This window comes from Bacterioplanes sp. CLAM21, from assembly GCF_059641015.1.
Genome location: NZ_CM184929.1, coordinates 607,802 through 838,487, shown reverse-complemented (window position 1 = coordinate 838,487; position 230,686 = coordinate 607,802). Strand labels below are relative to the sequence as shown.

Below are 230,686 nucleotides of genomic sequence, written 5' to 3'. Positions count from 1 at the left end.
GCCGCTACTGGTGTTTGGTATTGCCTTGCAATTTCAACATCGGCGGCGCTGGCAAAGCCTGGGGCATATTCTCACCGGCATCGGTTTTATCTTTTTTGGCATTCATTTAACCAAACAGGGCTTTAGCGCCTATGAAAGCCTACTGCTACTCGACGGTATCAACAGTCAGCTGTGGCTATCGCGAGTTTTGTTTGTCGCCATTGGTATCTTGGCTACTGTCATTATGCAATCCAGCCATGCAACCTTGGTGCTTATTCTCACGGCACTGACCAATGGCCAAATCGACTATACAGCGGCCTTGGCCGTTGCTATTGGAGCCAACATTGGCACGACAGTAACGGCTATGGTGGGTGCTATGGGAGCCAATATGGCTGGCCGCCAACTAGCCGCCGGCCACGTTATTTTTAACCTGATTACCGGCATTTTAGCGTTACTGTTATTGCCTTGGCTGGTGGCGCTCACCGCATGGCTAGCCCATCAGCTGCAGCTCCCCCCCGACAGCGACACGTTAAAACTGGCCCTGTTTCATACCCTGTTTAATGTCATTGGCATAGCACTGATGACACCCTGGCTCGCAACGTTAGCCAAACTGCTGCAGCGCTGGCTGGTGGCCGGCGAAACCGACATTAAAAAACCCCGCTATTTAAACGATGCCGCTCTCGCTTCTCCTGCGTCGGCTTTGCACGTTAGCCAACGAGAGACCTTGCGTTTGTATCGCTTTTGCCGCGATACCATGATTCATGCCCTGGGCTGGCGCAGCAGTGATTTTCGTTTGCAGCACAGCCTGATCAATCTCGATACCGCCGATGACATTGAGCAACAGCATCAGCACCTGCTGCAGGCTTACCAACATAGGCTTAAGCCCGTCTACAGCTCGATTGTCGAGTTTCTGATTCGCGCTCGCAGCCAAGCAGGTTTTAAGCAAGAAGAACAACTGCGCCGCACCCGAGTCGCGGGCTTTCACTTATTAGAAGCCATTAAAGGGGTGAAGCATCTACTCGATAATCTGGTGCTGTATCTACACCAAGGCCCTGTTGCCATGACCGCCAGTTACCACAGCTTGCGCACCCAAATAGCCGCTACACTGGCGCTGCTCGACCAAACACTAGAGCTCGGCGATAGCGACGATATTGAGCTGGCTTTGCAACGTCATCATTTACAACTACAGCGTTTTAGCGACGACTACGATCAGCAATTGGAACAGTTGATTCAGCAACGACAGATCACAGCCGTTATGGCCACGTCACTAATGACCGACAAAAGCTATTGCTTGCATGTCTGCAAACGCCTGTTAACCGCCGCTGAATACTTATTGGTGCCTGCCAGTCATGACGACCCGGATTGGTCGTTAAGCGACGAAGACTATCGTCAGTTAGCCAGCGATGTACGTGAAGAGGGCAGCGGATGAAATTTAGTAAGCTGATGAAGCAAGTGCAGACGCTGTTTGACCACCCAGAACGCCAACGCCAGCAACAGCGTAAGGCACTGAAACATTGCTTGAAAAAACTGCGGCAAAAGCAAAAAAATCTGGAAGAGAAGTTGGCCCAGGAGCCAGACAGCAACGACCAGCAAGAACTGCGCGACAAAATAGCGCTGCTCAAGCAGCAGCGCCGCAAACTTATCCAGGCTTTAGCCGCCGATTAAGCTCGGTCAGCACGGAACCCAAATTGTGCCTTGTAAATAATCCTGCGCCTGCCCTAGCAACACAACTCGCTCGCCAGCCACCTGACACTGCACCGTACCGCCGCGTTCAGATAGCTGCTGTGCCAGCAAATGGGGTTTATTTAAATGCTCGGCCCAAAATGGCGCGGTCTGACAGTGAGCAGAGCCCGTTACCGGATCTTCATTCACTTTTAACTTGGGAAAAAAGCAGCGGCTAACGAAATCGCACTCATCCCCCACAGCGGTCACCACCACTCCGCGCTTATCGAGCCCCATCCACAGATTGAAGTCTGGAGTTAATGCACGCAGTTGGGCTTCATTGTCTAACACCACCACATAATCAAATCCGGCCAACACAGCTTTTGGCTCCGCCCCGAGCCCTTGCAATAAAGCGTTTGGTGCCTCACAAGCCACTGGCATTGTCGCCGGGAAATCCATGGCGTAACCTTCGGTTGTCGCTGTCACGTTGAGCTCACCGCTGCGGGTAAAAAATCGCAACGTTGACTGATTGGCAGCCAAGTGCCGGTGCAACACATGGGCGGCTGCCAAGGTGGCATGACCACATAGACCAACTTCCGCCTCTGGGGTCATCCAGCGCAGCTCATAGCCTTGCTCTACGGCGACGACAAAGGCGGTTTCCGACAAATTATTTTCGCTGGCAATCGCCTGCAACAAATCATCCGCCAGCCACTGCTGTAAAACACATACGGCGGCAGGATTGCCAGAAAATACCTGCTCAGCAAAGGCATCCACTTGATACAGGGTAATTGCTTGTTTCATGTTTATCTCCTATTTGGGCCCGTTAACACTATTCAGCTCTTTACTGCTGGACGTCAGTTTTTCTTGAGTGAGGCATGAAGCGTGTGGTTTAACGGGTTAAATGAGCAACGAATAACGCGACTCAGGGAAAAACGGACTCCAGCCTTTCGGGATATGGCTGACAACCCCTCAATCTGTGTTGTTCATCCTTCATTTAACTTGTTAAACATCACTGTTCGCGCCTTACTTCTCATAACAGCGTGATCGAAATAGTGTTAACAGGCCCTAACAAATCCATCATCCATGTTTTGCGCTCTAATACCAGCATTGGCAGGCTGTACAGCCCCTTTGCTGCAGTACTGTATTGTTGCAGCAAAGCCAGACTGCTATGATCAGCGCCGTCTTGGGGGAGTAGCCCGCTGTACCGGTGCATACCGGTCGGTTCACTGGTCAACATAGTCAGGCAACAGCCTGTGGTCAGTGAGTATGAACACCTTCATATCGGCGAGACCTAAGGCAAATCCCCACTCCAATTGGCGGGAGGTGGGCATTTGCCTTTGGTTATGATTCCCGCCTGGATTGTCTTTTATGGAAGCATTACTGACCTCCATCCTCACCGTCACCCTGGCGGAAATGGGCGATAAAACCCAATTATTGTCTTTGCTGCTGGCTGCTCGCTTTGCCAACAAGCCTGCGATTATTGCTGGTATTTTATTAGCCACCTTACTCAACCATGCAGCCTCAGCCTGGCTCGGTAGCTGGCTGGCACATTGGCTTAATTCCCATTGGTTTGACTGGTTGTTAGCCGCCAGCTTTATTGGCCTGGGGTTATGGCTATTGATACCGGATAAGGACGAAGAGGTCAGCCGCCGCTTTGATCATTTGGGTGCCTTTGTGGTTGCGACTGTGCTATTTTTTTTGGCAGAAATTGGCGATAAAACCCAGGTCGCCACCGTATTGTTGGCGGCGCAATTTCAATCCTTGTTGTGGGTGACCTTAGGCACGACGCTGGGCATGCTGATCGCAAATGTGCCCGTCGTTTATCTGGGCGATCATTTACTAAAGCGTTTGCCCATGAGCCATCTGCACCGGGTGGCCAGTGTGCTGTTTATTGCCGTGGGGATTTGGGTGTTGCTGTCGGCCGTTTAACTGGGCCAACGCGCTAAGGTTGCCGATGGGCTTTCGCCAAACAGCTGTTTGTAATCGCGGGCAAACTGGCCGCCGTGCCAGAAGCCCCACTCCCCAGCCACCCGGCTGATGCTGACATCCTCGCAGGGTGTGGTTCGAGTTAGCACTCGGCGCACACCATTTAAGCGACTGGTGCGTAAAAAGCGCAGCGGACTGATGCCTAAAATGCTGTCAAAGCTGTATTGTAAGGTACGACGGCTAACATGGGTCAGCTGGCACAATTCGGTGATTGTCACGGGTGCGTGTTGATTAGCCTCCAGATACGCCTGTACACGCTCGACTACCGCTTTGCGACGACCATAACTCGTATGCCTGCGCTCCGTTACCGGCTGTTGCTGCAGCACTTCCAGCGCTGTGTTCAGCAGCAACTCTTGCTGCAAACGTCCACCCACCCCGGTATGCATCGGCGTCAGCCAGCGCTGTAGCATGTAACGCAGCGCATTGAGCCGTTGTGGATGCCACTGTTTACGCGGCTTAAGCCAAGCGCTTGGGTCCAAGGCTATGCCTTGCGCATCGGCCACCTGCTGCAATGCCGCTTGACTGATCACCAGTCCATAGATATCAAACTCGGCTGGCGTAATCAGCTCAAAGTCACACTGCCCCGGGCGTACCATCAGCTGATCAGGCTGGACTTCTAAGCCGTTAATCCGGCACTGCTGCTCCCCCACGGTGAACCCTAGCCACACAGAATCCGGCCAGACATTACAGTGTTGATGCAGCGCCTGGCTGGTGTGCTCAGTGAAAATCTGCAGTTGCCCTAGGGCCACTTCATCAATGCGGCCAAAAAACTGGCCATCGCTAAGCTGATCGTACTGCTGCCGCCAGTTGCGTAAATTGTCTGCGTGCAAATCAGCATCCGTTGCTTCGCTTCTGCACAGTGCTGGTGCGTTACTGCTCATTAAGGGTGCTACCTCTGGTATCAGCCTCAGCCCATTGCCCTATCCCGTACTCCTCCAACACACAGAAACCATACATAACTATTTGTTTTATATGGTTTTTTTGATGTTTGCCGATTTTTGATATGGCTTCGGTACGACCTTCGCTGGTGCTGAGTAATCGCTCATTGCTACAGAAGCATGCTGCTACGCAAGTTCTGTTCCTGAGCCCAGCAGGCAGGAAACACCATGCACAAGACCTATCGCTACCGTCTTGGTAGCAAAACCTATGAATTCAGACATTTGGCTGAGTTGATGGCCCGCGCCACCCCGGCTCGATCAGGTGATCGTTTGGCTGGGGTCATGGCCCAGTCAGCCGAAGAGCGCGTGGTTGCGCAAATGACCTTGGCTGAGGTGCCACTGAAAAATTTTCTCAATGAAGCTCTGATTCCCTATGAGCAAGATGAAGTCACCCGCCTGATTATCGACGAGCACAATGCTGAAGCCTTTGCACCCATTGCTCATTTAACCGTGGGTGATTTTCGCAACTGGCTGTTATCAGACCATGCCAGTCCTGAACGCCTTGAACACATACGCGCCGGCGTCACACCGGAAATGGCGGCCGCCGTCAGCAAAATCATGCGCAATCAGGATTTAATTCTGGTGGCACAGAAATGCCACGTCACCACCGCCTTTCGTAACCGCATTGGCTTGCCTGGTCGATTATCTACACGACTACAGCCCAATCACCCGACCGATGATATTAACGGCATTGCCGCCAGCATTCTCGATGGCCTGCTATACGGCAATGGTGATGCGGTGATTGGGATTAACCCGGCCACTGACAATGTGCCCCAGGCGACACGCTTGTTAACGCTGATGGACGAAGTCATTCAGCGCTACGACATCCCGACTCAGTCGTGCGTGCTCACTCATGTCACCAACACCTTGGAGTGCATTGAACAAGGCGCCCCGGTTGATCTGGTATTTCAGTCGATTGGTGGCACCGAAGCCACCAACAGCAGCTTTGGTTTTAACCTGGCCACCCTGGCCGAGGCCGAAGCCGCGGCCCAATCTCTGGGGCGCGGTACGGTGGGCAATAACGTGATGTATTTTGAAACCGGCCAAGGCAGCTCGTTGTCAGCCAATGCCCACCACGGTCTTGATCAGCAAACCTGTGAAGTGCGCGCCTACGCCGTGGCACGCAAATTTAACCCGTTACTGGTGAATACCGTGGTCGGTTTTATTGGCCCGGAGTATTTATTCGACGGCAAAGAAATTATCCGTGCCGGCCTAGAAGATCATTTTTGCGCCAAATTATTGGGGCTGCCCATGGGTTGTGACGTCTGTTACACCAACCATGCCGAAGCCGATCAAAACGATATGGATAACCTGCTGACTCTGCTCGGCACCGCCGGTTGCTCTTTCGTGATGGGCATCCCGGGCTCCGACGACATTATGCTCAATTATCAAACCACTTCCTTTCATGATGCCCTGTACGCCCGTCGTGTACTTGGTTTGGGCGCAGCACCTGAATTTGAGCACTGGCTGGAGCGCATGCAGATCATGAAAAACGCCCCTGGTGCCAGCTTGAGCGATGCCTTACCACCAGCCTTTGCCGATTCTCTGCAAGCGCTGCCAGCGAACTCTGATGGCAGCGCCAATAACGACCAGGAGGCTCAGCATGGTTGATCAACCTGAACAGCAAGCTTGGCAGGGAGTGGTAGATAACCCCTGGCGCCGTCTACGACAGTTTACCGCCGCCCGCATCGGCTTGGGTCGCAGCGGCGTCAGCCTGCCCACCTCAGAAATGTTGGCTTTTCAGTTGGCCCACGCTCAAGCCCGCGATGCGGTGCATACCGCTTTGGATACCTCAAATTTGAGCCAACAGTTGGAGCAGTTGAGCGCGCAACAGCCGCTGTTGAACGACGAGCCACCCTTGCACATGCACAGCCAAGCAGTAGACCGTATGACCTACTTGCAGCGGCCGGATTTGGGCCGCCGCTTAGATGACGCGTCACGGACGTTACTGCAACAACAGCAACCCATTGCCGAGCAGCCCTATGACCTGGCGCTGGTGATTGCCGATGGCTTATCAGCCACCGCCATTGCTCATAATGCCGTGCCGTTTATCGACGCACTGGCACAGCAATTAGCCGACGATGCCCAATCCTGGTCGCTGGCGCCCATCACCCTAGTGCAGCAAGGTCGTGTCGCCATTAGCGATGATGTCGGTGAGTTACTCAATGCACGTATGGTGCTGATGCTGATTGGCGAGAGGCCAGGCTTAAGTTCGCCCGACAGCCTTGGCTTGTATTTAACCTATGCGCCGAAACCTGGGCTAACCGATGCGCGCCGCAACTGCATTTCCAATGTCAGACCGGAAGGGTTGAGCTATGCCTTAGCCGCAGAAAAAGCGGCTTATTTATTGCGTGAAGCACGCAGGCTGCAAATCTCCGGCGTCGATTTAAAAGACCGCAGCGGTGCGATCGAAGCACACAGCGCCGATTCGATTGACCATAACAACAATAACTCCACGCCCAACCTGGGCACAGCTAATAACTTTTTATTGTGAGAGGACGGATCTATGTCGCACACGCATCATGAATACCTGGCACAACGCCAGCTCAAACGTGGCAGCGCAGGCTGGATATTGTTAGCCGGCTTGGGCGTTTCTTATGTGATTTCTGGTGACTTTGCTGGTTGGAATTTTGGCATTGCCCAAGCTGGCTGGGGCGGTTTTGCCATCGCCGCAGTGTTAATGGCGACTATGTATTTCACCCTGGTGTTATCGCTGGCTGAAATGTCGGCCGCCATTCCCGCCGCCGGTGGCGGTTACAGCTTTGCTCGCCAAGCCATGGGCCCTGCCGGAGGTTTTTTAACCGGCTTGGCGGTATTGATTGAATATGCGTTAGCACCAGCCGCCATTGTCATTTTTATTGGCTCTGCCGTTGAAGCCCTTATTGGCGTTAATGGCCCCTGGGTTTACGCCGCTTTTTATTTGGTATTTGTCGGTATTCACTTAGCCGGTGTCGGTGAAGCCCTTAAAGTCATGATGGTGATTTCTGGCTTAGCGGTATTGGCCATTGTCGCCACCGGTGCTGCGCTGCTACCACACTTTGACAGTGCCAATTTAATGGATATTAACGCCACCAACGGCAGTGAGTTTTTGCCATTAGGCTGGTACGGCGTGTGGGCCGCGTTACCCTTTGCCATGTGGTTATTTTTAGCCGTCGAAGGTGTGCCACTGGCGGCTGAAGAATCAAAAGATCCAGCCAAAGATGTGCCCAAAGGCATTATCGGCGCCATGATATTTTTGCTGTTTACCGCAGCTCTGGTGGTGGTATTGATTCCAGGAGCCGCCGGCGCTAGCGCCATGAGCGATAGTGCGGTGCCATTGGTCGACGCGCTGAATGCCATCGGTGCCAGTCAGTTAGCGACCTTTGTTAACCTACTGGGCCTCGCCGGTTTAATCGCTTCATTTTTCTCCATTATTTATGGTTACAGCCGCTTGGTTTTTGCCTTATCTCGGGCCGGCTATTTACCCAAAGCGCTATCGGTCACAACGGCTCGCAAAGTCCCTGCCCGTGCGTTAATAGTGCCAGCTGTATTGGGTTTTATTGCCTCTTTGAGTGGTGAGGGAGATTTAATGCTGGCGATGGCTGTGGTCGGAGCAACGGTATCTTATGCGCTGATGGCGCTAAGCCATATTTTATTACGCCGTCATCAGCCAGAATTAGCACGCCCCTATAAAACTCCAGGTGGAGTCGTGACCTCAGGCATCGCGCTGTTATTGTCGCTGGTGGCATTAACCGGTGTATATGCCTTTGATCCACGTGCTTTTTGGTACACGGCGATATTATTTGCCATCGGTGCGGCATACTATTTTGCTTACAGTAAGAACCATTTAGTAGCAAAAACTGCTGATGAAGAGTTTGCCATGCTGGCAGCGGCAGAAGCCGATCTCAATCAGGACGACGATCAGCAACAAGAGACGGCAGCAGCAACACAGACAGCCTAAAGGTCAGTCGGTATTCAGCCACTGAGGCTGAATACCGCTGCTATATCCAGCCACACCACCCCTTTCCTAGCAGTATTCGCGGCAACAACCATTGCTCCCTTTACTGATACCATGGTGGCTTAGTTTCAGACGGTTGGAGAGCGGCTCTCCCTCAGAGCTGCGAGATGGATAACATGCATCAGCACAGACAATGGTTTTCTGACCCTGTTTTTTGGCTGGCCGTGGTGGCAGCCGTGCCAATCTGGATCCTGATATGGATGTATGGGCAAGTGCAACCTGATGCGATATGGATCATTCAAAACCCAGAAACGGCAGTATCAGTATTGATGCTATGGCCTTGGGCGGAAGAACTGGTTTTTCGCGGATTTATTCAGACGAATTTGCGGCGCAGCTGCCCCACACGATCCAGGCTAAGCCACGCCAATGTTATTTCCAGTGTGTTATTCACGCTGGCACATTGGCTGTTAAACCCGACTTGGCTAGCAGCTTTGGTATTTTTTCCATCACTGCTATTTGGCGCTCTGCGCGAGCGCCATGGCACAACAACCAGCCCAATATTGCTGCACATCTTTTACAACTTGGGCTGGTTTTTGCTGTTTCCGCCTATTGGCGTTTAGGGCGCATGCGGGAAGCTTCTATTTGCTGCACAAACGGCAACGCCGCGACAGCTTTCAGCTGCTCTGGTGTGATAGAAGCACTGACCACAGGTCCTGTGACAGCGCCCAATACCACCCCGAGGTCACGCAACTGCTGCAATTGCTCAGCCGTAGCCATGTTGGATAAACGCAACAATACTGGCTGGCGCTCAGCATTACTGTCTTTGGCCATGCGCTGCACCTCGGGCTGAATTTTATCTTGTCCTAACGGCTGCCCAGCACAACCATGTAGCGAGCCCAATAACAGCGCTGTGAGAATAGCGACATAAGGCCGTTGTTTCATGCCGCCTCTCCTATAATACGGCGGCGATACCCAACAGCGAGTGCCGACAAAATGACAATCAATGGCAAGGTTGGATCGACGCTGCCATTGGCGACCGCCAAACTGCAGCCGCCACCGCCGCCACTAGACTTACGACCTCCGGTATCCGTATCAGGGTTGCCTGTATCTGGTTTTGGTTCTTCGACATCAGGCTCGCTGGCATTCACCGCCTGATCGACGGCCAACACGCCATAGCCCCAGGTGTAATCAGGCTGTGCTGGTGTTAGTACACTGGCACTGAACTCGGGCAACTGCGCCGGAGTAAAATCAGTCCGTTTAGTATTACCTAACAAACGAGCACGCAATTGGGTTGCTGTTTCAGTCGGGAAAGATTGCCATAACAGGGCTGCTGCTCCAGCAACATGCGGCGATGCCATACTGGTACCAGAGAAAGCCACGTATTGCCCGCTGGGTGTTATCTCTTCTGGATAGTCGCTATGATCGTAATCATGGGCTTTGGCGGCCATAATGTATGAGCCAGGAGCCGTAATTTCTGGTTTCATAACGGCCGGGCACTTGCTCAAATCGCTACAATTACGTCGCGGGCCACGGCTACTGAATGTCGAAATATCATTTACGGCACCGGTACCATAGCCGTCTGCGTCAATATCATATGGGCCAACACCGCTTTCCCAAGCGTAGTTGGTGTTATAACTGGCTACACCAATAACGTGAGTGGCACTGGCAGTATCTGTCAGGATCTGGCTGGTGACCCCGGTCAAGCCCGCTATTTCAACTCCCCCTGCCTGTTCTCCAGTGACCACATCAAACTGACTACCAGTACTCGCCTCCAATGCTGTTAGAGTCAATTGCCAAGTGCCAGTTACCAGCGGCTGAGAGTCGCCTTTGGCGATATAAATACCTATATCGCGGTCACCGTTACTACTGTTTATATTACCAGCGTACATTTCGACGTAACCACAGCCCATTTCCTCAAACCACTCTGCCACGGAGCCGCCTGCGACAGATGCATCTAACGGAGGAATATTGCCACAGTCTTCAGGTCCAACGAGTGTCACGCGATAACGACTATTGCCCGAGTACCATACTTCGATAACACCCTCTTCCAGTCCATCTGGTACTTCAAGCTCGATGGTCTTTGACTGTCCAACCGCTAGCTCACCGCCAAGTCGAATTGCTGCATCACCTTCATTACCGGCAGAACCCACCACTAACAAGCCGTCGTTAACGACAAAAGAATCTAGCGCCTGTTCAAACACTGAGGTTCCATCGCGAGCGCCGTAATAAGAGCCCAAGCTCAAGTTAACGACAGCTTTCTTATTATGTGCTTTGGCCTGATCACGGATAAAAGCAATACCGTCGATGACAGTGTCGGTGCCTGCAGCAACATCAATACCATCGCCTAAGGCATTCACCAATACCAGATCGGCTTCCGGTGCCATACCTACATGCTGATAAGCATATCCTTCGCTGTCTGCGCCATTGCCGGCAGCAATGCTGACGACATGGGTACCATGGCCACCATCACTTGGTTGATTACAAGCCGTCACCGCTTCGCCAGCTTCTGCTTGAGCAATAGCGCTATTAATCATCGCTGCGGTACAGACGCCACCGTAGCTAAACCCTGACGGAGCGCTGCCCACAGCATCGTCGCGTTGATTCCATAACGCCAGAATACGAGTGGTACCGTCAGTATGACGCAAGGACGGATGGCGAAAGTCGAAACCGTCATCCACTACACCAACAATCACGCCTTTACCAGTCAAGCCTTGCCATTGTGGTGCCGTACCAGTACGCAGTGTATTTGTCCCTGTTGCCGCCACGCTGTGGTTCAAACGGCTAGGCAGGGGCCGCGATGCTTCCAATCGTTCCACAACGGGTAAAGAAGCGGCTGCTTTTATCTTCGAGCGCAATATACGTGCGGATAAAAACCGTCCCGTCTGAGAGCGAACCTGCACCCCCGCAGACGACAATTGTTGGATAGCCGCAGTAACATCAGCTCCTGCAGTGAGCTGAATCAATACTGATATCGCTCGCTCTTTGCTGATCTGCCGTGGAGTGCGATCTGCACCACGAATAGTTTTTTCTGCCTGATAGTGGGCAGACTCGCGTGCCAGCTTAGAGTCAAGTTTATTGTCATTAGCCTGAGCAGCCACTGGGAATGCGCCAACCAGCAGGCCACTCAAAAGAAAGGTTGTGATTTTGGATGTCATCCGTTTGCATCTCCACGGAGGCTTGTGCTGCTCACACATTTGGCATCAACCAAGATCCGCCAAATACAACACAAGTAAGGTAAGAACAGAGTCTTTATGACGTTAGCAGCGTCAGAAAAATTTACATCTCTCTGATGATGAAGACCATAAGACTATTGTTATGTTATCGGATCGGCCTTAACCGCAGGTGAACCAAGCGTTAATCCGATCCTACCAGTGCAACGCGTTACACTGTCGTGCGGTCATAGACACAGGTCTGAATCGACCCTGGGACCACTTTTATGGTACATAGCGTGCTGAAGTCACCCATTAAGGACCCTAGGTGTCTAGAGCGAACGCTTTTCCGGTGTATTTCCTGATCAATCAGCAAACCCACCTGCTGGATATGGCTGGCCCGTGCCAAGCCTTTCATGAAGCCAGTGAACGAACCGGTCAGTTTGACCTGCATTACATCAGTTTTGATACCGATGCCAGCTGTCATCAGGGCTTAACCTTGAGCAACCTGCAACGGCCACCGGCTCAGCTACCCGCCGACGCCATTGTAGTGGTATGCGCGTCAAAATATCAGCCTAGTGTTTATACCGACGAGAGCTCAGAGAAAAGTGCACAATGGCTGCGTACTGCACCACGTCAGGACACTCTGATTCTTGGCATCTGTACCGGGACTTTTTTGTTGGGTAAGGCAGGTTTGCTCGATCACAGACAGTGCACCACCCACCACAGCTTAACTGCAGAGCTGTCGTGCCAATATCCTAAAGCACAGGTCATCGCCGATCGCATTTATCTGCAAGATCGCAACCTGTTTACCAGCGCAGGCGTCACCGCAGGCATTGATTTATGTTTGTCACTGATTGAGCAATTGAGCAGCGGTCATTGCGCCACCGAAGTGGCTCGTGAATTAGTCGTACACCGCCGTCGAATGGCCAACGATCCACAATTGTCGCTGCATGTCCGCTATCGCAATCACGTCAGTCCGCTGATTCATGCGGTGCAAGATCACATTGCTCAACACTACCGTCAGCGTCTCAGCACCGCCGAGGTCAGCGATCATTTTCGTGTATCGCAACGCCATTTACAGCGCTTGTTTAAGGATTACACCGGCGTCACCATGAAGGAGTACATCACTCGTATCCGTCTGGAAGAAGCCAAAAATTTGCTCGACGATTGCCAAACCGTCGAGCAAGCAGCGTATCTGAGTGGGTTTTCCCAAGCTTCGACCTTTCGCGCAGCCTGGAAAAAATACCTGGGAGGTTTGCCTGGCGAATGTCGCCAGGGCTCGGGGCCTAGGGCCTGTTAACACTATTTCGATCACGCTGTTATGAGCTGAAAACTCCTCAATCAAGGCGCACAGAGGGATGTTTAACGAGTTAAATGAAGGATGAGCAACACAGATTGAGGGGTTTTCAGCCATACCCCGAAGGGCTGCAGTCCGTTTTTCCCTGAGTCGCGTTATTCGTTGCTTATTGAACCCGTTAAACCACGCTCCTCATGCCTCAAAAAACGGACTTACAGCAGCAAACAGCTAAATAGTGTTAACAGACCCTAGTTCAACCGTTGAATAAAGAAGTCGGTTGCTTTAATTGCAGCATGCCAGGCAGATAAAGGGCTGTAGCGGATCGGCACATAACCACCGGCACCACGAAACGCGTAGGGGTCGAAGAATTCGCTGGACACCCTAGGTAGCTCAAACCCGTGGGTTGCAAAGGGTAACGACAGCAGTTCAACTTGCTGCTGATCAGATGCTGGCAGGCTGTTAATTAAGTCCTGACAATCGTTAGGTGCATCATATAGGTCTTGTTCGCCAGCAATAATTAACAGTGCTTTATCGTCGCTAATCTCGGTGAAATCGTAGCCAGGTACCTTATTGTAAGCCCAGCAAACCGGGTAATTGGCCACCATGGCCTTGAGCGGCTGAGCCTGTGATGTTTGTTCCGTGGCCATTAACATAGCCACCACCCCACCCCAGGAAAAGCCGATTAGACCAATATTGTCGCCATCGATACGTTCATCCCGTTGCAAAAATGCCAGCGCCGCATAGATATCGGGCAAAGTTTCACGCACATGATTAGGGCGAGACAATCCACCTTGCAGGCCTCGCGCGGCCCACATATCCAGCTCTAGCGTGGCAAACCCAGCGTTAGTTAATGCCTGGCTATAAAAGCTGCCACGCTCATCCACACCACCAGAACCGTGCACCACAATGACGGCTGGCACTGGCTGTTCAGATTTAGGCACAGACAATTGAGCAGCAACCGTTATAGATTCCTGCTCGCCGAGTTCACTCGTGAAAGCAACAAAATTCACCTTGGTATCGGCATGACGATCTTGGGCCAGGGCATCTGATGTCACCATCGCCAGGAGTAACAGGGCACAGCTCTTGAACAACCGCATGGTCTTTTCCTTATCGTTATTAACACACCAATGTGGTGCTTTCTAATGGCTCATTGGCGACCATCATCGCCTGCTGCAGATCCTCAATGATATCGGTTGGACTTTCCAGCCCTACGCATAAACGAACTAAATTATCAGTAATGCCATGGCGTTGCTTTTCTTCCACGGTATAGCGCCCATGAGTCGTGGTCGCTGGGTGGGTAATCATGGTTTTGGCATCGCCGATATTGGTACAGCGAGATACCAGTTTAAGGGCATCTATAAAGCGCCAAGCATGGGCCTTATCGCCATGTAACTTAATGGTGATTATCGGTGAATGGCCGGTCTGCTGGCGTTGAATAACATCGCGATTGGGATGATCAGCCGCCAAGGTTGAATACACTTGTTCTACATCCGCTTGCTGACGCAGCCAAGCATATACATGGCGGGCATTGTGCTCGTGCAGGTTCATTCGCGCCTGTAAGGTTTCAATACCTTTGCTAAATACCCAGGCATTGAAGGGGCTCATGCAGATACCAGATGCCCGTAAATAGGCGCGCAAGGGTTTGATCAAGTCCATTCGACCGACAATAGCGCCACCCACACAACGGCCCTGACCGTCGAGAAACTTGCCCGCACTGTGCAGCACCAAATCGGCACCCCATAGCAACGGCTGCTGAAATACCGGTGTCAGTAAGGTGTTATCTACCAGCAATACGACATTATTCTGCTTCGCCAAGGTCGATAAGTGCACCAAATCGGCAACACCCATCATAGGATTGGTCGGTGACTCCACCACCATCAACTTAGTGTTAGGGCGCATTTCTTGTTGCCAGCCATGGTAATCATCAACCTGCACCGACGTCGCGCTGATACCAAACTGACCAAAGTACTGGCGAAACAAGTGCGTGGTGGTGCCAAAAATACCGCTGGCCAGCAGCACATGATCGCCTTGTTTTAAAAAGGTCATAGCGACGGCCATATAAGCAGCCATACCCGACGCAACGCCAATGGCTGCTTCGCCACCTTCCAGCGCCGCCAGTTTGTTTTCAAACATCTCCACCGAAGGATTAGTAAAACGGCTATAGACATTGCCGGGCTTTTCACCACTAAACCTTGCCTGGGCGTCGGCAGCGGAATGAAAATCGTAAGCAGAGGTTAAGGCAATGCTTTCGGCATGGCTGTCATCTAAATAGACGGGCGCGGAGTGTATTGCCCTAGTCGTATTATCCATAAGAAATTCTCCTGAGTTCAAAAATTATAAGCACACTAACCCATCATCCATGGCATATGGATTAATAATAAGTACATAGGATTATTCAATGATCAGGCCAAGATCAGCTGCTACAGATGAGCCTGTCATTGGTTTTTCGTGCTAGGGGCAGCCTCACGCCAGATTGCGTAAGGCATCAGGAAGTTCCTCAGATAGGTTGCTGCTGCGCTGCTAGATGAGAGCGTTTTTGCCAGCCATGCAGCAATAACCCAGTGACCGCAGAAAAGCCGCAAAACAGTGCGACAGCTACTGTCACGCCCTGATAATCACCACTCAAGTCGAAGGCAACACCACCTGACCATACCGTAATAAACACCGCAATTTGATGAATAGTGAACAACAGACCAAACAGCTTGCCTTTAATCTTATCGCCATACAGATCCAGACAAAGCATTGAGGTAATAATCACAGTGCCCATGTAGGTCAGACCAAATAGCACAGCAAAGCCCCAAAACATCCAAGCCGATTCGGTTTGTACAATCATGAACATAGCTAACGCTCGAATGCCATATAGAGCTGCCAAAAACAGTCCAGGTTTGAAGTAGCGCAGCAGCCAGCCCACCACAAAGGCACCAATTAATTCCGCTGCTCCCAATACGCTCAAAGTCGACGCCATGATCTCAGTTTTCAGCGTATTCGTTTCTAGCACCTGCTGCATCATAGGCACCAAATGTACATCGATGTACGCCATGGATGCTCCGCAGCCGGCAAACGATATTGCCAACAATAAAAATGCCGGCTTTAACAGCTCATCACGCATCCTGTCATTAACTGCAAATTCCGCCGCAGGCGCTGCTTTTATTGCTGGCAGCATACGCTGCAAGGTCAACACGGCCGGTACCACCAATACAGCAAATACAGCGGCAATTAATAAGCACACTTGAGCCCAAGACATAAATTCGTTGAGCCACACCCAAAGAGGTGACAGCAACATAAAGCCTATCGCTGTTCCATTGGTGATGGCGGCAAAAGCCATGCCTTTATTTTCGTGGGTGAAGACCCGATCGACCAATAACCCAAGAGGCACAAAAGTCATCGCTGCCAGAGCATAAGCCGCTAATAAGCCATATAGCAGTAAAAACAACGGGAACCACTGCACATAGGCTAAACCGGCAAATACCAAGGCGGTGCAAACGGCACCAGATAAAATGGTATGGATAGCACCAAAGCGATCACATACCCAACCCACCAGAGGTGACACCAATCCAATGGACAAACCAAACACTGCGCCGGTTAGGGCGAAATGGCCACGGCCAATATCAAATTGCTCCACCAAATCGACAAAATAGACCTGATAGCTGCCTTTAATGGCCGATGCCAAAAAAGTGACCAGAATGCCGACGGCAATCACCAGACCGAGTTGAGTACGCGTCAATTGCATTTAGGCAGGCTCCGCTGTTGCATCCAGTGCATGCAGACCAAAGTGGTGGTATATCCCTTGGTACATGTTGTAGAACAGCTGACACGTATGATCGATGGCATCGATCGCCTGCTGCTGCATTTCCGCCGTAGTGCACAAATCAGCCAGATACGCCAGGCCTTGCTTAACATGACCAACGTCTTCTTTTTGATGCACCGAAAAGAACAACAGATCCTTATCCTTAAGGTCGTAGACTTTGCTAAGAATATTGTGACGCGCCTCTTCGCCCACTGTCTCAAGGTTCTGGCCTTCACTGGCAACCAGCACCGCTGCCGCTCCGACATGACGCCGTTCAGGGTCTTTCACCGCCTGCAAGCGATAGTCAATCAGTTCTTGCGTTGCCGGCAATGGCTCAGCGGCTTCACGTTCCTGTTCAGAAATACCCAGTGCCTTAATAAAGTCCTGCATCAATACCACATGGTTCTTAGTGCCTGACAAAGCGCCGGTTTCTTCTTCATACAGGTTGTGCAGCAAAATGGTTTTATGCTTTTGCAAAGGGCAATAAAAAAAGATGTGTTCGATATAGGTCAGAAAGTGCTTGGTTAACTGATATCCCTGCAAGGTGGTGAACTTCAGCAACTCGGTATTGGGCGCATCTTCATTAAGCAGATGTTTAAACAACGGATTCGCCAGAGTTAGATGCTTATCTAAGGTGGCCCGCATTGCCTGTTTAAATTCATTTTTTTCTAACATTGTAATCTCCATGAGCTAGCCAACCGATTCGGCAAACTGTTCGACCATGCCAAACTGTTGCATCAGTGCTTCGGTGGTAATGCTCATGTAATAGCCAGCGTAACTTTTGCCAGCATAACGAGAGTAGTCATTGAGGATGCCGTAGGTTTTGAAACCAATTGCTTTCCACAGGTGATGGGCAGGCGAGCCGCCGCGAACATCCAAAGTCAAAACATCGACCTTGTTCGCTTCGGCAACCTTGGCAATCTGCAACATGGCCTGTGGCAACAACCCACTACCGCGTAAATCAGGGCGAATAAAACCCTTCTGCAGATCGTAAATATGACGCGTAGTATCCTGCCGACTGCCTTTCAGCATGCAACACAAGCACACGTCACCCAGGGCATCCACTGCCACTAGGATTTTCAACACCCCTTCGTCCAATTGGGCACACAAATCGCGACGCCAGCCATCTGCCTGGGCATCACTAAGCGGCTCGGCCAAACCGAGGATCGCTTCATCCGACGAGCTTAACTCCAGCAGATACACCAGTGATGAAAACACTCGTTCTAGCTGCTCTGGTCGCTCGATCAATTGAAAAGTGGGGTATGACTCCATCTGTTATTCGCTCATTCTACGTTACCGCACCATCCTCGACGAAAGTATGAGTTTTCAAAAGTCCGTTTAGCGACACAATCAGCAAAAAAAAGCGCCATGGCGTTCATCGGCCAGCTATCACGGGGCCTGATCATGGCCAGTCAGGAGCCTAGAAAGTCCTCAGAGGTGGCATAGAATTCAAATAAACTGCGTGCCAGTGGCCGTTCTATCCATCACAGCGGCGCCACCACGCAGACACCCAAGCCAACGGCAAAGCAGGCGTTGGCTATTAAATAAACAAACGACAAAGCGGACACTGTGTGACCGTCAGTAAAAAAAGCGACAGTTCTCATTGCTTGCAGCACAACAATGGAACGGACAGGCAAGACACAAAGCAGGGGCCGAGTCATAGCGAGAAGGCGAGCCCCAAACCGCTCACACGGAGATCAATCGGCGGCACTAAAAAATGCCAGCATATGCTGATTAAATGCTTCTGGCGCATCGACATTGCTTAAATGGGCAGAATCAGCAATGACTACACACTGCCCCTGAGGTGTTGATTTCGCCATGGTCTGGCTGACAATGGGAGCTGACATCTGATCGTTTTCCCCAGCCATGAACAATACCGGGCAAGCAATATTGGCCAGATCGGCCGTCGCGTTAAATCCGACTAAACCCTCGGCCACATAAGCAAGAGAGTCACCACAATGTTGCGCGGCTTGAGCCATCCACGCCTGGTGGGTTATCAGCCCTTGAGACGATTGACGAAAGCGCGCAGACAGCAACTGTGGCCACATAAACTGAAGCCGTTTAACAGGCCCACCGGGCTGTTGTAGTTCAGCGATCCAGTTACGGGCCATGGAACGAGCCACCGGACCATCAAACTCGGAAAAACTATTGGCAATGACGGCCTGCTTAACTTGCTCTGGCGCCATCTTGAGCATCCCTTGCAACACCATGCCACCTAACGACACCCCCACCACTCGCACCTGAGATAACTGCAGATGATCCAACAAGGCCAATGCATCCTGAGCCAACTGCTCCACCGTGATCGACTGCTGTAATGTTGACGAAGCGCCATGGCCAGCATGGTCCGGGATAATCACTCGGTAACCGGCGCCGACCAACGCTTGCAACTGGGCAGCAAAAGCACGCCCTGAGTTGGTGATGCCATGCAGGAGCAGCACTGGCTGCCCTGCTCCGATGTCGTAAAAAAAGATCTGCCGCTCACCGCGCTGTAGGTAAGGCATTTTTGCTCTCCCTGAATCATGAATTAACGATGCCTATGAATGCACCATTATCTTCATATAAAGATAACTGCAAAATATCTTCGCGTGAAGATATTTTTTTGTGAAAGCAGCCTTTCTAGCGACACAAGCGACGGCTCGCAATGTCAAAAACGACATAAAACACAGTAAATAGCCGCACCAGCTACGCTAACAGGAGCGCGTTATAGTGATCGAAATCTGAAGGAGCGCGTACAACTCTAGTGTTTGGTCATAAAAGGCGAATGCATGCGAGCCACAGCCTGGATCCTGCTTTTCACCATCAGCACTGCCATGGCTGGGCAGCCCTGGTCGCTGACTATTTACACCGAACATTACCCACCGATGAATTACCTGAATGAGCAGGGTCAGCCTGCCGGTGTCGTCTACGAGGTGGTGGTACATGCGCTGCGCCAGCTGCAACGCCCAGATTTGATTGAACAGATTCGTTTTGTGCCTTGGGCGCGTGGTTATCACGAAACCCGCTATACGCCGAATACCATGCTGTTTTCCATCATCCGAACCCCGCAGCGTGAGCCTCATTTTATTTGGCTGGGGCCAGTCTATAAGCAGGACAACTATTATTTAATTGGCCGCCGCAGTCTATTTGGCAAACTGACTAATCCCATTACAGCCGAGGATCTAGCCGCCTTTACCATAGGCGTTATACGCCAGGATTATGGTCAGCAGGCGATAGAGCAACATCCGGTACTGAGCCAGGCACAGCGAGAGATCGTTAATACTCCGGCCCAGGCGGCACAGATGTTAATTGCCGAACGTATCGATTTGATGGCCTACAGCAACCACGCAACCGAACATGCGTTAGTGCAGGCCGGAGCCAATCTGGATGAGTTTTTTGCGGGCTATCGCTTGGCCGTCGATGTGCCGTTATACCTGGCTTTTCAGCCACAAACCGACCCACAGATCATTGTTCAGTTCGAGCAAGCACTGGAGCAGGTTTTACAGGTCAACCCTGAGACTGGCAACACCCTAGTGGACGAACTAGATAGCCATTACCGCAGCAGATTGCATTCAACGCCCTGATTCCAAAAGCCCCCAAATGCCCTACCGCAGTCCATTTGCAGACGTTTAACAAAGCTCATCTTGCACCAAATTGTTAATTGAAATGCGAATCACTCTCACTAAAATCCCTGCCACTATCTTCTGACCACTGAGTGAGAAACCCGCCATGCTGAGCTCTGCCCTGCCTATTTCTGCACTACCCAACGCAGACACAGACCCTCGCCAATACTTGTTTTCCGATACCACGCTTGAGGCTTACCAAAGCAGTGTCAGCGAAGCCGTGCAGCGTGTTTGCCAGCAACTGACCCAGCAAAAAGCACCCTGTTCGGGTGTCTCGCCAACGACGCTGCAACAGCAGTTGCAACAACTGGATCTCAATCAACCACTGGCCGGTTTGCCACAAGCCTTAGATGAGCTGCACAGCCTTTATTTAAAGGATGCGGTGTATTTTCATCATCCAGCCTATATGGCCCATTTAAATTGCCCTATTGTTTACCCGGCTTTAGTCGCCGAAGTGATCAGCAGTGCTATTAATACGTCGGTTGATACCTGGGATCAAAGTGCAGGAGCCACACTGATTGAGCAATCCTTAGTCGACTGGTTTTGCCAGCGTATTGGTTGGCGTGAGCAAGCCGACGGAATTTTCACCAGTGGCGGTACCCAATCGAACTTAATGGCCTTGTTGTTGGCACGCGATCATTTTTGCGAGCAAACGCTCGATCATTGTGTCAAAACCCAAGGTTTGCCAGCCGGCTTTGATCGACTGCGTATCTTTGCCTCCGAAGTCAGTCACTTCAGCGTGAAAAAATCCGCGGCGTTGCTTGGCCTAGGCCATAACGCCGTGATTCCCGTAGCCTGCGACGATCAATTCCGCATGAGTGCACAAGCTCTATCAGATGCCATGCAGCAATGCCATCAGCAAGGGCTTATTCCAATGGCGGTGGTGGCGACTCAGGGAACCACAGACTTTGGCAGTTTTGATCCGTTACCCGAGCTGGCGCCCATTTGCCGCGACTGGGGCGTGTGGTTGCATGCCGATGCTGCCTACGGTGGTGGTTTGTTGTTATCTCAGCAATATCGTCAACGTCTGGCTGGCTTACACTTGGCCGACTCAGTAACGGTTGATTTTCACAAATCATTTTTTCAACCAGTGAGCTGCAGCGCCTTTTTATTGCGCGATCGCCACTGGTTAAAATATGCAGGCTATCACGCCGATTACCTCAACCCACGTATCGATGCCGCTGCCGGTATTCCTAATTTGGTCGATAAAAGCTTGCAAACCACCCGCCGCTTTGATGCTTTAAAGCTGTGGTTAAGTTTACGTTTAATGGGTCCGGCCGCTATTGGCGAATTATTTGACCAAGCCATTAGCTTAACAACCAATGCCCATCAGTGGATTCAACAACACTGCGCTGATATTGAGCTGTTACACCAACCCGAGCTCAGTACCCTAGTGTTTCGTTTTATTGATCAAAAGGCTAATGCCAAGCAACTAGACGACTGCAATCGTTATATCCGTCGCCAGTTATTTGACCAAGGGCTATTTGCACTTGCGGCCACCAAGGTTAAAGGCCATGGCTATTTAAAGTTCACTTTACTCAATGCCAATACCGAACTGGAACAAATAAAGGCTGCGGTTCAAGCGGTGCAACGTACTGGCCAACACTATTTGCAAAACTTGCTGGCAGAGGAGGCCTGCGCATGAACACGGTTTACGATTATATTGGTATCGGCTTAGGCCCATTCAACCTGAGCCTAGCTTGCTTGCTGCAGCCACTCGACAAGGTTAATGGCATTTTTCTCGATCAACGCAGCGAATTTAACTGGCACCCAGGATTAATGCTAGATGGTGTTCACCTACAAACACCCTTTATGTCAGATCTAGTGACCCTAGCCGATCCAACGCATCCGCTGAGTTTTTTAAATTACGCCAAACAGCAAGGAAAACTCTACTCCTTTTATATTCGTGAGGACTTTTTCCTACTACGACGTGAATATAATCAGTACTGCCGCTGGGCAATATCACACTTAGATAACGTTGCCTTTAATAGGCGCGTCACGCGGGTTGAGTATCTCGAAGGCGAACAATGCTATCTGGTCAGCGTAGATCAGTTACAGAACGACAAGGTGGTAGATACGCAACAACTGAAGACTAAAAAACTCATTATCGGAACCGGCCCTGCGCCTTATTGGCCAGCCAATAGCCAACCCTCACAGCGCTGCAGTCACGCCAGTGACTACTTAACCCGCAAGGAGTCGATCCAAAAGGCCAAGCGTATCACCTTGGTTGGTGGTGGCCAAAGTGCTGCTGAAATCTATTACGATCTATTGCAAGACATTCATCAATACGGCTACGAGCTGCACTGGCTGACCCGGTCGGCACGCTTTTTCCCGCTGGAGTACAGCAAGCTAACGCTGGAAATGACCTCGCCAGAGTACGTCGACTATTTTCATGCGCTGCCGCCGACACAGCGCGATGAACTGATTCAAAAGCAAAAAAATCTGTATAAAGGCATTAACCAGGACTTAATTAACGATATTTTTGATCTTTTATACCAGCTTAAACTGGAACAGCCCGTCGCCACCAAGCTGCTGACCCATGCACGATTAGATCAAGTATTTGAAAGCGAACAGAAGCTGCGTATCCGCTGCCAACACACGGAGCTAAACCAGGCCTTTGAAGTCGATACCGAGCAGCTGATTTTAGCCACCGGTTATGAGCGACAATGGCCGCAGTTTTTACAACCCGTTCACCACCGCATTCGCTGGGATCAGCAAGGGCGGCCCGACGTCCAGCGTAACTACAGCATAGATAGCAATGGTGGCGAGCTGTTTGTACAAAATCTGGAGCTGGCTAGCCACGGTTTTGTTACTCCTGATTTGGGCATGGCCTGTTACCGCAACAGCTGGCTGGTACGAGCCATTACCGGGGTCGAGCATTACCCAATTGAGAAAAAAATCGCTTTCCAAGACTTTACCATTCCCACGGAGTGGCAGATAACCTCCCAAGCAACGGAGTGCACGGTGTGAGCCTACGCTCGGCATTAATTTTATTAACACTGGTATCGGTGACTGCCGATACCATGATTTTGCCGTTTTATCCGCAGTTTTTTTCCCAGGCATTTGATGTCCATGAGCAAGCCCATGTTGGCTACTACCTGGCCGCCTGCTGCCTAACAGTGATGTTGTCATTCCCGTTGTGGGCGCGTTTGGCTCGCCACATACATGAGCTGCCACTGTGGGTGGTGACTCAAACCTTAGCCGGTGCGCTAGGGGTGGCCTGTTATTTTTCCACTTCATTGTGGCAGTTTTGGCTACTGTCGCAGCTAATGCTGTGCCTTAAAGCCTCCTATTTATTAATTTACCCCTACGTTCTACGTCTAGAGCAAGGCAATCAACAGCTCAGCTTAATTGGCTTGTTTGCCGTATTAATGCAGCTAGGCGGCATTCTTGGTGCCGTAGTTGGCGGCGCACTGTTAGAGTATTTTTCACCACGCAGTCTGTATTTATGGATGGCAGCCAGTGATGCTCTGCAAGTGTTGGTCTGTGGCTATTTAATGTGGCAAACCCGTCAGGGCTGGCGTACCGATATTAAGCCCAGTAGCGAGAGAAAACGAGGCTGGACTCCACATATCGTCCGCCTAGGTTTATTGGCCATGCTGTTTTATTGCGCCGCCTTTTTTATCCGGCCGTTTTTCACCCCCTATTGGCAAGCGTTACACGGCGATAGCTGGCTAGCGTCTGTCAGTGTTAGTGGTTGGATTTTCGCATTGCCCGGCTGGGTCGCGCTATTAGGGCTATGGGTTAACCATAGACGTCCACCCAATGATGATCACTCACGCGTATTACTGTTGGCCATGCTTTATGGCGCCGCAGGCTTATGGTTACAAGCCAGCGCCAATACCGAGCTGATGGTGATCGGTCGACTGATCTACGCCTGGGCTTTATTTCAAATCACAGTGCGACTGGAATTGTGGTTATTTGCCCACAGTGAGCCGGAGTTTTATGGCCAAGACTTCAGCAAATTGCACTTGCTGCAAAATGTCGGCGTCATCGCCGCGTCCATGAGCGTCGGTCATTGGGTCGACGCCTACGGCGCCGCCACCACCTTCCTGTTTTCTGCCTGCGGGTTGTTGCTGTGTGCTGTCTATTTATATGGCTGGCGCAAACGCAGTGCTCTCTCGCCGCAGCCATCCCATTCTATCTAACGAGGTTTGTCATGCAGTTTGAACGTCACTCATGCATTGGTCCGCTAAGCATAAAACCTTTTGTTATGGATACCGATTTACCGGTCTTTCATCACTGGGTAACCCAGCCCTATGCGCATTATTGGGGCTATCAGGGTATGGCTATTGACGATTTGCGCGCCGAATACCAAGGATTATTACAACAAGGCCATCAGTTACTGTTAGGTCTGCATTATGGCCAACCGGCATTTATTATTGAGTTGTATGATCCTCGCGCCGAACTGGCCGATCATTACTCCAGTGCTGACGGTGATATTGGCATGCACCTGTTGTTAGCACCCTGTGAACAACCACTGCATGGTTTTAGTCGCGAAGTTTTTCATACCCTGATGGCGGCGTTATTTGCCGCTGGCTATCAGCGTGTTGTGGTTGAACCCGATGCGAATAATCACGCCATTCACAGGTTAAATTGTGCGTTTGGTTTTCGCCATCATGGTCCGGTCGATTTGGGTCACAAACACGCCTTTATTGGCCTGTGTAATCAGACCGATTTTTTGCAGGCCGTACAGCTACAACAGCAAGATGGCGATCAAACAGAGCGTGCTCAGCTATTGCGCCAACAGCCAGAGAAGGCTTGTGATCCTTTAGAGAAACATTGGCGTCAGGCCAATGCTGAGCAAGTCGCAAAATGCATTAGTGAAGCCTGTCATGAACGCCTGATCACACCACAATGGGTCGACGGTGCCTATCAAATCACCAGTGGCAACAGCCATTACCGCTTTGCCGCACAAGTCATGGCCCTAGAACATTGGTGCATCGACCCGAGTTCTATTCAGCGCTGGGTTAATAATGAACCGCAGGCATTGGATGCCGTGCAATGGATAGTCGAATTTCAGCCAGCACTGGGGTTATCAAAAGCGCAACTCAATGGCTATTTAGAAGAGCTGGCCAATACCGTATACGGCCGTGCGTTTAAATTATCACGCCCCGACCTCAGTGCCAAACAATTGGCCACTGCCGATTTTCAAACCTTAGAAGCGGCCATGAGCGAAGGTCACCCCGCGTTTATTGCCAATAATGGCCGCCTCGGTTTTGATCAAACCGACTTGCGCACTCGCGCACCAGAAAGTGGCTGTGTACAACGCTTGGTATGGCTGGCCGCCCATCGCGATGCCGTCAGCTTGGCGTATATGCCCGACATGGATTACCCCAGCTTTTTACAGCAAGAGTTTGATGCCACTACACTGGCACGCTTCCAACAGAAGCTCGAAAATGAAGGGCTGTCGTTTGACGATTATGTATTGATTCCGGCACACCCCTGGCAGTGGCAGCACAAGTTAGCGTCAATTTATGCTGCTGAGCTGGCCGCTAAGCGCTTAGTAATGCTGGGCTATGGCGATGACTATTATCAGCCACAGCAATCTATTCGCACTTTTTTTAATCGTTCCCAACCCCAGCGCAGTTACGTTAAAACCGCCCTGTCGGTAATTAATATGGGCTTTGTGCGCGGCTTGTCTGCCCAGTATATGAAGGTCACACCGGCCATTAATCATTGGCTTTACCAAACTCTAAGCGCAGATCCACAACTCACAGAATGCGGTTTTACTCTGCTGCGTGAAACCTGTGCCGTGGGCTATCAACAACCATTTTTTAATACCAGTGAGTTGGTCGACCATCCGTTTCGTAAAACGCTAGCCGGATTATGGCGCGAAAGTCCGCTAGCACTGCTGCAACCTGGACAGCAATTAACCACCATGGCGGCGTTGCTGCATCAGGATGGTAACGGCCAGTCGTTGGCAGCCGAGTGGATTTTACGTTCAGGAAAAACACCCAGCAGCTGGTTAACAGCCTATTTACGCGCCTATTTTATCCCTCTATTGCACTGTTTTTACGCCCATAAGCTGGTGTTTATGCCCCACGGTGAAAACCTCATTTTAATTATGGAAAATGGCGTACCGGTACGAGCATTAATGAAGGACATTGGTGAGGAGGTATGCCTGCTCAATAGTGATCAACCACTACCCACTGAGGTGGAGCGTATACGTGTTGCCATGCCTGAAGACAAAGAACTATTGTCTATTTTCACCGACGTTTTTGACGGCGTTTTCCGCTATCTCAGTCAACAACTGTGGCAAGCCGGGCTGATGGATGAGCAGCAGTTTTGGTCCACCGTCGCTAGCGTGGCTAAGGATTATCAGGCATCGCAGCCACAATTAGCCGAGCGCTTTGCCCAATACGATTTATTTTGTCCACGCTTTGCCCATTCTTGCCTCAATCGTTTGCAGCTGCGTAATCATCAGCAAATGGTAGATTTGACTGATCCGGCCGGTAGCCTGGTATTTGCTGGCGAACTGGACAACCCACTGGCGGCCTATGCCGAGCAACCTGTGCATGGCTGAGAGCTGGTTGCAGCACTGGCACGCTGCGCTAACACGGGTATCCAGCGCCCCGTTATGGGTCTCGCTGCAGCAACCTGACAGCGTGGCGGCCATGATCGAGCAAGTGCATAGCTGCCATGAGGATAGTGCGCCGTTGTACCTGCGCTATCGCTGCTGGACACTGTTGCTGTGGCAGCCAGTGTATTTATCCGTGGCGGCGGTAAACGACGGACACGCTGTATTGCCACTCGATAATATTCGCCAACGCTGCCAGCACGGCAGCGTTTATGGCTTTCAACAGCTGCCACTAGAGCCTAGTCAGCAACCCTTGAGTGAGCGTTTGCAGCAACAAGCCCGCAGGCTACACAGCTACGCACAACAGGCTATGGCACTGCTACCGCCGGAGCTTCACTGCAAGCCCAAACATTTATGGGGATTATTGGCCGATTTATTGTGGCTGGCTCTGCAGGCCGGCTGGCAGTCGCAACGCCAACGCGACCCTTGGTATCAACAAGGCCTGCTCTGGCAACAAGCTGTATTGGCTCAGCAGCCTGTGGCAGGACAGCGCGATCTTATCTATCAAGCCCAGCTACAGCACTGGCAGATACAGCGTGGCAGTTGCTGCTTTGCTTATTTAAACCCAGCGACAACGCCCTGTGAGGGCTGTCCTAAACAACAAGCGGCAGCCCGCCGTGCAATAACAACAAACACCAAGGAGAGAGTATGAACGATCGCATTCAAGCGGTGGATATAGGCCGAGGTCTGGCCGTTATGGTGATGGTCTGCGTCCACGTGATGTGGATGTACGCCAGCATCGACACCCAAGCCCATACCTGGTTGGGGCAGCTGCTGCATTTATTGGGTAAGGGTACCGCTGCATTTTTGCTGTTTATGGGCATGTCCCTGCAGCTGGCCAAAGCCAAAACCACCACGGCTCACCTTATACGTGCAGTGCAGCTATTGGCTTTAGGTTATGTGATGAATGCGCTTAAGTTTTTACTACCACTACAGCTGGGCTGGCTGCCATCAGAATTTATTGCCGCTTATGGCTGGCAGGCGCCATTAAGCCTGGAACAGCAACTGTATTTATTATCAACCGGCGATATCTTACAGCTGGCCGGCCTGACTCTGGCGTTATATGCATTGATAAGCCGAGTGATTAACCACGCCTTAGGGTGGCTGGCATTGGCGCTCGTGGTCGCGCTGATAACGCCTTGGCTACGCCAGCTCATCGGTGCCGACATCTATGTTTTAAAGCTGATCGCAGGCCAGGACTACCAAGTCTATTTCCCGATGCTGCCGTGGGCCTGCTTTATTTTCTTTGGCGCTGCCTTAGGCAGTTGGTGGCGTGATAAACCACAGCAATGTGTGCGCTGGTTACCTTGGCTTGCCGTGAGCGGTATGGGCATTGGCTATGGTCTGTACGCCGATAACGCCGATTTTCATATGGGCAATTTCTTCCACCATGGTCCTGGCGGTAGCCTGTATTTGCTGGGCATCACCTTGCTGGCGCTGTGGCTGATTCAATGCAGCCTGCGCTGGAGCTATCCACCCCGCTTAATGGCCGCTTGGCGTTACTGCAGCCAGCGCGTTACTTCGTTATACGTAATTCAGTGGGTACTGGTGTGCTGGGGCATGTCACTGGTCGGCTTTCAAACCCAAGGCGTCACCGGTACCTTGCTGCTAATTATTCCTGCCTGGGTGGCCACCTTAGCGGTGCAGCGCTTATACGATATGCAAAAGGAGCGCATATGGCGTTGGCGCACCGCTTAACGGCCAAGCAGCAGCAGCGCGTCTCTCGGGTGTTAGCACATATCGATGCGCACCTGAGCGGCAACCTCACGCTGACTGGCCTAGCCGAAGTTGCTGGCTGCAGCCGCTGGCAACTGCAGCGAGCCTTCGCTGAACTGGATCTAACCCTGGCAGCCTATGTGCGTCAGCGCCGTCTGAACCGGGCGGCGTGGTTATTGCGCCATACGCCGGATCGCCAGCGCGACATCGCCAGTGCCTGCGGCTTTGAATCTGATATTCAGTTTCACCGCGCCTTTAAAGCTCATTTTTGTATGACGCCGGGTCAGTATCGTCGTATTGGCCAACCGCTTAAGGTGCCAGCGAATGAGCCAGTGTCCAAGGCATCATTGTGGCAGCCACTGCCTGCAGGCTGGGCGCCATTTTCATCTTCAATTGCCTTACAAAATAGCCAATAAAGAATCGCCGCTTGAAACAGAGCATGACGTGCATCATGTTGCTCAACGGGCGGCGCATTTGGCCCTAATTAGACCGCCTTAGCGCTGATCTGGATCAACGCAGCAACTAGCCCATATCTTCTACTGTGGGTGCCCTGAGCCGGCACTCACTTTGGAGGATCTATGCCACGTATTCGCTTTCCCAGTGCCTTTACCATTTTATTTGCCCTGATCGCCCTGATGGCCGCGCTGACCTGGGTGGTGCCCGTCGGGCAATACGAACGTGTGCACAATGAAGAGCTGGGTAAAGACGTGCCCGTGCCGGGCAGTTTCCAAAGCGTCGAGTCCAACCCTCAGGGTTTGGAAGACATTGCCCTGGCACCGATCAACGGTTTTTACAACAGCGACAGCTATGAAGCCGGTGCCATCGATGTGGCTCTGTTTGTATTAATGTTGGGCGGTTTTCTCGGCGTAATTAACGCCACCGGCACCATAGATCATGCCATTCAACGCATCATGGAACTCTTTTCAGGGCGCGAGCAATGGCTTATTCCAATCTTGATGGCGTTATTTGCTGCTGGTGGCACCATCTACGGAATGGCAGAAGAGTCGCTGGCCTTTTATGCCATTTTAATTCCCATCATGTTGCGCGCCGGTTATGACACAGTGACCGCAGTCGCGGTCATTATGCTCGGTTGCGCTATTGGCACACTCGGCTCCACCATCAACCCCTTCGCCACTGTGATTGCCTCCGATGCTGCAGGCATTGCCTTTACCCAAGGGCTGGGATTGCGTTTGGTCATTTTATTGGGCGGCTGGCTGATCTGCGTGGCTTATGTGATGCGCTACGCCTCACATGTGCATGCCGATATGTCGCACTCCTTGGTGAAAGAAAAACACCAAGACAATTTGCAGCACTTTTTACGCGCCAGCAGTGATCGTCACGCCCAGGAAATGAGCGTAAAAGAAGACATCACCCTAATCTTATTCGCACTGGTATTTGCCATCATGATTTGGGGCGTCGCCATTGCTGGCTGGTGGATGGCACGCATGGCGGCATTATTTATTGTCGCTGCCATTGTCGTCGGTTTGGTAAATCGCATGAAGGAGCAGGATTTAGTCGATCACTTTATTGCTGGCGCCAAAGATTTATTAGGAGTCGCACTGATCATTGGCTTAGCACGAGGCATCGTTGTAATCATGGACGCTGGCCATTTAAGTGATACAGCGCTGGCTTGGTCAGAAGAGTTAGTCAGTGGTTTACCCGCCGTGGTGTTTATCAACGTGGTCTACTGGATTGAAGTGGCAATGTCATTTTTGGTGCCATCGTCGTCTGGCTTGGCGGTACTCAGTATGCCCATCATGGCACCACTAGGCGATTTTGCCGGTGTCAGCCGTGATTTAGTGGTCACTGCATTTCAGTCCGCCAGCGGCTTGGTCAATATGGTTAATCCCACCTTTGCCGTGGTGATGGGCGGCCTGGCCATTGGCCGTGTGCCCTATGAAACCTGGCTCAAGTTTATGTGGCCATTATTGCTGATTCTTACCCTGTTTATTATGGCCGTGCTGAGCATTGGCACTGTAATTTAGCAGAAAATTAGGTCGATATTATGAATGCACTGCTGGGCGCCAACTCCGAAGTTGGTAAATTAAAAACGGTTATGGTCTGCAGCCCGGGGTTAGCCCACGAGCGCTTAACTCCCACCAACTGCGAAGACCTGCTATACGACGATGTTATTTGGGTCAAACGTGCCCGCGAAGACCATGCCGACTTCGTCGAAAAAATGCGCTCTCGCGATATTAATGTACTGGAGATGCACGAGCTACTCACCGATGTCGTCTCCACCGATGAGGGGCGGCGGTATATTCTCGATCATAAAATGACCGCCAACATGGTGGGTGAAATTCTGAAAGACGAATTTCGAGGTTGGCTGAACGAACTGCCAGCGGCGCAACTGGCACAGCATTTAATTGGTGGAGTACTGGCAGCCGAAACCCCATTTCTGCACGACAATATTTTTGCCCGCTACACCAACGAAGAAGCGTATCTGTTAGCACCACTTCCCAACAGCACCTTTACCCGTGATACCAGTTGCTGGATTTATGGCGGCGTGACCCTAAACCCCATGTTCTGGCCAGCACGGCGGCAGGAAACCTTACTGACCTCGGCTATTTACCAATACCATCCGTTTTTTGCCAATAAAGACTTTAATATCTGGTGGGGAAATCCCGATGAAGATCATGGCCTGGCGACCTTGGAAGGCGGCGATGTCATGCCTATTGGCAATGGCTGCGTGTTAATTGGTATGGGGGAGCGTTCTACTCGCCAAGCCGTTGGTCAGGTCGCCAAGGCACTGTTTTCCGCCGGCGCGGCCAATCGTGTGGTGGCCTGCCAAATGCCACGGTCCCGTGCGGCCATGCATTTAGATACCGTGTTTTCATTATGCGATATCGACAAAGCCACCGCCTACACCGAAGTTTGTGACCATATCCGCTGCTTCTCTTTACGCCCAGGCGAAGGAGATCAACTAGAGCTAAGCGAAGAATCCGCTCATTTGTTTGACGTGGTGGCAGATTGTCTGGGTCTTGAAAAACTGCACGTCGTTACCACCGGTGGCGATCGTTATGAACGTGAACGCGAACAGTGGGATGACGGCAATAATGTGGTGGCGTTAGAGCCAGGCGTCGTGATCGCCTACGACCGTAACGTCTATACCAATGATTTATTGCGCAACGCCGGCATCGAAGTCATCACCATTAATTCTGCTGAACTGGGCCGTGGCCGTGGTGGTGGCCACTGTATGACTTGTCCAATCGAACGCGAAGCAGTGTCGTTTTAATACACAAATTTTTGCAGGTGCTATCGCTTAGCGTCTGCGCAGACCGGGGCACGGCCCCGTGGAGACCAAATCATGGCATTTAACTTACGTAATCGCAGCTTTTTAAAATTAATCGATTTCAGCCAGCGCGACATGATGTTTTTACTCGATCTGGCACGCGATCTTAAACGTGCCAAATACACTGGCTCAGAAGTACAACACTTGCGCGGTAAAAACATCGCCTTAATTTTTGAAAAAGCCTCCACTCGCACACGCTGTTCGTTTGAAGTGGCGGCGTATGATCAAGGTGCCAACGTCACTTACCTAGATCCGACCGGCTCACATATGGGCAAAAAAGAGTCGGTACGTGATACCGCGCGAGTATTAGGGCGTTTATACGACGCCATTGAATACCGCGGCTTTGGCCAGGCGATTGCGGAGCAACTGGCCGAGCATGCCGGCGTGCCGGTATTTAATGGTCTGACCGATGAATTCCACCCGACACAAATGGTGGCAGATTTAATGACCATGCGCGAATACAGCAACAGCAAACCATGGCATGAAATCAGTTACTGCTATAGCGGCGATGCCCGCTCAAATATGGGCCACTCACTGATGATTGCCGGTTGTTTAATGGGTATGGATGTTCGCATCGCAGCGCCGAAAGCACTGTGGCCAGAAGACGAGTATATTGAAGCGGCACGAGAATTAGAGCAGCGCTACAACGCCAAACTCACCATTACCGAAGACCCAATAGAGGGTGTTAAAGGCGTCGATTTTATTCACACCGATGTGTGGGTGTCGATGGGCGAATCCGATGACGTTTGGCAGCAACGCATCGATTTACTCAAGCCCTATCAGGTGAATGCCGAGCTGATGCAGGCCAGCGGCAATGCGATGGTCAAATTTATGCACTGTTTGCCAGCCTTCCATAATCTGGACACCGAGGTTGGCCGCAAAATTGAACAGCGCTTTGGCCTCAGCGCCATGGAGGTGACGGAAGAGGTATTTGAATCGCCCGCTGCCATTCAATTTGAACAGGCCGAAAATCGCATGCACGCCATTAAAGCCTTACTCGTTGCCACCCTAGGCCAATAAATTAGCCCAATAACTAGGAGGCCATATGAGAGTCGTTGTCGCCCTTGGGGGCAATGCATTATTGCAACGCGGTCAGGCCCTCAATGCCAGCAATCAACGCCATAACGTACGCCAAGCCGTGCAAGCATTAGCGGCCGTTCACGCTCAGCACCAGCTGGTCATTGCCCATGGCAACGGCCCACAAGTGGGACTGTTGGCCTTAATGGACGCAGCTTATGAGCAAGGTTCGGCTTTTCCCTTAGATGTTCTAGGCGCCGAAAGTGTCGGCATGATCGGTTATATGATTGAACAGGAACTCGGCAATGCGGTGCCCAAAGACGACCATATCGTCACCCTGTTAACGCAAATTGTGGTGGATCAAACTGACCCGGCATTTCAGCACCCAACCAAACCTATTGGACCTGTCTACACAGCCGCCGAAGCCGAGGCACTGGCCGCCGATAAAGGCTGGAGCTTGGCTGCCGACGGCGACAAGATGCGTCGTGTAGTGCCATCGCCCAGACCGCAGCGCATTATTGAAATCGACACCATACGATTATTGGTCGATACAGGTGTCATTGTTATTTGCGCTGGTGGGGGCGGCATTCCCGTCAGCTTTGATGAGCAGGGTCATTTGCATGGTGTTGAAGCCGTGATTGATAAAGACCTGGCCAGTGGTTTGCTAGCGCATCAGCTCGATGCCGATGCCTTTATTATGCTTACCGATGTGGCCGAGGTATTTGCTGATTACGGCACGCCTGAGCAACGCGCGATTCGCCGTGCTCACCCAGACGCGCTGGCAGCGATGGACTTTGCCGCCGGTTCCATGGGACCCAAAGTGCAAGGCGCTTGTGAGTTTGTAAAAGCTACCGGAAAAATGGCCGCCATTGGTTGTTTAACGGACTTAACCGATATTGTGGCCGGCAAAGCCGGCACCTGTATTAGCCTGGATGTTGATGGCATTGAATACGCTTAAACACAAACATATCAAACAATAAAAAACGGCGCCAATGCGCCGTTTTTTATTCATTTAGACTGATTAACGCAGGTGTTGCCACACCGACTGCAAGGCCTCACTGCCCAGCATAGCCAGCCAAGGCTCGTCACTGCTCAGTACACCTTGCCAGCGCTGGTTGCTGCCACCATGACACGAGTAGGAAATCAGAGTGCCGGAGGTACGGGCATAATCGAGACACTTGCCTGACTGCTCATTTTTCAACTGCTCATTGCTGTCGTACTGCCAGCGCTGGGCCGAATTTGTAACCTGGCAGGCATTTAATGCCACACCACTATCACTCGGCTCGGCGCACAGCCATGGGCTAGCAACAGGGTGCAAGCGTCCATAGGCATCCATTAACCAAGTCGGTGAACTGTCATTGGCACTGCCAGTGGTCAGGATCAGCTGCGAGCCCTGCACATCAAAAATTACACCGTCACCAGCAATGGCTTGTCCCTGCAAAGTGGCGACCTGGTTTTTGGCCAGCCCGGATTCACTCAGATGCAGCTGCAAACGCGCGGCTGTTTCAGCTCCAGAAAATTGCTTTGCGCTGGCATGTTGCAGCAACACGTCCACTGCATTGGCCGCCTGCTGCAGGTTCATCCAGTTCTGCAAACGTACGGCCGATTGCAGCGACAAACTGGCTAATAACTCACTGCTGTCATAGCTGTTAATCAGCTGCTGCAGCTCGTCTGACAATAAGCTTAAGTCTTGGCTTTGCGCCGCTAGGCCCTGCTCAATGGCAGCCAGATCACGGGCTTTTAAACTGGCATAGCCATGATCCTGACCTGCCAAGCCTACTTCCGGCAAGGTAGGAATCTGGCCGTCAAAATCCGTGCTAGTCAGCTCAACTTCACTGCCGCCTTTACGACAGTACAGCTGCGCACGAGTTGGGCGAAAGGCAGCGTCGATATTCACATGCAGCTGATTCACCGTACCGGCATCGTGGCGTGAGGCTGACACCTCAATCAATCGCGATTCATTATTACCGTTACTGACCTTTAACCAGCAAGCATCGCCACTGCTGGCTGGCGCCGCCAAGTCAAACACATTGCCATAGTTACCATGAAACACTGGATAGATAACCGCGCTGTTGTTGTCTGGATCATAAGCCCCCAATAAGGTCGCCACGGCAACCCCCACCTGAGTGGGTACTGGGCGGTTATCATCGTAATTTTGATAACTGCCTGTGGTGGTATCCCAACGCTTATAGCCGCTGCTAAAGCTGCTATCCGCCAGCGGGAACTGCTCCAAGTCGTTTTGAATGATGCGAGCACTGTAGCCCGTGTAATGGGTGTAACGTGACAATGGCGAGGCGTCCCAACCGCCTGACATGGCATCTTTGTTAAAGCTCATCTGACCATTGCCATCAACGCTCACCACGCCGGTGCGCAAATGATTACGATGAGCGATATAACCCCAGCCACTATCGGCATGGTGCACAGCCCAACGCCCATCTGTAGTAAGGTCCTGGCCAGGATAATGTCCGATGCCATAGGCATGGCCCCATTCATGACTGGCTTCATTACCCGATGTGGCATACAGGGTACCTATGCCGTTACCGCCACTCAGGCCATGTTTAATAACACCATTTTGATATTGGCCCTGAGCGTGGTGATTGGTAATTTGCTTAAACACATGGGGGTAGCCCTGGTCCATTTTATGGCTGCTGTAACCAAAGTTGGCCATATTAATGCCAACACTGATTTGCGACTTAGCGACGTTCTCGCGCATATCACCACTGTACACATCGCCATCATCGGCACTGCTGCTGTCATAAATGGTGCCGTCGGCAATCATCACCTTATTGAGCTGAATATCGGCGTAGTTCGCGACGACCAAACGTGATACTGGCAGTGTTTGAAAATAATCCGCTGCGGCCAAAACAGGATCGTTGGAAGCAAAATGATCATCCGAGGAAGCCGGTGGAGCGGTGAGCATACCAACTCGCACGTTTTGCAGAATCAGCTGCGTAGCCAAACCAACATCGATATCGCTGGCACTCAAGTCACCTTGTTGGCCGTTATAGCGAAAACGCAATTCCATACCATTGCGAACATGCTGCCAGGGAATATTTCCCCACCACGCTTGCTTGGAGTAGGTCACCTGGCTGGCCGCTACGTCGGCATCGGGCAAGGTATTTGGATGCTTTAGCGTCAGTGTTTCAATCAGCTGACCATTGACCAGCAAATCCGCTTCAGCCGAGGTCACAGAAGCCTGGCTGTGATGTGGGAAAAACAACACCAAGGCCTCACGCTGGGCCACTAAACGTGGCATATAGCGGCTTTGAGTCTCATCGCCGGTATTGCGCTGATAGTTGCCAGCCGGTGCTACCGAGTGCGACTGTACAAATTGAACTTCGCCAGCCAATTCGCCGCGTAAATCATTGCGCAGGGTACGTGTTTGGCCGTCGTAGTTGCGGGCGTAAAAGTCGATTTTATCGTTGCTTTGATAAGCCTCTGCGGCTTCAACCATCAGAGTGCCACGATAATGGCTGCGCACTTCACCTAGCACGGCTTCAATCTCGATCACCTGATCACCAGCGCTGCCAGCAATACCAGAGATAGCGCCAGTGGTGGCATTGAGTTTCGCCCAGGATGGTAACTGCAGCGCTTGGAATTGAGCACCGGCAGCCACATCAGCATACTGAGGCTGATACAGATACCCAGCCTGGCTCACCGCTGAGGACAAGGTCAGGCTTTTTACCTCAGCTTCGCTATCACCGTTGTCGTCTGAGTCGCTGCCATCACCGCTTTGATCGCTGTCATCACTGTCATCGCCATCTTGATCACTGCCAGAACCGCTATCAGAACCACTGTCAGCACCTCCATCAGTGTTATCGCTGTCCCCAGAACCATTGTCTGATGTATCAGAGTCGTCTGTTGAAGTATCTGGTGTGGTGGAGCCATCACCAGAGGTATCGGTATTACCGCCCTGATCGCCATCTGTCCCTGTGCTTGGAGTTTCCTGGTCACTGCTACCATCGCGGCCTGAGCCACTACCGCCGCCACAAGCAGCGAGCAACGCAGATAATACAACAACAAATAAGGGAGAAACTGGCTTCATAGCGGTCTCTTGAAAATGCAGGGCTGATCATTATTTATACAATCTTGATCAGCACAAGAGCTTTGCTAAGCCTGACAGGTAAAACTGCGAACTAGGTCGTTATTTGCACGGCAACAACGACCTGTCACAACGCCCTAACGACACAACACCTCATCACGAATGGATTCAGCAATGCCCGCCACCTGCTGAATCAGCTCCGCCGGCACCGATAGCTCTTCTAAGGTCGCGGCCAAATTTTCCACCACCGCATCAAAGTGCTGATCCGCTAAACCCAACTCATCGACCAAACGCTGATGGGCCTGGCGCATAGACTTGCCGGGATAATGCTCGCTACCGCCAAAGGCATAGGTTAAAAAGCGTTTCTGATGGGCTGCCTGGCGGCCCATATCCACGCCCTCAAAGAAATGGCGCAAGCGATCATCCGCCAACACCTTGTTGTAAAAGCCGTCCACCGCCGCCTCTACGGCCGCCGCTCCACCTAACTGCTGATACAGTGATTCCATGCACTTATCCTCGTAAATGCCTTTTGGGTGGTTTGAGAATAGACGGGAAATGGCTGCCGGATCATTTGCAACGCAGGTTCAGACTTCAGAGAAGCAAGACAAGATAGCCCGCCCGAGAGGATGACTGTCGGCCTTCGGCCCATCGTCGCAGGCTGCGATGTTCTCTGCGCTCGCAAGCTCGCTACGAGTCGAACCTATCAGAGCTTCTCGTCCTGCACGGGCTAAGGCAGAGGTTTTTATCGAAACGTGGTAAGAAGCTGAAATGTGAGACTTCGAGGAAAGCATGCGAAATGGCCCGCCCGAGGATCGTCTTTCGGGCATCCTACCCTTCACCCTACGGGCGCCTGCGGCGGAGCTAATGGCTCCGGGCTATGGTCGAACCTATCAGAGCTTCTCGTCCTACACGGGCTAAGTCAGAGGTTTTTATCGAAGCGTGGTAATAAGCTGAAATGTGAGACTTCGAGGAAAGCATGCAAAATGGCCCGCCCGAGAGGATGACTGTCGGCCTTCGGCCCATCGTCGCAGACTCCGATGTTCTCTGCGCTCGCAAGCTCGCTACGAGTCGAACCTATCAGAGCTTCTCGTCCTGCACGGGCTAAGTCGGAGGTTTTTATCGGAGCGTGGGAATTGAAATGTGAGACTTCGAGGAAAGCATGCGAAATGGCCCGCCCGAGAGGATTCGAACCTCTGACCTCTGCCTCCGGAGGGCAGCGCTCTATCCAGCTGAGCTACGGGCGGAATACAAAATCAGAACCAGCCTGATCTCGTAAGGCCGTGGATTATATACAGTTTTTAGGCCTGACACTACCATTCGTCAGACTGCGGCTATTACTATAGGTAGCGCTAAGTGGTTAACGCTGTTATTCCAAAACAGAAAAACATCACTTTACCGACAAACCACCGCCGATTTGCCCAGCTTTTCTGTATTTCAGCTAAAAAAATCGGACATATGACCGGCTATTACGCCGATTTGATCACAAATGTCAGCATTATGCGGGTTTTATCTAGTTCAAGGCCTGATTTGCAGCTAACGCACGGACAGTAGTTTTGCTAATATTCGCGCCATCAACCTATAGGGATTCACCGGACTACCCATGCCTGACCCTACCACCCTGTTTACTGCCGAGCGTAATCCGCTGGCAGATGCTGGAACCTGGATGAAAGCACGCCAAAAGCGCACACCGTCGTCGGATCTGTTGCAACACTACGAGATCAAGCAGGCCGAACTGCAAGCCTACAAAGCCCAGGTCCTTAACCAGGAGAATCAAGCACGTCTCGAGGCTGGCCTGCCGCCGATAGAACTGGAAATGGACGCAACTGAACAACGCAGCGTCAAACGCATCAGCGGCGCCTGCTATTTGGCAATGACCGCCTTAGCACTGATCGCTCTAGGCTTGATCGTACTGTTTGTCTAACACTTCACACCCTGCAACCAGAGCAAGACCTGCACACTCACCTACCTAACGCTCAGAGCCATTGCCGCGCAGCGCCTACGCCACTATGATGCGCCCTTTTCAAACCTCGGTACTCGCTGAGCGCTGCTATTTCATTGCGCAGCCCCCCTATGTCTGCAATCAATGCTTTGCCGTTGCCTACCTCGTTGCCCGTCATATTTGGCTATCTTCCCCTAGGGCCTGTTAACGCTATTTAGCTCTTTGCTGCTGGAATCCATTTTTTATTGAGTAAGGCATGAGGTGCACCGTTTAACCCGTTAAATAAGCAACGAATAACATAGCTCAAGGCAAAATAGACTCAAGCCCGTTGGGTTATGGCTGAAAATCCCTCAATCTGTGTTGCTTATCCTTCATTTAGCTCGTTAAACATTCATCTTCGCACCTTAACTGAGAGGTTTTCAGTTAATAACAGCACGATCGAACCAGCGTTAACAGGCCATAGCGGCATTAAATCATGCCTACTGGATTCTAGGCTGCACTATGGGTGCAGTTATTGGCTCGCAGATTAGTTTCTCAACAGCTGGAATTTAATTTGTTCTACCAGCGCTGTTTATGGTGCTGACGATAGAACCGTACAAACACATTCGTGAACCCTGGCCATTTTTGCTGCTGCATAAAGTGGCCGACCATCCACTGTTGGCTTACGTAGTGCGCTATTTGCCGCCCATGATTATGGTGCTGCTGGTGGTGTATTCCTTTAAAGCAGAACTATCATTGAGTTACGACTTTATGCCCCAGCTGATTTGTTTATTGCTGGTTGCGCTGCTACATGCCCTATTCCGCCAGGCATTAATCAGCATTATTGGCGGCACCACGGCCTATATGAGCCTGGTGCACTTTGGGCTGGCCTTAGCTGCCTTCTACCTCCCCCTACATCATGCTTACCTCGACGCTGTGGCAAACAGCGCCAATAAAGTAGAGCTTTTATTTCTAGTCTGATTAACCCATATCAGCAACAGTGCATTCGACACTACTCCAGCGCTAGCCATCGAATGCTACAGGTACAATAGCAAGAAGAAATTGCCGGCGATCTGGCCTCATCAAGCTCGCCGCATCAACAATAACAACAATGATGGGGGCGATTTTTCGTTCAAATAACCGTTAGACTCTGGCGCAGAAGCCATACCCGATAGCCCGTTGCAAGCAACCGAGTGTTAGGGGTTAGCAGTACAATCGGAAGCTCTGTCATCAATCTAAAGTCCGTCAACTACCACAGGAACGTTGGTATTTATTTTTTAGTAGGAACTAGCCATGATCCGTTTCACCTTGCCCTTTGTGATGAGTCTGTTATTTGTCACTGCTTGTGGCTCTGATAGCAACTCTTCTAGCAACACAGCTGAACCCACTCCGGAGGTTCCCACTAGCCCACCATTACTGACAGCACGCCAGTTTGAGCAGAACTATCGCAACCGTATCAGTCAGTTTGAGGTGAATAAGGATGGTCATTGGTGTTTCATCAGCGAACAAGCCAAACAACAAGCTGAAGTATTCCTAAATCGTAACTGGGAGTTAGGCTGGCAACAGCAATTACACTGTGAGCAGCAGGGACAAGAGTTGTTCAGCTACACACCCAAAGCCGGAGAAATATTGCTCGATATCGCCTTAGACGATAGCCAACAAATTTATGTGCTTGAGGCCATTGAAAACCCTCGCTTCAGGGGCGTTCGCTTCGCTAACTTTAATTTGCGACTGAGTGTATATGACCTAATGGGAGAGTTGCTCAAGCAAGAGACCATTCAGCACCCAGTCAGCGATAAAGATCTGCTTTATTACGACGACGATATAGCCAATGAGGTGATCCCACAGGACCCAGACTATCTAAATAGTCTTCCTCTCATACTCGAAAACAATCGAGTACAACTCGAGTGGAAACATAACCAGCTTTATCTACTGGCACATGTTTTAGGCATACAGGTGTATCAGTTTAACACCGATTTGAGCCTGGCTTGGAGAAAGCAAGTGCTGCACGACCATGCATGGGTAACAGCGGACTTCAACAGTATGGGTAGCCATATGGCTATAGACGATCAAGGCCGTGTCGCTATTGCCATGGAGATAAGTAAAACGGATATATCAGCCTTTAACCAGCATTTCGACCAGACTCTCAACGCACCGGATGAATCGCTCAATATACTAGTCACTTTACTTCAGGCCGATGGCAGTCTGATATGCCACTTTATTGCAGGGCAAGCCGATATCGGGGAGAAAGTGAATAGCTTGCTGTGGCAGAATCAGCAGTTGATTATCAGCGGTCATATCGCCATTGAAAAAAATAATGAGGTTGGCCAAGAAGACCTAGATGTCTATTTGTACCGTTATGACGAACAAGGAAAATTAATAAAACATCAAATCATTCACTGGAATAAAGAGGAGTGGCTGACTGATGCGGTTGTCGACAGTCAGGGGAATGTTTGGCTGAGCGGTATCACAGGTTTAGTGCTGGTTGATACTGGCAGCCAAACGCAAGACGGGCAGGGAGTGATTTTTAAAGTCAGCCCAGCAGGGGATGTGTCTGCACCACTGGTCTTGGATGTACCACGCGACTCTAGTGTCACAGGATTACAGTTGCACGATCAGCATCTTTATTACCGCTATCAATACGATGGCCCTATCAGCCATACCTGTGACCAGGATGATTCCTTATGTGGCTTAAAAGCTGGAATAGGATTCCTTTCGATGCCATCACTTCAATCTGGAGAGTGACGCTATGAAAAAGACCATTTTTCTATTCATGGGTCTTCTGTTATCCGCTTGCGGCGCTAGCAACAGCAGCTCCAGCGGTAAGGTTGTTGAGCCAACAGATAACAACACCAGTCCTACCAGTAGCCTGATCCAGCCACAGCAAATAGACCAATCCTATGTATCTCAGTATGTAGATTTAGCCGTACATCCCGATGGTGATTGGTGCTACATCGCCCGCCATGCTGACCTGGGGGATAACTATCTTGCGGAAAGCCAATGGCAGTACGGATGGAAAAACGACCTGACTTGTTACAACGGTCAACAGGTCATCTGGAGCTATCAACCGGATAACGATATTGCACTTGTCGATATCGAGTTCAGCAATAGTAATCAGCTAATCGTTATTGAAGCCGTTAGAAATAGCCAAGCAAGCCATACTGTCTTCAATGGTGAATTAAGGCTTAGCATATACTCGCCAAGTGGTGATTTACTTCGACAAGATTGGCTAAAGCATACCCCCTCGGCAGACGATCTGGCGTTTTATGAGGTTGATGGTGGCAATGTTATTCGTAGAGAATTCACGGTACTGAGTGCAAACGATCGCCCTCAGATTGCAGAAAACAGCGTGGTTCAATTAATTGCAGAAGGTGACAACCTGTATTTACTGCTGCATAGCTATGGCCTTCAAGTTTATCAGCTCAATAACGACCTCAGCATCAATTGGTCTCGACAAGTTATGCCGGCCTACAACTGGCTTTGGGGGGATATGCTGGTAAACAACAGTGAAATGGCAATACAGGCAGATGGAACGATTGCTGTTGCTTTTGAACTTTATGGCGAAGACTCCGTCATTTACAATGAGCATTTCTCTACTGATTTTCCAGTAGGCAATCAAGATGCCAATGTTGGACTGGTCACTCTAGACCAAACTGGTCAGTTACTGAGTCAACACCTTATAGGCAATGCTGAACTCAGTGAACAAATCGTTAGAGTGTTTTGGCAAGAAGATACTGTTACCTTGATCGGAAATGTACGCCGAGAAAAAGCTAATGCAGCTGGAGGAACGACTGAATGGGATTCCTTTATATACCGAGTTGATCCCATTAGCGGTCAGACTATCGATGAAGATGTTCTACATTACGATAAAGAAGATATCATCATTGACGCTACTGTCAGCCCAAATGGGCAAATTTGGTTGGCCGGAAAAAGCGGTTATATTCAAGTCGATTCAAATAGCCAGACGAGCTTTGGCCGTGCCGTATTACTGCAAATGAACGATCAAAAACGGTTAACGGAGCGAGCTAATCTTGATTTACCCAGGCACTCTGAAATAAAACAAGTTTTCTGGCTACAAGACCATCTATATTTTCGCTACGACTTCGATGCGCCAATAACCCACACCTGTGATCACGATGATAGCTTGTGCTGGCGTAAATCGGGAATCGGAAGCATCCCTGGGGGAAATTAACCACAGAGATTCTACAACCTGTGCCAGCTAACGCTGGCCAACCTGCTCACCGAGCAAATTTAGTACTTACCGACTTGCCAAAAGAGTGGCCATGACTTCTTGATGGGTTCAAGAATCTTCAAGTAGCGCCATCGTCTTTGCGACCAGGCGCTGCTGCTCACTGCCTTGCGACAGTCCGGCAACCACGCCAGAAAAATCTTCACTCGTTTTATTCTGCGAGTATTTCATCTGCCCTTCGATCGATTCAACCATAACTTCAACGCCAACGATCGCCTTGCATAGCTTTTCGATATAACCATCGGGTGCGTCACTCATGTGCCAAGGCTTTTGCTGTTGAGCCTGCTTTTGCTGCTGCTCATGATGGTCTGACAACTCACTCAGAAATCCTATTAACCAACTTGGTTCATGGATAAATTGTATCTTGCCACGAACATGCACCGCGGAATAATTCCAGGTTGGTACCGCCTTACCATCTCGTTGTTTTGACGGATAAAAGTTAGGACTAATATAAGCATCAGGGCCGGTAAAAATCAGTAACACCTCGTCATTTGGCTGACACTGCTGCCAAATTTTATTCGCACGGTTGATATGGCTGGCGAGAACCAGAGAGTCAGCATCTGGGCGTGTTAAAAAGGGAAGATGACTGGCGTTTAGTTGGCCATTAGCTTGAGTTACCAGCGCCGCTAATGGGTAGCTGACGATCAAGTCCAATAGCTCAGACTCTTCACGCAAACGAAAACTAGAAGGAATATGCATATCAATTACTCCAAGCAAATCAGGGGAATGACTTTACTCTGGAGCTATGGCACTGACCAGACACAGATGTATTGAAAGCGGTAGGCACAGCTGCCTAAAGATCTTGCGACGGACTGCGTTATTGGCAGCGATCAGGAAAGGTGCCAAATTCCTGATTCAATCGTTGTACCAGTGCTTCGGTTCGAGGGGTCTTCGCGATCTGAAAGCCCATCATGGCGCAGCCAAATACCCGCTGTCCTAGCACCAAAGGCTGCCCCTGAAGACTGGGCTCATGATCAATGAGCCACTCGGCAACCCCTCGCTCCATAACCACCGCCCGTTGCCGGCGCTCGGGCGACATGTCCAGTAACGTTTGCAACATTTTCACTTCTGAGGTTTTGTCGATGCGTAGCGCATGACCATCATCAAACCAGGTCTGTAACTGCGGATAGGCATAACCAAGATGGGTCACTATTTCGAAACCGGCCAAGGCTGCATCCGTTTCGACCGTTGGCACATAGTCCCGATGGTAAACGAGCACATCCTGCATCGGCAGCATCAGACTGGTCCATAAAAAACGCTCAGGACTGTCGGTCCATGACGGCGATTCAATACGTCCATCGACCTTTCCTTGCTCTAACATACGCATACTTCTTAGCTCAGGTAACAGAGTAAACTCCAGCTGTATTCCAACCCGATCGGCAGCCTCCATCATGGGCACAACCAACAACCCATGTATGCCCTGATCATCATTGACGACATAGGGTGGATAGCCCATATCCGGTACCGACAGCAACAAATGCTCAGCCACTACCGTATGGCCCTGTGACCACAGCCAACACACACTTAGCAATAATAATCGCCGCATAGCCATACCTGCTGATATTGCATTGTCATTCAGTGTAGCAGCGTCAATGGCGGGCTTTCTGGGCCAAGCTGTTGCCTTCGATCACGGAGCAACACATGACAATGCCAACCAAGGCAACGTATAGTCCACATGTCGTAAATGACGGCTAACAGGAGGTTATATGGCAAGCGTTATATCTGTGAGCAAAAGCGATCAGCATGCTTTTTCTAAAACCGTTACCGAATCCATCGAACTGATCAGTGGTCGTGGCGTCGATGGCGATGCCCACAGCGGCACCACCGTCAAACACCGGTCCAGGGTGGCAGCCAACCCAGATCAACCCAACTTACGCCAAGTACACCTATTACACGCCGAACTCATCGATGAGCTGCAACAACAAGGTTTTGATGTATCACCGGCAACGCTGGGCGAAAACATCACTACTCGAGGGTTAGATCTGCTCGCTCTGCCGACCAACACACAGCTGGACTTTCCGAGTGGCGCCCAGCTCATTGTGACAGGCCTACGCAATCCTTGTGCGCAGTTAGATAATTATCAACCAGGCCTTACAGCCGCCACCCTAGACCGTGATGAGCAAGGCCAGTTAGTCCGTAAAGCCGGAATCATGGCCATCGTTACTTCAGGTGGACGCGTAGCGGCTGGCGATAGCATTCATGTCACTTTACCTGCTGAGCCCCACTTGCCGTTAAAGCCAGTGTAATCACAGAGAGTTATGACAATAACAACACGCCTTGCTGATAATAGCGATATCGATCCTCTAGCTTGCTTATGTATTGCGGTTTGGGCCGATACTTATTGCTTAGACGGCATAGAAGTACGCCATGCCAGCTACATGCTGTCAGAATTTTCCGCTGCCAGCTTGCAAACAAGATTGCATAACAACACTGTGCTGTTAGCCCTGGATGAAGACCGTCTGGTTGGTGTCATTATTTACAATGATCACAACGGAGAAATTGAGACCTTATATATCCTGCCTAGTTATCAAGGCCAAGGGGTTGGTGGCCATTTGTTGTCTGATATTCGGCAATACGCTACCAAGACGTTGTTTCTCACTTGCTGGGAAGGCAACCACTCGGCGCTGAGTTTTTACTACAAAAAAGGTTTTGTCGCCGACGGAGAGTTTTATTTCGATCTAAATGGCGAGAAAATTCGCAACATAAAACTGGTTTTAAGCGAGAATTGACATGGCTTATCTGGGCAGCTGCCTGTGCGGCGAAATAGAAGTATGCATCAGTGGAAGTATTACCGATATCATTCACTGCCATTGCTCGCTATGCCGAAAATCCAGCGGCACGGCCTATGCGACCAACGGCTTTATTAACGCAGCCGACTTCGCTATAAACAAAGGGCGTCATCAACTGGCAGAGTTTGAAGTTCGACCCGGAAGAAAACGCCATTTCTGTCGCCGCTGTGCTTCACCTATTTTCAGTTCCAACGCGCACGATCCACAACGTTTACGCATTCGTTTAGGTTTACTTGATTCGAATATTTTGGAGCGACCCAGTGCACACATTTTTGTTAACTCTAAGGCCTGCTGGGATGATATTAATGCCGAGCTACCTCAGTATGACGAGTACGAACCAAACCGGTGCTAAAAAGAGGCTCTGGCCTCTCATCTTCAAATACCTGCAGCGGCACTTGAGTCACTGAAACCCGAGTTGAGCCCTGACCAGTATTAGTGTTATCAAAAAGATATTAATGGCATTATCGCCGGGTAAAATCCAGTATCAGCATTAATAAAATAACAGCCAACGGCGCATACCAAATAGCGCGTCATGTGCCATCAAAAACGGATATAGCAATGAGCATTGAACAAGCCTTAGATTTCCACCTCAATAGCGTTAAAAACCGAGACTTAGAGGCGTATGCCAGTACTCTGGTTCAGGACGACCGACTCACCCTGATCATGCCAAATGGCAATGCACTGTTTGGCTACGACGCCATTATCGATTTTCATAAAAACTGGTTTGCCGACCCGGATTGGACACTGCAAACTACTCTGCTGAAGCTATTACAGGCTGATACCAGTGCCACAGCGCTATTGGAAGTGACCTATCACGATCTAGATGCCAGCGGTCAAGCGTATCAACTCAGCTACTTGCTCAGTCTGACCTTTATTCAGCAGGACGGAGAATGGCGTTTGCTGTTTGATCAGAATACCCTGACGTCAAAGTAAACCTTCTCGCCAGTAGGGTTCACATCTGCAACGACTTATCATTGATGAGCAAACCCTGTGAACCCTCACTCATCCACGCAATACCCTAGTGCCATCTAATATTCCGGCAGCAAACACTGTTCCAGACGAAGATATGGCTTTGCTCTATGATGGCGGGCCTGCTTCAATTGATAGGCACCGCGCTGCTTGCTGTACTGCCTTCCTGTTGTTAACAATCAGTCTTAGGGTTTGCTATGAGCCATTCTATTACACGTTTCTGGCCTTTGTGGCTGATATTATTGACCGGCTGCGCCAGTGTGGCACTGCAAAGCTACGACGCTGATTTGCTCTTTGGACAGTCCGTCACCGTTGAACGCCGTGCGCCGTTTCATTCTGAACAAGCACGTTATTTTAGAGAGCAGGTTAAGCCGATTCTCGATCAACGCTGCGTAGTCTGCCATGCCTGTAATGATGCTCCTTGCCAGCTCAAGCTCACCTCAGCGGAAGGCATCATGCGCGGCGCCAATGCCAATAAAGTCTACAACGGCACCCGCCTGATCGCCGCCGATCTTACCCGCCTAGGCATTGATGCCCAAACGACCGAACAATGGCGGCAAAAAGGCTTTCATCCAATACTCAATGAGCGCACCCAAACACCTGCCATTAACTTACAGAATTCGCTTATGTACCAGGTATTGGCACTCAAGCGCACTACGCCAGAACATCGCTCAATATTATTGGACGACGATGACTACGATCTAGATTTAAACCGTGAGCAAAGCTGCCCCAGCAGAGAGCAGTTTGAGCAATACGCCGAGCAGCATTCTCACTGGGGCATGCCGTATGGTCTGCCTGCCATTAGCAATGAGCACTACAACACCCTAGTCAACTGGATACGTGCAGGTGCTGCCATGTCACAAGGGCCAGAACTGCCCGATAACATTCAAAACCAGATTCAGTTGTGGGAAGACTACCTCAATGGTGACAGCTTAAAGCAGCAACTCGCTAGTCGTTATATGTATGAACATTTGTTTTTGGCTAACCTGTATTTTTCTAATGAGCCGCTGTTTCGTGGCATAGAGCCCACATCACGCCCTCAACACTTTTTTAAGCTGGTACGCTCTTACACACCACCGGGTTTTCCGATTGATGTGGTCGCCACACGCCGCCCCTACGATGATCCAGGGGTGAAACGTATTTATTATCGTTTACAGGAGGTTCAGGAAACCATTGTTGCCAAAACTCATATGCCCTATCGCCTTAATAGCGAGCGTATGCAGTGGATGAAGTCCTTATTTAATAAGCCCGATTATCAGGTGACCTCCTTGCCTGGCTACGATACCGACACCTCAGCTAACCCCTTTATCGCCTTTCATGATCTGCCCGTGACATCACGTTATCGGTTTATGTTAGAAGAAGCTGAGTTTATTATTCGTGGCTTTATTAAAGGCCCGGTCTGTCGCGGCCAAGTAGCACTGAATGTGATAGACGATCATTTCTGGGTCGCTTTTATCGATCCTGATGCATTGGAAACAGCACAATTAGCCGACTTCTTAAGTCAGCAAAGTGGCAACTTACGCCTTCCAGGGGAGGCTGAGAGCAATACTGGCGCACTGACTAACTGGCTCACCTACTCCAAACTGCACAGCAACTATTTAGAAGCCAAAAATAAACGCATGCTGGAGTATTTCCCCAATGGTCAGAAGCTTGATTTAAGTCTCATCTGGGATGGCGATGGCCATAACCCTAATGCCGCGCTCACCATTATGCGACACTTCGATAGTTCATCAGTCGAAAAAGGATTTATTGGCCAACCAACCAAAACCGCTTGGGTTATCGGCTACACCTTATTGGAACGTATCCACTATTTGCTAGTGGCCGAGTTTGATGTGTACGGCAACATTGGCCACCAGCTAATGACTCGCTTATACATGGACTTTTTACGCATGGAAGGTGAGCAGAATTTCCTCGCCTTTTTACCGCAAAAGACTCGAGTCGAACTGGCTGAATACTGGTACCGTGATGCTGGTGATGAGGTCGATGACTATCTTCTAAACTATGAACATCAGACCTTAACGGATCCGGCAATTACCTACCAGAGCAATCAACCTAAAACCGAGTTGTATGCATTGTTGAAACAGCATCTTGCTAGTGCTCTATCAGATAATTTCGAGCTATCCAGTCATATCTCGCCACACCAATTGGCCACTGTCTTGCCAATTAATCGTATTCAAGGGCAGGCCGCCACCCTTATGCCAGAAATATCCTATTTATTGGTTGAGCGTGTCATGCGTGATCCACAGGTATTTACTTTATTGCGAGCCAGTGGTCACAGCAACCTGACCGGGCTATTGTACGAACAGGGCAATCGTTTACCAGAGGAAGATTATCTCACTATAGTCCCTGGTATTTTAGGAACCTATCCCGCCGCTATTTACCGGGTACCCGAGTATCATTTGAGTGAGTTCGTCAATGATATTAGGTCGTTGTCGTCGGAGTCTGACTATTACGATTTTGCCAGTCAATATGCTCTGCGCAGAACCGATCACAGATTTTGGCATTACAGCGACACCCTGCATCAGTGGTTTCGAAAAAATAGTCCTCTGAATTATGGTATATTGGACTACGCACGATTGGAAAATCGTTAGCTCATAGCACACCAAAGACAACGGTGGTCGTTATTCACCGTTGTCATTTGATACTTTTCTGATTGGTCCCTCTCCATTGACAGACACACTGTTATTAGATTTTTGAGATGTTTGCACCCTATAATCCCAGTGCTCAGCGACAGCAATACCGCTATCGCATCACCCCAGTAGAACCCCAACATCTGCCAGCCATCGCCGAATTATTTGAACAGCGTGAAGGCCATGCGATTGCCATTGAAGCAGTAGAGCGTAGTCTGTTAGCAGATAACGTTATTGTCTTTGTCGCTATGCAACAACAACAGCTACTCGGTTATGGCAAGGCCACCCATTTTAATGGCCAGGCGTATTCTCCTCAGGGCTGGTACTTATCAGGGCTGATCGTCAATCCTGATTATCGCCGTGCCGGCATTGCTCACGAGCTAACACGACAAAGATTGAACGCGTTGAGCCAGCATACGGATACTGTGTATTATTTTGCCAATGTTAATAACCAGGCATCGATTGACTTGCATGCCAAGTTTGGCTTTGAGCTACTGAAGGATGATTTCTGCTTTCCTGGCGTTACCTTTAACCAAGGTCGCGGGCAATTGTTTGGCATAAAACTGAATACAACCTCTGCCAGTCAATAACCGACGGTTTAACACACCCTATAAAATCAAACGAATGAAAATCCCATGAATGTATTAAACAAGGTCTATCACAACGTTTGTATCCGACCGCTTCAAGCATCGGACGGAGATAGCCTTTATCATCACTATTTAGGCCAGCAAGAATTGGCTTTTTATCTGGCACGTCAACCACACAAGAGCCTTGAACAAAGCCAAGATTTTATACATCGTTGTATCGAAAGCTATCAGCAATCGAACCCAAGCATGCAAGTTTTTGCAATAACAGAACCAGACAGCAACACTGCTTTTGGCATGTTAACGCTGATTTTTAATCATGATCATGCCGAGATTCACTTTGGCATCTCAGCGCAATATTCAGGCCTTGGTATTTGCACCCAGGTATGCCGCGCAGGCGTAGAGTATCTAATGGCGTTGGGCATCCAGGATATACGTACTCAGCTACACGTTGATCATATTGCCAGCCGCAGAGTGCTGGAAAAAAATGGTTTTATCTGTACTGGAGTGTTGCGCGAATTTCTGTGCTTTCCCGCAACGGGCGAGCAGCTTCAGGATTGTCTCGATATGCGGCGGGTTCATGATGAATCTAGCCACGATCTGTAGGCGCTATCAGCACGGCATCACAAAACAATATGGCCTCCTAAGAGGCCACAAGCATATTTTCAATAGCGGTAACGGATAAAGCTTGTTATGAACTTCTGAGCCTATACAAGCAACAACAAGACTGATTGTGAAGGTTGGTTTAATTACCGCTAATCGACAACCATTTACTCCGATACGCTCTGCAGAGGAGGTACCTGCCCCATGGTTAGCCAACGACGTCCTTCCGCCAAGGCCTGCTGCAGCAGTGACCATTCAATCAATGATTTTTGATAATTGGCCGCTACGCCATTCAGGGTAATTCCGTAGGATTCCAACCGATACGCCATAATGGCAAACATCACATCAACAGCACCCGGCTCAGAGAACATAAAGCGTCCCTTGGCGCGGCCAAATATACGCTCAATACGATGCAGTTCATCATCCAGTTCAGGTGAACGTTTGGTCAGCGGTGCTATGGGTTTCACTGAAAAGCCGCATTGACTGCGCAGGTTGATAAATCCGGCATGCACTTCGGCACACAAGCTTCGTGCCAGCGCCCTTTCCATGGTTGATTTGGGATACAAGGCACCGTCATACAACTCGTTCAGGTATTCAATAATGGCCATTGAGTCATGAATCGCACCATGCTGTGTCTTTAACACAGGAACTAAGCCGCTCTGTGACAGGCGCATAAGTTTTGAGTGATGGCCAGGAGCGCTCAAATCGACCACTTCGACAGTGGCTGGCTGTTTCAATAATTGCAGGCACATCCAGGCTCTAAGGGACCAGGTGGATTCCGTGCCTGCAATCAGTGTCATTTCAGTTTGGGTCATGGTTGAATACTCCGTGCGTCATAACCAGCATAGCTAATTGAGTAAGGAAACCACCATGAGCACCTCACTTTCTTGCCTTTGTGGCCAAGCCACACTTGAAGTCACTAACGATATTAAAGAAGTCGGCGTCTGTCATTGTAGTATGTGTCGCCGCTGGGGCGGTGGCCCGTTACTGGCAGTGCATATCGGCACAGATGTTACGGTCAAAGGAACGATTAGCCGTTACCAGTCCTCCGACTGGGCCAATCGTGGCTTTTGCAGCCACTGCGGCAGCCATTTGTTTTATCAACTCAATGAAAGCCAGGAATATGTGGTTCCAGCCGGCCTGTTTGCTAAGGACCCTGGCTTTACCATGACATCACAAATCTATATTGATCAAAAACCGCCCTACTACGACTTTGCCAATGAAACACCGCGCCTGACCGAAGCAGAGTTTCTTGCCAGCTTGGGCGTAGAACTGCCGCAATAAGCGTAGCTGTCGAGAAGATCTAACAAGGCGTGCCATTCGGCACGCCCCTCACAGCATCAATCCCAGAGAGATGCCCACCAGTCTTTTAACCAGTTCCACCAACGCTGCCAGGGTGACTGTCTGCCATCCTGCAAGGTGACACTGGCGTCCACGCTGGCCTGGCCATCTGTCACGCTAAAACTCAAGGTCGCCGGCAGCGAATCTAACTGATCGGCGCTCAGTTGCAGATTTAACTGGCCGTTATCCTGCAATAGCGCACCGCTAAACTCGCTATCTAAAGAAAAGTTCAGCACATCGCCATCGGCGTCGCTGAAGTACTGGGCCAAATCGACCTGGTACAAGTTATCCGCCAGCTCAATTTCAACATCGGCAATCACGGCCGTTTGCTCAGGTGCCTGGTTGTTATTATCGAACGCCAGCCCGACAACGATTGGGTCGTGATCAGATGAACGGTAGGCATCCGGATCCGCGTAGTTATCCACAGAGTCGAATTTCTGGCCATTGGCTTCGGTCAGATAGTCCACCATAGGCGCTTCTACCGAGTTGATATGCCAAGCGTCGACACTGACCACATAAGGCCGCAGCGCGTCAGTAGCCAAGGCATGGTCCAAGCTGCCTAAGAAGCCGCTAAAGCTGTATGAATAGGGCTTAGCCTCGCTGTTGGCTTCGGTGTACTTCAAGTTGCTAAAGCCGCCTTGATAAAACACCTGCATCGGATCTTCCTGGCTATAGGCGTTTAAATCCCCTAACAGTATCAGCGCATCCGATTGCGTTCCGGTGGGCTTATCGGCGAGGAATTGCACCAATGCCTGGGCAGCTTTGGTGCGCGTTAGGTTACAGTTGCCCACGCCATTTTCACCTTCACCCGGCTCGTTACAGGCTGACCCTTTGGATTTCAGGTGATTCACCGATACGGTAAATTCGTTGTCCTGGTAGCGGAATGTCTGGATTAATGACGGCCGGTTCTTAGCATCGATAAACAACGGCTGACCTTGCTCATCCAGCGGTGAGTTGCTGCTGTCCAGTACCACGGTTGAGCCTACCGGAGCAACTTTAGCCGCTCGATACAACAAGCCGACGGCAATGGCATCACCACCTAGCTGATCACGGCCCGGATTGATATAGCTATATTCATCGCCCGCCGCTTGCTGGGCATTGAGCGATTCGACCAAGCTGGCAATGGCACTGTTGGATCCATAACCATCGTTTTCAATTTCCATCAGGCCGATAATATCGGCATTCATCGCATCCAAGGCAGCCACGATTTTGGCGCTTTGCATTTCAAACGCCGCCAAAGTAGGAGCGCCACGAGATGTCGGGAAACCACCGCCCTGCCCATCGCCATTAAAGAAGTTGAGCACGTTCATGCCGGCGATCACTAGCTCAGCATCAATGGCCACTTGTGGCATAGCGCTGCGCTCAGCCACCGGGTCGATAACGATATGCTCAGGAATCACGCTGTATTGATTGCGGTATTCATGCAGCACACCGGTAAAGCTCGGTACCTGGTAACCAATCCGCATTGGATTGCTGGCCGAAAAACCACTGTCATCCGGGAAAGGAATAAACTCAGGGTAAGACTTAGACACGCCATCATCGACCAACAGCACATCCATCGGACGCGCAGCTGCTAAGGCTTTGGCTTTATCACTGCCCGGCAACGCCACTTCCGTTGGCTGATAGTGTAGACGTGACGACAGTACAAACTGGCCGTAGTTACCAAAGCCATAGCCACTGCCAAACAAATCACTCACCACCAAGTTTTGCTGGCTGCGAATGCGCATACCTTCCAGCGCTTCCCACTGCGCCAAATCGCTAACGGGCAAGGTCACAACTTGTGCTGCAGGCAATGACTGATTGCTGCCACAGACCACCAGTTCAGAGACATTTTTTAGCTGGGTAATCTGGTTAAATTCATCCACCTGAGCCTTTAACCGAACGCGATCACCTACCGCTACCTTTGAGCGGAAATCGTACACAAACACGCCTTCTGAGGTCATGTCATCGGCGTCGTATTCTTGCTCCGCTTGTTGCAGCCAATAACCACTGTATTGCTGGGATGCATCACCATTGGCCAATGTGCCGCCTTGCAGGTCAGTGGTAACGATGGCTTCAACCACCACAGTGTTACCGGCCAGCGGGCTGGCGTCATTATTCGCATCTTCAATGCGGCCCTGAATACGGCTGATCAATTGATATTGAGCATGAGTTGTATCGCCACAAGCACCTAGACCCGGCTGCGGATCTGGGTCTACCGCACCACAGTCGTTGGCAGCACCCGCTGTCGGTGCACTTTGCTGATAGCCGTCGGTATTACGTGCAACCCCGGCGCCACAGCGCTGATTAGAGTGAGCATCTTTATTACCGCTGCCGGCCTCGTCCACCTGAGGCTGATTGGCATTTAATAACGTTAATAAGCCCGTGGCCGTGCTGTCGCTGGTGCCGTATACCAAGGCATCGACAATACCGGCATTATCGACTGGCGTATTGACTGGAAAATCCGCTGCTGGGCGTTGATATAAGGCCACTGCATCGGCGCCATTTTGAATCAGATTGGTATCAGCACCGATGTCCAGATCGCAGCCTGTCACCTTAGAAGGATCACCGCAAAGCACAAAAAAACCCTGCTCGTTGGTGCGATAGCCGCTGAGATCAACGCTCAGATAACTTTGATTGCCACTGCCGTTATAGAGCACCAGGCTGTGCCCATCGAGTGATTGAGAACCTAAGCCGCCGTCATAGAGTTCGATAAATTCGGCGCTATCCGTGCCAGCCTGATCGGCATCGACTTCATTTATTATGATTTGTGCGTGTGCAGCGCTGGTCATTAACAGTGCCAGGCTGAGTGTTGTCCGTTTCATCCCTTTCCCCTAAAAAAATCGTGCGCGGGGAGGGTGCCGGGTAATTATGTCAGTTTTAAGTCGAATTGCCGACAATGCCCACAATAGAGTGAGATGGTCTCGACAATCTGAGCCACGGCTAAAAAAAAGGCATAAAAAAAGCGCCTCGGTTGAGGCGCTTGCTTGAAGCGGGTTATTGCTGGTCGATCAATCGCTGCACATTAGCTGGGATTTCGCCCACCCCCCATTTTGCATACAGCGCCTGCAATTTACCCGACTTCACCAGTTCTGGAATACGACGGTTATACACTTCTAACAAGTGGTTGGATAAATCAGTATCGGCAAAGCCAACATAAACATCTGTGCCTTCAGGCATATCGTGCATTTCAAACTTTTCAATGCCCTGGCCCGCTTCCTGTAACGCCATGGCCACCTCATCCCACTCATCAATCAGCATGTCGAGCTGACCTTGCAGCAGCAAATCCACACCGTCAGCCGTGTCACGGAATTCACGCAACGTGAAATCACGCTGATCTTCCGGAATCAACTCGTAGTCTTTGATCCAACCCACGGTGCGATTGCTGAAGGTCGCCTGCCCTTGCCATTCGATGCCCTTGCCAACGGGGTATAAGACCGCCAAACGCTCGACATCGATGGCGTAATCCGGAAAGCGCAGTGGCTCTTCGGTATCTAGGTATTCACCGACAATGGCGTTGTAGACTGGGTATTTAGTGACCATCTTCATCGCCCGGTTCCAGGGCACAATGGCATATTTAAGGCGAATGCCTTCCGGCTCGTACACTTCGCGCAGTAAATCCCAATACAATCCGGTACCGTCCTTGTTGGTGAAATCTGGCCACTCCGGGGCCACGATATTAATCACTTTAATGTGCTGGGCAGTAAAATCAGCCGACGGGGCTTCACTGTGAGCCTGCACAGTCATGAAAAACGCCGCCAGCAGCAGAACGATACGCATGATGGTCTCCGGGTTACGGCGCTAGGCGCCTTAGTTTCGAGTTTAGAGTGGATATTGCTGAGCTGCACGCTGACCCGAGCGGATAGCACCTTCCAGGTAACCGACGTAACGATCAGCAGTGTGCTCACCAGCCCAGATTAAACGGCCCAGCGGCTTGCGAAATGCCTGCCAAAAGCGCGTCACGTCACCTGGTCCATAGGCGCTATAACCGCCTTGTTGCCAAGGCTGGCGCAACCAAGCTTGGGTTTCACCGTGCAAGAATAAGGCGTCGGCACCTGGATACACCTGTGCCACCTGATCACGCGCTGCGTTAATCAATTCAGCTTCGGTTTTAAAACGATCGCCATCGGCAAAACGGCCCGAGGTATACACGGTCAGGATGCCGGCTTCGCCTGCTTGCTGATCGGTAGCTTCCCAGGTCCAACCTAGGGGTAAATCAGCCACGGTATCGCCGTTTAATTTAGCGTCGAGCCAAAAACGTTTTTTGTATTGCAGCATCACTTTGGTGTGACTGCCGTACGACAACGCCTGAGCGTTATCCAACGGCGCAGGCAGCGCTGGATTAAAGCGAATCTGATGTAAAACCTTGGCTGGTACCGTGACAATGGCGTAATCGGCGCTGAAAACTTTACCGGCGGCGATAACATCCACGCCATGTTCATTCAGACGGACTTCCGTCACCGCATGATCCAGCAAGATAGGTTTTTTAAGCTGCACCGCCAATGCGTGAGCCAGGCGCACATTGCCGCCAGCGATGCGATACACCTCAACCTGCTCGTCTTCGACGTCTTCGTAGACCTTGGCTTGATGCGCCAGGAATAATAGTGACATCTCAGATGGCTCGGCGTATTCACCGCGAATATGATGCTCAGCCAGCACTCGGGCTTTGGGTGCCAAATTCAAGCCATCTAACCACTGGGCAACAGATTGCTGATCCAGCTCTTTGGCTTTGGGTGACTGATCCAGTTTGGCAGGGTCAGGTACATATTCAGCTAATGCAGCCAACTCTTCCCAGAAGCGATCGTAATCGGCCATAGCTTTGGCACCGATAAGGTTTTCCAGCTCCGACTCAGGTACTCGCTTGCCATCAATAAAGTAAGCCGTGTCATAGTCGTAGCCAACCTCTTCCAACGACAGGCCAAACTTCTTCATATAGCCATGCACTTCGGTATGCACTTCAGCATCATCGAGCAGTTCGCCGCCCGCTTCAGCGTATTGCCATTGATCAAAAGCGTTATAGAGGGTATGAACACGGCCGCCAATGCGTTGTTGGGCTTCCAGCACGGTGACATCAACACCACGCTGCTCCAGTTCATACGCAGCAGATAAGCCTGACAGCCCCGCCCCAATGACGATGGCTGACGGAGATTCATCAGCTTGGCTGATGCCGCTCAGGCACAGAGAGAGCAATAAACCCAGTTTCTTCATGTCCATTTCCCAGTACAGTAAAGTAACAACGCTAGCGGACAGAGACCCAGACTAAAATGCCCTGCCAAGAAAAACTGTCCCAACCAGCCGTTGGCAAGCGCGTCACCATAGCTCAAATGCGACCATTTATCATCAATGGCAAACCGTGCGCACTATTGATAAATAAATAAGTATGACTACTGACTGATGATTGCGCAATTTTGCGTCATTATAGGCAATGATCGCCAACCCCCTCTACCCAAACCACAAGGAGGCCCCATTGGAGCTTGCTGTTGAAGCTTTATTGTTATTGTCTGTGGTCGCTCTGGCGGCCGGTTTTATTGATGCTGTTGCCGGCGGTGGTGGCTTGCTCACTATTCCTGCTCTGATGGCGGTCGGAGTACCGCCGGTCGGCGCTATTGCAACCAATAAGCTGCAAGCCTGCTTTGGTAGTTTTTCCGCGACTCGTTTTTTTCTGCGCCAAGGCCTGATTTCTTTGCGTCAACAATGGCCCGCGATGACCTGCGCGGCCATTGGCGCTGTAGTCGGTGCCTGGCTGATTCAGCAAATCAATAGCGACTGGCTGACCACGGCCATGCCCTTTGCCATGATGCTGATCGCTGTGTACCTCATTATTGCTCCCCAAGCCAAAACTGAAGATCAGCCACCACGTATGAGCCGCAAGGCGTTTAATGCCAGCGTCGTGACCAGCATTGGTGTATACGATGGTGGCTTTGGCCCAGGCACAGGCACATTTTTTACCCTAAGCCATGCCACCGCCCGTGGACTTAGCCTGGTTAATGCCACGGCAAACGCTAAGTTGCTCAATTTCACCACCAATATCGTTTCATTGGCGGTCTTTATTGTAGGCGGCCAAATATTGTGGACGGCGGGCTTATGCATGGCTGTCGGTCAGGCCATAGGCGCACGACTGGGTGCCGCAGCAGCGATGAAACAAGGCGCCAATTTTATTCGCTGGATGACGGTAGGCGTGTGTATTGCTACCAGCATCTACCTGCTATTAAAAAACAGTTAAGTGCTGCTGGGCTCCACTGGCTTTGCCATATTGAGCCCAGTAATGTGAAATCCTAACTGCTGATACAGCGCTAATGCACGGCGATTATGATACGCGACCCGTAACTTAATTTGCCTAACGCCGAGCTTGGCCATGCCTTGCTCCAGCGCCTCAAGGGCGCTGCGGCCATAGCCCAAACTGCGATAGTCAGGCGCTATATAAAAATCACATATAAATGTGCTTTGCTGCTCAGCACAGGTGTTGTGCCACAAATAGCCAACTCGTTGCTGGTTACCGTCAAGCAATGCGTCTATGCACAATAAATTCTGATCGCTGGGCAATGGCCCTTGCGGAAAGCTTTTATCAAGATCCGCTTGCGCCACAGCACGGCCATGCTGCAGCGAATGGCCATAGTTGTCGGCAATTTCACGGCCATAATCTTCAACAAAATAGTCGCAAAAAGCAGCAAATTCATCTGCCCGCATCGGCCTTATACTAATCCCGGAATTGTTCTCCATGTTCACCTACGGCAATGGGTAAATCGGCATTGGCGCCCCATTCTGCCCAGGAGCCATCGTATAAACATACAGACTGATAACCAGCCAAGATTGCCGCCAACAATACGATGCAGGCAGTAATGCCTGAGCCGCAGGAAAACACCAGTTGATTAGCTGACCTAGGCAACAGCTGGGTGAACAGTTCGCGTAACTGCGACTCAGATAAATAGCCCTGATCGGTCAAAACATCGGCAAAGGGCAAATTATAAGAACCAGGAATATGACCACTTCGAACGCCAGCTCTAGGCTCGGCGGCCTGGCCCAAAAATCGAGCGCGCGAACGTACATCGATAATAGCGCTGCTGTTGTCTTGCATAAATGCCAACACCTGCTCACAGCCACACAGCTGGTCCGTTTGAAGATCAGCCACGACATTTCCTGGCTGGCTAAGTGTCACAGGCTCGTTAACCACCTGTCGGCCTTGGGCTAACCATTGCGGTAGACCGCCATCCAAAACAAACACCTGATCAAAGCCCATAGTGTTAAAAATCCACCAAGCACGAGGGGCTGAATAAATGCCTTGGTTGTCGTAGATCACCACCAGACTATCTTGGTTAATACCGAGTGAACGCGCCACGCGCTGATAAATTTCGACACTCGGAAAAGCATGCGCCTGGGTTGAATCGGTATCACACAATGCCTGTTCCAAATCCAGCATCTGAGCGCCAGGAATATAGCAGGGCTGCTCATATAGCACCGGCTCTCGACCAATCACGGTTTTCATACTGGCATCGAGCAGCACCAGGTTTGACTGACCCAGTCTATCTGCCAGCCAGTGACAATCGACCAGCGGAGAAGTGCTGGCAAAGGCGTTGCTTTCCGTCATATTCCGTTACTCCTGAAAGTGCGATATTCGTTTGAATGCCTTGCTCGTTAAGCAACAACAGGCGTTAGCGAAGCCTGCCGCAGTAACTCACCTGTCATTGACAAAACGTGCTGATATACAGTGCTTCCACCTTATCCCTAGCCCACTGAGTTTTACGCAGAAATTTCAATGAAGATTTGATGGATGGGTTGCTATGAAAGCAATTGATATGGATTCTCTCATCCAGCCCTTGCCAGCCATAGTGCTCTTGCAGACGCACCAGAATCTTTTCTAAGGTCAAACCATGCAAAGGGTTATTGGGCTGCTCTTGGCTCATCTAGGTACCATCCTAACACACGTTAATTACAGCTTTATATTACCAGAGACGCTCGGCTACTTCTCCCGCCGACCAACATGTAGCCCCAGCACAAAGCAGCCACTGGCAAAGGCTGTCACTGCTAATGCGATTAATATCGCCTGAACTGGATCATTAGAACCGTCCTCAAGACCGAAGTTCGCTAAATAGATAGATGGAAAAATAACCATAGGCTGTAGGTAAGCCACCACACTCTGGCTTTTTTTTCCGGGCAGAATCTTGTGCATGCACGAAAAAGTGATCACACAAATAGCAGCAAAGGTTATCATTAAAAACAGTGACCAGCCCTGCACATGCAAGAAAACATGCAAAGCAAACCCTGCTGGAATCAAAAGTATCAGGCCATAGCTGATAATATTGGTTATCGACATTGTAAAGTGAGCCTTTGGCTATCGCGATGAAGTAACAGTTGGATTTTCATGATCTTTGTTTGACTAATTCAAAGCTATCTCTATTAACATCAATACGAGCACCACAATACACCAACACCTCACTAGCACCCGCGGCCATTGCCAACTCCTTTAATACACGCTGTTCTATATCCGTCAAGCCACCTTCAGTTTTTTCTAGCTGGTGCATTATGATTCTTGACGCTAGTCGGAATCTAGATTTCTTTAGAGTAGATATCGCGTACTGAAGCAGTTTTTCCGCACACTCAAAATCTGCAACAAACGATCGGCTGTGCTGAAAGGGATAAACCACCTGGCAGTTAGGCTCAGTGATGGAATTGGCACTGGCACCGACAGCAACAATGGCTTTACCTTTGTCAAATTGTTGTATTGCAATAACGGCCTCATCGTCAAAATAAAGATCTGCCCCAAACACGGTAACCCTCAGCTTTGTTTCACTGAGCTCAACCAGAAAATCATTAGATAATCGTTCTTTTAATTTATAAAACACTGCTTCTCCTATGGCACACAGGGACATCAAGCGTTACTGGCTTAGGCTGCTTATAGCAGCCTAAGCGAAGACGGGCATCTAGGAGACAAATAATAAGGTGGCCGAGCCCAAAAACACGAAAAATCCGACCACATCGGTGACTGTTGTCAAGATCACCGAGCCAGCCAACGCAGGATCTATACCCAAGCGATTAAGTATTACCGGAATAATAATACCGCTAATAACGGCGACCAACATATTCACCAATAGCGCCACCACGATCACCAGTGCCAGCCAGCCATTGCCAAACCACCAGGCCGACACTATGCCAACCACCAATGCCCATAACACGGCATTAATGGCGGCCACCCGTAGTTCTTTATTGGCCAATGGGGTTAAGTTCGCCGCCGACAATTGCCCAGTGGCCAAACCGCGAATGGTCAGAGTCAGTGTTTGACTGCCGGTAATACCGCCCATACTGGCAACGATTGGCATTAACACGGCCAGCGCCACCACTTGCACCAAGACCGCTTCAAACAAACCGATAACCGCCGAGGCTAAAAATGCGGTGGCCAAATTAATGCCTAACCAAACGGCACGACGCCGAGCACTGATGGCAACCGGCGCAAATAAGTCTTCATCGCTGACATTACCCATATGCGACAGCTGCTCTTCATAGTGCTCCTGCATCACATCCAAAGAGTCACGCAGCGAGAAGCGGCCCAGCAATATGCCCTGCTCATCCACCACAGGTAACATGCTTAGGCCGGAAGCTTTCACTCGATTAGAGGCGTCAAGCAAACTAACCGTGGGTAATACACCCACTTCACTTACCATGATTTCACTGATGGCGACTTTGCGTGAAGCACTGAAAATAGCATCCAGGCTGGCCAGCCCCAGGTAACGCTCTTGCTCGTCCATCACCACCAAGGCATCCGTATAAGCGGGCAACTGGCGCTGTTTTAAATCCAGCAATACGTCGGCGACCGGCGTTTGCGGCAATACCGTGACGACATCGTGGTTAACATAACGACCCAGTTGGTTTTCCGAGTAGGTCAGTGCATCTTTAACCGAACTGCGCTGCTGGTGTGGTAATTCAGATATAACTTGGCGCGCCAAACGCGAAGGCAATTGCTCATACAGCATCAATAACTGGTCAGCGCTACTGCGTGCCAGCAGGTCGTTTACCTCATCGCTATTGAGTTCTGCCAGCAAGTGTTTGCGCGCATCATCACGCATGGCACAAATAATGCCCGGCTGCATATCGGCCAATAGCGAACGCCACAATAATGGCCGGAACTCATGGGGAATACCTTCCACCACATAGGCCCAGTCATCGACACTAAAATCCCGGGTCTCCAACGGATGCGCCAGAGCCTCTGGCGACATCAGGTTATTGACCAGCCAATCCAATACCTGATGTCGCTGCTTGATCGTGACCATAAAATCTTTCCTCTTCGTCGTTGCCGACTTCCCTGCTATAACAATAAGTACCCATAGTGTGCCTGACTGTGGCTCAGGATAGGAAAAATGACCAGAAAAAACAGTGCTATCACCCTGGCGGGCGTCACAGTTCAGCCTGGCGAAGTGAAAAAAATCGAGCTGCCCGTCGTCAAACTTTATACCGACACCCAGATGTCTATTCCGGTGCAGGTTCACTGCGGTCGTATGGCTGGCCCGACACTCTTTTTGAGTGCCGCCATTCATGGCGATGAACTCAATGGCGTTGAAATCATTCAACGCCTGATCAACAGCAAAGCGATGCAAAAGTTGCGTGGCACGGTACTGGCCGTGCCTATGGTGAATGTTTATGGGGTATTAAACCAAACCCGTTATTTGCCCGACCGTCGTGATTTGAACCGCTCCTTTCCTGGTTCATCTCGCGGCTCCCTAGCGGCACGTATGGCGGATTTATTTCTGCGTGAAATAGTGCGCCGCTGCGATTACGGCATCGACTTTCACACCGGTGCCATTCATCGCTCTAACTTGCCACAGATTCGTGCTGACTTGGACGACGAAGCGACCGCACAACTGGCATCGGCCTTTGGTGTGCCTGTGGTGCTGAATGCCAATATTCGCGACGGTTCCTTGCGCCAATGCGCGGCAGAAGAAGGCGCCAAGGTACTATTATACGAAGCAGGCGAAGCATTGCGTTTTGATGAACTGGCGATTCGTGCAGGCGTGCGCGGCACTCTTAACGTTATGCGCTCACTAGGGATGCTGCCAGCATCGCGTCGCAAACCGTCCTACCATCCTGTGGTGGCACGCTACAGCCGCTGGCTACGCGCCACCGACTCCGGTTTTATTCGCCATAAAAAGCAGCTCGGTGACCAGGTCAGTCGTGGCGATGTGTTGGCCGATATTGTCGATCCTTATGGCACATTGCTCGATAGCATTGTCACTAAGCAGGATGGCATCATCATAGGTAAGCAAAATATTCCGCTGGTACAGGAAGGCGAAGCGGTCTATCACATTGCTTTTTTCCGCCAGCCAGAAGAAGTCTCTGAGTACCTAGAGCAGCTACAGGATGACCTGCTACCGGATACAGATTGATCAATCGTTGACCAGCCCAATTGCGCCGGCTGTCTGACCGTGCATTAGCTGATACACTCAGACTTTTTACCGGGACAGCTTGCAACAATGCCTGACACTATTCCTGCCAATTCGGTCGGGCTGGTCACCCCTAAGATACAGCATTTCGATCAGCCACTGACATTACGCAGTGGCCGTGTTTTGCCCAGCTACGACCTGATCTATGAAACCTATGGTGAGCTAAACGCGAATAAATCCAATGCCGTGCTGATCTGCCACGCCCTTAGTGGTACTCATCACGCAGCCGGTTATCACAGCATGGACGATGATAAGCCCGGCTGGTGGGACAGCTGTATCGGCCCCGGCAAACCGATAGACACCAACCAATTTTTTGTTGTCGCCCTCAATAACCTTGGCGGCTGTAACGGCTCTAGTGGCCCTACCAGTATCAATCCGCAAACCGGCGAAGTGTACGGCCCCGACTTTCCAATTGTGGCTGTGCGTGATTGGGTGCATAGCCAGGCACGGTTAGCCGATGTGCTCGGCATTGAGCAATGGGCAGCGGTGGTCGGTGGCAGCCTGGGCGGCATGCAGGTATTACGCTGGAGCATTCAGTACCCCGAGCGCCTGCGCCATGCGGTGGTGATTGCATCAGCCCCCAAGCTATCAGCACAGAATATTGCCTTTAACGAAGTCGCACGTCAGGCCATTGCCAAAGACCCTGATTTTCACGATGGTCATTATTTAAAACACGGCACCATTCCCAAAGTCGGTTTGATGCAGGCACGCATGCTGGGGCACCTGACCTACTTATCTGACGATGCCATGCGGCAAAAATTTGGCCGTGAGCTAAAAGAAGGGCAATTAAATTACAGTTTTGCGCCTGAATTTCAGGTGGAAAGCTATTTGCACCACCAAGGTGAAAAGTTCTCCAACAGCTTTGATGCCAACACCTATATGTTGATGACCAAAGCCCTGGATTATTTTGACCCAGCGGCGGATTATGATGATGATCTGGTTGCCTGTTTAGATAATGCTCAGTGTCGTTTTTTGTTGGTCTCCTTTACCACGGATTGGCGTTTCCCACCGGAGCGCTCGGAAGAAATCGTCAACGCTCTGGTGCAGGCCGACAAAGACGTCACCTACGCCTGTGTAGAATCGCAAAGCGGTCATGACGCTTTTTTACTGCCCATTCCGCGCTATCTGGATATTTTAACGGCATACTTGCAACGCGTTGCCGCGGAGGCCAATAAATGACAAAGGCGGTCGAGTTACGCGACGATTTACAACTGCTGCAACACCATATTCGGCCAGGTAGCCAAGTACTCGACTTAGGCTGTGGTGATGGCACCCTATTGCGCTACTTACAGCAGCATAAGAATGTACGTGGCTATGGTCTGGAAATTGACCCACAAAAAATCACCGCCTGCATAGCCAATGGCGTGAATGTGATTGAGCAAAACCTGGATGATGGACTGGATAACTTTACTGACCAAAGTATTGATACCGTCATCATGACGCAAGCGCTGCAGGCAGTTAGGCGCCCTGATCAGCTGTTAGAAGAAATGTTGCGTATCGGCAAGGAGGCCATCGTCACCTTTCCCAATTTTGGTTACTGGCGTACTCGCAGCTATTTGATGTTTAAAGGCCGTATGCCGATGTCGGAAACGCTGCCATACAATTGGTATGACACTCCCAATATTCACTTGTGCACCTTTCGTGATTTTGAAGTGCTGTGCCGCGAACGCGGTATTCGCATTCGCCACAAGGCAGTGGTCGATGGCGAGCACAAACGTCATTGGGCCATTCGTTTATGGCCAGCGATGCTGGGAGAAATTGCGGTGTATCATATCAGTCGTTAACACAAGGGGAACATCATCATGAGATCCATTCGTACAGCTGCTACTGCCCTGCTCATGCTGGCATTGAGCTGCCTGGTACAGGCGAATGAGCAAGGCGAGCAAAAACAGGTCTTTGGCGACTACGAAGTCCATTATATTGGCTTGAACTCAACGTTCTTGAGCCCTGAAACAGCTAAGGCCTACGGTATTACGCGCTCAAAGGCGCTGGGCTTTATCAGTATTTCGGTGCTTAAACATGTCGATGGCGAACCACTGCCCGTCGCTCTAACGGCCAAGGTGGATGGCGCTTTGCGCAATCTGATCGGTCAAGCCAAAGAGCTGTCGTTTAAAGAAGTGAAAGAAAGCCAGGCCATCTACTATCTGACCACTTTCCGCTTTGATGATGGTGATATGTACCACGTTGATTTGCAGGTATCGCCGCAAGACAGTACAGACTCCTTTAATGTTAAATTTACTCAGAAGTTTTACGAGGAAGAATGAGCCATAAAATCGTACTCGCCAGTGGCAACGCTGGTAAATTGCGCGAATTCTCCGCCATGTTTGCTCAACACTTTGCTGAGCAGCAGGTCGAACTCGTTGCACAAAATGACTTAGCAGTAACAGAAGTAGAAGAAACAGGCCTGAGTTTTGTTGAAAATGCCATCCTCAAAGCCCGTAACGCAGCACAGCAAACTGGCCTGCCAGCCCTAGCCGATGATTCTGGTTTGGAAGTCGATGCCTTACTGGGAGCACCAGGTATATACAGCGCCCGCTATGCTAGCGGCAACGATGGCTTTGGCAGTGGTGACAGCGCCAATAACAGCAAGCTACTGCATGCCCTTAAGGACGTTCCTGAAGAAAAACGCAGCGCACGTTTTCAATGTGTATTGGTCTATATGCGTCATGCCAATGATCCGACGCCTCAAGTATTTCAAGGCAGTTGGCAAGGACAAATCGCGAAAAGCGCCGATGGTGAGCAAGGTTTTGGTTACGACCCGCTGTTTTTTGTAGCCAGTGAAGGCTGTACCGCAGCGGCACTGAGTAAAGAGCGCAAAAATACTTTGTCACATCGAGGCCAGGCAGTGCAGCAGTTTTTACAACGCTGGCAGCCTTAGCACGGTGGTGAAAATGTCGCTTTTTACACTGAGTAAAAAGGCATTTTAAGATGTCCTTATAGACACTGGGCGGTTTATCCGCGCATACTTTTTACCGTTACATCGATCCACGAACAACAGTGTGAGTACTCCCTTGAATAGTTTTGAATTGTTAGAACAAAAAATCCGCCAGGCCGTAGCCACCATTGAGTCATTGCGTCAGGAAAAGCAACAACTGCGTGAAGACCTGGAAGTGATGGAACAACTGCAGCAAGAGCAACAGCAATCGCTGGAGCAAGCGCAGCAGCAATTGCAGAGTCAGCAGCAGCAAAACCAACAACTGAGCCACGAGCGTGAGGAGCTTCAGAAGGCGGTACAGCAGCTGCAGCAAGCCAATACCGAACTAGAAAAAAACAATGCTCGCCTGAACCATGAGCAACATGAATGGCAAACTCGTGTCACCTCTTTGCTAGATGCATTGGAGCAAAGCGGCGAAGAGCAGCGCCAAGCTTCCTAGAGCCTGTTAACACTATTTAGCTCTTTGCTGTTTTGTCTTGAGTGAGGCATAAGGCGCCCAGCATGGCCTGGGTGCTTACTTGTACTTTAGCTGTGCCGTCACACCCGTATCTTTGGCCAGGAATTTGGCTAAACACATCGTCCATGCTGAACTACCTGCGATACTGCCAATACTGACCTGCTAAACTTTCTTTGCACTACTGCTACCCCGCAACTGGATGACCATGACTCAACCGCCGCTTAGCCTTTATATACATGTACCCTGGTGCATTCGTAAGTGCCCTTACTGCGATTTTAACTCCCATGCTGCCCCCAGCGGATTGCCAGAGCAAGACTATATCGAGGCATTGCTTTCCGACTTAGGCCAGGATCAGCATTGGATACAAGAGCGCACTATCCAGAGTATTTTTATTGGCGGCGGCACTCCTAGCTTATTCTCGGCAGCCGCATTTCAGCAGCTATTTGATGGCTTGCAACAACAGCTCAGATTGGCCAGTGACTGTGAAATCACATTAGAAGCCAACCCAGGTACCTTCGAAGCCGAAAAATTCGCTGCCTACCGTCAACTGGGCATTAATCGTTTATCCATGGGCATTCAAAGTTTTCAGCCACAACAGCTTAACAACCTTGGCCGAGTACACGATGGCGACGAAGCACGTCGCGCCATCGACATCGCGATACAATCGGGATTTGACAATTTTAATGTCGACTTAATGCATGGTTTACCTGGACAAACCCTGGCCCAAGCGCAAAACGACCTGGACATCGCACTCAGTTATGCACCGCCGCATCTGTCCTGGTACCAGCTCACCATAGAACCCAATACCGAGTTTTATAAACGCCCGCCGCGCTTGCCAGAAGACGATGCACTGTGGGATATACAGGAAATGGGCTTTGCCAAGCTAGCCAGCGCCGGTTTTGAGCACTATGAAATTTCTGCCTTTAGCTTGCCTGGAAAAAATGCCCGCCATAATGTGAACTATTGGCAGTTTGGCGACTATCTGGGCATTGGCGCCGGTGCCCATGGCAAGATCACCCTGGCCGATGGCCAGATTATTCGTACCCAAAAAACCCGCTTACCACGTGATTATTTGAATCCCGATAAGGATTTTTTAGCCGCCCAGCAAACTATTCCAGCAACAGACGTTGGCCTTGAATGTTTAATGAACGCATTGCGTTTGCGCCAGGGCATAGCGCTGCAGGATTTTATCGATCGAACTGGGCTGACACTGGACGATGTGCAGCAACCGATTGAGCGGGCACAACAGCAAGGCTTACTGCAGATTGATGATCATATTCGTGCAACCGAACGCGGACAACAGTATCTGAACGAGCTATTAGCGCTGTTTTTAACCGATTAATACCGCATCATTCAGTCTTATCGACCTGCATTTAGCCAGACCGCTAACGTTGCATACCTGTGCTAGCGGTTTGAGCCTGTAAATTAGCCGCAAAATAGTCATCGCAGCTCAGCAAATATTCCGTGCCTGCGGCTAAGCCCATGCGATAGCCCTGATGTAAGCGCTCGATATTCATGGTCAAACGGGACACTGTAAACTGTGGTGGAGGCGCAATCACTCTGATGCGGCAATCCTCTGGTGGATGGCTGATAAATTCCAAGCTGTCGTTGTAATCATCGGCCCGCAACATCATGGCCGATAATAATTGCGCTTCCTCACCAAAACGTTGCTGCATACGCTGTTGCAACTGCTCCACCATAGCGTGTGGATACTGGCGTTTGCGATAGCCATAAGGGCGTGACAGCACCACGGTAATTTCGCGTGCTCCTAACTCATAGGCTTTTCGTACTGGGATTGAGTCCGCCACGCCGCCGTCAACATACCAATGTTGCCCCAAGGCGACACTGTCTCGATACAAGTACGGCAAGGCGCAAGTGGCCACCATAGCAGCATCCAGGTTATCACCATTCACACGCCAATATTCAGCGTCACCTGTATCCGCTCGAGTGCCAACGGCATACAAGGGCATGGCATCCCAAATACGTGGTAAAGTCAGCGGATGCTGTTCTAGACCCGCATGCCATAGCCAATGCACGTCGGTCAAATGACCACCACGTACAAATCGGGCTGGGTTAAAAAAATCTCGCAGAGTTGCCAGCTCGGTGATAACCCGGCGATTACGCCCTGGCCTACGGGCCAAATAGCCAGTCAGGTTGGTCGCGCCAGCCGATACACCCATTGCCATATCAAAATCGTAATGATTGCCTTGCATAAAGGCATCCAACACGCCTGCAGCAAAGATGCCTCGCATTGCACCGCCTTCAACGACCAGGGCACGGTGGCCTGATTCAGTGCACGGGGTGATCATATATCCATCTCCGTTATGGAATGCAACACAGGTTACTCACAGACCCATCGCTTGGGAAATTGTTCATTTGCATTAAGGGGATCAATTATGCCAATGACTGAGTGCTGCCAAGCTAGCGGGCTCAAAACACACATTAAAGATCCGCGTTAAACTGCAGCTCAGCCAAACGCCGATACAACCCCGACTGCTGCAACAGTTGCTGGTGGCTTCCCGTGGCAACAATGCGACCCTGATCGAGCAATACAATGCGATCAGCATGGATCACCGTTGCCAAACGATGCGCGATCACAATACTGGTGCGCTGACGCATCAGTTGATCCAGCGCTTGCTGCACCCAGTATTCGCTTTCGGCATCCAGTGCTGAGGTGGCCTCATCCAATAACAAAATATCAGGGTCACTCAGTATCGCCCGGGCAATGGCCAAGCGCTGTTTTTGGCCACCCGATAACTTAACCCCTTGCTCACCCAAATAAGAGTCGTAGCCATCTGCTAGCTGCACAAGAAATTCGTGAGCATGAGCTGCCTTTGCCGCCGCCACGAGTTCATCATCACTGGCGTTGGGTTTTGCAAAACGTAGATTGTCTCGCACACTGGCGCTGAACAGCACCGGCTGTTGCGGCACTAGCGCAAAATGGCGACGCAATGCTGACAAGGGCCAGTGACGAAGATCTTTTCCTTGTAACAGCAGCGCACCTTGCTGCGGATCACGAAAGCGCAACAGCAAATCCAGCAAGGTTGATTTACCAGCCCCGGAAGGACCAACAATTGCAATGCGCTCACCCGAATAAATGCTTAATTGCACATCAACCAAAGCGGGCTGCTGGGCACGCGAAGGGTAGTGGAAGCTCAGCTGTTTAAATTCCAGTAACGGCGCTTGCAGATTTGATTCCGTTGGCACTTCGGTGATCCTTGCTTCCAATGTGCCTGTGGGCGAGCAAATATCAGCCTCGGTTGCCAGCAGTTCACGAATGCGCTCTGCTGCTCCCGCCGCGCGTTGCAGCTCACCATAGACCTCAGTGACGGCCGCCAAAGACATAGCTACCATTAATGCATAAAATACAAAAGCCGCCAATTCACCCGCACTCAGTTGGCCGGCTATCACATCACTACCACCGATATACAGCATGCTGGCTACTGAGCCCATTAGTAAGCTCATCACCAAAAATATCAGCAAGGCGCGCTGACGAATGCGTATCAAAGCAACGTCAAACGCTGTCTCAGCGGCTTGGCTAAACTGCTGGCTGACCTTATCTTCACGACCAAACGCTTGCACTATCTTTATGTGCTGCAAGCTCTCACCTGCCCAGGCACCCACCTTTGCGATTTGATCCTGGCTGCGACGCGATAATACACGTACCCGCTTGCCCAATAACACTACAGGAAAAACCAGTAACGGCACGGCAAGCAATACCAACAAGCTCAGCTTAATATTGGTGAAAAACATCAGCACTAAGCCGCCCAAAAACAGCAAGCTGTTACGTACGGCAAAGGATAATGAAGAGCCGATAACGGTTTGTAGCAGCGTCGTGTCCGTGGTCACTCGACTTTGAATTTCACCGGCCAGGTTATCTTCGAAGAAGCTTGGTGGCAGGGTTAATAAATGTCGATACAACTGTTGGCGAATATCAGCAACAACCCGCTCCCCCAGCCAAGACACCCAATAAAAACGACAAAACGCACCGAATGAGACCAATAATACTAAGACTGAAAACAACGCGATGGACTGTTGCAAACCTTGCTGTGATGCTGAAACAAAACCTTGGTCCATCATCAGTCGTACGCCTTGCCCCAACGACAGGGTAAGCACGGCTGTCGCTACCAGAGCCAGCACAGCAAAGCCAAACTGTAAGCGATAGGGTTGAACAAAGGTCCATAACCAAGAAAGCATAACGGCTCCTTAAAAGGCGTAGCTGTTAGGATAGTACCCGCCACCTCAACTTTACATCATCAGACAGCCGCCTAAGCAGCAATCGAGCCTGGTTTTCAAGGCCATGTAAACCAATGGTTGTTGCTTGAGTTACTCACTGAACAGGAGTACTTTAAACGGTTCCCAAACGAGTATGCACCTTCGATTGGTTGGCCAATAATGGTCTGCCGTTGAGCCGATTGCTGGCTGCTTTGACAGTACTGCAACACCACCAATAACAACAACACAGTGTAACGCTCCTATCGTGCGCTCAAATCACATGGAGGATTTTATTTGTGCAGTTGATCGCCGCACTGTTTGCCAATAACCGGCGTTTGGTTGGCCTGGCTATTGTTTTTATTATTGCCAGCGCTTTGGCCAATATAGGTACTATTAATTTTATCAACGAAACCGTCGCCTCTCAGGGCGAGCTGTTTTCTGACTACGCCTTCTGGTTTGTGGCACTGCTACTAAGCGCCTTTTGTCTGGCTGTGATTTCGCAGTGGTTAATGACCACTCTATCTTATCGAGTTGCGTATCAATTACGTGGACGATTACTGAGCCAAGTATTGCATTGTGAATATGAGCATTTGCAAGCACTAGGCCGTAATCGAATTTATGCCGCTTTAACAAAGGACGTGCGCCAGCTGCAAGAAGGCTTCGTTATGCTGCCCTTTTTCCTGTATGGCATCACGCTGGTCAGCGCTAGTTTTGCCTATATGTTTTGGCTCAATGCACCGCTAGCCACCCTGACACTGGCATCATTAATGTTGGTATTAGCCATCAACCGAGTATTAACCTCACGCTTCCAAGCGTTATTGCGCAAAGAAAGAGAGCTAGAAGACGAGCTGTTTGGTGGCTACGAAAAAGTGCTGGATGGCCATAAAGAGTTACTATTGAACGAAGCCCGTGGACTGCGCCTGGTCAACGACATTATGCAAGGCCCGGCTAAAAAGGCTCGGGATTACCGCACCTTGGGTGATCGTTATATCGTCGTGAGCATTCACTTAATGACCACCACGGTACTGGCGTTGATTGGCGTTACTTTTTGGGCAGTATTTAAACTGGATATGGGCACCCTTGCGCAAGGCACTGCTTTTGCGTTAACTCTGCTTTTTATTCGCCAACCTATGAATATGGCAATGAACCAGTTGCCTGGCTTAATCAGTGCCCGAGTGTCGATGAAAAAGCTGCAATCATTGGATCTTCCTGAGCCAGAATCGCAGCGCCAACCTGCTTCACCCTGGCGCCAAGACTGGCAAAAAATTGAACTACAAGACGTATGCTATCGCTACCCGGGCAATGATCAGTTTAAGTTTGGCCCAGTATCGGCACATATTGAACGCAGTGAACTGATTTTTCTGGTGGGCCATAATGGCGCCGGTAAAACAACACTCGTTCGATTATTAACCGGCTTGGTTAAGCCTCGCAGTGGCGCAGTCAAAGTCGATGGCCAAACCTTGCCATCGCCTGATTGGCGTCACTATCGAGCCATGTTTTCAGCAGTGTTAACTGACTTTCATTTATTCGAACAAGCCGCGCTACCAGATCAGGGCGAGCAGGATGAGCGTGCGCGCAGTTGGCTAAAAAAACTGCAGCTCGACCATATTGTCAGCGTCGATAATGGTGAGTTTTCGGTGGTCGATTTATCGACCGGGCAACGTAAGCGCCTGGCCATGGTCAGTGCCTGCCTAGAAGACCGCAGTTTATTGGTGTTAGACGAATGGGCAGCCGATCAAGACCCGTATTTCCGTAAACTATTTTATGAAGAGTTATTGCCTGAACTAAAACAACAGGGCCTCACCCTGATAGTGGTCAGTCATGATGATCGCTACTTCCACGTTGCTGATCGTGTACTGGAACTCAGTCGTGGCGGTCTGGTGAGTTATTCACCTGCCGCTTGATACGCCCCTGGCCTGAGGAACTAAACTGAGGCAAGATAGGCAGCCAGCCCAATGTTGATACATTGGGTTTTTTTTTGCCCAGGAGACCGGTTTATGACCTCTGTAACGCGCACTGGCTTGGGGATAGTTGCCCTGACAGCGCTATTGGCCTGCAGCGAGTCGCCTAACGACGACAATACCTCAGCAGCAAATCCAGGGTGTGGCAGTGTAACCATTGCCGATATGAACTGGGACTCGGCCAGTTTTCTTGCCAACTTAGACGCTACCATTCTTGAACTGGGTTTTGGCTGCCAGGTACAACTGGTACCAGGCGATAGTCAACCGACCACGGCCTCCATGGTGGCCAAGGCAAAGCCGGATATCGCGCCCGAAATGTGGACTAATTCTAACCGTGAGTTAATTCAACAGGGTGTCGATGAGGGCAGTTTGGCGTTTGCTGGTCGATCATTAAAAGACGGCGGCCAAGAAGGATTTTGGGTGCCTAAGTACATGCTTGAGCAATATCCGGAATTGGCCAGCATTGATGGCATTCGCCAACACGCCCAGTTATTTAGTCACCCAGAAGACCCTGAATCCTCGGCTTTTTATGGCTGTCCGGCAGGCTGGACCTGCCAGCTCACAACCGAACGTTTATTTGACGCCATGGGATTGGCGCAAGATGGATTTAAAATCGTAAATCCTGGCTCAGGTACCGCCTTGGCCGGTTCATTGGCTAAGGCTTATGAGCAACAGCAGCCATGGTTTGGCTACTATTGGGCGCCAACGGCATTGCTTGGGCAATACGAGATGGCCATGGTGGACTTTGGCAGCGGCATTAAGGCAGAACATTTTCGCCAATGCATTACCCAAAAAGAATGCCCCAACCCTCAAGTAACTATGTACCCAGCATCTGATGTTTATACCGTGACGACCGCCAGCTTTGCCCAACAGGCACCAAAAGCCATGGCCTATTTAACCGCCCGCAGTCTTGATAATGCCACCATGAATCAGTGGCTAGCCTGGATGAAACAGCAGCAAGCCGATGGTGAATACGCAGCAATTGAGTTTCTGCAGCAACAACCCGACATTTGGAAAAACTGGGTGTCGGCGGAAGTGGCGCTGCATATTGAACAGCAGCTCAATAACTAAGAGCGCCTTGCCTGAGAGCTGTTGGGCTAGGGCCTGTTAACGCCGTGATAATCAGTGTGAATAAGTACTCGAACTCCGCTCCTGAACAGGGCGGAGTTACTATTCTCCACTCAGTCGCTCAACCCACTGTGCACGCCAGGCTGGCGCTTCATAACAATCTGGCCAGTACTCAACCTGTTTAACAATCTTGCCATGCTGTACTGTATGAAAAGTAATGGCTCTGTCCTGGCGGACACCATCGGTCACAGACACATCCGTTACCACTTGCTCCCCCTCTGCCAGCAAAGAGTTAATGGTAAATCGCCACAAGCCCTCGGCAGGAAAAGCTGAATTAATCGCAACAAAATTGTCACGTCCGACGATACGCTCACCCGTCTGGGGCCACCAACATTCGAATGACTCGGCTAAAAAACCCGCTGCCGCAGCAAAGTCATTGCTTTCCATGGCGTGCCAGTAAGCAATAACCACTTCTTTTTCTGTCATACCGTTTGCTCTTCGAAAAAACACGACAGCCAGTGTACGTTCGCTTGTCTGTGGCCTCAACGCCCAAATGACTCTGGCACGAAGCAACGGGATCTCAAATATAACTCGATGCCTGCTCTGGATCGCCAAAAGACTCGGTTATTAAGCCGGTTGATCGCTCTATCTTGTTTCGAAAAATCGACGACCCTTAATCGAAGTTTTCCATGCTTGCCAGCAGACAATAACAGCGCCCTATTCTGTTAAATGGGCTGCTCATCGAAGAAACAAGGCACCCAGTAACGAGCAATACGTTCACACAATATTTTGCCTTTAATAACAGCTTCCAGCTTGCCGCCATTAGCTTCAATGACTCTGCGCGATGCCCGATTATCCTCATCGGCTGTCACCAATGCCTGTTCTATGCCGAGCTGCCGGGCAACGGGCAAAACCTGTTGCAGCATCCAACGTGCATAGCCTTGACGGCGAAACGCCGGAGCAACATCGTAGCCAATATGGCCACCTTCCTCAGACAGCAGAGGGGTATTAATATGGTGACGAACACGAATGGTACCGGCAATAGCACCGTTATCAGCAATGCACCAAAAGTGATGACATGGCACCCAACCAGGCTGTAAATGACGGCCAATGCTTTCATCGATTAGACGATTTACATAAGCGTGAAAGTCATCTATGCCGCTACGGTAATATTGTGCGTTATCTGGATCATGGGCAGCAAAGTCACGATAAAAATCGGCAAACTCCCGCTGGTATGCCATGTTAGGTTCTATCAGTTGCACGATCGATACTCCTTTAGTATCGAGGCATTGAAGCATACTTCTGATTTTGAAAAAGTGACTTACTTAATCTTTGCTGGCTTATCTGATAACAACACAGTGTTACCAGCTGACAATTATGCGTGCAGCAGCTGGTATTCGGTCTGAAAAAACTGTTCCTGAAAATGCAACTGCTGCTCAACCTCTTGCAAAGTTGGACAGCGGCCGTTTAGTGTGGCAATCAGTTTGTTCTCGTCGTCATCGTGGCGAATGGCTATACCAATAATCACAGCTTCGACCGTCGTTAATGGCTGTTGACAGTCGAGTAAATACACATCGATTTCGCTGTGATCTTCTGCCTTCGTTGCTGGCAAATAGCCGTAATTCACTGGATCAGGGTACAGATATCGTGGATGACGTGAGCCGATCGGCCTGTCGATATGAATTGTTAACTGTTTGCCTAAATACTGCTGATAATCTACTGACATTGAGACTCCGTTAACAGATAGATGTACTGTTGGCCGTTCCACTCCTTTCCTTGGATGGTGACTGGGCTAGACAGCGCTTTCTCGAGCTTAAAGCCTTGCTTCATTAAAATATGAGCCGAAGCGGGATTATTATCTAACACCCTGCCATACAGAGTGGTCAGATTAAGCCTTTCTTTGGCAACCGTCAGCAGATGTTGCAAACACAATGTTGCTACTCCTCTGCCCGTCATCCCTTCATCCACTCTATAACCAACATAAGCACTGCCCTGTTGCGGCAAAATATGGTGCAAGTTAGTACGCGCAATGATATTGCCCCTGGCCACCAGCACCCAGGGGCTCAACAGGCTCTCTGCCTGCTCATTCAACAATGTAGATATATATTCAATCACCCCAGCTTGACTAAAAAATTCTGCGGGCCGCGGAGCAATGAGACGCTCAAAAAACTGCCGATTACGCTGTTCAAATTCAAGTAGCTGCTGCCCATGCTGTAACGATAACTGCTCAAACTGCATAGCTAGGGGCTCCTATCCAGCGAATAAACAAAGCCAATGCCGGCATATTGACTGTCTTGTATGTTAAGAGATCGCTTGCGAACCCCATTTGGGGAAAAACTGCGATAAAAGACATTGTTGTTGGCACCATCAAAGGTCCATACAGTCATTGTTTTTTTGCCTTGCTCTACCAGTATGTCACACGCCAACTGAAACAGCTGCTTGCCCAAACCGTACCCTTGATACTGTGGATGCACATATAAACCAAACAGCTCACCGTTTTCCTCCTGTTGATGATGGCGAATGCATAAATAAGCGACCACTTGTCGATCAGAGCTGTTATCTGAATGTACAACCCAGCTGCTGCTATCGCTATGAGATAAATCGGCTTCTGTACGTTGATAAAACCACTGCTCGCTAAAGAGCGCGGCATGCTCAGTTGAGATCAAACCCGACAAATCGTACTGCCAGGCTGCATTAACTACCGTAGCGATTGCCTTGGCATCATCAACTTGAGCGGAAACAATTTCAAATTGCGTGTGTTGTATAGCCATCACCAGGTTCTATCCAGATCCTTTGCGTAGAGTTCGATGGCCGCTCGATAGCTTTTGATATCTTTATTATCCGTATTTTGAATCAAGGTCGATAACAACAACTCTACCGCTTGCTTAGAGCGTCCTAGGTTATAAAGATTCATGGCATAAAATGGCAGCTGCTCGACACGCTGAGGATATTCTTTTAGCCCTTGCTGAAAATATTCATCGGCTTTGTCATATTGACCAACTGTGCGCAGACTGCTGGCAATGCCAAGCAAGGCATCAAAGCGTTCTTGTTCCGTTAACTGCCCTTGTAACGCCTGTTGATAATAAGGAATAGCCTGCCGCTCCAGTCCCTGCACGTCACAGTTCCAGGCTAGCTGTAAATACGCTTTACCACGTGCTTCTGGCCGTTCAGCCAGTTCCTTTAAAAGGGCATTAGACTCGTCATACTGTTGTTGTCGGCGCAGTTGAATAGCCCGTTGGATTATTTCATCCATTATCATTCCTATATCTTGTTTTTAGGCAAAGAATCTTACTCTAGAGATCGCCATAACATAGCGAAACACAATTCTTCCATAGCGCTGCGCTGGCTCCACTACAGTCGCTTCGCCCCACTGAAGTGCTAGTCACTTGCCAGTATTGGTCGCATAAATTGCCGTTCTATTTTCTGTACAATATTATGCTGCTCGGCATAAGCAAAGGCTTCCATGCAATCTTGATCACTCAAGCTTTGCTGGCGATAGTTTTCATAGGCTGCCAACGATGGAAAGCTAAAGATAGCAAATGCCTCGTAGTTTTTGCCTTCAGCCGGCAAGAAGTAGCCATGATGCATACCACCGAATTTTTCTACTAACGGAATCCATAAGCGCGCATAGTACTCAAACTGCTGGATTTTAGTTGGATCAATTTCATAACGAACATGGCAACTAATCATGCAAACCTCCATAAAAAAGCCCGGCTATACCGGGCTAACAATCGTAATGCACAAGCATTTTTTCAGCATTACATGCGGATAGTTACAGCGCCTGTGTTGCTTGCTCTAGCCAGCTGCGCTCTTCTTCATCCAACTGATCGACCAGCGTGTTATAAACCTGCTGGTGGTAGTGGTTAAGCCAGCTGATTTCATCGGCGGTCATCAAAGCCTTATCGATCAGACGCACATCAAATGGAGCCAAGGTTAATACCTCAAATTCCAGCATTGGCACGTCACCGGCCAGACCAGATGCTTCACGCACCATGATGAGGTTTTCGCAGCGAATACCGTAAGCATCGGCTTTGTAATAACCCGGCTCATTGCTCAACACCATGCCGGGGCGCAACGCTACCGTGCTAGGAGCCTTAGAAATACGTTGAGGGCCTTCGTGCACACTTAAATAAGCGCCAACACCATGACCCGTACCATGGTCAAAATCAAAGCCATGCTGCCACAAGAACTGCCGTGCCAGCACATCCAGCTGTGTGCCTGTGGTACCTTTGGGGAAACGCGCATTTTGCAGGGCAATATATCCCTTTAACACCCTGGTAAACTGCTGCTTTATTTCAGCATCGGGTTCACCAATAGCAATGGTGCGGGTAATGTCGGTGGTGCCATCCAGATACTGAGCACCGCTATCTACTAAATATACACCTTGCTTTGGCAAGGTCGCCGGAGTGCCATTATTGTGATTGTAATGACACATAGCAGCATTGCTGCCAGCGGCAGAAATGGTATCAAACGATACTTCCTGGAACTTGTCTTGCTGCTCGCGAAAGCTGAACAGCTTATCGCTTAGCTGGGCTTCATCCAGTTGTTCACCGGCCGCTAACGCTTTATCTAACCAGTGCAAGAATTTAACTTCGGCGACACCATCACGAACATGTGCTTGGCGCATTCCCTGTTGTTCTGTTGGGTTTTTACACGCTTTGGGAATCAATACCGGATCATCACCAGCAACTAACTCGGCACCCGCTTGTTGCAGCGTTAATTGGGTCCAGGCATTGGCTGTGGCCGGATCAGCCAAAACACGCTTGTTTTTATAACCTGCAAATACCGTAGGGGCCGCTGCTTCCGTCAGCACCGCCACACCATCACCAACATGATCATAAAAGCCATCAGGCAGCTTTTCTGCATTGGTAAACCATGTCACTTGAGCATTCGCATCGATCAGGGCATAGCCCAGAATCACTGGCATGGATGGAATATCACGGCCACGAATGTTCAATAGCCAGGCAACCGAGTCAGCAGCAAACAGCAAGGCCGCATCCAGCTTATCTTTTTTTAGCTGAGCAGCAATTTGCTGCCGTTTTTCGACACTGCTTACACCTGTGTATTCCAGTGGCATCAAAATGCCCTTGTGAATCACTTCGGCTGGGCGGTTGTTCCACAACGCATCCACCGGATGTTGCGCTTGTGCCAGTAACTCGATACCGGCTTTGTTCAGTGTGTTCTGCAAACGATTAAAGCTGTTAAGGCTGAACATGCGGCTATCGATGCCAACCTTATTACCACTGGCCAGCTGCTCAACCAGCCAATCAGCATAAGGCTCTTCGATCAGGTGACGATACTCAAAAGCGTCCCCATCGACCTGTTGGTGCACCTGCACGGTATAGCGGCCATCCACAAACATGGCAGCACGCTCTGATAGCACCACCGCTGCACCAGCAGAGCCGGTAAATCCTGTCAGCCAATGCAGGCGCTGATTGCGCTCTGGCACGTACTCACTCAGGTACTCATCAAAGGTTGCCACAACATAGGCATCAAGGCCTTGCTCAGCCATGATCTCGCGGATCTGGCCCAGGCGCGTGAGGGTCTGAGACATGGTTACAATCCTATTAATCGATACCCCATCCATTCTACAGAGACTGTGGCCAAAAGGTAGCCAGGCAACAGTGTGTATTGCTGACCATGGCATCAACTCGATACACTGCCACTTCGGGCTTAACCCCAATCAGAAGCGCACGCAAAGTTCATCACATCGCCATGCTAGTAATTTGATGACACCAATAAGCCACCGAAGGACTTTTGTGAAGTACACCAGCATTATTTTCGACTTTGGTAATACCCTCGCTCAATCTTCCTCCCTAGCCTCCGCCCTGACTCGAGTACTGGACCATAATCAGGCAAAGACTATTGGCCAAGCCATTGAAAATAGAATTCTTGCGTTATACCGCCCGGAGCAGCAGCAACAACCGAATTGGCTCGACATCTGGAAAGATTGCTTTGATGATGCTGGCGTAGACTTCAATGAGCAATTAGGGCGTGCACACCTGGAGGAATTCTGCCGCGCTAATGAGACCTTTGCCGATGTCGAACATCTGCTCCAGCAACTCAAGATTCGCGGCTTACGTTTGGGCTTGTTATCAAACGCGACTGGGCCTGGTGAGATTTTTCAGAGCGACTTTGAGCACAGAGGTCTTGCCCAGTATTTTGATGCCGTGGTGTGGTCCTGTGATATCGGTTATCGCAAGCCATACCATGCAGCCTTCGACATCGCACTGCAAAAGCTACAGGCTAATGCGGCCACGACCCTGATGGTCGGAGATTCAGAGATTGCCGATATACAAGGTGCACGCCAGCTGTGCATGGATACTGCCTTAGTCTGCAACACCTTCCACGCAGACAGCGAGGCAGATTACCAAGTGTCACCACAGCAGTTATATGACGATGTTTTAGCGATTATTGACCAACGCCTGTAAATACCACGCAAAAGCCTACTAGTTTAACTTAAGGGCTTTTCCAGCTCTTGCAGGCTGTAGTTCATTTCGTCCAGCTTCTCGTTTAGCAGTTGCTGGGCGTCAAACAAGCCTTGGTTGTAAAAGTGGCCGCCGAGCTCATTGGCAAAAAAATCGATTAAGAACTCGGCCTCAAAACCACCAATATCACTTTGCATTTCGCGCTCAAAATAGCTTTTTACACGGGCTACCATATCTTGCTTTTGTTGCGCCGATAGCTGTAGCTCTTTCACGAATACACCTCAGCTTGTGGTTTATTCTGATAGATATCCGGTTTATAGATTTGCATCAGGGTTTCAGGCTTGTCCACAGAGCCAAAGCCAAACTGTTGATATAAACCATGGGCATCTGAGGTGGCTAAGGTAAAACGACGCACATCAGCGACGCTCGGGTGGGCCATGACTTGCTGCATCAATAGCTTTGAAATACCCAGTCCGCGATAGTCTGGCCACACCACAACATCTACTAGGTTGGCAAAAGTAGCATGATCGGTAATAAGCCGGCAAAAAGCCACTTGCACGCCCTCAACATAGCCTCCAATGCACACAGAATGGGCGATGCTTTTGGCCACTGTCGCTTTCGAGATACCCTGTGCCCAACTGCTCTGCTGCGTTAAAAAGAGATGAATTTTATCTACATTTAAACGCGATTGATCATCGCTAAATTCAACGTCGACCATCATGCACTCCAACTCATTCTAGATGCCACCAGCATACCTCGATATTGCCAACACCGGATAGGTGGGCAAACAGAATTACTTTGGCAGCGTAGCCAGTTTTTGAATATAACTATAAGGCTGAAAGCCCAGCGATTCGCATAGACGAATAGAAGCGCTATTGTCACGATTGGTACGATAGCGCACCACTCTCTTTCGGGCTTTAGCCTCATCAACCAAATGAGCTAGCAATGCTTGGCCTATACGCAGTTGTCGATACTCAGGTTTGACCACAATCGACAAGGATTCAAAGGGTTCTTGACCACAATAGGACGCCAACATGCCAGCGATCTGCTCGTCCATCATAACGGCATAAAAGTAGTCGGAGTCGATATCAAAATCGGCTTTGACAATGTCTTTTGCTTCGCAGCTATCGATAAAGGCTTGTATCTCCTCAGTATTTTCAGCCAAGTTCAGTTCATGAATCACTAACGAATGACCCACCACAGCCCTGTCGTTAAACAAATAATAATCCACATCATCAATATAGATTTCGTATTTGTCCTTAGGTGCCTGATCAAGAAAGCCTTGCAGTGATGTTAGCTTCTTCTCCCAAATAGTTGCACGAACACTGTCACGACAACTTACTAAGGTCTGCTGCGGGGAGTGATAGATAAACGCCAAATCATCCTCACCGTCACAGCAGAAAAAGTTATCTGCTAACAGGTAGTCACCATTCATCTGCTCAATGCCCATGCGCTGACGCCAGGCGTCATCAATAACTTCAGGTGTTATTTTCATAGTTTCTTCCTTGGATTTTGTGCGGTTCAGCTGCCACTACTCATAAAAGATAACGACAGAGTAATAACTGAAGAAAAAAGAGGGGGTATTGTGAACACGACACCACAACTAAAATATCGACTAACTGTGGATGTTCAACTGCTATAGATAGTTTTGAACGGCCCATTGATGCCCTTGATGCAGCAGGACTTTGCCATCAGCCAAATCTATTTTGGCTATTTCATGCTAGCCATGGGCCATGGTTATCCACCTGAACTAATTCACATTCATAAAAATGCATAGTGCAGGCGTAGCTAAGGCCTGTTGAAGTGGAGTCAAAATACTGCAGACACTGCCCCAGTGAACGAAGTGGTTGGATGCGATAGCCGCATTCTTCTATAAACTCCCTAATCAAAGCCTGGGACAAGGTCTCTCCTGCTTCGACGCCACCGCCGGGCAGCAGTAAAAAGCCATGCTGCAGTCGAACACATGCCAGTTTTCCTTGCTCAACCAGCACGCCGTAAACAGCGCTTCGATGAAGATAATCTTTACCGAACTGGTAGCCAAATTTTTGCATAGTGTTACTTGGTAGCGGACAAGACGTGTTCATGGTGATCATTTATCACAGTTAAACTGAGCAGCCATTCTACGCAGCGACTAGCAACCTGTAAAAACAAGTTGGCCGCCAGCAGGCGGCCAGAATCTTAAAGGAGATTTTGCTTAATAAAGTCATCGGTCTCACTAACGTTCGCGTAAGCAAAACCTAACACATGGGCCGTGCTTTCTTTTACCGAATTGGCGTTGGTAGCAGCACTGATATTTGGTGCAGCGCAGGCATCTATAATTAAGTGGCAGTGATAACCTTTGTCAGCCGCTGCGCGAGTCACAGCATCAACACACACATGGGCCATGGCACCAGTAATGACTAACTCTTCTATGCCTTGATCAATCAGTATTCGCTCCAGGTTGGTGCCAACAAAACTGTTAACGCCCGACTTTACCACCACGGCTTCGTTTACCTGAGGTGCCAGCTGGTTATAAATTTCACTGCCTTTAGTGCCCTGAACAAAAAATCCTTTTTGATCATCGGCAAAAATATGCTGCACATGAATCACCCGGCGGTTGTCATGGCGAAATGCTTGCAATAATTTAGCGGCATTATCCGCAGCGGCTTGAGTATTTGCCAGCTCCATAGCACCGCCGTCAAAATAATCATTTTGCATATCAACGATCAGCAGCGCCATCTTGCTTTTGCTACTGCGCGCGGCAGACCATTGGCTTTTTACCGTGAAGTCGTCTTCTTGTAACTGCCACGGCTCACTAGGCGATGCCCGCACCCACAGTTCTTTGGTAATAAAACCTGTGGCAATATTCATACCCCAAGTCGCGGAAAGAATGGCCTGGTTGTCATCAATCACCTGAATGCGCACATCACGATAGACCAGCTCAGCGGGCTTTAGCTGAGCAAACTCGTTCCAAAAAGCCGCGATCTCGTGTTTACCATGAAAGCGACCTTTGGGATTGACCGTCATTAGCGCATCATCCCGATAAGCCGCTAAACAGCCCTCTAGGTTGCCTTGATTAAACTGGGCGATCCAAGCCTGACTGGCCTGCATTACTTGTTGTTCGATGGTGCTCATACGTGTGCCTCCTGGGCCATTACTGTTTAAAGAGGCGCTATGATATTGTTTCGATTAACTAAGATAATTATCTCGAGGGTGAAGTATATGTTCAGTATTTATGAACATAAGAAACTGCCGTATCAGATGCTGGTATTTTGTGAAGTCGTGCGCCAAGGCTCCTTCACCGCCGCAGCTGAAGCGCTAGGGCATACCAAGTCGGGTGTCAGCACGTATGTGTCACAACTGGAAGCAGATCTTGCGGTGCAGCTGCTCAATCGCAGCACCCGAAGACTCAAATTGACTGAGGCTGGCGAGCGTATTTATCAGCGCAGCCAACAACTAAGCACTTTGCTCAGTGATACCTTGGATGACCTCGATGCGCTGCAAGGTGAGCCCCAAGGGCGCATTGCCATCACCGCACCGCATGCCTTTGAAGCTAGGTTAATCACCCCCGCCATCGAACATTTGTGTGCCAGTTATCCAAAGCTGTTGCCCGACGTTACGTACAGCGATGAGCGTCTCGATATCCTCAGCCATCAACTGGATATGGCCATTACCGTGGGAACCCTGGCCGACAGTCGTTACCGTGCCATTGTGCTGGGGCAGCTCACACCCATATTGGTGGCATCACCTGATTATGTGCACACGGCCCCGAGCCTTGATTCCAATGATCTAATGCAGCACAGCCTGATCCAACTGCCCTGGCAGCAGCAGGCTTTTGTGCAATGCCAAGGACAGAGCATGGCGTATCAGAGTGAGCGCATGCTGAAAACCAACACTGTTAGTTCCGCCATGCATTACGCCCAAAGCGGGCTGGGCATTGCGCTGCTACCGGCGCGTTTTATTGCTTCTGAGCTGGAAACAGGAAGCCTAGAGCGGGTATTGCCACAGTATCAGGGGGAATCACGTACTGTGTATGCAGTGCATCGCTATCAGCAAGCCTTGCCACTGGCGTTACAAGTATTGGTGCAGCAACTGCAACAAGGCTTTGCCCAATGAATAGATAAAAAACAGAAAGGCAGCACACCTCCTGCTTAACAAAATCAACTGGTACGCACCGCCTGGCCGGGACGCAAACGCTCTGCACCGCGAATGACCACTTCATCGCCCACCTGCAAGGGGCCGCTAATGGCAATATTGCCTTGCTGCCCTTCACCTGGTTTTACTACCAAACGCTCGGCTTTGCCGTCGTTTAAACGATAAACATACACCGCATCCTGGCGCAGTACCAAGGCATCACGTGGAATCATTTTTACCGTTTGCGCAGGCCCTTGTGGCAAGGCCACACTCAGCCCTTGGCCGACCACAAACCCTTGCGGCAGTGCGACCCGCACTTCTAGCATGCGTGAGCGCTCGTCGCCCACCGGCACCACCGCACGTACCTGGCTACTCAGCAGCTCACCGTCAGGTAAACGCACTTGTACCTGATCACCCGCCTGCACATGGGCTTGCACTTCGACCGGAGCACTAACGCTCAGCTCTAGCTGTTCGAGGCTGACGATGCGCACGATCGCGTCGCCAGCATCGACGTATTCACCCGGCTGCTTTTCGCGCGCAGCGACAACGCCTGCAAACGGTGCACGAATAACCGCGCGTTCGATACGATACTCTGTTGTAGCCAGCGCTGCTTGAGCCAGTGCCACCTCTTGCTCCAGCACTTGCTGTTCCATTTGCAACTCATCCAGGCGAAATCGCGCCTCACTTTGGCTAGCAGACAAGCGCTGCGTACGCTCCACTTGGCGAATGCTAAAGGCTAAACGTGCCTGCAAACGTTTTACTTCGGCTTCATCACGCTGACGCTGCAGCTGCCATTCGCGCTGCTTCATACTCGCCAATTCATCGCCTTTTTCTACTCGGCTGCCGACTTCTTTGACGGCCAATAAGACGCCACTGTTTTCTGCAGCGATGCGAGAATCGGCACGGCTAATTACGTTACCGGGCGCCCAAATGGTCGGCGCTTGCTGCGCCTCCACCACAGTAGCGACGCTCACCAGAGTGGCGTCCTCTGCCTGGCTGTGACCGCTGTATGCAGCCACAGTCAGGCACAATATTGAAATAACACGGCGCATAACTGTGTGCTCCTCTTTTTTATTCATCATTGACCAGGCTCTCATTAGGCCGCCCTCGGCCATTGCTGATCATCTTCGTCTGCTTGTGCTTTAGGCTGAGCTTTGCCCATGCGCAGCAGGCAGGGCAATAAAATCAGGGTAAATACCGTGCTCACTATCATGCCACCGACGATCACTGCCGCCAGGCCGCGATAAATCACGCTGCCTTCACCTGGAATCAGCAGCAATGGCAACATGCCAAAAATGCTGGTCAGTGTGCTCATAAAAATAGGACGCAAACGCAGCAGCAACGATTGCTCCACCGCAGCATGGCGATCCAAGCCTTCGCGCTCACCAATACGGGCCTGATGCACCAGCAAAATGGCGTTGTTCACCACCAACCCCAGCAAAATCACAAAACCAATCATGGTCAGCAAGTCCAGCGGCTGGAAGCTAAATAAATTAAGAATTTGCAGCGCCAGTACCCCACCAACGGTGGCTAAAGGTATGGCCAAGACCACCAAGGCGCTGTCTTTAGGCGAACGGAACAAGGCACTCATCAGCAAAAATAAAATGCCCAACGCAATTAAAAAGTTCTCCGATAAGGTTGCCAGTGCCTGCTTCAGGCTGTCGGCACTGCCGCCATAAATAATGCGACCATCGGCCGGCATAATGGCCTGCAATTTCGGCTCAACATGGGTTTGAATCGCCGTCATTGCACGCTCCAGTGACATATTTTCTGGCGGTGAAACTTCCAGCGTGATGGTACGGCGGCCATCGATACGACGAATGCGATCCGGGCCAACGGTACGCTCTAATGTCGCCAGTTCGCTAAGTGGTACGATGCGGTTATCGCCCACGGCTAGGGGTAAATCCTCCAGAGTTTCCGGGCGCTGATCATCGGCCGCGCGCACGATAATATCGAGACGATTATTGCCATCGAAATACTCGCCGACATACATGCCCTGCCCCAAGGTACGAGTGACGGTTGCTAATTGCTGACGGCTCCAACCGTTTTCGTGCAAACGTCTGTCATTGGGATACAAGCGCAATTCCGGCTCAGCTTGCTCCAAACTCGGCTCAGGCCGTGCCTGCGCTTCTGGCAAAGCCTCGTTTATCCAGCCCATGGCCTGACGGGCAACCTCACGCAAGGATTCGGTATCACGACTTTGCAGGTGAATCGGAATGGAGCGATCACTGCCAAAGCGACCAAACAAATTGCCTTGAGAGCTAAAGGCCATGGTATCGGGCAAATCGCGGGTGATTTCTTCGCGAATAATGCGCTCCATCTCTTTTACTCGGCTCTGGTCTTTAACTCGTACACCCATGGTGCCGCCGCCATTGCCCCACACCAAAATGTAATAGTTCTTCAGTGCCGGCTGGCGCGCACCATCCATATAGGGTTTTAAACGCGCTTCTAACTTGGTGACAATTTCACGCTCAATGGTGTCGAGATTGGTGGCCGGAGGAAAACGAAACCAGGTATCAACGGCATCACGTTTTACCGGTGGCAAATAATCCAGTTCAGGAATTAAACTCACCGTCACAGCGACCGGTATGCTGACCAAGCCCACCAATACCAGCCAGCGACGCTTGCGTGTGGCGGTGATTTTCATAATGCCTGCAGTGAGCTTTTCCCAGCTGCGATGGTGATGGTCCTCGAGCTTGGTGGCGCTAAGCCAGCGCTTGGCCATCATTGGCACTACGGCCACGGCGACCAGTAAGGACAACACCACAGCAATAGCAATGGTCAGCGCCAAATCGCTAAACAGCTGGCCTTCGACGTCTTTTAAAAATACCACCGGCACAAAAATCGCAACTGTGGTGGCCGTTGACGCCAATAAAGCGCCCCATACCTGCTGGCTGCCTTGCAGTGCCGCTTCACGCGCAGGCATGCCGCGCTCGCGTAAGCGCACGATATTTTCCAGCACGACGATGGCGGCATCCAGCACCATACCAACAGCAAATGCCAGGCCGGCCAGAGAAATCACATTTAGCGTACGACCAGCAAAATTGAGCACAATAAAAGTGCCCAATAACGAAATGGGTATCGCCATAGCGACTACTAAGGTGGCGCGCATGCGGCGTAAAAACCACCACAAAATGCCCACCGCCAGCAGCACGCCCATCACCAGATTGCTGGTTACCAGGTTAATAGCGCGGTTAATAAAAACTGAGGCATCAAACGACTGTTGCATGTCTAAGCCACGCTCGGCGATCGGGCCGGTACGCAGCTCTTCAACCGCTGCTTTGACCTGCTCTAACGTGCCTAAAACATTGGCGCCATTTTCGCGGTCAATACGAATACTGATGGCTTCGTTGCCATTTTGACGAGCAAAGTCGCTGCGTTCGCGCGGCTTGACTGACACATTAGCCACGTCACCCAAGCGCACCGGCTGACCGGCACGCCATTCAAGAATCATGTTTTCCCATTCGTCGGGCTGATAGCGGCCAGCAAATCGTAGGTTATAGCGCCTACGCTCTACGTCTAACCGCCCAGCGGATACATCTTCAGATTCACTTACCTGAGCGGTAATTTGTGGAATCTGAATGCCCATTTGTGCGGCTTTTAATGGGTCAAATTCAATCACTAGCTCTTGCGTGCCGATATCGCTCCAGCCGCCAATAGATACTCGCGCCACGCCGTTAATCGACTCCAGCCGCGGCTTAATCACATCCTCGGCAAAGGGCACAAAGTCTTCTAACGGGATGTCGTTACCCGGCAGTTTTTGCAGAAAGAAGAACGTCAGTGCCGGTGTGCCACTGCCACCGGCCATGGAAACCGTCGGTGGGCTGGCATCTCTGGGTAAGGCCGGTAAACGGTTCATGCGGCTGATCACATCCAGCAGCGCTTTTTGCATGTCGGTTTCAATATCGAAGGTCAGCGATATTTCCGACCAGGTCATATTGGCATTGGCCTGCATCTCCTTGACGCCCGGCAGACCTTGCAGCACTTCTTCAATCGGCTTGACGATTTCGGCTTCCATCTCCGCCGGTGAAGCACCACGCCAACTGGCGTTAATAGAAATTTGTGGCTGGTCAATATCTGGAAACAACTGCACTGGCAGCTTAATCAGACTAAACAGACCAAACAACAACACCACGGCAACCACCACGGCGGCCGCAGCAGGGTTACGTAACGCAGAGGCGGTTAAGCTCATAATCGTTCCTTGTTGGCACAGAAGGCTGAGTGTGATTGCGCAGCGCGTCAGAGTGATGACAGTGCGCCCAGTTTGGTGATGGCAAGAATACCAACCACAGCGATGCACGAGCGGGTGATTCGTTAAGCGGTTCGCAGGGTGCGTTTAGTGGTGCCAGCGATCTAACAAAGCGTGACGATATCGACGACTAACGCGCAGCTCGGTGCCGTCAGCCAGCTGTGCCAAGGCATCACCGCCAGTGATTTTTTGCAAGCAACGCACCTGTCGTACATTCACCAGCCGCGATCGGTGGATACGGACAAAATCGTCGCTCAGTTGTTGCTCCAGCTCTTTTAAGGTGGAACGAACGATGTGCTGGCTGGCACCACAATGAAGACACATGTAATCGCCCGCCGCTTCGATCCAGTCGATGCTGCTCATCGGCAATTGCCAGCGGCCCTGATCCGTTTGACAGTCGAGTAGTGATTGCGGCTGTTGTAGTTGCTGCTGTTCCAGTTGACGCCATTGACGTTTTTGTCGAATACGCTCCAACGCCTGCTGCAGCCGATCAGGCAATACTGGCTTGAGCAAATAGTCGGTAGCGCCCAAGTCAAACGCCTGAATCGCATGTTCGCGATGGGCCGTGACCAGTACCACATCCACGTCACCGGGCAATTGTTTCATCAACTGCATGCCGTTCATGCGCGGCATATCGATATCCAATAACAAACAATCCGGGCGCCAGTCGGCCTGATGTTTCAGCACCTCATCACCACCACTGCAACTGGCCACCAACTGTACGTTATCGATTGCCTGCAGCCTTAATGCCAGCCCGCGCCGAGCCAAGGGCTCATCATCGACAATCACACAGCGCAATATCATAGGCTAATGACCATATGGCCGGCGCACCATGGGCACACTCAGCGGGAGTGAAATGCCGATGCTTAAGCCCGGCTGGTGATCCTGCAGCCAAATCTGCGCATGACCGTGATAAGTCACGTCCAAGCGCTCCAACACATTGCTTAACCCCACACCCAAACGTGAACGGAAGGTCTCCAGCGGCAGCGGCTGGCGCCCGACGCCAGCCATGCCCTGACCACGATCACTAACGACCAGCTCTAGGTGATCTGCCATGACATCTGCACTGATATGAATATCGCGTTTACCGTCCTGGTTCATGCCATGGATGACTGCATTTTCCACCAGAGGCTGCAGTAATAAGCTAGGGATGCTTTGCTGCTGGGCGGCATTAGATATCTGCCAATGAACCGACAAATCATCGGCAAAACGCTGCTGTTCAATATCCAAATACCACTGCAGGGCTTCCAACTCCGTTGCGAGGGAAACCGGCTGCTGGGCATTTTGCTCCAATGCGTAGCGCAGTAAGCGCGACAAACCCGACAGCATGCGATCGGCCTGGTGAGTTTGCTGTTCCAGCACCAGGGTAGTGATGGCATTTAGGGTATTAAACAAAAAGTGCGGATTGAGCTGGTACTGCAACATGCGCAGCTGCGCCAAATGAGCTTGGGCCTGAGCGTTCAACGAGCGGCGTTGCTCCTGCTGCCACAAACGGTAATAACTAATACCGAAATACAGCGCTGCCCAACTCAACAGAATAAAAAACGAGTAGGCAAACCAACTGAAATAATTCATCCATTCCAGCATATCGAGCTTGCCATGGCGGGCACTGTATACCAGCATCTTCACCGCCGACCAGATACCGGCAGCGAACACAACACACAGCACACTCGCCGGCCAACGCCACCAACCAGGCCACTGCAACGAACGCTTGAGCAGTGGATGCATGGCCCAACTCAATAACAAGCCAGTCATCAGAGAAAACAGTGGGTATTGCCAGGGAATACCGCTGTCGTCCTTCTCCCACAGAAATTCGCTCATGGAGACAAAAAAGCCGTAGCCCAGCCAACCAATAGCCTGACAGAGCCAGAACTGCACACGGCGGGACATCAGCCATTGTTTGAGTGGCAGAGTGAATGGGGATTGCTGTGGCAGAGCGTGATCAGTCATGAAACATTTCTTTGTTAAGCCGGAGTGGCGACACCATGATGAAAAGGATAAACACTTGCTCATAGGAAGAAAATAGCGGTGTTGCTGCCATTTATCCCATAAACAGGCATGTAACGATAACGACGTATGCTTGCGTACCGCCGCACCAGAGTGTTCAAAGAATCAGTCTAGTCGCAACTGACCCACAGAAGGCATTATCGCCACGTCAGCGTTAATAACGCGTTTCGCGAGGCTAGCTTTAGTCGATCCAATCACATTGATCGCGATCTTTAGTCGGAGCAACGCTCAGGAAACCACACCAATACGCTATCAAGCAGTCATATTTTAACAAGGAATTTTTATGATCACTGCCATCGTTAAAGCGACCATTAAAGCCGATATGCACCAGCAGCTAAAACGTGTTGCAGATGTATTGCAATACCAATATGCACCCCATGAGCCGGGTTGTGAAATGTATGAATCATATATTGATGGCGATACATTTATTACTCTGGAACGTTGGCAAGACCAGGATTCTTTGGATATTCACTTAGAGACTGAGCATGTCAAACAACTGGTGCCAGAATTGCGCCGATGTGTCGTTAATGAAACATTTCAAGTAACTTTTATTGATTCGGACAATATCCAGCAAGTCACTATATAAGCAGAAATTCGACATAAACGACAGTATATCCGGCGGACATCTAACATTGGATTGCTGCCGGGCTCCGCTAAATTATAGCTCTATGATTATCCCCAAAACGCCAGTGCTATACCAAGGTGAACCAAAGAGCTAAGCAGATATTTTCTGACTGCATTGAAAATAGAACTCAACAGCAATAAAGGCCAACGGGAAAATGGCCGCCAAAAAGAAAGCCAACCATTTAATCACTGGCCAACCTTGCTGATGGGACACTGACAGAGACAACACCATATAAACTAAAAACAGCACTCCATGAGTGACCCCTAATGGGAAAACATAGTCTCGGCAGATCCAGCCCAAGGTCACAGATAGAATGACGAGATAAGAAATACCGTCAGGCTCAAAATACCTTTATTAACCACATCTTCACATCAATCGAAAAGAAGCTTTATTTCACTCGTATGGTATCACCTTCCTTTACCCAACCGTGCAGCGTCCAGGCACCAGTGACACTGTTTCGAGTTTTGATTCGGCCTTTGCCACTTCGGTCGGCACACACACGAACAGAAGTTCGCTCATGTCCACTTAGCGTACGATTCAATACCAAACCCGCGACACAGTCAGAAGCACGCAAAACATTGTGCGCTTGGCGACACTCTTCGCTGCTTTCATCCTGCTGGCAACGATCACTGTCGACGGTAGCAGCCGCCAAACGACAGGCTGCCGGCATCTCATCACCACACACAGTATCGACAACCTGAATGCGATTTTCGCGAGCTGAGCCATTTTCCACTTCCACGGCAATCATCTGCCCGGCCTGAGCAGGAGCCAGAATGGCGAGCAAGCAACACCCGGTTAACATTTGTGCGATAGTTTTCATCAATTGGTCTCACTTATCCAGTGTACTAAAAGGCCCACCCGGGCAGCATCTTAAGGCAATGATCCATATTGTCGCATGAATAAGCTGAACATAAATTTAATGCCATACAACATGCGCAATCGATACTGGTTGCTGAGTGCTAATAAGGTATTCAGGAAAACCGTGAAATGGAACAGTCAGGCCACTAAAGACAGTACAATAGAAGCTTGGTTACTGCATATTGGTAAAAAAGACAAACACAGTGACGCAGCATGACCAACAGACTCAGAAGTGCTGATGCATAGAAACCAGAATCGAGCTGCAACCACAACTGGGTTACAGCTCCGAGCGAGGCCAGGCTTAGAGTGCTTGAGCACGCAACTCCTGCGCAGCCGCCACCATACATTGCAATGCTGGCAATACTTCTTTCCATTGCCTGGTTTTCAGACCACAGTCCGGGTTAACCCACAAACGCTCGGCAGGAATTCGTTGCGCTGCTTTTTGCATAAGCTGCACTATGTGCTCCTGGGTTGGAATATTGGGCGAATGTATATCGTAAACACCCGGCCCTATTTCATTGGGATACTGGAAATCATCAAAAGCGTCGAGTAACTCCATATCCGAGCGTGACGTTTCGATAGTAATGACATCCGCATCCATGGCAGCAATGGCTTCGATAATGTCGTTAAATTCCGAATAACACATATGGGTATGAATCTGCACATCATCGGCAACACTATTAGCGCACAAACGGAAGCTGGCCACTGCCCAATCAAGGTAGTGCTGCCATTCGCTGCGACGCAGTGGCAACCCTTCACGCAAAGCCGCTTCATCAATTTGAATCACTTTGACACCGGCTTTTTCCAGATCCAAAACTTCCTCGCGAATGGCCAGCGCCAGCTGTTGGCAGGTATCACTGCGGTGTTGATCATCGCGAACAAATGACCAATTCAAAATGGTCACAGGACCTGTAAGCATGCCTTTTACTGGCTTATCGGTCAGCGACTGAGCGTATTGAATCCAGTTCACCGTCATGGCCTTAGGACGACTGATATCACCAAATAAAATCGGTGGTTTAACGCAACGTGAACCGTACGACTGCACCCAACCATATTGACTAAAGACGTAACCATCTAGCTGTTGGCCAAAATACTCGACCATGTCGTTACGCTCAGCTTCACCATGCACCAACACATCTAAGCCCAGCTGCTCTTGCTGGCGAATATCGTGTTCGATATGAGCGCGCATTTGCTGCTGATAAGCATCATCTGACAAATCTCCCCGCCGGTGCTGCAAACGTGCCGCGCGAATCTCCGCGGTCTGCGGGAAAGAGCCAATGGTGGTGGTCGGATATAGAGGCAGATTTAACGCCGATTTTTGCAACTGACTGCGCTCAGCATAAGGCTGCTGACGCTGTTGCCATTGCGGCTGAATAGCCGCCACGGCCGCTGCTACCTCAGGGTTATGCACCCGCTTGGATTGTCGACGGTGAGTGAGCGCTTGCTGATTTTGCTGCAATGACTCTGCAACAACAGCACGTCCTTGATTCAAGGCCGTAGCTAACAGCTCAACCTCCTGCAGTTTTTGTCGGGCAAATGCCAGCCACTCTCGTACTTCGCTATCTAGTTGTTGCTCACTGCCCAGATCCACGGGCACATGCAATAACGAGCAAGACGGCGCCAACCACAGTGACTGCGGACGCTTTTGAGCCAAAGGCTCCAGCCATTCCAGAGCGGCTTCAAGGTCGGTTTTCCAGATATTACGGCCATCGACAACACCGACAGACAACACCTTGTGCAAGGCCAGCCAATCTGCCACTTGGGTGATTTCTTCACGGCCACGCACCGCATCGACATGCAGGCCCGCCACCGGCAGCTCACACGCCAGCTGAAGATTATCCTGCAACGGCCCAAAATAGTTAGTAAGCATTAACTTCACTGGGCAGACTTTCAAATGGTGATAGGCCTGCTGCAGGGCATGACGCCACTCGGCGGTTAAATCAGTAGCCAAAATAGGCTCATCAATTTGCACCCAATCAACGCCAGCGTCTGCCAGCTGGTGCAACAGCTCGGCATAAACCGGTAACAGCGACGGCAACAGCGCCAAACGATCGCTGTCATCCTTGCTTTTACCCAGCCATAAGTAGGTGACTGGACCAATAATCACAGGCTTAGCAGTACCCTGTGGCAATTGCTGCTGAGCCTCGGACAGCTGGCTAAGCAAGCGCTCACTGTTCAACTTAAACTCAGTGTCGGCGCTGAATTCCGGCACAATATAGTGGTAGTTAGTATCAAACCACTTGGTCATTTCACCGGCATGTACTGCACAACAAGCATCATCGCTGGCACTACGGCCACGAGCGACACGGAAGTAACGATCCAACTCGGTGCCACCCCCTTGCTGTGCACGCTCCGGCACTACGCCCAAGGTGAAACTCATATCGAGCACCTGATCGTACAGCGAAAAATCCCCCACCGGCACATGATTGAATGCTTGCTGCCACGACCAATGCTGCTGGCGCAGCGCTGCGGCAGACGTCAGCAAATCATCGGCACTGCTTTGGCCATGCCAAAAGGCTTCTAGGGCAAACTTTAATTGGCGTTGATCGCCGATTCGGGGAAAACCCAGGTTATGGGTCTCAACGGTGATATTTGTCATGGGAACCTCAATCTCGATGAATTGAGATCAGGGTACCCAAGGCCTATATCAAAAAAAATTGATATTATTTCAGCTTATCTTTAGCAAGATTCATGATGAAAGAGGTTCAACATGAATCTGGCTAGAAAACCGATCACGGACGATCGGTGTCTTTCTCAGGAGTGCGCTCTTCTGGCTCCGGCAGCACCACCATGGCCAAGAACAGCTCATTGTCACGCAAACTGTCAAAGCTGCTGTCTTCACCCGCTTGGGTACGCAACGATTCAGAACGACCAATGGCTTCTTCTAAATCGCGCAACGCTTCTTCAATAAAGCCGCTTTCCGCATACGCACAGGCTCGCTGGTACATGGCATGACTGTTGTCCGGGTCTATGCCTAAGGCGTGGTTGGCCAGACTGGTGGCCCACTGGGCCTGCCCCAGCAATAGCGCCGCATCGGCTTTGTAAGTGAGCGCTTCGACATCCTCTGGGCGCAGTGCCAAAATTTGATCGTAAATAGCAATCTTGTTTTGCGGACTGCTTTCCTGTGACGCTTTCAGCCACAACGAGTGAATTTCATTGGTCAGCTCAATCTCAGCCTGCGCGGCTTTAATATGGCGAGTTTTGCGGCTTAGTTCTTTTTCCAAAGCGTCCATACGCTCTTCATAGGACTGGGTAATACGTTTTATTTCATCGTTAGCAAAGGTACCCACTCGCTCTTTGATGTCGCGTAATGAATTCCAACCCACCAAAACCAATAAGGTAGAAGCGCCAGCAATCAAATAGAAGAAGTAAGTAATGGTGTCGGTGGCATAGGTAATGGCTTTGTCGGCCACACTCAGCTCTTTAGCCACGATTTTTTCTGTCATTTCGACCCGGACATCGGCCAATGCCTGACGTAAATGCTTCACTTCATCCAACAGATAACGTTCAGTAAAGGCACTGTAGAGGGGCTTTTCGAGGGTATTGATGGTCTGCTCCAGCTGTTCGTCAGTCGCGGCTTTGTCTTCGTTGCTGGGCGCTTCGGCGACGGCCAGGTTCGCCATCAAGAGTAAAGAAAACAGCAGCCGTTGCGGCCGCTGGAAGAAGGATATTATGCACTTGCCTGCTGTTGCCATAGATCAGATTTTTCCACCAGTAGTGTATGCAGAGCATTAACCGCTTTAGTGTAGTCGGCATCACTGACCAGGAACATCATATCGACCTGGCGCATGGCCTGGTGGACAGACAAAATATTCACGCCGGCATCGGATAGCGCACCCGCCGCTCTGCGTAGCAGACCAGGGATTTTCAGGTCGCTTCCAATGGCGCTCACCATGGACAGTTTTTCCAGGCGGATGTCGGCATCAGTGTATACCTGCTTGAGCCGATCAATCAGCCAATTCACTCGGCGTTTATTGCCCTTTAAATAAAAGGTGACGGTATTGGCGTTGAAGTCTTTGGTCAATACCCGAACGCCAGATTCGAACACCAGATCATTCATTCGCTGACCATAAGTGGCGTTACCGACCATATCCTGATCAAAGATTTCCAATGCCCACACGCCCCGCGTACCGGCAATGATCTCGACCTTCGGCTCATCGGTGTAATAGTCATTACGAATTTCCGTGCCCTGATGCTCAGGTTCAAAGGTGTTTTTGACACGCAGCAAAATATCCTTTTTGCGCAGCCCAGCGGCTGCTCGCGGATGAATGGCCTCCATGCCCAAATTCGCGAGTTGATCCGCTACGTCGTAATTGGTGCGGCCAATTGGCATAACATGATCAATTCCCACCAGCGATGGATCCGCCGTACTAAGGTGATATTCCTTATGAATAATGGCTTCAGCAGCATTAGTGATGGTGGCGATTTTGGAGAAGGTCATTTCACTGTAGCCACGGTCAAAGGTACGCATCAGACCTTCCCGACACTGGGTATATCCGGTCACGACCGGCATTTGTTTTGACAGATCAATGCCCTCAAAAGCAGCACGTATGGTGTCATCCAAACTCAGCTGGGTGTCTGAGCGCCAATTGGTAAGGTCAATATAGACGGCGTTCACCTCGTGCTGACGCAGCAATTGCACTGAGTTATAGGCGCTATGTGCTTCGCCGATAGCACTCAGCATTTCTCGTACTTGGTGCAAATGATCATCCAGCTGAAAATTACCAAAGCTGCACACGGCTTCAAGATTCTCGAGACAGTCACGCACATCTGCGACCCGACTGCTAATAAACTGATCGGCCCGTTTACGCTGTACTTCGCTATTAAACATCTCGGCATTGACCGCCAGCATCTCAGCCAACACGGTTTGCAGTTTTTCTTGCCAAGGGCGATGCTCATCCATTTCAGAGTACAAAGCATAAACGCCGGGCTCACCGGTTTTTTTATGCTCCAACAGACCATTGGTCATGCCAGCATAGGCCGATACCACAAACACCCGTTGATACAGGGTGGTACCGCCTTCTGGCACAGAATGAGGACGCAACCAGATATTCTTCAGCACATCCTGATACCGACTCATAGATGTACCGCCGATTTTTTCGACCGTGTGAAACATGATGGCTCCCTTATGCAATTTTAAGTGGCTAACAACAAATGCTGGCGTAATGATTAAAGGGCTTCAGCCTCCAACGCATACACACCATTTTCATCGTGTACTTCCTTGCCGTTCAACGGCGGATTAAAAACACAGGCCATTTGCATATCTTTGCTAGCACGCAGCAGGTGTTTGTCGTTCTGATCGAGAATGTACAAGGTGCCAGGACGAATGGGATAAACCTTGCCATCAGCGCAAGTTTCCACCTCGCCTTCGCCACTGATGCAATACACAGATTCGAGATGGTTTTGATACCAGATCGGCGTTTCAGTACCAGCAAAGATAGTCGTGATATGAAAAGAAAAGCCCATATTGTCATCTTTTAGCAACATGCGAACGCTTTCCCAGTTACCACCATTGATAGCGCGTTCAGATTTTTTACAGTCGTCAAGAGTTCGAACAATCATGTTTTGTTCCTTATTTAACAAAGATGGCTGCGGATAAAAAGTAGCAGAGAAACCGGGTCGCAAGACAACCCGGTTAGATTGAAGTCAGGAGGCAGCAGATATCTGCTCAGCCATCACATCGGCAATGCAGTGGGCAAGAATATCCAGGCCACGCTTGAGGTGTTCTTCTTCAATGGTCAGCGGCGCCAGGATTTTCACTACCTGGCCATCTGAACCAGATGTTTCGATCACCAATCCTCGTTCAAAGGCCAGCTCACAAACTCGCTCGGCCAACTCGCCTGTGCGCATTTCTAAGCCTTGCATCATGCCACGACCTTTATGCTTCATTTGGCCACCGTGCTCAGCCTGAATCGCCTTTAATCGACTGCGAACCAAAGCCGCTTTGTGCTGTACGGCTTTTTCAAACGCATCATCTTGCCAGTAGGTTTCTAGTGCGCGACAAGCAGTAATAAAGGCATGATTATTCCCGCGGAAGGTGCCATTGTGTTCACCGGGTTTCCAGGTATCTAAACGTTCTTTCAATAGCACAATCGCCATTGGCAAACCGTAACCACCCAGTGATTTCGACAAGGTAATGACATCCGGTTCAATACCGTATTCTTCAAAACTGAAAAACTTACCACTACGGCCACAGCCCGCTTGAATATCATCAACGATAAAGACCATATCGTGGCGGCGACACAGATCCTGCAAACCTTTAAGCCATTCGGCACTGGCGGTGTTCAAACCGCCTTCTCCCTGTATGCATTCAACGATTACGCCGGCAGGCTTACCTAATCCAGATGAGCCATCTTGCAGCGCTTTTTCAAAGTATTTGAGGGTATCAAAGTCGCCTAAATAGCCGTCGTAGGGCATAAACTGGACACCTGGCAAGGCCATACCAATCGATGCTTTGTATTTGCCGTTGGCGGTAACCGCTGCCGAACCTTGGGTCACACCGTGAAAACCATTGGTAAAAGATACGACAATCTGACGACCGGTATTTTTACGAGCAATTTTCAACGCCGCTTCAACCGCATTGGTGCCTGTTGGACCAGTAAACTGAACCTTATAGTCCATCGCCCTTGGCTTAAGAATCACATCATTGAAGGTGCGCAAAAACGCCTCTTTGGCCCCAGTGTGCATATCCAAACCATGAGTAACACCATCGGCCTGAATATAATCGATCAGCGCTTGCTTGAATTGTGGATTGTTGTGGCCGTAATTCAGCGTGCCGGCACCACCGAGAAAATCGATGTAATCATCACCGTCTGCAGTGGTTAGCACAGCATTTTGGGCTGATTCAAACACCACCGGAAAAGAACGGCAGTAACCACGGACATTGGATTCAAGCTGATTAAAAATTTCCATCGCTAATGCTCCTTTAAGACTGATCGGACGATTGATAAGAGAAGGGGCCAATAACCACCAAGGTTTCGGTGTCGTGGCGCTGATCAAAATGGCGTTGCTGATCGAACATCACCTGAGTATTGAGGGCAGCCTCCAAACGGCTGGCCAAGCGCTCAAACGTGCGCCATGACGCCTGGTTGCTGGCAGTAATACTGGTGTGTAAATAGCGAAGGTCGGGATGACGCTGCAATAACTGCAACAGCATACGACTGGCCAACCCCTGACCGCGCATGCTCGCATCAACCGCTACCTGCCATACGAATAAAGTGTCGGGCTGCTCAGGTAGACGGTAGCCAGAAATAAATCCGACTGGCATACCTTGGGCTTTAGCAACTACGCTGGTGTCACGGAAGTGTGAACATTGCAGCAGGTTGCAGTACATAGAATTTTGATCGAGTGGTGAGCAACGGGCTATCAGATCAAAGACAGCGCTGCCATCTTCGGCACAGGGAGCGCTCAGAACGAGCTCTGTAAGAGCGTTGTTTGCTGGGCGGGTTGGTAGGGTCTGATTCATTGTTTAGAGGCTCCGCGTACCGATCAAATTGTCGTTACGGGCCTGTCATTTACTTTGAACGCTAAACAAAATAGCATCCGAGAAAATTATTTACAACACGAATTAATTTAAGGAGTTGTCGATGCAGGCGGATCATGAGCGTTGGCTGACGTTCACCATGGACGACACCACCTACTGCCTTCCCGTTGAAACGGTGCGTGAAGTCACTCTGTGGAATCGCCCCGAACCGGTACCCGATGCACCGCCCCAAGCCTGGGGCGTTATTAACCTACGCGGCGATATAGTCACCGTACTTGACGGCCGATCATTACTGGGCTTACCGCAAGTAGAACCCGATGACGACACCCGTGTGCTGACGATTGAAGTTGACCAGGAAGTCATCGGTTTTGTGGTAGATGCGGTGCACGAGATTGTGCTGCTAGATCCCGCCAAGGTTGAACCGCCCGTTACCCCGCAAGCCTTTATGAAGGGCACCTGTTACCACAAGGACGACTTACTGGTGCTACTAACCTTGGAAAACGTGCACGAACAGCTAGGACGCTAACCATATTTACTTTGCATACAATCATTTAGATATGTATGCTTTTGTGAACAGGCTCTCAAACCGTCATGTCATGACAGTCTGAGACACACTGTGTTCGCAGCCCATTACCCGCACTAGTCCCTTGGACACCACTCTTGTCTCTAAATTTGGCCGCCAACACAGTCTCTGCTTTTCAGAGCACTTGCGCGTTCTGCACCAGAAAGGAGGCTGCTTATGCCCGCCACGTCACAATCGCAACGACCTATTTCGGCGCAACAGTGGATACCTAAGCGTGATTCTTCCTATAATTCGCGCCCCGCCCGTCCCGGAATAGCCGACATGAACCGATATGAAGATGTGCTGGTCGCGCTCCGGCGTATCATTCGCGCCACCGACCTGCACTCCAAACAGCTCAGCAAAACCACAGGTCTAACCGCGCCACAGCTGATGATTTTGCAAACCTTGCGTAACAACGAAGAACTGACCGTGGGTGAAGTCGCACGCAAAGTGAATCTGTCGCAAGCAACCGTCACCACCATCATCGACCGGCTTGAGCGACGCAACTACGTTAAACGTGAGCGCAGTCAGCTGGATAAACGCAAGGTCTATGTTTACCTGACCGATGAAGCACACGACTCATTGATCGATGCCCCCAAGCCGTTGCAAGAAAGCTTTGTGAATCAGTTTCAGGATTTGCATGAGTGGGAGCAAAGCATGATTTTGGCATCGCTAGAACGTGTTGCTCATATGATGGATGCTCAGCATATTGATGCATCGCCAGTATTGGACGTCGGCCCACTGGATAGAAATATCAGCAAAAACGACGCTCATAAGTCGAGTCACGATTAATGAATCGCGGCTGATTATTGCTCTACGTTATCGTCTGCGACATTGCCGCCAAAGGCATACAGATCACAGCCTGACTGGCCCTCAGGCTTTGTCTTATAGCAACCCTGCCGTCATCAATGCCTGGTAACGCCTCAGTAGACCTTGTTGTCCGCGCCACAACTCGATATACATGAGGCTACGAAGTTGATCTAAGCCAGGCCAACCGATCTCTGATTCGTCAGATCGCCTCAAATGATTAGAGGCGACATAGGTTTGTCACATGCCTTGTGATAGGACTGACGACCTCTTTTGAACACTATATGGAGAATTCATTATGACGGACGTAGTTATTGTTGCTGCCACCCGCACCGCCATCGGTAGCTTTGGCGGCAGCCTCGCCAGCGTGCCAGCGGTAGGGCTGGGCGCCACCGTTATTCGCGCCTTACTGGATAAAACCCAAATCCAAGCAGACCAAGTTGATGAAGTGTTAATGGGCCAAGTTCTGACCGCAGCCTGCGGCCAAAATCCAGCACGCCAAGCTGCCATCCATGCCGGCCTGGCCGACACCACACCCGCCATGACCATCAACAAGGTCTGTGGTTCTGGCCTAAAAGCGCTCCACCTAGCTGCCCAGGCCATCCAATGCGGCGATGCCGAGCTGGTCATCGCCGGTGGCCAAGAGTCGATGTCGAATGCACCTCACGCCTTACCAAATTCACGCGATGGCCAGCGCATGGGGCCATGGAGCATGGTCGACACTATGGTAGTCGACGGCCTATGGGATGCCTTTAACGACTATCACATGGGCATTACCGCTGAAAACATTGCCGCAGAATACGGCATTAGCCGTGACGAACAGGATGCTTTTGCCGCCGCCTCGCAGCAAAAAGCCTTGGCAGCCATTGAAGCCGGTCATTTCCAAGCAGAGATCACGCCTGTCTCTATTCCTCAGCGCAAAGGTGAACCGTTACGCTTTGATACCGACGAAAACCCACGCGCCGGCACCAACGTGGAAAAACTGGCGGCCATGCGTCCGGCATTTAAAAAAGACGGCACGGTAACAGCCGGCAATGCCTCGTCACTTAACGATGGTGCAGCTGCCGTGATGCTGGCCAGTCGCAGCAAGGCCGAGGCTCTCGGGTTACCGATTTTGGCCACCATTAAAGGCTACGCCAATGCCGGTGTTGATCCAAAAATCATGGGCACAGGCCCCATTCCTGCAACCAAAAAGTGTCTAGAAAAAGCCGGCTGGCAAATGGCCGACCTAGACCTGATCGAAGCCAACGAAGCCTTTGCGGTGCAAGCCTTATCGGTCAACAAAGGGCTAGGCTGGGATACCGATAAAATCAACGTGAATGGCGGTGCCATTGCCTTGGGCCATCCCATTGGTGCGTCGGGATGTCGTATTTTGGTCAGCTTGCTGCACGAAATGACTCGCCGTGACGTCAAGCGTGGTTTGGCGACCTTGTGCATCGGCGGTGGTATGGGCGTCGCCCTAGCGATCGAGCGCTAAGGTCAACAGTCGCACCGCCACTCTGGCGGTGCTATGGCTCACTTTGTCAGCTGCAGATACGATATCTGCCTGACAATCCGCTAAGCTGAAGCCAGCCACTGAGCGAGGGACTGCAGATGCCTATTTCAGCCATGCCAGGCAATATGATGCCTGATGAACTCCTGATTACTGATCTGCTCGAATACGCCGCACAGCATCACGGCGAGCAGCGTATTGTCAGCCGGCGACTGGAAGGCGATATTCACAGCTATAACTATCGTGATGCCCTGGCCCGCAGTAAACAGCTAGCCAATGCACTCACCCAGTTAGGCGCCAGACCTGGAGATCGCATCGCCACCTTGGCTTGGAATGGCTATCGCCACTTTGAATGTTATTACGCCATCGCCGGTATTGGTGCCATTTGCCACACCATTAACCCGCGTCTCTACAGTGAGCAAATTGAATTTATTATCCAGCATGCCGAAGACAGCATAGTGCTGGTAGACGCCTGTTTTTTGCCGATGCTTGAGCAGATCAGCGAGCAACTCACCTGCGTGCAGCATATCGTGGTTATGATCGACCCAGATCAAATGCCCGACTCGTCTTTAACCTTGCTCAATTACGAGCAACTGCTGGCCGAACAGCCCGATCAATTTAACTGGCCAAGGATCTCGGAAGATAGCGCAGCTGCCCTATGTTACACCTCCGGCACCACAGGCAATCCTAAGGGCGTACTCTATAGCCATCGCTCCACCATTTTGCATGCCTTTGCCAGCCGCTCCCCCGATGCCCTTAATGTCAGCAGCAGCACTGTGGTGATGCCTGTCGTTCCTATGTATCACGTCTGCGCTTGGGGTATGCCCTATATCGCGGCGATGACTGGCGCCACTCTGGTATTGCCTGGCGACGGTATGGACGGCGCTAGTCTGCATGAGCTGATTGACCGCGAGCAGATCGACTTATTACTCGGTGTACCCACGGTATGGCTTGGCTTAATCGATCATTTGCGCCGTCACCAACTGAAAATTCCTTCGGTAAAAACCGTCGGTGTTGGCGGCTCTGCTTCCCCTCGTTCATTGGTCGCCACCCTGGACCAAGACTATGGCGTTTACCTACTGCCGATATGGGGCATGACAGAAACATCGCCGCTGGCCACCCTCGGCGCCCCAACCCGCCAGCTGCTGAATCTACCTGAGGAGCAGCGCTATCGTTTGCAATCCAGTGCCGGCAAACCCATGTTTGGTATCGAGCTGGAAATCTTTGATGACAATGACCAGCCCTTGCCCCACGACGGTGAAAGCCGGGGGTTACTGCGAGTGCGTGGATCATGGGTGCTAAGTGCCTATTACAAAGATGAAAAGCCAGAGTCATTTTTTATCGATGAGCAAGGCAGACAATGGTTCGATACTGGCGATATCGCCATTATCGACAGCAACAGTTATTTGTTTATTGTTGATCGCGCCAAGGACGTAGTGAAATCAGGCGGCGAATGGATTTCGTCCATTGATCTGGAAAACGTCGCTATTGGCCATCCACAAGTGAACGAAGCCTGCGTTATTGGTGTGCGTCATCCAAAATGGGACGAACGGCCCTTACTGTTTATTGTGCGCCAGCAAGATAGCCAGCTGAGCAAAGAGGAAATGTATGAATTTCTGCAGCAACGGGTGGTTAAGTGGTGGCTGCCTGATGATATTTTAATGGTCGAGGCGTTGCCGCACACAGCGACGGGGAAACTGCAAAAACGCACACTGCGCGATGAATATATCGATTATTTAATTAAAGAATAATCCGCTGCACATCACCCAGAATGCCCTTAAACGCAAAAAGCACCGCTAGGCGGTGCTTTTATGGTTGAACCAGCCAGTGAGCTGGTCGTTTCAGGCAAGGTGCTTACAGCAGACTTTTTAAATCCGCCACAAACTCATCAACCTCAGCCTTGCTGGTATTCCAAGATGACACTAGGCGCATACCGCCAGCACCAATAAAGGTGTAAAAACGCCAGCCTTTATCGCGCATCGCTTGCAGCAAAGGCTCCGCCATTTCTACAAACACGGCATTGGCTTCGGTTGGGAAGATATGCTTCACGCCATCAATGGCAGACAGCTGTTGCGACAAGTAGGCAGCACACTCGTTAGCATGCTGAGCATTAGTCAACCAAGCACCGCTCTCTAATAGCCCTAACCAAGGTGCGGAAATAAAACGCATTTTCGACGCCAGCTGACCGGCCTGCTTGCAGCGATAATCAAAGTCTTCGGCCAGTTTACGGTCAAAGAACAAAATCGCCTCACCCACGGCCAAGCCATTTTTGGTGCCAGAAAAACATAAAACATCAACGCCACTGCGCCAGGTGACGTCGGCTGGTGATACCCCCAAACTGGCAACGGCGTTAGCAAAGCGTGCGCCGTCCATATGAATCTTGAGCTGGTAACGATCGGCGACTTCTTTAATTGCCGCCAGTTCATCCAAGGTATAAACCGTGCCAACCTCCGTTGGCTGGGTCACACTGATCACTTTGGGCTTTGGATAATGGATATCGGTCCGCTTGGTCACCAGATGCTCAATCGACTCGGGCGTTAATTTGCCGTTGTCGCCGGTCCCCAGCAACAGCTTTGCGCCGTTGGAAGCAAACTCAGGCGCGCCACACTCGTCGGTTTCGATATGAGCCAGTTCATGACAGACCAAGCTGTGATAAGACTGACACATAGAGGCCAGCGACAACGAGTTAGCCGCCGTGCCGTTAAAGACAAAAAAGACTTCGCAGTCGGTTTCAAACAGCTCACGAAAGCGATCAGCAGCGCGACTAGTCCATTCATCGTCACCGTAGGCGATGCCGTCCATGCCGTTTGCCCGCATCATATACTCCAGGGCCTGTGGGCAAATTCCGGAATAATTGTCGCTGGCGAAATGTTTCAGCATGTCAGTGTCCTATATCAGATTCAATGAATGTACCAAGGCGCTCAGCGCCCAGTACCCTAATGTAACTGATGGCTGAACAAATGACGATACGAGGAAACCAGTCCGCAATAGCAACACACAAGCCACCAGCGGCAACGGCGCATTTCTCAAACTACACTTGTGCAAGCTGATAGTAAGATACCTTTGCCCATACAAGATGGAGACCTGTATGCGCTCATGGCTGTCCCGCCACCACACAAGCATCGCCTGGATCTCTGGCCTAGCCCTGATGTTATTGGTGGTATTGAACGCCAGTCGCAGCTATCAATTGCTGCAGCAAGCCAATCAACTGCAGCAGCATGCCCACCTGGCCCAGTTGTCTGCCAGCGTCATTCATGAGCTGCAGAAAGAACGTGGCATGTCAGCAGGCTTTCTTGGGTCCGCCGCTAGTCTCTATATTCGCCAGCTTCCTCATCAACGTGAGCAAACGGACCTCAGCTTAAGACAGCTCAGCGACTTTAGCCGTCTGCAACCGTTCAATGACAACACCCAAGCCATATTGCAACAGCTCAATAAGCGCTTGCTAAAACTCGCTGACGTGCGTCGACAAGTCGATCAACTCAATATCACCTTGGATGAGATGTTGGCCTATTACACCGGCCATAACAGCTTACTGTTAGACAGCTTGGCCATGTTGATTCAGGTATCAGCCACGCCAGAGGTTGGGCAAGAGGTCGTTACGCTGTCCAACTTTGCACGGGCCAAAGAAGAAGCCGGCATTGAACGTGCCGTGCTTAACAATGTGTTTTCTGCCGATCAATTTACCCCAGAATTAAGGGTCAAGCACGCCGTCTTGATGGCCAAGCAGCAGGCGTTTTTACACAGCGCCATCGTCACCACCACAACCACTTTAAAACGAACCCTGTCTGGCTTTATTAACTCTGAAGAGCAAAAACAGGTTGAATACTATCGTCATATCGCAGCCCAGGACGACACTGACTACCAGGTCAAAGCCGAAGACTGGTTTAAGGCAGCAACCGCCCGTATCGATCTATACCGCAGCACGGAAGCTCAGATCATCGATGGATTTCATATGGATGCAGGTCAACTGCAAAATACGCAACTATGGTTGTTTTGCCTAAATCTGGCGCTGATGTTGGGTGCTTGGATATTGATTTGGCAAAAAAATGGCCATGATGCTGCGATGGACTAGCACTGCCCACCGCAGCAACAGCAGACTGCAGAAATCACCTTGTGTTAATCATCTTTGCCCGGCGCCGCTGCACTGCCAGCCAAAATGCCACCATCAATAGTGAGTTCAATGCCGGTCACATATTTGGACTCGTCACTGGCCAAATAAATAGCGGCATAGGCGACGTCTTCTGGGGTGCCCATGTGACCGACCGGGATATCTTTGCTGATGGCTGCAATCGCACTAGCCCGTTGCTCACCATCGCCTAACATGGCGTCCCATAGCGGCGTCAATATGGCTCCTGGATGAATAGAGTTACAGCGAATCGGATAGCCCTGCTGAGCACAATATAGCGCCACGGTTTTACTGTGATTGCGCACGGCGGCCTTGCTGGCAGCATAAGGAGCTGCCCCAGGAATACCCACCAAACCACTGCGGGATGACATATTAATAATGCTGGCAGCACGGCTGTGCTTCATTAAAGCTATGCCATATTTGCAGCCTAAGGCAACGCCATCGCTGTTGACCGCCATTACCGTGCGCCAGCTTTCAAGGCTCATATTTTCCGGGTCTTGTGCCGCACCGGTTTCTAAAAAGCCAATAATGCCAGCGTTATTGACCAGCACATCCAAGCGCCCTTCATGGGCCATAATGTCTTCTTCAAGCTGCTGCCATTGTGTCTCGTCACTGACATCTAACGGCAAATAACGCGCCCTGCCGCCCTGTTCAACAATGGCTTTGGCAACGGCTTCACCACCGTCATGATCAATATCAGAAACAATCACTTCAGCGCCTTGCTGGGCAAATAATTCGGCACAGGCGCGGCCAATGCCTTTGGCTGCGCCAGTAATCAATGCCACCTTTTTGGTTAATCTTTGCTCAGTCATATTCCCTCCTAATGACTTACTTCCGGCAAACGCAATGACACTAATACCCCTGCCACTGCCATACAGGAAAATATAAAAATAATACTGCTAGTCGACAGCCATGACGTCAGACCGCCAAGCGTGGCAAACAGCAACAACACGACACCAATTAAGGTATTGCTAACGGCCACGTAGCGGGTGCGTTGATTGCCTTCTGCCATATCCACCAGATAGGTTTTGCGCCCCACTCGAATACCTTGGTGGCTAATCGATAAAGCAAAGTACAATAACGGCAAGGCTCCCACCCACTGCAGCCACTCAGGGCGCCACAGCGACATCCCCACCAAAGCGAAACCACACATTGCTGCGAGTGCTGCAGCAACTTGCATTACCCGTAAGCTAGAACGATCAGAAAAACGTCCCCACAGCGGCGCCGATAACAGCGAGGCTACGCCACTAGCCAATAAAAATAATGCCAACACAGAAAAATCAGCCGGTAAAGACTGGTGGGCCAGTACCACATAATAAGGTGCCGTTAAAGCACTGCATAAAAACAACGCACGTGTTATCACAAAACGACGAAAATTAGCGTCATCGCGCAGCAGGCTAAGCTGTTTTAACGCGACTTTTAAGCCGTTACCACTACCATCGACTTGTCCTGGATATTCCACCACAGAAGCAAACAAGGCTGCGGCCAATAGCCATAAGCCCGCTGCCGCCAGCAGAGCCCAGGCCAACCACTCCGCCTGCATAGACCAGCCAGCCATCAACCATAAGCTCATCGCTAAACCTATGGTAATAACGCCCGCAGCACTGGCAGACCAGCCGTTGACCTGTCCGCGTTGATGCTTGGGAATGGTTTTACCCAGCACGTCTTTGTGGGCCACCGAGTTTAAACCACGCGCTAAACTGAAAAGCAATAATAAGGCAATGATCAGCCAGCCCGCCAACGCCCCTTGCTGCGTTAACGCCACCCAGCCAATCGCCAGTACACTCAGCGCCTGAAGCACCGCTCCTATAACCCACACCCATTTTCGAATGGCTAAAGTACGTACCCAACTGGCGATGGCGATTTGCGGCAGCAAAGAACCTGATTCTCGCAAAGGCACTAGCCAAGCCACTAGAAAAGCGGGCGCACCTAAACTTTGCAGTAGCCAAGGCAAAGTGATTTTGGGGTTTAACAACGCATCCCCCAGTTTACTGAAAAACTGGGCAGCGATGATGCGAACAAAATTACCCGGCACTTGCTGACAAGTCTCTTCGCCCATGGCTCGACCAGCTTGGGCATCTTTATCAGCGACCAGAATGTGATAAATACGGCTGGTTAGATCCTTAGTCATAGCACCTCGTGGAAATCCATAAGCCCTCAAGAATACCACTGTCAGACATGAAATCACTGACTACCAGCAGCACCCAATGGTCAGCTCCAGCGTTGCCAGCCACTCGCCTCAGGTCTAGGATTTTATCAGGGCCAGAGGTTGGCAGCGCGTTGATGGGCAGCGCCCAGATAGGACCAGCCCGCGGCAAAAACGGAGGGGTCAGGCATGATATGGAGGACATTAGGCCATCTTGTCATGGTGATGTTGTTGACTGCCTGTGGCAGCCAAGGCAATGACTACCCAGATACAACGGATCCGCAGACGGAAGAGCCTGAGCCTCCCACGGAGCCTGAACCCGAACCAGATCCCGAGCCTGAAGAACCCGTTACCAATCTGCAGTGCCCCATTAATGACGTGCCGCACTTTGGTGTGGTCAGCAATCTGTTTAACAATCCGGACTGGCAAAGCTTATACGCCGCCGACGTCGCTGCTGACTTCAGCTTTGATTTACAGTTACCGAGTGATGGCTACGGCGTGTTTATGTACCCTGCCGCGCTGGGCAAGGCCACTTTCATCAATAATGTCGATAACACCAGTGGCAGCTGGCAGGGGGCGACCTGGAGCGATGGTTCCATCGATCCCAACAGCAATGGCCCGGTGCTGGTGATGGTGGACGGCGTGCCCTGGCTGGCCCATAGAACTGATTTTCCGGCGCTGGGAGATATTAGTTTTCGCGTCGATTTCACCCGCAGCGGCGCCGTGGGTGAAAGTCTGAGCTGTGATATTTTTGGCTACCCCGCTGCCAGTGATCACAACCTGGATTGGCTGGCCGATGTCACCAGTCGCAATGAAACCCCTGGAACGGATGAGCCTGACGAGCCCGAGCCCAGCGAGCCCGAGCCAACGGAAGAATCCTGCCTAATTACCGACCAGCCCCATTACGGCGTGGTCAGCAATCTGTTCTCATCGCCAGCGATTGAACAGCTGTACCAGGCCAGCAGCGCCAATGATTTCGCCTTTACCCTGGATATTGGCAGCGATCAGTACGGCTTTGTCGCATATCCTGCGGCACTGGGCGAAGCCAGCTTTCGCCAAGGCACGTCGGTCACAGGGCCAGCCGCCAATTGGAATGGCGCGACCTGGGCGCAAGGTGATAGCGCTGGAGACACAGGCCCTGTGATGCTCCGTATCGACGATCAACCTTGGTTTATTTACCGCACAGAAAGTGCTGGCGGCGGCAGTCAAACGGTCAATCTCGATATCGCCCGTAGTGGTGCAATCAACGATGCCATCGAATGTGATGTCAGTGACTATCCACTCGCCAGTGAGCACTCCTTAGGCTGGGCAACGGTAATACCTAGCACCACAGAAACACCATTACCCGACGTTGCGGGCAGCTGTCGTGTCTCGGACCTACCGCGCTATGGCGTTGCCAGCAGTAATATCAATCACACCACAGATATCGCAGCCCTGGCGAATACCTTCAGTGCCAGCAGTGGCCAGCGCTTCACGGTAATCTTATTGGCTTCAGAGTTTGCATATCTGGCATACCCCGCAGCACTGGGCGAAGCCACCTTTATCAATGAAGCCAACGGATTAGTAACCGCCTGGGCCGGCGCCACCTGGAATATTGCCGACACAGTCGGCACCCAGTTCACTCCCATCGTCGTGCAGCACCAGAATGAACCTTGGTTTGTCTATCGCTATGATCTGGTAGGCCCCGCCAACCTCGACTTCAGTGTCAGCTTTGATCGTGATTTGGCCCTCAACGCCAGTGCTGATTGCAGCAATATTGACGCCTACCCTGGAGAATCCGTGGGGACATTCACCAGTAGCAATACCGTAGTGGCATTAGAACTGTATGCCAGCGGTACGGTCGACACAGTATTGGAACAAGGTATCGTCAGTGGTAACGAATGGCGCCTCAATACCAGTGACCTGGCGGATGGCGACTACCATCTATATTTTATTTTGGGAATTAATGGCGCACAAAAGCTATTAGCCGGGCCCATTACAGTTACCGTCGCCGCCGGACAACTACCGGCCACCGTGCATAACGTCGACTCAGCCCCCTGGATTTTGCAGTAAGCAAGCTATGACGCTCTGTAGATATCGATGATAAGCTGCCGCCTAGTCGTCAGGGATTTTAAATGCCATGCGTGTACTCATCGTCGAAGACGATCCGCAACTCAATGATTTTATCCAACAAGGTTTGCAACAAGCCGGACATACCGTTGAGCAATGTTTCGATGGCAAAAGTGGCTTAATCGAAGCCAGCAGCGAGCCCTTTGATGTCATTGTATTGGATCGCATGCTGCCAAAAATGAATGGCATTGAAGTACTTAAAGCGCTGCACAGTTTGGGCTCAACAACCCCAGTGTTAATGCTGAGCCACTTGGGCGATGCCGATCATAAAGTCGAAGGATTGCGCTCGGGCTGCGATGATTATTTATCCAAACCCTTTTCTTTTGCCGAGCTACTCGCCCGCCTGGAAGTGTTGGCGAGGCGGCGCCCAACCTCGGATGACAATCAACAGTTAACCTTAGCCGATTTAAGCCTCGACCTTCTTAGCCGACAAGCCCAGCGCGCTGGTCGCAACATAGAGCTGTTAACCCGTGAGTTTAAATTGCTGGAATATCTACTGCGCCACCAGGGCCAAGTGATTACCAAAACCATGTTATTGGAGCATGTTTGGCAATTAAATTTTGATCCGCATACCAATGTGGTCGAAGTGCATATCAGCCGTTTGCGCCAAAAAATCGATAAAGGGTTTCATCCGCCATTACTGCATACCGTGCGCGGTGCTGGCTACGTGATGCGGGTGGTGGAATGAAAAAACGTGCTTGGCCTTATGGGCTGCTCGTTGCTTTGGGGTTAGTGCTATGCGTTGGGCTAGGCTGGCTGCGTATCGACTTAGAGCAGACATTATTAGCGCCCAAGCAAAAGAATATTCAACAATGGCAACGCGAACTACGACAACAAGCAGGCGAGCCAGAACTATACCATCCACAATTATTTCCCCAATTTGCCGACATTGAACCCGAGTCAATAGAATTTGATGCCGACGATGGCGAAGCCATGTTGGAAGAATACATCGACTATTGGTTTGACTACTTGCAACAAACACAGCTCAGTGAACAGCAACGTCGTTTGGCCCAAGCACGGTTATTTGCCTTAAATGAAGATATTCAGATTAATCCCGTCGATGTTCCGTTAGCGGTTATCTGGTTTTTATTTAATGAAGAATTACCGGATATGGCCCATCAGGAAATGGAACAGCGCAGTGAAATGCGCTTTGATGCGTGGCCAGAATACAACAGCACCTCTGCTACCAGTGAAAGCCAACGCCTTGCCTATTACTTCGACAGCGATGACGTATTAGCAACCCCAAATTTATGCCTATTGCTGACTGACTCACAGCAACAGCTGTTGCGCGACAATATCGCCCTCGATGCCAGCGCGGCGCTTAATTTACCGCAGTGGTCGCTTTGGACATCCAGCGGACGTGCGCTGTATATAGACCACCAGCCGCCCTATTGCAGCTATCAGCTATTTCGCCTGACGGATGGTGGCTATTTATGGCTAGGGCTACCAGCGCAACAAGAAATATTTCTGCTGCAGCGTATACAAACCTGGCAAGTGAGCTTATCGGCCAGCACTTTATTGCTGTGCTTGACACTCGCATGGTGGCTAAGCCATAGGCGCCGACTACAGCTAAAACAATTACAACACAGCCTGGCATCAGTGGCCGATGGCCATCTGGATCAACGCCTCTCCGTTGATCATGCGCCTGAGTTTGCCAACCTGGTCATCGTCATTAACAGCATCTTGGATAATGTACAGCGCATTTCACAGCAAGCGCAGTGGATGTCCGACACCATGGCCCATGATTTAAAATCGCCCATTACTCGCGCCCGTGGTCAGCTGGAATTACTGCTGAATATGGAGCGCCCCGATAAACACACCATCGAAGCCATTATTCAAGAGCACGATGATATTACTCACTGCTTTAATGCCCTGCTTAGAATTTCACAAATTGAACGCAGCCAATATAAGGTCAGTGGCCGGCAGTTTGATTTTTCCGAGGTCATAGCGACCGTGGTAGAGATCTTTGAACCCAGTGCCGAAGAGAAACGACAAAACCTTAGCTACCAAATCGATCACGACAGCCTAGAAATAGAAGGCGATAAAAACCAGTGGCTGCAAGCCGTGTCAAACCTGCTCGATAATGCCATTAAATACACACCTAAAGGCGGTAAGATTACCATCCGTGCTCGATCAACCACGTACCAGCAGCGCGATGTCATTGAACTGACTGTGTGCGATACGGGTATGGGTATTCCCGAACATGAGCAAGCCTCAGTATTACAGCGTTTTTACCGCTTACACGAACACGCCACCAGCAAAGGCCATGGCCTCGGGCTGAGCCTAGTGCAGGCAGTTTGCCAGCACCATCAGGCGAAGCTCTCCCTGAGCAATCACAATGGCCTTGTGGTGACGATCTTTATCCCTAAAAAAGTTAGTTAAGGCAGCTCTGAACAGGCACCGCAAACTTCAATATCGACGGTGCTTTCACTGTGTAGCGGCATAAATACCTGCAATACAGGCTCTCCAGCGGCATTGCGCGTTAGACCCTGCTTGGTATTTTCAACCCGTGCACCGTTAATGCTGATGTGCGCCGGCACCTCACCTTGCCAGTTGGCAATGCTGAGTGCAGGGTTCATCAACGGCTGGCTGCTGCTGGCCTGCCAACGTGCTTTTAAATGATTGCCGGAGGTGCGCGTTTGATAATTGCGCTGTGACTCATCATAGCGCCAGCTAGCGTTGCCATCCGTGGTAATCAGCGTCGGAGCCTGCAGCCAAGAGCGCGCCAGTGATGCCACTTCCGTATCGGCCATGGCTGATAAACCGGTTAACAACAAACGGGTTTGCGACATCGCTGTTTGCTCATAAGGTGGGTTAAACGCCATATGAAATAACGAAGTATGACTGGGGTATTGAGCCGTGTTGGCTCCCCGGCCAAAGGCGCGAATATGATTAACCGGCCAATGGTCCCAGCGAACAAAATGATGGCCAGGATATTCGCTGGCAAAATCTTGCTCCCAATAGGGCATGATTTCTAACGTGCCGCCATGCTCCATAATGGTGAATGTATCCAACTCGGTATTTTTTAAGTTGATACGGGTGATATTGGCCCGTTTTGGCAGCTCAAATGGCTCATCGCCAATGGCATTGATGCCACCGTTTGCACCGTCGTATACCGCCTGTTCACCCTGCAGGTTCATAAAGGTGACAGTATCGTAGATTTCAATATTATCCCATGGGTTGGTACCCGCGCTGTTGATCACCATGGCTTCGTGATATTCAAAACCATTCGGCGCTTCGCCATAACTATTCACCTGCTGGCTGTGCAGCACATTTTTGGATAATACCGAGCCATCGGGATAAAAATAGAAATAAAACTCAGACGTAGCACCCCAACCGTCGACTGTGCCATTGGTGTCGATCAGGTTGTAACAAATGCCATGTGGATGATAGCGCCAGTGCACAACAACACGCGCAGGCGTGTTCTCCAATATGCGCACATGGCTGTAACGTGCTTGTTTATCGTTCATCGGCTCGGCGCCGCCCTCGTCGCACATTTCTGGCCAGCCCCAGCTTTCATTAAATTCATTGCTGTACCAGGCACCGCTATCCGACACCATGGCGGGCACAAAACTTAAGCCACGCCAAAACACCCACTGACTGGCATTGCCATCAAAGTCCACCACCACATCCGGGTGCGCATGCACTTGCCAGTTATTATTCCAATTATCTGAAGGCGGTTGATATTCATCGTCTGGACCACGATCCCAGGGGCCTTGATAACCCAGTTTGACATAACGTGCACCGAAGTCTTGATCCGTTGCTGTTGGCAATGCCAATGTGCTGTTGACATCGGCTGTCGCAGGCACGTAATTCTGCACAGCATCGTCAGTGCGAATCACACTGCCGTTCGTGTGCAAACTGAGCGTAGAATGCAGCGCTTTATTTTGATCATGCAAAATAACTTGGCGCTCCACCTGAGCATTGCTAAAAATACGAAAATACTCGTCCACCCAGCCATTCCATCCTGGCACCATAGGGTTTTCTGTGCTTTCAAAAACAGGTGCATAGCGCCAGTGCACCAGGACCTGCTCACTCGATTGCTCAATAATGCGAACATGGGAATGACGGTTAAGTTTGTCCCAGCGCTTACCCGAACCATCGCCTTGTGTGGCGACCCGCATATCGAAATAGCTAGCACCAGCGGCAGTGTTCCAGCGCGGTAAATAACTGCTGGCGCGAGCAAAATCCAGTTGTGAGCCATCGGCAAACTGCACCCGGATATCGGCATAATCACCAACAAACTGATGCGATTCCCAATCCTCACCCGAATCAATTCGGGTGTAATAGGCAAAAAACTCACCATCGCTGGCGACAGGTTCATCACTCGGGTTTTCACCAGAGCCGTCATCTGAGTTGGCATCGTCTTCTGCCGTTGGATTGTCGTTTGGCGCTTCAGTATCGCTACTATCAGAACCGCCCGATGAGCCTTGGCAAGCAAGCATGGTGAGCGAAAACAGCAGTATTGCTAAGATTTTAATTGGAGCAGTTAGGGTACGCATATAAAAACCTCGGGCACCTCTGAGTTATTTTGCCCAGCTCTGCGGGCACCGAATTATTCACAGGTGCCTTGCCGCTACTAGCGGCGCTGTCGCTGTGGTTTACAGTGATAAATCAAACTGGATGCTGGTATCAGTGTCGTACTGGCCCGCTATATAGGCCACCAACATGCGACGCCCATCCGTATCACGCTCAATCGCCGCGCGTGCCTCAGCCATTGCAGTGCCATTTACAGATACCGTTGGCAAGTTATTCGACGGCCAGTTTTTAATCACTAGCGCCGGGTTCCATAACGGCTGCTGTGCCGTGGCTTGAACGGTAAGGATGAGCTGATTGCCAGTGCTGTATTCCAGCTCAAAAGCGCGCTCATTTTTGTTGTAACTCACCTGTTCGTTGGCTGCACCGCTAATCGCACGGACTGTTGCAGGTTGATGCCAGGATTTGGCTAAACCTTGCAGCGCCGTCGGGTCACCCAAGGCATTGGCATCGCTGTCGGCAAAGCCATACATCATAGAGCCAGTGCCATAATTAAAGGCTTCTAAAACCCCCAAGGCAAAGTGTGATACGCGATCATAGTCACGCACGTAGCGACCATCTGATGGTATTTGCGCCACCGGCCAATGATTCCAAGGGCCAGCAAAGGGGAATTCACCGCCATCAAAACTGACATGAGAAGAGCGCTCATCATTACCCGCCGGATAAAAGGTGTTGCCCTGGGAAATACCAAACACCTTCCACTGGGTTTTACTATTTAACAGCGCAATTTGCCCAGCTGCCGGCATGCTTTCACCGTCTTCATCCTGTTGGTATTGATAGGGATAGATTAAATCCGTTGCTGGGCCAGACAGCTCAGCTAAAGACACCGCATTGCGATGCATAAAGTCTTCTGGACGCTGACCTGGGCCGGTTAACCATTGAAAGTCCTGATAAAACACCACCCCGGGTGCTGGACCTTCGTCCGAGTTAGCAGCCGGATGATAAAACACACTGCGAATGGCAATGCCATCCGGGTAAATGGTGTGCACTTCATCGATAAAAGCGTTGTCTAAAATTGGGGTGCCAAATACATCAGCGGCGGCGTAGCGCCAATGTACTTTTACTCGGGCAGTTGAGTTTTCAATTAAGCGCACATGGCTGCGCAACGCGGCTTTATCTGACATATGCTCTGCCAGCGTGACAATATTATTAAAAGGAACACCGGCGTTTTCTTCATCTTCAAGGTCGGGAATAATCATTTCAACGCTTTGATCCGACATCCAATAATCGTCTGTGACCAAATTCATACCGTGTGATGTACCGCGCCAGTACACATAGCTCACCGGTTTATCGTCAAAGCGTACGACAATGTCCTCATACTCAGGCACACGCCATAAATTGTCCCATTGCCGGTGAAAGTTAAGCCGTGTGTGCAACGCACCAAACTGCTGTGGTAATGCGTCCAAATCCGGTAATGATCGTTGCTCGCTTGGAGTTGAGGATACTAACTGCTGATAGTCTTCGAGAATATCACCAGCCGTCAGCTCTGCAGCATGAATACTGATTTCATCGATAAAACCTTCGATGCCATAAATACTGGAAAAATGGTGAAACTCGTCGGTGTCATCGCTACGCACACCGTCACTGGCGGCCTTAGCCATGGTGTTTAAGCCCATAACCCAGGGCACATCGGGCAATGACAGCTCTGCGCTGCGCGGGCTGCGCGCGACGTCGGTACCATTAACATACAAAACTAATTGCTCACCAACGGTCACCGCGACTTGTGTCCATTGATGGCGTGGCACTGTCTCATTGGATTGCAGCGTTTGACCATTGAGTGTGGCGATCACATAGCCCGATGGGTCAATGCCCACATACAAGCCTTGCTCACCAAAGGCATTGGAGCGATGCACGATGGGCGCAAGATTCCATGGCAAGGCAGCGAGGTTTACCCAAGCCTGAATGGAGTAACTGCTGCCTAAATCTGTTAACTGGGCACTGTCTAGCTGTGCTTTTGTACGATAACCATCTAACGCCAGCGCGCCGCCAGAAATACCGCCCTGCCAATGGCCACCGTGGGAGTCGATCTGAGCGTGTAACTGGCCCTGACTGTCACTGGCTTGTTCGCCTTGCATATCATCAAAGCGCCAATGCGCCAGCAGTGGCTCGCCTAACTGCACGGTCTTCACAGGGTTAGCCTGTGCTGGGGCCTCTGGCGTCAAGGTCAGCGCTTGGCTAGCGAGGACTTCAATACCATTAGGGCTTAACTGTAACTGCTGTTCAATGGCTCCCATACCACTTTGCCATTGCTCAATGGTGCTTGTGCCCGGGCGGTAAATACGACTCACCTCACCCGTTGATTTAATACGATACAGCTCATGCACAACGGCGGTTGGGTTGCGGGCTTGATCTGCCGATGGCTGCTTTAAATAGCGCCAGTGCACCACCACCTCATCGGCGGACTGTTCAATAATGCGGGCATAAGCAAAGCCCTGGTGGCCATCAAACTGCAACTCACTGCCTACCGACGCCTGAATCTGAGCTAGATGCTCAACCGCCTGTTGCCGCTCGCCAAAATGCCATACTGGCCGATAACTGCTGCTGCTTGAAAAAATCAGCCGCCCTTGCGGACCCAAGTTCACCACGATATCGGCGTAGGGGCCATAGTAGGAGCCGCTTTGATCGGATGTCGTATTGGTGCGCGTGTAATAAGCAAAAAAACCGTCTTGCTCAGCTGGCAAGGTCGGCGTTTCAACAATGTCGGGGGAAGATGGATTGTCATCAGGCTCGGCATCTCCGCCGCCCGAGCCACCAGAACCACCACAGCCTGCCAGTAACGACAAGGCCAGAATCACTGATAATGAATTGCAATACTCTGTCATACGCAACCTCCAGAATAGGTTAACCATAGAAGCGATTCTGGAGATATTCGATTCCAGCCCGCAGCCCTACTGTAACCAACCGAGCTAACAGCAAACTGGCCTGAATATTACAAATATTTAACCAAGCCCTAAATCTTTCGGCCCGCTCTGGAGCGCCAGAGGGGTCACCTTGTAGCTACGTAGTTAAGGTTTGAAGTAGCAATAACGCTTCTATGTCTACAGGTTTTATGTAAAAAAACAATTAACGTCACATTTATTGCCAATTTTTTCACCCATCACACAGAGAAAGCGGTAGGGTGGCGAAACATCAATTAAAGGGATCTTGAATAATGCGTTTATTACTGTTTCCAATCATGCTGTCTTTAGCCGCCTGCGGTGGCTCTTCTGGCGGTTCTAGCAGCTCAGACAATAACAACATCGACGATTCCGGTTCTGCGGTGGATTCAGGTGACTCGGGTAACACAGGTTCGACGGTGCAAGCTATCGACTGCAGCATTGATAACAGCCAAAATTTGCGCCAGCCATTGCCAGAATACCCAGGCCGCCCATACGAATACGAGCACTCTGGCAGTAATCCGGCGGGCTTTGACCCAGAAAGTTATTTCACCTTAAGCAGCGGTGGTTTACTTCTGGGCATGGGTAAGAGTGAAGAAGGCCTTTTTCATATGGGCCCGCAATGGACCATCATTCAAGACCAGCTAACAAAAACCATCACCTACAGCCAGGATGACGACGGCGAGCACTGGAGCATTCGCCAAACCGGCGTCGACCGAGATGGTATCGAGCACCAGCAACGTACCACCCTAGAAATCATTCAAAAGCCAAACTGTGATTTAGAAATCTTTGGCTATGATGACGAAACCGGTGCTTTGCAAAGCGATTACAGCACCAGCGTAGATCGTTCAATACAAAGAAGTTATAGCAACGGCGAGTTAACCGGCACCTTAGAAACCTTGATTAATCAAGATCGCAGTGGTGTCTCCGTCTCTCATAGTCTGACCTCTGGCTCAGACTATCCCTTTACTGTGCTGCAGTGGGATAGCAATGGTGACTTGACCTTGATGGAGCTGTGCCAGGATGCCGCCGATTTTAAAGGGGTAAACTGCGTCGCCTCTAGCGGCGGTTAAACAACCACCGACATCCGCTTTTGGTGAATAGCTGTTATTTAATGCAGCTATTCACTAAGGGCTGTTAGCGCTATTCCGCAGTTATGAGCTGATAACGGCTCAATTCTAGGCAGTTCTTGAGGTTATTCCGCGCGCTTGGCCAACGATTAAAAGCGTATATCAAGGCAGTTACGTTAAGGTAAAAAGCGAGCAGAAGTTATACCCGACAAGCGCAGCTTGCACATAGTCACAGAGCATTTGACCGGGCTCGCGGTCGAGACGCTTTTTAACGCGTATCTGCATTTTCTTTTCCGACAAGCCTTATGCCCTCCTTGAGAGATCTTATCCCTCACGCCGGGCAGGCGAACTCCCTGCTGTGCGCTGCGCAGGCCTTTTCACCTCTGCTGCCAATGCTGTGGTCGCCGCATCACAAAAAGCCTACGTCCTTGTAGGCCTTTTGTTGGCGCTGCCGTCCTGACAGCTCCTGCGGGCACAGCCATTGCCAACGCCGGCGGCCTGCTAAAGCGCAGAAAATCAGGGCGCCAGACCGAGAAATTAGTGAGTCAGGTTAGCGAGTTCGAGTGGATGTCCGACTTATCCTTGTTAGCACTCGTTATTTACTGGTAGCTAAGCGAGTTGCCAAACCTAAAAATATAAATCCTAACAGCCCATCTATGTGACGGCCTAATCCAAAATCTTTGCTAACCAACCTGCCAAATCGGCTGAATGCCAATGAAACTGCACAATTGACTAACAAGACAAAACCACTGAGAAAAATTCCAAGTATTAAAATTTGGACCGGAAGTGAACCGACCCCAGTTGAAAACTGAGGCAAAAAAAGACTAAAGAACAACAAAGCCTTTGGATTAAGCAGGTTATTTAAGAGTCCTTTATTTATCAAACTTAAGCTGGTTAAATTTCTATCGCCAGACCTAGCGTCAGTAGATTGCTGATTATTACGAAACCAACTACTTAACATCCTTATGCCTACGTAACTCAAATATAAGGCACCAAAAATCTTTATCGCATACGCAAAGACCGGCATTGATTGCATCAATTGCCCTAAACCTAAAGCTACGAGCAACGTTTGCAAAATACCCGCGAAAAATACACCAATAGCTACCATGAACCCCGCTTGAAAGCCCTTCGTCGAAGAGTAAGTAGAAATAAGAACCAAATCTGGGCCTGGCGATATGGCCAGAAAGAAAACTGCGGTGAAAAATATAGGTAAAATTGAAAAATCTATCATCCAAACATCTCGATATCAACTAAGACTATTAACGCCTCAAAAACCGACTCAGTGAAATTTCCCGTAGCGCGGTACGCGCGGGCTTTTGAGCTTGCCACGCGTCCTTTTAGTATTCTCATGCCCTCCACAACAACTGTTGATCAACTCAACGACTTTTTCAAACAAATCAAGATGCTCCTCGCCCGACGCTAAAACAATGAAATCATCACCATCAATATTTAGGCCAACCGAAAGAAATCGGACATTACTTATAACTCGATAAAATAGTCTCGCCGAAACTTGATTATCATTTACGTTATACTCAGACCTACCTCCCAAAATATTAAGAATCACTAGCTTACCAGAGTTAAAACTTATAAAAGTATACTTAACACGAAAGCTAGACTTAAAAATCCAGTAACCAACTACAGCAGTCGATACTAAGAAAGCTAAGCTAACTAGTGGAAGACCGGACCAATAGAAAACCAAAGCAAAGACAATGGCAATCATTGGAAGCAAGAAAATACTAACAAAGAAATGACCGACGTTCTCCGGCTTAGTCAGCTTTAGTTGCTTTATGTTAGGGTTGTAACTAACAAACTTGGTATTGGTAAGTTCCATAAATCTCTTATTACCGGAGCAAAGATCCGGCCTAGTTCCAGTCAAACATACTATCAAAGTCAGGATTCAAGTTTTTACAAAAAAATGTAAAATCAATGGAGATATTCTTTCTAAGATTGATTGTTCCAGTGATGACCTCCGCCTGTCAACCGCATGTTTTGTTTGAGCAGGAGTATTCAAAATAAGCTTGTGTGATGCGTTTTACGCATAATTGTCGTGTTGAGGGCGTAGGTTATCCCCAGAGCGGATGCCTCAGGTTATTCCGAAGCGGTCGAGGAACTAGGCTGATCGGTTGAGTAATGAACGGCAGCGACTGAGTCCAGGTGAGCGCTGATAATTCAGCGTTTCACAGGCCAGGCGAAGTTTTTCTTCACCGCCGACCAAGATATGGAAGCAGTCCTCAAAATGTTGGATTATTTCTAACCATTGAGCATCATCAATGCCTAAACGATCGAGAATAACTGCCGTATTTTGGGCTATGGCTCCGCGCTTATCATGCCGAATAATCCGGCCAGTTCAGTCAACCAGTTCAAGATAATCCGTCAGCTTCATTAGAATTCCTGGTGGTATATATTGCCGAGGATTACCCACGAAGGGCAATAATTCCCTAGGTTGTGGTCTAGGATGGTTGGGCTGCTTGCTGGCTTTGCCTTTTTTAATCTGACGCTTAATCGATGTGTGGGCTGCTTTTTCAGGTGTAGCAGTCATTTTGGCACGAACGGGGTTAAGTTCGATATAGGCCATGCACGCCGCCAGTGCGGCTTCATCCAAGAGTGCTTGATATTTAAACCGGCCTTCCCATCAATATTCGGTAAATATTGACTCGACTATGCCACCCGTAGGGTTTAGCTCAAGGACGAGCGAAATGATAGACGGCCTGAGCACTGATATTCCTGATTGGCTTCTCGCGCAATGGCTTCATTCAGTACTCTCATAAACCAACTAATACTCGACAGTCGTGCACGCCATTCACCCACATAAATTCGCAGACAGTTTTGTTCGGCGACTCCCAGTTCGTCACCGTTTATGAAACGCTGAGCCAGCATATTTCCGCTAAAATGGCACGTGCCAACGTTCGATGATTTCAGTGTCGATCCAGTGGCTCGCTCGTTCAGCTTCAACAAATAAAACGGCATGATAGTGGTTGCTCATAATGGCATAGGCGGCCACGTCAACGCCAAAACACTTGTAGCAAGAACAGTAACTTATCTTCCAGCCAGCCACGGCGATGCTCGTAGCACTGGCCAGTGTGATGATCCGTACCGCACAAAAACGCGCGTCGCACGCAGCGTGATACGCAGTGGTAATAGGGAGTGGCTTCTAATGAGATCTGTTGTTTTCTGGGTTTGGGCATGATGGTACTCCCACTTCGCGGCACAGATACTCAGCCTAGCCGATGCGGAAGTGATCGCCATTGGGGTGTCAGGTTAGAATCGGTGTCTCGGTTGTTCCATTAATTCCGATGGAATAGGTAAAAGAAGGCTCTCCTTCACCCTCTGCAACATTGAGTACGTGGAAGCCATACTCTTCGATGTCACTTAATGCTTTTTGATCTCTCTCGTCCAACTTGATACTTCCTTGAAATTTAACGCACCTAAGCAGAGGAAAATTGGTTTTTAGCGCAGCGCGTTAATTTGTCATGCCGGTTCGCTGGCGAACTGGCTTGGTTTGTTAGTAGATTAATGGTTGCCTGATAAATCATCCAAAAACCATTCATCCATCGAATCAACAACCACTATTTGATCTGTATTACCCTCACCGAAATAATAAACGTTTGGTATATCACCATCTTTTAGATATATCCAAGCAAGGACATAGCCTTGATGAGAGTAAAATACTAAATATTCAGAATCTACTGGATGTTCTAGCCCATTCTCAGTCAGAAACTCCTGCAAGTATGCGGTGTTATCTTTTAAGTCACCAATAAAGCAATCTGTCCCGATAAGAGGACCATCAGAATGTTTTCCCATCCAGAGGTAATACTCTCTCAAGGCATTTGGAAGTTTAATACCTAATTCCTGTTCGAGTTTATCAACCTCAGATATTGAAGCGCCTTTGGGTGATCCGTATTTGGCAAGGAGTGCTTCGGTATAATATTTTTTCGATTTTGACAGCATCATTGTCTACTAACGCCCGCATAAGTCGCCCATCACGCTTGCTAGTCTTGTGAGGCCATGTGCCGACCCAGCAAGCGTGTAATGGGTCGGCTTTAATGCGTTGGTTAAACCTATTGGCCAGGCTTATAGCTTACGACCTTTATATATTGTTTAAGATCACCTTTAGTGATGTTGTGTTGCTGCATGATTGATTCGGTTTTATCTGAAACCCAAATAGCGTTGACCGGCTGAGAAGGCTCATACTGAGAAATATCGCTTGCTAATATGGCTATTTCGGAAGGTGCCAGGTCATTTAACTTACGCTGTGACGCAAGAGGGAGTATGTTTTTATCTGGGTGTGCGGAAACTACGAATAGCTTTAATGTAGATACCGAATTAGAAGAATCTTTGATGTTCGCAGCTATGCCGGAAAGTTGATTTTCAAGGTGCGTGATCTTAATTTGATTTTCTTTGACTATTGTAAAGTAGCCAAGAACCCCAAGAATTACAGTCGTTATTAGACTGGACGCTACTGCGATTGCTATTTCTTTGGCCATACTCCGATCCTTTGACATGGCTTAACAGTTTAATAGTGTGCATGCCTGTTTTTCCAGCCAGAACCATTCGGGGTATCTCTTCCAAGTCATTGAGTTACAGCTGGATATCCTGTTTTTTCTCATACTCCCCTCTAGAAAAACGTGCTCGCCTACTATCCACGCCTCAAAGTTCTGGCGCTCTAAGACTAACTCACTGATTTCTAGGACTTTTAAGCTACCACCCCAGGGGAATATAGGCAAGCCAGCCAGGAAAGCGTGCCACCAGACTCCCCAGCCTCCAGATCGACTGTGTATTTGAACCGAGCGTCTTTCCATTCGGGTGAGCACTTCAACAAAGACATTCTACCCTTGGAGAAATGCTCGGTCTCGCGCTCAGGTCTTCCGCGCCTAGCAGGCCGCCGAAGTGCGCAATGACCGTGCCCGCAGGGGCTGCCAGGACGGCAGCGCCAACAAAAGGCCTACAGGGACGTAGGCTTTTTGTGATGCGGCGACCACAGCATTGCAAACGCAGGGGAAAGGTCTGCTTAGCGCAAGGCAGGGAGCTCGCCCGCCCGGCGTGAGGGATAAGATCCCTCAAGGAGGGCATAGGGCCTGGCGTTAAAAAGCGCCTCGATCGCGAGCCCGGTCAACTGCTCACTTATCGCAAGTAAGCTGCGCTTTTTCTTTGCTTTTTGCCTAGCAGAAACCGCCTCGACATACACTTTGAGTTGTTCGCCCACCCGCGTGGAGGGCATACAACTGGATCGTTAATTCCCGCTTTATCCCACCAAACTGGCCAACGCAGAGCGCAGCTGCTGAGCCAGCTCAGGGTTAGTGAGTTCACCACGTTCTTCGTCAAAATTATCGAAAAAACTCGGCACGGATAATTGTGCTTTTACTTCCATAGCAAAAAACGGCGCTGATCCAGCTGCGATGCCTAATACACTTTGTGCACCTCCTGGGCCGGGCGAAGTCGATAACAATACTGCCGGTTTGTCTTGGTACACCTTTTTATCGATGCGAGATGCCCAATCAAACACGTTTTTATAGGCCACGCTGTAGTTGCCATTAAATTCGCCAAAGGAAATTACGATGGCATCCGCCTCGCCTATTTTGCGAAAAAACGCCTGTGCAGGCTCCGGAATGCCGTGCTCAGCTTCACGATCGACACTGTAAATGGGCATTTCAAAATCGTTTAGGTCCAGCAGCTCAACCTCGGCGCCAGTATTGCTGGTTAGTAGGTCTGCTGCGTGACTAACCAGCTGCTTGTTAATGGATGCTTTGCTGTTGGTTGCTGCAAATGCCAGTACTTTCATGCTCAAACTCCTCGAATAATGTTGGTGCTGGTCATGCAAGCACCTCTAGTGATGTGAACACTGTACATTGGCCATCATTTGAGATTAATAGGCAAATCGTGGAGTTATTATTTCCAAATGACTTTTAATAAGCCATGCTTTAACCTTTGTGCAATAGGAGTACCGCTATGGGCCAGCCCACTAACTTGCTGGATGGCATGGTGATCTTTGCCGAAGTCGTCAACGCTGGCAGCTTTACCCGCGCGGCCGATAATACCGGCCACTCAACGTCTTATATCAGTAAAGAAATCAATAAGTTAGAGCAACGGCTTGGGGTGCGCTTGATGAACCGAACCACTCGCACCCAGCATCTCACGGGCGAAGGGGAGCTGTTTTACCAGCAATGCCAGCAGATCATCGCCGATGCCAGCGAAGTGCAGAATGCCTTGTCAGGACAGCAGCAACAGCCCAGTGGCCACTTGCGCGTTAGCTGCCCTTATAGCCTTGGTATTGCCCGCCTACAGCCGGCATTTGCGAGTTTTATGGCACGTTTTCCACAAGTGAGCATGGATCTCGATATGAATAACCGCCATGTCGATGTGGTGGCCGATGGCTTTGATGTGGTTATACGGGCAACATCACAGTTACCGGACTCCAGCCTGATCAGCCGCAAAATTATGAGCTCACAGCTGCTGACCCTGGCTTCCCCGGACTACCTCGCCCTGCATGGCACACCCACTCATCCGCAGCAATTAAAGCAGCACGCCTGTTTAACCTACAGCAATCTACGTAGGCCGCGTCAGTGGGATTATAAAAACCAATATGGCATGGATATTCAGGTAGAAGTTGACAGCCGCATTAATATCAACAGCTCTGAGCTGGAACTAAGTTTATGCTGTGCCGGTGTTGGTATAGCGCGTATGCCGGAATTTGTATTGGGTGATCAGTTGCAAACGGGGCAATTGGTGGAGCTGTTTGCTGATTATCAAAAACAGCCGGTCGAGGTGTATCTGCTCTATCCAAGTCGCAAGCATATGTCGGCAAAAGTGCGCAGCTTTATTGAGCATATGCTGACACAGACGGCGAAGGTATGCGGATAAAATCTTGCTGAAATAGTCTTGTTGGAGTAAGCGCGCGCTTACATCTTAAAGAGCTGTCACGCTAATGCCGATGTCAGGACGTCAGGTTAAGTGAATACGCCTGCAGGCCACCATCAAAACCTTTTGCCACCACCTTTTCACTGCCGCTAAAGGCTTGCGGGTCAGTTTCCAGTTCATAAACTTCCTGCGAGGCCAGCACCTTGCCCGGACTCGCGATCGAACATAGACGCGCCGCCTTTTGCACGGCACTGCCAAATAAATCACCGTGCTCTTCAATGGGTTCACCTGCGCTCAGCCCAATTCTGACTTGCAGGGATTCATCAGCCGAGCATTTATTATTGTAAATTGAAAAAGCATATTGAATGTCTTTGGCGCACGCCAGCATTTGGCCAATATCGTCAAACGACACCATAAAGCCATCGCCGGTATGTTTTACTTCTCGTCCACCATAGTGTCTAAACGCATTGCGGCACAAAGAGTTATGAACGTGCAGCAGATGCAGGGATTTTTCATCGCCATAAATGGTGGTCATTAGAGTCGAATCTTTCAGGTCGGTAAACATAATGCCTCGAAAAGCACTATCGACTGGGGCAGGTTGATTGTTTGTGGTTTCAGGGTCGGCTATACGGCCAAGAAAGGACTGCACAATAGCGGGATCAACCTCCAGTATCTCTCCCGGGATATCACCATGAGCTGCATTGTGGGTGTTCTCTACCGCTGACTTGTCAGGCGCTTCCACTAAACAAAACGCTGTGCTGCGCGCCTCATCAAACCAGTAGGTGAGAAATTTCACATTAAACTCATCCTGGATTTCCAAATCCTTTTCGTGAGCTAACGCCAGGGTGTTGCGAGTGGCCCCCTCAACATAGTGACGATCCAGGTAGATAGGCATAGCTCGCTCCGACAAAGCTGATAGGCATGACTTGAGTGTAGCAACTCCACCACCGAGCAGCAGCCAGACTGGAAAGATCAGCGATGCCGATTTTGCATCAAACCACTGCCTAACCAACTCACTCGCCATCAGCATTCTCGACATTTTCGGCGATACAACCAAGCCAAAGCTCTACTCTAAACGACAAGCTTGGCAAATATGACATCAGAATAACAACCAGACTACTTCGCTACTGAGAGCAAACAAACATAAAATACCGCCAGCATATGCCAGGGTGCGCCACGGCTGCATGCCAACAAGATAAAATAGCGTATGCAAGTATCGCATTAGCGTAAAACTCATAAAGAGCCATGCAGCCATTACAGAAGAACCGCCTAACCAGATAAATGCGATAGCCAACGCCAAGAAAATAGGAATATTTTCCAGATCGTTAAGCCAGGCTCGGGCAGCACGCTGAACCTGAGGCAACTCTTCGCTGGCCACTTCACAACGCATAAGGGCGGCATCTTCGGGAGTTTTATAAACTCGTTTTCCGATTCGATGGTAGCCTTGATAAACAGAAAGAAAAAACATCTTTAAAAACAGCAAAACTGCTGTTAATGCGTACCAGTGTTCAGCGCTTTCCATGATCTATCTCCAATTGACTACACTGTTATGGCTGCCACGTGCCCGCACTGCACTTTTATTGTCCATGAAAATCTCGGACAAAGCGAGATTATGAGCTTATCCGTTAAGTCAGCTTTTATCTTGTAAAAAGTGCGACAACGATTTTTTATCCGGTACCACACACTGCTGATAACGCCCAAACAGTCTATAGCGGTTTAACGCAATGCGATCGTATAACCAGTTGCGTAGCGGGGCTGGTATTAGCCAAGCCAAATACAACAATGGCCAAGGCCAGGGTAAGCGCTTTATCACACGTAAAAATGCCGTCGATTGCGTATATAGCTGCCCATTTTCAATCAATACCATGCTGTCGTAATAGCTGGTGGGTAACCCATGGTGCTGCAGTAATGCTTGCCCTTGCGGTGATTGCACCGTGGCCAGCTTAAACTGGCACTGACGATCAAAGCGAATCAAGAAACGCGCCCAGCCGGAGCACAAGCGGCAAACACCATCAAACAGTACCACGTTATCCACTAAGCTAACGTCTGATAGCAAGGATGTGCGCTTCATAAAAATAACCTCTGCGGGAGAATACTCAGATTTCTTTTCACTCGTACCAAACCGCCTTGCAACGAATCTATGCGGAAGACTGCCTTATACGGAAAAATGCAGCAAGCGCTTTAATATGCACTAACGCTTGCTCTGATTAGCGATGAAGTCACTCTAGTGCCCTGAGTCAGAAGTTCGTATGCTTTCAGCGGGCCATCCGAGTTCTCTGGCTAGGCGTGCTCAGGCTTTGAGCCGTTCCATCACGCTTTCGGCTGTGCACAAGCCGCCCTCAATTTGATTGCGTGGTAAACAAAAAACAGAAAGCGGTGCAAAATTAATGGATACTTTATCCAGCCTGTATGAATAGCAGCTGCGGGTATAGATTTTTCTAGTTTGCTGCCAACGGCCATCCAGCGCAATGTAATGCTGATAGGATGTCGCCGTTATTAGCGGCCGGATATTTTCGCCTGGATACAAGAGTACTGCTTCATTCTGTTCGATCTGATCCTGTCGGCAAGAGTTTGCCTCTACGCACTAACCAGTCATAGTCTCACGCCCCTTCCTATCAGCACTAAAACCAGATCAGCACTAGGCATAGCTGACCCTACGATCGCTGCATCCAGAGCCGCATATGAACATCATCACAATAATATGAACAGCGTTCAGAATATTCTTGCATTATGAACACTGTTCACTATAGTTGCGATTCATAGTCGATTTACGAGAGCACTCCTCACGTGGCAAGACGCAAAGACCACAGCCATGAGCAATTACGCCGATTGGCCATAGAAACCGTACTGGCACATTTACGCCAAGCGCCATCGGGGGATATGAGCCTACGTAAACTGGCGCAGCAAGTGGGCTATTCACCAGGCACCTTGATCAACATCTTCGGTAGCTACGACCTACTGCTGCTGAACGTCAACGCTCATACCTTAGATCAACTGGCGAACCACCTAGCGGCTACCCAGTCAACAGAGACTCAAGCGGTAGAGATGGATAGCAGCATTTCACAACTCAAGGCTCTGGCCCACGCCTACCTCGACTTTGCCCAGCAACATCGTTATCAATGGCAACTGTTATTTGATCACCGGTTACCGGAAGACGAGGCCCTGCCAGTGTGGCAGCAACAGCGCATCAGTGATTTGTTTGCTCAACTCGAGGCCATTCTGGCACAGGCGGCTCCTCAGGCTAGCGTGCTGGAACGCCAACGTGCAGCACGTACCTTATGGGCTTCGGTGCACGGCATTTGTGTCTTGGCACTGAGCGAAAAGCTGTTTGCTCACCAGTCTGATGACGGACCGGCCATGATGGATTCACTAATTACCCACTACGTCAGCGCCTGGAGTCAGGCCCACAAGGAGTGTTAATCATGCAGCAGCACAGTCAATTTGCCCTGCTGGGTAAACGCCGCTTCCTGCCCTATTTTATTACCCAGGCGCTAGGGGCTTTTAATGACAACCTATATAAAAATGCACTGCTGTTATTGATCGCATTTGGCGGCATCGCCAGCCAGGACAATAGCGCCCTGCTGACTAACATGGCTGCCGGCATCTTTATTTTGCCGTTTTTTTTGTTTTCGCCCATTGCCGGGCAAATCGCCGATAAAACGGAAAAGTCGCTGCTTATTCGTTGGGTTAAGCGCTTGGAACTGCTCATTATGCTGATGGCTGCTTTTTGTATTGTCAGCAGCAACGTTTGGGGCATGATGGCGTTATTGTTTTTAATGGGCTTGCAGTCAGCCATCTTTGGGCCCGTCAAATTTGCGTTATTGCCTCAGCATTTACATGCCGACGAGCTGGTAGGTGGTAACGCCCTAGTCGAGATGGGCACCTTTGTTGCCATTTTGGCCGGCACCATAGGCGCAGGTCTATTGTTCGATTTTAGTCACAAAGAACTGTGGCTGGCCGCTGCGGTGATTGCCTTTGCACTATTTGGCGTTATCAGCAGCCAGTTTATTCCACCGGCTGCCGCCAATGATCCCGATCTTCGCATCAATTGGAATCCGCTCACTGAGCTGGTTAATACCATTAAACAGGCTCGTCAAAATCGCGCCGTCTTTCTCGCCATTGTCGCCATCAGTTGGTTTTGGTTTATTGGTGCTAGCTATCTGACTCAGTTCCCGAATTTTTCGAAGGAGTATCTAGGTGGATCAACCCAATTAGTGACGCTGTTATTGACGCTGTTTTCTCTCGGCGTCGCTGCAGGCTCTTTGCTGTGTGAACGTTTGTCTGGCCATAAAGTTGAATTGGGCATTGTTCCTATTGGTTCATTGGGTATGAGTGTCTTTGGCATTGATCTATGGTTTGCTATCGGCCAATTACAGGTGACCGAGGCCATGAGTGCAATGGCCTTTATCCAACAGCCACAGCACTGGCGTATGATGGCCGATATTGCCTTGGTTAGCGTCTTTGGTGGATTGTTTGTGGTGCCTTTGCAAGCACTTATTCAGCAGCGCAGTGATGACAAAAACCGCGCCCAGATTATTGCCGCCAACAATGTATTAAATGCGTTATTTATGGTCGCCAGTGCCGTGATCGGCATGCTGTTACTGGGTGTACTGGGGCTATCGATTGGCGATTATTTTTTGATTTTGGCCATTATGAATATCGTTGTGGCGGTATATGTTTATACTCGCGTGCCGGAATTTGCTCTGCGCTTTATGATCTGGCTGCTCAGCCACACCTTATACCGAGTGAAACATTCTGGGCTTGAGCACATTCCCGAGCACGGACCTGCAGTTCTGGTGTGCAACCATGTTAGCTACGTCGATGCGCTGTTAATCGCCGGAACGTATCAACGCCCAATTCGCTTTGTTATGGATAAAAGCATCTCGCAGATGCCAGGCTTAAAAACCTTTTTCAAACTCGCTAAAACCATTCCCATCTGCTCACCCAAGGCCGATGCAGCGACGTATGAGCGGGCCTTTGAACGAATAAAAGAAGAGCTAGAGGCCGGCGAGTTGGTGTGCATATTTCCAGAAGGCAAGCTCACAAAAGACGGCACTATTGATGAGTTTAAAAAAGGCATCGAACGCATTGTGGCAGAAACACCGGTGCCCGTGGTGCCCATGGCATTAACGGGTTTGTGGGGAAGTTTCTTTAGCCATAAAGATGGCCATGCCCTTACCACCCGCCCCAAACGCTTTTGGTCACGGGTAAGCCTGCAAGCCGGGCCTGCCGTTGCTCCGATGCAAGCCAATGCTGACTCACTGCGTGAAACTGTGCTGGCCTTGGCAGAGTCTTCCGCTGCAAGCGCCTAAACTGTTTTTATTTTGAGGAGAAGCCAATGAAAGCCATCACAGTGTTATTCACTCTGTTCATCGTTGCCTGTAGTCCAGCTAACGATGAAAAAGAGCAAACCGAGCTACTAAAAAGTCAGCGACAAGCACTCGACAAAGCTAAAGAGGTCAGTGAGCTGGTTAAGAATGCCGAAGAGCAAAGGTTGCAGCAGCTCAAAGAGGACCAGTAGCCACTGCAATTACCCTCCAGCTGGGCGCATAAAACGCTGCAGATGAAAGATACCAAACAGGAGTATCTGCAGCGCATCCTTAACCGGCTGCTGGCTACGCGGCTTTAAACTGAGCCAAAAATACGCCACTTCCAGCAAGTGAATAGCTGCCACCACCAAGGCGGCAACGGGCAACATAGCCAGCCAACCTTGCCATTGCTGCTGCCAGGCCACTAGCGCCAGACACCAAAACACGACAGTGACGGTTTTGTTTAGGGCCTGTTAACACTATTTAGCTCTTTGCTGCTGAAAGTCAGTTTTTTCTTGAGTAAGGCATGAGGAGCGTTGTTTAACGGGTTAAATAAGCAACGAATAACGCGACTCAGGGAAAAACGGACTCCAGCCCTTCGGGTTATGGCTGAAAATCCCTCAATCCGTGTTGCTCATCTTTCATTTAACTCGTTAAACATCCATCTTCGCGCCTTGATTGAGGGATTTTCTCCTAATAACAGCGTGATCGAAATAGTGTTAACAGGCCCTAACAAGACCACAGCTCTCTCCAACGTAGGTAGTCCAGTAATGTCAGCAGCATACGGCAAAGACATTCGGCGCCTAGGTCCGATACTGCCGCAACGCAAGACTTTCACCCACGAGGTCGCTAAAATGCCGGTTCAATCAGCCCTTCCCAGACGGAGCGCCCAGATGGCAGAGCAGCCTAAAGACAATACCACTCATTTTGGCTATCAGACGGTCGAGGCCGAACAGAAGCAAGCCATGGTGGCGGACGTGTTTCACTCGGTGGCCAGCAAATACGACCTCATGAACGATCTGATGTCTTTTGGTGTGCACCGCCTGTGGAAGCGTTTCACCATCGATATGAGCGGTGTGCGCCCTGGCAACCGAGTGTTGGATCTGGCTGGCGGTACCGGTGATTTAACCAAAAAGTTCTCTCGCATTGTTGGCCCAACAGGTCAGGTGGTGCTGGCTGATATCAATTCTTCCATGCTCAATGTTGGCCGTGACCGCCTCACCGACCAAGGCTTTGTTGGCAATATCGACTATGTACAGGCCAATGCCGAATGTCTGCCGTTTGACGACAACAGCTTCGACGTTATTACCATCGCTTTTGGCCTACGTAATGTCACTGATAAAGACGCCGCGCTGCGTTCTATGGCACGCGTATTGAAGCCCGGCGGCCGTCTGCTGGTGCTGGAGTTTTCCAAGCCGACCAACCCAGTGATGAGTAAGGCCTACGATCTGTATTCGTTTTCCGCTTTGCCAGTGATGGGCAAACTGATCGCCGGCGACAGCGACAGCTACCAGTACCTGGCCGAATCCATTCGCATGCACCCAGATCAAGAAACCCTGAAAGGCATGATGGAAGCCGCCGGATTAGTGCGCTGCAGCTATCACAATATGACCAGTGGTGTGGTGGCCCTGCACCGTGGCATCAAACCCTGATGAGCAGTGTGTTACAGGCAGCATTGGTGCCGCTGGAGCAGGCCATCAATGCGGTGCTGCGCCGCGACCCAGCCACCCTGATGGCCCTTTCCAGTCAACAAGGACGGCTATTGGCGGTGCATATTGCTGAACTGCCATTTGTTCTAGGTATACGCCTGTTTGACGATGGCGTGAGTCTTTCTGCCAGTGCCGAATTGGCCGATGCCAGCGTCAGTGGACGCATGCTCGACTTTGCCCAATTAGCCAGTGCCGACAATAAAGCTGCCGCCTTGATCAACAGTGCCATCGATCTTAATGGCGATACTGAGCTGGTGCTGTCACTGGCACGCATTGCCGATCGTCTCGATGTCGATTGGGAAGCCCTCATCAGCCCAGTAACCGGTGGCCTAATGGCACACCAGCTGGGCAAGACCCTGCGTGGATTGCTGCGCTGGGGGCAAGACACTGCCCGTACCAATCGCATCGCGGTGAGCGACTACCTGCAGGATGAGGCCAGATTGGTGGTCCATGGTCAGGAACTGGAGCAATTTGCCAGCGCCGTCGATCAGCTGCGTCTCGACACCGATCGCTTTGAAGCACGTCTGCAACAACTGCTCGCTGCGCGCACTAAGGACTGAGTTATGGCCAATTGGTGGCGCCTCTGGAAAATCCTGTTTGTCTTCACGAAGTACCGCCTCGACAGCCTAGTGCCGTTGCAGCAGCTGCCGTTGTCGCTGCGCATTTTATTGTGGCTGGCTCCTTGGCGGCTCAACCCAGTGCCCTCGAAATACAGCCGTGGGGCGCGTCTGCGCCTGGCGCTCGAAGCACTGGGCCCTATTTTTGTTAAATTCGGCCAGATTCTGTCTACCCGCCCGGACCTGATTGCCGATGACATAGTCGCAGAGCTGCGCCGACTGCAAGACGATGTGCCGCCATTTGATCAAGCCCAAGCGGTGGCCTTAATTGAGCAACAACTGGGGCGCTCGGTGAGTGAGTTATTTGCCGAATTTTCCGCTAAACCATTAGCTTCGGCCTCCATTGCCCAAGTGCACGCTGCCAGGTTGCATCCAGCCAACGACAGTGACGCTGGCCAGGAGGTGGTGGTGAAGGTGGTACGCCCTGGTATTGAAAATACCATTGAGCGAGATCTGCAGCTGCTGGAAACCATGGCACGGCTATTAGTGAAATACTCCGCCGATGGCCGCAGGCTAAAGCCAATGGAAGTCGTGGAAGACTATCGCCATACCATTTATGGCGAGCTGGACCTGCAAATAGAAGCCTCAAATGCCACTCAGCTAAAGCGCAATTTCAGCAACTCAGACATGCTGTATATGCCCGATGTGTACTGGGAATATACTCGCAGCAAGGTGATGGTCAGTGAGCGTATTTATGGCATTCCGGTGGCCGATGTTGCCGCCCTCAATGCTCAAAACACCAATATGAAGGTACTGGCTGAGCGCGGGGTCGAAATCTTTTTCACCCAGGTGTTTCGCGATAGCTTCTTCCATGCCGATATGCACCCAGGCAATATTTTTGTATCACGCGACAACCCACAACAGCCCCAGTACATCGCCATTGATTGCGGCATTGTTGGCAGCCTCACCGAAGAAGATCAAAACTACCTGGCGATGAACCTGCTGGCTTTCTTTAACCAGGATTATCATCAGGTCGCACAGCTGCACATAGATTCTGGCTGGGTTCCCCCCAGCACTAAGGTGCACGAGTTTGCCGCCGCCATTCGCAGTGTTTGTGAACCCATCTTCGACAAGCCTCTGGCCGAGATCTCCTTTGGTCAGGTGTTGATTCAACTGTTCAGTACTGCCCGGCGCTTTAATATGGAAGTGCAGCCGCAATTGGTGTTGTTGCAAAAAACCCTGCTCAATATCGAAGGCTTAGGACGGCAGTTATATCCACAACTGGATTTGTGGAGCACCGCCAAGCCTTTCCTAGAACGCTGGATGCGCGATCGCTTTGGTCCTAAAGCCGCATGGCGCGAGCTAAAACGCCAATTACCCGGCTGGATTGAAAAAGGGCCGCAGATTCCTGGTCTGGTCCATGGGGCACTGAGCCGCATTAATCATATGGATGAACAGCAACAAGCACTGCAGCGTGAGCTGGCAGCCTTGCGCCAGGATATACAGCAGCAACGCCAGCAAAAACGCCATCAAGCCATTGGCTTTGGCGGCATTTTGACTGGCGGTTTTTTGTGGTGGCACGCGCCGTTACTTGGCTTACCCGATTTGGCCGGCTTAACCATCGCCGCCTGCGGTTTGGCCTGGTTGCTGATCAAAGCCTGACTTTGCCGCCTCTGCCGGGTACGTTATGCTGCGCCGTCGTATTGTTAGGGGAACACTATGTGCACATGGCTTGATGAAGTGAAGTGGGACAGCCAAGGGCTGGTGCCAGCCATCGCTCAGGATCACGCCAGTGGTCGTATTCTGATGATGGCCTGGATGAACCGAGAAGCGCTGGAGTTAACCGTCAAAGAGCAACGCGCTATTTATTATTCCCGCTCGCGCCAGCAGTTATGGCGTAAAGGCGAAAGCTCCGGCCATAGCCAAACCCTGCACGAGGTGCGTCTTGACTGTGATGCTGATGTGATCGTGTTGCAGGTCGAGCAACAAGGCGGTATTGCCTGCCATACCGGTCGCCAAAGCTGCTTTTATCGCGTTTATGACAATGGTCAATGGCGCACTGTGGATGAGGTCATCAAAGACCCCAGCGAAATTTACTGAGCGGTAAGCTCCCGGTTAATGAAACTGAAACAGCGATGAGTGATATTCTTTCTGCTCTGGGTGATATCCTGGAACAACGCAAGCAAGCCGAAGCCGACTCCTCTTATGTTGCTAGTCTGTACCATAAGGGCCTTAACAAGATTCTGGAAAAAGTTGGTGAAGAGGCCACTGAAACCATACTGGCGGCCAAAGACGCAGAGCACAGCGGTGATAACCAAGACCTTATCTATGAAACCGCTGACTTATGGTTCCACTCGCTGGTGGCGTTAGCCCATTTGGGTGAACGGCCAGAAGCGGTACTGGCGGAACTGGCACGGCGTTTTGATATCTCAGGCCTGGATGAAAAAGCATCCCGCCAGCCGAAATAACTTGCTCAGACAATGAGGTGGCCCCATGAGTGATTGCCTGTTTTGTAAAATTGTTGCTGGTGAAATTCCCGCCCGCATCGCTTACGAAGATGATCAAATTCTGGCCTTTCATGACATCGCCCCTAAAGCCGATACCCACTTATTGGTGATACCCAAACGCCACTTGGTGAGTCTCGGCCATTTGCAAGAAGACGATGCCGCACTGGTCAGCCACCTTACCTTGAAGCTTCCGGCCATCGCCAAACAGCAGCAACTGAAAGGCTTCAGAACCATAGTGAATACCGGTGCAGAAGGCGGCCAGGAAGTGTTCCATCTGCATTATCACCTGCTTGGCGGCGACTCCTTACCGGGCTTTAAGTGATACCCAGGACGCAGGTTAAAGCGGAAACGCTACCCATCTTCGGCCCAGGACGGTAAATTACAACAATCGGTGGCCGCACTATGTGCCTAGCCCTAACCATGCAAATAACGAGGTAACTCATGCTCGGCGGTATCAGTATCTGGCAACTATTGATCGTTCTGGCCATTGTCATCATGATTTTTGGCACCAAAAAACTGCGCAGTTTAGGCGGTGACCTGGGCGGAGCAGTCAAAGGCTTTAAGAAAGCCCTCAACGACGATGACAAGACCGAAGACGACAGCAAAGACGCAGATCCACTGAAAACCCTGCCGAAAGATGAGCAGCCGGCCAAAGATGCTGAGTTCAGTCACAGCAAGGACAAAGACCAGCGCTAATGTTTGATATTGGCTTTCTCGAGCTGATGGTGGTGGCCATCATCGGCTTACTGGTATTAGGGCCGGAGCGACTGCCAAAAGCGGCGCGTACTGCCGGTTTGTTTATTGGTCGCATGCGCCGTTCACTGAATAATATTCAGGACGATCTGGAGCGCCAGATTCGCACCGAAGAACTGCGCGAAAAGCTCAAAGACCCCTACGCCACTTTCCTTGATGACGATGTTAGCGAGCCTGCACCCAAACCCACCACGTCGACGACCACTACAACGCCGGCACAACCTAAAGAACACGACGACAAATCTTCATGAGTCAGGATCACGAGCAGCCCCTTATTGCGCACCTGATTGAGCTGCGAAACCGTTTACTGCGAGCCGTACTGGCGGTGTTGGTTTTGTTTCTCAGCCTGTTTTATTTTGCCAACGATTTATATCTGATTCTGGTCGAGCCGCTATCGAGTTTATTGCCCGCCAGCAGCAATATGATTGCCACCGGTGTGGCATCGCCTTTTTTGGTACCTTTTAAGCTGACCTTGGTATTGGCGGTGCTACTGGCAGTGCCCTTTATTCTTCATCAGATTTGGGCCTTTATTTCACCCGGCTTATATCAACATGAAAAACGCTTTGCCATTCCCTTGCTACTGTCGAGCATAGTGCTGTTTTATAGCGGTATTGCCTTTGCCTACTTTGTTGTACTGCCACTGGCCTTTGCATTTTTTACCGCAGCAGGCCCTGAAGGCATCTCGTTTTTGCCCGATATCAGCAATATTTTAAACTTCATTCTGAAGATCTTTTTCGCTTTTGGTATCGCCTTTGAAATACCCATCGCCACCTTCTTAATGGTGCTCACAGGTATGACGACGGTGGAGTCGTTGAGCGAGAAACGTCCGTATATTTTTATCGGCTGCTTTGTCGTGGGCATGTTAGTGACGCCGCCAGATGTGATTTCGCAGACCATCTTAGCCGTGCCTATGTGGCTTCTGTTTGAAGTCGGTGTCCTGTTTGCCAGACTGGTCAAACCGCGCAACGACGAGTCAGAAGTTAACGAACAAGACCCGGCCTAAGCCGGGTTTTGTATATGATCTGACCAGTTTAACCACGCTCCTCATGGCTCAAAAAACTGACTTGCAGCAGCAAAAAGCTAAATAGTGTTAACAGGCCCTAGAGCCTTTCATTGTTCTATATCATCAACACTGCCTTGCTGAAATTCACTCTGCCCCGTTAAGCACTCACACGCCATACTGCTGATTTGGATACCTGCCATGACAGCCAAATCCCAATGCTTATGCGGCGCCGTCAGCATTACAGCCGAACTAAATCCAGATTTTACAGTGTGCCATTGCAGTAGCTGCCAACGCTGGAGCGGAGGACCTTTGATGATGAGCCCATGCGGCCAACAAGTACACTTTGACGGCCAGTCATATATTCAAGAATACGATTCATCGGCCTGGGCAGTCAGAGCGTTTTGTCTCCAATGCGGTACCCACCTTTACAGCCGTTTCAAACAAGATAACCGTTATAGTCTGCCAGTGGGTTTATTTGCTGATCAGCCATTTAATATGACGATGCAATATTATATCGATAAAAAACCTGCCCACTATCAATTCGCTAATGACACAGACACCCTTACTAGTGAGCAGATTGCCGCGTTATTTGCGCCCTCTGACGAGTCATAAGCGATCAATGAGCTGCGCCGTTGAGAGGTAAGCATCAAACAGCAAAGTGGAGTTGCTTTATCTACGACGGCTCGGCTGCTGGCGACTCTGGCAGCCATAGCGTGAACTTACTGCCCTGGCCTAGCTGGCTATCAACGTCGATCCAGCCATCCATTTTTTCAATAATGGAATGACTAATGGCTAAGCCTAAGCCAGTGCCTTTGCCTTCTTCTTTGGTGGTGAAAAAGGGGTCAAAAATGCGCGCCATATCCTCAGTGCTAATGCCTTTGCCAGTATCGGCTACTGATACATACACAAACCAGCCTTGTGGCAATTGCTGTCGACCGCTGCTAACCGTGACTGTGCCCTGGGTTTCGATCGCATGGCCGGCATTCACCAGTAGGTTTGTCAGTACCTGATTGAGTTGTCCGGCTGCACCCAGTACCTTGCCTACAGGCTGCAACTGAAGATTCACGGTGCAGTGATACTTAAGTTCGTTATTGACCATTTTCAATGTGGTGCGCACACATTGATTAATATCGATGGGTTCTTTGACATTGTCATCCTGGCGAGAAAAGGTACGCAAACCAGCAATGATGTCTTTGATACGCTGTAAACCTTCATTGCATTCGCCAGCAATATCGATCAGCTCCTGGCAACGGTCTAAATAATCTTCCTGTTTTAGTTGCTGCAAACACTGCTGAATGGCTGCTTTATGGTCGTCTGTCTCATTATCGGCAGACTGCAATGCTGCCATCAACTGCCCCACCAATTGCTGACTTAATTCAGAAAACTCACGAATGTAATGCAGATTGCTGCCAATAAAACCGACGGGGTTGTTTATTTCATGGGCCACACCTGCAGCAAGTGTTCCTAGCGATACCATTTTTTCGGCATGAATCAGGCTTTGCTCTGCGCGCTCTTTGGCACGTTTTAATTCGCTGCTTTCCAGCGCCTGTAATTTGGCCTCAAAGCTCAGACGTACTTGCTTAGTTAGCTGACCATAACGCTGTAATAGATGAATATGTTCTTGCACATAAAAGCCGACCTGATGATGGATAAACACCAATAAAGCTTCATGCTGCTGACCACTAAAAGGCCCATATAAAACCGCACCAACGGCGTTATCACCATGGGACTGCCAGGCGGGCTGACGCTGCGCCGCAACCACAGCACAGGGCTCGCCATTTAACGCGCGTTGCAGTACATCGTCTAATGGCCAGCTATATGTCAGCCAACGCTCATCATTGGCAGCAATGCACTGCAATGAGCCGTCACTCTGACGTTCCAGAATCAAGGCATAGTCGTATTCAATCAGGCTGGCGAATAGTGCAAAGGTATGCTGATACAGCTGATCACCACTGGTTGCTTCCAAGATGGTTTGCATACCAGTAATCATCAAATCACTTTCACGCCGCCGTGCCTCAGCTTGCTGACGCAATCGGTTTTCGCGCCGCAGGGCTTCCAGTAATTCTTCGGTACTGATCGTCATTGGCCAAATACCACAGCGGAAATCATCAGGTTACCGTGACGATTGGAGCCATCGACAAAACAGCCCTGTTCACCAAAGGTATATAGCCCTAACACAGGCACACCACAGTGACGCTGTATTTGCTCCGCCATCACATTGACCTGTTCACCAATGGTCAACATACAGCCGGCGCAGTAAATCATTAACGCGCCTTGCGGCTGCTCGTCTTCAGGCAGTAGCTGACAGGCGTTATCCAGCACGCGCTGGGCGCGATTGACCAAGCCTTCAATACTGCCGCTCATCAGCTGCAACTGCTCTCCGGCCTCGACCTGAGAGAACAGCGTCAGAGCGCCCTGCTCAGTTACAGCATCAGGATGACTAAGCAGATAGTCATCTGGCCCTTCGGCCATAGGGATGCGCCTGCCCAATGGATGCAAGGTGGTGAGTGCCAGCACATTGCCACCGCCCAAATGTTGCTGAATCACACCGCCAGTTAAGCGGTTATAACAGGCTGCGGCCGGCTCATGATCCAGCTGTTGCAGTTGGCGCTGCTCCACCTGGGTCACAGTTACCGCTGAGCCACAGGGCTGATATCCCGAACTGAATGAAATCCCAACACTGCCCGATGGAAAACACACCGCCACCTGAATCAAATCTCGTCCAGCGGTATGTTGATTAAACTGCTGCCATTTGCCCGATACATCGTTGTCTGCGCTGCTGCCACCTAACACCGGCACATTGGGCCCCACCACCTCGGCAAAACCCTGCAGAATTTGCTCTTCATCACCCGGCGGTAAAATGCACCACAATAACGCCGGGCTTTCCGAGCTGCGGCCAGACTGATCCAGTGCCATTTCCAGTGCTTTTATGGCAGCACTTTTGGCATCCGTACCTTGGCGACAATAGCCGACGCCATAGTGACCACGGCTATCGCTGAGAGTCCACAACACTAAACCCGCCGTGGTGCTCACCTCATCATTAATGGCCAGTGCACCAAGACAGGATGAGCCAGCCATCACGGGACAAGAAAACTGCTGCATCAATTGTTGTTGCAGCAGCTCAGCATTGTGTTCGGTATTAAACCCGGCAATGACCAGATCGCACTGTGTATTGGTCAGAGCTTGCAGTACTTCTTGGCAGGCTGCTTGTGTATCCGACTGAGTGGAACTGACGACAGAAATATTCATGTCCCTTCCTCCTTGTTTCCCTGGGACCTTGCTATTTGTCAGTGTAGACGCTGGAAGTCGCAGCGCTGCTGATAATACAGACCTAGACGTACGGGTTTTTACCGATACACTGCTGAGTTTGGCAATTTTGGTGGGGCACAGGATTCGCGCCCCTGGCACTGAGCTTTAGAGACATTGTTATGGCCGACATCTGTTTGTATCAGTACCCAATTTCCCCTTACTGCGACAAAGTACGGCGAGTACTGCACGCTAAGCACCTGGACTATAAAAGGGTCAATATCAGTCTGTGGCAAACCCTGACCGGCACGGTCAGAAGCCTAAGTCGTACCGGCAAATTACCCATAGTGGCCATTAATAATCGGGTGATTGCTGACTCAACCAATATCATTGAAGAGCTTGAGCACTGCTATCCCAACGTCAACCTGATACCCGATGACCCAGCCGATCAGGCAATGGTGCATTTTTTTGAAGACTGGGCCGACGAAAGCTTGTACTTCATTGAAATTCATTTGCGCTTTGGCCTGCGCAGCAATGCCGGTTATTGGGCGGCGCAAGCCTGTGCCGACGAGCACCCCTGGCTAGCACCGTTATTACGCATAGTGGCTCCCGGCATCATTGCCAAAACGGCGCAGATACAAGGGACAGGACGAAAAAGCTGGCCCATGGTAGAGCAAGACTTACGCCGCCATTGCCAGGCCCTGGCCGCCTGGCTCAGTGGCAAACGCTGGCTGGTTGCCTATCAACTGACCCTGGCTGACATCGCCGTCGCCAGTCAGATCAGCGCCATTATTGGCACTCCTGAAGGCAGGGCCATCATTGAGCAGTATCCGGAAATCATCGCCTGGCTGGCGCGAGTTGACGAAGTCACCTTGCCAACACCGGCATAAATAACGGTCCAGACACGGCACTGGCTGGCCACAGCGGCAGCCTTTGACCATAATTCGCAGCCTCTCCCCCTGCAAAATTATGCTGCGAAGGACTGTGTTATGACTCGCTCACTGCCACTGCTGTGGTGCTGGCTATTTGCCGCCACCGTGCAGGCCGCCAGTTTTGATTGCCAACAAGCTGGCAATGCCATTGAACAACGAATCTGCGCCAATACGCGTTTATCACTGCTGGATGAACGCTTGGCACAACGCTACCAACAACTGCTGTCGAGCACAGAAAAAGCTGACGCTGTGCGCCAACAACAGCGGCAATGGCTAACAGAACGCGATCAATGCCAAACCGACGACTGCTTGCTGCAGCAGTATCAACAGCGCCAGCAAGCACTCGATCACCAGTACCAACGCGAGCGCTATCGTAACCAGGAAATGAGCGTCGGCTCAGTGAAAGAAGAAACCTGGAATAACGGCGCCGCTCTGGTGATTCGCACCACAGTGCCAGTCGATGCCGATAACAACTGGCGCCGTTTTTTAACGGTGTTGCAACAAGACCAACGCCAGCCCGCCGATCACTGGGTGCTAAGCGACGATGGCCTGAAGATCATTTACCCCTTTGTCGAGCCAGCTACTCGCTATCAAGTCGACATTAAGCCGGGCCTGGCCGGCATAAATAACAAGCGCGTCATTCGCCCTGGCAAACACACCATCACCACCCGCCAGACACAACCTGGCGCATCTTTCAGCGGTGGAGGCCATGTACTGTCGAGTGCAGTGCGTATGGCGTTACCGGTATCGACGCTGAACGTCGATGCCGTCGACATCCATATTCACCGTCTTAACGACGAACAACTGGCACGCTGGAGTTATTGGAGCAATCAAAGCACCGGCCGCAGTTATCGACTCAATGACTTCGCCAAACATAACCCCGAAGTATTTGCCGGTCGCTTTGATATCGACCACCAGCGCAATCAACGCACCACCCGCAATATCGACCTCAGCGATATCGATGCATTGCAACAACCCGGTGCCTACTTGGCCGTCATGCAGATTGCCGGACAGTACGACGACGATTACCAAATCAACTTTTTTACCGTCAGCGATATTGGCGTACAAGTACGAAAAAACGAACAGCAACTGCGCGTCAATACCCACTCGATTGAGTCGGGAGAGGTGCTGAGCGACGTCACGCTATCGCTTTACAGCAATAACGAATTGATCGCCGAGCAGCGCGTTGATGAGCAAGGTGAAGCGGTGTTTGCCGCCTATCACAACAAAGGCCACACCCTAGTCGCACGCAGTGGCGAGCACATGACGGTACTTCGTTACGACCGTCAGTCGCTGGATTTATCAGCCTACGACAATGCCGTCAGCCGTCATAGTGAGTTGCAAGCTTTCGTCTGGTCACCACGCGATTTATATCGCCGCGGCGAGCAGCTGCAGTTTAATGCGTTATTGCGTGACGCTGACGGTCAGGCGGTGGATGCTTTACCACTGCAAGCACAACTGATAGACCCCACCGGCAGCCGTGTTACCAAAGCCACGTTACAGCGTGAGGATGGCGGCCACTATGTGCTGAGTCATCAGCTCGGTGACAACGCCAAAACCGGGCCCTGGACCCTTACCCTGGCGACCAGTGCTAAGCCAGACCATATTCTCGCCAGCTACGACATCAAGGTGGAAGACTTTCAACCAGAACGCTTAGCACTGACACTATTCGACGGTGACCACAGCGCACGGCGCATGGCCGATGACGGCGATCAATTGTCGATACCCGTGAGCAGCAGCTATTTGTACGGCGCACCGGCGTCGGGCAATCGTGTTGATGGTTTTGTCCTCGCCGAACTTGATCGCAAACCGTTGGCCAATTGGAGCAGCTTTGTCTTTGGCCTTGAAGGTGAAAACATCCCCAATCGCCGCTTGCCATTGCAGCCGGGCACCTTAGATGCCAATGGTAAAACCCAGCTGATGGCTTCGCTGCAGCACTGGCAGCAACTACGATCGCCACTGGCGCTAATTGCCAACGTCAGTGTTTACGAAAGCGGCGGTCGCCCGATCACCCGTAAGGCCACGGTAACCCACTGGGGCAGTGATGAACTGGTTGGCCTGGAGCCGCAATTTAACCAGCGTCCGGACAACCATAGCCAAGCGCGTTTTAAAGCCATTTTGGCCGATCGTAGCGGAGAGTTGCACAGCGCGGACGATTACCAACTGCGGTTAATTCGCGAAGATCGTAACTACTACTGGCGCTATTCAGATGCCGAGGGCTGGCGCTGGCAGTATGAACCGCTGGAGTTCGTTGAATACAGTCAGAACCTAAGCTTTAACGATGAGGCACCCATCGACTTCGCCCTGCCCGTTGAATACGGTGATTACCGCGTCGAGATCTACAACGACGACAATCAACTGGTGAATCGTTATCGCTTTCGCACCCGTTGGAGTGGCTGGCGCAGTTCGGGCGACAGTCTTAAGCCCGATCAGGTGCAGCTGGCCTTTGAACAGCAAAGCTATCAACCAGGCGACAGCGCTACCTTGTTAATGACACCCGCCACTGACGGCTTGGCCCACATTACCGTCGAAAGCAATGACGGCGTTTTGTGGCGCGCGCAACGGCAGGTGAAGGCCAGCGGCGAACGCATTGAGATTCCTACCCAGAAGAGCTGGAAGCGCCACGATATTTATGTCACCGCCACCGTATTTACGCCTGGCGATATGAAGCATTCGGTAGCACCGAAGCGCGCCTTTGGTTTTGCCCATCTGCCATTACGACGCGGCGATGCCGGACTTGAGCTGAGTGTGCAGGTGAAAGACAAGATCGCACCGCGCCAAAAAACTCAGGTCACCATTAACTTGGCCAATGCCGATCAACATGACGATGTGTGGGTGCGTGTGGCCGCCGTCGATGTGGGTGTGCTCAACATTACCCGCTTTGCCACACCAGATCCGCTGGCCTACCTGTTTGGTCCCCGCCGCTATGACTATCAGCTGTTCGATGTCTACGATCGCATTATAGAAAATGCCGGCTTTGACTACGCCGCCCAGCGCTTTGGTGGCGGACTGGTGCAATCCGAAGCCGAGCTGGTACGCGGCGGCGAAGAGCCAAAAAATGAAGTGAAGATTATCGCCTGGCAAACTCAGCCAGTGCGCCTGCGCGGCGGCCAGACTGAGATCGAGCTGGACATTCCCGACTTTAATGGCCGCTTGCGGTTGATGGCGGTGGCTTGGAACGAACACAGTGTCGGCAGCGCCGAAGCACACACCACCGTGGCCGATCCGCTGGTGATGCAGCTCTCCAGACCACGCTTTTTGGCGTTGGGGGATAGCTCACAACTCAGTTTGGATGTCGCCAATCTATCAGGCCAAGAGCAGACCATTGCTATCGAGTTCAGTGTCGCTGGCATGTTAAAGCCACAAAACTGGAGCCAGCAGTTGACGCTGGCAGATGAGCAGCGCGACGTGCTGACCTTCCCGATTGCAGCACAAGCCTTGGGCCGTGCTGATATCAGCGCGCGCTTGACCGCCAGCAGTGACGGACAAACCCTAGAACTGCAACAACAGTGGACACTGCATAGCCGCGCCGCCTATCCGGCACTGACTGAACGCCGTCAGGCGGTATTGGAGCAAGGTCAGAGCTGGCAAAATGATCTCAACAGTGATGGCATGATCGCCAGCACAGTGCAGGCTCAGTTGACCCTCGACAGTCGTCCACCGATCGACACCCGTGGCCACTTTGATGCACTGTTACGTTATCCCTACGGTTGCACCGAGCAATCGACCAGCAGTGGTTATCCTTGGGCGCTGGTCACACCGGCAGCGGCTCAGCGCTATGAGCTCACCGCCAAACTGGAACAGCGCTTTAACGAACCCTACAGCGATGGCCTACGCCGCCAGCAACTGGAACGTGCGATTAAGCGCCTGCAACCACGTCAGACCAGCAGTGGTGGCTTTAGCCTGTGGGCCAATGGCGAAGAGCGCCAATGGCTCAGTGCGTATGTCGCCGACTTCCTCACCGACGCCCGCGATGCTGGCGCCACCTTGCCAGGCGGCATGTTGGAAGATTTGCAAAAGCGTTTGCAACAGTATCTGCGCAGCGAGATGCCGTTGTATTCCTATCAAGGTGATAAACACTATGGTTTTGCTACCCGTGCCTACGCCGGCTTAGTGTTAGCACGCTCCAACAAGGCATCACTGGCCAACCTGCGCCGTTTGCAACAGGAAATGGAGGCACAGCCAACAGAGGTTAAATCCTCTCTGCCTTGGGCTCATTTGGGCCGTGCTCTGCAACTCAGTGGTGATAACCAAGCGGCCATCAGCTTGTTTGAGCGTGCCAACAACAGCAGCTACCAGGCGGGTTATTACGGCGATTACGGCAGTGCACTGCGCGACCAAGCGTTGACCTTTGCCCTGCTAGCAGCCGCCGGCAGAGATACCGCGGCGCCGTTATTGGCCTTGTTTGATGAAGTGCAAAAACGCCGCTGGCTCAGCACGCAAGAGCGCAATGCGCTGTTCCGTGCCTCACTGGCGTTAGATGAAAACAGCGGCCAGCAACTGCGCAGCCTGATCCAGCTCAGTGACATGCAGCAAAACATCGATCAGGACCGAGCCTTCCAAAGCTTGTTAGACGCACAGCAGCTCGATCGCCTGCAAAGCGTTAGCAGCCAAGATCAGCGCCTGTATCTCAATCTGGAAATGATTGCGCACCCAGCCACCGCACCTGAACCTGCTAATCGTGGCATCCGTATTCAGCGTCGTTATTACAACCTCGATGGCCAGCCAGTCACGCCATCAACACTGACTTCGGGCGAGTTGTTATTAATCGAGCTCGAGGTGGATGCCGACGAATACGTGCGCGACGGACTGGTGGTGGATTTGCTGCCTGCGGGGCTGGAGCTGGAAAACCAGAATCTCGGCAATGCCAGCATTGACCTCAGCAAACTCATAATTGCTGATCAACCCGTTGAAGGCTGGCGCCAGCGTGCCGGTGTCGAGCATCTGGAGTTCCGTGATGATCGTTTTGTGGTCGCACTGCCGATCAATGATTATGACAGCCAACGTTTGTATTATCTGGCCCGAGCCGTCACACCCGGTAGCTATGCGGTGCCAACGCCGTTTGCCGAAGATATGTACCGCCCTTACAAGCATGGCATTGGTGAAACCCTACCAACTCTGGTGATCACGCCCTGATGCGCTGGCGGACGCGCGCTGCGCTGGTGCTGGCATTATTCGCCAGCCCAGTGCTGCTGTTAGCTGTTATCGATTGGTTGGCGCCCGTCGATCTGCAGCCGCGTCCTGGCGCCACTTTAGTGGTCGACCATCATGGTGAACCCTTGCGCCGCTTCGCTGACCAAGGCGGCGTATGGCGCTATCCAACTGATATCGAACAGGTGTCAGAGCATTACCTGCAGGCGCTGCTCACCTATGAGGATCGCTGGTTTTACCAGCACCCTGGTGTAAACCCGCTGGCCCTAGTACGAGCGACCGGGCAATTAGTTCGCCACGGCCACATCATTTCTGGCGGCTCCACCCTAACCATGCAAGTCGCACGTTTGCGCTATCCACAGCAAGGCAGACTGTGGGGCAAGCTGTTGCAAATGGTGCGCGCCCTGCAGATCGATTGGCATTTCAGTAAGCGACAGATTCTGACTTATTACCTCAATCACGCGCCCTTTGGCGGCCCCATTGAAGGGGTAGAGACCGCTAGCCGCCATTATTTTGGTCACAGCGCGCGCTGGCTCACCAAGGCGCAAGCGGCACTCTTGGCGGGCTTACCGCAAGCACCGAGCAGGTATCACCCGCGCCGCCACCCTGAACGGGCTTTGCAACAGCGCAATAAGGTACTTAAGCGCTTAGCCAAGTTTGAATTGCTCAGCGACAGTGAGTTGCAGCAGGCGCTGCAAGAACCCATAAGCCTGGTGCCCGTGGAGACACCCCAACAGGCACCCTTGTTGGCGCGTCGGCTACGCCAGAGTTATCCACAGCAGGGGCGAATTCAAACCTTTATAGACCCGCAACTGCAGCACGCGTTGCAGGCATTAGCCGCCGATGCCAGACAACGATTACCCGCCGGTGCCTCCGTCGCCATGCTGGTGGTGGAACATGGCAGCGGTGCCGTCAAAGCCTATGTTGGCTCGGCCGAATTCAGTGACCACCGCCGCTTTGGCCACGTCGATATGGTCACCGCACTGCGCTCACCCGGCTCGACGTTAAAGCCCTTTATTTATGCCTTGGCCATGGACAAAGGCCTGATCCACAGTGACAGCCTGTTAATGGATGTGCCCTTGCCGTTTGGCGACTACCGCCCAGAAAATTTTTTACATGGCTTTAGCGGCCCGGTAAGTGTGCGCGAAGCTTTGCAGCGCTCATTGAATATTCCCGCCGTACAGGTGTTAGAGCAGCTAGGTCCAGCGACCTTTTATGCCGACTTACACACTGCGGGCACCCATCTGCACTTGCCTGCAGGGGCTGGCCCCAGCTTGGCCTTAGCGCTGGGCGGCGTTGCCACATCATTGGAAGAATTGGTGCAGTTATACAGTGCACTGGGCAATGGCGGGCTGCTATTGCCGCTGCGCTTTAGCGACGCCGAACCCCATTTAGGCCAGCCAAGACCCCTGCTGTCACCGGCCAGTGCCTGGATTACTCGACAACTACTGCGTGATCGCCAGCAACCTGGACTGGCGGTGAAAACCGGCACCAGCTCGGGACTGCAAGATACCTGGGCCATCGCTTCTAGCGTTAGTCACACTCTGGGGGTGTGGGTCGGTCAGCCCGATAATGCCAACATGGCAGGCCACCATGGCAGCGCCACGGCACTGCCGTTATTGCGTGCCGCGGCACGTGTATTGCCGCACAGCCCGCAGCATTGGCATGACAAACCCAGTAACGTAAGCCGACAGACAATCTGCTGGCCTAGCGGTCAACAGCGCCCAGCAGAGCTGTGTGATCAACGCCTAGACGCTTGGCTTATAGATCAGCAGCAACCACGCAGCTGGCACCACACCCGTGACATCAACAGCCAAGACAGCCGCAGCGAGCGCATCCTGTTACTGGCTAACGATACCGGCTTACGTCTCGGGCTAGGCTGCGAGCTGCCAGCCACCACAGCAACGGTGCCAATATGGCCAGCACCGTTACAGCCTTGGCTGCCACCCGATTGGCAAACACAAACACGTATCCCGCCCATCGATGGCCGTTGCCAGCGCCAGCAAGCCTTGCTACAGGCCGAGCCAGTACGCATCACCGGCCTGGCCGATGGCAGTCTTATTCGCCGCCACGCCAGTACCCAACAACAGCCTAGTGTGCACTTGCGCGCTGTCGGCGGCCAACCAGATTGGTATTGGTTTTTAAATGGACGGTTACTCGCTCAGCGAGGTGCTGAGCTGGTATTAACGGTACCCAATGCCGGCAAGTATCAAATCAGCGTTAGTGATCAGGCCGGTAGCAGTGATCAGATAAGTTTTGTGGTGGAAGGATAAAACACGATCTCGGTCACGATTTGTCAAAATCATGAAAAAGCATCAACAGAAATATTGATAACCCAAAGCACATATTGATAAAATATTCAGTGAATGGAGGCACTGAAATTGAAGAAGTATTTAGCTCTAGCATTAGTAGCACTGGCGTTTACTACTATTGTTCTGACAAATCGCCAGCACGTTACCATCCCAAAACAAACAATCGATAGTAATTCTAAAACCAGTATCGAACATAAGTTCGCATCCGAGGAAAAAACCAACAGTCAGTTAATCATTGGCACCAGCTCAATGAATAACAAATCAGAGATAGTGACAAGATCCGCCACGAAAGATGAAACCTTAATGGACGGATCAGATGATTTCCATTTCATCTCATTAAATAATGTTATTTTCTCAAACCTGTCAATAAATGATGAATTTGATATCCCAATATCAGATTTCCCAGCAAATACAACAGCAACTGTAATGGACGTAGCGCTAGAAAGTAACCGAAAAGTTTACACCGGTACGTTAGAAAACCCACAATCAACAGAGATTGGGGAGTTTTTCCTTTCAATAGAGAATGGCATCATCTTAGCTTCATTTTTTATTGATGGCACAGAATACTCATTAAACACTTATCAGTCGTACACAGACATGAGTGATGGGTATATTTACGAACCTGGAAAAAGGTTCAACCAACCGGATGAAGTACATTAAGGATATATATGAAAAAAATCATAGCAACGGGCTTAGCAATTAGCTCAAGTCTCTCATATGGATTTTGCGAGTCATGCAAGGAAACTATTGATCTAACCGTAGCATATGATGATTCTGCTATCTGTTATATGCAGGAAAAGTCTCCAAACCTGAAGAGATTGGTTGACAACCAATCTAACTCCAACGACGCCAAGCCCGCACTGGAATCACGTCTGAAATCAGAAATAGATGCATACATTCGGAGCGCCAACCTATACTACTCAAATAGCGGAGCCAACGTCTCATTCTCACGAAAAAGTTTTCTTTACCTCAATGACGTTGGGATATCTGATGGAATATCATACAACAAGTCAAACAACTGGGAACGCTGGTGCAGTGAGTTAGCGAAAAATAAATATAAAAACTCCAATAATGAGCGAATTAATGTATCGCCATTACTCAGCAACCTTCCATCAATGAAAGTTGTTCAAAACTATCGCAACCAGAACTATGGTGACTTAGTACCCGTTTTTGTAGGTTATGATACAAAGACTAACGATACGAGCAATATTTGCGGCGTCGCTAATCTGCCAGAGGCTACAAATGGTCAGGGTAAGGCCTTCAGCATTAACGAAGTCAAATGTGATAGATACACTCTTGCACACGAAATTGGTCACAACCTAGGGCTCGGACACTCACAGAAGCAAGGCGAAGAAGGCTCTCTCTTTTCATATGGAAGAGGATATGGAAGGCAATATGAGTTTGCGACGATTATGGCCTACCCTAGCGCCTTTAGCGTCAGTAAGCGATCACCTTACTTCTCTAATCCACAGCTTGGGAAATGTGGTCAAGGAACAAGCAAATATATCTGTGGCGTAGAGAACCACTCCGATTCAGTCAGAGCTATCAATGACATTGCTCATATCGTAGCTCGCTACCGTCAGAAGCAACCTTCTGGCGCTGCCATGCCGGAAGGCGTATATCATATTAAGGAATTTGGCACCTACTATGAGATTATGCCAAGATCTGAAAACTCCATAATCAGTGGAGTCGGAGTAGGCCTTACAGGCTGGGCATCAAAGTATATGGGCAACCATAATGAGTATGCATTTAAAGCACGTCTGACTAATAAGTTCTCAGACACCGATTTATGCTTATCAACAAATGGAAGTTCAGTCATTCCCGAAGCCTGCAACTCAAGCTCAGTCAAACAGGTATGGAAAATCCATGCCAATGGCGATGGCTCATATCGAGTGGTATCCAAATACAATGGTAAAGCAATTACGAGCCAGGGAGCCTCAAAAGGCTACTCTCTGACTAGCATCACCGGAGCTAGCAATCAGAAGCTAACCTTCACTCCAGCACGGAGTGTCTTTAAAGAGTCAAATGGACTTGTGCCTGATAATCGCTTGTATGCTAATGACCGTATTTTCTCGCCGGACGGTAATACTCAACTAGTTATGCAAGGGGATGGTAATCTCGTATTATATAGCCATGGAAAAGCACGCTGGAGCTCACAAACCAATGGAAACCCAGGAGCGTTTGCCGTGCTACAACAAGGTGATGGCAATCTAGTTGTTTACCACCAAGGGCGCCCTCTGTGGTCCAGCCAGACTGCGAGTAATTCGAACAGAAATGCCTCAGGACGCGTACAAGATGATGGTAACTTCGTATTGTACAAGCTGTCAGGAGAGGTACTATGGTCAGCATGGTAAGCTGATTTAGCCAACCTAACAACGCCATTTAAATATGGCGTTGTTAGGTAACACAACTAGTCTTGTAGTCGTTTATAATCAAAAACGTGACTGATAAAAAATCTCCAGACCCTTATCACCTACCAGCGCCAATGTTTTACCACTTTTAGAAATGGCTAACTGCCGACCTGAGCCAATGTCTGGAATCAATGTCATGGCAGGATCACCCGCCAGCATATCAATGCCAGAGTAGGTCAATTCATTCATAGCTAGCTGATACACCCGGGTGTTTTTATCAAACACAGGGTCTTCTGTAGCCAAATACAGATATTGTCCATCAGCGCTAACGTCAGCACTGTAGTCGTTGCCGACATCAAACCTGTTAAGCTCAAAGCTGGACAGTTCATCCAGGTTCAAATCCAGCAGTTCAAACTGACCTTGTTGCGACAACACAATATGCTTGCCCGACTGCGCCAACTTGACATTTTCAATATCAATGTCTGCAAGGGACTGGTAGCTAGCTGTTACTTCTTGGGTATTGATGTTATACAGACTTATCTGACTTTTGCTAATCGCCAGTATCTTATTGTCACCTTCAATCGCTACAAACCTAGCGGCATTTAACTTATTCAGATCAGATAACACCACAGCATGGTTACGTTTAAGGTCAATCAAAACCGCACCCAACTGCTTATCGGTTAGCAGTAACGATTGATCAGCAAGCAGGGTCAGAGATTTGGGCTGTTTAACCTTTAGTTCGCCAAAATTCAGTGGTATTTCAGTGGGCGCCATAAAACCAACGGGGACAGAATACAAAGTCCCATTAGATAACATATAAGCCGTTGTTCGGCCCTCACTTGTCACCCTAGACGCGACATCACTGACATTATTAAATAAGTCAGTTCTTTCACCCGTCGGATAGATGGCACGAATATTTTGCGCCGCAAAGGGTGAAGCCAAAAAGAAGGTTCCGTCCATCAGCAGATGCAACTCACCGCGGTCGTTATTCCAACCAAAGCGCTTAACCTGATTGTCGTTATCCTCCTTCCAGCTCATGGTTGCCGGAAAACCTATGAGCTCATCACTATATATATTCAGGTTTTGGCTACTTAAGATCCCGTTTTCTTCCGTTAGGACTAGATTCCACCGGCCCGGACCCAGATCAACATTTTTTAACACTAACTGATAGGGAGAAATAATCTGCAACTGTGACGGGTTTAAGGCCACTTCAGTATCGCCCTGCAAAAATACCAGCTGAGATGCCTCTACCTTATCAAGAGAACATCCAGTCAAAAAAATATTACTGGCCGTAGACTGATATAACTCATTAGGTGATAGGGAATACAGCTGAGAATGACTGGTTATTGAGAAATTGACCGGAATATTTTCCTGATACTCCTTACCCTGGCTATAAACTTTCAAATCAAGAGCAAGCCGATAATCACCACAGTACTCCGCCATCGGTACATAGTTCAACGATACCGCTGTGCTATTAGTTTCAGATGTTCTGCTTTCAGAAGTAGTCGTTCGAAACAAGGGCACGATGCTATATCCACTATCACTGGAAAAGGCAATCTCATACCAACCGTTATAATCATGAATGACAAATGGCAGGCTCAATGAACCAGCGTCTGAAAAGTCAAACTCTCCTGATAATCGAGACTGGCCGAGTTCATACCCTTGACGATTCTGATCGTCACTATCACCGCCCTGCGAATTGTCAGTGCCTGTGCTTATACCGCCATTATCATCAGTGCCTTTATCTTCATTGCCAACATCCGGAACCGTCGGAGGTTGTGGCGCTTCTGATGTTGAACCACCGCCACCGCAGGCAGTAATGGCTATAAGTAATGGCAATACCGTGAAAAATGTAGCCTTCATATTCCCTCTATTTACTGGTCGTTATCCCTGATTGGCACTGGTTTCATCCTTGCTATACGGCAACTCACGAATTATCCGAATACAAGGGAGCCAGAAGTATCAGCCTGCGAAGTATATCTTCAGAGCTAAAGACACAGGAAGTTGGCAGCTCGCCTGGTTTACCTGCCACTTGCCTACAAGAGGGTGTGCCTGAGCATGGCTTCCGATACACTGTGAGCTGTTGTTCAACGAGTGCATCGGAGTCCCATGAAATACATCGTTTTATCCAGCATGCTATTGCTGCTTGGTGGCTGTAGTGGCCTAACCTACATCAACACAGACGACTACAGTGCCCAGCTCAACCAGCAGTGCCTCAGCCGGCAGCAGCAAGATAACGAAGATATCCGTGAACAATGCCTAGATGAAGCGCAACAGGATACGGAAATCGCCGAGCGCATCTATAAGTTACGACAAGACAAGGATAAGCAGCGTTGTCGTGAAAAGCATAGCGACGAGCAAGCTGTCGATCAGTGCTTCCAACAAGCACAAAAAGCTTTTTACGATCTGTACTTCTCCACCGGCCGCGAGTAGTCGCAGTCGGATAAGCACGTTGGCAGTGAATATCGTATGATAATGCGGTTTTCACCATCAGTAGGTATACCAGCGTGCTTAGTTTCGAATATCGCCACATTGATGTGGTTTGCGTTGATCAGTTCAACCCTGAGTCTTGTGTCTTAGAATGGCGCACCGATAGCCAGCAGCCCGCCCTGCAAGGCAACAAACGCGAGCGCTGCAGTCACCTCAACAATGGCCACAGTTGGACCTTTGTTAAACGCAAAGACGCCAACAATACCTTTGAACGCCTGACTCAGGCACGTAAAGCCATTAAAGATAGCTGGCACCACAGCGATAAAGTCCTGACCTTGATCGCCGACGATAACACTGGCTTAGATGCTCTGCTGAGTGCAGCTTTGGCAGATATATATCAGCTACCCACACATAAACGCGAGGCTGATCCCGAGGTTCAAATTACCCGCATTGAATTGCTGGGTCAGCTTGATAAAACACTGATTTTACAGCGCCAAGCTGAAGCCGAGGGCAACGCTCTAACACGCTTTTTAGCAACCCGCCCGGTCAGTGACGTTAATCCCACCAGCTATCGAGAGTGGCTGTTAGAGTGGGCACCGAAACAAGGCATCGAAGTGCTCGTGCACGATTACGCCAGCTTAGAAAACATGGGGGCGGGCGCTTTTTGTGCGGTAGCCCGTGGTGCCGACGATGGTGAAGCCAGCATTGTTGAGCTGCGTTACCAGGGTCAAGCCGATAGCAAAGAACACACTGCGTTAGTGGGCAAAGGCGTGTGTATGGATACTGGCGGCTACAACCTGAAAACCGGTGGCCATATGTTTGGCATGCATGGTGACATGGCCGGTAGCGCTGTTGTTGTCGGCACTCTGCTCAGCGCTGCACGCCAGCAGCAAGCCATCAACTTGCGTGGCTGGCTGGCGCTGGTCAATAACCATATTGGCCCTAAGGCTTACCACGCCAATGAAATTGTTACCGCCCTCAATGGCACCAGCATTGAAATTGTCGATACCGACGCCGAAGGTCGTATGGTATTGGCCGATACCTTAACTCTGGCGAGTCGTGAAAAACCGCAACAGGTTATTGATTACGCCACTCTAACCGGCACTTGCGTGTCAGCCCTAGGCACACGCACCTCAGGTGCTTTTACCAATCAAGATATCTGGACTCAGGCCCTTATAGATACCGGCCGAGCATCAGGTGAGCGCGTTTGGCCCATGCCCTTAGATAGTGACTACGACGACGACATCGACAGCGATATCGCCGATGTGCAGCAATGTAATCCAGGTCGTGCACCGGATCATATTAATGCCGCACGTTTTTTAAGTCGTTTTATTGAACACGATACGCCCTGGTTGCATATTGATTTATCGGCAGCCAATCACAAAGGTGGCTTAGCACATGTTGGCACCGAGCAAACAGGATTTGGCGTGCGTTTTACCCAGGCTTGGCTAAAACGCTAATGCACTAAATCGTTAAATGTGACGGCTGGCTCGGCATTGAGCCAGCTCTGATATTTTATCAACCCTCATTGCACTGCTTGCATCAACACGTTAACAAATGGCTTACAAGACTTTCTGTGATTTTTTCTGGAATGCCTATATGAGCTCTTTCTTACCCTGCTTGAAACCCAGTTTTTCAAACAAAGCCAAGGAACGAACGTTACCCTCATCAATATCAGTATACAAAATATTAATGCCTACCGACTTAGCATAGGCGAATAACAAGCCAAGAGCCTCTGTCATAAAGCCTTGTCGCCAGTAGGATGAATTAAGTAGACAGCCTACCTCACAAGTTTGGCCGTCATCACTAAAGCTATGTAAACCACATGTTCCGATTACTTTGCTGGTCCTTCGCTCGACAATCGCCCATTCCAACGATTCACCCGATTGCTCCAACCTTGCCACACTGTCTAACATTTGAATGATCATTGACCTAGATGAAAAAACAGGGTCCGAGGCGTACTCCATCGTGTGAACATCAGCATAAATCTCGAATAGATCATCGCTATCTGTGTTCTCAATAGTCCTGAGGACAATACGGGAAGCATATAAAGTTGGCTTCATTTTACCTTTCCAAATGTATTGAATGCTGGCCAAGCTCAATAAAGACAAAATAAACGAGTAGTGCCGGGACCTTGCCCCGGCTCCCACCGTCGATAATTAACAATAACGACTTAAGCCAGCTTTTGCTCCATGCTATGACGATATTGCACCAGATCTTCAATGGTTAACACTGGCATATTATGCGCACGGCCAAAGTCGACCACCTGCGCTGTTTTCGCCATACTGCCATCCGGGTTGGTCAGCTCACATAAAACACCAGCAGGCTGCAAGCCAGCTATTTGCATCAAATCGATGGTGCCTTCGGTATGGCCGCGACGAGTTAACACACCGCCCGTTCGCGCTCGTAGTGGAAATACATGGCCGGGACGGGCAAGATCATCCGCTTTTGCATTCTCTGCTGCCGCTGTTTTAATCGTCACCACTCTGTCTTTCGCCGACACTCCGGTGGTTACACCCGTTTTGGCCTCAATCGACACGGTAAAAGCCGTTTGATTGGCACTGTTGTTATTCGCCACCATGGGAGGCAATTGCAAACGATCCGCCTGCTCATTGGTTAAACACAAACATACAATGCCACTGCACTCGCGAATCATCAGAGCCATTTGTTCGCTCGTCAGATGTTCAACCGAATAAATAATATCACCTTCATTTTCTCGGTTTTCATCGTCCAGCAACAAGACCCCTTGGCCTGATTGCAAAGCGGCTATGGCACGCTCAACACGTTGTATTGGCTGGCCAAACTCGGCCAATAAAGAAGACTGATTCATGGTATAACTCCAAATAAAGACCAGAATCAGGGCAAATTGCGAGCAATGGAAATTTCACCGGCCTGTGGCCAGTGTCATTCTATTCTCTCTCATCCGGACTATCACCGTCGGCTCTGGCCTTTCACCAGATCTGCTGACCTCGACTAACGAGCGCTCGCGGGCTCACCCAAAACATGGGCATACCGCCGGTGGGGACTTTCACCCCGCCCTGAGAATAATGCTCAGAAAGTGAGCGCAGGCATAATAAAACACTTCTCTACCCATGGGCTAGTCGCTTATCTTCGAACAGAGTATTCAAATTTTTATCAGCCAGCAGCGAATCCTTGGCGCTGGCCCAGGCGCTCAACGCTGCCTGGTAAGTCGTCGCGCAGGTCACTCACGATGTGAATAAGAGATACAATAAATCTTAAACGTAGCCTTAGCCTAATACGGTATGCGTGTTGGCCCTAGGGTTATTTTTGGTACCACAGGAATCTTCAGCGATGCCAATAAACAGCGGGAATAGACTGGTAGAAGTCCTGGTAATCTTGATTGTCGATACTGATTTGATGACGTTCATTTATTTGAGCTTTTTTCAGAGAGTCAACCACCAAAGGGTGACTATAAAGGAATTTCTCATAGCTACCATCCTGATAGCCTTTATCAAAGCCCAATTGAATCGCGTTTTCCAACTCAGTATTGCTTGGATGGACAAAGAATAATACGGCAGACGAATAACTTAACACTAGTGTTTCCTGCACAGCCAGATTAGTTAACGCCTGTCGATCACTTAGCTCGCCATAAATTTCTAGTACCCCTCGAGAGAAATATCCTGGATTTCCAGCATCGATAGATAAAAAAATCTCATCGTAAATTCGTTCGTATACGGGCAGCTCATTGTCTGCAAATAGCTCAACTTCGGGCCAGCCAAAGCCCAGTAATGCACTATGATTACGCAGCTGGCCTAGCGAGCGAATATCTTGATATAAAGCGCGTGACTTCTGGTTAATGATCAGTAGACGCTTACCGATAAGTCCACGGGTAATGGGAACAGAAATTGGCTTAAGATGCTCATGCAACTCTCGGGTGTAACCAGCATATAAAACATCGATTTCTTGATTGCGCACCATTACGACTTTGCGCTTTTGGGTAGACACTGGGTGGTCGGTGTACACCAAGTTGTATTCGACACCCGACTTATCCAGTAGCCACACCAGAGCATCCATATAGATATTGCTCTGGCGGCTATCGCTAACCCTGACCTGAAGAGCAACCAGATGGCTAGAGATCATCATTAGTACCAAGATCAATGGTGCCTTCATCTAACTGTGTCCTCCTCCGCTATTGTCAGAATAGATAAACTCTGCACACAAGGGCGGCGAGGCTCCTGTCAAAACTCCCCGACGGCTATAGCCACATCGCATACAGCCAGTGATTGCTGCCCCATAATCACATTAAGAGTACACTCGTCGTGTTAGACAGGTTCAATAACAAGGCCCAGAGTACCCTGAGCCAACCGCTTATATCGGCATTCGCTATTGCAGCTAAGTTAGTGCTCTGACACTCCTAACGTATCTATCACCTGCTGCTCAAACTCCTTGCCCGTCACCCTAGATAGCTCAGCAGAACTTACTTTTAGCAATCCTTGGCTTTGCAACACCTCAAGAGCATTCGCATCAACCACCCACACAATGGCTGTTTGGTCTCCTGTTGGTAGGGTCACAAATCTCTGCTGACTGTCTCTATCCCTCGCAATCTGGTTCAGCAATGCAAGTACCGCGTCGAGGTCGTACCAGTCGCCGTAATTTTTGGCTTGGCGATGATAGGTTTCCCCTGCAACCGTCGCCATCAGTTGATACGGCACGCTGTTATCTGCATCCAGACCTGGTGCCACCTCAGTGAATTCGACATCCGACAAGTCGCTATTGGCTGCAATATTGCTTAACAGGTAGTCGTGGTTATTGGGGTAAACTCCGGTTTCCACGTCAAACCAATACACGTTTCCCATGTAACGCAGGTAGTCGCTGGCGGTGATAGCTCGCTCCAAGTCTGCATACTCCCCTGGAGGATTAGGTAGCAAGTCCATTTGCCTGAGTTTTGCTTCCAGGCTGCCTTGTTCAGGGAACTGCGTTAAGGTCGCAATAAGGGGCTTCAGTTCCGACCATGGCGAAGATGCGATATCCCAGTCACTCATTTCAATAGCTTCTTTCACGGCACTCGCTCTATCTTGCAGCGCCTTCTCATACAAGCAACTTTCAACCTCATAATGCTGGCTGCCTTTTGCCAAGCTACGCCGCCAACCGGCACAATGACCCGCTGTGGGTGGCTCGTTGGATAATTGAGTGTTTGCTGTGTTGGCATTTTTCGGCTGTTGCCCATCTGAATCTGTACAACCTGTCATCACAGCCAGCAATAGGCAAAGGGCCTGGTTAGCGACTTTCATTGAGATACCTCCTGTAAAAAGAGCCCATACCATAACGCATATGGTGCAGGGATGACTGTCGTATCATCAGTCCATTGCTGACACTGTGCACCACTATGAATACAGATGCTCTAACCTGACTAGTAGTCACCCGCTGCACCATCTGCGTTCTGTCAAACGGGAGTCGAGATGCCGCTAAAAATTTGCCTTATCTGCATACTACTACTCTCGAGCCAGGTAAATGCCGAACTGCAGGTTAGAGTCAGCGACAGCCGCCAGAGCAATATCTATATGGACGCGCTAGTGTGGCTGCTCAACAAGTCGGGGAAAGAGGTGCAAATCGTGCACACCGATCACCCCCCTTCTACCCAAAAACGCAAAGTGGCCATGGTGTTAAACAAAGAAATCGACATCATGTATGCAGGGACCTCCGCTGAGCTGGAATCGACCCTTAAACCGCTGCGTTATCCTATCTCTAGAGGCCTGATTGGTTATCGCGTATTAATTATCAATAAAGGTCAGTTAGCCCACTACAACCAGATCTCCAGCTTTGATCAGTTGGCGAAACAGCCGGCTTTGCTCGGCTTTGGCTGGACCGAAGTTAATATGTTCCGTGATAATGGCATGCTGGTGTATGAAAAATCTTACGACGATATCTTTGCCATCATCAATTCCGGCCATCCGGGCTACTTTTCACGGGGAATATTGGAAGTGTATGGCGAACTGCAAGATCGGCCTGAACTTCAAAAGTTGGTAGTACACCCAGGGCTGCTCACCAGCTACCCCTCTGCCATGTACTTCTTTGTACACCCAGACAACGATCAGCTGGCGCAGTTGATATCCGACGCCTTTATAAACAGCTATCAGGACGGTAGCTATTTAGAGTTTTTTTATTCACACCCCTTGGTTAAGAGTGCACTTGAGCGCGCCAACCTGAAACAACGCAAAAAAATCATCATCAATAATCCGTGGTTTCCACGAGAATCGCGCCAGGTCGCTGATCAATACTGGCACGACAAGTTATAACGCCTTCGATCACGCTGTTAAGAACCGAACAGTGCTAACAGGATTTAGCTCAGGCCAATGGAAGTTCCGTATTCAACGCCTGGCAATAATCATCGTGTAAACGTCGAACCTTATCGGCCTTAGGATCAATCTCATTGCTGCCAAGCTGGCATACAAAGTGACAAGAGGCGTAAGCGGATGCCTTGTCATCATATTCACTAACCCAGGCCTGGCGCTGTTCCACATGTTCTGGCTTTACCGGCCAAACACCAGGTCGGGGACGCAGTCGGTCGATATTAATACGCCAAGGTTTAGGGCTGATACGGGCACGAAAGCAGCGCTGATTACGACACATCTGTACATACAGAGAGTCGGATTCCAGCTCCTGCAATAATTGCAGTGTGCGTTCGCTGGTTGGGTCAAACAGCTCATTCATACACAGCACCCGATACCCCATTGGCGTACGATAAATGCGCAAATGCAATTCCGGATGGCGCTGAGAAAATTCCTCAATGTGTAATAAACACTGCTGTTCATCCTCGGCATAACCTGCAGAATATCCAGCACAGGCACGATAGGCCTGCAAATACGAGTCGGATTGATGCTGAGCAAGACCTTCGCTTTGCTGCGACCGTTGCGTCCCACCATTGGCAGGACGTTTTTCACTACGTCGGTTAGCAGCGACCCAAGCGCCACCCACTATGGCCAAACATAAGAAAAAAGCCAAAGACAGTAACGGAAGAGGCATAGTAGGAGCCAGCCCAAAGGAGAATGCACCAACACCAATAACTACTAGTAAAAGTTGACCACCTTCAAGCCGCTTCGGGTTAGCAGAAGAGCATTTGCCATCGTCGCTCTGGAAATCAATATCGGCAAAAAATACATCGGGGGTATTTAAACATAAGGCGCCATATGAGTTCCTTGATATCACCAGATCATCGTTTTTGGATATCACTTCCTCACGAATAGGCAAACCTTCTGCACCGTTATAGGCCGTTTTCCGATCGGTTTTACGTACTGAACCAGTATTCGACAGCGCTTCCAACGCAGCAGACAAGCGCTGCTCGGCATGTTGTTTGGCTTCCTCTTCGCTATTATCAGACCAGCCTGCCCGTCGAATAGTGATTTGCCGTCTGGCTATACGAGTCGTTTTTTTCGCTTCAGACCAATAACGGGGCACAATCATGCGGGGTTCCTTATTCAAGCGGCTATGTAAGCATGTTTTCGTGTCAAGATAAGGCGTCGCAGTATACCTCAGTTGCTATCAATTCGGGCAAACCACCGGCAAGGAAAAATAGGCTATATAACTTCGGCATAATGCTGGACAAAGAAGCAGAGCTGCTGACAGAATCCTTGCTGGCAGCAGATAAGAAAGAGCATAAACCGTGAACAAATTATTGGCGCTGATTCTCGCAGCAACACTCGTAGTGTCAACCGGTTGTACCTCGGTACCACTGTCTACGATTGCCAAGATGAGTACTTTCGATTGGCAGGATTTTAATGCACTCAATGCCAGTGAACTAGAAGTTCAAATAACCATTCCACAAGGGCTCGAGTTAAATATCGACAACAGCTGGCTCGGTGTCGATATCGGATCAGACAACGATCACCATAGCGGACGCTTTTCACTTAAAGGCCTCGAGGTTGTTAAAACTTACAAAGACATTGGCTTGTTCCATGACGATGCTGCCGTCACCCGATATACGTTAGCACTGGCCGATGTTTCATTGTTGGACTTTAAACGTCTGCAAGACTATTTAAGCACACATAAAGCAAAAGATGTTGCCATACGAGTGGTGCCTAAAATCAAGCAATATCCACGCGATCTAGATAAAATCCGAATTTGGATCGATCTAAAGCTATCCCAAAAAGAAGGTTACTTTACGTTAATCGATGGTGCAGATTTATCATTAGAAAATCTTAAGAACAAACACAGCGATGATCATTGATGACTAAAATATATCTGTTACGCCACGCACAAAGCCAAGCCAATGCTAATCAAGATACGAGTCTAGCTCCCGACAGCCCTTTATCTCCATTCGGTCAGCTTCAAGCCCAGCACATTGTTCCGGCATTGAAAGCGCTAAGTTTGGATGCTGTATGGTGCTCGCCATTTCTCAGAGCTGAGCAAACTATTTATCCCTTTCTGTCGGATTCTGAGATCAAGGCACAAGTCATTCCCGCTCTAGCCGAAGGTCAGCTACTGCTTGATGCCACCATTCCTGCCGCCGAGAGCCGATTTGGGTTTGACGCTATGCCAGCCGTTGACGAGCGTCCGGAAGAGTTTATTGCCCGCATTGATGGGGTAATCAAATCCCTTCACAGCCAATCAAACAAACGTCTGCTATTGGTTTCCCACGGCCATACCATAAGGGCCTTGCTAAACCGAATAATCCAACCCAGTTGCATTGTGCGCTTTCCCCATCAAAACTGCGGCTTAAGCGCAGTGACCATACATCCTGAACTATGCATTGAGTTTATCAATCGGCCCCTCTGTAGTGATTAGCCTATCCAGTCACACACTAAAGGCTAGGAAATGTTAACACTATATCGCTCGTTGCTACTGCAAGTCAGTTCTTTCTTGAGCAAGGCAATTGACACCTTTGCTTACTATTTTTCCAATAATGTGGGACTTTTCAAAATCACATGATCGGCGACTCAAGGCCATCAATTGAGCTGATAAAGCAAAGTTAGAAAAGACCACAAATCAACATGAGATAAGACAAACAACGACGTTCAAGCGCCGCCAATCATAATCCATCCTTTATCATCAAATAAGATCAAACAGCAACCAATAAGATCGGGCAATAGGTGATAGAAGCGATGAATTAGCCATGCCGAGGCATCCATGGATTGTCATAAAAAAAACACAAGATACAATCCGCGACCTATCTAATAGCAAGGAATCAACATGCTGCCTTTCAAGTCGACACGATTGCCTCACTACCTATTACTGTCATCCATGATAGCCGCAACCGGTTGTGGATCGGATGATAACGATAGTTCAAGCACGGCCCAAAATGAGCCGCTGACACTGAATATCCTGCATATTAACGACCACCATTCTCACTTAGAGCAAGAAACTCAAACCCTGACCATTGCCGGTAAAGAGACTGAGTTCACCATTGGTGGTTTTGCCAGAGTGGCGGCCAAAATAACCGAGCGTAAGCAAAACTTGGACAATGTATTGACATTGCATGCCGGTGACGCCATTACCGGTACCCTGTATTTCTCGTCATTTGAAGGCACAGCTGATGCTGATTTGATGAATATGGTGTGCTTTGATGCCTTTGCATTGGGTAACCATGAGTTTGACCGTGGTGATGAAGGGCTGAAGTACTTCCTGGATGCCTTAAATGAGGGTAACTGCAACACGCCTGTTCTGGCAGCCAACGTGAAGCCTGCCATCGGTACACCACTGGCTCCAGAACAGGCTGATGACTATATTCAGCCGTATGTTATTAAAGAGGTCAACAATCAAAAAGTCGGTATTATCGGTATTGATATTGCCAATAAAACCAAAGGCAGCTCCAGCCCGCTGGCAACCACCGAGTTCTTTGATGAGCAAGAAACCGCACAAGCCGTGATCGATGAGCTGAAAGAGCAAGGCATTAATAAAATTATTGTTCTAAGCCATTACCAATACGCCAACGAGGTTAATCTGGCGAAAAATCTTCGTGGTGTTGATGTGATCGTCGGTGGTGATTCACATACCTTACTCGGTGATTTTTCTGCATATGGTTTGACACCCGCCGGGGAGTATCCAACTCAAGTGAGCAATGCCGACGGCGATCCTGCTTGTGTTGTGCAAGCCTGGCAATATTCTCATATCGTCGGTGAGCTGAGCATCAACTTTGATAAAGATGGCAAGGTGATTGACTGCAACGGCACCCCCCATTTGCTATTGGATCAGCCCATCGTACGCCAGGATGATAGCGATACAGACTATCAGCCCACAGGCACAGAACTCGCCGCCATTGAAGCCGCCATTGCCGCTGACCCTCAACTCAGCTTAACCGCAGCAGATGAAGCTGTTGCCAACCGCCTGGCATATTATCAGTCGCAACTGGATACTTTCCGCAATGAAGTCATAGGCAGCGCCACAGACAATCTTTGTCTGGAGCGTATTCCGGGCCAGGGACGCAGTTCATTACCAGACTGCCCTGCCAGCTCAACGGCTCAACGCGGTGGTGATATCGCCAATCTGGTTGCACAGGCGTTTCTCTATCAAAGCAAAACCGCTGATGTTGCTATTCAAAATGCCGGCGGAGTGCGAGTCGACGTCGCAAAAGGCAATATCACAATTGGCGATGCGTATACCTTATTACCTTTTTCCAACACCCTGGTGAACCTAAGCATGACAGGGGCAGAAATACGCACCGTGTTAAACCAAGCGGTCGACTTTGCTCACGATCCTAAGGGCTCCAGTGGTGGTTATCCTTATGCCGCAGGCTTACGCTGGCACGTAGATATGAACCGCCAGGCTGGCGAGCGTTTGTACGACATTGAAGTCAAAACACGTGGCAGTGACAGCTGGCGCACTCTTGAGGATAACGAAACTGTGATCGTTGTTAGCAACAGCTTTACCGCCAGTGGCCGCGACGGTTACGTTACCTTTGGCGAAGTTAGTCAAAATGGTCGGGTAGAGGATACCTTCTTAGATTACGCCCAATCCTTTGTTGACTACGTACGTCAACAGGGAACGTTGGGCAAACCATTGGCGGATGAGTATTCAACTCAGTCGTTTACGCCTGCTGCGCAATAAACAGAGCTGATGATGAGTGCCAGGAGTATAAAGACTGCTGGCACTTGTTATGCAAATAAAAAACAGAATCCATTTACCCACCACTTACCGGTCTTGTTCTGTCACTACTCAGATAAGCAGGCTCTGACTGACTGTATTAAAAACTCAATTCTAGCGACGTTAACTGAGCTTTTATTTTGTGAAAGATATATTGTCTCTGCAATAGAGTGATTAAGTTGGTGAGCGGCAATGTTTTGCTGCGCATAGAACTGTGCAACAGCCGTAGCAGGCAAGACGGTAAAACCTAAGCCGTGGGCGACGGGCTGCAATATCAAGCCGATCTGATTGCAAAAGCCACTAATCTTCAATTGAGATACCGACTCAAACTCAACAAAGTTGGCGCTTAATAACCGCCTGGCCTGATACGCACCATCGGGGTGATCTATAAAACCTAATTGCATCAGTCGCTGCCAGCTGATATCCCCTTCACTGTCGGCGGTGAGCAAGAGTAATGGCTCCTGCGCCAGCGCTTCACAGAGTAGATCAGGGTGCCGTGTTTCTTGCGTCAGCAAACCAATATCCGCATCCCCGTCTGCCAAGGCCCTTTCAACGCTGCCATTGGGGGCAAAACGATAATCAATAATAAGCCCAGGGTGCTGTTGCTGTAGCTTTAAACACTGAGGGTAAAGCTTTAAGCCGACACTGCCCGGCGACACGATGCGTACTAAGCCTTGATCATAGCGGTCCTCACACACTTGTTGTTCTAGCTGCTGCCACTGCGACAACAGCTGTCGGCCACGCTGATACAAGCGTTCCCCCTGATGAGTCAAGCGGAAGCTTTTACCCTGTCGCTGCACCAGCTTATGCCCTAGCTGCTGCTCCAGCTTATGGATATGCTGACTCACTCCCGGCTGGGTCATATGTAAACGCTGTGCCGTCTGAGTGAAATGTTGGACTTCTACCAGCGTGCAAAAGGTTTGCAGCCATAGCGGATTAATCATAACGACTTGTAATTAAATAGATGACAAATGATAATTTAACATAATAGCTTAAACAACTTAGCCTGCTCCCTCGTTAACGCCACACTAGTCACGAGGTGCAACATGACCTACCCACGGTCCTTCTCCCATATTGGCATTTCAGTACCCGACCTTAACGCCGCAGTCGATTTTTACACCCAGGTGCTGGGCTGGTATTTGATTATGCAGCCCACCACCATAGAGCAGGACAACAGTGCCATTGGCGAGATGTGCACGGATGTCTTTGGTCCTGGCTGGGGTAGTTTTCGCATCGCTCATTTATCGACTGGTGATCGTATTGGTGTGGAGCTGTTTCAATTTCCTCAACAGCAAAACCCAGCTAATAACTTTGAATACTGGAAGACGGGCATATTCCATTTTTGTGTACAAGACCCAGACGTCGAAGGTCTGGCGGAGAAAATTGTCAAAGCCGGCGGCAAGCGGCGCATGGCCAAGCCACGTTATTATTATCCCGGTGAAAAGCCCTACCGCATGATTTATATGGAAGACCCATTTGGCAATATTCTCGAAATCTATAGCCATAGCTATGAATTGATTTATAGTGCCGGGGCCTACTAGACCCCCTTGACCCAAACAAGTCTAATAAGCTTTAGCAGTGAGGGTAAAATTATCCGCATAGGCGTCCAGCTAGTCTTTTAACCTGGACTGGCGCTAAACTATGAAGACGCTTCCATCGAGGAAAACCTGATGTTCGACAATCAGCAGTCCATCAATGACTTACGCGCGGTAATGGCCATTATTGTCTCTTGCTGCAGCGCCTACTTCTGTATCGATATGCTGCTGAATGGTTTCTCGTGGACATTGTTAGTGAGCGCTATAGCAGGCTTTATTGCGGTACACCTGCTATGGCCGCCGAAACGCAACTACGATAGCGCCTGGTACGAGGCGTTGGAATGGATATTCGACCTTCCATTCCAGCTAATGGCCAAATTACTCAGGTCTGTCGGCCGCTTATTTCGCAGCGACATTGACCTTGATATTTAGCCTCGTCACTTAGCTCAGCACAAGCCAGGTAGACCTGGCTAGCACTTGCTGAAAAATCGCCGGCTGACCTACTTTATCGCATGGGCAATAAACTGCTGGATCGGATCTATTGGCGCCGGATTACTAATCGCAGGGCTGATATAACTGGGGGCTTGCAAGAAGCCTTTATCAATCAGACGTGATATCACTGGCAAGTAGTTAATCGCAGCCTTACCGGTTAACAGATGCAAAAAGTTCTGCTCCGATTCGTAGGCGTTAAGCACCTGATGGAAGCCAGACAGATAGAGATAATCTTTAGTAAAACCACCACCACGATAGACCCGTGCCGTTACCGTAAAGGCCAACTCATCGCTGGCGCCATGCTCATCCCTCAACATAGCAAAGGTGCGACAAAAATCTTTTTCATGAATCATGGAATTCACCGCCAGCACCCTTAATGCCAACACCTTTAACCGCGGCAAGGTTAAACAACCCGATAAATATTCGCACAAGATGGCCAAACCTTCTTGCGTTAAGGTATTTAGTGGACAGCCGAGCGACATCACTTTTAGTGGCTGACTGCGGGCATTTAGGGTAGTCACTAAGTGCACCCCTAGTTCATGGTGCGCCAACGCACGTAGCTCAGTGGCCGATACTTGAGCATTGCGGTTAATTTTCAAGGTGGTGCCATTGACCAGAGCATTAGCAATCATGCTGTCTTCTATACGCACCTGAAATTCATAACCATGCAGTTGAGCAAATTCTGTCAGTTGCTCCGCCATGGCATCAGCAGCAAAGACCTCTTCATTCTCTTCGGATTGGTTGGGTAAATGCAAAATGAATTGTGCATTGCGAATATCTTTATCACTCGGTTCGCCAAAGTAGCGCAAAGAGTTATACAGAAATTCGGGGCTGCCGATGGCATGAATTTGATCCAACTTATCAACATAGGAATCAATAACATCGTGATAAAGATGTGCCAGGTCATCATCACCTAATTCGTCGATAGGCAGGTTAAACAAAGCGCGCTTCTTAGCAAAACCATCGACAGCCGGTTTTTCATATTCAAATACCGGATTGGAAGCACAGTGACTGGCAAAAAATCGTTGTTTTTCGCTGGCGTAATTGATCGGCACAATCGCACCTAGAATGTCGGTTCCCTGTACCGTCTGGGCCAGGTCAGCGTCCAGTTGCGATAATTTCTTCATATCTGTCATGGCAGCTCTCATCTTGATGGCCAGCGCCATCACCGCAAATTAGTAGTTAGTGGGTCGCAGCAGTATTCCTATGGTCTGCCGTCAATTTACAATAATGCCGTTGTACTACCCCGTTACTATAAGCCTGACAGCACTGTAGCGACCAGCGCTGTAGCAAGGGGACCGATGCTGGGGAAAACAGCGGACTACCTTGTCCCAGCGTAACAGGCAAGGTAGTAACGATCAGTTCGTCTAACAAGTCTTCGGCTAAAAAACTCTGTATCAGCTGGCCGCCATCAATGTATGCGTGCTGGAATCCTCTGCATTGTAAATCGTGCATGAGCTCAGTCAGCGTCAACTGGCTGATTTCTACACTGGCAGGCATGTTATCGGGTAGTTGCACCAGGCTGCGACTCATCACGATGACGGGCTTGTCGCCATAAGGCCATTGGCCAAAGCTCATCACAGTTTCAAAGCTATTGCGCCCCATCACTAACACATCAGTGGCACCTGCAAAGACCTGATAGCCATAGTCTTCCCCGTCTAGGTTTGCGAGCTCCAACCAATCGACCCGCCCTTGATGGTCAGCGATAAAACCGTCCAGGCTGGTAGCGATAAACACTGAACATTTCATAGAAACTAGATCCGACAAATTCTACAGTGTAGAATCGTGTCACAGGAGGGGCTTTCATGGCAAGCAAACTCAGCCGCAATGACATTTTAAGAGCGACTCAAGATTATTATCTTATTCATGGCAAGATGCCCAGCATTCGCCAGCTGGGGACTGATTTGAGATGCGACCCGATGGCGATTTATTACTACTTCTCCAATAAGCAAGCTTTGCTGGAAGCCCTGTGCATCAGCTTAATGGATGGACTGCAAGTTGCTGCAAAGGGACGCTGGCAATTGCGCGTGCAGAGCTTATGTGAGCAATACCTGGACTTATTGCAGCGCTATCCAGGTTTGTTAAATATCTTGTTGGCTATGGAATCAGAAGGACCAGCACAGCATTTTATGCAGCAGCTACAGCAGCTGTTAACGCCCCACTGCCCACCAGCACAACTGCAAACCGTGCAGCATTTGATTGCTGATTATCTGCACGGAGTAGCGCTGGCACAGGAATCTCAGCCAGAGCATTGGCAAAGTATTCGCCAATCTTTTAACAAAGCTATGCCCTGGCTGCTGCAGCGGCTGTAGCAGTCGCTGCCGTTAGCCATAGGCACAACTAAAAGCGGGCACTTTGCTGCAGCAGCAATTGCCACGTCGGCAGATCATCGCCATAGGACAGTGCTTCATACCACTGCAGATGTAAGCGACTGCCCGGCCAGAGCGTACGACTGGCAGCTAAGGTCAGCACACTAGGCTGCTCATTTTGGTGATTGAGTAACGACTGCTGTAAATCACGACTATTAACCCGGGTTAAATCCACATCGCTGTCGAAAGTATCGTAACGCAACGCCAGCTGCCATTGTTGCTGTGCCGATTGCCAGCCAACCTGCAAATATTGACCCGTAGCGTTCAGCTCTAAATCGGCCTGGGCATCTAGCGGTTGACCGGCTGCACTGCTTAAGGCTCCTGTTTCACGGCGCAGTTGGTGCTCAGCCAATACAGTCCATTGGCCCGCTAACGTGTTCCAGTGTAACTTGAGTGCAAGACCACCATGTAACGTATGGCCAGAGAAAAATTCCGTCGCATTATCGCCGTGGCTATGACTGGCGCCCTCGGTGAATAATTGCAATCCGGATTGTTGTAATGAAGCCCAATAAAGGTCGGCCTTGGCAGACAGCACTAGGGTATTAAACTGACGTTGCCAACTAACCGAGGTTAATAAAGCGCCACTATTGCCCCGAGTATTTCGCTCTTGGGTGGTGAATGCGCTCGTACTGACATGCCAGTTACCGCTGGCTGCATAATGATCAAAGTCAGCGCTCACTCCGGCTTCAGAGCTTTGCCCGGCCCACATTACTTTGTACACCAGTGGCCGATCCGTGATCATCAAGGCATGACTATGACGCTGATTTAACCAACCAATATCGGGCAACATTTGGCCAACTTTTATCTTCCAGCTTTGCCATTGTGGCTGTAACCAAGCTTGTTCCAGCTCCAATTCGTCGCCGTGGTAGCCAAGACTAATTAAGCCTTTTAATGCCATCGGATCGGATAAATAAAAGTCGCGACTTACATCCAAATGCTTTAATCGCAAACCAGCCTGATCATAATGACGTTGCTGAGGCAACACCCCGCGCAGCACCGGCTCACTGGTGTCGCTATAGCTCAATAAGGTATCCAGCTGCCAGCTACCCTGACCAGTTTCCGACATCGCCGCACCATGGGCCGCTGCCAGCTGGCTGAAACCCATTCCGGTTGCCATGAGTAACCATTTGGCAAAGTTAGGCATCAGGTTGCGCTGCAAAGGGGTTAGCAAAGCGCGGATCGTTAATAAATTCATAATCGGTCAGACTGCGTAAGAAATTGATTAAGTCCTGCTTTTCTTGCTCACTGGCATTAAAGCCACTGACAAAATCACTTTTGTAAGGATTCACTCGACCGTCACCGGCATCGGCGCCGGTTTCGATAACACGACCACCGGCAGCATAAAACTCCACCACCTGCTCCAAAGTCGCGATAGAGCCGTCATGCATATAGGGAGCAGTCAACTCAATATTGCGCAAGGTCGGTGGGCGAAAAGCCCCCATATCATTCCAATCACCCGTCACTTTAAACTTACCCTGGTGATTGACTGGGTAGCTGCCATTATTATTGAGGTTATACAAACCATTGTTGAAAAATACCCGCTCGGCAAAGCGCGTATTGACGGTGACGGTAGAGCTGGAAAAGTTAAAGCCATTATGGCAATGGAAACATTCCATCTTTTCTGAGAAAAACAACTCTCGCCCACGTTGAGCTGACTCACTCAATTCACCTCGGTCAAAGGCGGAACGGTCAGACACTAAGATACGGCTAAAGGATGCCAGCGCCTTGACCACATTAACCAGAGTCACAGGCTCTGATTGCTGTGGAAACGCCTGGCTAAATAAACCTTGATAGTGTTCATCATCACGAAAGCGCTGTAACACCTCTTCTCGATTGCCATCGTTGATACCTAGTTCTACTGGATCATCCCCCGTTAGGGGAATAAACAATTGCTCTTCTAAGGTGACTAAAACAGGGCTCCACCAGGTATAACTGGCGTTATAGGCAACGTTAGTGAGTGTCTGTGAATTTAATGCCAAACGGTGGCCGGTAGAGCCTTTCGGTCTCGCTTTGGCATCGGTAAAGGCGAGCTCCTGTTTATGGCAGCTGGCACAGCTTTGTTGCTGATTGGCCGACAAACGTTGGTCGTAAAATAAATGTCGTCCTAGTTCGGCTTTGGCATCGGTCAATGGGTTATCGGCTGGAATCTTCGGCAGCACAAAGCCACCTTCGGCACTGAGTTGCAGTGCCTGGCTATCGTCCAGTGTCGTTTGCTGATCAATGGAAAAATCAGACTCGGCCTGACAGCCAGATAAAATACTGGCCATCAGAAAACACAAGGCTGGCGCCGTAATACGCCAGCCAGCTGGTGCGGTTAAAAAAGGCATCATCAACGTGAGCGTACCGTCACCCAAGTTTGACTATCACAACCGGATGCCGCGCATTGACCCGTCGTCAGGTCCAATCCCAGCGCAGAAAATACTGGGGTACAGTCGCTATCACTGGCAGAAGACATACAGCCTAAGGGCGTTTGCTCGGCATTGCTGCTGATGTCGGCGCTGTTAACCAGTGCTGCATAGTCGAAGTACACTTCGTCTTTGCTTAGATCAATATTATTAAACTCATAGGTTGGCCGATTAGGACGAGCGTTGCTGCAATCCAGATTTTCATTGTTGTCATCCAGGGTACAGCCTGTGGTACCCAAATGAATGTTCCAGCCATTCACATCCAGTCGAGCATGTTTATAGCCACCGGCCCAGCTCCAGGTCATACCGTCAATATTCAGTGGCGATAAAGCGCTGGTACGGTCGAGGTGATTGAGCTCCTCTGGCACACCGACGGTAAAGCGCAGTCGTGATACATTGCCTTTGAGCCCAGAAACCTGAGCACTGATCTGATGATTAGTCGCAGCATTACCACCACTGCAACTGCCGCTGCCATCTTCAAAGTCGAGCAAAGCGACACTGGCCTGTTGCCAATCGCTGCTATTTAACTCAACGCTCACAAAGTCGCCATCATCACTGGCCACTTGAACATTAGAAATATACAGACGAAAGTCTTTTATTTCTGGCTGAGTTTGCTGACTGCCTACCGCGGTTGTGCGCTCGCCACAGGCCATGGCTTCAGTGCCAAGACCAGCGGCAAAGTTGATGGTTACTGCCTGATTGCTGCTATCGTCACTATCGCTGTCACTGCCACATGCTGCCAAACAGGCAACGGCCAATACGGTTAAGCAGGGTTTAATCATCGTAAGTTCCTGTACTAGTCTCGCTAACACCATAAAACGAGGCAGGCCAAGCACAATCAAACCTCGTCACAATTCGGATTTTATTATGCGTATTCAATACCCAGTGTCAGCACAGCGCGACATCATGTCGCATATAGCGTAGGGAACTAATAGCGTGTAAAGGGAGTGGACCGGTGAACGGATGCGCAGTTGGAGATCTGAGCGAGCACAGCAATGGAGCAATACTGATTGATGTATCATCAAAGTAAGAACATAATCGGTATATTGTACAAGCTTTAAACCAAGAACGAATAGGTTACAAAGCTATTCCGCACTAATCCGAATCCACCTATTCTGCAAACACCTAGCCGACTCTACACCACAACGGAAGACCACGTGAGCACAAAGAAACTCAACCCTCAGCATATAATGCAACTCTATAACCAATATGAACGCCAGGTAATCGATGATGCCAATGGCATTGTAGAAATCTGCCCTGGCATCGTTCGTGTCATCTCACATCAAGCCTATGGCAGCTACATTGCGTATTTTAACTTTGCTGCCGATCAAACCGACAGTCAAATACGGCAACAGGTCGACTATTTTTCCAAACTAGGCATTGGTTTTGAGTGGAAAACCTATGCCACGGATCAACCTAGTAATATCGAATCAGCATTGCTAGCACAGGGCTTTATTGCAGAAGAGCAAGAAGCTTTTATGGTACTGGATATCGATGCCGTAGAAAGCCAGCCAGTGCACTTTGCAGGGCTGCAGCGCGTCAACGATGAGCAAGGCATCCGTGATGCCATTCAGGTACAGCAACAGGTATGGAAGCAGGACTTCGACTGGCACTACCAGCAGTTATGCGAGCAGCTGCATAAGGCACCAGAGTCAATTTCTATTTACGTGGTGTACGACTCTGGTCAACCCGTGTCTTCTGCCTGGTTAACCTTTAAAGAAAACAGTCCGTTTGCCGGTATCTGGGGCGGCAGTACTGTGCCAAGCCATCGCCGTAGAGGCCACTATTCCGCCTTGCTGCAACAACGTATCCATGAGGCCAAAAACCGTGGTAAACGCTACTTAACTATTGATGCCTCTGATATGAGCCAGCCTATTGTGGCAAAATTTGGTTTTCAGTTAATAACCCTTACTCGTGGTTATAGCTTCAGTCCTAGTGACTGTTAACACTATTTCGGTCACGCTGTTCTCAGCCATAACCTAAAAGGCTGGAGTCCGTTTTTCCTGAGTAGCGTTATTCGCTGCTTATTTAGCCCGTTAAACCACGCTCCTCATGCCTCAAAAAACTGACTCACAACAGCAGAGAGCTAAATGGTGTTAACAGGCTCTAGCTAACCACCAGGACTTGAACCAAAGTTTCAGGAGTTTTTGTGCAGATCGTAGCCGCTACAGCGCAAGATTTAGAATCATTTTTTACCTATCTTCAGCGTCAACTCAGTGACAATGCCACAGATGGCCAACCACTGTTTCAACCGCTAGCAAAAGCCCATCGTCAGCTATCAGAGACGACTCGGAATAAGTTTATCCATGGCTTCGACCATTGCTTAGGACAGTCGGGTTGGCGCAAACTTTGGTTAGCTAAAGACCAAGATGGCCATATTGTGGGCCATATAGATCTCCGGCATCATAGCGATGCCTATAAGTCTCATCGCTTATTGCTGGGTATGGGGGTTGATAAAAACGTGCGCCAGCAAGGCTTGGGCATGCGCTTACTTCAGCATGTTATTGCATTCTGCCAGCAACAGGATGGCATCGATTGGCTTGATTTAAATGTACTGTCAGATAACACACCGGCAAGAAACCTGTATCTCAAAGCCGGATTTGAGATCATAGGTGAGATGAGCGACTGTTATCGCATTGATGGTGAACAAGTTGCTGAGACCAACATGACACTGAGCACATCTCGTTAACGGCCCTGCAAGGAATACAGTTTGATCAAAGAATTAACCAATGACCTTATAGAGCCAGTATTTGCTTTAATGAAAGCCAATATGGAGCCCTACTACATCGCCAGAAACGAGCCCTGGAACGAAGAACCGATTCGCAAACACTTTCTCGCTCAGCGCGGGATCGTTCTTGAGCAAGATGGTCGCTTAAAGGGCTTTTCTTTCTATCAACTGACAGATGAGCGCCTGCATATACATACGCTACAGATTCCACCCGAGCTACAAAATAGAAATATTGGCGGTCGTTTCCTCATATGGTACCGCCAGAAAGCGAGCAGTCTTGGGCTTAAGTGTATCACCTGTGGCGTTTTCGCTAGCAACCCGGCGCGCGAGATGTATCGCCGTATTGGCTTTGAGGAAGTTGGCGAAGACAATGGCATTATCCAAATGTCGCTGCCACTGTCTACGACGGTGTCCTAAACCTTACCCAGATCCATGATCTCAATGCCTGTACCCAAACAGCATTCCAGGGCTAGTGAAAGGCAGGCCTTAGTTTTTTTGATGATCTGGGTTAATTAAACCAAAACACTTTAAATCGTGGAATCGACCTTTCCAATAGCCACTGTCGCGCCGCAAACCTTCTTCTAAAAAACCTACCTTCTTAAGCACTGATTCGGAGGCTAAATTACCCAAAACCGTGTCAGCCTGAATTCGATGAATGCCTCCACAAGGCAATCCGCCTGAAAATGCATATTGGGTTATCTTGCTAATGGCTTCCGTTGCATAACCGCGTCCCCAATAACTTGCCTTTAGATCATAGCCAATAACAGCGCTTTTCATCGGCTTTGACCAACTGTTAAAGCCGCAGGTTCCTATAAGAGCACCTTTGTCATCTAGCTGATCGTCAGCCACTAAGCGAATCGCCCAACGAATGCCTTCACCTTCCTGAAAACGTTTTTCAAACAAGTCAATCAAGTCTTTTGCTTGCGACGGTGAGCACAGCGCTGCAAGGTCATAGTAAGCGACAACATCATGATCTGAAAATAACTCAAAGATATCGTCGACATCAGCGTATGATAGACGGTCAAGGACAAGACGTTCTGTTTTTAGTACCGGAAACTCCATATAAATACCTATAATAATTAGCCTTCAATCGTGCACTAGCATCATATTATCATTATAAGCGCACGCAGTCTTACTGCTGCACCATCGACCACCATCTGTGCTCGAGTTGCATGCTGATGTTTGCAGCGCTCTCGATCCACGTACTGCATGACATCGTTGCCACCCGGTTATTCATTGCTGCAATTCGGGTGCTGTCGAACTTTATCTATTATATTTTCGCACACTAAAGAATAATGAAGTGGCAACTGAAATCTGCTGACAAACCTAGTGTTGGAAATAACACATTATTGTCGATCATGCCGTAACTAGTGGTTATCCAACCTTTGCTATTATGGGTCCAAGGTGGCCAGTGCTTCGCTGCAGAAATCTGGCAGCTTGCTGACTTTATATTCTGATACCAGCATCAGATATCCAGCGTAGGTAAAATTCGTTCTATGATTGACCTCCCTATAGTCATCTTCGAATACTCTATATTGAGAAGTAGCCAATCCCCCTTGCAGCTTCAAGAAACCATCGACTTCGATTATTAAGCCGTTTCACAAATAACAATCTACACACCTTGCCAATCAACCTACAGCATGATTCACTGCAAAAAAAGTGCTGAATGGCCTGCCAATCCTTAGCACGCGAAAAACTAACGCTTAACGATCGTTTTGTATTGTTACTGACAGTGTTCTGGCCATTTAATTACGCCTGCTAGGCGTATCCTAATCGCTGTAGGAGGCGTGCTATGAAAGATCAGCCCACAGAAAGTTATAACTCCCGAAAACAACACCTAAGTCAGGCCGATACCCATGAAGTATTTAACCAGCCTAGCGCGCTGGAAAATTTTAATGCCTACCAATCTGATTTGACGCTGCAACACTGGACGCACGTTTACGGCGGCGATTGGGCCAGTGAACGTCTGCATGCCTACGGTGAGCTATGCGGTGGTGAATTGATAGAAGCGGGTTTTTTAGCCAATGAAAACAAACCGCAGTTTTACCCCCATGACCGCTTTGGCCAGCGTATTGATTTAGCCAAGTTTCATCCAGCTTATCACCAACTGATGCGTAGCGCGATTGATGCGCAAGTCCATTCACTGCCTTGGGTATCGCCTAGGCCTGGCGCTCATGTGGCGCGGGCGGCACTGGAGTATATGCATATGAATGCCGATGCCGGTTCTGGTTGCCCGCTAACCATGACCTTTGCAGCGGTACCCGCGCTCCGCCACAGCCCTACTCTAGCGAAAGAATGGTTACCAAAAATCATGGCAAGCCACTATGACGAGCGCAATGTGCCCTATTTTGAAAAAAAGGGTGTGACCATTGGCATGGCGATGACGGAAAAGCAGGGCGGCTCGGATGTGCGTGCCAATAGTACCCGAGCGTACCCTGTGTCAGAGCAACAGGGTAATGGCGCAGAATATGAACTGATTGGGCATAAATGGTTTTGCTCAGCACCTATGTGTGATGCCTTTTTAGTGCTAGCCCATACGGATAACGGCTTGTCTTGCTTTTTAATGCCACGCTGGCGTCCGGATGGCCGTAAAAACCAGATGTTTATTCAACGCCTGAAAAGTAAGTTAGGCAATATCTCTAATGCCTCATCTGAGGTGGAGTTTCGTGGCGCGTTTGCCTGGATGGTCGGCGATGAAGGTCGAGGGGTTCGCACCATCATAGAAATGGTGGCCATGACCCGTTTTGATTGCATGGTTGGATCATCAGCACTCATGCGCGCAGCGGTGGCTCAAGCCATTCACCACACAGGGGAACGCAGTGTATTTGGCAAGAATCTACATCAGCAGCCGCTGATGCAAAATGTACTGGCTGATCTCGCCATCGAAAGTGAAGCTGCCCTCGCCATCAGTATGCGAGTAGCCCACGCACTGGATCATAGTGATGATCCACATCAATCATTGTTTCTACGCCTAGCGACCGCCGTCGGTAAATATTGGATTTGCAAACGCACTCCCCATTTGGCGTATGAAGCGATGGAGTGCATCGGTGGCGTAGGCTATGTCGAAGACAATCTCTTACCACGCATTTATCGCGAAGCCCCGGTAAACGCCATCTGGGAAGGCTCAGGCAACGTGCAGTGCCTGGATGTATTACGCGCTATTAATAAAGAGCCGAAAGTGATCGATGCGTTTATGCAAGAGCTGCAACAAGCTGGCGGCCAGTATGCAGCCTATGATCAATTCGTAGCAGCGTTAGGCACGGAATTTAGCGACCTGAGTAACATAGAATTTCGTGCACGCACACTGGTGGATAAGCTCGCTATCGCCTTACAAGCCAGCGTGTTAATTCAGCAAGGCGAGACTATGATAGCAACCGCATTTATTCGCTCTCGCATAGAAAGCAATGGCGGCATTAACTATGGCACCTTACCGACTGATGTTGACTGCCAAGCCATGATTGCCAGAGCCAAACCTCAGTTATAGTCTGCGATATCAAGCTGACGCGGCTCAATACCATCAACACAACCCAGGTTAATACGGAATGACCTGGCTCGTATAGGGTGTCATGAAACGGGTTTGTCGCACTGCCAGTGGTGCTGGTTATAGCGCCTGTTCTGCCAGCACCAGTAGATTGTCGTAACAGGCTAACGCTTGATCACTGTGGCCATCCCCCACCAGAATGCAGTCAATACCTGCAGCCAGTGCGCCGCCTAAGTCTCGTCGTACGGAATCACCAATAACCACGCAGTGCTTTTTGTCTTCGCCTAAGGTTTCAACCACCAACTCAAACGGCTTGTCTGATGGCTTCACCATGCCATGATCGGACGAAAAAGATGCGGCAGAAAACAACGGCCATAGATCCAAACGCTTAAAGGTCTCAACCCAAAGATTCTTTGGTGCCCAGATATCAATCACCAGCGCTAACGTATAACGCTGCTTGAGGTTTTTTAGCACCTTAACATAATCTGGTGGAATATAGCCGTGCTCATGATGAGCAAAGGTCTGTACTAAGAGATCCAGTTCCTCGCAGTCAAGTGAATTCGCAGCAACCGCTTCAAACGCTTGCTACAACGAGGGAAAAGAGTGTCGATAGTTCGGCTGCGGATATCTCTCTGCCAAATAGTCGTAGCAGCACCGAATCAGCTGGTTAACTTCTTGATCTGGCAAGCTTCCACCTAATCCACGATAGTGGATGGAAAAGTCTTGCTCCGGGCCAAAGTTATCTTCACCAAACATAAACGTACTGTTCATATCGAGCAGTAGTGTGCGCTTACCCTCAAGCACAGATCCTCCTTGCATTCGGTTGTTGTGTTTTAGAAAAGACAATTACATTTGTTGATACGGCTCCAAACTGGTGCCCTCGATTTCACACACAGTTTTTACCGATGGGCGCGAAGCCAGATCACGAAGATAACGACCCAAGTGCTGAAACGATAGTGGTGGTGTAGAAAAACCGCTAGCCCAGTGCGATAACATAAATACAAAAAAGTCACACAGGCTTAAACGATCACCCAGCAAGAATTTCTTGTTTCTAAGCTCTTGGTCTAACAAAGCAAACATCTCTGTTACACGTTGCTCCTGAGCGTCAGAAATATCCGTGTAGCTGTCTTGTGCCAGCGTATGTTTATCTGGGTAAAAGTACAGCATTAAGCCCGGCTGAATGCTGGTGGTAAGATAAAACAGCCATTGGAAGAATTCCGCTCGCTCGGCACTGCCCAGCTCAGGTATCAATTGATGCTCTGGATGCTGTTCACATAAATGCATGGCAATAGCGGCACTTTCAAAGATAACCTGACTACCGTCAACCAGGGTGGGAATACGCCCTGTTGGATTGAGCTTTAAATATTCGCTATCTTTCTGTTGCTCAGTTTTTCTATCTACCAGTACCAGTTCATGCTCAAGTCCCATCTCTCTCAGTAGCATATGAGGTGCCCAGCTGGCATTGCGTGGGTAATAATACAGGATGTACATGGCTTCTCCCAGATTGCAGATGCTACCACCGGAGTGAAATGCGTAACAATGCTTTGGGCGCAGAGACGAGCCCTGCGCCAAACCATTATACAGAGTCTAACGCGGCTGTAATGCTGGTTTTACAGCGCTGGGGCTAAACATAAATGCAGCGCTAAATAACGTTACCAAGGCTGCCAGGAGAAATATCGGCGATAAGCCCAGTTGGCTGGATAAGCTGGCCCCCAACATAGCTCCGGCACCAATAGAGGCATTAAAGATCGAAGCGTAAATAGCGGAGGCCGGCAGAGCATTATCACCCGCTAAACGAATAACCCAAGTTTGTATGGCGACAAACAGCACAGATGCGCCCACTCCCCATATCGCTATAATGACTAGGCCAACCAAAGGTGGCAAAGAATGCTGCACAAGCAGCAGCATAAGAGCGACCGCAATCGATAAAATGGCTGCCATCAAGGTTGTTTTTAAGTATTGGTCGAGAAAAATACCGCACAGGAAGTTCCCCACAAGTCCAGCCAGCCCAAAGGCTAGTAGATAAGCCGTTATCCAGGTTGAGCTTAACTGAAAATCATCGGCCAACAGCACTTCAACAAAAGTAAAAGCGGTAAAGTGGGCCAGAATACTCAACGCTGCCAGCCAATACACGTTTTTAAGCTCAGTATTAGCAAACACCGCCATTAATTGGCGCCTTCCAAGGGAAGCAGCCCCCTGCAATCTGGGCAGGCTAAGTGTTAGTACCAACGCGGTAATGGCCGATAAAGCCGCTAACAATACAAAAGTAATACGCCAACTGCTGCTATGGCTTAACCAGTTGACCAAAGGCACACCAACGACGCTGGCCGCTGATACACCACCAAAGATAATAGCGGTGGCTTTGCCTAACTGATGAGCAGCCACTAACTGGGCTCCGACTGTCCCTATCATGGCCCAGAATGCACCGTGGGCCAGAGCGCCCAATAATCTAGCCACTAATAGCCATTCAAACTGCTGACTGAAAGCCGCAGCTAAGTTGGACACACTTAGCAACACCATCAGTGCAATCAGCACAGGTTTGCGTGGCCAGTGACTAATCCACATCACAGACACTAATGCAGACAGCGCGCCTAACCAAGCGTAAGCGGTCACGGTAAGACCAGTGGTAGCGCTGTCTTGCTGTAAGTCGTTGGCAATCACACTCAACATGCCAATGGGAGACAATTCAGTGGTGACGACAGTAAAGGCAGCAATACCCAGCATAAAAACCGCCAGCCAGTGACGCCAGGGGGTGGAAATAGATTCGCCCATCATAACTCCTACGAGGTTCATTGATGGGCGCAGTCTATTTTTGAATAAACCTGAGCAATAGCGCCAAAGTTCGCAAGCTATTTTCCGATTATGGAAAACTCATAATGAATGTTAATACTCCGCACAGCTCTACGCGATTTCAGAACAAGGCAGTGATGCCAGGAAATGGTCAGCCCTTTTCAACATCATCAACGACGTTATGGACGCCTGTCGCCCGCACCCTGTGGGGAGCGCCAGAGAATTCGAACTCTGTGTTGCCGATTTTTGAGAGCGGCAAACCCGCTTCGTGATCTAGAGCTCTCTGGCAATCCAGAGCGGGCACCGAATTATTCCAAGCTGTCTTAATCAGACCTGCCTGAACTAAAGCCGCAACTGATACACATCCACTTTCGCTAACTGACCATCACGATCCGGGCGTTCAAGAGTATGACTGTAACTCATGCCAATTTTTTGCATCAAACGCCCCGACGCGGGGTTAGATTGCAAATGCTCTGCGATGACTATGCGAATGCCCATAGTGGTGCCTACCATTTCAATAAGCGCCGTTGCAGCTTCACTGCCATAGCCTTGGTTCCAAAACGGCTCTCCCAACCAATATCCCAGTTCAGCCTGATCGCCATTAATCGCCACTAGACTTATATTGCCAATTAGCTGTCCGTTGGCTTTTAGTTTGATTGCAAAAGCAGCACCGGTTCTTGCCTGCCAGTGTTCTGGATGGCTGGCAATCCATTGCTCTGCTATGCCATCCTAATAAACCAGCAGAGCTGAGCAAAGATCCAGCTCTGCTTGGTTTGGCCATGTTACAGCTTGCACACCATTTTCCACGAGCCATCCGAACCGGGTTCGCTCTGAGTCCACCAATTAGCCTGATAAATCACTCCCTGATGCAGCATTTTATCGCCTGCTGCAGCATGGTTTGGTGTGCCCGACCAATCATTTTTCGGCCAGTTTGGATAAACGGGTATACCATCGATATTACAGTTACCGTCGCCATTTCCATCGCCGTCACCTCCGCCATTTAAATCTGCAATCGGCAATAATGGATACTCCTGGCGTGTACCATAAACATGATCACCAACTAGCACACGCATGCCATTAGGCAAAGGGACAGGCAGGTAATAGTTCATCGTGATATCAACACTATCGCCAGCAGCCAGAGCCTTCCAACCAGGCAAGGTTAAACGTACACGATGAAAATCGTTTTCTAGTCCACCTTGGTTACCACCGGCGGCATTGCTACCATCCGAGACTACAGTCAGCTTCATACCGCTCTGATCATTGATAATATTTGAAGTAGCAGTCGGCATATTAAATTCTATTTGAGCTCCACCGGGGATCGTTTGCTCGCCACTATTACTTAACCTGAGCGTGGGATTTAATGGATAATTATTGTCACCCACCTTATAGCCGACAAAATCATAACTCAGGGCAACTGCCTGCGGTGGCACCTCAACATTATCCGCTGCGATCACCTCATAAGGCGTTGCATCACGAAAAGCATTATGAGCAATGGTGGTGAGAGTATCGCCAATAAAATATTCCTGACGATCTGGCAACCACTCGTAATCACCGGCCAGCTCCCAGAACATAATGCCACCCACTCCCTGGTCGATGACGTACTGTACTTTAGCCGCCATGGACTGCTCATCTTCGGTGGACAAAAATACCTTTTGCTCTGCATTCCATAGCCAAGGCGCTTGGGCGATATCATCATAATAACGCTGATAGTCACCAGCCAGTTGCGAATCGGCTGGAAAATCATATGCCGGTAAATAAGAGCCTACAATACCTTGCTGCAGGTTCTTGGCATGCCACATAGGGTTGGAGCCCGCGCCTATCTCAGCACCATTAGTATCCTTGTCGTGCCATAAATTATTGAGGCCCAGTGCTCCATATCCACACGGTGTTGAAATACCGGTACCTGGCGCACAGTCACTTTGCGAGGGCAGTGCCGCCTTACCCCATAAGCCATGAGTTCCGCCCTGCACATTTTGCCAACCACGGGTGTAATACGGCACACCTATATTGATGCGCCCGGCCGCGATGGCTCCACGGAAATAGTGCACTGCCCAGTCGGTATTGAGGTAGCCGATATTGCCATACTGTGGTGTGCTATAGACCTTGCCTTCCTTTAGCTCCAAGTCATCACCAGTATCGTATAAAGCCGCATTATGGCCGACGTAGTGATTCCAAGCACCGTGTAGGTCGTAACTCATAATATTGACAAAGTCCAAGTACTGCACCACGTCAAAGTCTTCCATACCGCGCAGCAGGTAGGCAGAGCTAGGCGACGCTATGGTCAGTAAATAGTGCTTGCCATCTTCAACGGAAGCACGGTCCAGAGCCTGACGCAAAGACTTCATCAATGCCTGATAAGAGCGCCATAAATTTTTACGCTGAGCATCGCTAAAGCCATAGTCGTCCGGATTACCGGCACCTTGCATAGAGCTGGGATATTCATAATCAATATCTACACCATCAAAGTTGTAACTGCGAAGGAAATCTATGGTTGATTCAGAAAATGCCTGAATACCCGCTTCATTAATGCTGCCATCGGCATTGGTAGTCATAGAATAAAATCCGCCATTGGCAATACGTTCCCCTTGCTCGTTAAAGAAACCGCCGGTTTCAGCCCAACCTCCGACAGAGATCAGAGTTTTCACTTGTGGATACTGACGTTTATATTGAGTTAACAAGTTAAAGTGGCCTTGATACGGCAAAGCCGGGTCCATTTCTGCGCCAGCAACCCCAGGCCAGGTCATTCCCGTAGCGGGATTTTCTGGGTTAGCCACATTGCCTACCGATAGCCGATAATTGTTATCTATATGGGCAAAGGCATAGTTAATGTGGGTGAGTTTTTGCCAAGGAATATCGTTAACCAAATAGCTCGGATGGCCATTTTTGCCATGCCGCCAGCTGGTAAAATAGCCGATAATTCGGCGTTGATGCACAGTGCCTAGCTGTTCACGTCCGTCCTGATCATAAACACTGCAATAGGGCACTGGTGTGTCTGGTGTTGTATACAAACCGCCAGGCTTGCAGTTTTCATCGTTGGCTTGCGCCACATTGCTGATAGCAGCTAAAGCAACTAATAATAACTGTCTAATCATTATCGTTCTCCCTGGGGCCCTAGAGGAAACCTCAAAGGAACCTCTAGCGACCCGCTATTGCAATTATTGGCTGACTTGGCTATGGCCCAGACCTTGGTGCATGGCATTGAGAATATGACCGTTGTCAGCATCAATTTCCCAGGCAAAAATGCCACCGAGATTATTCGATTGAACGTACTGCCCCTTAGCCTCCACCGAACGTGGAGTATCAAAGCTGATTAAGGTGCCATTAGCGTAATTCCATAAGTAGGAGGCCTTGGCCATGTCATCCCAAAATAATTGGAACCCATCGATACCTGAGCCATCAGCGCCGCCCATGTATTTTTGTTCGATGACCTTGTAGTCTTCGATGCCTTTTTCCCACGAGCCGCTAATGCCAGCACCTCCAGTGCCAACAAAAGGATTACTGGGCTGACCACCACTGACATCTTTCCAGCCACGTCCATACATGGCAGCGCCTAGTGTGATCTTGCTAGCAGGAACATTACGCGATAACAGATGTTGAACGGCATCGTGTGCACTGAAACCGTCAATTGCCGCATCTGGGGCAGCGTATAGGCCCGTCTGATGGCCCAGTACACCATTCCAAGCACCGTAGTAGTCGTAGGTCATTAAATTAATGTAATCCATATATTGCGCTGCTTGTTCCCAATCAACCTGAGACAGTTTTTCTACCCCGCCACTCATCGCAGCGGTTAATTGATAGCTACGTCCGGTTTCTTGGCTAAGTGCATCCAGTGCCTGGCGCAGCTCCTTCATCAGTACCGCAAAGCCCACTCCGTCTTGAGGTGAACCCAATGCTGGATTAGCACCACCACCACCGGGAAACTCCCAGTCGATATCAATGCCATCGAAAAAGTCGTAGCGCTTTATAAAGGCAATCATTGAATCGATAAAAATGGCACGTGCTGCTGGGTCTACGCCGATATCGTATAGCGGGTCAGATAGGGTCCAGCCACCCACCGAAGGCAAAATCACCAAGTCTGGCTGGGCATTGCTGAGCCGATACAGCTGGCCAAAAATGCCCCGAATATCCTGATCCCATACATCGCCCGGATAGCTCTTTTCCAATGCCGCGAATTTATCGTGCACCACCACTTCATAATCCTGCTTGTTGGCACATTGACTGACCAACGCGGAATACCCTTGTGGATTGGCCTGAGCAAGGCTGTCATTGGGGCCGCAGACGGGCACAAAACCGTAATATAGGTGGGTTAAATTGGTAGAAGGAATATCAGCAACATGGTAACCACGTCCGTAGATACCCCACTCGACAAAATAGGCTCCCACCTGTTTACCACTGGTATTTTGATAGGCCTGATTGTTTTGTTTTAGTGGTTTAGGCCAATCGCTGTAATCCAGGTCGTCACCATCGGTCGGCCCTCCTGCCACCTTGACCGTGGCCTCTGCCGAGAGGCTACATAACTCTTCGGATGCACTGACATCACAGAGTTTTACTTGATAACGGTAGTTTCCGTTTTTTGACACTGTAACTTGAGCCGAGCCAGATTGAGCATTGGGGCTATTTTTGCTGATATCTGCTTGATGGATTTGCTCTCCATCCTGATACAAGTACCATCGACTGCCATTAGCGCCGTACCAAAGATTCCAGCGCAAGGTAAAGTCTTTTGCTCCTGTAGATATATTTTGATCACCAATCCAAGCGATACTGGGCGTTGCGGGCTGCGTTAGCGCCTGTGCATGAAGATCATTATTAGCCATGGCTACTGGCGTGGCCAGCACACCAATACTGACAATAAAAACAGTAGATAATGTGATGCGAGAGTTAGACATAGCAAAATCCTTTGCTGTTGACTGACGGAAAACAATAATCACTCTGCAACATGAGTTTTGTCGCAAAATGCAATACGATTCGATTCCAATAAACGAAGTCGAATAATCAACAGCTTAGGCGGCTAATTAGAAGCAGAAATAAGACGGAATGAGTATTCTAAGAATTTAAATTATTTATGCTAAAAAACTGCCCATGAACAACCAAAAAAACTAGTCCATAGGCATCAAGATAAGATGCTCAAGATTGCCTATGAAATAACGTAAAAAATAACCATCACTAAATATGATTAACTCTATCACATCCATTAATGGCACCATCGACTAAAGTCTATAAACAACGCACAAAACATAGGGGCTTTTAACAATGAATAACAGAGGACATCACCGAAGGGCATCCCCCGGTGATGAAAAGCACTACTTCAAGTAGCAGTTAATACGAGTCAAGAGTTCATTCACCGGTGTGGTTTTGGGGTCGTTTAGATATTCCTCAAACGCTGGAAAGTCTGCCATCTCTTCACCACTGTTGGGCAACCACTGCCCAAATAGATACGCGTATGCTTTTTCTAGCTCGGCATAAGGGCCTTTAAAGACCAGGCTAGCGCAGCGACCGCCAGGCAGTGACAGCACATCGATGCCATCGGCGGCATGGCTTTGTGCATCGTCACTGCTGATGCAAGCATGAGAGCGCAATTCGCTTTCAGGCACACTATCAGGGTCCTGGTAATAAATACCCACACTACGTGTGGTTGGCCCCAACAGTTGTTTGGTGGCGGCAAAGATATACAGCTTTTCAAAGGCCTGACCAATATTGAGATAAGAGCCTTGGTGAGAGACGGCTAACAGTTCAGCTGCTGGGTTTTCAGTAATTTCGACGGTATACATAGAGGGCATCTCCGGTTGAGGTGCCAACATGGCGATAAACGGCTCTAGTTTGACTGGCTGCTGCTGGCGACTACGACGATAGTCCGCAGGCGTTTCTCCAAACTGGGCACGAAAAGCCCGGCCAAATGCTTCACTACTGGAGTAGGCCGTTTTGCTGGCAATGCGCGATATTGGCCAGTCACTCTGAATGAGTAACCCGGCCGCATGATGCAGGCGCAAGCGACGTACCGTGACGTTGACAGGTTCCCCTGCAATCTGACGATAGATACGATGAAAGTGGTACGGTGACAAAGCCGCCACATCGGCCAACGTATTGACGTCTAAATCCTGGTCAATGTGTTGGTAGATATAGTCCACCACGCGGGTTAGGCGTTTGCGGTAATGCTCCCCGGTACTGGCTTTCATAACTTGCTCCTGAGTGTCGGCTTGACTGTCAAACCTTGATGCCATAGTAAGAAAGGCCAACTGACAATGTTTGCGCTTTTTATGTGATTACAACCGATCCTCCGGCAGATCAGCTCTTCCATCAACTAGTGCTGCCTGCAGCAACTCTGATACGGTCACCAAACGGTAACCTTGTGTGTGTAAGTCTTCAATTATTGCCGGCAAGGCCTGTCGAGATAGTTCATTTTTAGAACCTAGCACATGCAATAAAATAATTGATCCAGACGCTACCTGTTGATTCAACTTAGTAATCATTGCTTCAGTGGATAGCTTCACGTCAGAAAGCGCTTCGGGTTCCACACTCCAAGTTACGGTAAGCATCCGCTGCTGCGACAGATACCAGGGCAATAACAGTAGCTTTTTACCAAAAGGTGGTCGAAAGTGAATGGGGCCTTGGTAGCCTAAGTTACGAATCAGTGTTTGGGTATGATCAACTTCATATTTAATGGTGTTCCAATCTCGTAAAACTAGGCGCTGGTGAGAATAACCATGATTGCCTATTTCGTGCTCTTGCATCACTATCTTAGCTGCAGCGCTAGGGTTCTCTTCAATGCCTCTGCCATTTAAGAAAAAAGTTGCCTTTACCTGATAATTGTCGAGAACGGCAAGCACTTGATCTGTGTACTGCTCCGACCATGGTCCGTCATCAAATGTTAAAGCGACCAAGCGCTGTTGAGTCTCAACATGGGATAGGATCTCTCCCCAGAGCTGAAAGTCTTTTGCTTTAGATAGTTGCCAAAGCCCCGCCAAACTGGCCGTCAAAAAAATTATCGCCACCCATAACAGACAAAACTTATTCGATAGAAAATTAATCAATATCTATTCCATTTTTATATCGTCCAAAACCCGTGATACTCATCCAAGTAAATCTTCAATTGACTCACAATGCCTCTCACAGAAGGCCGACCAGCTCAGAAAGGTGTTTAATGGTATTGACCTCAGTTGCACTCTCGCTCGCTGGATGGTAACCCTGCAGCCAGGTGGCCCGCATGCCCGCTGCCAGCGCACCTTGAATATCATTCACCGGATGATCGCCCACATACATACACTGCGATGGCTGAAAACCAGAAGCTGCAATAGCCGCTAAGAAGATACGGGCATCAGGTTTGGCGCAGCCAAAACCACCAGAACTGACCAATTCCCGAATCAAGGACTTAAACGAGGTATTGTTTAACGTCGCCAGCCTGGAGTCGTGGGCGCCATTAGAGATAATACCGAGGTAAAAGCCATCGTGATGTAATTGTTGCAGTAGGTACTGGGCGCCTTGCATTTCTACGGTATTTTTCGGAAACCCGCGCCGCCAGAAGGCGGTGAGCTCATCAGCGCTGGGAGAATCAAGCCAATCCAGCTGTTTAACCAGTTCACCGCCTATTGCTTCATACACCTTTTTGTAGGGTGAACCCGCCGGTAAATAACCACCGTTATCAACCTGTTTAATAATGCTAGCAATATCATCGACACTACCCTGTTGTAACCGCGACTGATAACAACTAACAAAGGCTTCGGCAAAGCGCTCAATACTGGCGCTGCGATCAACCAGGGTATTATCCAAATCAAAAAACACCGCTTTAATCATTATTTCTCTCGATACAGAGTGTTTAATACTTCAGCCAGGCGCTGAGCGGCTAAACTGGCCTGACTATTCCACAGAGCAACATGCTGTTGATGCAATTCACTGCCAGCATCGATGGACTTATGCGGCTGACGATAAATGCGTCTGGTGAGTTGCAATGACTCTGTAGCCCACTGGTATACCGGCAGCACTGTGTTAGCAGAGGCATTGTTTACAGTGAGCGCCACCGACTTAAGCCGCTGCGGCTTACGCTGCAGCAAACCGCCATCCCAATACTGGTGCAGATTGCTGCGCTCGCCAGCAAAATACAGACGCAGACGATTGCCACCTCGGTCATCGCTGTAACTGACATGCATCGGTTGATGGATATCGCCCAGCAAATGGCCAACAAAGGCCAGTGCTTGCCAGTTATTAGGGGTCTGCTGCAAGACGCGCCATTGCTGTTTTAGCGCTTCAGTCACGCATCCTTTGCCACCACAGTCCTTATTCGTTACCTGCTCTGCTGTGCGGCTAACGTTGATGTAATGCCAAGTTTTTGTATGCTCATACTGGTCATCTCCCCGAACTCGATCGGGCCAGGTACACAACTCAGCAAAGTTCTTCTCGCCCGCTTGTTGCGCCAGTGAATCGAGCTGCTGGGCGACCGGTGTCGGCAACGACTGCTGTGCGGTTTTGCAAATCAAGGCATGACCATAAGCACTAAAAGCCCAGCTTGGGTTGCTGACCAAACACAGCACAGATAACAAAGTGGTATGAAGCAGGCGAACACTGAGCTTATGTTTTGGCCCTGCCGCTGCCATACTGTGCCACAAGCCAGCAGCGCCAACCCTTGGCCGATATTGATGAATGGATACCCTCATGACGCGTATTTTCCTATCTAGCTTGTTGTTAACAATTCCGTTGGCTGGGCAAGCAAACCAAGTACCTTCCATGCCCGTGGGTGAGCTATCGGCGACCTACTTTGAGCCCGCTGCGGTGCAAGACATTAACGCCGATGCCGACATCACCCAGGTCGACACGCGTTTAAAGTTCCCGATTGGCAGCCACGGTAGTATCGAGCAAGGACTGTGGGTATTTCAATTTAATCTGTTCGAGCGCGAATTTCGCACCACGGTCGATGATCAAGCCAGTGGCAAACAGCGCCTTTATGATGTCTCAGCCCCCATTAGCTATGTGCGCAAACTCAGCGACAGCAGCCGCTATACGGTTAATATTTCGCCTGGGTTAAAGTCTTCGCTGGAATACGTTGGCAACGATGATTGGGCCGTCAATGGCGTGGTTCAGTACAGTCACAGTGAGCAAGGGTTTGGCTATAACCTCGGTATCGTTTACACCCATGCCTTCGGTGAAGGTCGCTTTGTGCCACTGGCTAATGTGCAGTGGGATATGGGTCAGTCGTTTCAAGCCATTATTGGTTTTCCCTTTAGCCGCATCAGTTATGCCCCCAGCGGCAGCCAGCATTATTATATGAAACTGACCCCTAACGGCGGTAACTGGCATGTCTATCAAAACGGCAGCGACAACAGTTTTGATTACACTCAGCAAGGCTATCGCTTAGGGCTGGGTGGAGAGTGGCATGTGGCAGGGCCAGTTTGGTTAAACCTGGAAGCCGGCCGTCAGTTTGCACAAGAGTTAGAATTCGATAATGAGCAAGGCATACGCGAAACACTGGAATTAGACAACAGCGCCTATCTGCACCTCAGTGCCCGATTGCGTTTTAACTAGGGCCTGCTAACGCTATCTTCGCGCCTTAATTGAAGGGTTTTCAGCTCATAACAGCGTGATCGGAATAGTGTGAACAGGCCCTAGAGAACCTAGCCGGGCAAAAAACCACATTCACTTAAGGTATTGCGCCAAGCACGAACATGGCGCTGGCTAGCCAGAGTAAAGGCCTGTTGCCGGCGCTCTAGCTCAGCCAGCCAGTCGCGATAAGTATTGGGGGCCTCAATGCCTTGCTGTTGCAGCAATTGCTGCAGGGTATTTAAATTCTGCAGTAACTGCTGGCCCAGTTGATCACTGCGACTCATATAGGGCTGAACCTGCGCCAGATAAAACTTTTGAAAGACGGTAAAAAGAATGTTGGCTTTATCCGTTTTCTGGCCGGTAATACACAAAGGTTTTTGTGCAAAACGCTGCTCTAATACTTGCGCCACACGATTTAATACATCGGTTTGCAGCGCTTGGGCATGGAGCCATTTTCCCAGGCTTTCTCCTAACATTAATTGCTGCTGGTGAAATTCCATCTCACTGCTGCGGTAGTGATAATCTTGCTGCTGCCAGCGCTGGCCCTGGGCAATGGCGTAGTCTAGTGCCTGTAACGAGCGCGATATATGGGCAGGCTCATCGCCACCCATCTCTAATGGTCGCGCCGCTGTGCTGATAAATTGCTGCCATTCTTTGGCCGTTAGCCAAGCGTTCCACCATTGCTGCATACGCTGCTGTTGTTTTAGCTGCAACGCCTGCTGCAGCGTTTGGCTTAACTCTGGCCTTGCAGTGCGTAATTGCTCAATACAGGCGGGGGCCAGTAATAAAAAATCGCGCTCCATATGTAAGCGCTGACTGGGCGGCGCCACCTTACCCAGGGTCGAGTTTTTTTGCCCTATGGTCATGCCCAGCGGGCACACATTCAGCCGCAAAAACTCCAGCAATCCGATATCGCTCTGCTGTAATGGCAAGGTGATTTGCCGCAGTGATAACGCTGGCAAAGTTACCGCCTTTGCTGGCGCCAGCGGCTGCTCCACCACCCTTGCGACCCGCTCAGCATAATCTTCCAATGCCGCTTTTGGGCCAGAGCTACATGCTGCTAATGTCAGGCTAAGCCAAATGATCGAGCCAGCTTGGCCGAGGCGAAAAGGCCTGCTGCAATGCCACCACTTCATCTCGATAGGCCTCGGTTAGATAAGGGCGCTCTAATGCAAACACCTGGTATACGCCGCCCTGTAACTGTTGCAAGTCGACGCTTTGTTCTTCATGCAATAAGTGAGTGCGCAAAAATGAAATCCAGGACGTCATTACAATCCAGGTGTTGAGCGCCAAGCTGTCGATACCATCATCATCAATGGCAATAATGCCAGCGCTACGCAGGCCACGATACACTTGCACCACTTGCTGTAAACAATGGCGAAAAAAATCCTGATACTGGGCCTTTAACTCAGAGTCAGCATCCATCAGATGCTCCATATCACGGTGGATAAAACGATACTCCCACAGACCCGTTAAAATCCCCTGCAGGTAGCTGATTTTATCGCTCACGGTCAGCACCCGATCGGCCGGTAGCTGCAACACATCCAACACACGCTGCTGATAATTCATCGCCAGCTGAAAAATGATCTGCTGTTTATTGTTGAAGTGGTAATACAAGTTGCCCGGCGATATGTCCAAATGCGAGGCAATATGATTGGTGCTGACATTGCGCTCACCATGTTGATTAAACAGCGCCAAGCTGGCGTCGAGTATGCGTTGTTTGGTGCTCATAAAACTCTTCTTGATCGATGCCTGGACCCCAAGCCCACTGCCAGCCCGCCGAGAATAACGACGGATGGCCGCAAAAGCCCTGTTCGGCTCTGCCTTGACGCTTTAGAGTAAACACTCTAATAATGTCATACCAGCATAATAACTAGGCCACAGACTAAACAGCGACTGCCAGCACATCAAGCCTGCAGCCTGGTCTTTGCCAACCTGACCACACACCGCCAAGGAGCACAGCTTATGGATGCCACCGTGAGCGACCTGCGTCGCGACAATGTTGAGCTACAACGCCTGCAGACGTTATTACAACAGCAGCGCCAAGCCTATCGTCAACAGCCGATGCCATCCCTGGCCGAACGACAAGCCAACTTAAGCAAGCTGAAACAGGCGCTGCTAAAACACCAAGATGCCTTGGCCGCCGCCGTGAACCAGGACTTTTCCTGCCGCTCCGTCGATGAAACTCGCATCGCTGAAATCATGACCACAGTGGAAGGCATTAACTACACCAGCAAACGTTTGCGCCGCTGGATGAAGCCATCACGGCGTCATGTCAGCCTGCTGTTTATGCCCTCTAGCAACCAGGTGATGTACCAGCCATTGGGGGTGGTCGGCATTATGGTGCCGTGGAATTACCCCATTCAGCTGGCCTTATTGCCACTGATGACGGCGTTGGCTGCTGGCAATCGTGCCATGATTAAAATGTCGGAATTCACCCCGGCCACCAATCAGGCCTTAAAAACAATGCTGGCCGAGATATTTGCCGAAGATCTGGTCGCTGTTATTGAAGGCGAAGTGGATGTTTCCAGTGCGTTTGCCGAGCAGCCCTGGGATCATTTGATTTTTACCGGCTCCACCGCCGTCGGTCGTATTGTGATGAGTGCTGCGGCGAAAAATTTAACCCCAGTCACCTTAGAGCTAGGGGGCAAATCTCCTGCCTTGATTGCACCAGCGGCCAATATGCAAGATGCCGTTGAGCGTATTTGCTTTGGTAAGTCATTAAATGCTGGCCAAACCTGCATTGCACCGGACTACATTTTATTGGAAGAAAGCCGTCAGCAAGAATTTATCGACTGCTATCAGGCCACCTTTGCCCGCATGTACCCAACCCTGCGTGATAACAGCGATTACACCGCCATCATCAATGAGCGCCAATTTGAACGCTTGCATCGCTGGCTGGCTGAGGCAGAGCAGCAAGGCGCCAAGATCACCCAGGTGAATCCTGCTAATGAAGATTTTGCTGGCACACGCAAAATGCCATTACATATCGTGCAGCACACCAGCAACGACATGACCATTATGCAGCAAGAGCTGTTTGGCCCTATATTGCCGATTGTGCCCTATCAGCAGCTGGATCAGGCCATCGATTACATTAACGATCGTGATCGCCCCTTGGCCTTGTATCTATTCAGTTACGATAAAACCCTTCAGCAAAAGGTGCTGGAGAAGACCCACGCCGGTGGTGTGACCATTAACGATACCTTGATGCATATCGCCCAAGACGATATGCCCTTTGGTGGCGTAGGGCCTTCTGGTATGGGCCACTATCATGGCAAAGAAGGCTTTTTGAGCTTATCCAAAGCAAAAGCGGTGCATAAAAAAGGCAAATTTAACAGCGGCCAATTTATTTACCCACCCTATGGCGGTACTTTACAACAGCTCATTCAAAAGCTGTTTATTCGCTAAGGAGTCTGCATGCGCAATACCACTCGCCGCGGTTTTATGCAGCTCAGTGCCGGGGCTGCAGCGACGTTAACACTCGGTTCATCGCTGGCGCTGATATCTGGCTGCAGCAGCCAACCCGCTGACGGGCTTAATTTTTTAAGCGCCGACGATGCCGACTTTCTGGCCGCCCTGACTCCGGTCATTATGGCCGATAGTTATCCCGGCCAGTTAACCCTTGAGCAGGCCAGAGCGCGGCAGGTGGCTGCCCTTGATCGTTTAATTGGCACACTGCAACAACATGCCCAAAGCCAGCTAAAACAGCTGCTACTGGTGATGTCCTCGGCCCCTTTACGTGTGGCCATGGGAGCACCCTTTGCCAATTGGCGTGAGGCCACGCCCGAGCAGGTTGAAGAGTTTTTACTCAACTGGCGCGACAGTAACCTGCAATTAAAACGCATGGGCTACGCATCGTTATGCAAGCTGCAAAGCATGTGCTGGTACGCCATGCCTGAAAACTATATTGCCAGTGGCTACCCAGGGCCGCCACAAAAAATACCCGCCTGATCCAACACATAGACCTAGCTGAGCAGTTATGAAAACCACAGAGCGCAAACCCGATATTCCAATGGTCGCCGGTATTTCAGACCCTATGGTCAATGGCATCGCCAACGGCTGGCAAGTCAACGAGGCCACAGAGTTTAACCACGACAGCGTATTAGAAGCCGACGTGGTGATTATTGGCACCGGAGCTGGCGGTGGTACCAGTGCAGAGATTTTATCGTCAGCTGGCCTTAAAGTGCTGATGCTGGAAGAAGGGCCACTAAAATCCAGCAACGATTTTAATATGGATGAGCGCCAAGCCTATCATGACCTGTATCAGGAAAGCGCGGGCCGTATGAGTAAAGACGGTGCCATGTCGATATTGCAGGGGCGCTGTGTTGGTGGCACCACCGTTATCAACTGGACATCCAGTTTTCGAACGCCAAAGCAGACATTGGATTTTTGGGCACGTGAATTTAATGTTCAGGGGTTAAGCCAGGAACAGTTGGCACCTTGGTTTGAACGTATGGAACAGCGTTTAAACATTAGCGATTGGCAAGTGCCGGCCAATGAAAATAACGCCGTATTAAGCCGCGGCTGTACAAAACTAGGTTATGACTGGAAGGTTATTCCACGCAACGTAGCAGGCTGCTGGAACTTAGGCTATTGCGGCACCGGCTGCCCAACCAATGCCAAGCAGTCCATGCTGGTGACCAGCATTCCCGCAGCGTTAGAGCAGCAATCACAACTGATCTACAGCGCCCGCGCTGAGCGTTTGATCATTGAAGGCAACAAGGTCGTAGGGGTTGATGTCACTGCCCTCGATGCCAGCTATCAGCCATCGGGCAAACGCCTTATCGTGAAAGCACCCCATATTGTTATGGCTTGCGGCGGTATTAATGGCCCTGCTCTGCTAAAACGCTCTGATGCACCCGACCCCGAAAATCGTGTCGGCAAACGTACCTTTTTGCATCCAGTCGCCTTTAATTTTGCCCGCTTTGATCACACCGTTGACCCTTATTATGGTGCACCACAATCGATATATTCTGACCACTTTCAATGGCAAAACGTCGATGGTCCAGTAGGCTTTAAACTGGAAGTTCCACCGCTGCAACCAGGTTTGGCCTCGGTACTATTGTTGGGCCATGGCGGCCATCACTTTAACGATATGGCCCAGCTGCCCAATACCCACTCTATGATTGCCTTATTGCGTGATGGCTTTCATTCCCATAGCCAGGGTGGCAGCGTTGAGCTGGCCAGTGACGGCTCCCCCATTTTGGATTATCAGATTAACGACTATTTATGGGATGGTTTTAAACGCGCCTTTTTGACCATGGCAGAAATTGAGTTTGCTGCTGGCGCCAAGGCTGTGCGTGCTTCCCATCTCGACTCGACTTGGTCAACCAGCTGGAAACAAGCTCAGCAAAATATTCAACAGCTAGAGTTTCGCAGCAATGCCTTTACCGCTGGCAGCGCACACGTGATGGGTGGCTTGGCCATGGGAGAAGATTTATCCCAATGTGTCGTCGACAGTAATGGTAAATACCATTACCTCGATAATCTCTATGTGTTTGATGGCTCGGTATTTCCCACCAGTATTGGCGCCAACCCACAGCTATCGATTTATGGCTTAGTGGCACGCCAGGCGACAAAGCTGGCACAGAAGCTAAAACCCGCGTGAACCAGCTAGCACTAAGCTCTATATTAATTGCAGGCCTGCTACAGGGATGTAGCCAAAACAATGCCCCGACTTTGCCGCAGTTCTCGATGAACGGTCAGGAAAACTGGCAGTCGAATCAGAGCTCGTTATGCCATTTAATGGCCTATCAAGATGGCAACGCTAACGATCATAGCTAAGGTATAAAGAGAGCCAGTGTTAGTTCACATGCAGACATACTGGTTTATAAATCGCTCACAATAGTTAAATCAAGCCGGTTATGGTAGCGTAAGCCATCCATGATAACTGGCGATATCGTATATTTTCGCCACTCGTATCAACACTGTTTGCAAAACAAAGCACCCAATCCAAATAAGTTGAGATAGGCCATGATCAGAGAAATTACCCAGGCAGATTTTGAGCAATTCTGGCCAACCTTTTCCGCCATCGTTAAGGCTCAAGAGACCTACGCCTTTGATCCAGAGTTGACGCTCGATCAAGCATTTACCCTTTGGTGTGAGTCACCATTAAAGACGTACGTATATGTTGAAGACGACAAGGTTCTTGGCACTTATTACATCAAGCCCAATGCCATGGGACCAAGCAGCCATATATGTAACTGTGGTTACATGGTATCAAGTGAAGCGCGGGGCAAAGGCATTGCCCGACAGATGTGCGAGCACTCTCAGCAAATGGCTTTAGAGCTTGGTTTTGATGCCATGCAGTTTAATAGCGTGGTGGCTACTAATGAGGTTGCGGTAAAACTATGGCAGAAACTAGGTTTCAATATCATAGGCACCATTCCCAAGGCCTACCAACATGGCCAACTGGGCTTAGTTGACTGTTATATTATGCATAAATGGCTGCGGGTATAATACTGCACGACAACAATTTATGCCCTAGTCATGGTTGACGTTACATTCCTGTATGGTTACTCTCTGCTCATGAATATTTTTTCCTTTATCTCAGCTCACCATCTGCATCAGTCTACTCATAGTCGGCTGAGGGGAGCTATTGCTTAGAGATGATGACAAAGCCTGATCGCTAAGAAAGCCCTCTCAGTCACCACTCAGAGGGCTTTTTTATGCGTTAAAAAAGGTGTGTTATGGAACTCAAAATAGAGAACAAATGCCGAGGTGTGCGAATCATCTCAGGGCAACAAGCCAAAGACAGACGAGAAGTTTTAAATCAGCTGATTGCTATCGCAGAAAGCGAAGACTTCAACGAAATAGTCCTACCAAGTATTGAACCATCCAAGGTCTACACAGATAAGGCCAGCACAGAAATCCTGAATCAGATGTATGCTTTTCCCGACAAAAAAGGCCGAGAGCTGTGCCTTAGACCAGAAGGAACGGCAACCGTACAGCTAATCGCAGACAAGTACCACAAAAATTGCTCCAATGTAAAACTTTGGTATTTTGAACGATGCTGGCGCTACGAAAGGCCTCAAGAAGGCAGGTATCGTGAGTTTTTTCAGTTTGGAATGGAAATTCTAAACCCATCAGCAGATGCAAAGAATTACCTGGTCAAGCTGGCGGAAAAGATGGTTTCAATTAAAACCAAGGATTACCTGCTGGACACATCGGTAAATAGAGGGCTTGCCTACTACACAACAGAGGGATTTGAGATCAGCGCTCCTCAACTGGGGGCGCAAAGGCAGTTAGTTGGTGGAGGTGCTTATACACAGGGGGTTGGCTTTGCCATCGGGTTTGATCGGTTGATGTTATGCAAATAACCCAATATTGATTACTGTAACTGATATAAAGAAAGCGGCGTAAAATTTAATTTACGCCGAAATTTCACCTACAACCTGAAAATATATTTATTCATTAACCGAACGCACGCCTCACCATCAAACGATTAAAGTATTCGTACCACTCTTAAGGATAAGGGAATTATCCCATTCATGAACAAAGAGTTAACGGGGTTTAATGTTCACTTGATATCTTGCGTAGCTCTGTCACCTGATCAAAACCAATACCCCAGTTATCAGTGTTGATCTCGTTGATGATCACAAAGGTGGTGGCTGGATTTTTATCCAAAACATCGACCATAAGTTGGGTAGCCCCTTGAATCAGGGCTTGTTTTTGCTCTTTGGTAACACCTTCGTCGGTGATTTGAATGTTGATATATGGCATCGCCTTATCCCATTTTAATTATCTGCATACATTTTATTAACGATTTTCCATTCGCCATTTTCTTTTAAACAGCCAAGAAAATCCGTGTAGTCTCGTCCTAGCAATGGGCAATAAACTTTGGCCATGGCCTGCTCATTCAGCACCTCAAGCCACTCCAACTGGTAGCGGTAGTCATGCCCTAACTCACTGGGAACCGGGCGCTGAGCCACCAGCACTAGCCAATCATTTAAGTTTCGGCGCAGGTTTGGGGCTTTTAATACCGCATCCGGATGGAAGATGCGCCGCAACAACGCCACATCGCCGTGGTGCAAGCCATCACAGTAATCGCTCACTAACTGCCTGACTTGCTGCTGGTCTGTTAGTGCGTTCATTAGGCAGCCTGCTGCGCTTGCTCTGCTCGCAACGCTTGTTGGAAGGTCGGGCGCTCAATGACGTGTTGTAACATGGCTTGGGTGTTCGGCCCAATCACGATATCGACGGGAAACGCCGCACTCCAACGCGAATACACCGCGAGCATAATATCTGCCGCAGACAACTGCTCACCGCCTAAAAAACGCTGCTGCTGCAAGCGTTGCTCGACCACTGCCCACAAACGCGATACCTCCTCTGCGGCTTTTTCCATTAGCCCCTGCCGTACCGAGGCATCCACATCGGTGCCGGCAAGAAAGAACAAACGACCATACGCCGGGTGCATGCTGGCATTGGCAAACATAATGTCTTGCAGCGCCTGCTGCTGCCCCTCAGCTGTGCTTGGCATCAATGCGTTAGGGTGCTTATTAAGAATATGCAGCATGACCGCTGCGCCCTCCAGCAAGACTTGCTCACCGTCTAACAACACGGGCACAACGCCCGCTGGATTAATCTCACTAAAATTATCGACCTGCTGCTTGTTAATCAGCGTGAGAGGCTGTTTCAACTCGCGCAACACCACTTGAGTGGCCAAAGAGCATGCATCGGGCAGGTAATAAAGGGTATACATAGCGTTCTCCTGTTGATTGTGATCGGCCTTGATCGTCAGGCCCAAACACAGGTTAGGCTTCTGCTCTGCTGCCATATATAGCTACAATGCGAACCTATTGTTCTCAAATAGGAAACAACAATGGATAAGTTACGCGCCATCGAGTGGTTTGTACGGCTGGCGGACTTGGGCAGCTTTACCCTAGTGGCAGAGCATGCGCACACGTCCAAATCCATGATCAGTAAGGAAATTAGCCGCCTGGAACAAACGCTTGGGGTGCGCTTGTTACACCGCACAACCCGCAACTTGCGCCTGACCCAAGCCGGCGAAGGCTACTTGCCTAGAGCACGACAAATACTGAACCAACTCAGCGAGGCGGATAACTTTGCTCAGCAGCTCCAGCAAACGCCTAAAGGTCGGTTAAAAATTAATGTGCCCATGGCGCTAGGCATTACCGACCTAGGGCCCATGTTCGCCGAGTTTATGCAGCACTACCCAGAAATTGAGCTAGACGTTCACCTAAGTGATGGCGATATCGATCTAGTAGAACAAGGCTTTGATTTGGGCCTACGCGCCAGCAGCCAAGCGCTGGATTCTAGTTACGTTGGCCGGCCTTTAACCCGCTTTAGCTACCATATTTGCGCCGCAGCTGATTATTTTGATCATCATCCAGCCATTATAAAACCCAGTGACTTACGCCAGCATAATTGCTTTGAATACAGCTATTTTCGCAGCAAAAACACCTGGCCCATTGATGATGGCGTCGTGATTAATGGCACGCTACGAGCCAATAGCGTGTTATTTATGCTAGCAGCCATACGTGCTGGCCATGGTTTGGGTATGGTGCCCGACTTCTTGTGTCGAGAGGAGCTGAAAACCGGAAAATTGATACAGGTATTACCGCAAGCCAAGAAGCCGCAACTAACATTGTATGCGATGTATCCGGCTCGTCACTTTGTGCCTGCACGAGTACTGCAGTGTATTGATTTCTTGCAAGTTAAATTTAGTGAATCGAATTAAATATGGCCGCCAAACATAAAGTCTGATCTACAGCCGAGATAAATCAGGATTATTCCAAGGGGTTCGTTGTGAACAATCCTTGCTGATCATTTATCTATTATCAAACCCAGCGCTCAGCAGAAAAATACTGATCCAATATAGCGCCATTCCTCTATTGTCAGATTGTATGTAGACATAGGGTAAACTCGCCTGCTTGATGCTGGTGTGCATTTAGGCCTGTAACATCCGTAGCTCTCCCTGTTCGATCAACCTTTGTAGTTTTCTTACTGCTGATTCAGGCTGCAAGTTAATAGACTCTAACATTGCTAACTTAACCCACTGGGGTTCGTACAGGTTACTGTCGGACTGTTTTAGCTTTTCCGGTCCGTCACCAAGCATAACCTCACCTGATACGGTACCAACCCTGAAGTAGCTTTCTTTTCGACCATCATTTGACTGTTCGAAGGCCAGGCTAACATCATCGGCGATCAAACTCGTTTCCTCTCTAATCTCACGAATAACCGCCTCTTCCACCATTTCACCTGGCTCAATACTGCCACCAGGAAAAACCCAATACTCACGCCCGCTCTTGACACGGTGAATAAGTAGTATTTCGTCAGATTTATTTAGTATTAGCGCACAAGCTCTTGGGTTCATAGCGGACTCGAATGTTATATTCCATGGTTATCGGGTAGATCAGCGAAGAATTATTATACCTACATAAAAGATGCCCGTACGGAGGCTTTGATCTTGCCCCGATAAAATGGACACGTTCGTTTTCATACTGCTATTCGCTCATTTTCTACCGTAGAATGGTAGCCAATTCCCGAGTGCAGTCGTTTTCTGTTGTAATAGCCATTGATGTAGCAGGCCAAAGCTTTTCTGAGATCATTGGCCGAATGAAACACGGTTTCACGAATCAGCTCTGCCTTCACGTTATTCTTTTCGCCATCGTGACAGCATAAAGGGATGGATGTCGAGTGTGGCAGCCACCTCCTGGACTCGAACCCTTCAATCTAGCTTAACCTGACTGCAGTAGATTTGAACTCATTCGAATACTGTCAAGTCTTCCTTGACTGTTTGTATTTTGGCATTGGACACCTCGCCTGTTAGACGCTGGTGTCCATTAAATCGGGGCAAGATCAGGGCGATGCTGCCTTTGCTTGTTATGTTTATTTGGTTGCAGACCATGTAACGTTGCTTTTCCTAATGCCAAGACCCTGTTTGAATTTGACTGGAAACTCTAAGCTAGGCTTGCCAGCCCAGCCACGCTCTAAATAGAGATTGTAACCATCGCCATTCTGCTCGTATCGAACGGCTGAAAGCCATATTCCATCCCAATCCCCTAAGAACTCTAAATCTTTCAGGCTTTTTGGATAAACACCGTTTCTAATTTTATGAAGCTCAATCATTGACACTGCGGAAACGAAGTTTTGTGTTCCAAACTTTTCATCCGCGCCCGGTACTTCAAAGTCACATCCGCTCAGCAAACCAATAAGTAAAATCGTCGATATTATTCTTTTCATTAATTAGAGAACCTTAGTCGGATTTTAATAATAACGCCCGCAAGAGCGGAAAATTGCAGTGAAGTATTTGTGTGCAAGATGGCGAAGCAAACACAAAAATGCGAAACGGAAATTTGTCCGCTGCCTGTGATTGTTAGCAGCCTAACTTCGTTATATACACTACCGATTATTACCACAAAAGATAAAAATCACTACTTTAATGCAATTAAGCGCAACATGTTATTTTTGATTGACATAGCTTTGCTCCTTAAAATAAGTGGTTGCGCATTGACCAACAAATTTTCTTCCAGGGTTGCTACCTGCACACCATTCTTCTGGAGAGAATAAAGCGAAAAGCCCAACTTTAATAAGTGTTGGTATAGCTAGCTCTAATTCTTTCTCGACAGCACCTCGCTCTCCATTGTTATATAGAACAATATTGTGAAGCATGGTGGCAACGGTTCCAGTTTGAACAATGGAACCATCTTTAAGACTGACAGTGGGTAAATGTTCACCATCTGCAACGATTTTGGAATTGATAAAGCCAAGTTCAGTTGTATTATCAATGTTCAAGAAATCACCATATTTGTTTATTGGCAGCTAACGCCTCAAACACCGGCGCAGCTTTGCTGCGTCCGAGTGCTTTGACTTGTTATGAAGCTCTTACAGCCTCGCTGAATGCTTTCCGACTAATTTCCCAGCAATCCAACAGACAACCAATGATACCTCTCAACTCAATAGAAGATTCCGAGTGAGTTCTAAATTGTCGACTCATTGCCAGGCTCTCCAATTCTTTTGCTGAAGAAAAAGTTATCTTTCCAACGTCTGCTTTAGAAAAATACTCGCCAAGGATATTGGTTGGTAAAGAATCGAAATCAGCCATTACTTTAGTGCGTACTTGCGAGGATATAGCTTTACCTTCAGGTGCAAATTGCTCAACCAATGACAAGGATAGAGACAACATTTTCGTAACACCTTCTCTTCCTTTTGATCCAAATGTAAACCCCTCAACAAGCTTGTCAACCCTTTCATCATGATCAAGAAATGAAAGCTCTTTTAGGATAAAGTCAACACCAATACAAAATAACGATAGTGAATAATAAAAGCATCTAATAGCGACTTCTAGCTGACTTGGCTTAGTTAAAATTTGTTCTGCAAAAAATCTAGACACCTCAAGCCATTGGTTGCACGCATCAAAACCAATTTCATTGGCCAGCAAGCTCTTGCATTTAACTATTTGACCTTTCCAATCACCATCAAGTTTTCCCAGACTGTACTTTTCAACCTCCGCAATGAATTCTTCATCGGAAAAACGATTCCTTAAGAAGCCCTCAGATTTAGTCAGTTTAGATAGAAACGCACCATCCAAGACTAATACATCTAAATCCGAACCAAAATCCTTAACTTCTTTCCTTTTATCCGTTGTAGCAACAATTACTTTATTTGCTTTAACAGCTTTAGCTAACCCTTTGGCCCAAAATATTCTTTCTATTGCTTGCGGCGTCTTTTTGTTTTTCACATCAACAATAGTGATGCTTCTTGTAAGGGATGACTCTCTACTATAAAGCCAAAGATCGATATCTGTTACATCAAATCCTTCATAAACAAATGGAACACCACGAACAACAAAGTAACCAGATTGAATAAAGTAGTTTCTAAGTTGCTCTTCCATTTCAAAGCCTTTAGATATTTTCTTCACCACTAGAGACCACCTCCGGTTCTTAAAGCACTAATCATATCATTGGTCTCAAATGGGCTTTTTTGTATTTGTTGCCGCCGGATAATTTCACGATTAGTTTCTGGACCTCTAAATTTAGTAATCGCAGCGCCGGGAAATGACTGGATTGACTGTTCGCTAACATCGCCCTGCCTAATAGCTTGCAGGGCCAATTCACCTACTTCCTTCTTGAGAAGCCTCATAAGAGGACCACTACGGCCTCCTTTCGTCCCATGCCGTATGGAAACAACGCCTTTCAATTCCAGAATCTTATAATCTTGTCCAATTGCACTTACTGGACCAACTTCTTTACCATCAATTAGTGCACCCAGCAAGCGGTCAATCATGGAAATTTGGCCTCGCGCGTAAGTGCTTTTAGTCATACCATAAGTCAAGGACGCCACGAATGCTTTAGCCAAGTCAAAAGCATCGTCAACCATAGAGTTACTGTATTTGGAAAAAGCTGAAGGTAATGTCAAATAGCCAACTTCTTCTTGGTTATTACTCACAACATTTATGTCAAAAAAGCCAATCGAGTTTACTTTCCTAAAAAGTGGTTCACCTAATATTCTTACCGCATCTGTATACGATACACATGCATTTTTCTTTAAGGTCTCAGTCAACTCCGAAAGTGCTATTTGTTCTTGAGCACTCAAAGAATCTAAAACTGCCTTTGTTTTTATGGCAGAATCGCGTCTGAACAAGTTTCCATTAAAAAGTATTTTTTCACTTTTACTAATAGGTTCAACATCAATAAAACCTATTTTTTCAGAATCATAAAATAACTGTTTTACTTCATCGTTTGCCAGTTGATATTCATCTGATATTCTCTCTGAAACTTCATTACTGCCAATAGGTTTTATGGAAGCAATTTCCGCTAGCTCGATAGCTGACACTTCAATACTTTTAGGTTCAAGAGATTCAAAGATATTTGCCGTATGCTGAAGAGCAGATAACGTGGTTACGCCCAGAACTCCTACTCCAGAAGCTGTTACGTCAACTAACTCCTGATCTTTAAGTATGTCTAACAACCTAGGAAGCTCAAAACCCGTATTGATATTTGAAGCATTCGCTAAAACTTGCAATCTTTCATTTGTAACAATGCTTTGGTTTGTTTCTGATATTGCAGATAATAAAATTCCAGCCTTACCTGCAACAAAAGTGTTTTGGTATTCACCTTGATTAGTTACATTCTGTAGCTTATTTGTATGGTGAATTAACCAAGATCCTTGTACTTTTTTATCCATACAGACACATCCTCAATTTGATTGTGCTTCATAACGCCCTCAATAACCGGCTGGAGCGAAGTTGATTGACTTGTTAGCTGGATAGACCAACGAGTTGATCTAACACTTTTAATTCTAGCTGACGCCACCTGGCGATTCCCTCTTTGTGAGAATGGACATCTGACCGTAAAGTTTCTAAGTCACCTAGTTGATCGAAAAAGACAATCTCAGATAAGCTCCCTTTGTATGATTCCTTTTCTCCTAGACTCCAGATTGCTTCACTCAGATCAATGTCATCAAGCAATAAAGTATCTAGGTCGATGTAGTATCTTTGCAAGCCATCTTTTGTAGGGATAGAACCACGAAGAACTGATAAAACTAACTCTTTACTGTCATTATCAACTGCAATTCCTTCAAGAAAATCGCCTAATGTTTCTTTAGCTTCGTATTTGTCCATGACTCATTCTTTCAGCTAACAGCTTAATAGTGTGCGTGCCTGTTTTTCCAGATAGAACCATTCGAGGTATCTCTTCCAACTCACTGATTTAACGCTGGATATCCAGTTTTTTCTCACATTTCCTCCGGAAAAAACGTGCTTACCTATTATCCACGCCTCAAAGTTCTGGCGCTCTAAGACGAATTCGCTGATTTCTCCGGCATTTAAGCTACCACCCCAGGGAAATACAGGCAAGTCAGCCAAGAAAGCGTGCCAACATACTCTCCAATCTCCAGATATACTGTATATTTAACCAGCATATTTTTACATTCAGGTGAGCGCGATGGCCAAGAGCAAGTTCATCCAAGAAATTCGCCAATATATGCGGCTTCGTGACTACAGCGTTCGCACTGAGCATACCTACCTGTACTGGATTCGGTTCTATATTCGCTTTCACCGCTTGCAGCACCCATCAGAGCTTGGTGCACCACATGTTATGCAGTTTCTTAGTTACCTAGCGAATCAGCGTGATGTTACCGCCAATACACAACGCGTCACACTCAATTCTCTTGCCTTCTTGTATAACAAATTTCTTGGCCAGCCATTGGGAGAATTGGGCTTTACCCTGGCAAGCCGCCCGAAGCATCTACCCGCCGTCCTCACGGCCAAGGAAGTGGGCCAGATACTTGCTCATTTCCAACCGCGCGTGCGGCTGATTTTCTCTCTGCTCTACGGTTCTGGGTTACGTATTTCGGAATGCTTGCGGCTTCGCATTAAAGATTTGAACTTTGAAGCAGGCGCGCTGGCGGTTTTTGATGGCAAAGGCCGTAAAGATAGAGTCACCTTGCTTGCCAATAGTTTAACAGCGCTATGTGATGACTATGTGCAAAAAGCCATCGCACTGCAAGCCAGTGATAATATGCAAGGAATTGGCCCTTCTATGCCTGGCGCCTTGGGCAAGAAGTACCCTTCAGCCTACCGTGAACCCGCTTGGATGTTTTTGTTTCCATCCATCGGACTATGTCGCCATCCGACCAGCAACATCGTGTGCCGCCATCACTTGGATGCTTCGGTACCCAGCAAGGCACTAAAAAGATCTGTACAACAAGCCGGGCTGTCGGCCAAGCGCATCACCTGTCACACTTTTCGGCATAGCTTTGCCACTGAGCTGTTACGCTCGGGACGCGATATTCGCACAGTGCAGGAGCTATTAGGGCACAACGATGTAGCGACCACGCAAATTTATACCCATGTGCTAGGTCAGCATTTTGCTGGCACCACCAGCCCGCTGGATCTTTTGTCATAGCCGGTTAGTCATCCCTAAGGGACCATCTCTCTTAGAAATTCTCGGTCTCGCGCCATCAACCACATGCGCCTTAGCAGGCCGCCTGAGTCGCCAATGCTGTCCCCGCAGGGGCTGCCCGGACGGCAGCACCAGCCAACATCCTGCCGGGATGCAGGCTGTTGGTGTTGCGGAGATCACAGCATTGGCAACAAAGGTATACGGCCTGCGCAGGGCAAAGCAGGCTGAAAGCTATCTACGTTGTTTCTTCTGCGTTAAAAATCGCCTCGCCATGCTCACTTACTATTTGTAAGCTGCGCTTCTACGCTACTTTTTGCCTGGCAGAAACTGCCTCGATGTACGCTTTCAGTCGTTCGCCCGCCCGGCGTGAGGGATAACCTCAAGGAGGGCATACGACTTTGCCATTGCCCTTACCATCACCTCAATGAAGGCTTTCAACTAAGGGCTCTTGGCCAAGGCTTAAAGCTCCCCCACGCCCATATTAAACAGCGCAAAACTATAAATATCAGAATACAAATCAATAATTTTGCTGGTCGGTGTACCCGCACCATGGCCGGCATCGGTTTCAATGCGGATCAAGGTCGGCAATGGCCCGGCTTGTTTTGCCTGTAACTCGGCGGCGAATTTATAAGAATGCGCAGGCACCACACGATCATCATGGTCGCCTGTGGTTATCAAAGTTGCCGGGTAGTTAGTGCCTGCTTTTACATTGTGCACAGGTGAATAACCTTTTAGGTACTCAAACATTTCTTTATTTTGCTCCGCTGTGCCGTAGTCGTAGGCCCAACCCGCGCCCGCAGTAAAGGTGTGATAACGCAGCATATCCAGTACACCAACTTGCGGCAGCGCTACTTGAAATAGCTCTGGGCGCTGAGTCATTACTGCGCCGACCAGAAGGCCACCATTAGAACCACCTTGAATGGCTAATTTTTTAGGCGAGGTGTATTTGTTTTCAACTAGGTACTCAGCTGCGGCGATAAAGTCATCAAACACATTTTGCTTTTGTAATTTGGTACCCGCATCGTGCCAGGCCTTACCGTATTCACCACCGCCACGCAGATTAGCCACGGCAAAAATACCGCCCATTTCCATCCAGGCGGCACGCACTGAACTAAAGCTCGGTGTTAAGCTGACATCAAAACCGCCGTAACCATACAAGATGGTTGGAGCACTACCGTCGAGCTTGATGCCTTTTTGATGAGTTAAAATCATCGGCACCTTTGTGCCGTCTTTGGAAGTATAAAATATCTGCTTGGATTCAAACTGGTCAGAATCGAATGGTGCTTTAGACTTGCGGTAAACTTGACTTTCACCCGACGGAATATCTAACCGGTAAATAGTGCCCGGCATTTTGTAGTTGGTAAAGGTGTAGTACAGCTCGTTATCGTCTTGTTTACCGCTAAAGCCATGAGCACTACCAATATCAGGCAGCTCGATGGTGCGCAATAGTTTGCCGTTCATATCGAACTGTTTGACTTGCGATGTTGCGTCCACCATATACTGGGCAAATAAGCTGCCGCCTGCAGTCGATGCACTGAGGACATTATCGGTTTCAGCAATCACATCCAACCAATGCTCCGCCTGTGGCTTGCTAATATCCACTTTGACTACCCGGGTATTGGGTGCATTAAGATTGGTTTCTAACAATAGGGTTTCATCTTGAGAAGCGATGACCCAAACATCGGCATTGGTGTGATCTTGTAAGGTGATTAGCTCAGCATTTGGTTTAGATAAGTCTTTAACATACAACTTATTGCCCGAAGTGGATTCCATTGCTCCAATCACCAGATAGCGTCCGTCTTCTGTCACGTAGCCAGATACATAGCGATGCTTCTCGGCTTCAGAACCACCAAAGATAAGTTCGTCGTCTTTTTGTGCTGTGCCCAATGCATGAAAGTACAGCTTGTGTTGATCTGTTTTGGCAGAAAGCTCGCTACCCGTTGGCTTATCGTAGCTGGAGTAATAGAAACCTTCGTTGCCGCGCCAGCTGATGCCGCTGAATTTAACGTCGACTAAGGTCTCACCTATGGGTTTTTTGCTGTCAGCATTGAGCACAATCACTTTACGCCAGTCACTGCCACCTTCTGAAATACTGTAAGCGACTAGCGAACCATCTCTAGAAAAGCTGACGCTGCCCAGTGAGGTAGTGCCTTCTTCACTGAAGGCATTAGGGTCAAGAAACACTTCCGCTTCGCCGTTACCTTGCTGGCGATAGAGAACATCCTGATTCTGCAAACCATCATTTTTGTAGAAATAGGTATACTCGCCTTCTTTAAACGGACTGCTGACTTTTTCATAGTCCATCAACTCTGTTAAACGTTGTTTTATTTTTTGGCGGTAAGGTATGTGTTGCAGATAGCTAAACGTGAGCTTATTTTGCTCACTGACCCAGCCGGCAGTGTCTTCACTGCGATCGTCCTCTAGCCAACGGTAAGGGTCTTTTACCTCGATACCAAAGTAGTGATCAATCACAGTAACGGTTTTAGTAACTGGGTACTGTACAGTCATTGGCATCACCTGTTGTTGATTATTCTCGGTTGTGGAACATGCCATCAAGGCGATTGATGTCATAGATATAGAAGCTGTCAGAATCAAGGTGCGTAGCTGCATAACCTGTCCCTGTCTGTTGTTGAATTTTTGTAACTAACTCGCAGCTGGGTTCAAACTTTAACTGCAATAGTAAGAGAGCTACACCAAGGCTCGACACGAATATCAGGCCAGCGGCGCAAATAGTCTTTTGTCATCGTTTGATAGTTTTCTTGGCTCATTACCTTGGGGTTTGGCTTGACTCGTTGATTGAAGGCGTCTTGCAAACCGTAGGGCGAATATATCGTTAAGTCGCCATTTTGTTCTAAACGAAAGCCTATGGCAAAGGCAGACAACCAGGACTCTATGCCTTCTTCTACGCTGGCGTATGGCTGAATACTGCGGCCAAATTTCTTTGCAAACCATGTATGCACCAAAGCCTGATTGACCACATCAACAGCAACCTTATGGTGCAGCCTGTTATTAATTTGTTGGCTATACCAGCTCTCACTAGGTTCCGAAAGAGAGTCAAAGTAGACCAGATCAAAGTCTTTGATATTTGTCAGAGGTGCTTGTTTGCTGAGGGAATTCCAGATGCGCTGGGTAACACAGCCACCAGCAATATAGTGGTTTGGTATGCCCATGTCGCGGCATAGTAGAGCTGTTTCCATTAGCTCTGGCGTGCTAGTGATGAGTTGCTCTAGCTGGCGCTGCAACACAGTGAACCACCTGATATTAGACATCTCAGCCAGCACAAAACCGCCGGCCAGTAAATGGGTCGCCATGTTAGCTGAAGTGTTATCGAGTGGATACTGCCCTGGCCCTAGCCATCAACTCGAGCAAAAAGACTGGCCAGACCCTCACAAGTACTAGCCTGCTTTGTTGGTTCATTTGTTTATTGCGAGCGCGGTAACGAAATAGAGCCCTGCCCCGGCACTGTTTGCTGCTTACCATAATGCTGTTCCACCCAAGATGGATGCTTGTAGATGATGCGAAAATCGCCATAGCGACGTACATCACTGAGCATGCTGATAAACTCAGCAAAGACCAAGCGCACAGGATTCAGTGTCATCGCTGGGCGATGATCGACCCCATATCGAATGTCGCCGGCATCACGCTCATCGACAAAGGTGCCAAAGCAGCGATCCCACAGCATAAAAACGCCGGCAAAGTTGGTATCCAGCTGCCCTGGGTTACTGCCATGATGAACCCTATGATGTGACGGGGTATTAAACAGCCATTCGAACCAGCCAGGCATACGGCGAATGGTTTCGGTATGAATAAAGAACTGGAAAAACAGATTAAGCTCCAGTGCCACCACCGCATATTCCAGCGGGAAGCCAATAACGGCAGGTGGCAACAAAGCCATCAACATCACACCGTTAAACGACACCATGGGGGTTTGGCGTAACGCCGTAGAAAAATTAAAACGCTCTGAGCTGTGATGCACCCAATGGCCAGCCCAACCGTAGCGAACCGTGTGCATAAAGCGATGTACCCAGTAAAAGGTAAAGTCGACCAGAATGAACAGCAGTAAAAAATCCAGCCATTGCAAACCAGAGCTCCAGCCAAAGCCCAATTCACGCACCGCCAAATAGACTGCGCTGCCGATGGCAATCAAAAACAGCGCATCACCAACTTTATACAATAAACCGGTACCGACGTTTGCCAGCGACTCACGCAGATCATAAGCATCAGTGCGCCCTTGGCGTATCAGCCACCAACGTTCAAACGCCATAACAGCAAAGAACACAGGCCCAGCCAGAGCAATAAACAGCGCCGCTGCAGAAATCTCATTCATATCCGCCTCATTGTTTTTATCATTTGACAGAGATCACAGGGTAAGGGAAAACTGCGAGGCAATATTGGCTTTACACGTCTTACTTTTAGCATTTCATGCCAGGTGTTTATATGAACATGGCCATCAGGGTTAACGGCTGCTGGATTCGCTTACTCAGTGACTGGCTGGATCAACAACAGCTGGCCGCACCTAACATTCGAGCTCAAATTGCTCGCTACCGCCCTACCGATGAAGTCCCCATCAGCCATTGGCAGTCTCTTTTACAGCAAGCTCAAGCATTGGCAGCAGACGACGCCGGCATGTTGGTTGCTATCGCGCGCTGTGTTACTCCTGCCCATGTCGGGGTGTTGGGCTATCTGGTCATGGCCTGTGACCATCTTGGCCAAGCCATGCAAACCTACCAGCGTTACGAGACGTTGTTTTACGGCCAACCGCTAGCCGAAACCTCAGTGCAAAATGATAACGCGGGCATATTCTGGCAACCGCAGCCGCCCTTACCCTTGGCCGAAGAAGTTGGGTTGTGCGCCTTGGTACATTTCATTCGTCAACAATTAGGGCAGCCCGAGGCAATGCCGTTGATATCCGTTTCATTTTGCCATCAGCCACAACCCGAACGCATGGAAGCCATGCAGGAGTTTTTTAAATGCCCAGTCGTTGGTGGCCAGGTGCACAGCGGTTTGCGATTTGATGCCGCAGTGCTGCAGCAACCGCTACTCAATAGCGAGCCCGGATTGCGCCAACTACTAGAACAGCAAGCTAGCGCCATGCTGCAAGCCCTGCCTGAACCAGATGAGTTTGAACAGCAACTACAGGTGCAATTAGTACGCAGACTGCCCGAAGGAAATGCTCGTATAGACTCTATCGCTAAAGAACTGAATTGCTCAGTCCGTACCTTGCAGCGTCGTTTGGAACAACGACAAATCAGTTGGCAAACACTGTTAGATAATACAAGAGAGCATTTAGCACGCCAGTACTTATTTAATCCAAGTTTATCGTTATTAGATATTGCCTTGTTATTGGGCTATCGCGATCAAAGCACCTTTACTCGTTCGTTTAAACGCTGGTATGGGAAAACACCACGGTCGTACCGAAATGAACACTGTCAAAATAATACAAACGTTTCATTTAATTCAAACGTATGAAAGAATTTATTTTTGACTCATCTATTAATAACTTTTGTCATTGATCAAAAAAGCACAGCGGTTGTAAGCATACTGCCGAGAAACTGAGCCTCAGATTTTAAAGATAGGTAAAAACTCAGCTTGTTCAGCTGAGGTTAAGTTATTTATTAACGCCAACACCTAAAGTAACAACATAAACCAAATTCCGAAACTGGCGCAATTTATCTCACCAGGAAATGACAGTGTCCTCAGTTGTCCTATTTGAATATAAAATAGGCTAAAAACTTTCCATATCAGTCGTCTTACGTAACGGATACGCCATGCAAACTAGTCCAACAGCGCCGATAAAACCTGAGGCCTATTTAATGATTTACTTGTAAATAGATAAAAGGCGCACTAGCGAGACATTGGCTTGATTTACCACATGACGAATCATGCTTTGGTATGACGCAGTAAAAAAATGTCAAAAATTGCTGTAACAAACCAGCAACAAACTATTTATATTTTAAATCCAATCGGTTAATTTCCTCACATCCTAATAAGAACAGACACACAGAGGCACCATGTTCTCACTTTCAGAATTTTATTCTCAGGTGGTCTCAAATCAGTGGACAGGAGACATCACAGATACCTCAGGTGGATCACTTTGCAGTGACATATGCCAAAGCTACATGGATGTCCTGACGAATTCTGAAACGACAGTACAACATGGTGACAAGGTCATCATCGCCGCTGATAACAGCGTTAATTCTGTTGCCTGGATGTTGGCACTGTGGCACTTGGGTGCTGCTGTGGTACCGGTAAAATCAGGCATGGTACGCCGTTCAATTGAGAGTATTGCCCAAGACTGCAACGCAAAATTCTTGATTGAAGATAACCAAGTAACGCCGTTAGAAAGCTGGCAGTCGCTACCGAAAACGTTTGCTTATAGAACTGAAGCACGAGTCACAGGGGTAGACTTGGCACTGCTGATTTATACATCAGGTAGCACTGGCACGCCCAAGGGCATCATGCTGACTCACCAAAATGTACTGACATCATTGCAGTCCATCAGTCAGTATCTGCGCATAGAAAAAGATGACCGCATTCTTTGTCTGTCACCTTTGTCATTTGATTATGGGTTGTATCAATCGCTGTTTGCGCTATATCGCCCTTGCAGAACACTGCTCTACGGCTCCACCTTTAACCCCATGGCCGTTATAAAGTTATTGGCTGCTGAACGAATCACGCTATTGCCCCTGGTGCCTGCCATGGCCTCTGCACTAGCCAGATTGTTACCGGTGTTAAAGCCAGATTTGTCCTGTTTACGCGCCATCACCAATACCGGTGGACACTTGCCTGATAGTGTTATTCATAGCTGGAAGCGTTTCCATTCTGAGCTTAACGTGTTTGCTATGTACGGCTTAACTGAGTGTAAACGTGCCTTGTATTTAGAACCTGAGTTTTGGCAGCAAAAACCTGGCTCCGTCGGTAAGCCAATACCAGGGCTCGATGCCAAAGTATTTATCGAGACTGAACAGGGCTTGATCGAAGCGAACGCCGGGGAAGTGGGTGAACTTTATGTGCGAGGCTCCGCGGTGATGCAGGCATACTGTGATCCTAATGCTCAGGGTGGAGCCCGGTTGATTGCCGGCAGTTACCGTGCGGATAACTGGCTTGCTACTGGCGATTTGTTCTGCGTTGACGAAGACGGATTCTTTTACTTCAAAGGAAGAAGCAAAGACCTGATTAAACAGGCGGGTTTTTGCCTTTATCCAAAAGAAATTGAAGCACAGATAGAAAGCTGTCCTTTTGTTGATCTCGCTGCGGTGATTGCCAGCGTTGATGCAAATGGCGATGAAGTTGCTGTGGCAGTTATTCAACTATCACAATGCGATGAAGAAACGGAACGTTACGCCAGTGATTGGATCAAAGATAATCTAGATAAAGACTACACACCTAGGAATATCCGTTTTGTCGAAAAACTGGCACTAACAGACAACAGCAAGATAGATAAAAAGCAATTAGAAAAAGATATTTTAGTAAGTTAATTACGGCGCAAGCACGGCTAACATGTTGCGGCATGTCGCAGATATGTTGTGGCTTCAGGCACGCACAAGATATATATAAGGTTATATAAAATGACATCATTTGAACAACTGAAGGCGCAACTTCAGGGGGATAGCTGTGCCTTATCAACCCCCTGTTATATCTACTCGGTAAGTGACGTACAGCGTAATTATGAAGATCTAAAGGCAGCTCTCGGCACCCAGCTTATTTATTCTTTTAAAGCCAATAGCAATCTCGACTTAATCGTCAGATGTGGTCATATTTTTACCGACGGCATTGAGTTGGCATCTCAAGGAGAGCTTAATCTTCTGGCAACGGGTGAAGCGCCTCGCTACATCAACAACCCATCTGCTGATAAAAACTTCTTTCGAGCAGCCATTGCCAGCAAAGCCAGAATTATTATCGATCATCCTGACCAGGTAGAGATACTGGCTGAGTTCGTTGGCAAACGTCCTATACAACCGCTTGTACTACGCTTGAACCATTGCTTACTAAAAGAGTTCGATTCCAGACTGAACTTCCGTGACAACCACTTCGGCATGGACTGGGAAGGTGTGCAAGCTGCGATTAAGCGTTGTAACGAATTAGCATTGGAAATTGCCGGCGTTCATTTATTTACCGGCTCCTACCAGTTTGAAAAATACGCGCTGGCAACCGCCCAAGCGTCGCTACACTGTGTTGAGCGGTTGCAACAACTACTGCAATACAAGTTGTCGTTTTTTAATCTCGGCGGCGGCTTTGACAGTAGCTGGAGAGACAGTGATTTCGATTTCGGCCAGTATCGGCAATTATTGTCTGAGTTCCCTGAGCATATCACCCTAGCCCATGAAAGTGGTCGTGGCATTATGGCCAGCGCTGGCTATTTTGTTAGCCAGGTGCGCTACCTGAAACATATTGATGAGCGTCATTATGCGGTTTGCGACGGCGGCATGGCGCAGAACTTTTTACTAGCGCAAACTGAAAATACCTTCCGCCGCTATACCACGCCAATACATGTAGCACGAGATACCGAGGATACTGGGCCTGAAAAGCATTACCTAGTGGTTGGCACCTCCTGCAACAAGGATGATGTCATCGGTCAGCTCGATACTAATGGGCTCAAAGAGGGAGATTATTTGGTGTTTGAGCACTGCGGCGCTTACAACGCTAGCTATACCGTCGCACCCTTTTTGAATCTACCCAAAGCCAATACCTACATAATGGAGTAACCCATGAGTATCGCATCTATCATGGGTGGCTTTATCACCCAGCCGTTAACTGCTGTTTCTCCTCTTCCTGACAGCTTCAGTCAGTTGCTAGAACGATCTGCATTACGCTTAACTGAAGCACAAATGTTAATTGAGGATCCACTGCAGCCACTGGTGCCACCTCGAGCGTCCAATGTTCAGCAACCACTGGAGCAGTTTGAACAGACCTGGATATTAGACGACACCATCAATCGTATAAAAAATGATGGTTTAGCCCCTCATTTCCACAACATGATCGGCCTGTTTGGCTCCATTATGATGAGCCTTAGTGCTACACCACAGCAGCTTAAGCAAGTTCAGGACTGGGTTGATAGCGGAATTTTTGGCCACTTTTTAATGACCGATAAAGGTGGGCCTTCATTAGCTAACTGGCGCACGCAGCTGTATGAGCGTGATGGTGAGTTACGTTTAAAAGTCGACAAGGTTCATGGCATTGAAGCGCATAACCTTGGTTTTGCTATGGTCGTCACGGCCCAGGCAGGCAAACCCTTTCCAATGACAGTGATGCTGCCACCTGAGTTGTGCCAACAATTAAATCAACGCGCCGTCGGCGACAGCTATTTATCAGGCAGCCTGCAATTGGGCAATTGCAGTGGTGATGTGGCTATTCAGCAAGAGATGTTACTCACCGGTGGCGGCCTGGGCAGCGTCAATCGTTTTCTGACTCTGGTGCGTCCGCGCTTTGTGAAGGCATTAATGCACCACTTGTTATATCTGCATGGTCAGCAACAGTTGCAACTCGACAGTCAGGATCAACACCATATCGAATACTTGATTGGATTGTGCCAGCTACAGCTAGAAGATAAGCACTTTTCTATTCATAGCGTAAACCGAGTACTGGCTACTAAGTTTGCCAGCAACGAATTACTACTCGACTTGGTAACCCAAGGAAAAGTCAGCGATATCGCCATACAAAGGGACCTGCTCAGTTTCACTAAGATGGAAGGCAGCTCCTATCGTTGCTTTTTCGAGATCTATAGCAAGCTGAAAGGTCAGCGGCTATGAGTTTTACTGTTATTTCAGCGGCTTTTACACCAATTGAGACTATGGCAGACGATGCCGCTCAGCCACTTAAGCAGCAAGCGGCATCGATAGCGAGCTTAATTAGCCATCAAAGCCAGCAAATTATGCAGGCAGTCGAGTGGCAAGACTCGCCTAAACCGCAACGACATTTTTTATGCTCAACCATGCTGGAGTTGCCTTTTACGTCAGGTGCACTGACGTTAGCGGATCTGAGTCATGGTGAGGACTATGCTCCGACCAGTTATCTTAACACCTACGAGTGTGCCTCTTGGGGGTACAGTCTGCGCTATGCACTGCAAAAGCTTGCCCAAGATGGCCATCAGCATGGTTATGTACTGTTTAGTATTTTGGATGCAAACCTATTAGGGCTGAGCTTCTGGCGTGAAAATGAAAACTGGGGGCATAGCGGCTTTGGTTTAACCAGCGTGTTATTGCATTGCAGCGATGTTGAGCAAGCTCGCCAGCAGCTCGCCACCAGCTGCGCACAAACCTGGAACTCGACGCCTGAGTTCGCCACCCTTATTCGTCGTCATAGTCAGAACCGTCCTGAGCTGACTTTATCTCTGCCGTTCTTTCCAGAAAATATTCGTCAGATATTTGATAAGTTATTGGCCGATCAACCCAAACTGATAGACCGACATGAGCGCTGGGGCCACGTATTTGGCTCCGACCCTTGGTTGAATTTAATTGAACACCAGTGCGCAGAGAAACCAAAGGCAGCCGTGTATTTACCAGCATCTATTGCATTAAATGGTTATTACTGCTGGACCGAGGTACACATGACCGAAGAGAGTCAGTGTTGGGTTAATCCAGTTTGGCAATGGAACCTGGAGGCGAAAGCATGTTGATAGAAACCAGGCTCACGTTAGTTGCCAATCCTTATCCTAATACGCCGTGTATGTCACAAGCGATGGTGATGCCGCTGGTCACTGAGCGTGACTTTGCCAGTATGGGGGCATTGCCCAGCGGCGATGTCGCCATTCTATTAAATCATGAAGAGCATTACCGGTTATTGGATGGTTTACTGCAGCTGCTGTGGCAAGCCACACCGGAATTACAGATTTTATTACGCATGCAAATGCCCGCTGGCGGACGCATGCCACGTTCGTTTCTGGATGAGCGGGTATTAATGGTGCAGGACGTCGCGGATGAGGAATCCCGCTGGCAGCCTAACCATGGTGCACTTCTTGTTATCGACGACCACTTACCACGTTACCCATTAGAGGCTGGTGACAATACCACCCGGTTACGTTTGCATCACCAGGATGAATCAGCAGCCCGCACTTGTATGCAACAGGCGACAGAATATTTTCTGCAACATGCCTTTCGACTAGAGCAGGCCAGTCAATGAAACTCTGTGTACGTGATTCTTGGTTCGATCCCGTTGCGCCCGATGTACTGCTACATGATCACAATAGCGAAGCGGATACGCTGGCGCATTTGCAGGCGCTCGATAAAAAACTGTCTGAGTGGCAACAAAAAGCTGAACTGCCCAATTGTTGGTACTTAACATCCGCTGCCGAAGTTAATGTACTGCTAGATCCAATACTGCAGCAATGGCTGGCGCAAAAAGCACAGCAAGGTTTTCAGTTAGAGTTTTTGGGCAGCGCCTGCACCAGCTGGCACGCCGCTATTCTAGAGTTCAGCCAGAGCTCTTTGCAGGACGTGTTGGTTTTGCAGCTGGAACTGAATAAGGACCGTCAACAGGATTGTCTGGATTGTTTAGGTATTGGCATCCAGCCTGAACAGGATGGCCTGGATGCAGTTACAGGTGTTGCCCTAAGCTGGTTGAGTAAAACGCCCACAGCCAATGATCAAGCACATATTTTGGACTGTGACCTGCTGTCACAACCGGCAAGCCTAGTGGGTATGCCGCGACTTATTCACATGGTCCGCAAGCGGCTCAACAGTTCACCCAATGCCGCTGTGGTGTCGTTTGATATTCATTCGCGCTGGGGTAAACAACTGTTCCGTGGTTTTGGCGACCATTCTAAGTCATGGCTGGCGAGCCTTGAGCTCTGCGGCCATCACTTTCTTAGTATTAAACCTGTACGTGAAATGCATCGCTATTTATTGCAGCAGCAGCGTAATGAAGTCTGGCTGCTGACGCTCGGTGGTGGAGGTCGAATCGGCTGCTTACGTTTAGGCCAGCCCGATGCCAGTGCTGATGAGTTTGTTGTTCGGCCAGTGCATAGAGAAGTACTGACGATGGAAACATCGTTACGACAATTTCAATCGGCATTACAGGTTAAGCAACATAGCTCGGCAGCCTTTTACCCCATGGTACGCAGTGCCATGACTTACCCGCAAAAGCACTTTCGCGGCCACCACAATCAAGTGTTTTATTGGCAAAGTGATAGCCAATGGAGCAGTTTATCCGAACATTATGGAGTTCAGTATGGAGAAGCGTAATTTTTATAAAACGGATCTGCGTGAATTCGAATTTTTGTTTTGGGAACAGTTTCCTCAAATACAAGAACTGATCGCAGATAGTCGCTATCAAGACTGTAACCAAGTCAATGTTCGCACCATTCTCGAGCGCGGCCGGAAATTTGCGTATGAGCACTTAGGCCCCTCTTACCAGGCTTCTGATGAGCAAGGCTGTCAGTTAGTTGATGGCAAAGTTGTATTACCCGAGGAGTACCCTCAACTGTGGCAGCAATTTCAGCGCGACTGGGGTGACTTGGCCAATGGTGAAGGTGAAAACAGCAGCCAGTTGCCACCTATGCTAATGCAAATGCTGTTGGAAATGTTTATGGGGGCTCATCCAAGCTTTATGACCTACGGTGGCTTCTGCTTGCCATCGGCGACATTGCTGGAGCGCTATGGCTCCGACTTACAAAAGAAGTTGTTCCAACAACCGCTCGCCACATCGCAGTGGACCTCATGCCTAGCATTAACTGAACCGCAAGCAGGCTCGGATGTATCATTGGTTAAAACCCGTGCAGAGCGCCAAGAGGATGGCAGCTATTTATTGCAGGGCGAAAAGTATCTGATCAGTGCTGGCATGCACGATCTGACCGACAATACAATTTATTTTGTATTAGGCCGGGGCGAGAAGAGTGGCGATGGTACCTTTGGATTAAGTTGTTTTATTGTGCCCAAGTATTGGGTGGAAGAAGACGGAAGTGTTGGCAAGTTTAATAACGTCGAGTGTGTCGAACTGGCCGAAAAAATGGGCTTTAAAGGCTGTGCCAATACCCATTTAACTTTTGGTAAAAACGGCCCCTGTCGCGCCTATCTGATGGGCGATCGCGAGAATGTCGGCCTGTTACAATTTCTCACCTTGATGAACCAAGCGCGTATTAGTACCGGTGTTTATGCGCTGGGAATGGCATCGTCTGCTTATTTGAATGCATTGGACTACGCCAATCGCCGTCTGCAAGGAAAGCGTTTTCAAGAAAGTTTCAACCCGCGTGCCGAGCGCGTCAACATTATTGATCATGCTGACGTGCAACGCATGTTGCTGGAGATGAAGGCTAAAACGGAAGGTTGTCGTGCTCTGGTCGCGCGTTTGACGCTGTCAGAAAGCCTATTGGCAATCTATAAAGACGATCCAGAAAAAGAGCACCAAGTCGCTCAGCAGCAAGGGCTGGTAAACCTGTTAACGCCTGTGGTCAAAGCTTATATATCTGATCAAGCTTGGCGCATTTGTGAGCTGGCGATTCAAACCTGTGGTGGTCAGGGCTATCTGAAGCATATGGGCATCGAGCAATATGCGCGTGATATTAAAGTGCTATCGATTTGGGAAGGCACCAATTATATTCAAAGCCAGGATCTGATTCGCGACAAACTGGGCATGGGCAACCAAAGCAAGTTGTATCGAATCTATCAGCAGCAGCTTGACTCCCTGCTAGCAAAAGCCAGCGACTTCCCACAGTTTGAATCGCTATTTGCACAGCTCAAGACATCCTACCAACATCTGGATGAAGCCTTGCAACAAGTCGGCGCTTGGGTCAAAGCCAAACAATTGGAACGCATTCCAACCTTTAGCACACGCATATTGCATTTAATGGGTGACGTTACTTTGGCTTGGCTATTGCTAGATGCAGCCACAGTGGCAAGCTCAGCGTTAAGCCAGCCGCAACGCCGTCATAGCGAAGGCTTTTATCAGGGAAAAATCGACAGCGCTCGCTACTTCATCTTAAACGAACTGCCACGTAGCGCAGCGACGCTACAAGTGATTAAAGACGACAGCGCCTGTCTCAATATTGCCAGCGCGCAATGGCAGGACTTGCTAGAGGGTGTGGCATCATGATGGCTAAACCAGAGTTCGATGTAGTTATTATTGGCGGTGGCTGGGCCGGTTTAACATTGGCGCGGCAATTAAAGCGTGAGCAGCCGAAGCTGGCCATTCAAGTACTGGAAGCGAAAGAAACTTTTAGTAGCAAGGTTGGCGAAGCCACGGTTGAAATGACAGGCCACTATTTTATGAAGCGCCTGGGCCTGGTGAATTATTTATATCGTCAGCACTTACCTAAAAATGGTCTGCGATTCTTTTATGATTCACCCGAACATGACCTGCCACTTGAGAAAATGAGCGAGCATGGCACTACTGCCATTCCTCCTCACCCAGCCTTTCAGCTTGATCGTGCACGATTGGAATGCGATCTGGTCAATATGAATCGCGAGCAAGGCATTGATGTTCTGCAAGGTGCCAAAGTGCAAGAGTGGACCCTAGGGCAAGACGGACAACCACATGCGGTGGCGTACCAAAAAGAGCAACAGCAGCATGTATCGACTGCGCGCTGGGTTGTCGACTGCTCTGGGCGTCATCGTGTAGCCCGTAAACAGAAGAAACTCCATAGCCAAGACAACGTGCCGCATAACTTTGCTGCCTGGGGACGTTTTAAAAATGTTCAGGATATTGACTCCCTTGGCACAGACGAATGGCGTCAGCAAGCATTTGGTCGGTTCTTATCAACCCTGCACTTTACCGGCGACGGCTACTGGGTGTGGTTTATTCCGCTCAGTGGCGGTTATACCAGTGTAGGAATCGTCGGTGAAAAAGATAAGTTCACAGACTGGCCACGAAAGTCCGAGCAGTTCCTCGAGTTTTTGCATCAGCATCAAGCAATGCATAGCCTGTTGGAAGAGGCAGAGCTGGTGGATTTCGAAGCTTGGGGACAACTGGCCTATCGTGCCGATGAGTTTTTGTTCACCGATCGCTGGGCGACATCGGGCTTCGCGGCAATGTTCCTTGATCCGCTATTTAGTGGTGGTGGTGATGTTATTGCCTTATTGAACGACGCCATCAGTCAACAAATTGTTCAGGATTTTAACGAAGCCGACACCATCATCGCTGATCAGCGCCTGGCCGAACAAGTGCCGCAATACAACCAAATGGCATACGAGTTTTATCAAGGCCTGTATGCCCACATTGCTAATGCCTATCCGGTACTAGATAGTGCAGAGCTAGGTAATGCCTTGGCCGCCTATAATACCGCCGCCTATTTTGTCGAAATTGCCTGGGATTATATGGCTGGCAATTATCGTGACTTGGCTTATTGGCAGCGAAAAAGCTACCTGCGCCGCGGCTATATGGCATTAGAATTGATGCTGCAGCGTCAGGTGCTGAGTGCTCGTCATACTATGTTAGAGCAAGGCCGTTACTTTGATCGCAATATGGAAGGCTTTTTTGAATCGGGTGCCGACCACTACAAATATTTTGTATACCAAATGGGTCAAAGTGGACGCGACGGTTGGCGTATCGACGTTCGCCTAAAGTTATTCACTGAAGTGTTTTTGCGCATCAGCCAAGCCAAATTAAATGTGCCAAATTTGGCTCACCGACGTGTGGTACAGCAGTGTTTTACCTTCGTCGATATTCTCAATGCTCCGTTATTTGATGAAACCGACCTCACTGAGCTATTGCCTAAACTCAGCCAGAAACTTAGTGAATGGGTTTCTGAGCAATTAGAGACCAGTATTCAGGTAGAAGTCACACGCGAGTCCTTTCATAGCGATCAAGTTCTGATCACCAATGCTCAGGATTTGGACGACATGATGCGTAAAAAAGCTCAAACCGTTGCTAATCAACAATGGCAGCAAACCGATGAATTTATTGCTATGCCCAGTATGGTACCGGTTTTTCTCAGCTTTGCCCGTGAGCAACCCGATAGCATCATGGACAGCGTTATCGATCAACGACGCGTATTTGATGCTGCAACAGGCCAAGCAATTGAACACGCTAGCACCAGCGAAGCTGAGGTAGCTCTGTGAAAACCGTGCACTTTCAAGCCAGAGACAAGGTGAAGTTGGCTTATCGCTGGTTTCCTCATGGGCAAAGTGAGCAACAGGGTATCGGTACTGTTTTGGTATGCCTGCATGGCGCCACCATGAATAACCTGAGATACGTCACCTTAGCTCGGGTGTGCCAGAGTAAAGGCATTTCGGTGTGTTTGCCGGATTGGCGCGGCCATGGTGAAAGCGAGGGCAAGCCTGGCGATTTGGACTATCAGCAACAATTGCAGGACGACCTTGCCGACTTGTTGGCACATTTAAGGCAAGCCGGTGCAGACAAGCTAATTATTGGTGGCCACAGCGCAGGATCGCTGGTCGCTCTTGGCTATGTGGGCAGTTATGGCTGTGATGATATTGATGGCTTTTTTGCTATTGCACCACCGCTATCCAAAACAGATGAAACCTGTCGCTATGACTACCCTGGTGCAGGCATGCAGTATCTGGCGCGCTACTGGCGTAAAAAACGTCAATACCGACCGCTGTCAGAAGAAGCCGCGCGCTATTTGCCAAAAATTCATTTCGTACGCTATTGGCTCGCCGCTTGGATACCATTGCTACGCCATCAGGTGGTTATGCGTTTTCCACCCATGGGGCCGAGTCAGATCCCTAATGATCGCCGCGTCTATGACTATACCTATGCTCTGATCAGCGCCTATAGCCATAATCGCTATCCACAGTTGTTCAGTAAAATTACCGTTCCTTGCCGTTTATTAGTCGGAGAGTTCGACGAAATTATTGAACCTGAGCTAGTGCATCACTTGCGCGCTTGGTACCTGCATCCCGATCTAGATTGTGACAGTCAAGTAATTGCCCGCAGCCAGCATATGTCAGTCATTATGCCAGCCGGGCATGTGTTGGCTGCCTGGTTAAGCCAGTGGGCTATCCAGCAGGAGGCGGCGTAATGGAAGCTTACCAGCCAATTACCGTCATATTGTCAGATCGCGATTTGCTCGACGTGAAGGCAGAAGTTGAGCAGCGTTATTCACAAGATCTGGTGATTATCATAGGCGAACATAGCGTGTGGTTATGGCAAAGTGACAAACACCCATTAGCCTGGTTTGCACAACCTAGTAGCAGTCTGCTCAAGCTCTCTACCCGCACGCCAAGATGGCAACAGCATGATGAGCTCAACCTGGAATACTTAGACGAAGTGGCATTCTTTGGTTTCGGCTTACAACCTCAAACCATCATTAAAAATGTAGATCGTCTATACCCAGGCCTCTGGTATGAGTATTCAGCTACACAAGTGCAGTGTGACAATCGGTTAACATTGCAGGCTGAAACTGAACTGACGCTGCTAGCTAATCCTGCTCGAGGTTTATTTGATGGCAGCGTTAGTAATCTCGAGCAACCATCAACCGAGGTAGAGCGTAGCGTTTTTAACCAACTGCCGCAGTGCGCACGGCAGATTCTTGCTCCGGTTTCCACGCCACTGCTACCGCAACTGGCTTTATCACTTGAGGCCAGTGACGCCAACCATTGCCAATTGACGATAAATGCAGAGCAAGCTTCACAGCTGGGCATAGATACCTGCATTGGCGATTGGTTTTCGATGTTTAAAGGTAAGCGGAAAATACTAAGGCAGAAAATCAAGCAAGCCTATCAACTGTTGGCAAAGGATATGCCGGGTGCTGATAAAACAACGTTAGATCAGCTAGCCTGGCAGAAGCATGGCTGGCCACACTTGCAGCATCAAATGAAGAGTCTGGCGCAGATGCAAGGAAAGGTACTCAGTATCGAGGCAACGATCGATCCAGTAGCTATCTATCAATTCCATCGAGATGCCAAACCGCTTAGCAACGTCATTGAGAGTTTTCAACGGCTTTATTTCTATGGCTGTGATGCACTCAAGCAACTGGGCTTTTTTATGCCCCCCTTGATGAGCAAAGCACTCATTAAACCATTACTAAAATCACCCCAAATATCTCGATCCAGCTTACCCATTATGATGCTGACTCTGGATCACCTACTGCGTTTTAAACCAACCATCTCCCAAGGAGAAAAAAATGACTGAAGTAGTTGCAGAAAAATTGCAAGAGTTATGTTCACAAGTAGCTCAAATGTTAAACAAAGACGATGTTGATGCCGACACTCCGATTGCTGAACTGGGCGTTGACTCACTGAACATTGTTGAGGTTATTTTAATTTGTGAACAGATATATCCAGGAGTTATGAACCCAGAAAATCTGGTATTTGACGAGCATACAACGCTGCGTGAAATGGACAATCAGTTGATTGAGAATTCAGTCGAATTTTAACATCGAGGTGTCAGGTGGCTAAAAAAATGTTAACTGCGATAATCTCTTCATTAATCATTGGTAACGTTATTGCCTGGTTCAGTGGTGCAGCACCGATTGATTTTCCTAAGGTGCCCTACACCGAACCCCAGCAACAGCAACTAACCTATTTACAGCAGGCTCTACAAGAAACACCGAATGACATAGATGTGCTGCTGGAGCTGGGTCAGCTGTATAGCCACCACAATCAGCTAGACAAAGCCGATAATGTTTTGAGTGAAGCACTGGAACTGGCTCCGGAGAATGGCCTGGCACAGGCAGCATACTATTCCAATGACGGTAAACTGGCGGGTGCCATGTTTGACCCTGGCATGGGGATATACAAGTTAGTACGTTTACGTTCTGCTATGAGCGCGGTTAATGATGCAACAGAGAATCATCCAGACGATATTCAGATACGCCTGATTCGTTTGATGACATTTGCCTTTGTCGGTGAAATCAGTGGTTACTCAGAGAAAGTCTTTGAGGATGAAGCTTGGTTTAAGCAGCAATTTTCAACAGATCCGTCTACACCAGATGCGATTAAGCAGCTAGTGTATTTGGCCCTGGCTCATGCTTATCAGCCGCAAAACAGTGAGCAGTCTGCTCGCTACCTAGCCCAAGCTCAGCAGATTGGACCATGCCCTAATACGCTGGCCAACGTTTGCGAAACGCTGCCTACCGCCACTCTGGCTGCAGAGAGTGAATAATGCTGGTTGAACTCAAACGAGTCAGTAAGCACTACCCCCTCGGCGATACTCAGGTTTGCGCTTTAAATGGCGTCGACCTGAGTATTGATCGTGGCGAGTTTATAGTACTGAAAGGCAATAGCGGCAGCGGGAAAAGCACCCTGCTTAACCTAGTCAGCGCTCTCGACGATGCCAGCCAGGGCGACGTCATTATTCAAGGGCATCGCCTAGCCGGTCTGAATGAAAAACAACGCGCCAGGTTGCGGCTGGATAATATCGGCATTGTTTTTCAATCCTTCAACCTCATTCCCGTGCTCACTGCACTGGAAAACGTTATGTATCCGTTAACGCTTAAAGGGATCGCTAAACGCGATGCCCAAGCGAAAGCGCAGCATGCTCTCGAGCAAGTACAACTAGCAGAGCAAATTCATCAGCGCCCTGTGCATTTATCAGGAGGGCAAATGCAGCGTGTGGCCATTGCCCGAGCTTTGGTGACCCAACCGGCACTGATTTTGGCAGACGAACCCACGGCCAACTTGGACTCATCCACCGCTGCGACCATTTTGACCTTAATGCGCGAACTGAATCGACAGCAAAACATCACCTTTGTGATTGCCACTCACGATGAATACGTAATGACCCAAGCATCAAGAGTCATTACGTTAAAAGATGGCATCTTAATAGAAGACTGTCAGTTAGCACCCACTCATCATACAAACAAGGTGACACTGTCCGTATGAAAGCACTGTTTTTTGCATCACTGATAACGATGCTAGTAGTGAGTACTCACTCTTATGCCGATGAATATCTTGCGCCGACGCAAATCGCGCTTTCTATCGCAGAGCGTCAACAGCAAATCAGCCAAGCACAACACAGTGACGATGCTCTTATTCAACGCACCGCTTGGTTAGCTGAACTGGCTACCATCACCAGCCAACAAAGCGACGACAATGATCGCATCGAACGCCTGCAGAAAAAATTGCAGCAGGCGTTAACAGACGCACCGGACGATGCCGAACTCATGGCTGCACTGGGCTCCTTATATAGCTATCAGTCCAGCCTATTTACCGACAACTTAGCCAAGCTAAACGTGCTGATGCGCAAAGGCACGCGCTATATGGATCGTGCAGTGAAGCAAGCGCCCACTCACCTAGGCGCCAGGCTACAACGTGGACTGGCCTGTGCCAATATGCCAGCCTTTGTTAAACGTGCTCATTTTGCCGTGCAAGACTTAACCCTGGTTAAAGAGCAAATAGGTGAAACCTACGGTAGTGATTTTTCCGCCTTTATCGACTATTACCTTGCTCAGGCATTGCTGCGGGATGGTCAACCCAATGCTGCTCGCGATCTATGGCAACAAGCCAGCCAGATCGATAGCCAGTGGGGAGTAAAAGCACAGCAGGCTTTGGCAGCACTATGAATGGACTTGGGCTAAAAATAGCTGCACTCAATGTGTTACGGAATTATCGCCGCAGCCTGATAACCTTGGCAGCCATCACCTTTGGCTGCGTCAGTTTGGTGGTGTTTGGTGGCTTTGTGCAAAGCATGTATGAAGGCATGCGTGAAAGCATGATCCGCTCGCAACTTGGCCACATTCAGATTTATGCCCAAGGCTATAACCAGTTTGCCAAAGCAGAGCCTGATCGCTACCTGCTCGATGCCAGCAGCATTGAAAAGATTCAAGCACTGGTAGAACAGCAGGCACAGCCACTAGTTATGGCTCCACGACTTAACTTTAACGGCCTGATTAGCGATGGCAAACAATCGCTAGCGATTTTAGGCGTAGGCGTTGACGCCGATAGTGAGGCTCTGCTGTCGTCAGCGATAAAAATTGTCGCTGGTGAGGATCTATTTCCTATGGACACCGATGGCGCACTGATCGGTCAGGGGTTATTTGAATCCCTCGACGTTAACGTCGGTGATTATTTAACGCTGATGGCCAGTACCACAGATGGCGCAATTAATGCGGTTGATGTACGTATTAGTGGGGTAATTAACACGGGCACCAAAGCGTTGGATGATCGACTGGTGCGTCTCAACCTCAGCCATGCACAAGAGCTGCTGTACACAGATTCAGTGACACGTTTGGTGGTGTTATTGGATGAAACCAACACGACCCAGGCCGTCAATGATCGTTTACAGCAAGCGTTTAAGCAGCAACAACTGCAGTTGGAAACCAGAACCTGGGACCAGCTGGCAGACTATTATCACCAAGTAGTCGCGTTGTTTGATGGTGTTTTTGGCTTCGTGCGCATCATCGTTATCATTATCGTGGCACTCAGTATTTCTAACACTATGATGATGGCCGTTATGGAGCGCACCCGAGAACTCGGCACCATACGTGCAATGGGTGCAGCCCCGGCACAAGTTGTGCAACTCATATTATTAGAAGCGGCAGTGCTAGGGGTTGTCGGCGCCTGCGGTGGTGTTGGCTTAGGTGCTGCCAGTGCAGAAATGATTACCTGGGCCAACTGGATGATGCCCACGCCTCCAGGCAGCACTCAGGATTATCCAATCCGAGTATTAATCATTCCGCATATATTGTGGCAAACCTTTGCCCTGGGGCTACTCATTGCCGTTTTATCAAGTATTTATCCCGCCTATAAAGCGGCACGTTTATCGGTCGCCAACGCCTTACGGTTCTCATAGTTTTTGGAATTTTATATGCGATTTTTTAATCGAAACCTGTTGTATTTCTTTGCTGTCTTTTACAGTCTATCGACCTTTGCACAAGCGCCAGACGCCGAAGCATTGTTACAGCGCTTTGATCAATACCGTGGTTACGGCGATCAAGGCTTTAGCTTTGTTATCGAAAATAGCAGCCACCAACAAGACAGCGAACGTTCTAATCAATTGAAAGTCAGAGTGTTAGGACAGCGCTCTCTGGTCAGTTTTTTAAGCCCTGAACGCGAGCGTGGCCGGGCCATGTTAAAAGATGGCAAAAACATGTGGCTCTATATACCCGGCACTCGCAAAGTTATACGTATCACCCCAGCACAGCGGTTAATTGGCCAGGCTAGCAATGGTGATGTCATGGGTACCACCTTAAGCGGTCAGTATGATGTCGAATCGCTCGAGCAAGACAACTCAATACAACCTAGCTGGAAGCTTACCCTCAGTGCGGGCAAAGAAGGTTTAACCTATGGCCGTATCGAGCTGTGGCTATCACAACAGCCAGACCACAAACCATTGCAGGCCAAATTCTATTCACGCTCCGGTAAACACTTAAAAACAGCCGAATACCTTTCTACCACTGAGGTGAATGGAGAGCCAAAGCTGGCTAGCATTAAACTGACTGATGCTATTCGTCCGGAACACTATACGCTAATGACCTTTGACCAATACCAAACGGAAGAACTGGACACTGCGCTGTTTAATAAAGATGCCCTTAAATATCTCGACTTTTAATATCAAGCTGGCGTTTGTTGTGCCAGCTTTGTTGCTTTGTTCAACTGTGTTAGCGAATAACTGGGATATCCGCCAACGTCTTATTGTAAGCCATGAGCAAAGGGATACCCGGCCTGACACGCAACTCAACCCAGGCATATTCGCGCGCGAGGATAAATACCGCCAGCTGGCTTTGGATAACGACCTTCAGTGGCGAATAACCCCCAACTTGTCATCATCCGCGCGACTCGCCTGGATGGCCGAACAGAGCGGTCTGCAATCGGACCAGCACGCCTACCAGCAAAAGCTTGATCTTAGTGCCTTGCTATTAGAAGGTGAGCTGTCGTGGCACAGCCGCTTTCGCACTGAACAGCTGCGTATTGGCCGTATCAAACCACAATGGAGTCAGGGCTTTAATTGGCCTGTTACAGATCTGTTAAAACCTAATCGCAGCCGACCGAGTTTTGATCAAGACCAACTGCGTCAGCAGCAAGGTCACGATATGATTAACCTGCGCTGGCGCCATGATGCCTGGAGTGCTTCTGCACTGATCGCGGAATTAAACAGTGATGAGTTTACCGCAGAGCACCAATCTGCCATGCGTTTAGCGTATGAGGGTGATACCGATGTTGCTCTTATTTGGCATCATATTCCTACCCTAGGAAGTCAGTGGGGTGTCAGTATCAGTCGCTTACTTAATGATGCCACCACCTTTCGATTTGAAACGGCCTTTGAACGCCAGCGTGATCTTCTAACACTCTCTTCACTCGATGGAAATCAAGTGCCGCAAGCCATTAGTGAGCGTGATGGCTACTGGAAAATATTACTCGCTGCTCAGCATAGCTGGGGCAACTGGGACCTAAGAAGCGAATATTTATTCAATCAGCATGGCTATTCTGATGACGAGCGACGTCAGTTGGATAGCTGGTCTGAGCATTATCAGCAACAGCTAAATAGTCCACAAGCTGCCAGCAGCTTTCAATTTTTTGCCAACGCCAGCCAAGCGATAAGTAATGGTCAACTAGCCAGAAATGCACTGTATTTGATGTTCGGCAATAGCCGAAGTCCGGGTTTTTGGCAGTGGCAGCAAAGCGTGCAATGGAACCTGGACGACAATAGTCAATATCATCAATGGCAGCTTGGTCAACGTTGGACCGATGCCATTAACAGCCGGCTGCAATTGGAATACTTTGAGGGTGACTCCAACAGTGAATATGGCCGCCTACCCAGTCGGTTTGCTGGCAGGCTAACGCTGTACTGGAGCTTTTAACCATGCTTCGACTGCTGGATTATCGTCTGGTTTATTTTATAACCACTATTCTGTTGGTATATACCTTTGCTATTGGTTGGGAAGTCAACAGTCATCAGCAGTTGCCTGAG

General features: G+C 49.7%; 224 protein-coding genes, 1 tRNA gene, 1 pseudogene and 1 riboswitch (2 of these 227 cut by a window edge). Of the genes and pseudogenes, 113 read left to right on the top strand and 113 right to left on the bottom strand.

The genetic code is table 11. The features are described 5' to 3' along the window. Positions 1–1,408, top strand: partial view of a Na/Pi cotransporter family protein gene (locus AC55FS_RS04040; protein ID WP_496934790.1) — the 3' portion only. It extends 407 nt beyond the left edge of the window; only the last 1,408 of its 1,815 coding nucleotides appear in the window; its start codon lies beyond the left edge, outside the window; its stop codon occupies positions 1,406–1,408. Beyond that, the gene (locus AC55FS_RS04035; protein ID WP_496934789.1) at positions 1,405–1,644 is read left to right on the top strand and encodes a hypothetical protein; all 240 of its coding nucleotides are present in this window, start codon (positions 1,405–1,407) and stop codon (positions 1,642–1,644) included. The genes AC55FS_RS04040 and AC55FS_RS04035 overlap by 4 nt, the downstream gene beginning before the upstream one ends. Positions 1,645–1,650: 6 nt before the next feature. Here AC55FS_RS04035 and AC55FS_RS04030 read toward each other — a convergent pair whose 3' ends face one another. Next, positions 1,651–2,442 (bottom strand): PhzF family phenazine biosynthesis protein, encoded by a 792-nt coding sequence (locus tag AC55FS_RS04030; protein ID WP_496934788.1) that lies wholly within the window; start codon positions 2,440–2,442, stop codon positions 1,651–1,653. Between the two features lie 229 nt (positions 2,443–2,671). Beyond that, positions 2,672–2,878 (bottom strand): hypothetical protein, encoded by a 207-nt coding sequence (locus AC55FS_RS04025; RefSeq protein ID WP_496934787.1) that lies wholly within the window; start codon positions 2,876–2,878, stop codon positions 2,672–2,674. A gap of 131 nt (positions 2,879–3,009) precedes the next feature. Here AC55FS_RS04025 and AC55FS_RS04020 point away from each other — a divergent pair, with 131 nt between their 5' ends. Beyond that, positions 3,010–3,570 carry a TMEM165/GDT1 family protein gene (locus tag AC55FS_RS04020; RefSeq protein WP_496934786.1) on the top strand — a complete coding sequence of 187 codons (561 nt, stop codon included), beginning with the start codon at positions 3,010–3,012 and terminating at the stop codon, positions 3,568–3,570. Here the strand turns inward: AC55FS_RS04020 and AC55FS_RS04015 are convergent. Then, the gene (locus AC55FS_RS04015; protein ID WP_496934785.1) at positions 3,567–4,508 is read right to left on the bottom strand and encodes a helix-turn-helix domain-containing protein; all 942 of its coding nucleotides are present in this window, start codon (positions 4,506–4,508) and stop codon (positions 3,567–3,569) included. The genes AC55FS_RS04020 and AC55FS_RS04015 overlap by 4 nt on opposite strands. Before the next feature lie 225 nt (positions 4,509–4,733). Here AC55FS_RS04015 and AC55FS_RS04010 point away from each other — a divergent pair, with 225 nt between their 5' ends. The 4 genes from AC55FS_RS04010 to mrtJ all read left to right on the top strand — a co-directional run bounded on the left by AC55FS_RS04010 (position 4,734) and on the right by mrtJ (position 9,122). Beyond that, on the top strand, positions 4,734–6,176 hold the full coding sequence (locus AC55FS_RS04010) for an ethanolamine ammonia-lyase subunit EutB (protein WP_496934784.1): 1,443 nt from the start codon (positions 4,734–4,736) through the stop codon (positions 6,174–6,176). Next, positions 6,169–7,059: an ethanolamine ammonia-lyase subunit EutC gene (eutC, locus tag AC55FS_RS04005; RefSeq protein ID WP_496934783.1), complete on the top strand. Its 891-nt coding sequence runs from the start codon at positions 6,169–6,171 to the stop codon at positions 7,057–7,059. The genes AC55FS_RS04010 and eutC overlap by 8 nt, the downstream gene beginning before the upstream one ends. 12 nt (positions 7,060–7,071) lie before the next feature. Then, positions 7,072–8,505 (top strand): ethanolamine permease, encoded by a 1,434-nt coding sequence (gene eat, locus AC55FS_RS04000; protein ID WP_496934782.1) that lies wholly within the window; start codon positions 7,072–7,074, stop codon positions 8,503–8,505. Positions 8,506–8,669: 164 nt separating this feature from the next. Beyond that, complete coding sequence (gene mrtJ / locus AC55FS_RS03995; RefSeq protein ID WP_496934781.1) at positions 8,670–9,122, top strand: JDVT-CTERM system glutamic-type intramembrane protease MrtJ; 453 nt, start codon at positions 8,670–8,672, stop codon at positions 9,120–9,122. On the opposite strand, the gene AC55FS_RS03990 is transcribed toward mrtJ, so the two are convergent. Both AC55FS_RS03990 and AC55FS_RS03985 read right to left on the bottom strand, forming a co-directional pair. Next, positions 9,109–9,444 (bottom strand): hypothetical protein, encoded by a 336-nt coding sequence (locus AC55FS_RS03990; RefSeq protein WP_496934780.1) that lies wholly within the window; start codon positions 9,442–9,444, stop codon positions 9,109–9,111. The genes mrtJ and AC55FS_RS03990 overlap by 14 nt on opposite strands. Further along, positions 9,441–11,657: a S8 family serine peptidase gene (locus AC55FS_RS03985; protein WP_496934779.1), complete on the bottom strand. Its 2,217-nt coding sequence runs from the start codon at positions 11,655–11,657 to the stop codon at positions 9,441–9,443. The genes AC55FS_RS03990 and AC55FS_RS03985 overlap by 4 nt, the downstream gene beginning before the upstream one ends. A gap of 322 nt (positions 11,658–11,979) precedes the next feature. Between AC55FS_RS03985 and AC55FS_RS03980 the strand changes: the two genes are divergently transcribed. Beyond that, positions 11,980–12,954, top strand: a complete 975-nt coding sequence (locus AC55FS_RS03980; protein WP_496934778.1) for a GlxA family transcriptional regulator — start codon at positions 11,980–11,982, stop codon at positions 12,952–12,954. 245 nt (positions 12,955–13,199) lie between these two features. Here the strand turns inward: AC55FS_RS03980 and AC55FS_RS03975 are convergent, their stop codons facing one another. The 6 genes from AC55FS_RS03975 to AC55FS_RS03950 all read right to left on the bottom strand — a co-directional run bounded on the left by AC55FS_RS03975 (position 13,200) and on the right by AC55FS_RS03950 (position 19,239). After that, positions 13,200–14,048: a dienelactone hydrolase family protein gene (locus AC55FS_RS03975; protein ID WP_496934777.1), complete on the bottom strand. Its 849-nt coding sequence runs from the start codon at positions 14,046–14,048 to the stop codon at positions 13,200–13,202. 19 nt (positions 14,049–14,067) lie between these two features. Then, positions 14,068–15,261, bottom strand: a complete 1,194-nt coding sequence (locus AC55FS_RS03970) for an aminotransferase class I/II-fold pyridoxal phosphate-dependent enzyme (RefSeq protein WP_496934776.1) — start codon at positions 15,259–15,261, stop codon at positions 14,068–14,070. A gap of 187 nt (positions 15,262–15,448) precedes the next feature. After that, entirely contained in the window at positions 15,449–16,681 is a 1,233-nt protein-coding gene (locus AC55FS_RS03965) for an MFS transporter (protein ID WP_496934775.1), read from the bottom strand. Further along, on the bottom strand, positions 16,682–17,413 hold the full coding sequence (locus AC55FS_RS03960) for an iron-containing redox enzyme family protein (protein ID WP_496934774.1): 732 nt from the start codon (positions 17,411–17,413) through the stop codon (positions 16,682–16,684). A gap of 15 nt (positions 17,414–17,428) precedes the next feature. After that, on the bottom strand, positions 17,429–18,010 hold the full coding sequence (locus AC55FS_RS03955) for a GNAT family N-acetyltransferase (RefSeq protein WP_496934773.1): 582 nt from the start codon (positions 18,008–18,010) through the stop codon (positions 17,429–17,431). 425 nt (positions 18,011–18,435) lie between these two features. Further along, positions 18,436–19,239, bottom strand: coding sequence for an alpha/beta fold hydrolase (locus AC55FS_RS03950; protein WP_496934772.1), 804 nt, complete (start codon positions 19,237–19,239; stop codon positions 18,436–18,438). 264 nt (positions 19,240–19,503) lie between these two features. Between AC55FS_RS03950 and AC55FS_RS03945 the strand changes: the two genes are divergently transcribed. The 12 genes from AC55FS_RS03945 to arcC all read left to right on the top strand — a co-directional run bounded on the left by AC55FS_RS03945 (position 19,504) and on the right by arcC (position 33,900). Beyond that, positions 19,504–20,298: a substrate-binding periplasmic protein gene (locus tag AC55FS_RS03945; RefSeq protein ID WP_496934771.1), complete on the top strand. Its 795-nt coding sequence runs from the start codon at positions 19,504–19,506 to the stop codon at positions 20,296–20,298. A 145-nt stretch (positions 20,299–20,443) separates the two neighbouring features. After that, complete coding sequence (locus AC55FS_RS03940; RefSeq protein ID WP_496934770.1) at positions 20,444–21,982, top strand: pyridoxal phosphate-dependent decarboxylase family protein; 1,539 nt, start codon at positions 20,444–20,446, stop codon at positions 21,980–21,982. Further along, the gene (locus AC55FS_RS03935; protein ID WP_496934769.1) at positions 21,979–23,307 is read left to right on the top strand and encodes a lysine N(6)-hydroxylase/L-ornithine N(5)-oxygenase family protein; all 1,329 of its coding nucleotides are present in this window, start codon (positions 21,979–21,981) and stop codon (positions 23,305–23,307) included. The genes AC55FS_RS03940 and AC55FS_RS03935 overlap by 4 nt, the downstream gene beginning before the upstream one ends. Next, positions 23,304–24,485 carry an MFS transporter gene (locus AC55FS_RS03930; protein ID WP_496934768.1) on the top strand — a complete coding sequence of 394 codons (1,182 nt, stop codon included), beginning with the start codon at positions 23,304–23,306 and terminating at the stop codon, positions 24,483–24,485. Before AC55FS_RS03935 ends, AC55FS_RS03930 begins: the two co-directional genes overlap by 4 nt. Before the next feature lie 11 nt (positions 24,486–24,496). Continuing rightward, positions 24,497–26,863, top strand: a complete 2,367-nt coding sequence (locus AC55FS_RS03925; protein WP_496934767.1) for a GNAT family N-acetyltransferase — start codon at positions 24,497–24,499, stop codon at positions 26,861–26,863. Beyond that, positions 26,856–27,569: a hypothetical protein gene (locus AC55FS_RS03920; RefSeq protein WP_496934766.1), complete on the top strand. Its 714-nt coding sequence runs from the start codon at positions 26,856–26,858 to the stop codon at positions 27,567–27,569. Before AC55FS_RS03925 ends, AC55FS_RS03920 begins: the two co-directional genes overlap by 8 nt. Further along, positions 27,566–28,615, top strand: coding sequence for a heparan-alpha-glucosaminide N-acetyltransferase domain-containing protein (locus AC55FS_RS03915; protein ID WP_496934765.1), 1,050 nt, complete (start codon positions 27,566–27,568; stop codon positions 28,613–28,615). Before AC55FS_RS03920 ends, AC55FS_RS03915 begins: the two co-directional genes overlap by 4 nt. After that, entirely contained in the window at positions 28,594–29,049 is a 456-nt protein-coding gene (locus tag AC55FS_RS03910; protein ID WP_496934764.1) for a helix-turn-helix domain-containing protein, read from the top strand. Before AC55FS_RS03915 ends, AC55FS_RS03910 begins: the two co-directional genes overlap by 22 nt. 162 nt (positions 29,050–29,211) lie before the next feature. Further along, positions 29,212–30,618 carry a YfcC family protein gene (locus AC55FS_RS03905; RefSeq protein WP_496934763.1) on the top strand — a complete coding sequence of 469 codons (1,407 nt, stop codon included), beginning with the start codon at positions 29,212–29,214 and terminating at the stop codon, positions 30,616–30,618. 20 nt (positions 30,619–30,638) lie between these two features. Next, complete coding sequence (locus tag AC55FS_RS03900) at positions 30,639–31,868, top strand: arginine deiminase (protein WP_496934762.1); 1,230 nt, start codon at positions 30,639–30,641, stop codon at positions 31,866–31,868. A gap of 72 nt (positions 31,869–31,940) precedes the next feature. Beyond that, positions 31,941–32,945, top strand: a complete 1,005-nt coding sequence (gene argF, locus AC55FS_RS03895) for an ornithine carbamoyltransferase (protein ID WP_496934761.1) — start codon at positions 31,941–31,943, stop codon at positions 32,943–32,945. A gap of 25 nt (positions 32,946–32,970) precedes the next feature. After that, a complete protein-coding gene (gene arcC, locus AC55FS_RS03890; RefSeq protein WP_496934760.1) occupies positions 32,971–33,900 on the top strand; it encodes a carbamate kinase in 930 nt (309 codons plus the stop codon). A gap of 63 nt (positions 33,901–33,963) precedes the next feature. Here arcC and AC55FS_RS03885 read toward each other — a convergent pair whose 3' ends face one another. The 3 genes from AC55FS_RS03885 to AC55FS_RS03875 form a co-directional block, all read right to left on the bottom strand. Then, entirely contained in the window at positions 33,964–36,987 is a 3,024-nt protein-coding gene (locus AC55FS_RS03885; protein WP_496934759.1) for a M66 family metalloprotease, read from the bottom strand. Between the two features lie 134 nt (positions 36,988–37,121). Beyond that, the gene (locus tag AC55FS_RS03880) at positions 37,122–37,490 is read right to left on the bottom strand and encodes a group I truncated hemoglobin (RefSeq protein ID WP_496934758.1); all 369 of its coding nucleotides are present in this window, start codon (positions 37,488–37,490) and stop codon (positions 37,122–37,124) included. A 661-nt stretch (positions 37,491–38,151) separates the two neighbouring features. Beyond that, positions 38,152–38,228: transfer RNA gene (locus tag AC55FS_RS03875), tRNA-Arg, on the bottom strand. Positions 38,229–38,584: 356 nt separating this feature from the next. On the opposite strand from AC55FS_RS03875, the gene AC55FS_RS03870 reads away from it, so the two are divergent. The 4 genes from AC55FS_RS03870 to AC55FS_RS03855 all read left to right on the top strand — a co-directional run bounded on the left by AC55FS_RS03870 (position 38,585) and on the right by AC55FS_RS03855 (position 43,094). Further along, positions 38,585–38,905: a hypothetical protein gene (locus AC55FS_RS03870; protein ID WP_496934757.1), complete on the top strand. Its 321-nt coding sequence runs from the start codon at positions 38,585–38,587 to the stop codon at positions 38,903–38,905. 591 nt (positions 38,906–39,496) lie between these two features. Then, positions 39,497–39,883: an AzlD domain-containing protein gene (locus tag AC55FS_RS03865; protein WP_496934756.1), complete on the top strand. Its 387-nt coding sequence runs from the start codon at positions 39,497–39,499 to the stop codon at positions 39,881–39,883. Between the two features lie 312 nt (positions 39,884–40,195). Then, complete coding sequence (locus AC55FS_RS03860; protein WP_496934755.1) at positions 40,196–41,647, top strand: hypothetical protein; 1,452 nt, start codon at positions 40,196–40,198, stop codon at positions 41,645–41,647. Positions 41,648–41,651: 4 nt separating this feature from the next. After that, a complete protein-coding gene (locus AC55FS_RS03855; protein ID WP_496934754.1) occupies positions 41,652–43,094 on the top strand; it encodes a hypothetical protein in 1,443 nt (480 codons plus the stop codon). A gap of 108 nt (positions 43,095–43,202) precedes the next feature. Here the strand turns inward: AC55FS_RS03855 and AC55FS_RS03850 are convergent, their stop codons facing one another. After that, positions 43,203–43,850: an FMN-binding negative transcriptional regulator gene (locus AC55FS_RS03850; RefSeq protein ID WP_496934753.1), complete on the bottom strand. Its 648-nt coding sequence runs from the start codon at positions 43,848–43,850 to the stop codon at positions 43,203–43,205. 118 nt (positions 43,851–43,968) lie between these two features. Further along, positions 43,969–44,697, bottom strand: a complete 729-nt coding sequence (locus AC55FS_RS03845; RefSeq protein ID WP_496934752.1) for a substrate-binding periplasmic protein — start codon at positions 44,695–44,697, stop codon at positions 43,969–43,971. Between the two features lie 160 nt (positions 44,698–44,857). Between AC55FS_RS03845 and AC55FS_RS03840 the strand changes: the two genes are divergently transcribed. The 7 genes from AC55FS_RS03840 (at position 44,858) to AC55FS_RS03810 (ending at position 50,729) form a co-directional block, all read left to right on the top strand. Further along, the gene (locus tag AC55FS_RS03840) at positions 44,858–45,397 is read left to right on the top strand and encodes an MOSC domain-containing protein (RefSeq protein ID WP_496934751.1); all 540 of its coding nucleotides are present in this window, start codon (positions 44,858–44,860) and stop codon (positions 45,395–45,397) included. A 12-nt stretch (positions 45,398–45,409) separates the two neighbouring features. Further along, on the top strand, positions 45,410–45,880 hold the full coding sequence (locus tag AC55FS_RS03835) for a GNAT family N-acetyltransferase (RefSeq protein WP_496934750.1): 471 nt from the start codon (positions 45,410–45,412) through the stop codon (positions 45,878–45,880). A gap of 1 nt (position 45,881) precedes the next feature. After that, positions 45,882–46,292, top strand: coding sequence for a GFA family protein (locus AC55FS_RS03830; protein WP_496934749.1), 411 nt, complete (start codon positions 45,882–45,884; stop codon positions 46,290–46,292). A gap of 206 nt (positions 46,293–46,498) precedes the next feature. Then, positions 46,499–46,873: a YybH family protein gene (locus AC55FS_RS03825; RefSeq protein ID WP_496934748.1), complete on the top strand. Its 375-nt coding sequence runs from the start codon at positions 46,499–46,501 to the stop codon at positions 46,871–46,873. A gap of 233 nt (positions 46,874–47,106) precedes the next feature. Continuing rightward, a complete protein-coding gene (locus tag AC55FS_RS03820; protein WP_496934747.1) occupies positions 47,107–49,500 on the top strand; it encodes a fatty acid cis/trans isomerase in 2,394 nt (797 codons plus the stop codon). 107 nt (positions 49,501–49,607) lie between these two features. After that, positions 49,608–50,129: a GNAT family N-acetyltransferase gene (locus AC55FS_RS03815; RefSeq protein WP_496934746.1), complete on the top strand. Its 522-nt coding sequence runs from the start codon at positions 49,608–49,610 to the stop codon at positions 50,127–50,129. A 45-nt stretch (positions 50,130–50,174) separates the two neighbouring features. Next, the gene (locus AC55FS_RS03810) at positions 50,175–50,729 is read left to right on the top strand and encodes a GNAT family N-acetyltransferase (RefSeq protein ID WP_496934745.1); all 555 of its coding nucleotides are present in this window, start codon (positions 50,175–50,177) and stop codon (positions 50,727–50,729) included. Positions 50,730–50,893: 164 nt separating this feature from the next. On the opposite strand, the gene AC55FS_RS03805 is transcribed toward AC55FS_RS03810, so the two are convergent. Continuing rightward, positions 50,894–51,541: a glutathione S-transferase N-terminal domain-containing protein gene (locus AC55FS_RS03805; RefSeq protein ID WP_496934744.1), complete on the bottom strand. Its 648-nt coding sequence runs from the start codon at positions 51,539–51,541 to the stop codon at positions 50,894–50,896. A 55-nt stretch (positions 51,542–51,596) separates the two neighbouring features. On the opposite strand from AC55FS_RS03805, the gene AC55FS_RS03800 reads away from it, so the two are divergent. Further along, complete coding sequence (locus AC55FS_RS03800; protein WP_496934743.1) at positions 51,597–52,010, top strand: GFA family protein; 414 nt, start codon at positions 51,597–51,599, stop codon at positions 52,008–52,010. 56 nt (positions 52,011–52,066) lie between these two features. Here AC55FS_RS03800 and AC55FS_RS03795 read toward each other — a convergent pair whose 3' ends face one another. The 3 genes from AC55FS_RS03795 to AC55FS_RS03785 form a co-directional block, all read right to left on the bottom strand. Continuing rightward, positions 52,067–54,871, bottom strand: coding sequence for an ExeM/NucH family extracellular endonuclease (locus AC55FS_RS03795; RefSeq protein WP_496934742.1), 2,805 nt, complete (start codon positions 54,869–54,871; stop codon positions 52,067–52,069). Positions 54,872–55,043: 172 nt separating this feature from the next. Then, positions 55,044–55,826: a substrate-binding periplasmic protein gene (locus tag AC55FS_RS03790; RefSeq protein ID WP_496934741.1), complete on the bottom strand. Its 783-nt coding sequence runs from the start codon at positions 55,824–55,826 to the stop codon at positions 55,044–55,046. A gap of 42 nt (positions 55,827–55,868) precedes the next feature. After that, on the bottom strand, positions 55,869–57,254 hold the full coding sequence (locus tag AC55FS_RS03785; RefSeq protein WP_496934740.1) for a flavin monoamine oxidase family protein: 1,386 nt from the start codon (positions 57,252–57,254) through the stop codon (positions 55,869–55,871). A 259-nt stretch (positions 57,255–57,513) separates the two neighbouring features. On the opposite strand from AC55FS_RS03785, the gene AC55FS_RS03780 reads away from it, so the two are divergent. Beyond that, positions 57,514–58,269, top strand: coding sequence for a TSUP family transporter (locus AC55FS_RS03780; RefSeq protein WP_496934739.1), 756 nt, complete (start codon positions 57,514–57,516; stop codon positions 58,267–58,269). Here AC55FS_RS03780 and AC55FS_RS03775 read toward each other — a convergent pair. The 6 genes from AC55FS_RS03775 to AC55FS_RS03750 all read right to left on the bottom strand — a co-directional run bounded on the left by AC55FS_RS03775 (position 58,266) and on the right by AC55FS_RS03750 (position 62,308). Continuing rightward, the gene (locus AC55FS_RS03775; RefSeq protein WP_496934738.1) at positions 58,266–58,733 is read right to left on the bottom strand and encodes a GNAT family N-acetyltransferase; all 468 of its coding nucleotides are present in this window, start codon (positions 58,731–58,733) and stop codon (positions 58,266–58,268) included. The two genes, AC55FS_RS03780 and AC55FS_RS03775, sit on opposite strands and share 4 nt — an antisense overlap. A gap of 10 nt (positions 58,734–58,743) precedes the next feature. Next, positions 58,744–59,631: a sulfurtransferase gene (locus tag AC55FS_RS03770; RefSeq protein ID WP_496934737.1), complete on the bottom strand. Its 888-nt coding sequence runs from the start codon at positions 59,629–59,631 to the stop codon at positions 58,744–58,746. Between the two features lie 94 nt (positions 59,632–59,725). Beyond that, positions 59,726–59,947 (bottom strand): VF530 family protein, encoded by a 222-nt coding sequence (locus AC55FS_RS03765; protein WP_496934736.1) that lies wholly within the window; start codon positions 59,945–59,947, stop codon positions 59,726–59,728. Positions 59,948–60,003: 56 nt separating this feature from the next. Next, the gene (locus AC55FS_RS03760) at positions 60,004–60,357 is read right to left on the bottom strand and encodes a hypothetical protein (protein WP_496934735.1); all 354 of its coding nucleotides are present in this window, start codon (positions 60,355–60,357) and stop codon (positions 60,004–60,006) included. A 46-nt stretch (positions 60,358–60,403) separates the two neighbouring features. Beyond that, a complete protein-coding gene (locus AC55FS_RS03755) occupies positions 60,404–60,886 on the bottom strand; it encodes a rod shape-determining protein (protein ID WP_496934734.1) in 483 nt (160 codons plus the stop codon). A gap of 78 nt (positions 60,887–60,964) precedes the next feature. Next, the gene (locus tag AC55FS_RS03750) at positions 60,965–62,308 is read right to left on the bottom strand and encodes a magnesium transporter (RefSeq protein WP_496934733.1); all 1,344 of its coding nucleotides are present in this window, start codon (positions 62,306–62,308) and stop codon (positions 60,965–60,967) included. A gap of 87 nt (positions 62,309–62,395) precedes the next feature. Between AC55FS_RS03750 and AC55FS_RS03745 the strand changes: the two genes are divergently transcribed. The 7 genes from AC55FS_RS03745 (at position 62,396) to hemW (ending at position 68,209) form a co-directional block, all read left to right on the top strand. Next, positions 62,396–63,418: a succinylglutamate desuccinylase/aspartoacylase family protein gene (locus AC55FS_RS03745; protein ID WP_496934732.1), complete on the top strand. Its 1,023-nt coding sequence runs from the start codon at positions 62,396–62,398 to the stop codon at positions 63,416–63,418. Positions 63,419–63,505: 87 nt separating this feature from the next. Beyond that, the gene (metX, locus tag AC55FS_RS03740) at positions 63,506–64,654 is read left to right on the top strand and encodes a homoserine O-succinyltransferase MetX (RefSeq protein ID WP_496934731.1); all 1,149 of its coding nucleotides are present in this window, start codon (positions 63,506–63,508) and stop codon (positions 64,652–64,654) included. Continuing rightward, positions 64,651–65,259 carry a methionine biosynthesis protein MetW gene (gene metW / locus AC55FS_RS03735; protein WP_496934730.1) on the top strand — a complete coding sequence of 203 codons (609 nt, stop codon included), beginning with the start codon at positions 64,651–64,653 and terminating at the stop codon, positions 65,257–65,259. The genes metX and metW overlap by 4 nt, the downstream gene beginning before the upstream one ends. Before the next feature lie 18 nt (positions 65,260–65,277). Next, a complete protein-coding gene (locus AC55FS_RS03730; protein ID WP_496934729.1) occupies positions 65,278–65,739 on the top strand; it encodes a DUF4426 domain-containing protein in 462 nt (153 codons plus the stop codon). Further along, positions 65,736–66,353, top strand: coding sequence for an RdgB/HAM1 family non-canonical purine NTP pyrophosphatase (rdgB, locus tag AC55FS_RS03725; protein ID WP_496934728.1), 618 nt, complete (start codon positions 65,736–65,738; stop codon positions 66,351–66,353). Before AC55FS_RS03730 ends, rdgB begins: the two co-directional genes overlap by 4 nt. Before the next feature lie 121 nt (positions 66,354–66,474). Continuing rightward, positions 66,475–66,849 carry a hypothetical protein gene (locus AC55FS_RS03720; protein WP_496934727.1) on the top strand — a complete coding sequence of 125 codons (375 nt, stop codon included), beginning with the start codon at positions 66,475–66,477 and terminating at the stop codon, positions 66,847–66,849. A 223-nt stretch (positions 66,850–67,072) separates the two neighbouring features. Further along, positions 67,073–68,209, top strand: a complete 1,137-nt coding sequence (hemW, locus tag AC55FS_RS03715; RefSeq protein WP_496934726.1) for a radical SAM family heme chaperone HemW — start codon at positions 67,073–67,075, stop codon at positions 68,207–68,209. 43 nt (positions 68,210–68,252) lie between these two features. Here the strand turns inward: hemW and AC55FS_RS03710 are convergent, their stop codons facing one another. Beyond that, positions 68,253–69,176, bottom strand: a complete 924-nt coding sequence (locus tag AC55FS_RS03710; protein WP_496934724.1) for a patatin-like phospholipase family protein — start codon at positions 69,174–69,176, stop codon at positions 68,253–68,255. 133 nt (positions 69,177–69,309) lie between these two features. After that, entirely contained in the window at positions 69,310–71,064 is a 1,755-nt protein-coding gene (locus AC55FS_RS03705; RefSeq protein ID WP_496934723.1) for an ABC transporter transmembrane domain-containing protein, read from the bottom strand. A gap of 314 nt (positions 71,065–71,378) precedes the next feature. Between AC55FS_RS03705 and AC55FS_RS03700 the strand changes: the two genes are divergently transcribed. Further along, entirely contained in the window at positions 71,379–72,986 is a 1,608-nt protein-coding gene (locus AC55FS_RS03700) for a cyclic peptide export ABC transporter (protein ID WP_496934722.1), read from the top strand. A 93-nt stretch (positions 72,987–73,079) separates the two neighbouring features. Then, entirely contained in the window at positions 73,080–74,114 is a 1,035-nt protein-coding gene (locus AC55FS_RS03695; RefSeq protein ID WP_496934721.1) for an ABC transporter substrate-binding protein, read from the top strand. 99 nt (positions 74,115–74,213) lie between these two features. On the opposite strand, the gene AC55FS_RS03690 is transcribed toward AC55FS_RS03695, so the two are convergent. From AC55FS_RS03690 to AC55FS_RS03655, 8 genes are all read right to left on the bottom strand, one after another. Beyond that, positions 74,214–74,597: a nuclear transport factor 2 family protein gene (locus tag AC55FS_RS03690; RefSeq protein WP_496934720.1), complete on the bottom strand. Its 384-nt coding sequence runs from the start codon at positions 74,595–74,597 to the stop codon at positions 74,214–74,216. A gap of 239 nt (positions 74,598–74,836) precedes the next feature. Next, a complete protein-coding gene (locus tag AC55FS_RS03685) occupies positions 74,837–75,373 on the bottom strand; it encodes a GNAT family N-acetyltransferase (RefSeq protein ID WP_496934719.1) in 537 nt (178 codons plus the stop codon). Between the two features lie 113 nt (positions 75,374–75,486). Then, positions 75,487–75,837 (bottom strand): inorganic diphosphatase, encoded by a 351-nt coding sequence (locus tag AC55FS_RS03680; RefSeq protein WP_496934718.1) that lies wholly within the window; start codon positions 75,835–75,837, stop codon positions 75,487–75,489. Beyond that, on the bottom strand, positions 75,828–76,349 hold the full coding sequence (locus tag AC55FS_RS03675) for a GNAT family N-acetyltransferase (protein WP_496934717.1): 522 nt from the start codon (positions 76,347–76,349) through the stop codon (positions 75,828–75,830). The genes AC55FS_RS03680 and AC55FS_RS03675 overlap by 10 nt, the downstream gene beginning before the upstream one ends. Before the next feature lie 2 nt (positions 76,350–76,351). Beyond that, positions 76,352–76,882, bottom strand: coding sequence for a GNAT family N-acetyltransferase (locus AC55FS_RS03670; RefSeq protein WP_496935937.1), 531 nt, complete (start codon positions 76,880–76,882; stop codon positions 76,352–76,354). Next, entirely contained in the window at positions 76,882–77,364 is a 483-nt protein-coding gene (locus AC55FS_RS03665) for a tetratricopeptide repeat protein (RefSeq protein ID WP_496934716.1), read from the bottom strand. Before AC55FS_RS03665 ends, AC55FS_RS03670 begins: the two co-directional genes overlap by 1 nt. A gap of 125 nt (positions 77,365–77,489) precedes the next feature. Next, the gene (locus AC55FS_RS03660) at positions 77,490–77,801 is read right to left on the bottom strand and encodes an NIPSNAP family protein (RefSeq protein WP_496934715.1); all 312 of its coding nucleotides are present in this window, start codon (positions 77,799–77,801) and stop codon (positions 77,490–77,492) included. 82 nt (positions 77,802–77,883) lie between these two features. Then, positions 77,884–79,665, bottom strand: coding sequence for an aminopeptidase P family protein (locus AC55FS_RS03655; RefSeq protein WP_496934714.1), 1,782 nt, complete (start codon positions 79,663–79,665; stop codon positions 77,884–77,886). A 205-nt stretch (positions 79,666–79,870) separates the two neighbouring features. Between AC55FS_RS03655 and AC55FS_RS03650 the strand changes: the two genes are divergently transcribed. Then, positions 79,871–80,542: an HAD family hydrolase gene (locus AC55FS_RS03650; RefSeq protein ID WP_496934713.1), complete on the top strand. Its 672-nt coding sequence runs from the start codon at positions 79,871–79,873 to the stop codon at positions 80,540–80,542. Positions 80,543–80,565: 23 nt separating this feature from the next. Here the strand turns inward: AC55FS_RS03650 and AC55FS_RS03645 are convergent, their stop codons facing one another. The 5 genes from AC55FS_RS03645 to AC55FS_RS03625 form a co-directional block, all read right to left on the bottom strand. After that, the gene (locus tag AC55FS_RS03645) at positions 80,566–80,811 is read right to left on the bottom strand and encodes a DUF2164 domain-containing protein (RefSeq protein WP_496934712.1); all 246 of its coding nucleotides are present in this window, start codon (positions 80,809–80,811) and stop codon (positions 80,566–80,568) included. Next, positions 80,808–81,260 carry a GNAT family N-acetyltransferase gene (locus AC55FS_RS03640; protein ID WP_496934711.1) on the bottom strand — a complete coding sequence of 151 codons (453 nt, stop codon included), beginning with the start codon at positions 81,258–81,260 and terminating at the stop codon, positions 80,808–80,810. The genes AC55FS_RS03645 and AC55FS_RS03640 overlap by 4 nt, the downstream gene beginning before the upstream one ends. A 72-nt stretch (positions 81,261–81,332) precedes the next feature. Then, complete coding sequence (locus AC55FS_RS03635) at positions 81,333–82,034, bottom strand: GNAT family N-acetyltransferase (RefSeq protein ID WP_496934710.1); 702 nt, start codon at positions 82,032–82,034, stop codon at positions 81,333–81,335. Positions 82,035–82,254: 220 nt separating this feature from the next. Beyond that, complete coding sequence (locus tag AC55FS_RS03630; protein ID WP_496934709.1) at positions 82,255–82,590, bottom strand: NUDIX domain-containing protein; 336 nt, start codon at positions 82,588–82,590, stop codon at positions 82,255–82,257. A gap of 127 nt (positions 82,591–82,717) precedes the next feature. Beyond that, a complete protein-coding gene (locus tag AC55FS_RS03625) occupies positions 82,718–83,653 on the bottom strand; it encodes an isochorismatase family protein (protein ID WP_496934708.1) in 936 nt (311 codons plus the stop codon). A gap of 87 nt (positions 83,654–83,740) precedes the next feature. Here AC55FS_RS03625 and AC55FS_RS03620 point away from each other — a divergent pair, with 87 nt between their 5' ends. Beyond that, complete coding sequence (locus tag AC55FS_RS03620) at positions 83,741–84,634, top strand: LysR family transcriptional regulator (RefSeq protein ID WP_496934707.1); 894 nt, start codon at positions 83,741–83,743, stop codon at positions 84,632–84,634. Between the two features lie 44 nt (positions 84,635–84,678). On the opposite strand, the gene AC55FS_RS03615 is transcribed toward AC55FS_RS03620, so the two are convergent. The 4 genes from AC55FS_RS03615 to AC55FS_RS03600 form a co-directional block, all read right to left on the bottom strand. Then, positions 84,679–85,704, bottom strand: coding sequence for an efflux RND transporter periplasmic adaptor subunit (locus AC55FS_RS03615; RefSeq protein WP_496934706.1), 1,026 nt, complete (start codon positions 85,702–85,704; stop codon positions 84,679–84,681). A 44-nt stretch (positions 85,705–85,748) separates the two neighbouring features. After that, on the bottom strand, positions 85,749–88,844 hold the full coding sequence (locus AC55FS_RS03610; protein WP_496934705.1) for an efflux RND transporter permease subunit: 3,096 nt from the start codon (positions 88,842–88,844) through the stop codon (positions 85,749–85,751). 144 nt (positions 88,845–88,988) lie between these two features. Further along, positions 88,989–89,705, bottom strand: a complete 717-nt coding sequence (locus tag AC55FS_RS03605) for a LytR/AlgR family response regulator transcription factor (RefSeq protein WP_496934704.1) — start codon at positions 89,703–89,705, stop codon at positions 88,989–88,991. A gap of 3 nt (positions 89,706–89,708) precedes the next feature. After that, positions 89,709–90,851 (bottom strand): sensor histidine kinase, encoded by a 1,143-nt coding sequence (locus tag AC55FS_RS03600; RefSeq protein ID WP_496934703.1) that lies wholly within the window; start codon positions 90,849–90,851, stop codon positions 89,709–89,711. A 340-nt stretch (positions 90,852–91,191) separates the two neighbouring features. Between AC55FS_RS03600 and AC55FS_RS03595 the strand changes: the two genes are divergently transcribed. Continuing rightward, positions 91,192–91,494, top strand: a complete 303-nt coding sequence (locus AC55FS_RS03595) for a putative quinol monooxygenase (protein ID WP_496934702.1) — start codon at positions 91,192–91,194, stop codon at positions 91,492–91,494. 129 nt (positions 91,495–91,623) lie between these two features. Here the strand turns inward: AC55FS_RS03595 and AC55FS_RS03590 are convergent, their stop codons facing one another. The 8 genes from AC55FS_RS03590 to ectA all read right to left on the bottom strand — a co-directional run bounded on the left by AC55FS_RS03590 (position 91,624) and on the right by ectA (position 99,856). Then, positions 91,624–91,839: a DUF3817 domain-containing protein gene (locus tag AC55FS_RS03590; protein WP_496934701.1), complete on the bottom strand. Its 216-nt coding sequence runs from the start codon at positions 91,837–91,839 to the stop codon at positions 91,624–91,626. 82 nt (positions 91,840–91,921) lie between these two features. Continuing rightward, positions 91,922–92,353 (bottom strand): hypothetical protein, encoded by a 432-nt coding sequence (locus AC55FS_RS03585; RefSeq protein WP_496934700.1) that lies wholly within the window; start codon positions 92,351–92,353, stop codon positions 91,922–91,924. Positions 92,354–92,692: 339 nt separating this feature from the next. Beyond that, on the bottom strand, positions 92,693–94,990 hold the full coding sequence (gene metE / locus AC55FS_RS03580; protein WP_496934699.1) for a 5-methyltetrahydropteroyltriglutamate--homocysteine S-methyltransferase: 2,298 nt from the start codon (positions 94,988–94,990) through the stop codon (positions 92,693–92,695). A 133-nt stretch (positions 94,991–95,123) separates the two neighbouring features. Continuing rightward, positions 95,124–96,086: a TPR end-of-group domain-containing protein gene (locus AC55FS_RS03575; protein WP_496934698.1), complete on the bottom strand. Its 963-nt coding sequence runs from the start codon at positions 96,084–96,086 to the stop codon at positions 95,124–95,126. Further along, positions 96,062–97,507, bottom strand: coding sequence for an aspartate kinase (locus tag AC55FS_RS03570; protein ID WP_496934697.1), 1,446 nt, complete (start codon positions 97,505–97,507; stop codon positions 96,062–96,064). Before AC55FS_RS03570 ends, AC55FS_RS03575 begins: the two co-directional genes overlap by 25 nt. A gap of 53 nt (positions 97,508–97,560) precedes the next feature. Further along, the gene (locus AC55FS_RS03565) at positions 97,561–97,953 is read right to left on the bottom strand and encodes an ectoine synthase (RefSeq protein WP_496934696.1); all 393 of its coding nucleotides are present in this window, start codon (positions 97,951–97,953) and stop codon (positions 97,561–97,563) included. An 84-nt stretch (positions 97,954–98,037) separates the two neighbouring features. Then, positions 98,038–99,303: a diaminobutyrate--2-oxoglutarate transaminase gene (ectB, locus tag AC55FS_RS03560; RefSeq protein WP_496934695.1), complete on the bottom strand. Its 1,266-nt coding sequence runs from the start codon at positions 99,301–99,303 to the stop codon at positions 98,038–98,040. Positions 99,304–99,316: 13 nt separating this feature from the next. After that, positions 99,317–99,856: a diaminobutyrate acetyltransferase gene (gene ectA, locus AC55FS_RS03555; protein WP_496934694.1), complete on the bottom strand. Its 540-nt coding sequence runs from the start codon at positions 99,854–99,856 to the stop codon at positions 99,317–99,319. 121 nt (positions 99,857–99,977) lie between these two features. Here ectA and AC55FS_RS03550 point away from each other — a divergent pair, with 121 nt between their 5' ends. The 4 genes from AC55FS_RS03550 (at position 99,978) to AC55FS_RS03535 (ending at position 104,486) form a co-directional block, all read left to right on the top strand. Then, positions 99,978–100,400 (top strand): chemotaxis protein CheW, encoded by a 423-nt coding sequence (locus tag AC55FS_RS03550; protein ID WP_496934693.1) that lies wholly within the window; start codon positions 99,978–99,980, stop codon positions 100,398–100,400. A gap of 318 nt (positions 100,401–100,718) precedes the next feature. Beyond that, positions 100,719–101,228 (top strand): MarR family winged helix-turn-helix transcriptional regulator, encoded by a 510-nt coding sequence (locus AC55FS_RS03545; RefSeq protein WP_496934692.1) that lies wholly within the window; start codon positions 100,719–100,721, stop codon positions 101,226–101,228. A gap of 313 nt (positions 101,229–101,541) precedes the next feature. Further along, the gene (locus tag AC55FS_RS03540) at positions 101,542–102,720 is read left to right on the top strand and encodes an acetyl-CoA C-acetyltransferase (RefSeq protein WP_496934691.1); all 1,179 of its coding nucleotides are present in this window, start codon (positions 101,542–101,544) and stop codon (positions 102,718–102,720) included. Between the two features lie 116 nt (positions 102,721–102,836). Further along, entirely contained in the window at positions 102,837–104,486 is a 1,650-nt protein-coding gene (locus AC55FS_RS03535; protein WP_496934690.1) for a long-chain fatty acid--CoA ligase, read from the top strand. Between the two features lie 103 nt (positions 104,487–104,589). Here AC55FS_RS03535 and AC55FS_RS03530 read toward each other — a convergent pair whose 3' ends face one another. Next, entirely contained in the window at positions 104,590–105,615 is a 1,026-nt protein-coding gene (locus AC55FS_RS03530) for a threonine aldolase family protein (protein WP_496934689.1), read from the bottom strand. A 208-nt stretch (positions 105,616–105,823) separates the two neighbouring features. Between AC55FS_RS03530 and AC55FS_RS03525 the strand changes: the two genes are divergently transcribed. Next, positions 105,824–106,807, top strand: a complete 984-nt coding sequence (locus AC55FS_RS03525; protein ID WP_496934688.1) for a nitrate- and nitrite sensing domain-containing protein — start codon at positions 105,824–105,826, stop codon at positions 106,805–106,807. A 44-nt stretch (positions 106,808–106,851) separates the two neighbouring features. Here AC55FS_RS03525 and AC55FS_RS03520 read toward each other — a convergent pair whose 3' ends face one another. Next, complete coding sequence (locus AC55FS_RS03520) at positions 106,852–107,673, bottom strand: SDR family oxidoreductase (RefSeq protein ID WP_496934687.1); 822 nt, start codon at positions 107,671–107,673, stop codon at positions 106,852–106,854. 8 nt (positions 107,674–107,681) lie between these two features. Beyond that, on the bottom strand, positions 107,682–108,992 hold the full coding sequence (locus AC55FS_RS03515; protein WP_496934686.1) for an MFS transporter: 1,311 nt from the start codon (positions 108,990–108,992) through the stop codon (positions 107,682–107,684). Between the two features lie 204 nt (positions 108,993–109,196). On the opposite strand from AC55FS_RS03515, the gene AC55FS_RS03510 reads away from it, so the two are divergent. The 3 genes from AC55FS_RS03510 (at position 109,197) to AC55FS_RS03500 (ending at position 113,498) form a co-directional block, all read left to right on the top strand. Then, a complete protein-coding gene (locus tag AC55FS_RS03510; protein ID WP_496934685.1) occupies positions 109,197–111,059 on the top strand; it encodes a hypothetical protein in 1,863 nt (620 codons plus the stop codon). A 67-nt stretch (positions 111,060–111,126) separates the two neighbouring features. Next, entirely contained in the window at positions 111,127–111,804 is a 678-nt protein-coding gene (locus AC55FS_RS03505) for a response regulator transcription factor (RefSeq protein ID WP_496934684.1), read from the top strand. Further along, positions 111,801–113,498, top strand: a complete 1,698-nt coding sequence (locus tag AC55FS_RS03500; RefSeq protein ID WP_496934683.1) for a sensor histidine kinase — start codon at positions 111,801–111,803, stop codon at positions 113,496–113,498. The genes AC55FS_RS03505 and AC55FS_RS03500 overlap by 4 nt, the downstream gene beginning before the upstream one ends. On the opposite strand, the gene AC55FS_RS03495 is transcribed toward AC55FS_RS03500, so the two are convergent. After that, positions 113,495–115,618, bottom strand: a complete 2,124-nt coding sequence (locus AC55FS_RS03495; RefSeq protein WP_496934682.1) for a hypothetical protein — start codon at positions 115,616–115,618, stop codon at positions 113,495–113,497. The genes AC55FS_RS03500 and AC55FS_RS03495 overlap by 4 nt on opposite strands. A 99-nt stretch (positions 115,619–115,717) precedes the next feature. Then, the gene (locus tag AC55FS_RS03490) at positions 115,718–118,474 is read right to left on the bottom strand and encodes a LamG domain-containing protein (RefSeq protein WP_496934681.1); all 2,757 of its coding nucleotides are present in this window, start codon (positions 118,472–118,474) and stop codon (positions 115,718–115,720) included. 329 nt (positions 118,475–118,803) lie between these two features. On the opposite strand from AC55FS_RS03490, the gene AC55FS_RS03485 reads away from it, so the two are divergent. Next, positions 118,804–119,601 carry a hypothetical protein gene (locus AC55FS_RS03485; RefSeq protein ID WP_496934680.1) on the top strand — a complete coding sequence of 266 codons (798 nt, stop codon included), beginning with the start codon at positions 118,804–118,806 and terminating at the stop codon, positions 119,599–119,601. Positions 119,602–120,193: 592 nt separating this feature from the next. Here the strand turns inward: AC55FS_RS03485 and AC55FS_RS03480 are convergent. From AC55FS_RS03480 to AC55FS_RS03445, 8 genes are all read right to left on the bottom strand, one after another. Next, positions 120,194–120,829, bottom strand: coding sequence for a LysE family translocator (locus tag AC55FS_RS03480; protein ID WP_496934679.1), 636 nt, complete (start codon positions 120,827–120,829; stop codon positions 120,194–120,196). A gap of 48 nt (positions 120,830–120,877) precedes the next feature. After that, positions 120,878–121,429 (bottom strand): hypothetical protein, encoded by a 552-nt coding sequence (locus tag AC55FS_RS03475; RefSeq protein WP_496934678.1) that lies wholly within the window; start codon positions 121,427–121,429, stop codon positions 120,878–120,880. Between the two features lie 516 nt (positions 121,430–121,945). Further along, positions 121,946–122,173: a hypothetical protein gene (locus AC55FS_RS03470; RefSeq protein WP_496934677.1), complete on the bottom strand. Its 228-nt coding sequence runs from the start codon at positions 122,171–122,173 to the stop codon at positions 121,946–121,948. 101 nt (positions 122,174–122,274) lie between these two features. After that, positions 122,275–122,565 carry a hypothetical protein gene (locus AC55FS_RS03465; protein ID WP_496934676.1) on the bottom strand — a complete coding sequence of 97 codons (291 nt, stop codon included), beginning with the start codon at positions 122,563–122,565 and terminating at the stop codon, positions 122,275–122,277. Positions 122,566–122,600: 35 nt separating this feature from the next. Next, a complete protein-coding gene (locus tag AC55FS_RS03460; RefSeq protein ID WP_496934675.1) occupies positions 122,601–122,783 on the bottom strand; it encodes a Type I secretion system protein TolC in 183 nt (60 codons plus the stop codon). Positions 122,784–123,108: 325 nt separating this feature from the next. Then, entirely contained in the window at positions 123,109–123,549 is a 441-nt protein-coding gene (locus AC55FS_RS03455; RefSeq protein WP_496934674.1) for an SMI1/KNR4 family protein, read from the bottom strand. Positions 123,550–123,656: 107 nt separating this feature from the next. After that, positions 123,657–124,082 (bottom strand): hypothetical protein, encoded by a 426-nt coding sequence (locus AC55FS_RS03450; protein WP_496934673.1) that lies wholly within the window; start codon positions 124,080–124,082, stop codon positions 123,657–123,659. Between the two features lie 758 nt (positions 124,083–124,840). Then, positions 124,841–125,377, bottom strand: a complete 537-nt coding sequence (locus AC55FS_RS03445; RefSeq protein WP_496934672.1) for an NADPH-dependent FMN reductase — start codon at positions 125,375–125,377, stop codon at positions 124,841–124,843. A gap of 167 nt (positions 125,378–125,544) precedes the next feature. On the opposite strand from AC55FS_RS03445, the gene AC55FS_RS03440 reads away from it, so the two are divergent. Next, on the top strand, positions 125,545–126,456 hold the full coding sequence (locus AC55FS_RS03440) for a LysR family transcriptional regulator (protein WP_496934671.1): 912 nt from the start codon (positions 125,545–125,547) through the stop codon (positions 126,454–126,456). Between the two features lie 73 nt (positions 126,457–126,529). Here the strand turns inward: AC55FS_RS03440 and AC55FS_RS03435 are convergent, their stop codons facing one another. The 4 genes from AC55FS_RS03435 to AC55FS_RS03420 form a co-directional block, all read right to left on the bottom strand. Then, the gene (locus AC55FS_RS03435) at positions 126,530–127,348 is read right to left on the bottom strand and encodes a nickel-binding protein (protein ID WP_496934670.1); all 819 of its coding nucleotides are present in this window, start codon (positions 127,346–127,348) and stop codon (positions 126,530–126,532) included. A 204-nt stretch (positions 127,349–127,552) separates the two neighbouring features. Continuing rightward, positions 127,553–127,975 carry an MAPEG family protein gene (locus AC55FS_RS03430; protein WP_496934669.1) on the bottom strand — a complete coding sequence of 141 codons (423 nt, stop codon included), beginning with the start codon at positions 127,973–127,975 and terminating at the stop codon, positions 127,553–127,555. Positions 127,976–128,083: 108 nt separating this feature from the next. After that, positions 128,084–128,524: a thiol-disulfide oxidoreductase DCC family protein gene (locus AC55FS_RS03425; protein ID WP_496934668.1), complete on the bottom strand. Its 441-nt coding sequence runs from the start codon at positions 128,522–128,524 to the stop codon at positions 128,084–128,086. Between the two features lie 219 nt (positions 128,525–128,743). After that, positions 128,744–128,980: a DTW domain-containing protein gene (locus AC55FS_RS03420; RefSeq protein ID WP_496934667.1), complete on the bottom strand. Its 237-nt coding sequence runs from the start codon at positions 128,978–128,980 to the stop codon at positions 128,744–128,746. Between the two features lie 260 nt (positions 128,981–129,240). On the opposite strand from AC55FS_RS03420, the gene AC55FS_RS03415 reads away from it, so the two are divergent. From AC55FS_RS03415 to AC55FS_RS03405, 3 genes are read left to right on the top strand one after another with little or no spacing between them, the layout of a single operon-like run. After that, positions 129,241–129,873 (top strand): TetR/AcrR family transcriptional regulator, encoded by a 633-nt coding sequence (locus AC55FS_RS03415; RefSeq protein ID WP_496934666.1) that lies wholly within the window; start codon positions 129,241–129,243, stop codon positions 129,871–129,873. Between the two features lie 2 nt (positions 129,874–129,875). Next, complete coding sequence (locus AC55FS_RS03410) at positions 129,876–131,765, top strand: MFS transporter (RefSeq protein ID WP_496934665.1); 1,890 nt, start codon at positions 129,876–129,878, stop codon at positions 131,763–131,765. A gap of 26 nt (positions 131,766–131,791) precedes the next feature. Then, positions 131,792–131,974, top strand: a complete 183-nt coding sequence (locus AC55FS_RS03405; RefSeq protein WP_496934664.1) for a hypothetical protein — start codon at positions 131,792–131,794, stop codon at positions 131,972–131,974. Positions 131,975–131,983: 9 nt separating this feature from the next. Here AC55FS_RS03405 and AC55FS_RS03400 read toward each other — a convergent pair whose 3' ends face one another. Then, complete coding sequence (locus tag AC55FS_RS03400; protein ID WP_496934663.1) at positions 131,984–132,208, bottom strand: hypothetical protein; 225 nt, start codon at positions 132,206–132,208, stop codon at positions 131,984–131,986. A 447-nt stretch (positions 132,209–132,655) separates the two neighbouring features. Here AC55FS_RS03400 and ubiE point away from each other — a divergent pair, with 447 nt between their 5' ends. The 10 genes from ubiE (at position 132,656) to AC55FS_RS03350 (ending at position 138,903) form a co-directional block, all read left to right on the top strand. Continuing rightward, on the top strand, positions 132,656–133,414 hold the full coding sequence (gene ubiE / locus AC55FS_RS03395; RefSeq protein ID WP_496934662.1) for a bifunctional demethylmenaquinone methyltransferase/2-methoxy-6-polyprenyl-1,4-benzoquinol methylase UbiE: 759 nt from the start codon (positions 132,656–132,658) through the stop codon (positions 133,412–133,414). Next, a complete protein-coding gene (locus AC55FS_RS03390) occupies positions 133,414–134,031 on the top strand; it encodes a ubiquinone biosynthesis accessory factor UbiJ (protein ID WP_496934661.1) in 618 nt (205 codons plus the stop codon). The genes ubiE and AC55FS_RS03390 overlap by 1 nt, the downstream gene beginning before the upstream one ends. 3 nt (positions 134,032–134,034) lie before the next feature. Further along, positions 134,035–135,690 (top strand): ubiquinone biosynthesis regulatory protein kinase UbiB, encoded by a 1,656-nt coding sequence (gene ubiB / locus AC55FS_RS03385; RefSeq protein ID WP_496934660.1) that lies wholly within the window; start codon positions 134,035–134,037, stop codon positions 135,688–135,690. Positions 135,691–135,747: 57 nt separating this feature from the next. Beyond that, complete coding sequence (gene hisI, locus AC55FS_RS03380) at positions 135,748–136,128, top strand: phosphoribosyl-AMP cyclohydrolase (protein ID WP_496934659.1); 381 nt, start codon at positions 135,748–135,750, stop codon at positions 136,126–136,128. 35 nt (positions 136,129–136,163) lie between these two features. Continuing rightward, entirely contained in the window at positions 136,164–136,496 is a 333-nt protein-coding gene (locus tag AC55FS_RS03375; RefSeq protein ID WP_496934658.1) for a phosphoribosyl-ATP diphosphatase, read from the top strand. 25 nt (positions 136,497–136,521) lie between these two features. Continuing rightward, positions 136,522–136,857, top strand: a complete 336-nt coding sequence (locus AC55FS_RS03370) for a histidine triad nucleotide-binding protein (RefSeq protein WP_496934657.1) — start codon at positions 136,522–136,524, stop codon at positions 136,855–136,857. A 119-nt stretch (positions 136,858–136,976) separates the two neighbouring features. Next, positions 136,977–137,231 (top strand): Sec-independent protein translocase subunit TatA, encoded by a 255-nt coding sequence (gene tatA / locus AC55FS_RS03365; RefSeq protein WP_496934656.1) that lies wholly within the window; start codon positions 136,977–136,979, stop codon positions 137,229–137,231. Beyond that, positions 137,231–137,539: a Sec-independent protein translocase protein TatB gene (gene tatB / locus AC55FS_RS03360; protein ID WP_496934655.1), complete on the top strand. Its 309-nt coding sequence runs from the start codon at positions 137,231–137,233 to the stop codon at positions 137,537–137,539. The genes tatA and tatB overlap by 1 nt, the downstream gene beginning before the upstream one ends. Then, entirely contained in the window at positions 137,536–138,291 is a 756-nt protein-coding gene (gene tatC, locus AC55FS_RS03355; protein WP_496934654.1) for a twin-arginine translocase subunit TatC, read from the top strand. The genes tatB and tatC overlap by 4 nt, the downstream gene beginning before the upstream one ends. A gap of 198 nt (positions 138,292–138,489) precedes the next feature. Beyond that, positions 138,490–138,903: a GFA family protein gene (locus AC55FS_RS03350; RefSeq protein WP_496934653.1), complete on the top strand. Its 414-nt coding sequence runs from the start codon at positions 138,490–138,492 to the stop codon at positions 138,901–138,903. 61 nt (positions 138,904–138,964) lie between these two features. On the opposite strand, the gene AC55FS_RS03345 is transcribed toward AC55FS_RS03350, so the two are convergent. Then, positions 138,965–140,374 carry a sensor histidine kinase gene (locus AC55FS_RS03345; protein WP_496934652.1) on the bottom strand — a complete coding sequence of 470 codons (1,410 nt, stop codon included), beginning with the start codon at positions 140,372–140,374 and terminating at the stop codon, positions 138,965–138,967. Beyond that, positions 140,371–141,540, bottom strand: a complete 1,170-nt coding sequence (locus AC55FS_RS03340; protein WP_496934651.1) for an FIST signal transduction protein — start codon at positions 141,538–141,540, stop codon at positions 140,371–140,373. The genes AC55FS_RS03345 and AC55FS_RS03340 overlap by 4 nt, the downstream gene beginning before the upstream one ends. Positions 141,541–141,719: 179 nt before the next feature. On the opposite strand from AC55FS_RS03340, the gene AC55FS_RS03335 reads away from it, so the two are divergent. The 5 genes from AC55FS_RS03335 to AC55FS_RS03315 all read left to right on the top strand — a co-directional run bounded on the left by AC55FS_RS03335 (position 141,720) and on the right by AC55FS_RS03315 (position 152,286). Next, positions 141,720–142,427 carry a glutathione S-transferase family protein gene (locus AC55FS_RS03335; RefSeq protein WP_496934650.1) on the top strand — a complete coding sequence of 236 codons (708 nt, stop codon included), beginning with the start codon at positions 141,720–141,722 and terminating at the stop codon, positions 142,425–142,427. Between the two features lie 99 nt (positions 142,428–142,526). Further along, positions 142,527–147,605, top strand: a complete 5,079-nt coding sequence (locus tag AC55FS_RS03330) for an alpha-2-macroglobulin family protein (RefSeq protein WP_496934649.1) — start codon at positions 142,527–142,529, stop codon at positions 147,603–147,605. Beyond that, entirely contained in the window at positions 147,605–149,893 is a 2,289-nt protein-coding gene (gene pbpC, locus AC55FS_RS03325; RefSeq protein WP_496934648.1) for a penicillin-binding protein 1C, read from the top strand. The genes AC55FS_RS03330 and pbpC overlap by 1 nt, the downstream gene beginning before the upstream one ends. A gap of 108 nt (positions 149,894–150,001) precedes the next feature. Beyond that, a complete protein-coding gene (locus AC55FS_RS03320) occupies positions 150,002–150,592 on the top strand; it encodes a hypothetical protein (protein WP_496934647.1) in 591 nt (196 codons plus the stop codon). Positions 150,593–150,600: 8 nt separating this feature from the next. Further along, positions 150,601–152,286, top strand: coding sequence for a M12 family metallo-peptidase (locus AC55FS_RS03315; protein ID WP_496934646.1), 1,686 nt, complete (start codon positions 150,601–150,603; stop codon positions 152,284–152,286). A gap of 78 nt (positions 152,287–152,364) precedes the next feature. Here AC55FS_RS03315 and AC55FS_RS03310 read toward each other — a convergent pair whose 3' ends face one another. Beyond that, on the bottom strand, positions 152,365–154,146 hold the full coding sequence (locus AC55FS_RS03310; protein WP_496934645.1) for a hypothetical protein: 1,782 nt from the start codon (positions 154,144–154,146) through the stop codon (positions 152,365–152,367). Positions 154,147–154,392: 246 nt separating this feature from the next. Here AC55FS_RS03310 and AC55FS_RS03305 point away from each other — a divergent pair, with 246 nt between their 5' ends. Continuing rightward, positions 154,393–154,716, top strand: coding sequence for a hypothetical protein (locus tag AC55FS_RS03305; RefSeq protein WP_496934644.1), 324 nt, complete (start codon positions 154,393–154,395; stop codon positions 154,714–154,716). Positions 154,717–154,790: 74 nt separating this feature from the next. Then, positions 154,791–156,173 (top strand): M17 family metallopeptidase, encoded by a 1,383-nt coding sequence (locus AC55FS_RS03300; RefSeq protein ID WP_496934643.1) that lies wholly within the window; start codon positions 154,791–154,793, stop codon positions 156,171–156,173. Between the two features lie 135 nt (positions 156,174–156,308). Here AC55FS_RS03300 and AC55FS_RS03295 read toward each other — a convergent pair whose 3' ends face one another. The 4 genes from AC55FS_RS03295 to AC55FS_RS03280 all read right to left on the bottom strand — a co-directional run bounded on the left by AC55FS_RS03295 (position 156,309) and on the right by AC55FS_RS03280 (position 159,965). Beyond that, on the bottom strand, positions 156,309–156,776 hold the full coding sequence (locus AC55FS_RS03295) for a GNAT family N-acetyltransferase (RefSeq protein WP_496934642.1): 468 nt from the start codon (positions 156,774–156,776) through the stop codon (positions 156,309–156,311). Positions 156,777–156,886: 110 nt separating this feature from the next. Beyond that, positions 156,887–157,543, bottom strand: a complete 657-nt coding sequence (gene ribB, locus AC55FS_RS03290; protein ID WP_496934641.1) for a 3,4-dihydroxy-2-butanone-4-phosphate synthase — start codon at positions 157,541–157,543, stop codon at positions 156,887–156,889. Between the two features lie 77 nt (positions 157,544–157,620). Further along, positions 157,621–157,763: riboswitch (FMN riboswitch) on the bottom strand. 256 nt (positions 157,764–158,019) lie between these two features. Then, a complete protein-coding gene (locus AC55FS_RS03285) occupies positions 158,020–158,844 on the bottom strand; it encodes a hypothetical protein (protein WP_496934640.1) in 825 nt (274 codons plus the stop codon). A gap of 227 nt (positions 158,845–159,071) precedes the next feature. Continuing rightward, the gene (locus AC55FS_RS03280; RefSeq protein WP_496934639.1) at positions 159,072–159,965 is read right to left on the bottom strand and encodes a hypothetical protein; all 894 of its coding nucleotides are present in this window, start codon (positions 159,963–159,965) and stop codon (positions 159,072–159,074) included. Between the two features lie 168 nt (positions 159,966–160,133). On the opposite strand from AC55FS_RS03280, the gene AC55FS_RS03275 reads away from it, so the two are divergent. Next, complete coding sequence (locus AC55FS_RS03275) at positions 160,134–160,970, top strand: hypothetical protein (protein WP_496934638.1); 837 nt, start codon at positions 160,134–160,136, stop codon at positions 160,968–160,970. Between the two features lie 49 nt (positions 160,971–161,019). Here AC55FS_RS03275 and AC55FS_RS03270 read toward each other — a convergent pair whose 3' ends face one another. Continuing rightward, positions 161,020–162,135, bottom strand: coding sequence for a hypothetical protein (locus tag AC55FS_RS03270; protein WP_496934637.1), 1,116 nt, complete (start codon positions 162,133–162,135; stop codon positions 161,020–161,022). Between the two features lie 199 nt (positions 162,136–162,334). Here AC55FS_RS03270 and AC55FS_RS03265 point away from each other — a divergent pair, with 199 nt between their 5' ends. The 3 genes from AC55FS_RS03265 to nadN all read left to right on the top strand — a co-directional run bounded on the left by AC55FS_RS03265 (position 162,335) and on the right by nadN (position 165,714). Beyond that, positions 162,335–162,898: a hypothetical protein gene (locus tag AC55FS_RS03265; RefSeq protein ID WP_496934636.1), complete on the top strand. Its 564-nt coding sequence runs from the start codon at positions 162,335–162,337 to the stop codon at positions 162,896–162,898. Then, complete coding sequence (locus tag AC55FS_RS03260) at positions 162,898–163,455, top strand: histidine phosphatase family protein (protein ID WP_496934635.1); 558 nt, start codon at positions 162,898–162,900, stop codon at positions 163,453–163,455. The genes AC55FS_RS03265 and AC55FS_RS03260 overlap by 1 nt, the downstream gene beginning before the upstream one ends. Positions 163,456–163,860: 405 nt before the next feature. Further along, positions 163,861–165,714, top strand: coding sequence for an NAD nucleotidase (gene nadN, locus AC55FS_RS03255; protein ID WP_496934634.1), 1,854 nt, complete (start codon positions 163,861–163,863; stop codon positions 165,712–165,714). A 104-nt stretch (positions 165,715–165,818) separates the two neighbouring features. On the opposite strand, the gene AC55FS_RS03250 is transcribed toward nadN, so the two are convergent. Continuing rightward, complete coding sequence (locus tag AC55FS_RS03250) at positions 165,819–166,694, bottom strand: LysR family transcriptional regulator (RefSeq protein WP_496934633.1); 876 nt, start codon at positions 166,692–166,694, stop codon at positions 165,819–165,821. 102 nt (positions 166,695–166,796) lie between these two features. Between AC55FS_RS03250 and AC55FS_RS03245 the strand changes: the two genes are divergently transcribed. After that, a complete protein-coding gene (locus AC55FS_RS03245) occupies positions 166,797–167,291 on the top strand; it encodes a lactoylglutathione lyase family protein (RefSeq protein WP_496934632.1) in 495 nt (164 codons plus the stop codon). 129 nt (positions 167,292–167,420) lie between these two features. After that, positions 167,421–167,717: a hypothetical protein gene (locus AC55FS_RS03240; RefSeq protein ID WP_496934631.1), complete on the top strand. Its 297-nt coding sequence runs from the start codon at positions 167,421–167,423 to the stop codon at positions 167,715–167,717. Between the two features lie 68 nt (positions 167,718–167,785). Here the strand turns inward: AC55FS_RS03240 and AC55FS_RS03235 are convergent, their stop codons facing one another. Further along, complete coding sequence (locus AC55FS_RS03235) at positions 167,786–168,913, bottom strand: flavohemoglobin expression-modulating QEGLA motif protein (protein ID WP_496934630.1); 1,128 nt, start codon at positions 168,911–168,913, stop codon at positions 167,786–167,788. Between the two features lie 46 nt (positions 168,914–168,959). Then, positions 168,960–169,526: a dihydrofolate reductase family protein gene (locus AC55FS_RS03230; RefSeq protein WP_496934629.1), complete on the bottom strand. Its 567-nt coding sequence runs from the start codon at positions 169,524–169,526 to the stop codon at positions 168,960–168,962. A gap of 56 nt (positions 169,527–169,582) precedes the next feature. Between AC55FS_RS03230 and AC55FS_RS03225 the strand changes: the two genes are divergently transcribed. Then, a complete protein-coding gene (locus tag AC55FS_RS03225) occupies positions 169,583–170,089 on the top strand; it encodes a TetR/AcrR family transcriptional regulator (RefSeq protein WP_496934628.1) in 507 nt (168 codons plus the stop codon). 28 nt (positions 170,090–170,117) lie between these two features. Here AC55FS_RS03225 and AC55FS_RS03220 read toward each other — a convergent pair whose 3' ends face one another. The 3 genes from AC55FS_RS03220 to AC55FS_RS03210 are packed head-to-tail and all read right to left on the bottom strand — an operon-like array spanning position 170,118 to position 173,333. After that, complete coding sequence (locus AC55FS_RS03220; protein WP_496934627.1) at positions 170,118–171,341, bottom strand: porin; 1,224 nt, start codon at positions 171,339–171,341, stop codon at positions 170,118–170,120. After that, positions 171,283–172,476 (bottom strand): MbnH family di-heme enzyme, encoded by a 1,194-nt coding sequence (locus AC55FS_RS03215; RefSeq protein WP_496934626.1) that lies wholly within the window; start codon positions 172,474–172,476, stop codon positions 171,283–171,285. The genes AC55FS_RS03220 and AC55FS_RS03215 overlap by 59 nt, the downstream gene beginning before the upstream one ends. Continuing rightward, entirely contained in the window at positions 172,476–173,333 is an 858-nt protein-coding gene (locus AC55FS_RS03210; protein ID WP_496934625.1) for an MbnP family copper-binding protein, read from the bottom strand. Before AC55FS_RS03210 ends, AC55FS_RS03215 begins: the two co-directional genes overlap by 1 nt. Before the next feature lie 375 nt (positions 173,334–173,708). On the opposite strand from AC55FS_RS03210, the gene AC55FS_RS03205 reads away from it, so the two are divergent. The 3 genes from AC55FS_RS03205 (at position 173,709) to AC55FS_RS03195 (ending at position 175,696) form a co-directional block, all read left to right on the top strand. Next, positions 173,709–174,497: a GNAT family N-acetyltransferase gene (locus AC55FS_RS03205; protein WP_496934624.1), complete on the top strand. Its 789-nt coding sequence runs from the start codon at positions 173,709–173,711 to the stop codon at positions 174,495–174,497. A gap of 203 nt (positions 174,498–174,700) precedes the next feature. Continuing rightward, positions 174,701–175,240 (top strand): GNAT family N-acetyltransferase, encoded by a 540-nt coding sequence (locus AC55FS_RS03200; protein ID WP_496934623.1) that lies wholly within the window; start codon positions 174,701–174,703, stop codon positions 175,238–175,240. Between the two features lie 21 nt (positions 175,241–175,261). After that, positions 175,262–175,696 carry a GNAT family N-acetyltransferase gene (locus tag AC55FS_RS03195; protein WP_496934622.1) on the top strand — a complete coding sequence of 145 codons (435 nt, stop codon included), beginning with the start codon at positions 175,262–175,264 and terminating at the stop codon, positions 175,694–175,696. Between the two features lie 69 nt (positions 175,697–175,765). On the opposite strand, the gene AC55FS_RS03190 is transcribed toward AC55FS_RS03195, so the two are convergent. After that, positions 175,766–176,341, bottom strand: a complete 576-nt coding sequence (locus AC55FS_RS03190) for a GNAT family N-acetyltransferase (RefSeq protein ID WP_496934621.1) — start codon at positions 176,339–176,341, stop codon at positions 175,766–175,768. A 730-nt stretch (positions 176,342–177,071) separates the two neighbouring features. Here AC55FS_RS03190 and AC55FS_RS03185 point away from each other — a divergent pair. Further along, positions 177,072–178,763, top strand: coding sequence for an acyl-CoA dehydrogenase family protein (locus AC55FS_RS03185; protein ID WP_496934620.1), 1,692 nt, complete (start codon positions 177,072–177,074; stop codon positions 178,761–178,763). A gap of 117 nt (positions 178,764–178,880) precedes the next feature. Here AC55FS_RS03185 and AC55FS_RS03180 read toward each other — a convergent pair whose 3' ends face one another. The 11 genes from AC55FS_RS03180 to AC55FS_RS03130 all read right to left on the bottom strand — a co-directional run bounded on the left by AC55FS_RS03180 (position 178,881) and on the right by AC55FS_RS03130 (position 190,195). Then, positions 178,881–179,234, bottom strand: coding sequence for an HAD family hydrolase (locus AC55FS_RS03180; RefSeq protein WP_496934619.1), 354 nt, complete (start codon positions 179,232–179,234; stop codon positions 178,881–178,883). Positions 179,235–179,345: 111 nt separating this feature from the next. Then, positions 179,346–179,564, bottom strand: coding sequence for a hypothetical protein (locus AC55FS_RS03175; RefSeq protein ID WP_496934618.1), 219 nt, complete (start codon positions 179,562–179,564; stop codon positions 179,346–179,348). Between the two features lie 42 nt (positions 179,565–179,606). Next, positions 179,607–180,251 carry a glutathione S-transferase family protein gene (locus AC55FS_RS03170; RefSeq protein ID WP_496934617.1) on the bottom strand — a complete coding sequence of 215 codons (645 nt, stop codon included), beginning with the start codon at positions 180,249–180,251 and terminating at the stop codon, positions 179,607–179,609. A gap of 96 nt (positions 180,252–180,347) precedes the next feature. Then, a complete protein-coding gene (locus AC55FS_RS03165; protein ID WP_496934616.1) occupies positions 180,348–181,532 on the bottom strand; it encodes an MFS transporter in 1,185 nt (394 codons plus the stop codon). A gap of 360 nt (positions 181,533–181,892) precedes the next feature. Further along, positions 181,893–182,258, bottom strand: a complete 366-nt coding sequence (locus tag AC55FS_RS03160; protein ID WP_496935936.1) for a GNAT family N-acetyltransferase — start codon at positions 182,256–182,258, stop codon at positions 181,893–181,895. A 74-nt stretch (positions 182,259–182,332) separates the two neighbouring features. Beyond that, on the bottom strand, positions 182,333–184,642 hold the full coding sequence (locus tag AC55FS_RS03155) for a glycosyl hydrolase family 18 protein (RefSeq protein ID WP_496934615.1): 2,310 nt from the start codon (positions 184,640–184,642) through the stop codon (positions 182,333–182,335). A gap of 63 nt (positions 184,643–184,705) precedes the next feature. Further along, entirely contained in the window at positions 184,706–186,436 is a 1,731-nt protein-coding gene (locus AC55FS_RS03150) for a glycosyl hydrolase family 18 protein (RefSeq protein ID WP_496934614.1), read from the bottom strand. Between the two features lie 414 nt (positions 186,437–186,850). Further along, positions 186,851–187,723 carry an AraC family transcriptional regulator gene (locus AC55FS_RS03145; protein ID WP_496934613.1) on the bottom strand — a complete coding sequence of 291 codons (873 nt, stop codon included), beginning with the start codon at positions 187,721–187,723 and terminating at the stop codon, positions 186,851–186,853. 87 nt (positions 187,724–187,810) lie between these two features. Further along, a complete protein-coding gene (locus AC55FS_RS03140) occupies positions 187,811–188,578 on the bottom strand; it encodes a polysaccharide deacetylase family protein (protein ID WP_496934612.1) in 768 nt (255 codons plus the stop codon). A 76-nt stretch (positions 188,579–188,654) separates the two neighbouring features. After that, positions 188,655–189,338 (bottom strand): HAD family hydrolase, encoded by a 684-nt coding sequence (locus AC55FS_RS03135; RefSeq protein ID WP_496934611.1) that lies wholly within the window; start codon positions 189,336–189,338, stop codon positions 188,655–188,657. Further along, the gene (locus AC55FS_RS03130; protein ID WP_496934610.1) at positions 189,338–190,195 is read right to left on the bottom strand and encodes a S1/P1 nuclease; all 858 of its coding nucleotides are present in this window, start codon (positions 190,193–190,195) and stop codon (positions 189,338–189,340) included. Before AC55FS_RS03130 ends, AC55FS_RS03135 begins: the two co-directional genes overlap by 1 nt. Between AC55FS_RS03130 and AC55FS_RS03125 the strand changes: the two genes are divergently transcribed. After that, the gene (locus tag AC55FS_RS03125; RefSeq protein WP_496934609.1) at positions 190,194–191,060 is read left to right on the top strand and encodes a DUF6268 family outer membrane beta-barrel protein; all 867 of its coding nucleotides are present in this window, start codon (positions 190,194–190,196) and stop codon (positions 191,058–191,060) included. The genes AC55FS_RS03130 and AC55FS_RS03125 overlap by 2 nt on opposite strands. A gap of 89 nt (positions 191,061–191,149) precedes the next feature. On the opposite strand, the gene AC55FS_RS03120 is transcribed toward AC55FS_RS03125, so the two are convergent. Together AC55FS_RS03120 and AC55FS_RS03115 are read right to left on the bottom strand one after the other, a co-directional pair. Next, on the bottom strand, positions 191,150–192,214 hold the full coding sequence (locus AC55FS_RS03120; RefSeq protein WP_496934608.1) for a DUF3080 family protein: 1,065 nt from the start codon (positions 192,212–192,214) through the stop codon (positions 191,150–191,152). Beyond that, a complete protein-coding gene (locus tag AC55FS_RS03115; protein ID WP_496934607.1) occupies positions 192,150–192,809 on the bottom strand; it encodes a TetR/AcrR family transcriptional regulator in 660 nt (219 codons plus the stop codon). The genes AC55FS_RS03120 and AC55FS_RS03115 overlap by 65 nt, the downstream gene beginning before the upstream one ends. Positions 192,810–193,043: 234 nt before the next feature. Here AC55FS_RS03115 and AC55FS_RS03110 point away from each other — a divergent pair, with 234 nt between their 5' ends. The 5 genes from AC55FS_RS03110 to AC55FS_RS03090 all read left to right on the top strand — a co-directional run bounded on the left by AC55FS_RS03110 (position 193,044) and on the right by AC55FS_RS03090 (position 198,397). Then, positions 193,044–194,486: a coniferyl aldehyde dehydrogenase gene (locus AC55FS_RS03110; RefSeq protein WP_496934606.1), complete on the top strand. Its 1,443-nt coding sequence runs from the start codon at positions 193,044–193,046 to the stop codon at positions 194,484–194,486. A gap of 9 nt (positions 194,487–194,495) precedes the next feature. Further along, the gene (locus tag AC55FS_RS03105; protein ID WP_496934605.1) at positions 194,496–195,029 is read left to right on the top strand and encodes a twin-arginine translocation signal domain-containing protein; all 534 of its coding nucleotides are present in this window, start codon (positions 194,496–194,498) and stop codon (positions 195,027–195,029) included. A 28-nt stretch (positions 195,030–195,057) separates the two neighbouring features. Beyond that, a complete protein-coding gene (locus AC55FS_RS03100) occupies positions 195,058–196,686 on the top strand; it encodes a GMC family oxidoreductase (protein WP_496934604.1) in 1,629 nt (542 codons plus the stop codon). Between the two features lie 365 nt (positions 196,687–197,051). Beyond that, a complete protein-coding gene (locus AC55FS_RS03095; protein ID WP_496934603.1) occupies positions 197,052–197,537 on the top strand; it encodes a GNAT family N-acetyltransferase in 486 nt (161 codons plus the stop codon). Between the two features lie 230 nt (positions 197,538–197,767). Further along, positions 197,768–198,397, top strand: a complete 630-nt coding sequence (locus AC55FS_RS03090; RefSeq protein ID WP_496934602.1) for an ATP phosphoribosyltransferase regulatory subunit — start codon at positions 197,768–197,770, stop codon at positions 198,395–198,397. A 193-nt stretch (positions 198,398–198,590) separates the two neighbouring features. Here AC55FS_RS03090 and AC55FS_RS03085 read toward each other — a convergent pair whose 3' ends face one another. The 3 genes from AC55FS_RS03085 to AC55FS_RS03075 are packed head-to-tail and all read right to left on the bottom strand — an operon-like array spanning position 198,591 to position 199,779. Further along, entirely contained in the window at positions 198,591–198,800 is a 210-nt protein-coding gene (locus AC55FS_RS03085) for a tautomerase family protein (RefSeq protein ID WP_496934601.1), read from the bottom strand. Positions 198,801–198,814: 14 nt separating this feature from the next. After that, positions 198,815–199,171 (bottom strand): nuclear transport factor 2 family protein, encoded by a 357-nt coding sequence (locus tag AC55FS_RS03080; RefSeq protein WP_496934600.1) that lies wholly within the window; start codon positions 199,169–199,171, stop codon positions 198,815–198,817. Beyond that, positions 199,171–199,779 carry a glutathione S-transferase family protein gene (locus tag AC55FS_RS03075; protein ID WP_496934599.1) on the bottom strand — a complete coding sequence of 203 codons (609 nt, stop codon included), beginning with the start codon at positions 199,777–199,779 and terminating at the stop codon, positions 199,171–199,173. The genes AC55FS_RS03080 and AC55FS_RS03075 overlap by 1 nt, the downstream gene beginning before the upstream one ends. Before the next feature lie 120 nt (positions 199,780–199,899). Between AC55FS_RS03075 and AC55FS_RS03070 the strand changes: the two genes are divergently transcribed. Next, on the top strand, positions 199,900–200,778 hold the full coding sequence (locus tag AC55FS_RS03070) for a LysR family transcriptional regulator (protein WP_496934598.1): 879 nt from the start codon (positions 199,900–199,902) through the stop codon (positions 200,776–200,778). 210 nt (positions 200,779–200,988) lie between these two features. Here AC55FS_RS03070 and AC55FS_RS03065 read toward each other — a convergent pair whose 3' ends face one another. The 8 genes and pseudogenes from AC55FS_RS03065 to AC55FS_RS03030 form a co-directional block, all read right to left on the bottom strand. Next, complete coding sequence (locus AC55FS_RS03065; protein ID WP_496934597.1) at positions 200,989–201,414, bottom strand: NUDIX hydrolase; 426 nt, start codon at positions 201,412–201,414, stop codon at positions 200,989–200,991. Between the two features lie 122 nt (positions 201,415–201,536). Next, positions 201,537–201,665 (bottom strand): hypothetical protein, encoded by a 129-nt coding sequence (locus AC55FS_RS03060; protein ID WP_496935935.1) that lies wholly within the window; start codon positions 201,663–201,665, stop codon positions 201,537–201,539. A gap of 31 nt (positions 201,666–201,696) precedes the next feature. Next, a pseudogene (locus AC55FS_RS03055) lies at positions 201,697–201,851 on the bottom strand (transposase); the annotation flags it as partial. A 78-nt stretch (positions 201,852–201,929) separates the two neighbouring features. Continuing rightward, positions 201,930–202,283: a hypothetical protein gene (locus tag AC55FS_RS03050; RefSeq protein WP_496934596.1), complete on the bottom strand. Its 354-nt coding sequence runs from the start codon at positions 202,281–202,283 to the stop codon at positions 201,930–201,932. A gap of 219 nt (positions 202,284–202,502) precedes the next feature. Continuing rightward, entirely contained in the window at positions 202,503–202,835 is a 333-nt protein-coding gene (locus AC55FS_RS03045) for a DUF7709 family protein (RefSeq protein WP_496934595.1), read from the bottom strand. 79 nt (positions 202,836–202,914) lie between these two features. Continuing rightward, positions 202,915–203,964: a hypothetical protein gene (locus AC55FS_RS03040; RefSeq protein WP_496934594.1), complete on the bottom strand. Its 1,050-nt coding sequence runs from the start codon at positions 203,962–203,964 to the stop codon at positions 202,915–202,917. Next, positions 203,964–205,226, bottom strand: coding sequence for a hypothetical protein (locus tag AC55FS_RS03035; RefSeq protein WP_496934593.1), 1,263 nt, complete (start codon positions 205,224–205,226; stop codon positions 203,964–203,966). Before AC55FS_RS03035 ends, AC55FS_RS03040 begins: the two co-directional genes overlap by 1 nt. 73 nt (positions 205,227–205,299) lie before the next feature. Next, the gene (locus AC55FS_RS03030) at positions 205,300–205,662 is read right to left on the bottom strand and encodes a hypothetical protein (protein WP_496934592.1); all 363 of its coding nucleotides are present in this window, start codon (positions 205,660–205,662) and stop codon (positions 205,300–205,302) included. A gap of 322 nt (positions 205,663–205,984) precedes the next feature. On the opposite strand from AC55FS_RS03030, the gene AC55FS_RS03025 reads away from it, so the two are divergent. Then, positions 205,985–206,947 carry an integron integrase gene (locus tag AC55FS_RS03025; RefSeq protein WP_496934591.1) on the top strand — a complete coding sequence of 321 codons (963 nt, stop codon included), beginning with the start codon at positions 205,985–205,987 and terminating at the stop codon, positions 206,945–206,947. A gap of 456 nt (positions 206,948–207,403) precedes the next feature. Here AC55FS_RS03025 and AC55FS_RS03020 read toward each other — a convergent pair whose 3' ends face one another. The 3 genes from AC55FS_RS03020 to AC55FS_RS03010 all read right to left on the bottom strand — a co-directional run bounded on the left by AC55FS_RS03020 (position 207,404) and on the right by AC55FS_RS03010 (position 211,271). Next, positions 207,404–209,452, bottom strand: coding sequence for a prolyl oligopeptidase family serine peptidase (locus AC55FS_RS03020; protein ID WP_496934590.1), 2,049 nt, complete (start codon positions 209,450–209,452; stop codon positions 207,404–207,406). A gap of 152 nt (positions 209,453–209,604) precedes the next feature. Then, positions 209,605–210,189 carry a nucleotidyltransferase family protein gene (locus tag AC55FS_RS03015; protein ID WP_496934589.1) on the bottom strand — a complete coding sequence of 195 codons (585 nt, stop codon included), beginning with the start codon at positions 210,187–210,189 and terminating at the stop codon, positions 209,605–209,607. Between the two features lie 176 nt (positions 210,190–210,365). Then, complete coding sequence (locus AC55FS_RS03010; RefSeq protein WP_496934588.1) at positions 210,366–211,271, bottom strand: sterol desaturase family protein; 906 nt, start codon at positions 211,269–211,271, stop codon at positions 210,366–210,368. A 110-nt stretch (positions 211,272–211,381) separates the two neighbouring features. On the opposite strand from AC55FS_RS03010, the gene AC55FS_RS03005 reads away from it, so the two are divergent. The 19 genes from AC55FS_RS03005 to AC55FS_RS02915 all read left to right on the top strand — a co-directional run. Further along, a complete protein-coding gene (locus AC55FS_RS03005) occupies positions 211,382–212,413 on the top strand; it encodes an AraC family transcriptional regulator (RefSeq protein WP_496934587.1) in 1,032 nt (343 codons plus the stop codon). Between the two features lie 650 nt (positions 212,414–213,063). Next, positions 213,064–214,422: a class I adenylate-forming enzyme family protein gene (locus AC55FS_RS03000; protein WP_496934586.1), complete on the top strand. Its 1,359-nt coding sequence runs from the start codon at positions 213,064–213,066 to the stop codon at positions 214,420–214,422. Positions 214,423–214,512: 90 nt separating this feature from the next. After that, the gene (locus AC55FS_RS02995; RefSeq protein ID WP_496934585.1) at positions 214,513–215,649 is read left to right on the top strand and encodes a type III PLP-dependent enzyme domain-containing protein; all 1,137 of its coding nucleotides are present in this window, start codon (positions 214,513–214,515) and stop codon (positions 215,647–215,649) included. A 3-nt stretch (positions 215,650–215,652) separates the two neighbouring features. Beyond that, positions 215,653–216,693: a hypothetical protein gene (locus tag AC55FS_RS02990; RefSeq protein WP_496934584.1), complete on the top strand. Its 1,041-nt coding sequence runs from the start codon at positions 215,653–215,655 to the stop codon at positions 216,691–216,693. Then, positions 216,690–217,559, top strand: coding sequence for a hypothetical protein (locus AC55FS_RS02985; RefSeq protein WP_496934583.1), 870 nt, complete (start codon positions 216,690–216,692; stop codon positions 217,557–217,559). The genes AC55FS_RS02990 and AC55FS_RS02985 overlap by 4 nt, the downstream gene beginning before the upstream one ends. After that, positions 217,553–218,062, top strand: coding sequence for a hypothetical protein (locus tag AC55FS_RS02980; RefSeq protein ID WP_496934582.1), 510 nt, complete (start codon positions 217,553–217,555; stop codon positions 218,060–218,062). Before AC55FS_RS02985 ends, AC55FS_RS02980 begins: the two co-directional genes overlap by 7 nt. Next, on the top strand, positions 218,059–219,123 hold the full coding sequence (locus tag AC55FS_RS02975; RefSeq protein ID WP_496934581.1) for a hypothetical protein: 1,065 nt from the start codon (positions 218,059–218,061) through the stop codon (positions 219,121–219,123). Before AC55FS_RS02980 ends, AC55FS_RS02975 begins: the two co-directional genes overlap by 4 nt. Beyond that, positions 219,110–220,969 carry an acyl-CoA dehydrogenase family protein gene (locus AC55FS_RS02970; RefSeq protein WP_496934580.1) on the top strand — a complete coding sequence of 620 codons (1,860 nt, stop codon included), beginning with the start codon at positions 219,110–219,112 and terminating at the stop codon, positions 220,967–220,969. The genes AC55FS_RS02975 and AC55FS_RS02970 overlap by 14 nt, the downstream gene beginning before the upstream one ends. After that, a complete protein-coding gene (locus tag AC55FS_RS02965; RefSeq protein ID WP_496934579.1) occupies positions 220,966–222,933 on the top strand; it encodes an NAD(P)/FAD-dependent oxidoreductase in 1,968 nt (655 codons plus the stop codon). The genes AC55FS_RS02970 and AC55FS_RS02965 overlap by 4 nt, the downstream gene beginning before the upstream one ends. Next, positions 222,930–223,856, top strand: coding sequence for an alpha/beta fold hydrolase (locus AC55FS_RS02960; RefSeq protein WP_496934578.1), 927 nt, complete (start codon positions 222,930–222,932; stop codon positions 223,854–223,856). The genes AC55FS_RS02965 and AC55FS_RS02960 overlap by 4 nt, the downstream gene beginning before the upstream one ends. Beyond that, entirely contained in the window at positions 223,856–224,968 is a 1,113-nt protein-coding gene (locus AC55FS_RS02955) for a hypothetical protein (protein WP_496934577.1), read from the top strand. Before AC55FS_RS02960 ends, AC55FS_RS02955 begins: the two co-directional genes overlap by 1 nt. Continuing rightward, the gene (locus AC55FS_RS02950; RefSeq protein ID WP_496934576.1) at positions 224,961–225,212 is read left to right on the top strand and encodes an acyl carrier protein; all 252 of its coding nucleotides are present in this window, start codon (positions 224,961–224,963) and stop codon (positions 225,210–225,212) included. The genes AC55FS_RS02955 and AC55FS_RS02950 overlap by 8 nt, the downstream gene beginning before the upstream one ends. 26 nt (positions 225,213–225,238) lie before the next feature. Further along, positions 225,239–225,940 carry a tetratricopeptide repeat protein gene (locus AC55FS_RS02945; protein WP_496934575.1) on the top strand — a complete coding sequence of 234 codons (702 nt, stop codon included), beginning with the start codon at positions 225,239–225,241 and terminating at the stop codon, positions 225,938–225,940. Continuing rightward, entirely contained in the window at positions 225,940–226,659 is a 720-nt protein-coding gene (locus tag AC55FS_RS02940; RefSeq protein WP_496934574.1) for an ABC transporter ATP-binding protein, read from the top strand. The genes AC55FS_RS02945 and AC55FS_RS02940 overlap by 1 nt, the downstream gene beginning before the upstream one ends. Then, positions 226,656–227,339, top strand: coding sequence for a hypothetical protein (locus tag AC55FS_RS02935; protein ID WP_496934573.1), 684 nt, complete (start codon positions 226,656–226,658; stop codon positions 227,337–227,339). Before AC55FS_RS02940 ends, AC55FS_RS02935 begins: the two co-directional genes overlap by 4 nt. Next, entirely contained in the window at positions 227,336–228,568 is a 1,233-nt protein-coding gene (locus tag AC55FS_RS02930; protein WP_496934572.1) for an ABC transporter permease, read from the top strand. Before AC55FS_RS02935 ends, AC55FS_RS02930 begins: the two co-directional genes overlap by 4 nt. Before the next feature lie 15 nt (positions 228,569–228,583). Then, positions 228,584–229,327, top strand: a complete 744-nt coding sequence (locus AC55FS_RS02925) for an outer membrane lipoprotein-sorting protein (protein ID WP_496934571.1) — start codon at positions 228,584–228,586, stop codon at positions 229,325–229,327. A gap of 19 nt (positions 229,328–229,346) precedes the next feature. Next, the gene (locus AC55FS_RS02920) at positions 229,347–230,576 is read left to right on the top strand and encodes a hypothetical protein (protein ID WP_496934570.1); all 1,230 of its coding nucleotides are present in this window, start codon (positions 229,347–229,349) and stop codon (positions 230,574–230,576) included. A gap of 2 nt (positions 230,577–230,578) precedes the next feature. Further along, a protein-coding gene (locus AC55FS_RS02915) for a sulfite exporter TauE/SafE family protein (protein ID WP_496934569.1) crosses the window boundary here: on the top strand, positions 230,579–230,686 show its 5' portion. Its footprint extends 786 nt past the window's final position; 108 of the gene's 894 nt are visible here — the first part of the coding sequence; it begins with the start codon at positions 230,579–230,581; its stop codon lies off the right edge, out of view.

Bases quoted from the DNA above. Each gene is read 5' to 3' on its own strand.
- AC55FS_RS03760 (WP_496934735.1), bottom strand. From the start codon at position 60,357: ATGTCGATAACCAATATTATCAGCTATGGCCTGATACTTTTGATTCCA.
- AC55FS_RS03540 (WP_496934691.1), top strand. From the start codon at position 101,542: ATGACGGACGTAGTTATTGTTGCTGCCACCCGCACCGCCATCGGTAGC.
- AC55FS_RS03495 (WP_496934682.1), bottom strand. From the start codon at position 115,618: ATGCGTACCCTAACTGCTCCAATTAAAATCTTAGCAATACTGCTGTTT.
- eutC (WP_496934783.1), top strand. From the start codon at position 6,169: ATGGTTGATCAACCTGAACAGCAAGCTTGGCAGGGAGTGGTAGATAAC.
- AC55FS_RS02945 (WP_496934575.1), top strand. From the start codon at position 225,239: ATGTTAACTGCGATAATCTCTTCATTAATCATTGGTAACGTTATTGCC.
- AC55FS_RS02970 (WP_496934580.1), top strand. From the start codon at position 219,110: ATGGAGAAGCGTAATTTTTATAAAACGGATCTGCGTGAATTCGAATTT.
- AC55FS_RS03850 (WP_496934753.1), bottom strand. From the start codon at position 43,850: ATGCATATTCCTTCTAGTTTTCGTTTGCGTGAAGAGTCTGAGCTATTG.
- AC55FS_RS03145 (WP_496934613.1), bottom strand. From the start codon at position 187,723: ATGAAAGCCAGTACCGGGGAGCATTACCGCAAACGCCTAACCCGCGTG.
- AC55FS_RS03860 (WP_496934755.1), top strand. From the start codon at position 40,196: ATGATCCGTTTCACCTTGCCCTTTGTGATGAGTCTGTTATTTGTCACT.
- AC55FS_RS03785 (WP_496934740.1), bottom strand. From the start codon at position 57,254: ATGAAGAAACTGGGTTTATTGCTCTCTCTGTGCCTGAGCGGCATCAGC.
- AC55FS_RS03945 (WP_496934771.1), top strand. From the start codon at position 19,504: ATGCGAGCCACAGCCTGGATCCTGCTTTTCACCATCAGCACTGCCATG.
- AC55FS_RS03445 (WP_496934672.1), bottom strand. From the start codon at position 125,377: ATGAAAGTACTGGCATTTGCAGCAACCAACAGCAAAGCATCCATTAAC.
- AC55FS_RS03485 (WP_496934680.1), top strand. From the start codon at position 118,804: ATGCGTTTATTACTGTTTCCAATCATGCTGTCTTTAGCCGCCTGCGGT.
- AC55FS_RS03165 (WP_496934616.1), bottom strand. From the start codon at position 181,532: ATGGGCGAATCTATTTCCACCCCCTGGCGTCACTGGCTGGCGGTTTTT.
- AC55FS_RS03480 (WP_496934679.1), bottom strand. From the start codon at position 120,829: ATGATAGATTTTTCAATTTTACCTATATTTTTCACCGCAGTTTTCTTT.
- arcC (WP_496934760.1), top strand. From the start codon at position 32,971: ATGAGAGTCGTTGTCGCCCTTGGGGGCAATGCATTATTGCAACGCGGT.
- AC55FS_RS03805 (WP_496934744.1), bottom strand. From the start codon at position 51,541: ATGACCCAAACTGAAATGACACTGATTGCAGGCACGGAATCCACCTGG.
- metW (WP_496934730.1), top strand. From the start codon at position 64,651: ATGACAAAGGCGGTCGAGTTACGCGACGATTTACAACTGCTGCAACAC.
- AC55FS_RS02925 (WP_496934571.1), top strand. From the start codon at position 228,584: ATGCGATTTTTTAATCGAAACCTGTTGTATTTCTTTGCTGTCTTTTAC.
- AC55FS_RS03330 (WP_496934649.1), top strand. From the start codon at position 142,527: ATGACTCGCTCACTGCCACTGCTGTGGTGCTGGCTATTTGCCGCCACC.
- pbpC (WP_496934648.1), top strand. From the start codon at position 147,605: ATGCGCTGGCGGACGCGCGCTGCGCTGGTGCTGGCATTATTCGCCAGC.
- AC55FS_RS03375 (WP_496934658.1), top strand. From the start codon at position 136,164: ATGAGTGATATTCTTTCTGCTCTGGGTGATATCCTGGAACAACGCAAG.
- AC55FS_RS03915 (WP_496934765.1), top strand. From the start codon at position 27,566: ATGAACGATCGCATTCAAGCGGTGGATATAGGCCGAGGTCTGGCCGTT.
- AC55FS_RS03390 (WP_496934661.1), top strand. From the start codon at position 133,414: ATGAGCAGTGTGTTACAGGCAGCATTGGTGCCGCTGGAGCAGGCCATC.
- AC55FS_RS03790 (WP_496934741.1), bottom strand. From the start codon at position 55,826: ATGCGTATCGTTCTGCTGCTGGCGGCGTTTTTCATGACTGTGCAGGCT.
- AC55FS_RS02965 (WP_496934579.1), top strand. From the start codon at position 220,966: ATGATGGCTAAACCAGAGTTCGATGTAGTTATTATTGGCGGTGGCTGG.
- AC55FS_RS03010 (WP_496934588.1), bottom strand. From the start codon at position 211,271: ATGAATGAGATTTCTGCAGCGGCGCTGTTTATTGCTCTGGCTGGGCCT.
- AC55FS_RS03905 (WP_496934763.1), top strand. From the start codon at position 29,212: ATGCCACGTATTCGCTTTCCCAGTGCCTTTACCATTTTATTTGCCCTG.
- AC55FS_RS03220 (WP_496934627.1), bottom strand. From the start codon at position 171,341: ATGAATTTATTAACGATCCGCGCTTTGCTAACCCCTTTGCAGCGCAAC.
- AC55FS_RS03125 (WP_496934609.1), top strand. From the start codon at position 190,194: ATGACGCGTATTTTCCTATCTAGCTTGTTGTTAACAATTCCGTTGGCT.
- AC55FS_RS03150 (WP_496934614.1), bottom strand. From the start codon at position 186,436: ATGTCTAACTCTCGCATCACATTATCTACTGTTTTTATTGTCAGTATT.
- AC55FS_RS03050 (WP_496934596.1), bottom strand. From the start codon at position 202,283: ATGAAAAGAATAATATCGACGATTTTACTTATTGGTTTGCTGAGCGGA.
- AC55FS_RS03190 (WP_496934621.1), bottom strand. From the start codon at position 176,341: ATGGAGTTTCCGGTACTAAAAACAGAACGTCTTGTCCTTGACCGTCTA.
- AC55FS_RS03085 (WP_496934601.1), bottom strand. From the start codon at position 198,800: ATGCCATATATCAACATTCAAATCACCGACGAAGGTGTTACCAAAGAG.
- AC55FS_RS03600 (WP_496934703.1), bottom strand. From the start codon at position 90,851: ATGACTGATCACGCTCTGCCACAGCAATCCCCATTCACTCTGCCACTC.
- AC55FS_RS03350 (WP_496934653.1), top strand. From the start codon at position 138,490: ATGACAGCCAAATCCCAATGCTTATGCGGCGCCGTCAGCATTACAGCC.
- AC55FS_RS03545 (WP_496934692.1), top strand. From the start codon at position 100,719: ATGAACCGATATGAAGATGTGCTGGTCGCGCTCCGGCGTATCATTCGC.
- AC55FS_RS03670 (WP_496935937.1), bottom strand. From the start codon at position 76,882: ATGGCTATACAACACACGCAATTTGAAATTGTTTCCGCTCAAGTTGAT.
- tatB (WP_496934655.1), top strand. From the start codon at position 137,231: ATGTTTGATATTGGCTTTCTCGAGCTGATGGTGGTGGCCATCATCGGC.
- AC55FS_RS03695 (WP_496934721.1), top strand. From the start codon at position 73,080: ATGACCTCTGTAACGCGCACTGGCTTGGGGATAGTTGCCCTGACAGCG.
- ubiE (WP_496934662.1), top strand. From the start codon at position 132,656: ATGGCAGAGCAGCCTAAAGACAATACCACTCATTTTGGCTATCAGACG.
- AC55FS_RS02995 (WP_496934585.1), top strand. From the start codon at position 214,513: ATGACATCATTTGAACAACTGAAGGCGCAACTTCAGGGGGATAGCTGT.
- AC55FS_RS03065 (WP_496934597.1), bottom strand. From the start codon at position 201,414: ATGAACCCAAGAGCTTGTGCGCTAATACTAAATAAATCTGACGAAATA.
- AC55FS_RS03955 (WP_496934773.1), bottom strand. From the start codon at position 18,010: ATGGAGTCATACCCCACTTTTCAATTGATCGAGCGACCAGAGCAGCTA.
- AC55FS_RS03910 (WP_496934764.1), top strand. From the start codon at position 28,594: ATGGCGTTGGCGCACCGCTTAACGGCCAAGCAGCAGCAGCGCGTCTCT.
- AC55FS_RS03655 (WP_496934714.1), bottom strand. From the start codon at position 79,665: ATGTCTCAGACCCTCACGCGCCTGGGCCAGATCCGCGAGATCATGGCT.
- ribB (WP_496934641.1), bottom strand. From the start codon at position 157,543: ATGAATCAGTCTTCTTTATTGGCCGAGTTTGGCCAGCCAATACAACGT.
- AC55FS_RS02975 (WP_496934581.1), top strand. From the start codon at position 218,059: ATGAAACTCTGTGTACGTGATTCTTGGTTCGATCCCGTTGCGCCCGAT.
- AC55FS_RS03105 (WP_496934605.1), top strand. From the start codon at position 194,496: ATGCGCAATACCACTCGCCGCGGTTTTATGCAGCTCAGTGCCGGGGCT.
- AC55FS_RS03185 (WP_496934620.1), top strand. From the start codon at position 177,072: ATGAAAGATCAGCCCACAGAAAGTTATAACTCCCGAAAACAACACCTA.
- AC55FS_RS03470 (WP_496934677.1), bottom strand. From the start codon at position 122,173: ATGGCCTATATCGAACTTAACCCCGTTCGTGCCAAAATGACTGCTACA.
- AC55FS_RS03135 (WP_496934611.1), bottom strand. From the start codon at position 189,338: ATGATTAAAGCGGTGTTTTTTGATTTGGATAATACCCTGGTTGATCGC.
- AC55FS_RS03410 (WP_496934665.1), top strand. From the start codon at position 129,876: ATGCAGCAGCACAGTCAATTTGCCCTGCTGGGTAAACGCCGCTTCCTG.
- AC55FS_RS03765 (WP_496934736.1), bottom strand. From the start codon at position 59,947: ATGAGCCAAGAGCAGCCCAATAACCCTTTGCATGGTTTGACCTTAGAA.
- metX (WP_496934731.1), top strand. From the start codon at position 63,506: ATGCCTGACACTATTCCTGCCAATTCGGTCGGGCTGGTCACCCCTAAG.
- hemW (WP_496934726.1), top strand. From the start codon at position 67,073: ATGACTCAACCGCCGCTTAGCCTTTATATACATGTACCCTGGTGCATT.
- AC55FS_RS03425 (WP_496934668.1), bottom strand. From the start codon at position 128,524: ATGAAGCGCACATCCTTGCTATCAGACGTTAGCTTAGTGGATAACGTG.
- nadN (WP_496934634.1), top strand. From the start codon at position 163,861: ATGCTGCCTTTCAAGTCGACACGATTGCCTCACTACCTATTACTGTCA.
- AC55FS_RS03260 (WP_496934635.1), top strand. From the start codon at position 162,898: ATGACTAAAATATATCTGTTACGCCACGCACAAAGCCAAGCCAATGCT.
- AC55FS_RS04030 (WP_496934788.1), bottom strand. From the start codon at position 2,442: ATGAAACAAGCAATTACCCTGTATCAAGTGGATGCCTTTGCTGAGCAG.
- AC55FS_RS03680 (WP_496934718.1), bottom strand. From the start codon at position 75,837: ATGTCAGTAGATTATCAGCAGTATTTAGGCAAACAGTTAACAATTCAT.
- ubiB (WP_496934660.1), top strand. From the start codon at position 134,035: ATGGCCAATTGGTGGCGCCTCTGGAAAATCCTGTTTGTCTTCACGAAG.
- AC55FS_RS03940 (WP_496934770.1), top strand. From the start codon at position 20,444: ATGCTGAGCTCTGCCCTGCCTATTTCTGCACTACCCAACGCAGACACA.
- AC55FS_RS04035 (WP_496934789.1), top strand. From the start codon at position 1,405: ATGAAATTTAGTAAGCTGATGAAGCAAGTGCAGACGCTGTTTGACCAC.
- AC55FS_RS03960 (WP_496934774.1), bottom strand. From the start codon at position 17,413: ATGTTAGAAAAAAATGAATTTAAACAGGCAATGCGGGCCACCTTAGAT.
- AC55FS_RS03935 (WP_496934769.1), top strand. From the start codon at position 21,979: ATGAACACGGTTTACGATTATATTGGTATCGGCTTAGGCCCATTCAAC.
- AC55FS_RS02950 (WP_496934576.1), top strand. From the start codon at position 224,961: ATGACTGAAGTAGTTGCAGAAAAATTGCAAGAGTTATGTTCACAAGTA.
- AC55FS_RS03710 (WP_496934724.1), bottom strand. From the start codon at position 69,176: ATGATCACCCCGTGCACTGAATCAGGCCACCGTGCCCTGGTCGTTGAA.
- AC55FS_RS03690 (WP_496934720.1), bottom strand. From the start codon at position 74,597: ATGACAGAAAAAGAAGTGGTTATTGCTTACTGGCACGCCATGGAAAGC.
- AC55FS_RS03970 (WP_496934776.1), bottom strand. From the start codon at position 15,261: ATGGATAATACGACTAGGGCAATACACTCCGCGCCCGTCTATTTAGAT.
- AC55FS_RS03080 (WP_496934600.1), bottom strand. From the start codon at position 199,171: ATGAACGCACTAACAGACCAGCAGCAAGTCAGGCAGTTAGTGAGCGAT.
- tatA (WP_496934656.1), top strand. From the start codon at position 136,977: ATGCTCGGCGGTATCAGTATCTGGCAACTATTGATCGTTCTGGCCATT.
- AC55FS_RS03675 (WP_496934717.1), bottom strand. From the start codon at position 76,349: ATGCAGTTTGAGCAGTTATCGTTACAGCATGGGCAGCAGCTACTTGAA.
- AC55FS_RS03830 (WP_496934749.1), top strand. From the start codon at position 45,882: ATGGCTTATCTGGGCAGCTGCCTGTGCGGCGAAATAGAAGTATGCATC.
- AC55FS_RS03745 (WP_496934732.1), top strand. From the start codon at position 62,396: ATGACCAGAAAAAACAGTGCTATCACCCTGGCGGGCGTCACAGTTCAG.
- AC55FS_RS03510 (WP_496934685.1), top strand. From the start codon at position 109,197: ATGATATGGAGGACATTAGGCCATCTTGTCATGGTGATGTTGTTGACT.
- AC55FS_RS03130 (WP_496934610.1), bottom strand. From the start codon at position 190,195: ATGAGGGTATCCATTCATCAATATCGGCCAAGGGTTGGCGCTGCTGGC.
- AC55FS_RS03665 (WP_496934716.1), bottom strand. From the start codon at position 77,364: ATGGATGAAATAATCCAACGGGCTATTCAACTGCGCCGACAACAACAG.
- AC55FS_RS02935 (WP_496934573.1), top strand. From the start codon at position 226,656: ATGAAAGCACTGTTTTTTGCATCACTGATAACGATGCTAGTAGTGAGT.
- AC55FS_RS03345 (WP_496934652.1), bottom strand. From the start codon at position 140,374: ATGACGATCAGTACCGAAGAATTACTGGAAGCCCTGCGGCGCGAAAAC.
- AC55FS_RS03025 (WP_496934591.1), top strand. From the start codon at position 205,985: ATGGCCAAGAGCAAGTTCATCCAAGAAATTCGCCAATATATGCGGCTT.
- AC55FS_RS02930 (WP_496934572.1), top strand. From the start codon at position 227,336: ATGAATGGACTTGGGCTAAAAATAGCTGCACTCAATGTGTTACGGAAT.
- AC55FS_RS03245 (WP_496934632.1), top strand. From the start codon at position 166,797: ATGACCTACCCACGGTCCTTCTCCCATATTGGCATTTCAGTACCCGAC.
- AC55FS_RS04025 (WP_496934787.1), bottom strand. From the start codon at position 2,878: ATGTTGACCAGTGAACCGACCGGTATGCACCGGTACAGCGGGCTACTC.
- AC55FS_RS03155 (WP_496934615.1), bottom strand. From the start codon at position 184,642: ATGATTAGACAGTTATTATTAGTTGCTTTAGCTGCTATCAGCAATGTG.
- AC55FS_RS03110 (WP_496934606.1), top strand. From the start codon at position 193,044: ATGGATGCCACCGTGAGCGACCTGCGTCGCGACAATGTTGAGCTACAA.
- AC55FS_RS03825 (WP_496934748.1), top strand. From the start codon at position 46,499: ATGAGCATTGAACAAGCCTTAGATTTCCACCTCAATAGCGTTAAAAAC.
- AC55FS_RS03550 (WP_496934693.1), top strand. From the start codon at position 99,978: ATGCAGGCGGATCATGAGCGTTGGCTGACGTTCACCATGGACGACACC.
- AC55FS_RS03450 (WP_496934673.1), bottom strand. From the start codon at position 124,082: ATGGCCAAAGAAATAGCAATCGCAGTAGCGTCCAGTCTAATAACGACT.
- AC55FS_RS03535 (WP_496934690.1), top strand. From the start codon at position 102,837: ATGCCTATTTCAGCCATGCCAGGCAATATGATGCCTGATGAACTCCTG.
- metE (WP_496934699.1), bottom strand. From the start codon at position 94,990: ATGACAAATATCACCGTTGAGACCCATAACCTGGGTTTTCCCCGAATC.
- AC55FS_RS04020 (WP_496934786.1), top strand. From the start codon at position 3,010: ATGGAAGCATTACTGACCTCCATCCTCACCGTCACCCTGGCGGAAATG.
- AC55FS_RS03840 (WP_496934751.1), top strand. From the start codon at position 44,858: ATGGCAAGCGTTATATCTGTGAGCAAAAGCGATCAGCATGCTTTTTCT.
- AC55FS_RS03465 (WP_496934676.1), bottom strand. From the start codon at position 122,565: ATGCCGTTTTATTTGTTGAAGCTGAACGAGCGAGCCACTGGATCGACA.
- tatC (WP_496934654.1), top strand. From the start codon at position 137,536: ATGAGTCAGGATCACGAGCAGCCCCTTATTGCGCACCTGATTGAGCTG.
- AC55FS_RS03985 (WP_496934779.1), bottom strand. From the start codon at position 11,657: ATGACATCCAAAATCACAACCTTTCTTTTGAGTGGCCTGCTGGTTGGC.
- AC55FS_RS03855 (WP_496934754.1), top strand. From the start codon at position 41,652: ATGAAAAAGACCATTTTTCTATTCATGGGTCTTCTGTTATCCGCTTGC.
- AC55FS_RS03295 (WP_496934642.1), bottom strand. From the start codon at position 156,776: ATGAAGCCAACTTTATATGCTTCCCGTATTGTCCTCAGGACTATTGAG.
- AC55FS_RS03525 (WP_496934688.1), top strand. From the start codon at position 105,824: ATGCGCTCATGGCTGTCCCGCCACCACACAAGCATCGCCTGGATCTCT.
- AC55FS_RS03235 (WP_496934630.1), bottom strand. From the start codon at position 168,913: ATGACAGATATGAAGAAATTATCGCAACTGGACGCTGACCTGGCCCAG.
- AC55FS_RS03975 (WP_496934777.1), bottom strand. From the start codon at position 14,048: ATGCGGTTGTTCAAGAGCTGTGCCCTGTTACTCCTGGCGATGGTGACA.
- AC55FS_RS03965 (WP_496934775.1), bottom strand. From the start codon at position 16,681: ATGCAATTGACGCGTACTCAACTCGGTCTGGTGATTGCCGTCGGCATT.
- AC55FS_RS03440 (WP_496934671.1), top strand. From the start codon at position 125,545: ATGGGCCAGCCCACTAACTTGCTGGATGGCATGGTGATCTTTGCCGAA.
- AC55FS_RS03750 (WP_496934733.1), bottom strand. From the start codon at position 62,308: ATGGTCACGATCAAGCAGCGACATCAGGTATTGGATTGGCTGGTCAAT.
- ectB (WP_496934695.1), bottom strand. From the start codon at position 99,303: ATGGAAATTTTTAATCAGCTTGAATCCAATGTCCGTGGTTACTGCCGT.
- AC55FS_RS03070 (WP_496934598.1), top strand. From the start codon at position 199,900: ATGGATAAGTTACGCGCCATCGAGTGGTTTGTACGGCTGGCGGACTTG.
- AC55FS_RS03620 (WP_496934707.1), top strand. From the start codon at position 83,741: ATGTTCAGTATTTATGAACATAAGAAACTGCCGTATCAGATGCTGGTA.
- AC55FS_RS03885 (WP_496934759.1), bottom strand. From the start codon at position 36,987: ATGAAGCCAGTTTCTCCCTTATTTGTTGTTGTATTATCTGCGTTGCTC.
- AC55FS_RS03610 (WP_496934705.1), bottom strand. From the start codon at position 88,844: ATGAGCTTAACCGCCTCTGCGTTACGTAACCCTGCTGCGGCCGCCGTG.
- AC55FS_RS03575 (WP_496934698.1), bottom strand. From the start codon at position 96,086: ATGGCAACAGCAGGCAAGTGCATAATATCCTTCTTCCAGCGGCCGCAA.
- AC55FS_RS03215 (WP_496934626.1), bottom strand. From the start codon at position 172,476: ATGATGCCTTTTTTAACCGCACCAGCTGGCTGGCGTATTACGGCGCCA.
- AC55FS_RS03585 (WP_496934700.1), bottom strand. From the start codon at position 92,353: ATGAAAACTATCGCACAAATGTTAACCGGGTGTTGCTTGCTCGCCATT.
- AC55FS_RS03595 (WP_496934702.1), top strand. From the start codon at position 91,192: ATGATCACTGCCATCGTTAAAGCGACCATTAAAGCCGATATGCACCAG.
- AC55FS_RS03925 (WP_496934767.1), top strand. From the start codon at position 24,497: ATGCAGTTTGAACGTCACTCATGCATTGGTCCGCTAAGCATAAAACCT.
- AC55FS_RS03800 (WP_496934743.1), top strand. From the start codon at position 51,597: ATGAGCACCTCACTTTCTTGCCTTTGTGGCCAAGCCACACTTGAAGTC.
- AC55FS_RS03225 (WP_496934628.1), top strand. From the start codon at position 169,583: ATGGCAAGCAAACTCAGCCGCAATGACATTTTAAGAGCGACTCAAGAT.
- AC55FS_RS03370 (WP_496934657.1), top strand. From the start codon at position 136,522: ATGAGTGATTGCCTGTTTTGTAAAATTGTTGCTGGTGAAATTCCCGCC.
- AC55FS_RS03405 (WP_496934664.1), top strand. From the start codon at position 131,792: ATGAAAGCCATCACAGTGTTATTCACTCTGTTCATCGTTGCCTGTAGT.
- AC55FS_RS03475 (WP_496934678.1), bottom strand. From the start codon at position 121,429: ATGGAACTTACCAATACCAAGTTTGTTAGTTACAACCCTAACATAAAG.
- AC55FS_RS03880 (WP_496934758.1), bottom strand. From the start codon at position 37,490: ATGGAATCACTGTATCAGCAGTTAGGTGGAGCGGCGGCCGTAGAGGCG.
- AC55FS_RS03030 (WP_496934592.1), bottom strand. From the start codon at position 205,662: ATGGACAAATACGAAGCTAAAGAAACATTAGGCGATTTTCTTGAAGGA.
- AC55FS_RS02955 (WP_496934577.1), top strand. From the start codon at position 223,856: ATGGAAGCTTACCAGCCAATTACCGTCATATTGTCAGATCGCGATTTG.
- AC55FS_RS03615 (WP_496934706.1), bottom strand. From the start codon at position 85,704: ATGCGCCGTGTTATTTCAATATTGTGCCTGACTGTGGCTGCATACAGC.
- ectA (WP_496934694.1), bottom strand. From the start codon at position 99,856: ATGAATCAGACCCTACCAACCCGCCCAGCAAACAACGCTCTTACAGAG.
- AC55FS_RS03435 (WP_496934670.1), bottom strand. From the start codon at position 127,348: ATGCCTATCTACCTGGATCGTCACTATGTTGAGGGGGCCACTCGCAAC.
- AC55FS_RS03630 (WP_496934709.1), bottom strand. From the start codon at position 82,590: ATGCAAAAATTTGGCTACCAGTTCGGTAAAGATTATCTTCATCGAAGC.
- mrtJ (WP_496934781.1), top strand. From the start codon at position 8,670: ATGGATAACATGCATCAGCACAGACAATGGTTTTCTGACCCTGTTTTT.
- AC55FS_RS03870 (WP_496934757.1), top strand. From the start codon at position 38,585: ATGCCTGACCCTACCACCCTGTTTACTGCCGAGCGTAATCCGCTGGCA.
- AC55FS_RS03730 (WP_496934729.1), top strand. From the start codon at position 65,278: ATGAGATCCATTCGTACAGCTGCTACTGCCCTGCTCATGCTGGCATTG.
- AC55FS_RS03120 (WP_496934608.1), bottom strand. From the start codon at position 192,214: ATGAAGTGGTGGCATTGCAGCAGGCCTTTTCGCCTCGGCCAAGCTGGC.
- AC55FS_RS03605 (WP_496934704.1), bottom strand. From the start codon at position 89,705: ATGATATTGCGCTGTGTGATTGTCGATGATGAGCCCTTGGCTCGGCGC.
- AC55FS_RS03530 (WP_496934689.1), bottom strand. From the start codon at position 105,615: ATGCTGAAACATTTCGCCAGCGACAATTATTCCGGAATTTGCCCACAG.
- AC55FS_RS03095 (WP_496934603.1), top strand. From the start codon at position 197,052: ATGATCAGAGAAATTACCCAGGCAGATTTTGAGCAATTCTGGCCAACC.
- AC55FS_RS03075 (WP_496934599.1), bottom strand. From the start codon at position 199,779: ATGTATACCCTTTATTACCTGCCCGATGCATGCTCTTTGGCCACTCAA.
- AC55FS_RS03335 (WP_496934650.1), top strand. From the start codon at position 141,720: ATGGCCGACATCTGTTTGTATCAGTACCCAATTTCCCCTTACTGCGAC.
- AC55FS_RS03625 (WP_496934708.1), bottom strand. From the start codon at position 83,653: ATGAGCACCATCGAACAACAAGTAATGCAGGCCAGTCAGGCTTGGATC.
- AC55FS_RS02990 (WP_496934584.1), top strand. From the start codon at position 215,653: ATGAGTATCGCATCTATCATGGGTGGCTTTATCACCCAGCCGTTAACT.
- AC55FS_RS03460 (WP_496934675.1), bottom strand. From the start codon at position 122,783: ATGCCCAAACCCAGAAAACAACAGATCTCATTAGAAGCCACTCCCTAT.
- AC55FS_RS03795 (WP_496934742.1), bottom strand. From the start codon at position 54,871: ATGAAACGGACAACACTCAGCCTGGCACTGTTAATGACCAGCGCTGCA.
- AC55FS_RS03250 (WP_496934633.1), bottom strand. From the start codon at position 166,694: ATGATTAATCCGCTATGGCTGCAAACCTTTTGCACGCTGGTAGAAGTC.
- AC55FS_RS03455 (WP_496934674.1), bottom strand. From the start codon at position 123,549: ATGATGCTGTCAAAATCGAAAAAATATTATACCGAAGCACTCCTTGCC.
- AC55FS_RS03005 (WP_496934587.1), top strand. From the start codon at position 211,382: ATGAACATGGCCATCAGGGTTAACGGCTGCTGGATTCGCTTACTCAGT.
- AC55FS_RS03660 (WP_496934715.1), bottom strand. From the start codon at position 77,801: ATGATTAGTTGCCATGTTCGTTATGAAATTGATCCAACTAAAATCCAG.
- AC55FS_RS03515 (WP_496934686.1), bottom strand. From the start codon at position 108,992: ATGACTAAGGATCTAACCAGCCGTATTTATCACATTCTGGTCGCTGAT.
- AC55FS_RS03275 (WP_496934638.1), top strand. From the start codon at position 160,134: ATGCCGCTAAAAATTTGCCTTATCTGCATACTACTACTCTCGAGCCAG.
- AC55FS_RS03820 (WP_496934747.1), top strand. From the start codon at position 47,107: ATGAGCCATTCTATTACACGTTTCTGGCCTTTGTGGCTGATATTATTG.
- AC55FS_RS03090 (WP_496934602.1), top strand. From the start codon at position 197,768: ATGGAACTCAAAATAGAGAACAAATGCCGAGGTGTGCGAATCATCTCA.
- AC55FS_RS03920 (WP_496934766.1), top strand. From the start codon at position 26,856: ATGGCTGAGAGCTGGTTGCAGCACTGGCACGCTGCGCTAACACGGGTA.
- AC55FS_RS03500 (WP_496934683.1), top strand. From the start codon at position 111,801: ATGAAAAAACGTGCTTGGCCTTATGGGCTGCTCGTTGCTTTGGGGTTA.
- AC55FS_RS03705 (WP_496934723.1), bottom strand. From the start codon at position 71,064: ATGCTTTCTTGGTTATGGACCTTTGTTCAACCCTATCGCTTACAGTTT.
- argF (WP_496934761.1), top strand. From the start codon at position 31,941: ATGGCATTTAACTTACGTAATCGCAGCTTTTTAAAATTAATCGATTTC.
- AC55FS_RS03270 (WP_496934637.1), bottom strand. From the start codon at position 162,135: ATGATTGTGCCCCGTTATTGGTCTGAAGCGAAAAAAACGACTCGTATA.
- AC55FS_RS03490 (WP_496934681.1), bottom strand. From the start codon at position 118,474: ATGACAGAGTATTGCAATTCATTATCAGTGATTCTGGCCTTGTCGTTA.
- AC55FS_RS03900 (WP_496934762.1), top strand. From the start codon at position 30,639: ATGAATGCACTGCTGGGCGCCAACTCCGAAGTTGGTAAATTAAAAACG.
- AC55FS_RS03280 (WP_496934639.1), bottom strand. From the start codon at position 159,965: ATGAAAGTCGCTAACCAGGCCCTTTGCCTATTGCTGGCTGTGATGACA.
- AC55FS_RS02985 (WP_496934583.1), top strand. From the start codon at position 216,690: ATGAGTTTTACTGTTATTTCAGCGGCTTTTACACCAATTGAGACTATG.
- AC55FS_RS03170 (WP_496934617.1), bottom strand. From the start codon at position 180,251: ATGTACATCCTGTATTATTACCCACGCAATGCCAGCTGGGCACCTCAT.
- AC55FS_RS03835 (WP_496934750.1), top strand. From the start codon at position 45,410: ATGACAATAACAACACGCCTTGCTGATAATAGCGATATCGATCCTCTA.
- AC55FS_RS03035 (WP_496934593.1), bottom strand. From the start codon at position 205,226: ATGGATAAAAAAGTACAAGGATCTTGGTTAATTCACCATACAAATAAG.
- eat (WP_496934782.1), top strand. From the start codon at position 7,072: ATGTCGCACACGCATCATGAATACCTGGCACAACGCCAGCTCAAACGT.
- AC55FS_RS03285 (WP_496934640.1), bottom strand. From the start codon at position 158,844: ATGAAGGCACCATTGATCTTGGTACTAATGATGATCTCTAGCCATCTG.
- AC55FS_RS03000 (WP_496934586.1), top strand. From the start codon at position 213,064: ATGGATGTCCTGACGAATTCTGAAACGACAGTACAACATGGTGACAAG.
- AC55FS_RS02940 (WP_496934574.1), top strand. From the start codon at position 225,940: ATGCTGGTTGAACTCAAACGAGTCAGTAAGCACTACCCCCTCGGCGAT.
- AC55FS_RS03810 (WP_496934745.1), top strand. From the start codon at position 50,175: ATGAATGTATTAAACAAGGTCTATCACAACGTTTGTATCCGACCGCTT.
- AC55FS_RS03950 (WP_496934772.1), bottom strand. From the start codon at position 19,239: ATGCCTTACCTACAGCGCGGTGAGCGGCAGATCTTTTTTTACGACATC.
- AC55FS_RS03240 (WP_496934631.1), top strand. From the start codon at position 167,421: ATGTTCGACAATCAGCAGTCCATCAATGACTTACGCGCGGTAATGGCC.
- AC55FS_RS03640 (WP_496934711.1), bottom strand. From the start codon at position 81,260: ATGATGGTCGACGTTGAATTTAGCGATGATCAATCGCGTTTAAATGTA.
- AC55FS_RS03310 (WP_496934645.1), bottom strand. From the start codon at position 154,146: ATGAAGGCTACATTTTTCACGGTATTGCCATTACTTATAGCCATTACT.
- AC55FS_RS03570 (WP_496934697.1), bottom strand. From the start codon at position 97,507: ATGTTTCACACGGTCGAAAAAATCGGCGGTACATCTATGAGTCGGTAT.
- AC55FS_RS03845 (WP_496934752.1), bottom strand. From the start codon at position 44,697: ATGCGGCGATTATTATTGCTAAGTGTGTGTTGGCTGTGGTCACAGGGC.
- AC55FS_RS03020 (WP_496934590.1), bottom strand. From the start codon at position 209,452: ATGACTGTACAGTACCCAGTTACTAAAACCGTTACTGTGATTGATCAC.
- AC55FS_RS03340 (WP_496934651.1), bottom strand. From the start codon at position 141,540: ATGAATATTTCTGTCGTCAGTTCCACTCAGTCGGATACACAAGCAGCC.
- AC55FS_RS03565 (WP_496934696.1), bottom strand. From the start codon at position 97,953: ATGATTGTTCGAACTCTTGACGACTGTAAAAAATCTGAACGCGCTATC.
- AC55FS_RS03100 (WP_496934604.1), top strand. From the start codon at position 195,058: ATGAAAACCACAGAGCGCAAACCCGATATTCCAATGGTCGCCGGTATT.
- AC55FS_RS03990 (WP_496934780.1), bottom strand. From the start codon at position 9,444: ATGAAACAACGGCCTTATGTCGCTATTCTCACAGCGCTGTTATTGGGC.
- rdgB (WP_496934728.1), top strand. From the start codon at position 65,736: ATGAGCCATAAAATCGTACTCGCCAGTGGCAACGCTGGTAAATTGCGC.
- AC55FS_RS04010 (WP_496934784.1), top strand. From the start codon at position 4,734: ATGCACAAGACCTATCGCTACCGTCTTGGTAGCAAAACCTATGAATTC.
- AC55FS_RS03210 (WP_496934625.1), bottom strand. From the start codon at position 173,333: ATGATTAAACCCTGCTTAACCGTATTGGCCGTTGCCTGTTTGGCAGCA.
- AC55FS_RS03770 (WP_496934737.1), bottom strand. From the start codon at position 59,631: ATGACGGAAAGCAACGCCTTTGCCAGCACTTCTCCGCTGGTCGATTGT.
- hisI (WP_496934659.1), top strand. From the start codon at position 135,748: ATGTGCACATGGCTTGATGAAGTGAAGTGGGACAGCCAAGGGCTGGTG.
- AC55FS_RS03520 (WP_496934687.1), bottom strand. From the start codon at position 107,673: ATGACTGAGCAAAGATTAACCAAAAAGGTGGCATTGATTACTGGCGCA.
- AC55FS_RS03230 (WP_496934629.1), bottom strand. From the start codon at position 169,526: ATGAAATGTTCAGTGTTTATCGCTACCAGCCTGGACGGTTTTATCGCT.
- AC55FS_RS04015 (WP_496934785.1), bottom strand. From the start codon at position 4,508: ATGAGCAGTAACGCACCAGCACTGTGCAGAAGCGAAGCAACGGATGCT.
- AC55FS_RS03315 (WP_496934646.1), top strand. From the start codon at position 150,601: ATGAAAAAAATCATAGCAACGGGCTTAGCAATTAGCTCAAGTCTCTCA.
- AC55FS_RS03505 (WP_496934684.1), top strand. From the start codon at position 111,127: ATGCGTGTACTCATCGTCGAAGACGATCCGCAACTCAATGATTTTATC.
- AC55FS_RS03775 (WP_496934738.1), bottom strand. From the start codon at position 58,733: ATGCGGGCAGATGAATTTGCTGCTTTTTGCGACTATTTTGTTGAAGAT.
- AC55FS_RS03635 (WP_496934710.1), bottom strand. From the start codon at position 82,034: ATGAAAATAACACCTGAAGTTATTGATGACGCCTGGCGTCAGCGCATG.
- AC55FS_RS03305 (WP_496934644.1), top strand. From the start codon at position 154,393: ATGAAATACATCGTTTTATCCAGCATGCTATTGCTGCTTGGTGGCTGT.
- AC55FS_RS03815 (WP_496934746.1), top strand. From the start codon at position 49,608: ATGTTTGCACCCTATAATCCCAGTGCTCAGCGACAGCAATACCGCTAT.
- AC55FS_RS03115 (WP_496934607.1), bottom strand. From the start codon at position 192,809: ATGAGCACCAAACAACGCATACTCGACGCCAGCTTGGCGCTGTTTAAT.
- AC55FS_RS03865 (WP_496934756.1), top strand. From the start codon at position 39,497: ATGGTGCTGACGATAGAACCGTACAAACACATTCGTGAACCCTGGCCA.
- AC55FS_RS02980 (WP_496934582.1), top strand. From the start codon at position 217,553: ATGTTGATAGAAACCAGGCTCACGTTAGTTGCCAATCCTTATCCTAAT.
- AC55FS_RS03430 (WP_496934669.1), bottom strand. From the start codon at position 127,975: ATGGAAAGCGCTGAACACTGGTACGCATTAACAGCAGTTTTGCTGTTT.